Source organism: Streptomyces sp. NPDC005141 (assembly GCF_053599975.1).
Genome location: NZ_JBSFYW010000008.1, coordinates 1 through 205656 on the forward strand (window position 1 = coordinate 1; position 205656 = coordinate 205656).

The 205656-nt window shown below is 70.8% G+C and carries 167 protein-coding genes, 5 tRNA genes, 3 pseudogenes and 2 riboswitches; of the genes and pseudogenes, 64 read left to right on the forward strand and 111 right to left on the reverse strand.

Going from position 1 to position 205656, the window contains the following annotated elements; all coding sequences use genetic code 11:
• Window positions 1–204: 204 nt before the first annotated feature.
• Both ACWD68_RS08500 and proS read right to left on the reverse strand, forming a co-directional pair.
• Window positions 205–801, reverse strand: a complete 597-nt coding sequence (locus ACWD68_RS08500; protein ID WP_385708258.1) for a hypothetical protein — start codon at window positions 799–801, stop codon at window positions 205–207.
• A 250-nt stretch (window positions 802–1051) separates the two neighbouring features.
• A complete protein-coding gene (gene proS, locus ACWD68_RS08505) occupies window positions 1052–2467 on the reverse strand; it encodes a proline--tRNA ligase (protein WP_451805718.1) in 1416 nt (471 codons plus the stop codon).
• Window positions 2468–2664: 197 nt separating this feature from the next.
• Here proS and ACWD68_RS08510 point away from each other — a divergent pair, with 197 nt between their 5' ends.
• A complete protein-coding gene (locus ACWD68_RS08510) occupies window positions 2665–3522 on the forward strand; it encodes an SAM-dependent methyltransferase (RefSeq protein ID WP_451805719.1) in 858 nt (285 codons plus the stop codon).
• 4 nt (window positions 3523–3526) lie between these two features.
• Here ACWD68_RS08510 and ftsH read toward each other — a convergent pair whose 3' ends face one another.
• The 6 genes from ftsH to nsdA all read right to left on the reverse strand — a co-directional run bounded on the left by ftsH (window position 3527) and on the right by nsdA (window position 13362).
• The gene (gene ftsH / locus ACWD68_RS08515) at window positions 3527–5461 is read right to left on the reverse strand and encodes an ATP-dependent zinc metalloprotease FtsH (protein WP_451805720.1); all 1935 of its coding nucleotides are present in this window, start codon (window positions 5459–5461) and stop codon (window positions 3527–3529) included.
• A 120-nt stretch (window positions 5462–5581) separates the two neighbouring features.
• The gene (gene ffh, locus ACWD68_RS08520) at window positions 5582–7135 is read right to left on the reverse strand and encodes a signal recognition particle protein (RefSeq protein ID WP_451805721.1); all 1554 of its coding nucleotides are present in this window, start codon (window positions 7133–7135) and stop codon (window positions 5582–5584) included.
• Window positions 7136–7278: 143 nt separating this feature from the next.
• Entirely contained in the window at window positions 7279–9738 is a 2460-nt protein-coding gene (locus ACWD68_RS08525; protein ID WP_451805722.1) for a [protein-PII] uridylyltransferase, read from the reverse strand.
• Between the two features lie 38 nt (window positions 9739–9776).
• Window positions 9777–10115, reverse strand: a complete 339-nt coding sequence (locus ACWD68_RS08530) for a P-II family nitrogen regulator (protein ID WP_003993253.1) — start codon at window positions 10113–10115, stop codon at window positions 9777–9779.
• Window positions 10112–11449 carry an ammonium transporter gene (locus ACWD68_RS08535; RefSeq protein WP_451805723.1) on the reverse strand — a complete coding sequence of 446 codons (1338 nt, stop codon included), beginning with the start codon at window positions 11447–11449 and terminating at the stop codon, window positions 10112–10114. The genes ACWD68_RS08530 and ACWD68_RS08535 overlap by 4 nt, the downstream gene beginning before the upstream one ends.
• Window positions 11450–11886: 437 nt before the next feature.
• On the reverse strand, window positions 11887–13362 hold the full coding sequence (gene nsdA / locus ACWD68_RS08540) for a transcriptional repressor NsdA (protein ID WP_451805724.1): 1476 nt from the start codon (window positions 13360–13362) through the stop codon (window positions 11887–11889).
• 446 nt (window positions 13363–13808) lie between these two features.
• On the opposite strand from nsdA, the gene ACWD68_RS08545 reads away from it, so the two are divergent.
• Entirely contained in the window at window positions 13809–14471 is a 663-nt protein-coding gene (locus ACWD68_RS08545; protein WP_451805725.1) for a bifunctional DNA primase/polymerase, read from the forward strand.
• Window positions 14472–14618: 147 nt separating this feature from the next.
• Here the strand turns inward: ACWD68_RS08545 and ftsY are convergent, their stop codons facing one another.
• Window positions 14619–15821: a signal recognition particle-docking protein FtsY gene (ftsY, locus tag ACWD68_RS08550; RefSeq protein ID WP_451805726.1), complete on the reverse strand. Its 1203-nt coding sequence runs from the start codon at window positions 15819–15821 to the stop codon at window positions 14619–14621.
• A 195-nt stretch (window positions 15822–16016) separates the two neighbouring features.
• On the opposite strand from ftsY, the gene ACWD68_RS08555 reads away from it, so the two are divergent.
• On the forward strand, window positions 16017–16985 hold the full coding sequence (locus ACWD68_RS08555) for an LLM class flavin-dependent oxidoreductase (protein WP_451805727.1): 969 nt from the start codon (window positions 16017–16019) through the stop codon (window positions 16983–16985).
• 131 nt (window positions 16986–17116) lie between these two features.
• Here ACWD68_RS08555 and ACWD68_RS08560 read toward each other — a convergent pair whose 3' ends face one another.
• Window positions 17117–18535, reverse strand: a complete 1419-nt coding sequence (locus ACWD68_RS08560; RefSeq protein WP_451805728.1) for a sugar porter family MFS transporter — start codon at window positions 18533–18535, stop codon at window positions 17117–17119.
• A 505-nt stretch (window positions 18536–19040) separates the two neighbouring features.
• Here ACWD68_RS08560 and ACWD68_RS08565 point away from each other — a divergent pair.
• Window positions 19041–19382 carry a DUF4326 domain-containing protein gene (locus ACWD68_RS08565; protein ID WP_451805729.1) on the forward strand — a complete coding sequence of 114 codons (342 nt, stop codon included), beginning with the start codon at window positions 19041–19043 and terminating at the stop codon, window positions 19380–19382.
• 34 nt (window positions 19383–19416) lie between these two features.
• Here ACWD68_RS08565 and ACWD68_RS08570 read toward each other — a convergent pair whose 3' ends face one another.
• From ACWD68_RS08570 to ACWD68_RS08580, 3 genes are all read right to left on the reverse strand, one after another.
• Complete coding sequence (locus ACWD68_RS08570) at window positions 19417–23073, reverse strand: chromosome segregation SMC family protein (RefSeq protein ID WP_451805730.1); 3657 nt, start codon at window positions 23071–23073, stop codon at window positions 19417–19419.
• Window positions 23074–23279: 206 nt separating this feature from the next.
• A complete protein-coding gene (locus ACWD68_RS08575) occupies window positions 23280–23483 on the reverse strand; it encodes a hypothetical protein (RefSeq protein WP_028802434.1) in 204 nt (67 codons plus the stop codon).
• 380 nt (window positions 23484–23863) lie between these two features.
• On the reverse strand, window positions 23864–24145 hold the full coding sequence (locus tag ACWD68_RS08580; protein ID WP_451805731.1) for an acylphosphatase: 282 nt from the start codon (window positions 24143–24145) through the stop codon (window positions 23864–23866).
• Window positions 24146–24298: 153 nt separating this feature from the next.
• On the opposite strand from ACWD68_RS08580, the gene ACWD68_RS08585 reads away from it, so the two are divergent.
• Window positions 24299–25276: a CAP domain-containing protein gene (locus ACWD68_RS08585; RefSeq protein ID WP_451805732.1), complete on the forward strand. Its 978-nt coding sequence runs from the start codon at window positions 24299–24301 to the stop codon at window positions 25274–25276.
• Here the strand turns inward: ACWD68_RS08585 and ACWD68_RS08590 are convergent.
• A pseudogene (locus ACWD68_RS08590) lies at window positions 25206–25499 on the reverse strand (hypothetical protein); the annotation flags it as partial. The gene ACWD68_RS08585 and the pseudogene ACWD68_RS08590 sit on opposite strands and share 71 nt — an antisense overlap.
• A gap of 43 nt (window positions 25500–25542) precedes the next feature.
• On the opposite strand from ACWD68_RS08590, the gene ACWD68_RS08595 reads away from it, so the two are divergent.
• Window positions 25543–25683, forward strand: a complete 141-nt coding sequence (locus ACWD68_RS08595; RefSeq protein ID WP_451805733.1) for a hypothetical protein — start codon at window positions 25543–25545, stop codon at window positions 25681–25683.
• Here ACWD68_RS08595 and ACWD68_RS08600 read toward each other — a convergent pair.
• Window positions 25659–26405, reverse strand: a complete 747-nt coding sequence (locus ACWD68_RS08600) for a TSUP family transporter (RefSeq protein ID WP_451805859.1) — start codon at window positions 26403–26405, stop codon at window positions 25659–25661. The two genes, ACWD68_RS08595 and ACWD68_RS08600, sit on opposite strands and share 25 nt — an antisense overlap.
• Window positions 26406–26723: 318 nt before the next feature.
• Between ACWD68_RS08600 and ACWD68_RS08605 the strand changes: the two genes are divergently transcribed.
• A complete protein-coding gene (locus ACWD68_RS08605) occupies window positions 26724–27368 on the forward strand; it encodes a hypothetical protein (RefSeq protein WP_451805734.1) in 645 nt (214 codons plus the stop codon).
• Here the strand turns inward: ACWD68_RS08605 and ACWD68_RS08610 are convergent.
• Window positions 27328–27927, reverse strand: a complete 600-nt coding sequence (locus ACWD68_RS08610) for a flavodoxin family protein (protein ID WP_451805735.1) — start codon at window positions 27925–27927, stop codon at window positions 27328–27330. The two genes, ACWD68_RS08605 and ACWD68_RS08610, sit on opposite strands and share 41 nt — an antisense overlap.
• Before the next feature lie 132 nt (window positions 27928–28059).
• On the opposite strand from ACWD68_RS08610, the gene ACWD68_RS08615 reads away from it, so the two are divergent.
• Window positions 28060–28506 (forward strand): winged helix-turn-helix transcriptional regulator, encoded by a 447-nt coding sequence (locus ACWD68_RS08615; protein ID WP_451805736.1) that lies wholly within the window; start codon window positions 28060–28062, stop codon window positions 28504–28506.
• 30 nt (window positions 28507–28536) lie between these two features.
• Here the strand turns inward: ACWD68_RS08615 and mutM are convergent, their stop codons facing one another.
• The 8 genes from mutM to ACWD68_RS08655 all read right to left on the reverse strand — a co-directional run bounded on the left by mutM (window position 28537) and on the right by ACWD68_RS08655 (window position 37046).
• Entirely contained in the window at window positions 28537–29397 is an 861-nt protein-coding gene (mutM, locus tag ACWD68_RS08620; protein ID WP_451805737.1) for a bifunctional DNA-formamidopyrimidine glycosylase/DNA-(apurinic or apyrimidinic site) lyase, read from the reverse strand.
• A gap of 213 nt (window positions 29398–29610) precedes the next feature.
• Window positions 29611–30468: a ribonuclease III gene (gene rnc / locus ACWD68_RS08625; RefSeq protein ID WP_451805738.1), complete on the reverse strand. Its 858-nt coding sequence runs from the start codon at window positions 30466–30468 to the stop codon at window positions 29611–29613.
• A 19-nt stretch (window positions 30469–30487) separates the two neighbouring features.
• Window positions 30488–30661, reverse strand: a complete 174-nt coding sequence (gene rpmF, locus ACWD68_RS08630; RefSeq protein ID WP_033321093.1) for a 50S ribosomal protein L32 — start codon at window positions 30659–30661, stop codon at window positions 30488–30490.
• A 2-nt stretch (window positions 30662–30663) separates the two neighbouring features.
• Window positions 30664–31308 carry a YceD family protein gene (locus ACWD68_RS08635; RefSeq protein ID WP_451805739.1) on the reverse strand — a complete coding sequence of 215 codons (645 nt, stop codon included), beginning with the start codon at window positions 31306–31308 and terminating at the stop codon, window positions 30664–30666.
• A gap of 160 nt (window positions 31309–31468) precedes the next feature.
• On the reverse strand, window positions 31469–32554 hold the full coding sequence (locus ACWD68_RS08640; RefSeq protein ID WP_451805740.1) for an ATP synthase F0 subunit B: 1086 nt from the start codon (window positions 32552–32554) through the stop codon (window positions 31469–31471).
• A gap of 99 nt (window positions 32555–32653) precedes the next feature.
• Entirely contained in the window at window positions 32654–33133 is a 480-nt protein-coding gene (gene coaD, locus ACWD68_RS08645) for a pantetheine-phosphate adenylyltransferase (protein ID WP_351545121.1), read from the reverse strand.
• A gap of 26 nt (window positions 33134–33159) precedes the next feature.
• On the reverse strand, window positions 33160–33786 hold the full coding sequence (rsmD, locus tag ACWD68_RS08650) for a 16S rRNA (guanine(966)-N(2))-methyltransferase RsmD (RefSeq protein ID WP_451805860.1): 627 nt from the start codon (window positions 33784–33786) through the stop codon (window positions 33160–33162).
• A gap of 29 nt (window positions 33787–33815) precedes the next feature.
• A complete protein-coding gene (locus ACWD68_RS08655; RefSeq protein ID WP_451805741.1) occupies window positions 33816–37046 on the reverse strand; it encodes a helicase-related protein in 3231 nt (1076 codons plus the stop codon).
• A 166-nt stretch (window positions 37047–37212) separates the two neighbouring features.
• Here ACWD68_RS08655 and ACWD68_RS08660 point away from each other — a divergent pair, with 166 nt between their 5' ends.
• Complete coding sequence (locus tag ACWD68_RS08660) at window positions 37213–39051, forward strand: HSP90 family protein (protein ID WP_451805742.1); 1839 nt, start codon at window positions 37213–37215, stop codon at window positions 39049–39051.
• Window positions 39052–39059: 8 nt separating this feature from the next.
• A complete protein-coding gene (locus ACWD68_RS08665; protein ID WP_451805743.1) occupies window positions 39060–42170 on the forward strand; it encodes a tetratricopeptide repeat protein in 3111 nt (1036 codons plus the stop codon).
• 351 nt (window positions 42171–42521) lie between these two features.
• Here ACWD68_RS08665 and ACWD68_RS08670 read toward each other — a convergent pair whose 3' ends face one another.
• Window positions 42522–43460 (reverse strand): LysR family transcriptional regulator, encoded by a 939-nt coding sequence (locus tag ACWD68_RS08670; RefSeq protein WP_451805744.1) that lies wholly within the window; start codon window positions 43458–43460, stop codon window positions 42522–42524.
• An 81-nt stretch (window positions 43461–43541) separates the two neighbouring features.
• On the opposite strand from ACWD68_RS08670, the gene ACWD68_RS08675 reads away from it, so the two are divergent.
• Window positions 43542–44468, forward strand: a complete 927-nt coding sequence (locus ACWD68_RS08675; RefSeq protein WP_451805745.1) for a DMT family transporter — start codon at window positions 43542–43544, stop codon at window positions 44466–44468.
• A gap of 84 nt (window positions 44469–44552) precedes the next feature.
• Here the strand turns inward: ACWD68_RS08675 and ACWD68_RS08680 are convergent, their stop codons facing one another.
• A complete protein-coding gene (locus ACWD68_RS08680) occupies window positions 44553–46418 on the reverse strand; it encodes a DAK2 domain-containing protein (protein WP_451805746.1) in 1866 nt (621 codons plus the stop codon).
• A gap of 259 nt (window positions 46419–46677) precedes the next feature.
• Between ACWD68_RS08680 and rpmB the strand changes: the two genes are divergently transcribed.
• The 3 genes from rpmB (at window position 46678) to ACWD68_RS08695 (ending at window position 51312) form a co-directional block, all read left to right on the forward strand.
• Window positions 46678–46863: a 50S ribosomal protein L28 gene (gene rpmB / locus ACWD68_RS08685; protein WP_037625034.1), complete on the forward strand. Its 186-nt coding sequence runs from the start codon at window positions 46678–46680 to the stop codon at window positions 46861–46863.
• Window positions 46864–47038: 175 nt separating this feature from the next.
• The gene (locus ACWD68_RS08690; protein WP_451805747.1) at window positions 47039–50053 is read left to right on the forward strand and encodes a BTAD domain-containing putative transcriptional regulator; all 3015 of its coding nucleotides are present in this window, start codon (window positions 47039–47041) and stop codon (window positions 50051–50053) included.
• Between the two features lie 35 nt (window positions 50054–50088).
• On the forward strand, window positions 50089–51312 hold the full coding sequence (locus ACWD68_RS08695; protein ID WP_451805748.1) for an FAD-dependent monooxygenase: 1224 nt from the start codon (window positions 50089–50091) through the stop codon (window positions 51310–51312).
• Between the two features lie 203 nt (window positions 51313–51515).
• Here the strand turns inward: ACWD68_RS08695 and ACWD68_RS08700 are convergent, their stop codons facing one another.
• Window positions 51516–52481, reverse strand: a complete 966-nt coding sequence (locus ACWD68_RS08700) for a thiamine-phosphate kinase (RefSeq protein ID WP_451805749.1) — start codon at window positions 52479–52481, stop codon at window positions 51516–51518.
• 206 nt (window positions 52482–52687) lie between these two features.
• Between ACWD68_RS08700 and ACWD68_RS08705 the strand changes: the two genes are divergently transcribed.
• Window positions 52688–52921, forward strand: coding sequence for an Lrp/AsnC family transcriptional regulator (locus ACWD68_RS08705; protein ID WP_003997603.1), 234 nt, complete (start codon window positions 52688–52690; stop codon window positions 52919–52921).
• Between the two features lie 20 nt (window positions 52922–52941).
• The gene (locus ACWD68_RS08710) at window positions 52942–53451 is read left to right on the forward strand and encodes a DUF3515 domain-containing protein (RefSeq protein ID WP_451805750.1); all 510 of its coding nucleotides are present in this window, start codon (window positions 52942–52944) and stop codon (window positions 53449–53451) included.
• Window positions 53452–53472: 21 nt separating this feature from the next.
• Here ACWD68_RS08710 and ACWD68_RS08715 read toward each other — a convergent pair whose 3' ends face one another.
• The 3 genes from ACWD68_RS08715 to ACWD68_RS08725 form a co-directional block, all read right to left on the reverse strand.
• The gene (locus tag ACWD68_RS08715; RefSeq protein ID WP_451805751.1) at window positions 53473–54630 is read right to left on the reverse strand and encodes a D-alanine--D-alanine ligase family protein; all 1158 of its coding nucleotides are present in this window, start codon (window positions 54628–54630) and stop codon (window positions 53473–53475) included.
• Between the two features lie 117 nt (window positions 54631–54747).
• Window positions 54748–55758 carry an NAD(P)H-dependent glycerol-3-phosphate dehydrogenase gene (locus tag ACWD68_RS08720; protein WP_385701222.1) on the reverse strand — a complete coding sequence of 337 codons (1011 nt, stop codon included), beginning with the start codon at window positions 55756–55758 and terminating at the stop codon, window positions 54748–54750.
• Window positions 55755–56525 (reverse strand): lysophospholipid acyltransferase family protein, encoded by a 771-nt coding sequence (locus tag ACWD68_RS08725; RefSeq protein ID WP_451805752.1) that lies wholly within the window; start codon window positions 56523–56525, stop codon window positions 55755–55757. The genes ACWD68_RS08720 and ACWD68_RS08725 overlap by 4 nt, the downstream gene beginning before the upstream one ends.
• A 144-nt stretch (window positions 56526–56669) precedes the next feature.
• Between ACWD68_RS08725 and cofC the strand changes: the two genes are divergently transcribed.
• Together cofC and ACWD68_RS08735 are read left to right on the forward strand one after the other, a co-directional pair.
• Window positions 56670–57308 carry a 2-phospho-L-lactate guanylyltransferase gene (gene cofC, locus ACWD68_RS08730; RefSeq protein ID WP_451805753.1) on the forward strand — a complete coding sequence of 213 codons (639 nt, stop codon included), beginning with the start codon at window positions 56670–56672 and terminating at the stop codon, window positions 57306–57308.
• 278 nt (window positions 57309–57586) lie between these two features.
• Window positions 57587–57790 carry a hypothetical protein gene (locus ACWD68_RS08735; protein WP_451805754.1) on the forward strand — a complete coding sequence of 68 codons (204 nt, stop codon included), beginning with the start codon at window positions 57587–57589 and terminating at the stop codon, window positions 57788–57790.
• Between the two features lie 67 nt (window positions 57791–57857).
• Here the strand turns inward: ACWD68_RS08735 and ACWD68_RS08740 are convergent, their stop codons facing one another.
• From ACWD68_RS08740 to leuC, 4 genes are all read right to left on the reverse strand, one after another.
• Complete coding sequence (locus ACWD68_RS08740; RefSeq protein WP_451805755.1) at window positions 57858–58502, reverse strand: HU family DNA-binding protein; 645 nt, start codon at window positions 58500–58502, stop codon at window positions 57858–57860.
• A gap of 138 nt (window positions 58503–58640) precedes the next feature.
• Complete coding sequence (locus ACWD68_RS08745; protein WP_451805756.1) at window positions 58641–58871, reverse strand: SCO5555 family protein; 231 nt, start codon at window positions 58869–58871, stop codon at window positions 58641–58643.
• Window positions 58872–59148: 277 nt separating this feature from the next.
• Window positions 59149–59742 carry a 3-isopropylmalate dehydratase small subunit gene (gene leuD, locus ACWD68_RS08750; RefSeq protein WP_451805757.1) on the reverse strand — a complete coding sequence of 198 codons (594 nt, stop codon included), beginning with the start codon at window positions 59740–59742 and terminating at the stop codon, window positions 59149–59151.
• Between the two features lie 5 nt (window positions 59743–59747).
• A complete protein-coding gene (leuC, locus tag ACWD68_RS08755) occupies window positions 59748–61172 on the reverse strand; it encodes a 3-isopropylmalate dehydratase large subunit (protein WP_451805758.1) in 1425 nt (474 codons plus the stop codon).
• Between the two features lie 191 nt (window positions 61173–61363).
• Here leuC and ndgR point away from each other — a divergent pair, with 191 nt between their 5' ends.
• Window positions 61364–62080, forward strand: coding sequence for an IclR family transcriptional regulator NdgR (ndgR, locus tag ACWD68_RS08760; RefSeq protein ID WP_028806673.1), 717 nt, complete (start codon window positions 61364–61366; stop codon window positions 62078–62080).
• Window positions 62081–62415: 335 nt separating this feature from the next.
• Here the strand turns inward: ndgR and ACWD68_RS08765 are convergent.
• From ACWD68_RS08765 to ACWD68_RS08805, 9 genes are all read right to left on the reverse strand, one after another.
• Window positions 62416–62488, reverse strand: a tRNA-Glu gene (locus ACWD68_RS08765).
• Between the two features lie 29 nt (window positions 62489–62517).
• Window positions 62518–62589, reverse strand: a tRNA-Gln gene (locus ACWD68_RS08770).
• Between the two features lie 16 nt (window positions 62590–62605).
• Window positions 62606–62678: transfer RNA gene (locus tag ACWD68_RS08775), tRNA-Glu, on the reverse strand.
• Between the two features lie 62 nt (window positions 62679–62740).
• Window positions 62741–62813, reverse strand: a tRNA-Glu gene (locus tag ACWD68_RS08780).
• A 43-nt stretch (window positions 62814–62856) separates the two neighbouring features.
• Window positions 62857–62928: transfer RNA gene (locus ACWD68_RS08785), tRNA-Gln, on the reverse strand.
• Window positions 62929–63018: 90 nt separating this feature from the next.
• Window positions 63019–63753, reverse strand: coding sequence for an HAD family hydrolase (locus ACWD68_RS08790; protein WP_451805759.1), 735 nt, complete (start codon window positions 63751–63753; stop codon window positions 63019–63021).
• Between the two features lie 170 nt (window positions 63754–63923).
• A complete protein-coding gene (gene gltX / locus ACWD68_RS08795) occupies window positions 63924–65399 on the reverse strand; it encodes a glutamate--tRNA ligase (RefSeq protein WP_451805760.1) in 1476 nt (491 codons plus the stop codon).
• The gene (locus ACWD68_RS08800; protein WP_451805761.1) at window positions 65392–66168 is read right to left on the reverse strand and encodes a fumarylacetoacetate hydrolase family protein; all 777 of its coding nucleotides are present in this window, start codon (window positions 66166–66168) and stop codon (window positions 65392–65394) included. Before ACWD68_RS08800 ends, gltX begins: the two co-directional genes overlap by 8 nt.
• A gap of 202 nt (window positions 66169–66370) precedes the next feature.
• Entirely contained in the window at window positions 66371–66559 is a 189-nt protein-coding gene (locus ACWD68_RS08805) for a hypothetical protein (RefSeq protein ID WP_451805762.1), read from the reverse strand.
• A 602-nt stretch (window positions 66560–67161) separates the two neighbouring features.
• Here ACWD68_RS08805 and ACWD68_RS08810 point away from each other — a divergent pair.
• The 8 genes from ACWD68_RS08810 to ACWD68_RS08845 all read left to right on the forward strand — a co-directional run bounded on the left by ACWD68_RS08810 (window position 67162) and on the right by ACWD68_RS08845 (window position 77639).
• A complete protein-coding gene (locus ACWD68_RS08810; RefSeq protein WP_451805763.1) occupies window positions 67162–70881 on the forward strand; it encodes a nitrate- and nitrite sensing domain-containing protein in 3720 nt (1239 codons plus the stop codon).
• 9 nt (window positions 70882–70890) lie between these two features.
• Window positions 70891–71304 (forward strand): roadblock/LC7 domain-containing protein, encoded by a 414-nt coding sequence (locus tag ACWD68_RS08815; RefSeq protein WP_266765867.1) that lies wholly within the window; start codon window positions 70891–70893, stop codon window positions 71302–71304.
• 111 nt (window positions 71305–71415) lie between these two features.
• Window positions 71416–71814 carry a DUF742 domain-containing protein gene (locus ACWD68_RS08820; protein ID WP_059131717.1) on the forward strand — a complete coding sequence of 133 codons (399 nt, stop codon included), beginning with the start codon at window positions 71416–71418 and terminating at the stop codon, window positions 71812–71814.
• Window positions 71795–72370 carry a GTP-binding protein gene (locus tag ACWD68_RS08825; RefSeq protein WP_028802395.1) on the forward strand — a complete coding sequence of 192 codons (576 nt, stop codon included), beginning with the start codon at window positions 71795–71797 and terminating at the stop codon, window positions 72368–72370. The genes ACWD68_RS08820 and ACWD68_RS08825 overlap by 20 nt, the downstream gene beginning before the upstream one ends.
• 351 nt (window positions 72371–72721) lie before the next feature.
• On the forward strand, window positions 72722–75958 hold the full coding sequence (locus tag ACWD68_RS08830; RefSeq protein WP_451805764.1) for a nitrate- and nitrite sensing domain-containing protein: 3237 nt from the start codon (window positions 72722–72724) through the stop codon (window positions 75956–75958).
• An 11-nt stretch (window positions 75959–75969) separates the two neighbouring features.
• On the forward strand, window positions 75970–76383 hold the full coding sequence (locus tag ACWD68_RS08835) for a roadblock/LC7 domain-containing protein (protein ID WP_451805861.1): 414 nt from the start codon (window positions 75970–75972) through the stop codon (window positions 76381–76383).
• A 94-nt stretch (window positions 76384–76477) separates the two neighbouring features.
• A complete protein-coding gene (locus ACWD68_RS08840) occupies window positions 76478–77077 on the forward strand; it encodes a DUF742 domain-containing protein (protein ID WP_451805765.1) in 600 nt (199 codons plus the stop codon).
• Window positions 77058–77639: a GTP-binding protein gene (locus ACWD68_RS08845; RefSeq protein ID WP_103554950.1), complete on the forward strand. Its 582-nt coding sequence runs from the start codon at window positions 77058–77060 to the stop codon at window positions 77637–77639. Before ACWD68_RS08840 ends, ACWD68_RS08845 begins: the two co-directional genes overlap by 20 nt.
• Before the next feature lie 275 nt (window positions 77640–77914).
• Here the strand turns inward: ACWD68_RS08845 and ACWD68_RS08850 are convergent, their stop codons facing one another.
• The 3 genes from ACWD68_RS08850 to ACWD68_RS08860 all read right to left on the reverse strand — a co-directional run bounded on the left by ACWD68_RS08850 (window position 77915) and on the right by ACWD68_RS08860 (window position 80524).
• Window positions 77915–78109 carry an acyl-CoA carboxylase subunit epsilon gene (locus ACWD68_RS08850; RefSeq protein WP_266763125.1) on the reverse strand — a complete coding sequence of 65 codons (195 nt, stop codon included), beginning with the start codon at window positions 78107–78109 and terminating at the stop codon, window positions 77915–77917.
• A gap of 57 nt (window positions 78110–78166) precedes the next feature.
• Entirely contained in the window at window positions 78167–79774 is a 1608-nt protein-coding gene (locus tag ACWD68_RS08855) for an acyl-CoA carboxylase subunit beta (RefSeq protein WP_451805766.1), read from the reverse strand.
• A gap of 252 nt (window positions 79775–80026) precedes the next feature.
• Window positions 80027–80524 carry a hypothetical protein gene (locus ACWD68_RS08860; RefSeq protein ID WP_451805767.1) on the reverse strand — a complete coding sequence of 166 codons (498 nt, stop codon included), beginning with the start codon at window positions 80522–80524 and terminating at the stop codon, window positions 80027–80029.
• A 303-nt stretch (window positions 80525–80827) separates the two neighbouring features.
• Between ACWD68_RS08860 and ACWD68_RS08865 the strand changes: the two genes are divergently transcribed.
• Entirely contained in the window at window positions 80828–81448 is a 621-nt protein-coding gene (locus tag ACWD68_RS08865; RefSeq protein ID WP_451805768.1) for a YceI family protein, read from the forward strand.
• Window positions 81449–81624: 176 nt separating this feature from the next.
• Here the strand turns inward: ACWD68_RS08865 and ACWD68_RS08870 are convergent, their stop codons facing one another.
• On the reverse strand, window positions 81625–82215 hold the full coding sequence (locus ACWD68_RS08870; RefSeq protein ID WP_451805769.1) for a YdeI/OmpD-associated family protein: 591 nt from the start codon (window positions 82213–82215) through the stop codon (window positions 81625–81627).
• A 261-nt stretch (window positions 82216–82476) separates the two neighbouring features.
• On the opposite strand from ACWD68_RS08870, the gene ACWD68_RS08875 reads away from it, so the two are divergent.
• Entirely contained in the window at window positions 82477–84114 is a 1638-nt protein-coding gene (locus ACWD68_RS08875; protein WP_451805862.1) for a subtype B tannase, read from the forward strand.
• 127 nt (window positions 84115–84241) lie between these two features.
• Window positions 84242–84733, forward strand: coding sequence for an N-acetyltransferase (locus ACWD68_RS08880; RefSeq protein ID WP_451805770.1), 492 nt, complete (start codon window positions 84242–84244; stop codon window positions 84731–84733).
• Between the two features lie 221 nt (window positions 84734–84954).
• On the opposite strand, the gene ACWD68_RS08885 is transcribed toward ACWD68_RS08880, so the two are convergent.
• Window positions 84955–86322, reverse strand: a complete 1368-nt coding sequence (locus ACWD68_RS08885; RefSeq protein ID WP_451805771.1) for a hypothetical protein — start codon at window positions 86320–86322, stop codon at window positions 84955–84957.
• Window positions 86323–86598: 276 nt separating this feature from the next.
• Here ACWD68_RS08885 and ACWD68_RS08890 point away from each other — a divergent pair, with 276 nt between their 5' ends.
• The gene (locus ACWD68_RS08890; protein WP_451805772.1) at window positions 86599–86850 is read left to right on the forward strand and encodes a hypothetical protein; all 252 of its coding nucleotides are present in this window, start codon (window positions 86599–86601) and stop codon (window positions 86848–86850) included.
• A gap of 72 nt (window positions 86851–86922) precedes the next feature.
• On the opposite strand, the gene ACWD68_RS08895 is transcribed toward ACWD68_RS08890, so the two are convergent.
• Entirely contained in the window at window positions 86923–89964 is a 3042-nt protein-coding gene (locus tag ACWD68_RS08895) for a glycoside hydrolase family 3 protein (RefSeq protein WP_451805773.1), read from the reverse strand.
• 255 nt (window positions 89965–90219) lie between these two features.
• Here ACWD68_RS08895 and ACWD68_RS08900 point away from each other — a divergent pair, with 255 nt between their 5' ends.
• Window positions 90220–92094 (forward strand): ricin-type beta-trefoil lectin domain protein, encoded by a 1875-nt coding sequence (locus ACWD68_RS08900; protein WP_451805774.1) that lies wholly within the window; start codon window positions 90220–90222, stop codon window positions 92092–92094.
• Between the two features lie 36 nt (window positions 92095–92130).
• Window positions 92131–92619: a hypothetical protein gene (locus tag ACWD68_RS08905; protein ID WP_451805775.1), complete on the forward strand. Its 489-nt coding sequence runs from the start codon at window positions 92131–92133 to the stop codon at window positions 92617–92619.
• Between the two features lie 7 nt (window positions 92620–92626).
• On the opposite strand, the gene cimA is transcribed toward ACWD68_RS08905, so the two are convergent.
• The 5 genes from cimA to ureA all read right to left on the reverse strand — a co-directional run bounded on the left by cimA (window position 92627) and on the right by ureA (window position 98631).
• Window positions 92627–94231, reverse strand: coding sequence for a citramalate synthase (gene cimA, locus ACWD68_RS08910; RefSeq protein WP_451805776.1), 1605 nt, complete (start codon window positions 94229–94231; stop codon window positions 92627–92629).
• 368 nt (window positions 94232–94599) lie between these two features.
• On the reverse strand, window positions 94600–95190 hold the full coding sequence (locus tag ACWD68_RS08915; RefSeq protein WP_266763104.1) for a TetR/AcrR family transcriptional regulator: 591 nt from the start codon (window positions 95188–95190) through the stop codon (window positions 94600–94602).
• 15 nt (window positions 95191–95205) lie between these two features.
• Window positions 95206–96243, reverse strand: a complete 1038-nt coding sequence (locus ACWD68_RS08920; RefSeq protein WP_451805777.1) for an agmatine deiminase family protein — start codon at window positions 96241–96243, stop codon at window positions 95206–95208.
• Between the two features lie 25 nt (window positions 96244–96268).
• Window positions 96269–97945: an urease subunit alpha gene (locus ACWD68_RS08925; protein ID WP_451805778.1), complete on the reverse strand. Its 1677-nt coding sequence runs from the start codon at window positions 97943–97945 to the stop codon at window positions 96269–96271.
• Complete coding sequence (gene ureA, locus ACWD68_RS08930; RefSeq protein ID WP_451805779.1) at window positions 97942–98631, reverse strand: urease subunit gamma; 690 nt, start codon at window positions 98629–98631, stop codon at window positions 97942–97944. The genes ACWD68_RS08925 and ureA overlap by 4 nt, the downstream gene beginning before the upstream one ends.
• A gap of 165 nt (window positions 98632–98796) precedes the next feature.
• Between ureA and ACWD68_RS08935 the strand changes: the two genes are divergently transcribed.
• A complete protein-coding gene (locus tag ACWD68_RS08935; protein ID WP_451805780.1) occupies window positions 98797–100230 on the forward strand; it encodes a cytosine permease in 1434 nt (477 codons plus the stop codon).
• A 160-nt stretch (window positions 100231–100390) separates the two neighbouring features.
• Here the strand turns inward: ACWD68_RS08935 and ACWD68_RS08940 are convergent, their stop codons facing one another.
• Entirely contained in the window at window positions 100391–101479 is a 1089-nt protein-coding gene (locus tag ACWD68_RS08940) for a branched-chain amino acid aminotransferase (RefSeq protein WP_451805781.1), read from the reverse strand.
• Window positions 101480–101745: 266 nt separating this feature from the next.
• Window positions 101746–102789: a 3-isopropylmalate dehydrogenase gene (locus ACWD68_RS08945; protein WP_451805782.1), complete on the reverse strand. Its 1044-nt coding sequence runs from the start codon at window positions 102787–102789 to the stop codon at window positions 101746–101748.
• Window positions 102790–102931: 142 nt separating this feature from the next.
• Between ACWD68_RS08945 and ACWD68_RS08950 the strand changes: the two genes are divergently transcribed.
• Entirely contained in the window at window positions 102932–104533 is a 1602-nt protein-coding gene (locus ACWD68_RS08950) for a purple acid phosphatase family protein (RefSeq protein ID WP_451805783.1), read from the forward strand.
• A 98-nt stretch (window positions 104534–104631) separates the two neighbouring features.
• On the opposite strand, the gene ACWD68_RS08955 is transcribed toward ACWD68_RS08950, so the two are convergent.
• Together ACWD68_RS08955 and ACWD68_RS08960 are read right to left on the reverse strand one after the other, a co-directional pair.
• Window positions 104632–104763 (reverse strand): hypothetical protein, encoded by a 132-nt coding sequence (locus tag ACWD68_RS08955; RefSeq protein WP_103550476.1) that lies wholly within the window; start codon window positions 104761–104763, stop codon window positions 104632–104634.
• A gap of 473 nt (window positions 104764–105236) precedes the next feature.
• The gene (locus tag ACWD68_RS08960; RefSeq protein WP_451805784.1) at window positions 105237–105779 is read right to left on the reverse strand and encodes a GNAT family N-acetyltransferase; all 543 of its coding nucleotides are present in this window, start codon (window positions 105777–105779) and stop codon (window positions 105237–105239) included.
• A 178-nt stretch (window positions 105780–105957) separates the two neighbouring features.
• Between ACWD68_RS08960 and ACWD68_RS08965 the strand changes: the two genes are divergently transcribed.
• Window positions 105958–106827: an alpha/beta fold hydrolase gene (locus ACWD68_RS08965; RefSeq protein WP_451805785.1), complete on the forward strand. Its 870-nt coding sequence runs from the start codon at window positions 105958–105960 to the stop codon at window positions 106825–106827.
• Between the two features lie 84 nt (window positions 106828–106911).
• Here the strand turns inward: ACWD68_RS08965 and pruA are convergent, their stop codons facing one another.
• Together pruA and ACWD68_RS08975 are read right to left on the reverse strand one after the other, a co-directional pair.
• A complete protein-coding gene (pruA, locus tag ACWD68_RS08970; RefSeq protein WP_451805786.1) occupies window positions 106912–108543 on the reverse strand; it encodes an L-glutamate gamma-semialdehyde dehydrogenase in 1632 nt (543 codons plus the stop codon).
• Window positions 108544–108792: 249 nt separating this feature from the next.
• Window positions 108793–109719: a proline dehydrogenase family protein gene (locus ACWD68_RS08975; protein WP_451805787.1), complete on the reverse strand. Its 927-nt coding sequence runs from the start codon at window positions 109717–109719 to the stop codon at window positions 108793–108795.
• A gap of 182 nt (window positions 109720–109901) precedes the next feature.
• Here ACWD68_RS08975 and ACWD68_RS08980 point away from each other — a divergent pair, with 182 nt between their 5' ends.
• On the forward strand, window positions 109902–111251 hold the full coding sequence (locus tag ACWD68_RS08980) for a PucR family transcriptional regulator (protein ID WP_451805788.1): 1350 nt from the start codon (window positions 109902–109904) through the stop codon (window positions 111249–111251).
• Here the strand turns inward: ACWD68_RS08980 and pdxR are convergent.
• Window positions 111248–112771, reverse strand: coding sequence for a MocR-like pyridoxine biosynthesis transcription factor PdxR (gene pdxR / locus ACWD68_RS08985; RefSeq protein ID WP_451805789.1), 1524 nt, complete (start codon window positions 112769–112771; stop codon window positions 111248–111250). The genes ACWD68_RS08980 and pdxR overlap by 4 nt on opposite strands.
• A gap of 365 nt (window positions 112772–113136) precedes the next feature.
• On the opposite strand from pdxR, the gene ACWD68_RS08990 reads away from it, so the two are divergent.
• Window positions 113137–114222, forward strand: a complete 1086-nt coding sequence (locus tag ACWD68_RS08990) for an MFS transporter (RefSeq protein ID WP_451805863.1) — start codon at window positions 113137–113139, stop codon at window positions 114220–114222.
• A gap of 197 nt (window positions 114223–114419) precedes the next feature.
• Here the strand turns inward: ACWD68_RS08990 and ACWD68_RS08995 are convergent, their stop codons facing one another.
• Window positions 114420–115004, reverse strand: coding sequence for a TetR/AcrR family transcriptional regulator (locus ACWD68_RS08995; protein WP_451805790.1), 585 nt, complete (start codon window positions 115002–115004; stop codon window positions 114420–114422).
• 110 nt (window positions 115005–115114) lie between these two features.
• Here ACWD68_RS08995 and ACWD68_RS09000 point away from each other — a divergent pair, with 110 nt between their 5' ends.
• Window positions 115115–116674 (forward strand): MFS transporter, encoded by a 1560-nt coding sequence (locus ACWD68_RS09000; protein WP_451805791.1) that lies wholly within the window; start codon window positions 115115–115117, stop codon window positions 116672–116674.
• A gap of 306 nt (window positions 116675–116980) precedes the next feature.
• Window positions 116981–119962, forward strand: coding sequence for a helix-turn-helix transcriptional regulator (locus ACWD68_RS09005; protein WP_451805792.1), 2982 nt, complete (start codon window positions 116981–116983; stop codon window positions 119960–119962).
• Between the two features lie 83 nt (window positions 119963–120045).
• Here the strand turns inward: ACWD68_RS09005 and serA are convergent, their stop codons facing one another.
• From serA to ACWD68_RS09035, 6 genes are all read right to left on the reverse strand, one after another.
• Window positions 120046–121635: a phosphoglycerate dehydrogenase gene (gene serA, locus ACWD68_RS09010; protein WP_451805793.1), complete on the reverse strand. Its 1590-nt coding sequence runs from the start codon at window positions 121633–121635 to the stop codon at window positions 120046–120048.
• A gap of 308 nt (window positions 121636–121943) precedes the next feature.
• Window positions 121944–122945 (reverse strand): ketol-acid reductoisomerase, encoded by a 1002-nt coding sequence (gene ilvC / locus ACWD68_RS09015; protein WP_451805794.1) that lies wholly within the window; start codon window positions 122943–122945, stop codon window positions 121944–121946.
• Between the two features lie 134 nt (window positions 122946–123079).
• Window positions 123080–123607 (reverse strand): acetolactate synthase small subunit, encoded by a 528-nt coding sequence (ilvN, locus tag ACWD68_RS09020; protein WP_261705560.1) that lies wholly within the window; start codon window positions 123605–123607, stop codon window positions 123080–123082.
• Window positions 123608–123638: 31 nt separating this feature from the next.
• Window positions 123639–125495, reverse strand: coding sequence for an acetolactate synthase large subunit (locus ACWD68_RS09025; RefSeq protein WP_451805795.1), 1857 nt, complete (start codon window positions 125493–125495; stop codon window positions 123639–123641).
• 227 nt (window positions 125496–125722) lie between these two features.
• On the reverse strand, window positions 125723–128992 hold the full coding sequence (locus ACWD68_RS09030; protein ID WP_451805796.1) for an EAL domain-containing protein: 3270 nt from the start codon (window positions 128990–128992) through the stop codon (window positions 125723–125725).
• A gap of 218 nt (window positions 128993–129210) precedes the next feature.
• The gene (locus ACWD68_RS09035; RefSeq protein WP_451805797.1) at window positions 129211–130152 is read right to left on the reverse strand and encodes a 2-hydroxyacid dehydrogenase; all 942 of its coding nucleotides are present in this window, start codon (window positions 130150–130152) and stop codon (window positions 129211–129213) included.
• Between the two features lie 76 nt (window positions 130153–130228).
• Here ACWD68_RS09035 and ACWD68_RS09040 point away from each other — a divergent pair, with 76 nt between their 5' ends.
• Entirely contained in the window at window positions 130229–131236 is a 1008-nt protein-coding gene (locus ACWD68_RS09040; RefSeq protein WP_451805798.1) for an aldo/keto reductase, read from the forward strand.
• Window positions 131237–131353: 117 nt separating this feature from the next.
• The gene (locus ACWD68_RS09045; RefSeq protein ID WP_451805799.1) at window positions 131354–132526 is read left to right on the forward strand and encodes a PQQ-dependent sugar dehydrogenase; all 1173 of its coding nucleotides are present in this window, start codon (window positions 131354–131356) and stop codon (window positions 132524–132526) included.
• A gap of 31 nt (window positions 132527–132557) precedes the next feature.
• Here ACWD68_RS09045 and ACWD68_RS09050 read toward each other — a convergent pair whose 3' ends face one another.
• The 16 genes from ACWD68_RS09050 to ACWD68_RS09125 form a co-directional block, all read right to left on the reverse strand.
• Window positions 132558–132956, reverse strand: coding sequence for a DUF6191 domain-containing protein (locus tag ACWD68_RS09050; protein WP_451805800.1), 399 nt, complete (start codon window positions 132954–132956; stop codon window positions 132558–132560).
• Window positions 132957–132995: 39 nt separating this feature from the next.
• Window positions 132996–136079, reverse strand: a complete 3084-nt coding sequence (locus tag ACWD68_RS09055) for a helix-turn-helix transcriptional regulator (RefSeq protein ID WP_451805801.1) — start codon at window positions 136077–136079, stop codon at window positions 132996–132998.
• A gap of 164 nt (window positions 136080–136243) precedes the next feature.
• Window positions 136244–136441: a hypothetical protein gene (locus ACWD68_RS09060; protein WP_451805802.1), complete on the reverse strand. Its 198-nt coding sequence runs from the start codon at window positions 136439–136441 to the stop codon at window positions 136244–136246.
• A gap of 176 nt (window positions 136442–136617) precedes the next feature.
• Window positions 136618–137223, reverse strand: coding sequence for a hypothetical protein (locus ACWD68_RS09065; RefSeq protein WP_451805803.1), 606 nt, complete (start codon window positions 137221–137223; stop codon window positions 136618–136620).
• A 35-nt stretch (window positions 137224–137258) separates the two neighbouring features.
• Window positions 137259–137834: a GNAT family N-acetyltransferase gene (locus ACWD68_RS09070; protein ID WP_451805804.1), complete on the reverse strand. Its 576-nt coding sequence runs from the start codon at window positions 137832–137834 to the stop codon at window positions 137259–137261.
• A 4-nt stretch (window positions 137835–137838) separates the two neighbouring features.
• Window positions 137839–140097: an MMPL family transporter gene (locus ACWD68_RS09075; RefSeq protein ID WP_451805805.1), complete on the reverse strand. Its 2259-nt coding sequence runs from the start codon at window positions 140095–140097 to the stop codon at window positions 137839–137841.
• A gap of 183 nt (window positions 140098–140280) precedes the next feature.
• Window positions 140281–140574, reverse strand: a complete 294-nt coding sequence (locus ACWD68_RS09080) for a hypothetical protein (RefSeq protein ID WP_451805806.1) — start codon at window positions 140572–140574, stop codon at window positions 140281–140283.
• Window positions 140575–140673: 99 nt separating this feature from the next.
• A complete protein-coding gene (gene gatB / locus ACWD68_RS09085; protein WP_451805807.1) occupies window positions 140674–142188 on the reverse strand; it encodes an Asp-tRNA(Asn)/Glu-tRNA(Gln) amidotransferase subunit GatB in 1515 nt (504 codons plus the stop codon).
• A gap of 16 nt (window positions 142189–142204) precedes the next feature.
• Entirely contained in the window at window positions 142205–142435 is a 231-nt protein-coding gene (locus ACWD68_RS09090; protein ID WP_401337522.1) for a hypothetical protein, read from the reverse strand.
• An 8-nt stretch (window positions 142436–142443) separates the two neighbouring features.
• On the reverse strand, window positions 142444–143949 hold the full coding sequence (gatA, locus tag ACWD68_RS09095; RefSeq protein ID WP_451805808.1) for an Asp-tRNA(Asn)/Glu-tRNA(Gln) amidotransferase subunit GatA: 1506 nt from the start codon (window positions 143947–143949) through the stop codon (window positions 142444–142446).
• 5 nt (window positions 143950–143954) lie between these two features.
• Window positions 143955–144251, reverse strand: coding sequence for an Asp-tRNA(Asn)/Glu-tRNA(Gln) amidotransferase subunit GatC (gene gatC / locus ACWD68_RS09100; RefSeq protein ID WP_037622623.1), 297 nt, complete (start codon window positions 144249–144251; stop codon window positions 143955–143957).
• A gap of 533 nt (window positions 144252–144784) precedes the next feature.
• The gene (locus ACWD68_RS09105) at window positions 144785–147022 is read right to left on the reverse strand and encodes a putative bifunctional diguanylate cyclase/phosphodiesterase (RefSeq protein WP_451805809.1); all 2238 of its coding nucleotides are present in this window, start codon (window positions 147020–147022) and stop codon (window positions 144785–144787) included.
• Between the two features lie 260 nt (window positions 147023–147282).
• Window positions 147283–149478 carry an NAD-dependent DNA ligase LigA gene (gene ligA / locus ACWD68_RS09110; RefSeq protein WP_451805810.1) on the reverse strand — a complete coding sequence of 732 codons (2196 nt, stop codon included), beginning with the start codon at window positions 149476–149478 and terminating at the stop codon, window positions 147283–147285.
• A 15-nt stretch (window positions 149479–149493) separates the two neighbouring features.
• The gene (locus ACWD68_RS09115) at window positions 149494–150501 is read right to left on the reverse strand and encodes a methionine synthase (RefSeq protein WP_451805811.1); all 1008 of its coding nucleotides are present in this window, start codon (window positions 150499–150501) and stop codon (window positions 149494–149496) included.
• 30 nt (window positions 150502–150531) lie between these two features.
• Window positions 150532–151221, reverse strand: coding sequence for an SDR family oxidoreductase (locus ACWD68_RS09120; RefSeq protein ID WP_451805812.1), 690 nt, complete (start codon window positions 151219–151221; stop codon window positions 150532–150534).
• Between the two features lie 52 nt (window positions 151222–151273).
• A complete protein-coding gene (locus ACWD68_RS09125; protein WP_451805813.1) occupies window positions 151274–151813 on the reverse strand; it encodes an LOG family protein in 540 nt (179 codons plus the stop codon).
• A gap of 50 nt (window positions 151814–151863) precedes the next feature.
• On the opposite strand from ACWD68_RS09125, the gene ACWD68_RS09130 reads away from it, so the two are divergent.
• Together ACWD68_RS09130 and ACWD68_RS09135 are read left to right on the forward strand one after the other, a co-directional pair.
• Window positions 151864–152187 (forward strand): DUF427 domain-containing protein, encoded by a 324-nt coding sequence (locus ACWD68_RS09130; RefSeq protein WP_451805814.1) that lies wholly within the window; start codon window positions 151864–151866, stop codon window positions 152185–152187.
• 64 nt (window positions 152188–152251) lie between these two features.
• Complete coding sequence (locus tag ACWD68_RS09135; protein WP_451805815.1) at window positions 152252–153037, forward strand: alpha/beta fold hydrolase; 786 nt, start codon at window positions 152252–152254, stop codon at window positions 153035–153037.
• Window positions 153038–153106: 69 nt separating this feature from the next.
• Here ACWD68_RS09135 and mnmA read toward each other — a convergent pair whose 3' ends face one another.
• Window positions 153107–154228, reverse strand: coding sequence for a tRNA 2-thiouridine(34) synthase MnmA (gene mnmA, locus ACWD68_RS09140; protein ID WP_451805816.1), 1122 nt, complete (start codon window positions 154226–154228; stop codon window positions 153107–153109).
• 60 nt (window positions 154229–154288) lie between these two features.
• On the opposite strand from mnmA, the gene ACWD68_RS09145 reads away from it, so the two are divergent.
• A complete protein-coding gene (locus ACWD68_RS09145; protein ID WP_451805817.1) occupies window positions 154289–154984 on the forward strand; it encodes an N-acetylmuramoyl-L-alanine amidase in 696 nt (231 codons plus the stop codon).
• Between the two features lie 123 nt (window positions 154985–155107).
• On the opposite strand, the gene ACWD68_RS09150 is transcribed toward ACWD68_RS09145, so the two are convergent.
• The 3 genes from ACWD68_RS09150 to ACWD68_RS09160 all read right to left on the reverse strand — a co-directional run bounded on the left by ACWD68_RS09150 (window position 155108) and on the right by ACWD68_RS09160 (window position 157067).
• The gene (locus tag ACWD68_RS09150) at window positions 155108–156277 is read right to left on the reverse strand and encodes a cysteine desulfurase family protein (protein WP_451805818.1); all 1170 of its coding nucleotides are present in this window, start codon (window positions 156275–156277) and stop codon (window positions 155108–155110) included.
• Between the two features lie 205 nt (window positions 156278–156482).
• Window positions 156483–156695, reverse strand: a complete 213-nt coding sequence (locus ACWD68_RS09155) for a DUF4190 domain-containing protein (RefSeq protein ID WP_451805864.1) — start codon at window positions 156693–156695, stop codon at window positions 156483–156485.
• 204 nt (window positions 156696–156899) lie between these two features.
• Window positions 156900–157067 (reverse strand): hypothetical protein, encoded by a 168-nt coding sequence (locus ACWD68_RS09160; protein WP_451805819.1) that lies wholly within the window; start codon window positions 157065–157067, stop codon window positions 156900–156902.
• A gap of 187 nt (window positions 157068–157254) precedes the next feature.
• Here ACWD68_RS09160 and ACWD68_RS09165 point away from each other — a divergent pair, with 187 nt between their 5' ends.
• Window positions 157255–157881 carry a TetR family transcriptional regulator gene (locus ACWD68_RS09165; RefSeq protein WP_451805820.1) on the forward strand — a complete coding sequence of 209 codons (627 nt, stop codon included), beginning with the start codon at window positions 157255–157257 and terminating at the stop codon, window positions 157879–157881.
• Between the two features lie 86 nt (window positions 157882–157967).
• Here the strand turns inward: ACWD68_RS09165 and ACWD68_RS09170 are convergent, their stop codons facing one another.
• Both ACWD68_RS09170 and ACWD68_RS09175 read right to left on the reverse strand, forming a co-directional pair.
• Window positions 157968–158342 carry a hypothetical protein gene (locus ACWD68_RS09170; RefSeq protein ID WP_451805821.1) on the reverse strand — a complete coding sequence of 125 codons (375 nt, stop codon included), beginning with the start codon at window positions 158340–158342 and terminating at the stop codon, window positions 157968–157970.
• Window positions 158343–158477: 135 nt separating this feature from the next.
• Window positions 158478–159440, reverse strand: coding sequence for a helix-turn-helix transcriptional regulator (locus ACWD68_RS09175; protein ID WP_451805822.1), 963 nt, complete (start codon window positions 159438–159440; stop codon window positions 158478–158480).
• 103 nt (window positions 159441–159543) lie between these two features.
• On the opposite strand from ACWD68_RS09175, the gene ACWD68_RS09180 reads away from it, so the two are divergent.
• On the forward strand, window positions 159544–160164 hold the full coding sequence (locus ACWD68_RS09180) for a TIGR03086 family metal-binding protein (RefSeq protein ID WP_451805823.1): 621 nt from the start codon (window positions 159544–159546) through the stop codon (window positions 160162–160164).
• 237 nt (window positions 160165–160401) lie between these two features.
• Here the strand turns inward: ACWD68_RS09180 and ACWD68_RS09185 are convergent, their stop codons facing one another.
• Window positions 160402–161262 (reverse strand): thioesterase family protein, encoded by an 861-nt coding sequence (locus tag ACWD68_RS09185; RefSeq protein WP_451805824.1) that lies wholly within the window; start codon window positions 161260–161262, stop codon window positions 160402–160404.
• Between the two features lie 161 nt (window positions 161263–161423).
• On the opposite strand from ACWD68_RS09185, the gene ACWD68_RS09190 reads away from it, so the two are divergent.
• The gene (locus ACWD68_RS09190; RefSeq protein WP_451805825.1) at window positions 161424–162893 is read left to right on the forward strand and encodes an alpha/beta hydrolase-fold protein; all 1470 of its coding nucleotides are present in this window, start codon (window positions 161424–161426) and stop codon (window positions 162891–162893) included.
• On the opposite strand, the gene ACWD68_RS09195 is transcribed toward ACWD68_RS09190, so the two are convergent.
• A complete protein-coding gene (locus ACWD68_RS09195; RefSeq protein ID WP_451805826.1) occupies window positions 162793–163458 on the reverse strand; it encodes a trimeric intracellular cation channel family protein in 666 nt (221 codons plus the stop codon). The genes ACWD68_RS09190 and ACWD68_RS09195 overlap by 101 nt on opposite strands.
• 47 nt (window positions 163459–163505) lie before the next feature.
• The gene (locus ACWD68_RS09200) at window positions 163506–164897 is read right to left on the reverse strand and encodes a M1 family metallopeptidase (RefSeq protein ID WP_451805827.1); all 1392 of its coding nucleotides are present in this window, start codon (window positions 164895–164897) and stop codon (window positions 163506–163508) included.
• Between the two features lie 400 nt (window positions 164898–165297).
• Between ACWD68_RS09200 and ACWD68_RS09205 the strand changes: the two genes are divergently transcribed.
• Entirely contained in the window at window positions 165298–165819 is a 522-nt protein-coding gene (locus tag ACWD68_RS09205; RefSeq protein ID WP_451805828.1) for a hypothetical protein, read from the forward strand.
• 144 nt (window positions 165820–165963) lie between these two features.
• Here ACWD68_RS09205 and ACWD68_RS09210 read toward each other — a convergent pair whose 3' ends face one another.
• The 8 genes from ACWD68_RS09210 to ACWD68_RS09245 form a co-directional block, all read right to left on the reverse strand.
• Complete coding sequence (locus tag ACWD68_RS09210; protein WP_451805829.1) at window positions 165964–167238, reverse strand: ABC transporter ATP-binding protein; 1275 nt, start codon at window positions 167236–167238, stop codon at window positions 165964–165966.
• A gap of 23 nt (window positions 167239–167261) precedes the next feature.
• Entirely contained in the window at window positions 167262–168359 is a 1098-nt protein-coding gene (locus ACWD68_RS09215; protein ID WP_451805830.1) for an ABC transporter ATP-binding protein, read from the reverse strand.
• A complete protein-coding gene (locus tag ACWD68_RS09220) occupies window positions 168356–169354 on the reverse strand; it encodes an ABC transporter permease (protein ID WP_451805831.1) in 999 nt (332 codons plus the stop codon). The genes ACWD68_RS09215 and ACWD68_RS09220 overlap by 4 nt, the downstream gene beginning before the upstream one ends.
• 117 nt (window positions 169355–169471) lie before the next feature.
• Window positions 169472–171265 (reverse strand): ABC transporter substrate-binding protein, encoded by a 1794-nt coding sequence (locus ACWD68_RS09225; protein WP_451805832.1) that lies wholly within the window; start codon window positions 171263–171265, stop codon window positions 169472–169474.
• A gap of 62 nt (window positions 171266–171327) precedes the next feature.
• Window positions 171328–172338 (reverse strand): ABC transporter permease, encoded by a 1011-nt coding sequence (locus ACWD68_RS09230; RefSeq protein ID WP_451805833.1) that lies wholly within the window; start codon window positions 172336–172338, stop codon window positions 171328–171330.
• Window positions 172339–172967: 629 nt separating this feature from the next.
• Window positions 172968–173756: an enhanced serine sensitivity protein SseB C-terminal domain-containing protein gene (locus ACWD68_RS09235; RefSeq protein ID WP_451805834.1), complete on the reverse strand. Its 789-nt coding sequence runs from the start codon at window positions 173754–173756 to the stop codon at window positions 172968–172970.
• 228 nt (window positions 173757–173984) lie between these two features.
• Window positions 173985–174761: an enhanced serine sensitivity protein SseB gene (locus ACWD68_RS09240; RefSeq protein WP_451805835.1), complete on the reverse strand. Its 777-nt coding sequence runs from the start codon at window positions 174759–174761 to the stop codon at window positions 173985–173987.
• A gap of 63 nt (window positions 174762–174824) precedes the next feature.
• On the reverse strand, window positions 174825–175493 hold the full coding sequence (locus tag ACWD68_RS09245; protein ID WP_451805836.1) for an AAA family ATPase: 669 nt from the start codon (window positions 175491–175493) through the stop codon (window positions 174825–174827).
• A gap of 175 nt (window positions 175494–175668) precedes the next feature.
• A riboswitch (glycine riboswitch) is annotated at window positions 175669–175765 on the forward strand.
• A riboswitch (glycine riboswitch) is annotated at window positions 175766–175878 on the forward strand. It abuts the riboswitch before it with no gap.
• Between the two features lie 34 nt (window positions 175879–175912).
• On the opposite strand from ACWD68_RS09245, the gene gcvT reads away from it, so the two are divergent.
• From gcvT to ACWD68_RS09280, 7 genes are all read left to right on the forward strand, one after another.
• Window positions 175913–177031 (forward strand): glycine cleavage system aminomethyltransferase GcvT, encoded by a 1119-nt coding sequence (gcvT, locus tag ACWD68_RS09250; RefSeq protein WP_451805837.1) that lies wholly within the window; start codon window positions 175913–175915, stop codon window positions 177029–177031.
• Between the two features lie 156 nt (window positions 177032–177187).
• Window positions 177188–177565: a glycine cleavage system protein GcvH gene (gcvH, locus tag ACWD68_RS09255; protein ID WP_451805838.1), complete on the forward strand. Its 378-nt coding sequence runs from the start codon at window positions 177188–177190 to the stop codon at window positions 177563–177565.
• 11 nt (window positions 177566–177576) lie between these two features.
• Complete coding sequence (gene glyA / locus ACWD68_RS09260) at window positions 177577–178839, forward strand: serine hydroxymethyltransferase (RefSeq protein ID WP_451805839.1); 1263 nt, start codon at window positions 177577–177579, stop codon at window positions 178837–178839.
• 162 nt (window positions 178840–179001) lie between these two features.
• Window positions 179002–180369: an L-serine ammonia-lyase gene (locus ACWD68_RS09265; RefSeq protein WP_451805840.1), complete on the forward strand. Its 1368-nt coding sequence runs from the start codon at window positions 179002–179004 to the stop codon at window positions 180367–180369.
• 196 nt (window positions 180370–180565) lie between these two features.
• Window positions 180566–181123: a glycoside hydrolase family 25 protein gene (locus ACWD68_RS09270; RefSeq protein ID WP_451805841.1), complete on the forward strand. Its 558-nt coding sequence runs from the start codon at window positions 180566–180568 to the stop codon at window positions 181121–181123.
• Window positions 181124–181342: 219 nt separating this feature from the next.
• A complete protein-coding gene (locus ACWD68_RS09275; protein ID WP_451805842.1) occupies window positions 181343–182515 on the forward strand; it encodes a N(5)-(carboxyethyl)ornithine synthase in 1173 nt (390 codons plus the stop codon).
• Window positions 182516–182627: 112 nt separating this feature from the next.
• Window positions 182628–183170, forward strand: a complete 543-nt coding sequence (locus ACWD68_RS09280; RefSeq protein WP_451805843.1) for an MOSC domain-containing protein — start codon at window positions 182628–182630, stop codon at window positions 183168–183170.
• 109 nt (window positions 183171–183279) lie between these two features.
• Here ACWD68_RS09280 and ACWD68_RS09285 read toward each other — a convergent pair whose 3' ends face one another.
• The 3 genes from ACWD68_RS09285 to ACWD68_RS09295 all read right to left on the reverse strand — a co-directional run bounded on the left by ACWD68_RS09285 (window position 183280) and on the right by ACWD68_RS09295 (window position 185349).
• Window positions 183280–184065, reverse strand: a complete 786-nt coding sequence (locus ACWD68_RS09285) for an NADPH-dependent F420 reductase (protein WP_451805844.1) — start codon at window positions 184063–184065, stop codon at window positions 183280–183282.
• 96 nt (window positions 184066–184161) lie between these two features.
• Window positions 184162–184374 (reverse strand): EF-hand domain-containing protein, encoded by a 213-nt coding sequence (locus tag ACWD68_RS09290; protein ID WP_351541800.1) that lies wholly within the window; start codon window positions 184372–184374, stop codon window positions 184162–184164.
• Window positions 184375–184434: 60 nt separating this feature from the next.
• Complete coding sequence (locus ACWD68_RS09295) at window positions 184435–185349, reverse strand: MerR family transcriptional regulator (RefSeq protein WP_451805845.1); 915 nt, start codon at window positions 185347–185349, stop codon at window positions 184435–184437.
• A gap of 54 nt (window positions 185350–185403) precedes the next feature.
• On the opposite strand from ACWD68_RS09295, the gene ACWD68_RS09300 reads away from it, so the two are divergent.
• Window positions 185404–186039 (forward strand): GNAT family N-acetyltransferase, encoded by a 636-nt coding sequence (locus ACWD68_RS09300; RefSeq protein ID WP_451805846.1) that lies wholly within the window; start codon window positions 185404–185406, stop codon window positions 186037–186039.
• Window positions 186040–186110: 71 nt separating this feature from the next.
• Here ACWD68_RS09300 and ACWD68_RS09305 read toward each other — a convergent pair.
• The 7 genes and pseudogenes from ACWD68_RS09305 to ACWD68_RS09335 form a co-directional block, all read right to left on the reverse strand.
• Window positions 186111–186303, reverse strand: a pseudogene (locus ACWD68_RS09305) (scabin-related ADP-ribosyltransferase); the annotation flags it as partial.
• Between the two features lie 141 nt (window positions 186304–186444).
• Complete coding sequence (locus tag ACWD68_RS09310; RefSeq protein ID WP_451805847.1) at window positions 186445–187641, reverse strand: YncE family protein; 1197 nt, start codon at window positions 187639–187641, stop codon at window positions 186445–186447.
• Window positions 187641–188480: a polysaccharide deacetylase family protein gene (locus tag ACWD68_RS09315; protein WP_451805848.1), complete on the reverse strand. Its 840-nt coding sequence runs from the start codon at window positions 188478–188480 to the stop codon at window positions 187641–187643. Before ACWD68_RS09315 ends, ACWD68_RS09310 begins: the two co-directional genes overlap by 1 nt.
• Before the next feature lie 300 nt (window positions 188481–188780).
• Window positions 188781–189284: an ATP-binding protein gene (locus tag ACWD68_RS09320; protein ID WP_451805849.1), complete on the reverse strand. Its 504-nt coding sequence runs from the start codon at window positions 189282–189284 to the stop codon at window positions 188781–188783.
• 364 nt (window positions 189285–189648) lie between these two features.
• On the reverse strand, window positions 189649–190416 hold the full coding sequence (locus tag ACWD68_RS09325; protein ID WP_451805850.1) for an enoyl-CoA hydratase/isomerase family protein: 768 nt from the start codon (window positions 190414–190416) through the stop codon (window positions 189649–189651).
• Window positions 190417–190505: 89 nt separating this feature from the next.
• Window positions 190506–191756: a L,D-transpeptidase gene (locus ACWD68_RS09330; RefSeq protein ID WP_451805851.1), complete on the reverse strand. Its 1251-nt coding sequence runs from the start codon at window positions 191754–191756 to the stop codon at window positions 190506–190508.
• Between the two features lie 179 nt (window positions 191757–191935).
• Window positions 191936–193165, reverse strand: coding sequence for an Ig-like domain-containing protein (locus ACWD68_RS09335; RefSeq protein WP_451805852.1), 1230 nt, complete (start codon window positions 193163–193165; stop codon window positions 191936–191938).
• A gap of 151 nt (window positions 193166–193316) precedes the next feature.
• Between ACWD68_RS09335 and glgX the strand changes: the two genes are divergently transcribed.
• The 7 genes and pseudogenes from glgX to ACWD68_RS09370 form a co-directional block, all read left to right on the forward strand.
• Window positions 193317–195638, forward strand: coding sequence for a glycogen debranching protein GlgX (glgX, locus tag ACWD68_RS09340; protein WP_451805853.1), 2322 nt, complete (start codon window positions 193317–193319; stop codon window positions 195636–195638).
• Window positions 195639–195800: 162 nt separating this feature from the next.
• Window positions 195801–197804 (forward strand): ABC transporter ATP-binding protein, encoded by a 2004-nt coding sequence (locus tag ACWD68_RS09345; protein WP_451805854.1) that lies wholly within the window; start codon window positions 195801–195803, stop codon window positions 197802–197804.
• Window positions 197801–199741, forward strand: a complete 1941-nt coding sequence (locus ACWD68_RS09350; protein WP_451805855.1) for an ABC transporter ATP-binding protein — start codon at window positions 197801–197803, stop codon at window positions 199739–199741. The genes ACWD68_RS09345 and ACWD68_RS09350 overlap by 4 nt, the downstream gene beginning before the upstream one ends.
• A 41-nt stretch (window positions 199742–199782) precedes the next feature.
• A complete protein-coding gene (locus ACWD68_RS09355) occupies window positions 199783–201681 on the forward strand; it encodes an ABC transporter ATP-binding protein (protein ID WP_451805856.1) in 1899 nt (632 codons plus the stop codon).
• Entirely contained in the window at window positions 201678–203435 is a 1758-nt protein-coding gene (locus tag ACWD68_RS09360; protein ID WP_451805857.1) for an ABC transporter ATP-binding protein, read from the forward strand. The genes ACWD68_RS09355 and ACWD68_RS09360 overlap by 4 nt, the downstream gene beginning before the upstream one ends.
• Before the next feature lie 176 nt (window positions 203436–203611).
• Window positions 203612–204589 (forward strand): NAD(P)-dependent alcohol dehydrogenase, encoded by a 978-nt coding sequence (locus ACWD68_RS09365; RefSeq protein WP_451805858.1) that lies wholly within the window; start codon window positions 203612–203614, stop codon window positions 204587–204589.
• Between the two features lie 453 nt (window positions 204590–205042).
• Window positions 205043–205656, forward strand: a pseudogene (locus tag ACWD68_RS09370) (M4 family metallopeptidase); the annotation flags it as partial.

A 205656-nucleotide genomic window follows, 5' to 3' on the forward strand; every position in this document is an offset into this window, starting at 1 on the left:
GGCTGACGGGCACCCGGCGTTCCGGGTGCCCGTCAGCCATGGGCCCGCGTGGACCGGCAGCGCCGGGCGCCGACGAGGTGTGGCCCGCGCGCACTCGTGCTTCCTGAAACCCCCCACCGCCCAGAAGGAGGTGGGGGAGGCACGACTGCTCACGGGCCGCGCGTACGCGTCCGGCACCCACGAGGCGCCGGTGTGGCACGCACCTCAGCCCGCGGCCGCCCCGACCACCTCCGGAATCCGGAAGGGCTTGCCGCACCCTCCGCACACGATCGGCGCCTGCGCGAGGACCGAGGGGACCACGCGCACATTGCGCCCGCAGTCGCAGACGGCCTTGACGCGGACGCCTCCCCCGGAAGAACCGTGGCGGGCGGCCGGGCCGCGGAACGAGCGGGCGGTGTCGGCGGCGGTGGCGGCCGAGTGGGCCTTCAGCGCGCGCTGGAGCCGCTCGATCGTCGGGCGGTAGCGGCGCTTCGCCTCGGGGTTGAGCGTGACGAGCGAGAAGCCACTGCTGGGATGCGGCTCCTCGGGGTGGTCGAGGCCCAACTCCTCGGCGATCGCGAGGAATCTGCGGTTGTGATACCGGCCGGCGCGCGAGGTGTCGCGGACTCCGCGGGCGGCGGCGATGCCGTGGACTGCTTCGTGAAGCAGTCGTTCGAAGGAGAGCTCGTGTCCGCAGGCGGACGACGATTCTCCGATCAGGGACTCTGGCGCGGCAAGATCGGGCAGCTCGGAGTGGTGCCGCTGAATGTCGGCCCACGCCCCTGCCAGCTCTGCGGCGAGAACAGGTGGTGTCGTGCTCACGTAATGACAACGAGCGGGGGTGCCTCTGTGTTCCTATTCCGGGGCATCCCAAATAATTTGCACGTACCCGTCAGTTGCCGCTGATGCGTCCTGACGAGGGCGGGTGCGCTGATCTGCGGAGAAGCGTCACAGCTCCTACCAAGGCGGTACGTAGGCACACGTACGCCCCGGCGCGTAGACGGTATCCACACTCCGGGGCGCCTGTGGTCGGCAGATGCGCAAGAGGTGTTTCGGCCGCCCTCGGGCCCGCTCAGTAGGCGCGGGCGACGACGGCGACGTTACCGGGTGCGTCGTCGGTGTCGGGCACCGACCCGTCCTCCGCGACCAGACAGCGTACGGTCACCGCGTGCTCGGCGAGCCTGGCCTCGCCCTCTTCGCCGAGGTCGGCCCACGGAATGCGCGCCCAGCCGCCGGCCACGGCGGCCTCCACCGCCGCGTCGATCGTCGCGACGTCCGACGTACGGGACTCGCGGCGCTCGCGCGACTGCCTCAGGAGCAGCGCCTGGTCCTCCTCGAGGACCCCGGGAAGCAGTGCCGCCAGGGCGTCGACGGCGACGGGCTCCTTGCCCCCGGGGATGCGGCGGGCCAGCATCGCGGTGCCGCTCTCCAGGTCACGGGGGCCGACCTCGACGCGCACGGGGACGCCCTTGAGTTCCCAGTCGACGGCGCGGCGCCCGAAGGGGGTGTCCGTACGGTCGTCGACCTGGACCCGTACACCCGCCGCCTTCAGCCGGTCACCGATCTCGCGGACCTTGGCCAGAACCGCTTCGTCCCCCTTGATCGCGAGGACGACGACCTGTACCGGGGCGAGCCGGGGCGGCACCCGCAACCCACTGTCATCACCGTGCGACATGATCAGGCCACCCACCATGCGGGTCGAGGACCCCCAGGAGGTCTGCCAGACGAGCTCCTGCTTGCCGTCCTTGGACAGGTACTGGGTGTTGAACACCTTCGCGAAGTTCTGCCCCAGCTCGTGGCTGGTGCCCATCTGGAGCGCCTTGCCGTCGCCCATCATGCCCTCGAGGGTGAGGGTGTTGACGGCGCCCGCGAACCGCTCGCTCGCCGTCTTCCGGCCAAGGACGACGTCGATGCCGAGGACGTTGACCATGAAGTCGGCGTACACCTCCTTGTGGATGTGCGCGGCATAGTCCCGGGCGTCCTCGTAGGTGGCGTGGGCGGTGTGGCCCTCCTGCCAGAGAAATTCAGTCGTTCGGAGGAACACCCGCGGGCGCATCTCCCAACGGACCACGTTCGCCCACTGGTTGATCAGCAGCGGCAGATCGCGGTAACTCTGCACCCACTTGGAGAAGGAGGCGTTGATGATCGTCTCGGAGGTGGGGCGGACGACGACCGGCTCCTCCAGCTCCTTGCCGCCGCCGTGCGTGACCACCGCGAGCTCGGGGGCGAAGCCCTCGACGTGCTCCGCCTCCCGGGTCAGGTAGGACTGCGGGATGAACAGCGGGAAGTACGCGTTCTGGGCACCCGCTTCCTTGATGCGGGCGTCCATCTCCTGCTGCATCCGCTCCCACAGCCCGTACCCGTACGGCCGGATGACCATGGTGCCGCGCACCGGACCGTTGTCGGCCAGCTCGGCCTTGTTGATCAAGTCCTGGTACCAGCGCGGGAAGTCGTCCGCCTGGGGCGTGAGAACGGGTGCCTTTGCCATGCCGCGATCGTACGGGCCCACGTTGCCGGAATGTGAATTCTCGCGCCCTTTGCGGCCCGACCACAAACGGGTCCCCGCAACCCCTGGACGGCACGTCGAGTGCGGAGTTACCTGACATACGGGGGGAGTGCGGGCCTCGTGCGCGGGGGCGAAGGAACAGGCCCGGCGGCAACTCTCGGCGGATTGGGGCACTTTCGATGACACCTACGCTCGTGCGGCAGCACCTTCCTCATGCGGGTCCAGCGCCCCGCGCGGACCGGGGTGCACGCGCGCGTGACTGGGCCGAGATCCAGGAGCGGATGCTGGTGCCGCTCTACGAGGCCGTCTACGAGCGGCTCGAAGTGGGCGGCGGGACGCGGCTGCTCGGGCTCGGCTGCGGGGCGGGGCTCGCCCTGCTGATGGCGGCCTCCCGCGGCGCCGCGGTCACGGGTGTCGACTCCTCGTCACCCGAACGCCTCGCCCTCGCACGGGAGCGTCTGCTGCCGGAGGGCTGGGGCACGCGCCCGCGCGGCGGCACCCGGCTCGTGGCCGGCTCTCCCGGGGACGCGGCCGTGGCGGGAGCGCCGGCCTACAACCTGGTGACCGCGTTCGAGCCGATCGGGTGCGTGGCCGGCGACTCCGAGGGCCTCCGTTCGCTGCTCGCGGAGACGGCACCGCTCACCGCCCGGGGAACGCCCGTGGTGCTGGTCGGGTGGGGGCCGCCGGAACGGTGCAGCACGTCGGCCGTGCTGCGGGTGGCCACCAAACTGGCCGATCCCCTGCGCGGTGCGGCGGCCTTGCGTGCCGCCCGCCGGGACGACCTGGAGGAGGTGGCCCAGCGGGCCGGGCTGCGGCCGGACGGCTCGGGCCGGGTGGCCTGCCCGTTCGGGTACGCCGATGTGGACAGTGCCGTGCGAGGGCTGCTGTCCACGGGGCTCTTCGACGCCGCGGTGGACGCCACCGATCAGGCCCAGGTCGACAAGGAAGTGGCCGAGGCGCTGCATCCGCATCTGCGGCGGGACGGGACGGTCTGGATGCCGAACGTGTTCCGGTATCTGATCGCCAGAACGGTCTGAGGGGTCACACCTCCTTGACCGTTCGAGGCACCCCGGCGATCCGGTACGCCTCCACCTCTTCCAGGGTCTCGTTCGCGAGGAGCGCCTCCGCCAGGGCGTCCAGCTGTCCTCGGTGTTCGCGGAGTTTCCGGCAGGCCTCCTCGTAGCACTCGTCGACGATGCGGCGCATCTCGTGGTCGATCGAGTCGAGGGTGCCCGGGGCCGCCGCGAGGCCGTAGGCCTGCTGGGCGTCGCTGGGCAGAGCGGACAGCCGGCCGACGCGTTCGCTCATGCCCCAGCGGGCGACCATGCCGCGGGCGATGTTGGTGACCTGTTCCAGGTCGTTCTCCGAGCCCGTGGTGACGACGTCGTAGACGACGTGTTCGGCGGCCATTCCGCCGAGGGCGCCGATGATGCGGCCGCGCAGGTACTCCTCGGTGTACGCGTACCGGTCCGCGTCCGGCGTCGAGAGGGTGACGCCGAGGGCGCGGCCGCGCGGGACGATGGTGATCTTGCGGACCGGGTCGGCGCCGGGCCGCAGCATGCCGAGGAGTGCGTGGCCGCTCTCGTGGAACGCGGTGCGGCGGCGTTCCTCGTAGGGCATGACCAGGGACCGTTCGGCGCCGAGCTGGACCTTTTCGAGCGCTTCGGAGAGGTCGCCCTGGGTCACCTTCTCCTGTTTGCGCTTGACGGCGAGGAGGGCCGCTTCGTTGGCGAGGTTGGCGAGGTCGGCACCGGTCATGCCCGGGGTCGTCCGGGCTACCTGGGTCAGGTTCACGTCGGGGGCGAGCGGGATCTCGCGGGTGTGGATCTCCAGGATCGCCTCCCGGCCACCGCGGTCGGGGGGCGAGACGTTGACCACGCGGTCGAAGCGGCCGGGGCGGGTGAGGGCCGGGTCCAGGATGTCCGCGCGGTTGGTGGCGGCGACGACGATGACGCCCTCCGAGCCGGAGAAGCCGTCCATCTCGGTGAGGATCTGGTTCAGCGTCTGCTCGCGTTCGTCGTGGCCGCCCATGCCGGAACCGCCCGACCGCGCCCGGCCGATGGTGTCGATCTCGTCGATGAAGATGATGGACGGGGCCACTTTGCGGGCCTCGGCGAACAGTTCGCGCACGCGCGAGGCGCCGACGCCCACGATCATCTCGATGAACTCGGAAGCGGAGGCCGAGAAGAACGGGACCCCGGCCTCCCCCGCGACCGCCCGCGCGAGCAGGGTCTTTCCCGTGCCGGGCGGGCCCGCCAGCAGCACGCCGCGCGGCATCTTCGCGCCCATCCTGCGGTAGGCGTCGGGGTTCTTGAGGAAGTCGACGACGTCGTTGAGTTCGCCGGCGACCTCGTCGATGCCCGCCACGTCCGCGAAGGTCGTGCGTTTGCCACCGGGCACGAGTTCGACCGGCTTCGGAGGCGCCTTGCGGCCGAGCATGCCGCCCGCGCCGCCCATGCCGGAACCCATCCGCCGGGCGATGAAGATCCACAGGACGACGAGCAGGAACATGGGGGCGAGCGAGATCAGCAGATTGAAGAGGAAGCTGCGCTCCTGGACGACCGGCGAGGCGGTCACCGTGACGTCGTGCGTCTGCAGGTTCTCCCAGAGCTTGTCGTCCGCGAAGACCGGGCGCTGGGTCTTGAACTTGGTGTATTTCCCGTCGCCGTCGGGGTTTTCCTGGGAGTTCTTGAGCTGCCCCTGGATCGCGTCGCCCTTGGAGTAGATCTTGGAGACGTTGCCGTCGTTCACCTGTCTGCTGAACTCCGTGTACGAGATCGTCGGCTCGTTGCCCTTGTTGTAGATGGACAGCACCAGGTTCGCGATCAGGAACACGACAAGCGCGGCCAGGGCGAGGCTCCACCAGCCGCCGGGCAGCTTCCGTCGGCCGCCCGAAGGCGGTGTCGACTCGGGTGGCGTGCCCTCGGTACGCCACGGCGGATCAGGTGCCTTGCGCGGCGGCACAGAGTTGCCCATAGGGGGACGCTACGACACATGGCGGACACCGGCACCCGCGCTCACGCCACTGGGGGCGCCCCTCCGGTGAGGGGCGCCCCCAGTGGGCGTCGCTGAGGCACTCCCGTACGGGACGGGATGTCAGCCCATGAACTTCTTGAACTCGTCCGGCAGCTCGAAGTCTTCCTGGGCACCCTGCTGCGGGAGGCCGAAGGCGTTGCCGCCCTGAGCACCCGCCTCACGCCGGGCCGCCTCCTCGTCCTCCTGCTGCTTGCGCTTCATCGGGTTGCCCGAGCGCTGCTTGCCCTTGGCCTGCTTCTGCTTCTTCTTGGTGCGGCCGGGGCCGCCACCCATGCCCGGCATCCCGGGCATGCCCGGCATCCCGCCGCCCTGGGCCATGCGGGACATCATCTTGCGGGCCTCGAAGAAGCGCTCGACCAGGCCCTTGACCGCGCTGACCTCGACACCGGAACCCTTGGCGATACGGGCGCGGCGCGAGCCGTTGATGATCGTCGGCTCCTGGCGCTCGGTCGGCGTCATCGACTTGATGATCGCGGCCGTGCGGTCGACGTCGCGCTCGTCGAGGTTGGCGATCTGGTCCTTGATCTGGCCCATGCCCGGGAGCATGCCGAGCAGCTTGCTGATGCTGCCCATCTTCCGGACCTGCTCCATCTGGGCCAGGAAGTCGTCCAGGGTGAAGTCCTGGCCCTTCTTGGACGCCAGCTTGGAGGCCATCTTCTCGGCCTCTTCTTGGCTGAACGTCTTCTCCGCCTGCTCGATCAGGGTGAGCAGGTCACCCATGTCGAGGATGCGGGAGGCCATCCGGTCCGGGTGGAAGGCGTCGAAGTCGTCGAGCTTCTCGCCGTTCGACGCGAACATGATCGGCTTGCCGGTGACCGAGGCGATCGACAGGGCCGCACCACCGCGGGCGTCACCGTCGAGCTTGGAGAGCACCACACCGTCGAAGCCGACGCCGTCACGGAAGGACTCGGCCGTGTTGACCGCGTCCTGGCCGATCATCGCGTCGACGACGAAGAGGATCTCGTCGGGGCTGACGGCGTCGCGGATGTCCGCGGCCTGCTGCATCAGCTCCTGGTCGATACCGAGGCGGCCGGCGGTGTCCACGATCACGATGTCGTGGACCTTGGTCTTCGCGAACTCCATGGAGTCCTTGGCGACCTTGACCGGGTCGCCGACTCCGTTGCCCGGCTCGGGGGCGTAGACGGCGACGCCCGCACGCTCGGCGACCACGCTGAGCTGGTTCACCGCGTTCGGGCGCTGGAGGTCGGCGGCGACGAGGAGCGGGGAGTGACCCTGGTCCTTGAGCCACTTGCCGAGCTTTCCGGCGAGCGTGGTCTTGCCCGCACCCTGGAGGCCCGCGAGCATGATCACGGTGGGCGGGTTCTTGGCGAACCGGAGGCGGCGGGTCTCGCCGCCGAGGATCGTGACGAGCTCGTCGTTCACGATCTTCAGAACCTGCTGGGCGGGGTTCAGCGCCTTGGAGACCTCGGAGCCGAGGGCGCGCTCCTTGACGTTCTTGATGAAGGTCCGCACGACCGGCAGCGCCACGTCGGCTTCGAGGAGCGCGATACGGATCTCGCGTGCGGTGGCGTCGATGTCGGCTTCGGACAGTCGGCCCTTGCCCCGCAGGTTCTTGAACGTCGCTGAGAGGCGATCGGAGAGAGTATCGAACACGGCGCTCGTCGGTCCTCAGGGGTCGGGGGCGAAGGGAATCGCCCTCCAGGGTATCTGGCCGCGTGCGGTGGGGTCTCCACCGCGTTCATACGAGAGACCTGTGGCACCCTCGCGGCCAGGTGTACGGGACGGTCGGCACCGCTTCATCCCCGCAGCATGTCCTCCAGCGCACGGGCCACCGAGGCCGCCTCCGCGCCTGGCAGGGGCGCCCCCTTCGTGCCCGTCACGTAGAAGGCGTCCACGGCGTTCGCGCCGAGCGTGGAGACATGCATGCTCCGTACCCGGACGTGCGCCTTCTCCAGGGCCCGCCCGATGCGGTGCAGCAGGCCCGGGGCGTCGTGGGCACGGACCTCGATGACCGTGGCGTGGCGCGAGGCGGCCGGAGCCACCGTCACACGGGGCGGCGGAGCGATCGTTCCGCGGCGGCGCGGGTAGGCGGCGTCGCGTTCGGCGAGGCGGGCCGCGATGTCGAGGGAACCGTCCAGGGCGCGGACGAGGTCGGCGCGCAGGCGGGCGGCCTGCGGCAGGGAGCCGTACTCGGCGGCGACCCGCCAGTTGAGCAGCAGGACCGAGCCCTCGACGCCGTCGGGCAGGTCCAGGGCGCGCAGCTCGGCGGTGCGGACGGTCAGCCGGTGCATGGCGAGGACGCCGGCCACCGCGGGGAGCACACCCGGCTGGTCCGGGACCGCGATGAGAAGTTCCACACCGAGCGGCTCCGGCTCCTGGGGGACGGAGTCCGCCTCGGCGTCGCCATCGACCGGTTCCGTCTGCGCGCGCAGCGCCAGGACGGGCCCGCCCGTGCGGAACGCCTCGATCGCGAGCCGTTCCTGCTCGGCGGTCGGCGCTACGGCCTCGGGCTCCTCGGGGGCGTCCCCGGCGAGCACGGCCGAGACCCGTTTGACCAGGTCGGTGACGAGAGAGCCGCGCCAGGAGGACCAGGCGGCGGGCCCGGTGGCCAGCGCGTCCGCCTCGGTGAGCGCGTGCAGCAGTTCCAGGGTGCCCTGCGATCCGACGGCCTCGGCGACCGAGCGGACGGTGGCCGGGTCCTCCAGGTCACGCCGGGTCGCGGTGTCGACGAGCAGCAGATGGTGGCGTACGAGGGTGGCGAGCACCGCCACGTCCGTACGGTCAAAGCCGATGCGGGCGGCCACGTCACGGGCGATGATCTCGCCCGCCACGGAGTGGTCGCCGGGCCAGCCCTTGCCGATGTCGTGCAGCAGGGAGGCGACGAGGAGGAGGTCGGGGCGGCCGACGCGGCGGGTCAGTTCGGAGGCACGGACGGCCGTCTCGATGAGGTGGCGGTCGACGGTCCAGATGTGGACGGCGTTGCGCTGCGGCCGGCAGCGCACCCGCTCCCAGTCGGGCAGCAGCCGGGTGATCAGCCCTTCCGCCTCCAGCGCCTCCCAGACCTCGATGGTCGGGCGGCCCGAGCCGAGGAGGGTGACGAGTTGCTCGCGCGCCTCGGCCGGCCAGGGCGTGGGGAGGGGGCGCGCGGCGGCGGCCATGCGCCGTACGGCGTGCAGGGACAGGGGGAGATCCGCCTGCGCGGCGGCTGCCGCCGCGCGCAGCGGCAGCACGGGGTCGCGCTCGGGGCGGGCGGCGCGGGCGAGCACCACCTCGCCGTCCTGCTCGACCACGCCCTCGGCGAGGGGGGATCGCTCGGCGACCGGCTTGCCGCCGCCCAGCATGGCGCGCAGCCGCGGACGTACGGCACGCGATCGCAGGACACGCCCCACTTCGCGCCAGGTGACGTCACTGGCGTACGAGACGACGCGCGCGGCCTCGTAGACCTGGCGCAGCAGTGTGTCGGCGTCCAGCAGACCGAGTTCGGCGGCGACCTGGTCCTGTTCCTGGAGCGCGAGGCGGTCGGTGGCGCGTCCGGTGGCGAGGTGCAGGGCGTCACGGACGTCCAGGAGCCTGCGGCGTGCGTCGGTCAGGCCCTCGCGGGGCGCGTCCGCGAGCCAGGAGGCGGCGACGGCGCGCAGTGCGGTGGCGTCGCGCAGCCCGCCGCGCGCTTCCTTCAGGTCCGGTTCGAGGAGGTACTGGAGTTCGCCCTGGCGCTCGGCGCGCTCCGCGCACAGCTCCTGCAGTTCGGGCAGACGCTTCGGTGCCTGGTTGCGCCAGTCGGCGAGGACGGCCGTACGCAATCCGGCGGTGAGGCCGAGATCTCCCGCGAGGTGGCGGGCGTCGAGGAGGCCGAGCTGGACCTTGAGGTCGTCGGCGGCGGTCTTGCGGGCCTCCGCGGGTGTACGGACCGAGTGGTCGAGGTCGAGGCCCAGGTCCCAGACGGGGTACCAGATGCGGTCGGCGAGGGAGGCGACGGCGCCGGAGTCGCCTCCGTCATGCAGGAGGAGCAGGTCGAGGTCGCTGCGGGGGGAGAGCTCACCGCGGCCGTAGCCGCCGACGGCGACGAGGGAGACCCCGCGCATGCCCTCGGATCCGGCGGTGAACAGGCCGGTCAGCCAGTCGTCCGTCAGTTCGGCGAGGGCCGCACGGCGCGGCGGCCCGGACCGCGCCCCCTCCTGGAGGAGGCGCAGCCGGGCCGCCGCATAGCCGCTGGGTCCCGAGTCCTCTGCTTCCACTCGCGTGTCCGTACTCGTCACCCAGCGACTCCTGTCTTTCTTCTTGCGGGCCGATCCGGTCAGAGTGCGTCCGGGCCGCGCTCGCCGGTCCGGACCCGGACTGCCGTATCGACCGGGATGGACCACACCTTGCCGTCACCGATCTTGCCGGTACGGGCCGCCTTCACGACGACGTCGATGAGCTGTTCTGCGTCGTCGTCCTCGACCAGCACCTCGATGCGGATCTTGGGGACGAGGTCGACGGTGTACTCGGCACCGCGGTAGACCTCGGTGTGTCCCCGCTGCCGACCGTAGCCGCTGGCTTCGGTGACCGTCAGTCCGTGAACCCCGAAGGCCTGCAGGGCCTCCTTGATCTCGTCGAGCCGGTGAGGCTTCACGACGGCGGTGATGAGCTTCATGCGTCCACCTTCTTGGCATCCGTGTCGGCCGGGGCGGACACGGCGGTCCTGGCGGAGCCGCCGCCGGCACCGCTGAAGTCGTATGCGGTCTCGGCGTGCTCGGCCTGGTCGATTCCGGCGATCTCCTCGTCCTCGGTGACCCGCATGCCGATGGTCTTGTCGATGAGGAAGGCGAGGATGGCGGAGACGACGAGGGAGTAGCCGAGGACGGCGAAGACGCCCGCGCACTGCTTCCAGAACTGGGTCAGGCCGCCGCCGTAGAAGAGGCCCTCGACCGTGGACTGGCCCTTGCCGCTGGCGAAGAAGCCGATCAGCAGGGAGCCGACGACACCGCCGACCAGGTGGACACCGACGACGTCCAGGGAGTCGTCGTAGCCCAACTTGTACTTCAGGCCCACGGCCATGGCGCACAGGACACCGGCGATGGCACCGACCGCGATCGCGCCGAGCGGGGAGACCGCACCGCCGGACGGGGTGATGGCGACCAGACCGGCGACCGCGCCGGAGGCGGCGCCCAGCGTGGTGAACGCGCCGTGCCGGATCTTCTCGTAGGCGAGCCAGGCCAGCATGGCGGCCGCGGTGGCGATCTGCGTGTTGACGAACATCAGCGCGCCGACGCCGTCGTCGTTGCCGAGCCACGAGCCGGCGTTGAATCCGAACCAGCCGAACCACAGCAGACCGGAGCCGAGCATCACCAGCGGGAGGCTGTGCGGGCGCATCGGGTCCTTCTTGAACCCGACGCGCTTGCCGATGACCAGGATCACGCCGAGCGCCGCGGCGCCCGCGTTGATGTGGACCGCCGTACCACCGGCGAAGTCGATCACGCCGAGCTCGAAGGCCCAGCCGCCCGCGCCCCACACCCAGTGGGCGACCGGGAAGTAGACGACCGTGGCCCAGAGCGCGATGAAGAGCGACCACGCGGTGAACTTCACTCGGTCCGCGAGAGCACCGCTTATCAGCGCGGGCGTGATGATCGCGAACATCAACTGGAAGACCATGAAGACGAAGACCGGGATGGTGTACCCGTCCCACAGCTCCGTCAGGCCGATGTTGCTGAGGCCGACCCAGTCAGAGGTCCAGCCGATGAACGATCCCTTGTCCGTGCCGAAGGCGAGGGAGAAGCCGTACAGCACCCACAGGATGGTGACGATCCCCATGCTGATGAAACTCATCATCAGCATGTTGAGGGTGCTCTTGACGCGGACCATGCCTCCGTAGAAGAAGGCGAGGCCGGGCGTCATGATCAGCACCAGGGCGGAACAGATGAGCATGAACCCTGTGTTGGCAGCAGACAGCTTGGGTGCCTCTGCGGCAAGGGTGATGGCTGGTGCCATCGGCGTCTCCTCGTCGTTGGTACGGCCCCGTGCGGGCGAAGCCTGAGTGGTCGTGAGGGGTGGGCCGGTTATGCGCCATGAGATTGGCGCAGCGCGGTTTCCGTGGAAGCCCCTCGATGTTTCGCACCAGTGACGAAGGCGCTCTGTGTGTTACGCATTCATGAACTGCCGGATAGTGGTCGAACCGATCGTTATCGTGACGCAATCTTCGGCAGGAGCCGTCGCGGCGCTCTGGGCGCGGGCGACCTGGGCCACCGGGTGGGCCATCCCCGCGATGACCAGCCATGTCCGCGCGAGGGGCGCCGGCCGAGGGGGCACACGACGGAACCGGCCACGGCTGGCCGTCCGATGACCTGGCATGGGGGAGCCGAGTCGGGCAGTTCGGGACGACCGGCCGCGGCCGGGGTACTGGGCGGGGCCGCCTTCGCGGCCGGGGGTCAGACCGCTTCCGCTGTCTCGGGCAGGTCGACGGCCAGCTGGTCGGTGAGGTCGATGACCTCGGCGAGGTCCCCGAAATCACGGACGGCGGTGTCGACCGTCTTTCGGATACGAGTGTTGACGCGCTCGGAGCGCACCTTCTTGCCGATCCTCAGCGCTTCCTTGGCCAGGACCGCACTCCGCTCGGGCTCACGCTGCAGCAGGTGCACGGTGGCCATGCCGATGAGGTTGAGTGCGTACGAACGCTGGTGCTCGGGGTCCTTGCCGAAACGGTCGACGGCCTCCTGCATCAGGGGCTCGGCCATGGAGGCGTACGTGGGGCTGCGCCCGGCGACATAGGCGAGGTCGCGGTAGGAGTGCGAGTTCTCGCCGTACAGCTCGGCCTTGGAGAAGAAGCGGATCCAGTCGGGGTCCGGGTCGTCCCACTCGTGCACGTCGGCGAACGTGTCCTCGGCCATCCGGACGGCCCGCTTGCACTTTCCGGGCTGGCCCATGTTGGCGTAGGCCCGGGCCTCCATCGCATACAGCATCGCCTGGGTGCGCGGGCTCGCGCAGTCACGGCTGCCGTACTGCGCGAGGTGGATCAGTTCCAGCGCGTCGTCGGGCCGCCCGAGGTGAATCATCTGACGGCTCATGCTGGAGAGGACGTACGAGCCGAGCGGCTTGTCACCCGCCTCCTTCGAGGCGTGCAGGGCGAGCACGAAGTACTTCTGCGCGGTGGGCTGGAGGCCCACGTCGTAGCTCATCCAGCCCGCCAGCTCGGCCAGTTCGGCGGCGACCTTGAACAGGCGCTTGCTGGTGGCGGCGGGCTGCGGCTCCTGGAGCAGGTCCGTCACCTCGTGCAACTGGCCGACGACCGCCTTGCGGCGCAGTCCGCCGCCGCACTGGGCGTCCCACTGACGGAACATCACCGTGGTGGACTCCAGGAGGTCCAGCTCCGGCTTGGAGAGCCGGCCGCCGCGGCGCGCCGAGGCCGGGGGTTCGGGCTCCTCCTGCGGCGCCATGGGCGCGGGGACGAGCCAGCGCTGCATGGGCTCGATGAGGGCCGGACCCGCGGCGAGCGCCAGCGAGCTGCCGAGGAAGCCGCGCCGCGCCAACATCAGGTCGCTGCGCGAGTATTCACTGATCAGCGCGACGGTCTGGGGGCCCGTCCACGGCAGGTCGATACCCGAGACGGAGGGTGCCTGGTGGGCGGCGCGCAGACCGAGGTCCTCCACGGCGACGACACAGCCGAACCGCTCGGAGAACAGCTCGGACAGGATCCGCGGGATCGGCTCGCGCGGGTTCTCGCCGTCCAGCCAGCGGCGCACCCGCGAGGTGTCCGTGGAGATGTGGTTGGCCCCCAACTGGCGAGCCCTGCGGTTCACTTGGCGCGCGAGTTCACCCTTCGACCATCCGCTGCGCACGAACCACGAGCCGAGCAGCTCGTTGGGGCGCTTGTCAGCGTTCGTCCCGCCTCCGCCGTTGCCGCCCACTGGAACGCCCCCACTCTCTGAGACCACTTGCCGCCGCTCTGCGCCAAGCCCTATCAGAATGCCGGTAAATACGGCCGCGCGTCCGGCAGTTCCCACCCTTCGAACGGGAAGCCGACTTGCCCTTGGCATACCCACGAGTGCACAAGCCCCCAGGGCTTGTGCACTCAAAGTAATCCTACGATCACGCCTCCAGCCATGGCGATCCGTGAAACGCCACCATTCGCCACCCCTTCGAATGAACTCCGGGCGCCCTGCGCGCGATTGACTTGACACAGGAGGGCCGGTGAAGGGCGGAACGGTGTACGCCGGGGCGCACAGAGCCGAGCGCACCACCCGGTACACGACAAGGCGCCGTCTGGATCGCGCGCCACGGGGCAACAGGAACAGAGGGTGACGATCCGGTTTCATCACGTAACCACCGGCGCATCGGACCCGTTGGAGGGGGCATGGGCTTCACGATCGGCAGCAGTCGGGCGATGCGCGACATCCGGACCGGCACTCGTCGCCGCGGCCGCTCGTCGGAGAGCACAGCCGTGGCTGAATTCACCGGACTCTGGGGATGGGACGTGGTCCCGGGCGCCAGGGCCGCCGCAGGGGTGTGCTCATGCGGCAGGGCCGACTGCGCGGCACCGGGTGCGCACCCCCTGGGCTTCGCCCCGACGATCCCGGCCGGCGCGAAGCTGAACGAGGCGACCGGTATCTGGTCCGAGTTCCCCGGCGCCGCGGTGATGCTGCCGGTCGGCCGGGCGTTCGACGTGATCGAGGTCGCCGAGCCCGCCGGGCGCCGCGCGCTGGTCCGCCTGGAGCGCATGGGCCTGCCCCTCGGGCCGGTCACGGCCACCGCCGACGGCCGCGCCCACTTCTTCGTCTCCCCCGGGTCCGCCTCCGAACTTCCCGAACTGCTCTACCGGATGGGCTGGGACGACCCGTCCCTCGACCTGCACGGCCTGGGTCCCGGTTCGTTCATCACCGCCCCGCCCTCCGACCGCGCCGGACTCGGCCCGGTCCGCTGGCTGCGCTCCCCCGCCCTCGACTCCGCGACGAAGCCGCCGCCGGCCCGGCTGCTGCTGGGCACGCTCGCCTACGTGGCCCACCGTTCACGGGCCTGAGCCTCTCCGCACCGGGTCCGTCCGTCACCTCGCCGGCCGCCTCACCGGGCCGCCGACGCCGACGAGCGCCGCATGAAGAAGCGCCCGTCCCCCGACAGTGTCGTGGGACGGGCGCTTCTTCGGGCACCTACGCGTTCACGCGGGTGGTCACTCTCCGACAAGGGCGTCAACGAACGCCTCCGGCTCGAACGGCGCCAGGTCGTCCGCGCCCTCACCGAGCCCCACCAGCTTGACCGGGACACCCAGCTCGCGCTGTACGGCGATGACGATGCCGCCCTTCGCCGTGCCGTCGAGCTTGGTCAGCACGATGCCGGTGATGTCCACGACCTCGGCGAAGACGCGCGCCTGGACCAGACCGTTCTGGCCGGTGGTCGCGTCGAGCACGAGCAGCACCTCGTCGAGCGGCGCGTGCTTCTCGACGACGCGCTTGACCTTGCCGAGCTCGTCCATGAGGCCGGTCTTGGTGTGGAGCCGGCCCGCGGTGTCGATGAGGACGACGTCCGCGCCCTCCTCGATGCCCTCCTTGACCGCGTCGAACGCGACCGAGGCGGGGTCGCCGCCCTCGGGGCCACGGACGGTCCGGGCACCCACGCGCTCGCCCCAGGTCTGGAGCTGGTCGGCGGCGGCGGCGCGGAAGGTGTCGGCGGCGCCCAGCACGACGTTCTTGCCGTCGGCGACGAGCACGCGCGCGAGCTTGCCGGTGGTGGTGGTCTTGCCGGTGCCGTTGACACCGACGACCATCACGATGCCCGGGGTGTCGAGGTTCGAGTCGGTCTTGACCTCACGGTCGAACTCCGGGACGAGCAGCTGGAGCAGCTCCTCGCGCAACAGGGCGCGCAGTTCGTCCGGGGTTCGCGTGCCGAGCACCTTCACCCGCTCGCGCAGCCGCTCGACCAGCTCCTGGGTGGGCCGCACGCCGACATCGGCGGTCAGCAGCGTGTCCTCGATCTCCTCCCAGGTGTCGTCGTCGAGGTGCTCGCGCGAGAGCAGCGTGAGCAGCCCCTTGCCGAGCGCGTTCTGCGAGCGGGAGAGCCGGGTGCGCAGGCGCACCAAGCGGCCCGCGGTCGGTTCCGGGATCTCGATCGCGGGGGCGGTCGGAGGTTCCTCGACGACGACCGGCGTGGCCGCCGAGCTGTCGGGGAGATCCACCTCCTCTATCGTGCGGCGCGGTTCTTCGCGCGGCGTCTCGGCCTCGTCGCCGACATGGGGTTCGGCCGGAGGGGCGGTGATGTCGGGGGCGGCGGGGGGCGGCGGGGGCAGCTGCTTCCGCTTGCGACTGCCGACGATGAGCCCGCCGAGCGCGCCGATCACGACCACGGCGATGACTACAGCAAGGATGACGGTTTCCATAACGTTCCCCAGTATCAGCCATCCCCTGCGCGGGAGGGTTTTTCCCCCGCGCAGGGGGACTCTTGTAGTTTCGTACGAATACGCGGAGCTCCCGAGCGGCGGGGGCCGCGCCTGCCCGGTTCGGGGCTCCGCCGCTATGGCCACCTGACGTACCGTCAGCTACCGTCCCCCTCCACACACGAAGGGGGGCTCCCCATGCCCGTAACGGTCGTGCGCTTCAACCTCGTCGAACCCGACGCCACCCCCGCCTCGCTGAGTGCCCGCTACAAGGCGGCCGTCGAGATGGCCACGTACGCCGACGACCGCGGGATCACCACCGTGCAGACGGAGGAGCACCACGGCGTCGCCAACAACTGGCTGCCCTCGCCGTTCGCGTTCGCGGGCGCGGTCTTCGGGGCGACCCGGCATCTCGCGGTCACCGTCTCCGCGGTCATCGGCCCGCTGCACGACCCGCTGCGTCTCGCCGAGGACATCGCCGTACTCGACCTGCTCAGCGGCGGACGACTGGTGACCGTGGCCGGCATCGGCTACCGGCCCGAGGAGTACGCGCTGTTCGACGTGGACTGGAAGCGGCGCGGCAAACTCCAGGACGAGCTCCTGGAGACGGTGCTGAAGGCCTGGACCGGCGAGGAGTTCACGTACCGGGGCCGCACGGTACGGGTCACCCCGCGTCCGTTCTCGGACCCGCACCCCCTGCTGCTGGTGGGCGGCTCCTCCAGGGCCGCGGCCAGGCGTGCCGCCCGGCTCGGGCTGCCGTTCTTCCCGAGCGCGCACCTGCCCGAGCTGGAGGCCTACTACAAGGAGCGGCTCATCGAGTACGGCACCGAGGGCTGGACCATGATGCCCGGCGCCGAGACGCCGCTGCTGCACATCGCGGCAGACCCGGACCGGGCCTGGGCCGAGTACGGCTCCCACTTCCTGCACGAGGCGCGGACGTACGCGTCCTGGCAGTCGGGGGAGATCCGTTCGGCGGTGAAGTCGGCGGCCACGACCGTCGAGGAGCTGCGCGCCGAGGGCGTCTACCGCATCCTCACGCCCGACCAGTGCGTGGCCCAGGGCCTCGACAACCTCGTCCTGCATCCACTGTCCGGCGGAATGCCCGTCGACGAGGGCTGGCGCAGCCTGCACCTGTTCTGCGAAAGCGTGCTGCCCCGGCTCGGTTGACCTCACGGTCCGAGCCGGGGCGGCACGCCCTCTTTACGAGTACGAGGAGAGGGGCAGCGGGGACTTGGCCCTTCTCCCCGAGTTCCGGGGAGCCACCGGGGCTCGTGGGGAGCCGCCGGTGGCACGGGCGGTCAGCCCATCTCCTCCAGGGTCTTGCCCTTCGTCTCCTTGACGAACTTGAGCACGAAGGGGATGGAGAGCACGGCGAAGCACGTGTAGATCACGTAGGTCGCGGAGAGGTTCCAGTCGGCCAGCGACGGGAAGCTCGCGGTGATGGCCCAGTTGGCGATCCACTGCGCGGAGGCGGCGACGCCGAGCGCGGCGGCGCGGATCCGGTTCGGGAACATCTCGCCGAGGAAGACCCAGACCACGACACCCCAGGAGAGGGCGAAGAAGAGGACGAAGACGTGGGCGGCGATCAGGGCGACCCAGCCCTGGGTGGCCGGCAGCTTGCCGTCGACCAGGTCGAAGGAGAAGGCCCAGGCCTCGAGGCCGAGACCGATGGCCATACCCACCGAGCCGATGAGGGCGAGCGGCTTACGGCCGATCCGGTCCACGAAGATCATGGCGATCACGGTGCCGATGATGTTGATGATCGACGTCGTGAACGAGTAGAAGAACGAGTCCGCCGGGTCGACGCCGACCGACTGCCACAGCGTCGAGGAGTAGTAGAACGCGACGTTGATACCGACGAACTGCTGGAAGACCGAGAGGCCGATACCGACCCAGACGATCGGCTTGAAGAAGACGGTGCCGCCGAGCAGGTCCTTGAAGGTCGACTTGTGCTCGCGCTTCATGGCGTGCTCGATCTCGGCGACGCGGGCGTCCAGGTCGATCTTGTCGCCCTCGACCTCCTTGAGCACCTCGCGGGCACGGTCCCGGCGGCCGACCTCGAGCAGGAAGCGCGGGGACTCGGGGATGGCGAAGGAGAGCAGACCGTAGAGGACGGCCGGGATGACCATGACGCCGAGCATGACCTGCCAGGCTTCCAGGCCCATCAGCTGACCCCGCTGGTCGCCGTCGGCGGCGTTCAGGATGCCCCAGTTGACGAGCTGCGAGATGGCGATGCCGACGACGATCGCGGCCTGCTGGAAGGAGCCGAGCCGTCCGCGATACGCGGCCGGGGAGACCTCCGCGATGTAGGCGGGGCCGATGACGGAGGCCATGCCGATGGCGAATCCGCCGATGATGCGCCAGAAGGCGAGGTCCCACAGCGCGAAGGGCAGCGCCGAGCCGACGGCGCTGACGGTGAACAGGACCGCGGAGATCTGCATGCAGCGGATGCGCCCGATGCGGTCGGCCATGCGGCCGGCGACCGCGGCACCGACGGCACAGCCGATCAGCGCGATGGCGATGACCTGGGCCAGGGCCGCGGAGCCGATGTCGTAGCGGCTCCGGATGGCCTCGACAGCGCCGTTGATCACGGCACTGTCGTAGCCGAACAGGAATCCGCCCATGGCGGCCGCCGCCGCGATGAAGATGACGTGCCCGAGATGTTCGGGGTGAGCCGACCTGGCTTCTGACTCAGGTGCCTGCGATGCGCTGGTCACGTAAAACTCCTCGGGCCACCGGCCTCGCTGCCGGGGGTGGGGGGCGAAACCCTTCGCTGGTGGTACCAGTGGCGCACAGGTTCACGCCGCCCACCACCTGAAGGTAAAAGCAACGCTGGAGAGACTATGCCTTCAAGTTTCGAACTCCATAATCGGTTTGCCAGGGACTACAGGCACCGATGTAGCGAAATTGTGTTCAAGTCTTGAACGTCATATGACCGGATGGCCTATCGAAGGTCACTCTGCGCTCCGGGTCCCGTCGTCGCTCCGATGCGCCGACTCGGCGGAATCCGCGGCGTGTTGGCGCACTCGTGGCTGGGCAGCGCGCCCGTGCCGGGCCACCGGGAGGCCGGGCACGGGCGCCGGTCGTGAGGGCTGCCCCGGCCCGCCCGTCCCGGACGAGGCACCCGGGTGTGACACGCGGAACACGGAGGACGGCCCGCGGGAGCGCGCCGTACGCCGTGTTCGCCTTGCCCGTACCCGCTCGAGCGGCGAGTATCCGACCATGCCGCCCACGACGGTCGTCAACCTCAAGGGTCACCGCGACGATCCCGCGTACGCCGATGTGGTGTACGTCGGCCGCCCCATGCACCGGGGCGGCTGGCACCTGACCGGCTCCCCGCTGGCGAGCCCCTTCCGCCCGGGCCACGACGGCAGCCGGGACGAGGTCGTCGAGATGTACCGCGCGTATCTCCTGGCCCGTCCGGAGCTGCTGGCCCGCCTCCCCGCCCTGCGCGGCCACCGGCTCGGCTGCTGGTGCGTCCCGGAGCGCTGCCACGCCGAGGTGATCGCCGAACTCGCCGACGAGGGCGTGGGCGAGGACCTCCCGGAGCCGGAGGAGCCGTAGGACTCCGAGGGCTCATGGGCACGGGCCGGCGACGTCAGCGCAGTCGCTGGCTGATGACCTTCGATACGCCGTCGCCCTGCATGGAGACGCCGTACAGCGCGTCGGCGACCTCCATCGTGCGCTTCTGGTGAGTGATCACGATCAGCTGGGAGGCCTCCTGCAGCTCCTGCATGATCCTGATCAGCCGCTGGAGGTTGGTGTCGTCGAGCGCCGCCTCGACCTCGTCCATCACGTAGAACGGGCTGGGGCGCGCCTTGAAGATCGACACGAGGAGCGCGACGGCGGTCAGCGACCGCTCGCCGCCGGAGAGCAGGCTGAGCCGCTTGACCTTCTTGCCCGGCGGCCTGGCCTCCACGTCGACACCCGTGGTGAGCATGTTGTCGGGATCGGTCAGGATGAGCCGCCCGTCGCCGCCCGGGAACAGCCGGCTGAAGACGCCTTCGAACTCGCGGGCGGTGTCCCGGTACGCCTCGGTGAAGACCTGCTCGACGCGCTCGTCGACCTCCTTCACCACCTGAAGGAGGTCGGTGCGCGTCTTCTTGAGGTCCTCCAGCTGCTCACTGAGGAACTTGTGGCGCTCCTCCAGCGCGGCGAACTCCTCCAGGGCGAGCGGATTGACCTTGCCGAGCTGCTGGTACGCCCGTTCGGCCGACTTGAGCCGCTTCTCCTGCTCGGCGCGGTGGAATTGCCGGGGCTGGTTGCGCGGATGCTCGGGGTCCTCGGGCAGTTCCTCGCCCTCGGCGGGCAGCGAGGGCGGCACGAGCTGATCGGGGCCGTAGTCCGCGACGAGTCCCGCCGGCTCGACGCCGTGTTCGTCCAGCGCCTTCGCCTCCAGCTGCTCTATGCGCAGCCGCTTCTCCGCGCCGAGCACCTCACCCCGGTGCACCGAGTCCGTGAGTTTGTCGAGTTCCGCCTTGAGATCACGGCCCTGGCCGCGCGCGGCGACGAGCTCCTGCTCCCTGCGGGCCTTGGCGCTGTCGGCGGCGGTGCGCTCCTCCTCGGCCCGGCCGAGCGAGACCTCGACGTGCGCGAGCAGCTGCCGCGCGCCTGAGGCGACGGCCTCGGCGACGGCCGCCTCGTGGTGGAGCCGTGCCCGGCGCTGTTCGGCACGCGCGCGTGCCTCGCGTTCGGCGCGGGCGGCCCGGTCGAGCGAGTCGGCCCGTCCGGCGAGTCCCTTGACCCGCTCCTCGTGCGTGCGCACCTGGAGCCGGGCCTCCATCTCCGTCTGCCGGGCGTTGGCGCCGTCGGCGGCGAGCCGGTCCCGTACCGAGGTGTCGGGTTCCTCCTCGACAGGCATCTCCTCGGCCACGGCGAGCCGTTCGGCCAGCTCCTCGGCCTCCTCCACGGCCCGGTCGAGCGCCTCCTGCGCGCGGGCGGCGGCCGCGGTGCTCCGCTCCGCCTCGCCCGCGGCGCCTCTCGCCTGCCCGGCCAGCCGCCCGAGCTGCTGCGCGACCGACGACTTCTCCCGCTCGGCGGCCCGGCGGCGCTCCCCCAGCTCCTCGACGAGCGCGGCCCGCTCCCCGCGCCACTCGGTCGCCAACCGCTGCGCCTCGGTCAACTCGTCGCAGCGCACGGCCAGTTCCTCGAGTTCGGCCGCGGCCTCGTCAACGGAGGCCTGCACCTCGAGCAGGCTGGGCGCACCGGCGGACCCGCCGTGCGCGAAATGCGCTCCGAGCAGGTCGCCCTCGGCGGTCACCGCGGTGAGCCCGGGCCGCGCGTAGACCAGGTCCTCGGCGTCCTCGAGGGTCCCGACGACGACGATCCCGCGCAGCAGCCGCCGCACGGCGGGCATCAGCTCGGCGGGCCCCCGGACGAGATCGGCGGCGTACGGAGGCCCGCCGCTCCGATCCCGGTCCTGGTCACGGTCCCGGTCCTGGTCCTGGTCCCGGTCCCGGTCCCGGTCCCGGTCCTGCGGGGGTACGCCGAAGGCGGCGCCGCCCGCCTCTCCGGCGCCGGCGGGAAGCTCTTCGGGCGCTCCGGCGAGCAGCAGCGACGCCCGGCCCGCGTCCTGCTTGCGCAGCAGGCGGATGGCCTCCGCCGCCGAGGCGGGCGTGGTGACCGCGATGGCGTCCGCGGCCGCGCCGAACGCGGCGGCGAGCGCAACCTCGAAGCCGGGGGTGATCGACAGCAGTTCGGCGGCGGGACCCAGCACCCCGGTGAGCCGGTCCTTGGCGCCGAGCAGCGCTCCTGTGCCGTCCTTGCGCCGCAGACCGAGGGCCAAGGCCTCGTGGCGGGCCTTGGTGGCGGCCCGCCTGCGTTCGGCCGCGGTGGCCGCCTCGCGGGCCGCGCTCAGCGCGGCCTCCGCGTCGGACAGGGCCCGCTTGGCCGCTTCGTGCTGTTCGCCGAGGTCGGCGTCGCCCGCGTCGAGGCCGTCGACCTCGGCCTTCAGCTGCTCGTACTCCTCCTGGGCCGTGACCGCGCGCTCCTGGGCCTCGTCGCGGGAGGCGGCGAGCCGGTCGATCTCGGCCTGCGCGGAGGCGGCGCGCGAACGGGCGGCGTTGACCTGGCCGTTCAGGCGTGCGAGGCCCTCGCGGCGGTCGGCGATGGCGCGGGCCACGTCCTTGAGGCGGCGCTCCTCGACGGTGAGCTCGCGCTCCAGCTCGGCGCGGTGCGCGACGGTGTCCTCCAGGGCCCGCTCGGCCGCCTCCAGGGCCGCTTCGAGTTCGGCCTCCTGCTCACGGATGCGGGCGGCCTCGCGCTCCATGTCCTCGGGGTCGCGTCCGCGCCGTTCCTCGGCGGGCACCGAGGTGGCGCTCTTCACCCGCGCCTCCGCCAATGAGATCGTGCCGCGCACCCGCTCGGCGAGCTGGGAGAGTTCGTACCAGGTCTGCTGTGCGCGCTGGAGGCGCGGCGTCAGCTGCCGTACCTCGTCCTCCAGCAGCGCCTCACGCTGGAGCGCCTTCTTCAGCTCGGCCTCGGCGGATTCCTTGCGCTGCTTGAGCGCGGCCTCGTCGGCGATCTCGGACCGGAGTGCCCCGCGCAGTCGTACGAGGTCGTCGGCGAGGAGCCGCAGCCGGGCGTCGCGCAGGTCGGCCTGGATGACGGCGGCGCGGCGTGCCACGGCGGCCTGCCGGCCGAGCGGCTTCAACTGGCGCCGCAGCTCGTCGGTGAGGTCCTGGATGCGGGCGAGGTTCGCCTTCATGGCATCCAGCTTCCGCAGCGCCTTCTCCTTGCGCTTGCGGTGCTTGAGGACGCCCGCCGCCTCCTCGATGAAGGCGCGGCGGCCCATCGGGTCGGCGTGCAGGACGGAGTCGAGCTGGCCCTGTCCGACGATGACGTGCATCTCGCGGCCGATGCCGGAATCGGACAGCAGCTCCTGGATGTCGAGCAGCCGGCAGGTGTCGCCGTTGATCTGGTACTCGCTGCCGCCGTTGCGGAACATGATCCGCGTGATGGTGACCTCGGCGTACTCGATGGGCAGGGCCCCGTCGGAGTTGTCGATGGTGAGGGAGACCTCGGCACGGCCGAGCGGCGGACGCCCGGTGGTGCCGGCGAAGATGACGTCCTCCATCTTGCCGCCGCGCAGTGACTTGGCCCCCTGCTCGCCCATGACCCAGCTGAGCGCGTCCACGACGTTGGACTTGCCCGAACCGTTGGGGCCCACGACGCAGGTGATGCCCGGCTCGAACCGCAGCGTGGTCGCCGAGGCGAACGACTTGAACCCGCGCAGGGTCAGGGCCTTGAGGTGCACGCCGCTGGACTCTACCTTTCGGGCCGGTCTCACTCCATGAACGCGCGGTTTCGCCCATGAACACGCAGGGCAGACCAGACGTTGAAGAGAGCGGAAGGGTGCGGGGGAAAGAAAGAAGGGACGCCTGAGGGCGTCCCTTGCAAATCTGACAACTTAGCGGTTGATTCGGGCTGCCCAACCACTGCTGTCGTAAAGCGGTGCAGTGATCAGGTGAGCGCAGGCTCCGCCTGGGGTACGTCGATGCTCTCGAGAAGCGAGTCGTGAGAAGCGGCAGCCGCGAGCGCGTCGTTCTCGGCCTGAATCCGTACGAGCTCGGATTCGAGGTCCTGTACGCGCTGCTGGAGCCGTCGCATCTCGGCAATGAGTCGCGGGTCGGAACCGCCGACGTAACCGAGAAGCGCCTTTGCCATGATGGATGGTCCTCCACACTGAGTGACCGACCGAAGCGGTGTGGGTCGTGAGGGAATCGCACCCGCGATGCTTGACACTGCTGATGTCCTGCTGTCGTTCCACATGCCAAACAGCTAGGGTGCGCGGGGCTTTCAGCGTCTCACCAAAAAGTTTGACGGTCAACACGATCACGCCCCGTATCGGTGGGCAACCCACTGTCGCGCGGCTCCGGGGACGGGGCGCTGCGACTCCTGCGGGACCCTCAGGGCGTCGAGATCATCGTTACCTCGGGAGCCTGCCACTTCGAGCCGTTCTTGGCAACCACCAGGCCATTTCCGCTACTGAGGGGTGCCGGTGGCATACGCCGTGGCGTCACTCCGGGGCATCGCGGCCGTCACCGTCACCGGATGGCGAAACCGTCGTAGCTCCCCCGGGGCGTGTCCCAGATCTCAGTGACTCCGTCCACCCGCCCGGGCGTGTCGTCCCCCTGGAGCCAGTCGAGCAGGTTCTGACAGCCGGCCCTGGAGCCCTCCGCGACCACCTGGACCCGTCCGTCGCCCAAATTGAGAGCAAAACCACTCAGCCCGCCGATCTCCAGCGCCTTGGCCCGCGTAAACCAGCGGAAACCCACACCTTGGACGCGCCCGCGTACCCAGACGACCAGCCGTGCAACCTCGTTCATGGGTGCACGCTAACCGGACAATGTCTCGCGGAGCACTTCCTCCCCTTGCGCCATGGGGTACCGTCCCGACCCAATGAGTCTCATAAGAAACTCACTCTTTCGGGTGAGGTTCATGTGAGGATCGCTGACGCAAGATCGAGGAAGGCCCAAGAGATGGGACGCCACCGACGCTCCGACGCCGGCCGCGCCGCCACAGGGCGCGCCACCGGAGTCACAGATACGAACGGGGCCCACACGGAAAGCTACGGCCCGGAGAACCTGTACGGCTACGCGGCCGTCGCCGATCTCCCGTCCGCGGCATCCGCCCGCTCGCACCGCAAGAGGAAGGGTGCGACCCCCGTCCGCTCGGGGCTGCTCGGCGTCTCGGCTGCCGTGGCCCTCGGCACCGTCGCCGTCGCGGCCGGTGTACTGCCCGGCAGCGACAACTACGCGCTCGGCGGCGGCGGCAAGTCCGACAACGTGCAGGCCGCGAGCTCGCCGTCCAGTGTGGACACCCAGCAGGGCGGCACCTCGGGCAGCGCCGACTCCCGCGAGGACACGTCGACGAGCCGTGACGCCGATCGCGCCGGCACGCCTTCGGCCGCCCCCTCGACCACGTCGCCGTCGGCCGCGCCGACCACGACGGTGCCGTCGAAGGAGCCGAGCGCCGAGCCCACCAAGAACAACGGCAAGGCGAAGGCGCCCAAGGCCCCGAAGCCCTCCAAGACCGCCACCAAGGCGCCCGCGGACAAGGCCCCGGTGACCGTCTCCGCGGAGGCCGCCGCCGAGGCCCAGGTGCTCAAGCTCGTCAACGACGAGCGCGCCAAGGTCGGTTGCAGCCCGGTGGCCGCGAACAGCGCCCTGTCGGACCTGGCCCAGTCGTTCAGCGAGGACATGGCGTTGCTGGACTTCTTCGACCACACCGACCCGAGCGGGCTCAGCCCCTGGGACCGTGCGGCGAAGGCCGGGATCACCAGCCTCGGCGGCGAGAACATAGCCCGCGGCCAGGCCGACGCCGCCGCGGTCATGGAAGCCTGGATGAACAGCCCCGGCCACAAGGCCAACATCCTGAACTGCGACTTCAAGACCCTCGGCGTCGGAGCCCACTTCGGCTCGGGCGGCCCTTGGTGGACGCAGGACTTCGGCTACTGAGATAGCCGCAGGTCAGAGGGCTGGCGCCGTCCTGGGCCGTGTCTGGGCCGTCCCCCGTGGGTTCTTCATCGCTGAGGACACCATCCACGGCGGCCCGGGTCCGAGTCCCACTCGACGGCATCAGGTGCGTGTACGTCCGCAGCGTGAAGCCGGGTCGTGGTGACCCAGATACTCGATCACGGCCTTGATGCCCTCCCCCCGCGTCCAGTAGGACCGAGGCGTACGTCACGCTCCTTGCCACCCTTCGGTGGGGCGAACACCGGGCGATGCGGCCGCGGCAGCTTGACCTGCCGTACGACGTGCAGCGCTCCCCCGAGGAAGTCCACGTCATCCACCGCCAGGCCGAAGACCTCGCCTTGCCCCAGTGGGTCGAGGGAGCGGGTCAGCGCAGGGCGTTGATCGCGTAGAGGGAGCCGAGCCCGGCGGCCAGTGTGCCCAGGAGCAGGCGGAGGAAGGTCTCGGGCATCCGTGGCTGGAGGCGGGCGCCGAGGTAGCCGCCGATGAGACCGCCGAGGCCGCAGGCCAGGCCGAGGAACCAGTCGGGGGCGATGCTTCCGCTGTGGCCGAGCGAGAGCAGGGCGTAGGTGGAGGCGCCGAGCAGCGACGTGGCGAACGTGGAGGCGAGCGCGGCCGGGGCGACTTGGGAGACGGGGATGCCGCGGCCGACGAGGACGGGGCCGAGGATCGAACCGCCGCCGATGCCGTAGATGCCACCCACGACCCCGACCACGAGGGCCAGACCGGTCACGGTCCGGGGTGCGGGCGCGGGGCGTCGGGTCTCCGGGGGCTCGGGGCGGAGAGTCCGGATGATGAGCCAGGTGCCGAGCGGCAGCATCAGGGCGGCGACCAGGAGGCGGAAGACGCCCGGGCCCGGGAGGGCGAACACGCGGATGACCGCTCCGAGGACCACACCGGGCAGAGTGCCCAGCACCAGTCGGCGCACGAGCGGTCCCCTCAGGGCGCCGTCGCGACGGTAGCGCAGGAGGGCACCAGGCCCTGCCACGACGTTGTAGAGCAGGTTCGTGGGCGTGACGGACGGGTTCGGCACGGCGAACACGCTGAGCTGTACGGGCAGGAGGAACACCGCCCCGGACACCCCGACCGGCGCGGTCACCACAGCGATCAGCATCCCGACCGCGAGGCCGGCCGCCCCCGACTCCCACTCCACCCGATGCCCCCGCCTCACCTCGGTCCGTCCTGGCCTCGGCCGTCACCAGGTCTGCGACCGACGCGAAGGACCGACGGGCGCAGATCCAAGGATGCGTTCCCGCGCCCGTGCCCGAAGCATGGCCGAACGCCAAGGACCGTTCGGCATTGCTGCCGCACTCTACGACTGCACCATCGCTCGATACGCGTTGGTATGGAGCGGTAGCCCCTCCCCGAGCAGGCAGGGGCGTGCCCGGCAGTCAGGGCTTGATTCGGTCACTCATCCGCGGAGGCCACGCACATGACCTCCGACCCCGACTCGGTCGCGGATTCCGGGCAGGAATCGGTGGTCATCGCCGGCTTCCATGAACACCGAGACGCCGAACATATGCCGGCATCGCTCGGGCGGGGATTTCGAAGGAAGGCCCGCAAAGGCGGAACAACCGCCGTCGTCATCAGAGCCAACGCTGACGGGTCACTGAAGTTGACCCAGTCTCGCGTGATGACAGCCAATGACCTCAGTTACACCCTGATGTCCGTCTCGCTCGCATGGACGGGAGGATTCATGGGACTCCGGTCGATGGTGAAAGGGGCCAAGGGCGAGGCCCACGCCGCGCACGTGCGTCAAGGACACCTACGGGCGGATGCACACCAAGCCCACGAGATCCTCGCCGAAGTCGGCCCACACGCGGCGATCACGCTGGTCCGCTGCAAGGACCAGGACACGCGGCACATGGTCGCCGCGGCCGCCGCCGACCGTGCAAGACGAAGCTGGGACGGCTCGCTCACGGATTTCCTCGCCGCCCTCGATCCCGGAAGCACTCACGACTGGGTGCGCTCCGCCATCGGCGAACCCACCCAGCCCGAACCGCTGAGGCTACTCAGGACGCGCCTGCCGCGGACCTCTACGCGGCCATCCGGGCCGCGGCCGCGCGCCCCAGGGTGAAGACCCGGGCCGCCTCCGCGATCCGGCGGCCGAGGTGCTCGGCGGTGGCGATGTCGGCCTTGTGGACGGTCTCGGGACCCTCGTCGACGTTGGTCTGGGCGGCGGCGCCGGCGAAGACGCCGAGGCGGTTGAGGTCGTGCTCGGAGCCGGCGCTGTTGTTCCAGCCCGGGTGCAGACCGAGGTTGACCCAGTTCATGCCGTGCTGCGCGGCGAGGATCTGGAAGAACTGGAGGGTGTGCAGCTTGTCGCCGCTCTTGGAGCCGGAGTTGGTGAAGCCGGCGGCGAGCTTGTCCTTCCAGTCCTGCCCGAACCAGCGCTTCGAGGACGCCTCGGCGAAGACGTGGAAGGCGCCGGACGCGGTGCCCATGTACGTCGGCGAACCGAAGACGACGGCGTCCGAGGCGTCGAGCTGCTCCCACTGCGCGTCGGTGATCTCGTCGACCTTGATCAGGTGCACCTGGGCACCGGCCTCGAGCGCACCGGAGCGCACGGCTTCCGCCAGAACCGCGGTGTGGCCGTAGCCGGAGTGGTAGGCGATGGAGACAACAGGGGTCGTCACGGTACGTACTCCTCAGGAGACAGGAACGGGGCAGTCACGTATGCGCTGCTCACCGGCAATACCGAAAGGAAAGCACTAACCAGAAGTTAGCGCAACCCTCCAGGTAGCGCTGCGCCCGGGTATGCTGTTCGCATGGAATCCCCCGCGCAGACAACGGAGCGCGCCGATCGCGACGAGAAGACCGCGTGCGGCGGCGGCAAGGACCTCGCGTACAACGTGTTCGCCCGCAGCTGTCCCTCCCGGGGCACGCTGGAGCACGTCACCGGCCGCTGGGGCTCGCTCACGCTGGGAGCGCTGCACGACGGCACGTTCCGGTTCAACGAACTGCGCCGCCGGGTCGACGGCGTCAGCGAGAAGATGCTCTCCCAGACCCTGCACGCGCTGGAGCGCGACGGACTGGTGCACCGCGACGCGCAGCCCACGAACCCGCCGCGCGTCGACTACACCCTCACGCCCCTCGGCCGCGAGGTCGCCGAGCGGCTGCGGACCCTCATCTCGTTCGTCGAGGGCCACATGGACGACGTCCTGGACGCCCGCGGGCGCTACGACGAGACACGTGAAGCGCAGCGCGACGCCTAGGGAGTGGGATTCCCGCGAGGTCCCGGGGGGTCAGACTCCCGGGCGGGGTGCCCGCTGGCAGCGCGGGCAGAAGTAGCTGGAGCGGTTCATCCAGGCCCGCCGGCGCATCGGTGTCCCGCAGCGGCGGCAGGGCTCGCCCTCGCGTCCGTAGGCGTCGAGCGAGCGGTCGAAGTAGCCCGACTCACCGTTCACGTTGACGTACAGGCTGTCGAAACTCGTACCGCCCGCGGAGAGGGCGTCGTTCATGACGTCACGGATGTGGCCGAGGAGTTCGGCGGTGCGTGGCCGGGTCATGGTTCCGGTCGGGCGTTCGTAGTGCAGCTTGGAGCGCCAGAGCGCCTCGTCCGCGTAGATGTTTCCGACGCCGCTGATCAGCGACTGGTCGAGCAGCGCGCGTTTGATCGTCGTACGGCGGGCCCGCAGGGCCGTGTGGAACGCGGCGTCGTCGAAGAGCGGGTCGAGCGGGTCGCGGGCGATGTGCGCGATGACGTCGGGAAGACCGTCCGGGGTGTTCTCGTGCAGTGACAGCCCGCCGAAGGTGCGCTGGTCGACGAAGCGCAGCTCGGTACCCAGCGCGTCCTCGAAGCGGATGCGGATGCGCAGGTGCTTCTCCTCCGTGGCGTCCTCCGGCTGCACGAGGAGCTGGCCGCTCATACCGAGGTGCGCGAGCACGGAGTACGGCGAGTCGTCGAGCGGGAGCCACAGGTACTTGCCGCGACGCATCGCCTCACCCACCCGGTGCCCGGCGAGCGCCTTCGCGAAGCCGTCGGGCCCCGCCAGATGCCGCCGCACGGCCCGTGGATGCCGTACCTCCACCGACTTCACGACCCGCCCGGTGACCCAGCGCTCCAGGCCCCGCCGCACGACTTCGACCTCGGGCAACTCGGGCACGGGACTCCTCCGGAGGGGCGGGCTGAGGGGGCGTTGCCGGAAGGGTACATCGCTCGAAGAGGGCCCTGCGGCCGAGGAGTTCGACCCTCTCCCGGTTCGGCCTCTCCCCCGGTTCGGTCCTGCCTCGTCCGGTTCCGCGGCAACGCGCGGACCCCGCCGCGGCGCGGGTGCGCTGCGACGGGGTCCGGTACCGCGGTACTTCGGGTGAAGGATTCAGGCCGTGGCCGTGTCGGTGGTCGGCGTCGAGGGGGTGTCGGCGGTCCCCTCGACGTCCTGAGCCGCCTGCTGGGCGGCTCGAGCCGCCTGTTCGGCGGCCTGGGCCGACTTCGCGCGTTCGTCCGCGGCCGAGCGGATGGCACGCCACGCGGACTCCGCGGCCTGCTGCTCAGCCTCCTTCTTGCTGCGGCCGGTGCCGGTGCCGTACGAGACGCCTCCGACGCGGGCGGCAGCAGTAAAGGTCTTCTCGTGGTCGGGACCGGTCTCCGAGACCAGGTACTCGGGAACTCCGAGCCCCTCGGTCGCCGTGAGTTCCTGGAGACTGGTCTTCCAGTCCAGGCCGGCACCCAGATTCGAGGATTTCTCGATCAACGGGTCGAAGAGCCGGTGGACGAGTTCGCCCGCCGCTTCCAGACCCTGGTCGAGATAGACAGCGCCGATCACCGCTTCAAGGGTGTCGGCGAGGATGGACGCCTTGTCCCGGCCTCCCGTGCCTTCCTCGCCCCGGCCGAGCCGGATGAAGGAGCCGAGTTCGAGGCCGCGGCCCACTTCCGCCAACGCACGAGAATTGACCACCGCGGCCCGCAACTTGGCCAGCTGGCCCTCGGGCAGGTCGGGGTGGGTGCGGTACAGCGTGTCCGTGACCACGAGGCCCAGTACGGAGTCCCCGAGGAACTCCAGACGCTCGTTGGTCGGCAGACCGCCGTTCTCGTACGCGTAGGAACGATGGGTCAGCGCACGCACCAGAAGGGCGGACTCGAGCTTGTAGCCGAGCCGCCCTTCCAGAAGCGTGTGGGACGAGGCTGTGTTGTCCGCCTTTTTCTTGGCGTTTGGATCCGCCTTGGCGTCAGACATCAGACCTCTCACCAGCCGCTCAGACCTCGAGGACCTGGCGCTTGTTATAGGTGCCACAGGCCGGGCACGCGATGTGCTGCAGCTTGGGCTCGTGGCAGCGCTCGCACGCAACCAGGTTGGGGACCGCAGCCTTCCACTGCGACCGGCGGTGGCGCGTGTTGCTGCGCGACATCTTCCGCTTCGGAACAGCCACGGCTACTTCTCCTGCTTCTCGTCGACGCCTGGTTCGGCGCCGCTCAACTCGTCCTTCTCGCCATCTTCGAGTGAACCGGCGAGTCCCTGCAGTGCCGCCCAACGGATGTCGACGGCGTCATGGTGGTGTTCCGGGTCGTCCGCGAGCCGGGCTCCACACTCGGAGCACAGGCCGGGGCAGTCGTCCTGGCACACCGGCTGCATCGGCAGTGCGAGCACCACCGCATCACGCAGCACGGGTTCGAGGTCGAACAGGCCGTCCTCGAGAAAGAGAGTGTCCTCGTCATCCTCGGCGTCGTCGGCCGGCTCCGCTTTGGGGCGGCCCCGGTCGTCGGCGTCAGGGTACGAGAACATCTCCTGGAAATCCGCTTCGAGCACCTGCTCCAGCGGCTCCAGACACCTTACGCACTCCCCCTTGGCCGATGCACGGGCGGTGCCTGTGACAAGCACCCCGTCCATGACCGACTCCAGGCGGAGCTGAAGTTCCACCGGGGCGCCTTCCGGCACTCCGATGACACCCTGGATCCCGAGATCCGCAGGAGCGTCGATCGTGCGGGTCAGGCGCTGGAGCGCGCCAGGACGCCGCCCCAGCTCGTGCGTGTCGAACACGAGAGGATTGCGGTGGTCGAGGCGGGCGTTCAGAGCCATTCCTGCTTTCGATCTTCGAACTCGGGACGCCGCCCTCGGTCTCCCTCGGGCAGCGCTGATCGCGGACGTACACGCGACCGAAGAGCCAGGATACTGGACCTTTCGCTCACGACCCAATCCGGTATGCGCCCGCGGCTGCGCGCCCCTCCTGACCCCGTGGTCAGTGACCGCCGCGCCCCTGCTCGTACGCCCTCAGCTGCTCCGCACTGATCATGCTGGTGTCGAAGAGGCTGGTCTCGTCGAGAGACTGCGCCTGCTGGTCCATGGCGTGGGCCTGCTGCTGGGCGTAGGCCTGCTGCTGGTTCTGGTCGTACGCCGGCTGCTGGTCGTAGCCCTGCTGCTGATAGGCGGCGTACGGGTCGGCCTGCTGATAGCCGTACGGATCGGCCTGCTGCTGCGTGTACTGCTGCTGATAGCCGTACGGATCGGCCTGCTGCTGGTAGGCGTACGCCTCCTGCTGCTGCCCGTAGGACGGCTGAGGGGCCGCCTCCGGGGTCTGGGCGGGCTGCTCCGGGGCGTCGGCGAGCTCCGCGAGGCCGGCCAGGTAGTCGGAGTCGCTGGTGTGCATGCCGGACGTTCCCTCGTCCCCGAACGCGCTCAGGTCGCCGAGGTCGTCGCTGGCGATCCGGCCGTGCAGCTTCTGCCGGCCGCGGCCGACGGCCTCCAGGGTCTTGGCGAGGACGGCCTCGAAGGCGCCGAGCTTGACGTCGACGTATTCGTCGGCGTTGCGGCGCAGGGTCTCCGGGTCGTGACTGCGCTCGGGGGCGTCCTCGTCCTCGTACCCCTGCTCGTCGACGCCCGGGCCGGTGCCGAGGAGCTTCTCGCGGCCGCGGCCGACGGAGCCGAGGGTCTTGGTGAGGACGACCTCGAAGTTGGCGAGCTTGGAGTCGACGTAGTCGTCGGCCTCCGCGCGGACCTCCTCGGCCTCCTTGCGGGACTCGGCGAGGATGCGGTCCGCCTCGTTCTGCGAGCGCCGGGCGACCTCGGTGTCGGAGATCAGGGAGCCGCGCTCGGCGTGCGCGGTCTCGATGATCCGCTCGGCCTCCTGACGGGCCTGCTCGACCATCTGCTCGCGGCCGCCGATCAGCTCCTGCGCCTGGGCGAGGGATCCGGGCAGCGCCTGACGCACCTCTTCCAGCATCGAGAGCAGCTCGGCGCGGTTGACCACGCACGAGGCCGACATGGGCATGGAACGGGCACCGCCGACCGTAGCGACGATCTCATCGAGCTTCTTCTGCACGTCCACCGTGTGCTCGCCACTCTCTACAGCTGTGATGGAGACGGACGGGTCGACTGTACGACCACTCCTGCCCCGCCCGACACCGGGTGACGGGCTGTCAGGAACTCAGTCCTGGCCCAGCCGCTCCTTGAGCGACTCCAGGACCACGGGCGGGACCAGGTGGGAGATGTCGCCGCCCCAGTTCGCGACTTCCTTCACCAGCGACGAGGAGAGGAAGCTGTAGGTGGGGCTGGTCGGGATGAACAGGGTCTCGACGCCCGAGAGGCCGTTGTTCATCTGGGCCATCTGCAGTTCGTAGTCGAAGTCGCTGACCGCGCGCAGGCCCTTGACGATGGCCGGGATGTCCCGCTGCTTGCAGTAGTCGACGAGGAGGCCGTGGTAGGCCTCGACCTGGACATTGCCGAACTCGGCCGTGACCTCGCGGATCAGCTCGATCCGCTCGTCGACCGTGAACAGGCCCTTCTTCGACTGATTGATCATCACCACGACGTGCACGACGTCGTACAGCCGGGAGGCGCGGGCGATGATGTCGAGGTGTCCGTTGGTGATGGGGTCGAATGACCCCGGACAGACGGCGCGGCGCAACAGTGGTCCCTCGCTCTCCGGTCCGGTCATCGTGCGTCTTCGCACGTAGAGGCGGCGCGACCGTACCAAAACGTGCCCTCGCCGTAACGACGGGCCCTGACGGCCTCAAAACCGTCCGGCCATCCGAATTCGCCGCCTCTGGTGCTGCGCTCCACGGTGACGAGCGCATCGTCCGCGAGCCAGCCCCCGGTCCGGAGTGTGAGCAGAATCTCGCGAAGATCGTCGTCCGAGACGGCGTACGGGGGGTCCAGGAAAGCCAGGTCGTACGGTGTCCCCGGCGCCGCCGTCCGGACGATCTGCTCCGCTTTGCCCGCTCTGACCTCGGCGCCCGGCAGGCCGAGCGACTTCACGTTGTCGCGGATGACCTTGGCCGCGCGGGCGTCCGCCTCGACGAGCAGAGTGTGTCCGGCGCCGCGGCTGAGCGCCTCCAGACCGACGGCGCCCGAGCCCGCGTAGAGGTCGAGCACGCGCTCGCCCTCCAGCGGGCCGCCGAGCAGGGACTGCCAGGTGGAGAAGAGCCCCTCGCGCGCCCGGTCGGAGGTGGGGCGGGTGCCGGTGCCCGGCGGGACGGCCAGACGGCGTCCGCCGGCGCGGCCGGCGATCACGCGGGTCATGAGGGTCCTTTGCGCTGGGGGTGTGTCGGTTCCTCCCAGTCTCTCAGCCGCCGGCCGGGCTCCGCCGCTCAGCCCTTGTCCAGGTACTGCTCGCGTTCCTCGTCCAGGAGGGCGTCCAGGGCGGTGCGCAGGCCGGGGAGGCCCTGGAGGTCCGGGTCCTCGGCGACGACCGCGGTGGCCTCCTCGCGGGCTTCCGCGATGATCTCCTCGTCCTCGATGACGGCGAGCATCCGCAGGGACGAGCGGACGCCGGACTGGGCCTGGCCGAGGACGTCGCCCTCGCGGCGCTGTTCGAGGTCGATGCGGGACAGCTCGAAGCCGTCCAGGGTCGAGGCCACCGCGTTCAGCCGCTGGCGGGCCGGGCTCGCCTCGGGCATCTCGGAGACCAGGAGACAGAGCCCGGCGGCGGAACCCCGGCCGACGCGTCCGCGCAGCTGGTGGAGCTGGGAGACGCCGAACCGGTCGGCGTCCATGATCACCATGGCGGTGGCGTTCGGGACGTTCACCCCGACCTCGATCACGGTCGTCGCGACCAGGACCTGCGTCTCGCCCGCGGCGAAACGGCGCATGACGGCGTCCTTGTCGTCAGGATGCATACGGCCGTGCAGGACTTCGATCCTGAGACCCTGCAGGGGGCCCTTGGCGAGCTGGGCGGCGACATCGAGGACGGCCAGCGGCGGACGCTTCTCGGCCTCGTCCTCGGGGGATTTCTTCTTGCCGCCCTTCTTCGGGTCGTCGTCCTCGTCACCGATGCGGGGGCAGACCACGTACGCCTGATGGCCGTTCTCCACTTCCTCGCGCACGCGCTCCCACGCGCGGGTGAGGAAGTGCGGTTTGTCGGCGGCCGGGACGACATGGCTGGCGATCGGGGAGCGCCCGGCGGGGAGCTGGTCGAGCACGGAGGTCTCCAGGTCGCCGAAGACCGTCATCGCGACCGTGCGCGGGATGGGCGTGGCGGTCATCACCAGGAGGTGCGGGGGCTGCTTGCCCTTGCCGCGCAGGGCGTCGCGCTGCTCGACACCGAAGCGGTGCTGCTCGTCGACCACGACCAGACCCAGATCGTGGAACTGCACCTTGTCCTCGATCAGCGCGTGCGTGCCGATCACGATCCCGGCCTCGCCGGTGACCAGGTCGAGGAGCGCCTGCCGTCGGCCCGCCGCCCCCATGGACCCGGTGAGCAGCACGACCTTCGTCGAATGCTCGGCCCCTCCGAGCATGCCGCCCTCGGCCAGCTCCCCCATCATCTCGGTGATCGACCGGTGGTGCTGCTGGGCGAGCACTTCGGTGGGCGCGAGCATCGCGGCCTGCCCGCCCGCGTCGACGACGGTGAGCATGGCCCGCAGGGCGACCATCGTGTTGTGGGTCACCGTGAAGTTGTCTGTGACGTAGGCGTGGCTCGGGTGGGCGACCCGGATGCACTGGACCGGTTTGCGGCCCACGTACTCGACGGCCCGGACGCCACGTCGGAATGTGTTGTATTTCGGGCGGGAGCGGACCCGATCAGCCTTACGCGCCAGCCTGAAGGGTTGGTATTCGTCAGGGAGTGCCACCGAGACGATGAAGGCGCCCTTCTTGGGCAGCACCCGAGCTCGGCCGCCAAGTGAGCGCGCGAGCCACGCAACATCCTCCGCGAGCCTCAGCGAGGCGGAACAGAAGGAGACATTCATCCCGTTCTTCTGCACCGTGCCGTCCGTGTCCAGCAGCCCCTGCAGGAGCGCGAGCCGGTTCTTGATCGACGTGTTCTTGAAGTCGTCGGGGATGAACTTGCCCTGCGACGTCCTTCCCCACAGGTCCAGGTCCCGCAGCACCTGGATCACAGGATTCCGGGCGCCTCCGGCACGCTCCTTCAACTGGATCGTGTAGTCGCAGCGGGATCCGGTCACCCGAACCAGCCGGCAGTCCGGCGCGACAGTGCTCGCCGCCGCTTCGCGGATCTCGTCATCGATCGTGGACAGGCGGAGGTTGTGCCGGAATGAGCCGTCGCCCAACAGGAGCCCGAACAGATAGGGGTCGAGCGGCAGTCCGACATCGTGTCCGAGATCGACAGGAGCCGCGGCAGGGACATACCACTTCGACGATCCGTTCGCCTTGAACGTGTCGAGACGGATCTCCCTGGTGGTCATCGTCTTGGGCGCCTGACCGCGATGCCACCCGCAACTGGTGCCGACGATCCAGAGATGCTCGTCGTCACACTCCACGGAACTTCCGTCGGAGAGAACCATGCGCCAGACATCACGCACTCCCTGAGGGAAGACTCCGTCGATCAATGCGATCCCGCCGTCGGGCACGACAACCTCGTCGCCCTCCCGCAGGTCTCCCATTCGCCGGAAGCCCGTGGGTGTCAGCACTGTCGAGTCAAGGGGTTGGGCCTTGCCCGAACCCACTTCCCCCTGGAGCAGCCGGTGCATCGGGTGTTCGGTGGCCAGGCCGTCGAAGATCTCCTTGGAGACCTTCTGCTGGCCCTCGGTGAGGGTGAAGGGGAGCTTGGCGTCGAAGGCGGTCAGCAGGCCGTCGGGGCGGGGGACGCGGGCGACGGCGGGGAGCTGGGCGTCGGCGTGGCGGCGGCGGGCCAGGGCGACCTGGAGGACGAAGGCCTCGTCCCACTTGAGGCGGGCGCGGGCGTCGTGGATGTCCACCTTGGTGTGCGGGCGGTGGATCTTGAGGAGGGCCTCGGGGAGGGTGACCAGACCGCGGCCGTCCCGCAGCGAGTCCGGGAGGGGGTCGACCGCCTCCTGGGCGCTCGGCAGCACCGTCTGCACGGACTTGGCGATCTTCCAGGACTCCAGCTTGGCGGTGGCCGGGTAGATCGGGATGAGGGCGCCCGCCCAGCTGTCGACGCTCTCCACGGCCTCGTCGCCTTCGCCGCGCAGCGGTTCGTACGCCGGGTGGGCCAGCTGGAGGCGGTGGTTGAAGACGGAGACCTTGCCGGAGAACATCGCGCGGGTGCCGGGCAGCAGGTCCTTGTGGGGCTTGTGCACGCCGTTCCCGAAGAAGACCAGCTGGAGGCGGCCGCTGCCGTCCGTGATGGTGACTTCGAGGCGCTGGCCCTTGCCGCGGGGTGCCTTGGACGAGGCGAAGGTGAGCAGGCGCGCGTCGGCGACCTGGGCGACCACCGTCACATGCTCGTCCATCGGCAGGTCGGCGAGGTGGGTGAGCTGGCCGCGCTCCTCGTATCTGCGGGGATAGTGGTGCAGCAGGTCGCCGACGGTGTGCAGGCCGAGGTGCTCGGCCATCACCTTCGCGGTGGCGGGACCGAGCGCCTTCTTCAGTGGTTCTTCGAGCACGGGCACGAGATCCATTGCACACCACGGCACTGACATTGCCGTATACGTCCTGGAAATCCGCTGGTCAGACGGCTCGTTCCGGGCCTAGGATGACGCGCTCAGGCCCTCATCGCGGTCACCGTCCCCCGGGACCGCCCGACCCCGCGCCGTCGCACGTCCCCCACCCACCGGCGCAGCGACGATGGACTCCCAGACCTCACAGCCGTCCCAGGCATCCCCGTCACCCCATACGTTCCAGGTCGACCTGCGCGGTCTGGTGGACCTGCTCTCCCATCACCTCTACTCCAGCCCCAAGGTCTATCTGCGCGAACTGCTGCAGAACGCCGTCGACGCGATCACCGCGCGGCGCGCCGAGCAGCCGGACGCCCCTGCCACGGTGCGCCTGTACGCCGAGGGCGGCGCCCTGCGCGTGGAGGACTCCGGCGTCGGGCTCACCGAGTCCGACGTGCACAGCCTGCTGGCGACCATCGGCCGCAGTTCCAAGCGGAACGACGGCCTGGAGGCGGCGCGTTCGGACTTCCTCGGCCAGTTCGGCATCGGATTGCTGGCCTGTTTCGTCGTCGCCGAGCGCATCCGGGTGGTCAGCCGCAGCGCGCGGACGCCCGACGCGGCGCCCGTCGAGTGGACGGCGGCCGACGACGGCTCGTACACCGTGCGCACGCTGCCGCACGAGGCGCGCACCGAACCGGGCACCACCGTGCACCTGGTGGCGCGCGCCGGGGCCGCCGAGTGGCTGAGCGAGGAGCGGGTCCGTTCGCTGGCGCGCGACTTCGGCGCGCTGCTGCCGTACGACGTGCGGGTCGGCGACGAGGCGATCGCGGACCTTCCCGCGCCCTGGGACCGGCCCTATCCGAGTCCCGCCGGCCGCAGGGTCGCCCTGGCCCGGCACTGCCACCACCTGTTCGGCTTCACTCCGCTGGACTCGATCGACCTGGACGTGCCGCTCGCCGGTGTCCGGGGCGTGGCGTACGTCCTGCCGTCGGCGGTCAGCCCCGCCCAGCGCGCGAGCCATCGCGTGCACCTGAAGGGCATGCTGCTCACCGAACGGGCCGAACAGCTGCTGCCCGACTGGGCGTTCTTCGTGCGCTGCGTCCTCGACACGGACAGTCTGCGGCCCACCGCGTCGCGCGAGTCGCTGTACGAGGACGAGACCCTCGCCGCCGTACGGGAGGCGCTGGGCGAGCGCATCCGGTCGTGGCTGACGGGACTCGCGGCGGGCGATCCGGAGCGGCTGGCCGCCTTCCTGTCGGTGCACCACCTGGGCGTGAAGTCGCTGGCGCGGCACGACCCGGAGATGCTGCGCACGATGCTGCCGTGGCTGCCCTTCGAGACGACCGACGGACGGCTGTCCCTGGAGGAGTTCGCGCAGCGGCACCCGGTGGTGCACTTCACGCGGACCGTGGAGGAGTACCGGCAGGTCGCGCCGATCGCCGCCGCGCAGGGCGTCGGGGTCGTCAACGGCGGCTACACGTACGACAGCGAGCTGATCGAGGCGTTGCCGGCCGTGCGCCCCGGGACGGTCGTCTCGGAGCTGGACGCGGACACCGTGACGGCTCACCTGGACACGGTGGACCCGGCCGAGGAACTGGCCCTGTCGGCCTTCCTGGGGGCCGCGCGGGCCCGGCTCGACCCGCTGAACTGCGATGTGGTCCTGCGCGCCTTCCACCCCTTGTCGGTGCCCGCCCTGCATCTGGACGACCGGGCGGCCCGCCACGAGCAGGCGCGCGCGGAGGCCGAGGAGCAGGCGGACGATCTGTGGGCGGGCATTCTCGGCTCGCTGCGCGGCAGCGCCCCGCGCGCGCGGCTGGTCCTCAACCATCTCAACCCGCTGATCCGCAGGATCAGTTCGCTCAGTGATCCGGACCTGATAGGCACCGCCACCGAGTCCCTCTACGGACAGGCCCTGCTGATGGCCCAGCGCCCGCTGCGGCCCGCGGACTCGGCCCTCCTCAACCGCGCCTTCATCGGCCTCCTGGAGTGGGCCACCCACACCGACCCCGGAAGGGACGACCGTCGATGAGCCCGGCCATGGACTTCGACACGCTGCGCCGGGCGATGGCGGACAACTACGAGCAGCCTGAGGGGCCGGGCCGCAACGCGCGCGCGGAGCAGCTGCTCGTGGAGGCCGAGAAGCTGAACATCCCGCTCGCCGTCATCGAGGCGCTCGGACACCAGCTGAAGGTCTACAACTACAGTTCCGAGAAGGGGAAGATGTTCGTCCCCTTCTCGCGGCTGCTGCGCATGTGGGACGAGCGCCCCGAGGACTTCGACGAGTTCGAGATCCACTCCCTGCACTGGGTCTTCAAGTGGATGTCGGCGGGCATGCTCGACCAGCCGCACGTTCCGCTCGCCTCCATAGAGAAGTGGCTCGGCGAGATGGAGCACCGCTACCGTCTCGCCGGCCACTCCGAACGGGCCGTGCGCAGCGCCGAGTTCAGCGTCGCCGCCCACCTGGGCGACGTGGAGCGCGCCGAGCGGGCGTACACCGCCTGGCTGGCCGCGGACCGCGACTCCATGGCCGACTGCCACGCGTGCGAGCTGCACGGGCAGGGGTGGTGGCGGGCGGTGCGCGGCGCGGACCCGGAGGCGCTGGAGTTGTGGGCGCCGGTCCTGGAGGGTGAGTACACGTGCGCCCACGAGCCGCACACCGTCCTCGCGTCCTCCCTGCTGCCGCTGCTGCGCCTGGGGCGCGCCGACGAGGCGCGCGCCCGCCATCTGCGGGGTTTCCGACTGGTGCGCGCCATGGAGAGCATGCGGGGCGCGTACGCGGACCATGTGGAGTTCTGCGCCCTCACCGGCAACGAGGCACGCGCCCTGGAACTGCTCGCGGAGCGCCCGGCCTACTTCACGGACTCCGGGGAGCTGCGCAGCAAGCTGGACTTCATGGCGGTCGTGGCGCTCGCGATGGACCGCCTGACCGCCCTCGGGCTCGGCGGGCAGACGGTTCCCGGGCCAACCGGGCGCGTGTGGACCGCGGGGGAACTCGCCGTGCACGCGCGCGGGGAGGCGCTCGCGCTGGCCGAGCGTTTCGACGCCCGCAACGGCACGTCGTACGTCAGCGAGCGCGCCCGTGCGCGCATGGATCAGTCGCCGCTCGTCGAGCGGCTGCCCCTCGGTGTGCGCTCGGCGCGCCCGCAAGGCACCGTGCGTCACGCCCAGTCGGCGGTCGCCGCGCCCCCGCAGCACGCGGGCGCCGATGCGGCCGGGGCCGCCGAGCCCGGTCTGTCCGAGCTGCTCGTCGGGGCCCGGCGGCTCTCGGCGCGCCGGAGCCCGGACGCGGTGGAGGCGTGGGCGGCGGTCTCGCGCGCCTCCGAGGGCCACGAGCTGGACGTCCGCGACCGCGCGGAGATCGCCGATCACGCGGCGATGGGCCGCGGGCCGCAGGGCGTCGACCTGTTCCACCGGGCCGCCGAGCTGTACGCCGAGGCGGGCGACCCCGGCGAGGCGCTGGCGGCCCGCGCCCGCGCCGCGTACGTCCACGCGCTGTCCGGAGGGGCCGCGGAGTCCCTGGACACCGTCGCGGAGCTGCGCGAGCAGGTGCTGGTCCTCTTCGCGGAGGGCGCGACGGAGGTGTCGCAGACGGCGTCCGTCCTGGTGGGACGGGCGCGGACGCTGATGCACCGGGTGGACGAGCTGGAGGCCGGCGCGGAGAGCGATCCTCTCCGGGACACCGGCACGAACACCGCCACCGGCCCGGAGGGCGACGTCATGGTCACCGCGGAGGAGGCCGCGCGGGAGCTGCTGGCCCTCGCGGAGCCGCATGCCGGGGACGACGTGGCCCTGGCCTCGCGGGCCGCCGAGGCGCACGCGATGCTCGGGGAGCTCGCGGCGCGCGCCGACGACGCCGAGGGGGCCGCCGAACTGCTCTCACGCGCCGTCGAGGGGTTCGTGGCGGCGGGGCTGCCGTGGTTCGCCGTCGAGTACGACTCCCGGCTCGCCGGGATCGCGATGCACCTCGGCGACATGGAGGCGGCGGAGCGGTCGGCGCGGGCGGCGCTGGATCACGGAGGTTCCTACCTGGAGCCGGCCGGCCATGCCCAGCTGCATCTCCGGCTCGCCGAGATCCTCGCCACCACCGGACGGTTCGGCCCCGCCTCGGAACACGCCCTGGAGTCCGCGCACTGGGCCGACGAAGCGGGTGAGGCCGCCACGCTCGGGGCCTGGGCCCGTCACCAGCTCGGCGGTTTCCTGCTCCGCCAGGGACGGTGGGCGGAGGCCGCCGAGATCCTGGAGTCGGCGCTGCCCGATCTGACCGGCGAGATGCACGGCGACGGCGCGATCGTGCAGACGCGCTGGTGGCTCGGCGACTGCCTCACCGAGCTCGGCGAACACCGCGAGGCGGCCGGGCACTGGCTGCGCGCAGCGGACATCGCCCGGCACTGGCCCGAGCAGCGCGACCACGCGATGCTGGCGCACCTCGCGGCCGAGGCCCTCGGGCACGCCGGGCTGACCGCCCAGGCGGACCAGGCGTATGCCCGTGCGGGCGACCTCTGGCGCGAGCTGGGCAACGTCCACGGCCTTGTCCGGGCGCTCCGGGCACGCGCGTGGGCCGCGGCCCGGCTGGACGAGGGTCTCGACGGCGCGCGGGAGCTGATGGGAGCGGCGGTCCTGGAGTGCGAGTCGGCGATGGAGGCCTGGACGGCCGCCTCGGGCTCACCGGACGCCTCACCCGAGGACGGGGCCGAGATCGGGGCCGCAGCCGGGCCGGGGCTCAGGGACGAGCCCGGACACGAGCGCGAGGACGAGGACGGGGCCGAGGACGGGGCTGAGGCCGCGCGTCGCCGTATCTTCGCCGAACTCGGGCACACCCACCGCCAGTTCGGGGATCTGGTGGCCCGTTCCGTGCCGGACGACGCGGAGGAGCCCGCCGCGCGGGAGGCGTTCGAGGAGGCCCTCGGGCACGTCACCCGGGCGGTCCCCGTGTTCGACTCCCTCGGGGACGCCCTGCTCGACGCCCGGACGGGTGCCGAGCTGGCGGCCGGCCGGCTGGAGGCCGACCTGGGACGGCACGAGGCCGCGGCGGCGCGCGCACGCGCGGTCCTCGCCGCGTGCGCACGGCTGGACGGGGAGACCGCTGAGGCGCGGCGGACCGAGGCCGAGCGGATGCTGGAGCTCATGGAGAGGGCCGACAAGGCCTGAGCGGTGCAGGGCCGGGCACGGGGTCTCCCCGCCCCGGCAGCAGGCCGCACGACGCGGAGATCCCACCGGCGCCGAATTCACATCACCGCCCTGCCGGCCACGGCCGCACGGTTCCGGGGTCGCGGACCTCGGTCCCAGGTCTCACGGCGAACCGGCGGTGAAGATCCCGGCCGCGCCGAAATCCACGTCACCGCCCCTGTCGGCCACACCCCAGGGGTTCCGGGGTTCCGGGGTTCCGGGGTTCCGGGGTTTCGCGGTTCCGGGGTTTCGCGGTTTCTGGGTCGCGGGCCTCGGTCTAGGCCTCAGGTCTCACGTCTCACGTCTCACGTCTCACGTCTCACGTCTCACGTCTCACGGCGGATCGGTGGCGGAGGTCCCGGTGGTGGAATCCTCGTCGGCGCCGCGGATCGCCTCGGCCGCGCGGCGCAGTTCGTCGAGCACCGTCCGTACGGCCTTCCGTGCCACGCGCTCGGGGCGGTGGAGCACGTCGATGCGCCGTACGGCGTGGACACCGCTGAGCGGTCTGAGGACCAGGGCGGGATGCGGACGCGTGGTCCAGCGGGGCATCAGGGCGAGCCCGCCTCCCGCGGCGACCGTCTCCGCGACGACCGCGAACTCGTTGATGCGGTGGACGATGTCGAGCCGCCGGTTCGCGGCGGTCGCGATGGCGTCGATGGTGGCCATCAGCGGGAAGCCGTCGTGCACGGTGATCCAGGGCCGGCCCGCGACATCACGCGGGGTCAGGCGCTCGTGCCGGGCCAGCGGGTGGTCGGCCGGCATGGCGACGTCGAGCGGTTCGCGCAGCAGCGTGGTGGCGGTTACGGTGCGCGGCCAGGGCGGCGCCTGCGCGAGGTGATGGGCGAGTACCAGGTCGTAGTCCCGTGTCAGCCGGGGGAAGTGGTCCTGCGCGACGTCCTCGTCGGCGAGCAGGAGCCGCGGGTCCCCTGCGGCCCGGCCGCGCAGCAGGACCGGGAAGAACGTGGAGGCCGCGCTGTGGAAGGCCGCCACCGACACGTCTCCGGCCGGCTCCTCGACGAACTCGTCGACGGTGTGCCGTGCCCGGGCGAGGGCGGTCTCCACCTCGATCGCCGCCCCGGCCAGCGCCCGCCCGGCGTCCGTCAGCGCCAGCCGCCGTCCGTCGCGTTCGGTGAGCGGGACAGGGATCGAGCGCTGCAGCAGCCGGAGTTGCTGCGAGATCGCCGAGGGGGTCATCAGCAGCGCCTCCGCCACAGCGGTGACACTTCCCAGCTCACCGAGTTCCCGCAAGATCCGCAGCTGCCGCTCGTTCACCCGCTCATTGTAGTGATGCTTAAAAGCTGTTGAAGAACTTCGCTGTGGGCTTCACGGTCGATGTGGGGAAGCGTGTGGGGCGTGTCCCGAGTCCGCAGCACTGACGCAGTGCTCCTCCTTGTCGCCGCCGTCTGGGGTTCCAGCTATCTGGCCGCGAAGACCGCCACTTCGGCGCTCCCCGTCCTGCTCGTCCTGTTCGCGCGGTACGGCATCTCGGCCGTCGCCTGCCTGGCTCTCGTCGCCGCCCGTCACCGAACCCGGCGCTTCACGCGCGACGAGCTCGGTGTGGGGGCGGTACTGGGCGTCACGCAGGCAGCCGTCCTGGTGCTGGAGACGTACGGTGTCGCGCACACCAGCGCGGCGAACGCGGGCCTGATCATCAGCCTCACCGTCGTCCTCACCCCGTTGCTGGACCGCACGGCCGGTGGGAAGGGGCTGCCCCCGCGCTACTTCGCCGCCACGGGCCTGTGCCTCCTGGCGGTCGGACTCCTGATGTCCGGCAGCGGCTTCCACTCGCCCCGGATCGGTGACCTGCTGATGCTCGCCGCCGCGCTGGTCCGCGCGGCCCACGTCGCTCTCGTGGGACGGCTCACCGCCCGTCGCTCCGTACGCCCCCTGCACGTCACGACAGTGCAGACGGTCGTCGGCACCGTGCTGTTCGCGGTGCCCCTCGCCGGCACCCTGCCGACGGCGGCCGGTATCGACGCCGCGGGCTGGGCGCAGCTCCTCTATCTCGCCCTGTTCTGCAGCGTGTTCGCCTTCCTCGCCCAGACCTGGGCGGTGCAGCGCGGTTCCGCCAGCCGGGCCAGTCTGCTGCTCGGCACGGAACCGGTCTGGGCCGTCGCGGTAGGCATCGGCCTGGGCGGCGAGCACCTCACGGTCCTCACGGCCCTCGGTGCCGCGCTCATGGTCGCCGGAACCTACTGGGGTCAGGCCGTCGAACGCGCTCATCGGACCGTCGGAGCCAAGGAGGTCCCCCGCCGGGCCCCGGCTCCCGCGAGCGCCTGATCGGCCCGCTCGGCATGTCGTGGTCAGCGCGCCGGAGACCTGACCGGCTCCGGGCACCGGCCGCCGGGCGGCGTCCCGCGGCCGCTACTCGACCCCGATCAGCAGCAACGCGCCCTGCCGCCCGCCCCGGTACACCACGGTGTCCACCGCCAGGTACGACTCCCGCACCCGGGATTCGAGGTGCGCGGCGATGGTGTCGGGGGCCTCGTCGCCGAGGACGAGCGTGACCATCTCGCCGCCGGCGGCGAGCATGCGGTCGAGGACGGTCTCGGCCGTGGTGGTGAGGTCGGCGCCGATGACGGCGACATCCCCGTCGATGAGGCCGAGGACGTCCCCGGCCTGGCAGATGCCGGCCATGGTCCAGGACTGCCGCTCGGCGACGGCGACCTCGGCATAGCGCGTGGCACCCGCCGCCGAGGTCATCGCGACGACATCCTCGTCGAAGCGGCGCTCCGGCTCGTGCACGGCCAGCGCCGCGATGCCCTGCACGGCCGAGCGGGTCGGGATCAGCGCGACCCGGACGCCCTCGGCGCGGGCCTGTTCGGCGGCCGCCGCCGCGGTGTGCCGCAGGTCGGCGTCGTTGGGCAGCAGCACCACCTCACGCGCGTGGGCACGCCGTACGGCCTCCACGAGCTCCCCGCTGGCGGGCGGCTCCCCCGGCCGCGCCAGCACGGTGGTCGCCCCGGCCTCCGTGTACAGCCCGGCCAGTCCCTCGCCGGGTACGACGGCCACGACAGCGCGCTGCGCCCGCTCCCGGGGCGGGCGCCCGGCCCCGGCTCCGGTGTGGACGTCACCGAGCCCGAAGTGCGTGATCCGGATGCGGTGCGGCCGTCCCGCCTCGACCCCGGCCTCCACGGCGGCGCCCGCGTCGTCCACGTGCACATGGACGTTCCACAGTCCGTCGCCGCCGACCACCACGAGGGAGTCGCCGAGTCCGTCGAGCCGCTCCCGCAGCCGGTCCACGGCCGCGTCCTCGGCCTCCAGGAGGTAGATCACCTCGAAGGCGGGATGGCCGTCCTCCGCCGCCCCGTCCGCACAGGCGTCCGCCCCGTCGTCCGTCGCCACATCGCGCTCGTCGGCCCCGTCCGCGCGCGGACGGGGACTCCCACCTGTTGCCACCACGGTGGCTCCGGGACGAGCGTCCCGGATGTCGACGCCTCCGGTTCCGGCCCCAGGGGCGCCCTCCGTGCCGGCCGCTCCCGCTCCCGAGCCCCGGGGAACGGTCTCCTGCCCGCGGTCGTGGAAGCCTGCTGACCCCACGAGGGTCCTCGGTGCCTCCCCCGTGAACGTCTCCACCAGCGCCGCGAGCACCGCCACCAGTCCCCGCCCGCCCGCGTCGACCACACCGGCGCGCTCCAGGACGGCGAGCTGTCCGGTGGTCGCGGTGAGCGCCTCGCACGCTCCCTCGTAGGCCGCGCGCGCGACCGTGCCGCAGTCCCCCCGGGCACCGTGAGCCGCGTCGGCGGCGGCCGAGGCGACGGTGAGGACCGTGCCCTCGACGGGGTGCGCGACGGCCTTGCGCGCGGAATCGGCGGCGTTCCGCAGGGCGAGGCGCATGCCCCCGCCGTCGGTGTCAGCGCTCTCGCTGTCGGCGGCGAGCACCTGTGCCATGCCGCGCAGCAGCTGCGCGAGGATGGTTCCGGAGTTGCCCCGGGCCCCGATCAGCGCTCCGTGCGCCATCGCCCGCGCGGCATCGGCGAGAGAGGGCCGTCCGGCCGCCGTCACGGACGCCCCGTCCCGGCCCACCGCCTCGTACCCCGCGAACACCGCCTCGACCGCGGCCGCCGCGGACTCCACCGTCAGATACAGATTCGTCCCGGTGTCCCCGTCGGCGACCGGATAGACATTGATCGCGTCGATCTCCTCGCGCGCGCGGCCCAGGGCCTCCAGCGCGAGCCCGCACCAGGTGCGCACCGCGAGAGCATCGAATGTCTGCGGCACCTGCGGCACCTGCGCCTCCTTGAGCTGCTGGACGTGGGACGCAGCGTAGACCCAGAAAGGGTTACTGCCGGTAGGGGGCCCTGAGGAGGGCGGAGCGAGAGCCCGGCCGGTCATGGTAGTTTCGTTCTCCGGACGCAGTCGTTGTATGCTGCTCCAGTTGCCCGATCCGATCGGGCCATCCCCCTGGCACCGCCACTCAGATCCTAGATCTTGATTCTCGGCATGCCGGGATCAACCGTAAGTGCATCTGAAGTCTTTGGAGTGACCCGTGGCTGCCAACTGCGACGTCTGCGGCAAGGGGCCGGGCTTCGGCAACAACATCTCGCACTCGCACCGCCGTACACCGCGTCGCTGGAACCCCAACATCCAGCGCGTCCGTACCGTGGTGGGCGGGACGCCGAAGCGCGTGAACGCTTGCACCTCGTGCATCAAGGCCGGCAAGGTCACGCGCTGACAACCGCTAGCGCGCGGCCACTGCTGGTTCGTTTGCAATGAACCCGTCCACCTCACGGTGGGCGGGTTTTTTGCTGCCCGCACCCGGCTGCACGTGGCGCCCTGGGCAACCCTGCCCAGCTCTGCGCAGCCCTCCCTCTGGCAGCGGCGTTCCACCGGCTGCCAGAATCTGCCCAATGCGCTTCGGCATTCTGGGCCCCCTCGACATCCGTGCCGAGGACGGCGGCCCGCTGGACCCCGGCGGGCCGCGGCCCCGCGCCCTGCTCACCCTGCTTCTCCTCCACGCGGGGCGGACGGTCTCCACGGAGCGCCTGACCGACGGCCTGTACGGCGCCGAGCCGCCGGCCGGAGCCGCCAACGCCCTCCAGTCCCAGATCTCCCGGCTGCGCAGACGGCTCGGCACCCCTCCGGTGATCGAGGCCACCCCGACCGGCTACCGCATCGACGTCTCCCCCGACTCCGTGGACGCCCATCTCTTCGAGCGCCTGGTCCGCGAAGGGCGCACCGCCCTCACGGCCGGCGATCACGTGGGCGCGGCGGACCTGCTCCGGGAAGCGCTCGCCCTGTGGCGGGGCCCCGCCCTCGCCGACCTCCCCGACGCGCACGCCCAGGTCGCCCGGCTCGACGAACTGCGGCTCACCGCCTTCCTGGACCGCGCCGACGCCGATCTCGCACTCGGCGGCGGCCCGGAGCTCGTACCCGAACTGCGCGAGCTGATCACGTCACATCCCCTGAGCGAGCGGCTCTACGGGCAGCTGATGCGGGCCCTGCACGCCGGCGGGCGGCCCGCCGAGGCCCTGGCGGTGTACGAGGAGGCCCGGCGCGCTCTCGCCGACGAGCTCGGGGCCGACCCTTCGCCCGAATTGTCCGCACTCCACCGGGAGCTGCTCCAGGGCGCGGAGCCCGCTCGGCGGCGCGCTCCGGCCCAGCTGACCCGGTTCATCGGCCGCGACGCGGAACTCCGGCGGGTCCGGACTGTTCTCGCGGAGGCCCGCCTGGTGACGCTCACCGGGCCGGGCGGAGCCGGAAAGACCCGCCTTGCGATCGAGGCGGCGAGCACCGGCACATACGCGGACGTCTGTGTCGTGGAGCTGACCGACCTCACCGACGGCTCCCGGATCCCGTACGCCGTCCTCACCGCACTCGGCGTCCGCGAGGGATTCCGTACGCCGGCGAGCGACACCACGCTGCGGCTCCTAGCGGCGCTGGAGGACCGTGAGCTGCTGCTGGTGCTGGACAACTGCGAGCACCTGGTCGAGGAGGTGGCCCGGGTGGCCGCGCTGCTGCTCGGCGCGTGCCCCGGTGTGCGGATCCTCGCGACCAGCCGGGAGTCGCTGGGGATCACGGGAGAGGTGCTGTGCCCGGTGCCACCGCTGCCGCCGGAGGCCGCGGAGCGGCTGTTCCTCGACCGGGCGGCGGCCGTGCGGCCGGGTTTCGCGGGGCACGCGCGCGTCGCCGGCATCTGTGCCGCGCTCGACGGGCTGCCGCTGGCCGTCGAACTGGCCGCGGCCCGGCTGCGCACCCTCACCCCCGACGAGCTCGCCGACCGTCTCGGCGACCGCTTCCGCGTGCTCTCCCGCGGCGACCGCACCAAGGCGCCCCGGCATCGCACACTGCGGGCGGTCGTGGAGTGGAGCTGGGACCTGCTGGACGACGAGGAAAGACAGCTGGCCCGGCGGCTGACGGTGTTCTCGGGGGGCGCCACCCTCACGGCGGTGGAGGCCGTGTGCGCCGTGCCGTATCCCGAGGACCTGCTGGCCTCCTTGGTCGAGAAGTCGCTGCTGGAGGCCGTCGACGGGCGCTACCGGATGCTGGAGACCATCCGCGCGTTCGCCGCCGGGCACCTGGCCGGGGCCGGGGAGCAGGACCGGCTGCGGGACGCGCACGCCGGGTACTTCCTCGGTCTGGCCGAAGAGGCGGAACCGCGTCTGCGGGGCGGTGGACAGCTCCCCTGGCTGGCCCGGCTGAGCGCGGAGCTCGGAAACCTGGACGCGGCCCTGCGCCACCTCGTCCGCACCGACCCGCGGCAGGCGCTGCTCCTCATGGCCGCCCTGTCCTGGTTCTGGCGTCTGCGCGGGCTGCACGGCGAGCGGGTGCCGCTCGCCCGCGAACTGCTGGCGGCCCTCGGCGACACACCTCCGCGGGGACTGGCGGAGGAGTACGTCCTGTGCCTGATCAACACGGTCGCCGGAGACGGGGACGATCCCGGCGCGCAGGAGCGCCTGGATCGCGCCGCCGTCCTGTTCGGCACCCTGGCCGGACCTCTGCGACTGCCCTTCGCCCTCGTGATGTGGTCGGTCGCGGACGGGCCGCACCGCGTCACCGACGACCAGGTGCGCCGCCAGGTCGGCGACGCCTCCTGGGGGCTGGCTCTGCTGGAGCTCGGCGACGGCTTCCAGCAGATGTTCGCCGGGCGGCCCGTGGCGGCCGAGGCGGCGTTCGCCCGGGGGCTGACCGGATTCCGGGCCACCGGATGCCGCTGGGGCCTGGCCAACTGCCTCGACTGCCTGGCTCTGCTGGCCGATGTGCGCGGCGACCACCGGCGCGCCCTGGAACTGATCGACGAGGCCCTGACCTACGTACGGGCGCTGGCGGCGTCGGAGGAGACCGGTGACCTGCTGCAGCGCCGGGCCACCGTCCTGCTGCATCTGGGGGACCTCGAAGGGGCGGCAGCGCACTACACGCGCGCCGCCTCCCTGGCCCGTGCGGCAGGCGCGCCGGACAAGGCCGCGGCCGCCCACCGCGGCCTCGGCGACACCGCCAGGCTCCGCGGGGAGACGGCCCGCGCGCGCGGGCACTACGAAAACGCCCTGGAGGCGTGCGCGGGGAACTGGTTCAGCGTCGGCGAGTCCGTGCGGATCCTCATCGGGCTGGGCCGCACCGCCCTCGCGGAGGGGCGCGCGGGCGAGGCGCGCGACTGGTTCGCCCAGGCCGGCACCCTCGCCCGCGAGGTGCACGGAGGGCTCGAACTCGCCGACGTCGCCGAGGCGTCGGCCGCCGTCGCCGGGTCTCCGAAGCGGGCGGCCGTGCTGCTCGGCGCGGCCGTCGCCCTGCGGGGCTGCGCGGCCGACGGCGACCCCGAGATCGTCCGTACGAGGGAGCGTGTACGAAGGCAGCTCGCCAGGGAGGCGTACGAGAGGGCCTTCCGGGAGGGACGGAGGCTCGGGGCGGCGGCGGTCAGCGAACGGTAGGGGCACGGTCAGCACCTTCGGCGAAGGTCCTGGCCATGACGAAGAACCCGAAGGACACCCGCACCGGCGGGCTCGCCCACCTTCACGTCCTGATCTCCGGCGCCAGCGTCGCCGGACCCGCCCTCGCCCTCGATCTCGCGCGGTACGGCGCCCGTGTCACCGTCGTCGAGAAGGCGCCCGATCTGCGTGAGGGCGGGTTCGCGGTCGACTTCCGGGGCCATGTGCACCGGACCGTGCTGACCTGGATGGGCATCTGGGACGAGATCCACGCCCGGCAGACCCGCATGGGCGGGCAGACCGTCGTCGACTCGGACGGCACCCCGCGGGTCGCACTGCCGGCCGAGATGATGAGCGGTGACGTGGAGATCCTCCGCGGCGATCTGGCCCGGATCATGTACGAGCGCACCGCGGACCGTGTCGAGTACGTCTTCGGCGACTCGATCGCCGCGCTCGACGAGTCCCCCGAGGGCGTGGACGTGACCTTCGAGCGTGGCGCGCCCCGCCGCTTCGACCTGGTCGTGGGCGCCGACGGACTGCACTCCCTCACCCGCCGTCTGGTGTTCGGCGACGAGTCCCGGTACCTGCGCTTCCTGGACCACTACGTGGCGGGGTTCGGCGTCCCGAACGACCTGGGCCTGGACCGTGCCGGCCGGCTGTACAGCGAGCCGGGCCGGGCGGTCGCCATCGGCAACTACGACGGCGATCCGGACCGGGCGGGCGCGCTGCTCGTCTTCCGGTCCGAGAAGCTGGAGTTCGGCCGGCGCGACGTGGCCGCGCAGAAGCGGATCCTGGCCGAGCGGTTCGCCGGGATGGGCTGGGAGACCCCGCGTGTCCTCAAGGCCCTGGAAGACGCCGACGACCTGTACTTCGACGCCATCGCCCAGATCCATGTCGACCGGCTCACCCGGGGGCGGGTGGCGCTGCTCGGGGACGCCGGGTACGGCGCCACCATGGGCGGCATGGGGACCGGCGTCGCGATCGTGGCGGCGTACGTCCTGGCCGGTGAACTGGCGCTGGCGGACGGCGACCACCGCACCGCGTTCACCGAGTACGAGACACGGATCCGGGACTTCGCCAGGGGCTGCCAGAAGATCTCCGGGAACGCGGGCCCCTTCTTCGCACCGGCGACCGAGCGCAGGATCCGCGGCCGCGACCTCATGTACCGGCTGCTGAGCTCACGGCTGCTCGCGGGCTTCTTCAAGAAGCTCACGGAGAAGGCCGCGACCGGCATCGAGCTGCGGGACTATCCCCGCCCGTGAGCCACCGGCGCGGGCGCGGGTCCTTCGCGGCCGGACCCCACCCGTGCGGGCCCGGCGGACGCCGACAACTCGGCCACCTTCCGGTGGAGTTCCGCAGCGAACGGTCCACCGGGCCCACCGGCGCCGTCCTTTCGCCCTCCGGACCCCGAAGTCCGTGTGCCGGACGGCACGTTGGCCCCGGCGTCCCACCGGGCGCGTCGGCCTCAGGACTCGATGTCCCCGAAATGGTCCCAGCCGCCCTTGCTCGTCCAGGGGGCGCCGTCCACGGTGACCTGGGGCAGCGCCGACGGGTTGAGGACCTCGCCGATCACCTTCCAGCGCGCGGGGAGCTTCACGTCCGGCGGGAACGTCGCGACGATCGCGTGGTCCTCGCCGCCGGTGAGGACCCACTGGATGGGGTCGACGCCGACGGCCTGGCCGATGTCGTTCATCTGGGAGGGGATGTCGATGTCCCCGGAGCGCACGTCGATGCGCACCTTGCTCGCCTCGGCGATGTGACCGAGATCGGCGATCAGTCCGTCGCTGACGTCCGTCATCGAGGTCGCGCCGAGGCCGGCGGCGGCCGGACCCGCGTGGTACGGGGGTTCGGGGCGGCGGTGGGCCTCCACGAAGGCGCGCGGCGAGCGGAAGCCCCGGGAGAGCACCGCGAAGCCGGCCGCGGACCAGCCCAGCCAGCCGGTCACGGCGACGACGTCACCGGGCTGCGCTCCGCCCCGGGTGACCGGCTCGTGGTTGCGCAGATCGCCGAGCGCGGTGATCGCGACGGTGATCGTCTCGCCCCGTACGACGTCCCCGCCGACCACGGCCGCGCCCGCGACCTGGCACTCGTCGCGCAGCCCGTCCATGAGCTCGGAGGGCCAGGTGGCCGGGAGCTCGGCGGGCACGACGAGGCCGAGCAGCAGCGCGGTCGGCACGGCGCCCATCGCGGCGATGTCCGCGAGGTTCTGCGCGGCCGCCTTGCGTCCGACGTCGTACGCGGTGGACCAGTCGCGGCGGAAGTGCCGTCCCTCGAGGAGGATGTCGGTGCTCGCCACGACCCTGCGGTCCGGCGCGGCCACCACCGCGGCGTCGTCGCCGGGACCGACCCGGACCGCCGGGGTGGTGGTGAGACGTGAGGTGAGCTCTCGGATGAGCCCGAACTCCCCCAACTCGCCCACGGTGCCCTTCATGATCGTCGTGCTCCCTCTGTCGCTGCTCGTGCCCGGTCGCGAGCCGTCTCCGTAGTCGGTACGGTCGAGTTGACCGTCAACTTGTGCAGTCCGTGCACCCCGGCGCGCAAGCCCCAGTCACCGCGGGTCTCCCCGCGGCGAGCGGCAACGCGATACCGTGGCGTTCCTTTTCCCCACATGATCCTCGTGGCCGCCCTGGAGGTTCCGTGGTACAGGCGTACATCCTGATCCAGACGGAGGTCGGCAAAGCGTCGACCGTCGCCGAGACGATCAGCAAGATCCCGGGGGTGATCCAGGCCGAGGACGTGACAGGACCGTACGACGTCATCGTGCGCGCCCAGGCCGACACAGTCGACGATCTCGGTCGCATGGTGGTCGCCAAAGTCCAGCAAGTGGACGGGATCACCCGCACCCTGACCTGCCCGGTCGTGCACCTGTAGCCCCCGTCTACCCTTGGCCGGTGAACTTCTTCCGTCACCGGCACACCGCTCTCCTCGGGCTGCCCGCTCTCGCGACGCTGATCGCGATCGCGGGCTGCTCCTCAGCAGACGACAGCGCGTCCGTCGCGGTTCCGAGTCCGGACACGAAGGTCACCGAGCTGTGTCAGAACCTGGACAAGGCGCTGCCGCGGACGTTGGACGGCCATGGCCGCGAGGACCCGGAGCCCCGGTCCGCGCTGACCGCGGGCTGGGGAAGCCCGGCGATCATACTGCGCTGCGGTGTCGAGCGGCCCCCGAAGATGGTCGACCCGAAGGTGGCGAACGGCGACGACCCGAAGGCGGTCGGCGGCGGTGTGAACGGCGTCGACTGGCTGATGGAGAAGCAGGACGACGGAACGACCCGCCTCACCACCGCGTCGCGTCTGGCGTACGTCCAGATCACGGTGCCCCGGAGCGCCGATGTCTCCGGGGTGCTCGTCGATCTGGCCGCATCCGTCAAGAAGGCGATCCCCAAGGGGATCGCCGACTGACAACAGGGTCCCGCGGGATGCTCAGCGCAGCCCCGTGGAGCGTCGCAGGGCCGCCTGCACCAGGCGGTCGACGAGCTCCGAGTAGCCGACGCCCGTCTCCTGCCACATCCGCGGGTACATGGAGATCGGCGTGAAGCCCGGCATCGTGTTGATCTCGTTGATCACGAACTCGCCGTCCTCGGTGAGGAAGAAGTCCGCGCGGACCAGACCCTCGCAGGACGCGGCCTCGAAGGCCTCGACGGCAAGGCGGCGGACCTCGGCGGTCTGCTCCTCGGTGAGCGGCGCGGGCACGATCCCGTCGGCCGAGTCGATGTACTTGGCCTCGAAGTCGTAGAAGGCGTGCGACTGCACGGGCGGGATCTCCGCGGGCACCGAGGCGCGCGGACCGTCCTCGAACTCCAGGACCCCGCACTCGATCTCGCGGCCGCGCAGCAGCGCCTCCACGATGATCTTCGGGTCGTGCCGCTGGGCCTCCGCGATCGCCTCGTCGAGACCCGAGAGGTCGTCGACCTTGGTGATGCCGAAGGAGGAGCCCGCGCGCGCGGGCTTCACGAACAGCGGCCAGCCGTGCTCGCCCGCGAAGTCGACGATCTTCTTGCGGGCGGCGGACTCGTCCTGCTGCCACTCACGCGGCCGGATCACCACGTACGGGCCCACCTTCAGGCCGAACGAGGTGAACACCCGCTTCATGTAGTCCTTGTCCTGGCCGACGGCCGAGGCGAGCACGCCCGAGCCGACGTAGGGCACTCCGGACAGTTCCAGCAGGCCCTGGAGGGTGCCGTCCTCGCCGTACGGGCCGTGCAGCATCGGGAAGACGACGTCGACCTCGCCGAGCGCCTTGGGAACCGAACCGGGTTCGCTGTAGACGACTTCGCGGTTGGCGGGGTCGACGGGAAGCACCACGCCGCCCTCGCTGGACTCGGCGAGCTGGTCGACGCTGGGCTGCTTGCGGTCGATGATCGCCATGCGTTCCGGCTCGTCCGCGGTGAGCGCCCAACGGCCGTCCTGGGTGATGCCGATCGGCAGTACGTCGTACTTCGTACGGTCGATCGCGCTGAGGACGGCGCCGGCCGTGACCACGGAGATCCCGTGTTCGGAGCTGCGGCCGCCGAAGACGACGGCCACGCGCGGCTTGCGAGGCGGCTGCTCAGGGCTCTGGGGGAGGTTCTCGGTGCTCATATCGCGTTGAGAGTACCCGGTGGTACGGCGGCGAGTCAGCGCCCCACGGCGGCCGTTGCTCAGCGTCGTACGCACCGTTGCGGAGCGTCGCCCAACCGGCCCTCCGGCCGGGCCGGATCAGCGTCGTTCGGGCTTCGCGCTGCGCGACATCAGCTCCTTGAGGGCGACCACCGGGGGCTTGCCCTCGTGGACGATGCTGACGACCGTCTCCGTGATCGGCATGTCGACGCCGTGCCTGCGGGCCAGATCCAGTACGGACTCGCAGGACTTGACGCCCTCGGCGGTCTGCCGGGTGACCGCGATGGTCTCCTGGAGGGTCATGCCCCTGCCGAGGTTGATGCCGAACGTGTGGTTGCGCGAGAGCGGCGAGGAGCAGGTCGCGGCGAGGTCGCCGAGGCCCGCGAGGCCGGAGAACGTCATCGGGTCCGCGCCCATGACCAGTCCGAGCCGGGTGGTCTCGGCGAGGCCGCGGGTGATGAGCGAGCCCTTGGCGTTGTCGCCCAGGCCCATGCCGTCGGCGATACCGACGGCGAGACCGATCACGTTCTTGACGGCGCCGCCGAGTTCGCAGCCCACCACGTCGGTGTTCGTGTACGGGCGGAAGTACGGCGTGTGGCAGGCGGCCTGGATGCGCCGGCCCACGGCCTCGTCCCGGCAGGCGACGACCGCGGCGGCGGGCATCCGCTGCGCGATCTCCTTGGCGAGGTTGGGCCCGGTGACGACGGCGACGCGGTCCGCGGAGACCTTGGCGACCTCCTCGATGACCTCGCTCATCCGCTTCACGGTGCCGAGTTCGACGCCCTTCATGAGCGAGACGAGCACGGTGTCCGGGGCGAGCAGCGGCACCCACTCCGCGAGGTTCCCGCGCAGGGTCTGGGAGGGCACGGCGAGCACGGTGAAGTCGGCGCCGCGCGCGGCCTCGGCCGGGTCGGCGGTGGCCCGAAGGTTCTCGGGCAGTTCGATGCCCGGGAGGTAGTCCGGGTTCATCCGCGTGGAGTTGACCGCGTCGGCGAGTTCGGGGCGGCGTGCCCACAGGGTGACGTCGCACCCCGCGTCGGCGAGCACCATGCCGAAGGCCGTACCCCACGATCCGGTTCCGAAGACGGCCGCCCTGACCGGCTTGCTCACGTGCCCTGCCCTTCTTCCTGCTGTGCCTTTGGCTTGGCCGCGGCCTTGCGGCGCTGCGCGATGCGTACCTCGCGCGGGTCGTACACGTGCTCGGGCGCCTTCTCGCCGCGGATCAGCTCCAGCTGCGCGGTGACGGCGGCCATGATGGCCTCGGTGGCCTCCTTCAGGAGGTCCGGGCTCATCTCCCGGTCGTAGAAGCGCGAGAGGTCCACCGGCGGGCCCGCGAGCACGCGGTGGGTCTTGCGCGGGAGGATGTCGGGCTTCTTGGAGTACGGGGGCAGCAGTTCGTTGGCGCCCCACTGGGCGACCGGAATCACCGGGCACTTGGTCTGCAGGGCGACCCTCGCCGCACCGGTCTTGCCGGTCATCGGCCAGCCGTCGGGGTCTCGGGTGAGCGTGCCCTCGGGGTAGAACGCGACGCACTCACCGCGTTCCACGGCGTCGATCGCGGCCCGGAAGGCGCTCAGCGCGTCGGTGCTCTCGCGGTAGACGGGAATCTGTCCGGTGCCGCGCATCGCGGCGCCGACGAATCCCTTCTTGAAAAGACCGGCCTTCGCCAGGAAGCGCGGAACACGTCCGCTGTTGTACTGGTAGTGCGCATACGCGAACGGGTCCACGTGGGAATTGTGGTTCACCGCGGTGATAAATCCGCCCTCGGCCGGAATGTTCTCCATTCCGCGCCAGTCCCGCTTGATCAGAAGCACCAGCGGCGGTTTGCAGAGAACCGCTGCGAAGCGGTACCAGAAGCCGATTCTGCGGCGGGGCACGCGGACACCTTCCTCTAGAGCCTGGGGGGCCGCACAAGTGTCGCCCGAGGCCGCCTGTCTGTCGAGAACACCGTACGCCCCGGCGTCCGGACCGCCAGGGCGACCGGGTCACAATAAGGCGTGACTGGAGAGGGCGGAGCGCTCGTGCGGTGGACTGTGGTCGTACCCCTCAAACCCTTGGCCCGGGCCAAGAGCAGGTTGGCGGACACGGCCTCCGACGTCCTGCGCCCCGGCCTCGCCCTCGCGTTCGCGCAGGACACCGTGGCAGCGGCCCTGGCCTGCGCCGCGGTCCGGGATGTGGCGGTCGTCACGGGTGACGCCCTGGCCGGACGGGAGCTGTCCGCGCTGGGCGCGCGCATCGTCGGGGACGAACCGGGAGGCGGCCTCAACGCGGCGCTGGCGCACGGAGCGGAGGTCGTACGGTCCCGGGATCCCGAAAGTGCCGTTGCGGCCCTGAACGCCGATCTGCCCGCTCTGCGGCCCTTGGAATTGGCCCGGGTGCTGGCCGCCGCCGCCGAATTCCCGCGCGCTTTTCTGGCCGATGCGGCTGCAATCGGCACCACTCTCCTGGCCGCTTCCCCGGGCCTGGAATTGCTGCCCGCTTTCGGCGGCGATTCCCGGGCCCGCCATCGCGCGTCGGGAGCCGCGGAACTCCGTCTCGACGCGGTGGATTCGGTACGCCAGGACGTGGACACCCGGGACGATCTGCGCGCGGCCCTGACACTCGGCGTGGGGCCGCGCACGGCCGCGGCGGCGGCGCGGCTGCTGATTCCCGGGCAGTAGCTTCCCGGGCAGGGCACCGGTTCACCTTCCCTGGCCGTGGGCCGGTGGCCTGACCGTGGGCCGGTGTCCCGCCGTTGGGCCGGTGTCCCGCCGTTGGACCGGTGTCCCGCCGTTGGACCGGTGTCCCGCCGTTGGGCCGGTGTCCCGCCGTTGGGCCGTCCATGGCGGGCCGGGACTTCCCGGAGCTTCCCGGCACCGCCCGACGCGTCCGGAGGGGCCGGGGGTCACCCGCGTCCCTCCCCCGGTGCCCGGCGCGGCGAGGTCAGTAGGCTGCCCCCATGCAGGCGACCTCGTACACGTACGACCCCGAGACCCGCAGCGGACAGGTGCTGCTCGACGACGGCACCCCGGTGCCCTTCGACGGGGCGGCGTTCGAAGCCGGCGGGCTGCGGCTGCTGCGGCCCGGGCAGCGCGTGCGGATCGAGACCGCAGGGGAGGGTGAGGGGCGCCGGATCACCCTGATCACCCTGCAGACGTTCTGAACACGCCGCGGGCCGGGCTCCCGGTGGGAGCCCGGCCCGGCGCGTGAGGTACCCCTGCGCCCGGCTTCTAGCGGGCGGTGGTCTTCTTGGCGGTGATCTTGCGAGCCGTCGACTTCTTGGCGGGGGCCTTCTTGGCGGTGGCCTTCTTCGCCGGGGCCTTCTTGGCCGTCGTCTTCTTGGCCGCGGTCGTCTTCGCCGCGGTCTTCTTGGCGGCCGCGGTGGTCTTCTTCGCGGTCGTCTTCTTCGCCGTGGTCTTCTTCGCGGCGGCGGTGGTCTTCTTCGCGACCGTCTTCTTCGCCGCCGCGGTCTTCCTGGTCGTCGCCTTCTTGGCGGTGGTGGCCTTCTTGGCGGCGGCCTTCTTCACCGTCGCCGAAGCTCCGCCGGAGAGGCTGCCCTTCGGGGCCTTCTTGACCGCGACATCGTTCTTCGGGAGCTTCTTCGAGCCGCTCACCAGGTCCTTGAAACCCTGGCCCGCGCGGAAGCGGGGCACCGAGGTCTTCTTGACCCGGACACGCTCACCCGTCTGCGGGTTGCGGGCGTAACGAGCCGGACGGTCAACCTTCTCGAAGGAACCGAAGCCGGTGACCGAGACCCGGTCTCCGCCGACAACCGCACGGACGATGGCGTCCAGTACCGCGTCGACAGCGTCGGCGGCCTGCTGACGCCCGCCGACCTTGTCGGCAATCGCTTCTACGAGCTGCGCCTTGTTCACGTCTTCCCCTTCGGAGACATTGCCCGAACGAATGCGTTCAAGCTTTTTCGCACGTTAGGCAGATATATACCGCAAATCAAACACGAAACGGGCTAATCACCCTTGTGCCGCAACGAACTCGGGCCGCAGCGGAGTTCCTCAGCGTTCCCCTTCGAGGAATCGACCCTCGTCGAGGTCGGTGGTGAACCGCTCCAGCCGCCTTGTCGCATCGGCGAGATCGTGCTTGGCCGCGGCCGTAATGACCAGCAGCTTCCGGGTCAGCGCCATCCGTACGCCCTCCGGGACTTGCAGTGCGCGCACTCTTGTGTGCGCTTCCTTGAGTTGGGCCGCGACTGCCACGTAGAGCTCGAGTTGGCCGTCGCGTTCCATGCACAGATTGTGCCATCTGGGGCGAGTTGTCGCCTGCGCAGGGGGTAACTGCCGTCCTCCGAAGGCCTGCTGAGCACCCCGGCCGGAGGCCGCGTCCACATGCGTGTACCCAGGCAACATCCCTTGTAACTAGGGGAGTTGACAGTCATCTCGGGGGTACCCGGGAGCCTTCCGGGGGCAGACACAGCTGTACCCCCAACCGTCCACGATTGGGGGTACAGAGGGGTGTTGCGGTGGCTGAAATCAGTCTTGCCACGGCCGCGATGCGGCCCGTGCGTCAGACCGGCAGCGTCTTCGGCTTGTGCGACGGCCGCTTGCTCTCGTACGTCGCGATGTCGCCCTCGTTCTGGAGGGTGATGGAGATGTCGTCCAGCCCGTTCAGCAGCCGCCAGCGGGCGTTCTCGTCGAGCTCGAAGGGGGCGGTGATGCCCTCGGCGCGCACCTCACGGGCCTCGAGGTCGACCGTGATCTCGGCCTGCGGGTCCTTCTCCGACAGCTCCTGGAGCGCGTCCACGATCTTCTGCTCCAGAACCACCGTGAGCAGGCCGTTCTTGAGCGAGTTGCCGCGGAAGATGTCAGCGAACCGCGACGAGATGACGGCCTTGAAGCCGTAGTTCTGGAGCGCCCAGACGGCGTGCTCGCGGGAGGAGCCCGTACCGAAGTCGGGGCCCGCCACCAGAACCGTGGCGCCCTTGCGCTCGGGCTGGTTGAGGATGAAGGACGCATCCTTGCGCCAGGCCTCGAAGAGACCGTCCTCGAAGCCGTCCCTGGTCACCTTCTTGAGCCAGTGGGCGGGGATGATCTGGTCGGTGTCGACGTTGCCGCGGCGCAGCGGGACGGCCCGGCCGGTGTGCGTGGTGAATGCTTCCATGACTCTCAGACTCCAGCGGGCACAGGGGCGTCGGACAGGTCGGCCGGGGAGGCCAGGTGGCCGAGGACCGCCGACGCGGCGGCGACCTGCGGCGAGACCAGGTGCGTCCGGCCGCCCTTGCCCTGCCTGCCCTCGAAGTTGCGGTTGGAGGTGGACGCGGAGCGCTCACCGGGGGCCAGCTGGTCGGGGTTCATGCCCAGACACATCGAGCAGCCCGCGTGCCGCCATTCGGCGCCGGCCTCCTTGAAGACCACGTCCAGGCCCTCGGAGACGGCCTGCAGACCGACCCGCGCGGAGCCGGGGACGACCAGCATCCGTACACCGTCGGCGACTTTGCGGCCCCCGACGATCTCGGCGGCCGCCCGCAGGTCCTCGATACGGCCGTTGGTGCACGAACCTACGAAGACGGTGTCGACCTTGATGTCGCGCAGCGGCTGTCCGGCGGTCAACCCCATGTATTCCAGGGCCTTTTCGGCGGCCAGGCGCTCCGAAGCGTCTTCGTACGAAGCCGGGTCGGGGACGTTCGCCGAAAGCGGCGCACCCTGGCCGGGGTTGGTGCCCCAGGTCACGAACGGCGACAGCGAAGCGGCGTCGACGACGACCTCCGCGTCGAACGCGGCGTCGTCGTCGGACTTCAGGGTCTTCCAGTACGCGACCGCGGCGTCCCACTCCTCGCCCTCGGGGGCGTGGGCGCGGCCCTTGAGGTACGCGAAGGTCGTCTCGTCGGGGGCGATCATGCCCGCGCGGGCGCCGGCCTCGATCGACATGTTGCAGATGGTCATCCGGGACTCCATCGAGAGCTTCTCGATGGCGGAGCCGCGGTATTCCAGGATGTAGCCCTGGCCGCCGCCGGTGCCGATCTTGGCGATGATCGCCAGGATCAGGTCCTTCGCGGTGACGCCGTCGGGCAGTTCACCGTCGATCGTGATGGCCATGGTCTTCGGACGGGCCAGCGGCAGCGTCTGGGTGGCCAGCACATGCTCGACCTGCGAGGTGCCGATACCGAACGCCAGGGCGCCGAAGGCACCGTGCGTGGAGGTGTGCGAGTCACCGCAGACCACGGTGGTGCCCGGCTGGGTCAGACCCAGCTGCGGTCCCACGACGTGGACCACGCCCTGCTCGACGTCGCCCAGCGAGTGCAGCCGTACACCGAATTCGGCGGCGTTCTTGCGCAGCGTCTCCAGCTGGATCCGGGAGACCGGGTCCGCGATGGGCTTGTCGATGTCGAGGGTCGGGGTGTTGTGATCCTCGGTGGCGATGGTGAGGTCGAGGCGGCGCACCGGGCGCCCCGCCTGACGCAGACCGTCGAAGGCCTGCGGGCTGGTCACCTCGTGCAGCAGGTGCAGATCGATGAAGAGGAGGTCGGGCTCGCCCTCGGCGCGCCGGACGACATGGTCGTCCCAGACCTTCTCCGCGAGTGTCCTACCCATCGCTTTCCCTCCGGCCGGCTTGTGTGGCGCCGGCCCAACTAGAGATTTCCGGGGCGGCAGACGTTCCGTACCCCTCGTCCGGACGTCGTCCGCCGGGCCCGTTGGTCCGCGGGCCGCTCTGTGTACAAGGGTGGCGCGTTCCACCGGAAATTGAACTTGCGTTTCACAGAGTGAGACGCGAGTATCGTTTCATGGACAACAGTAGCGGCGTCGGCGTTCTGGACAAGGCAGCCCTTGTCCTGAGCGCTCTGGAGTCCGGTCCGGCCACCCTCGCGGGCCTGGTCGCGGCGACCGGACTGGCACGACCCACGGCACATCGCCTCGCCGTGGCACTTGAACACCACCGCATGGTGGCGCGCGACATGCAGGGCCGTTTCATTCTCGGGCCCCGCCTCGCCGAGCTGGCCGCGGCCGCCGGTGAGGACCGTCTCCTCGCGACGGCGGGCCCCGTGCTCACGCATCTGCGGGACATCACGGGCGAGAGCGCGCAGCTCTACCGTCGCCAGGGCGACATGCGTATCTGCGTCGCCGCGGCCGAGCGGCTGTCCGGCCTGAGGGACACCGTCCCGGTCGGCTCCACCCTCACCATGAAGGCCGGTTCCTCCGCCCAGATCCTGATGGCCTGGGAAGAGCCGGAGCGGCTGCACCGCGGTCTGCAGGGCGCCCGCTTCACCGCCACCGCCCTGTCGGGAGTACGGCGCCGGGGCTGGGCCCAGTCGATCGGTGAGCGCGAGCCGGGCGTGGCGTCCGTCTCCGCGCCGGTCCGCGGCCCCTCGAACCGTGTCGTGGCCGCCGTCTCGGTCTCCGGACCGATCGAGCGCCTGACCCGTCACCCGGGCCGTATGCACGCGCAGGCCGTCATCGACGCCGCCGGCCGCCTCTCCGAGGCTCTGCGCCGCACGGGCTGACCTTCTCTCCACTCCCGCGCGACGGGACGGGCCGGCCTCAACGCCGCGGCAGGCCCTCTCCGATGCGCACCGTCCCGTACGCGGGGTGTGCCGGCCCCGAGGCCCGCGCACCCCGCGCCCTCTTTTCCGGCGTGAGCGAACTCATGGCACCGTACGCCGAGTTGATCTCCGGCCGGCACGTGGCACGCAGGAGAGGGAGCGGGAGGGAAGGAGTGGAGAGGGAGATGGGGAGAGTCGGCGCGGCGTACGGAATCGTCCGAGCGCGCCCGGCGGGTGGACCGCCCCGGAAACGCCGAAAAAGGCCCCCACCGAAGTGGAGACCCTTTCGCATCGCGTACCCCCGACCGGATTCGAACCGGCGCTACCGCCTTGAGAGGGCGGCGTGCTAGGCCGCTACACAACGGGGGCCTTGGATCTTGCGTTTCCGCAGACCCGAGCTGGGCTACCAGGACTCGAACCTAGAATGACGGTACCAGAAACCGTAGTGTTGCCAATTACACCATAGCCCATGGTGGTTTAGACCAGTACCCCCGACCGGATTCGAACCGGCGCTACTGCCGTGAGAGGGCAGCGTGCTAGGCCGCTACACAACGGGGGCCCTAGCGATCCTGCATGAGAGTCAGCGGGTGCGACCCGGACTGTCCCCCTGGGAAGGATCTGTACCCCCGACCGGATTCGAACCGGCGCTACTGCCGTGAGAGGGCAGCGTGCTAGGCCGCTACACAACGGGGGCGTTGCGGATCTGGATATCCGCGTGTGCAGATGAGCTCTGCGAGCTGGGCTACCAGGACTCGAACCTAGAATGACGGTACCAGAAACCGTAGTGTTGCCAATTACACCATAGCCCACTTAAACGCAACCCCCCATGGGGGTTTTGTTTTAGCTAGCACCCCCGAGCTCCGGCCTTTCGGCCCGCTCCCGGCGGCGCAGAAAGAACATTACCCGAAGGTGGACCACGCTCCAAAACGGGTATCGGCGCCGAGCAGGGCGGGCAGTTCGATCAGCGACGAGATGCGGTGCCGACCCGTCGGCGGACCGTCGGGCGCGGGGTGCGCGCCGTCCCGGTCGATCCAGACGGAGAGCAGACCCGCCTCGGCGGCGCCCCGTCCGTCGATCTCAGGGTGGTCGCCGACGTAGGCGACCCGGTGCGGCGGCAGGTCCAGGGCCTCGCAGGCCGCGTGGAAGGCGGCCGCGGCGGGCTTGGAGACGCCGAGTTCGGCGGCGCACAGGATCGCCTCGAAGCGGTCGTGCACACCGAGGACGCGCAGTTTGCGGTCCTGCACGAGGAGGCTGGAGTTGGACAGGACCGCGTGCCGGTGGCTGGCGACGAGGCTGTCCAGGACGGGCAGGACGTCGGGGAAGAGGGTCCAGGCGCATTCGTAGTGCGTGATGTACCGGTCGAACCACGCGTCGGCCTCGGCGTCGCTCAGCGGCTCCCCCAGGAACACCCGGACGCGCTCCCGGCGCTGGCCCTGCCAGTCCGTCTCACCGGCCGAGAACCTCGCCCACTGCGCGTCGGTGACCTCCCGCCAGCGCGCGAGGGTCTGCTCGACGGACGTGTGCCCGTCGAGCAGGCCCTCGGCCACGAGGTGGTCCCGCATACCCGCCCGGTCGGCGGCCGTGTAGTCGAAGATCGTGTCGTCGATGTCCCAGACCACGGCGTCGATGCTCATGGACCGACCGTATCCCCGCGCCCGGGGCGCCGTCCCTCGGCCGGTCGTGGTCGTAGCACCCGGCGGGAGCGGACGTCGAACAGGAGCGGTGCGCTCGGGGTGACCGGTCGGCGCACACCGAAGGGGCGGTGCCCGAACCGGACACCGCCCCCTGTACGTACACCCTGTGGCTACGCGGCGAGTCGCTCCAGCGCGGCGTCGACGCGGGCCAGCGTCTTCTCCTTGCCCAGGATCTCCAGGGACTCGAAGAGCGGCAGGCCGATCGTGCGGCCGGTGACGGCGACGCGGACCGGGGCCTGAGCCTTGCCGAGCTTGAGACCGTGCTCCTCACCGGCGGCCAGGACGGCCTCCTTGAGGGACTCCGCGGAGGACCAGTCGGCCGCGTCCAGCTTCTCGCGGGCCGTGCGGAGCAGGGCGTCGCTGCCCTCCTTCATGGCCTTCGTCCAGGAGGCCTCGTCGACGGCAGGCTCCGGCAGGAACAGGAAGTCGACGTTGTCCGTGATCTCGGAGAGGACCTTCATCCGCGACTGGGCGTGCGGGGCGATCGCCTGCCACTTGGCCTCGTCGAAGTCCTCCGGAGCCCAGGGGGCGAAGGGGGCGCGCAGCCAGGGGGCGCAGCGCTCGGTGAAGTCCTTCACGTCGAGCATGCGGATGTGGTCGGCGTTGATCGCCTCGCACTTCTTCAGGTCGAACCGGGCCGGGTTCGGGTTCACGTCCGTGACGTCGAAGGCGGCGACCATCTCGTCGATGGAGAAGATGTCGCGGTCAGCCGAGAGCGACCAGCCCAGCAGGGAGAGGTAGTTCAGCAGGCCCTCGGGGAGGAACCCGCGCTCCCTGTAGAGGTTGAGCGAGGACTCCGGGTCGCGCTTGGAGAGCTTCTTGTTGCCCTCGCCCATCACGTACGGGAGGTGGCCGAAGGCCGGGGTCTCCTTGGCGATGCCGAGCTCGGTCAGCGCCTTGTAGAGGGCGATCTGCCGCGGGGTGGAGGAGAGCAGGTCCTCGCCGCGCAGGACGTGGGTGATCTCCATCAGGGCGTCGTCGACCGGGTTGACCAGGGTGTACAGCGGCGCGCCGTTGGCACGGACGATGCCGTAGTCCGGGACGTTCTCCGGGAGGTACGTGATCTCGCCGCGGACCAGGTCGTCGAAGGTGATCGCCTCGTCGGGCATCCTGAAGCGGACGATGGGCGCACGCCCCTCGGCCTCGTAGGCGGCCTTCTGCTCGGCGGAGAGGTCGCGGCAGTGGCCGTCGTAGCCGGAGGGCCTGCCGGCGGCGCGGGCGGCGTCGCGGCGGGCGTCCAGCTCCTCGGTCGAGCAGTAGCAGGGGTACGCGCGGCCCGCGTCCAGCAGCTTCCGGGCGACATCCTGGTAGATGTCCATGCGCTGCGACTGGCGGTACGGCGCGTGCGGGCCGCCGATCTCGGGGCCCTCGTCCCAGTCGAAGCCGAGCCAGCGCATCGAGTCGAGCAGCTGGTCGTACGACTCCTCGGAGTCGCGGGCCGCGTCGGTGTCCTCGATGCGGAAGACCAGGGTGCCTTCGTTGTGCCGGGCGAACGCCCAGTTGAACAGGGCGGTGCGGACCAGGCCCACGTGGGGGTTGCCGGTCGGGGACGGACAGAAACGTACGCGGACAGTCGCGTTAGCCACGCTTGATCACCTTGTTGGTGAGAGTGCCGATGCCTTCGATGGTGACGGCGACCTCGTCGCCGACGTTCAGGGGGCCGACCCCAGCCGGGGTGCCGGTGAGGATCACGTCGCCGGGGAGCAGCGTCATGGCCTCGGTGATGTTGACGATCAGGTCCTCGATGGAGTGGATCATCTCGCTCGTGCGGCCGAGCTGCCGCTGCTGCCCGTTGACCGTGCACTGGATGGTCAGGTCGGCGGGGTCGAGGTCCGTCTCCACCCAGGGGCCGAGCGGGCAGGAGCTGTCGAAGCCCTTGGCCCGGGCCCACTGCTTCTCGCGCTTCTGGACGTCGCGGGCGGTGACGTCGTTGGCGCAGGTGTAACCCAGGATGACGTCCTTGACGCGCTCGCGCGGGACCTCGCGGCACATGCGCCCGATGACGACCGCGAGCTCGGCCTCGTGGTGCAGCTCGCTGGAGAAGGAGGGGTACTGGATCTGGTCGCCCGGGCCGATCACCGAGGTCGACGGCTTGAAGAAGGCGAACGGGGCGTCGGGCACCTCGTTGCCGAGTTCCTTGGCGTGCTCCGCGTAGTTCCGGCCGAAGGCCACGACCTTGTTCGGGAGCACCGGCGGCAGCAGCCTGACCTTGCTCAGCGGGACCTTCGTACCGGAGAGCTCGAAGTCCGCGAACGGGATGCCCCTGATGATGTCGAGGACGAGCTCGTCCGGCCTGTCGCCCTCGACCGCGCCGAAAGCGACGTTGCCGTCGATGGAGAATCTGGCGATGCGCACGGGATCCTTGCGCCCCTCACTGAGCTGGCTGGAGTCTGACGCTCCAGGCTAACGCGGCAAGGGGCGCGCGCTTCGCGCATATCCGCCGGGACGGTGAACGTCGGGGCGCCGGCCAGGTGCGGTGGGCCTCAGGCCCCTGTCCGGGCCGTGAACGACCGGCGGGGCCGCGCGCCGGGCGCGGGCCCCGCTCAGGCCATCGTGCTTACTCCGCGGCGACGGCGGCGACCGGGATGTCCACCAGGACGGTGCGGCGGGGGTTCGCGGTCTGGAGGGGAAGGTCGACCGAGTGCTCCGGCCGCTCCGGCGTCTGCAGGGCGTCGGCGTCCTCGAGGTGCGCCAGCGTCGTGCGTCGCGGGTTGGCTATGTTGCGGAACATCATCGTCGTCTTCACCGTTGTACTCGACCTTGTCGTCCTGGGCGCCGGGCTGGGCCTGCGAAAGGCCCGGACAGGCGCGGGTTGTCGGATTCGCCATCCCTGTAAAGCGTCAGGCTAAACATGCAATTCCCGGGCGATGCCGTGAAGACGCCATGATCTACGTGTGAGTTTCCTCACTCACCGAGGGACAAACCGGTCAACTCCGACCCCCAACCCCGGCCGACCAAACGGACATTGCTCCACTGAAGCAATCATTCCGCTCCTGATCATGGCGACTGGGACAGGGTATATACACCATCGGCTCGTCGGCATACGCCCGATATGTACGAGATCCCCTTACACACCTCGTGATGTCCTCCTCACATGCTGTCACGGAGGTCACAGCCTGGTACTCGGCCCTTGTTGGAGATCCTGCACTGTGCTGGAATTCCACGGACCGCCGCGGAATCACGATCCGGCGCGCAGGGGCGCAACGCAGCGCCGAGTGGCGGCGGGAAGGGGGAACCTGCGCCGGTCACCCAGACCACATCAAAGAGGCGCGACTGCGCCTTTGTACAACGCCGACACCGTCCCGCCGTTCCAGCGGAGGGGCGCCTGGTCCAGAGGTTGCGACGCTAGTGCAGGGACGTTTCAAGAGGGATGGCAGCGCTTCGGCGGAGCCGGAGCCGCGCGGCGGGACCGACCGCGGTTCCTCGCCCCAGCACGCCCAGAACCCGGGACCGGCAGAGGTCGGCGGCAGCGGTGAACACTCCGCTCGCGCCGGCGCGAAGCCCAAGGCTCCCGCCACCACACCGGCCGCCAAGCCGACGAGCACCCCGAGCCACGGCTCGCGCGTAGCTCTGCGGAACTGGCGCATCTCGACGCGACTGGTCTCGCTGCTGGCTCTCCCCGTGGTCGCCGCGACCTCGCTGGGTGCGCTCCGCATCAACCAGTCGATGGACGACATCCAGCAGCTCGACAACATGAAGCTGCTGACCGAGATGACCAAGCAGGCGACCGAGCTCGCGGTCGCGCTCCAGGAGGAGCGTGACCAGTCGGCCGGCCCGCTGGCGCACAACGCCCCCTCCAACGACTACACGGTCAAGGGCGTGCGCGAGGACACCGACCTCGCCAAGAAGCACTTCCTCCAGGGCACGCAGGACATCGACGACGCCACGGCCGACGGCCAGCTGTCCGGTGTCCGCGACAGCCTCGTCGGCATCGCGAGCGAGCTGAACAAGCTCGTCAGCATCCGCAACGACGCCTACAACGACCCCGACAACGCGACCCAGACGGTCGAGGCGTACCACCGCCTGATCACCGGGCTTCTCGCGCTCTCCCAGGACATGGCCGAGGCGACCAGCAACCCGGAGATGATCCAGCGCACCCGTGCGCTGTCGGCCTTCTCCTCCGCCAAGGAGTACGCGTCCGTCCAGCGAGCCGTCATCGCCGCCGCACTGCCCGAGCGCCCGACGGTCTTCGGAACGCTCTCCAAGAACGACCAGCTGTACGCGCAGTCGGCGCTGGCGAGCCAGGCGTCCGAGATCAGCGGCTTCAAGAACATCTACGGCGACGGCAGCGCTGACCTGCTCAAGCCCATCGAGGTCGACAACCCGACCATCCAGGCCGCCGACAAGTACGCCGCGCGTGTGCTGAGCGGCCGGGACGGTCTGCGGACGCAGGACAAGCAGTCCTACAAGGACTGGATCGACGACGACTCGGCCAAGATCGACAAGATGTCGACGATCGAGACCACGCTGCTCGGCGAGATGGAGCAGAAGGCCCGTCAGCTGCGCAACGAGTCCCAGAGTGAAGCCATCGTCTCCGGTGTGCTGATCCTGCTCGTCCTCGGTGTCTCGCTCGTCGGCGCCTTCGTCGTGGCCCGGTCCATGATCCGCTCGCTGCGCCGCCTGCAGGACACCGCGACCAAGGTCGCCCAGGAACGCCTGCCCGAGCTGGTCAAGCAGCTCTCGGAGTCGGACCCGCAGGACGTCGACACCTCCGTCGAGTCGGTCGGTGTGCACTCCCGGGACGAGATCGGCCAGGTGGCCGCGGCCTTCGACGACGTGCACCGCGAGGCCGTCCGCCTCGCCGCCGAGCAGGCCCTTCTGCGAGGCAACGTCAACGCGATGTTCACCAACCTCTCGCGCCGTTCCCAGGGTCTTATCCAGCGTCAGCTCTCGCTCATATCCGAGCTGGAGTCCCGCGAGGCCGACCCCGACCAGCTCTCCTCGCTGTTCAAGCTCGACCACCTCGCGACCCGCATGCGCCGTAACGGTGAGAACCTCCTGGTCCTCGCCGGTGAAGAGCCCGGCCGCCGCTGGACCCGTCCGGTCCCGCTGGTCGACGTCCTCCGCGCCGCCGCCTCCGAGGTGGAGCAGTACGAGCGCATCGAGCTCTCCTCGGTCCCGACGACCGAGGTCGCCGGCCGCGTGGTCAACGACCTCGTGCACCTGCTCGCAGAGCTGCTCGAGAACGCCACCTCGTTCTCCTCCCCGCAGACCAAGGTCAAGGTCACCGGTCACGCCCTGCCCGACGGCCGGGTGCTGATCGAGATCCACGACACCGGTATCGGTCTGTCCCCCGAGGACCTCGCCGCGATCAACGAGCGGCTCGCCGCACCGCCCACCGTGGACGTCTCGGTCTCCCGCCGCATGGGTCTGTTCGTGGTCGGTCGTCTGTCGCAGCGCCACGGCATCCGCATCCAGCTGCGTCCGTCCGACTCCGGTGGTACGACCGCGCTGGTCATGCTGCCCGTGGACGTCGCGCAGGGCGGCAAGAAGCCCATGCCGAACAAGCCGGGCCAGGGTGCCCCGGGCGGCGGCCCTGCCGCCGCGCAGGCTTCGGCCGGTGTGGCAGCCGCCCGTCGCCCCAACGGCTCGCAGGGCGGTCCCTCGCTCGGTGCCGGAGCCCCCACCGCCCCCGGTGGACCGCTCGGTGCCCCGCCGCAGCGCGGGCAGGTCGGCGCGGGCCAGGGTCCGCGGGCCGCACTGCCCACGAGCAACCAGGGCGGTCGCCCGGGTGCTCCCGGCGGTGCGCGTGGTCCGCAGGGTGGTCCGGGTGCCGGTCAGCAGGGCAGGCCGGCTCCGGCCGGTGCGGGTGCCTTCGGGCAGCAGAGCCCGCAGGGCTTCCAGGGCCAGAACGGCTCGCCGCAGCAGGGCTACGGCAACGGATCCGGCTCCCAGAACGCCTTCGGCGACACCTCCGGCGCCCGTCAGAACGCCTTCGGCGACAGCGGCCCCGCGGCCGCCGCGCCGCCGCAGGCACCGACGGGCGGCAAGGGCAGCCGACGCCGGCCGCAGCTTCCGGGACGCGGTGGTGCGCGTGCCGAGCTGCCCGGCGGCAACAACGGTTCCCGCACGCCGAGCTGGAGCGACGACAACGCTCAGCCGCCGGTGCCGCGTTCGGCCCTCGACACCCCGCGCGGTCACGAGGACCCCGACGCCACCTCGCGCATGCCGCGGATCGACGACCGCCAGGGCCCCGCCTCCACCTCGGAGTTCGCCCGTCCCGACTTCGACGCCCCGCGCCCCGGCGCGAGTGCGCCGCAGAACAACGGCCAGCACACCGGCCAGTACCAGCGCCCGGACAGCTACGGTCCCGGCAACCCGTCCTCCGTCGGCCACAACCCGGTCGGCACGGGGCAGTTCGCGACCCAGGGCTACGGCGCCTCTCAGGACCCGTCGTCCACCGGCCAGTTCGCCCGGCCGGGCTACGGAGCTTCCCAGGACCCCACGTCCACAGGGCAGTTCGCGACGCCCGGCTACGGCAACGGCCAGGACTCTTCGTCCACCGGGCAGTACGAGCGGCCGGGTACCCCGCAGCCTCCCGTACGCCCGCAGGAGCCCGAGGCGCTTCCGCCGGCCTCGGGTCCCGGTGACGGCCGCACCCCCCTGTTCGACACGCTGGAGACCAACTGGTTCCACGGTCAGGCGAACGGTGGCGCTCCCGCCAACGGTGCTCCCCAGAACAACGGTTCCCAGGGGTCCGCGCAGGTTGCCCCCCAGCAGCCGCAGACTCCCCCTGCTCCGCAGCAGCGGCCGGCCGCCGCACCGGCCACTGCCACGTGGCGCAGCTCTCCCAACGACGATCTCGTCAAGCAGGCAGAGCGCGTCCGTCAACCGTCGGCGGGCGGGGTAACCACCTCAGGCCTGCCGCGCCGCGTCCCGCGAGCCAACCTCGTCGCGGGTACGGCACAGCAGCAACAGCACCAAAGTGGTCCGCAGGTCTCTCGTGCGCCCGATGACGTACGAGGCCGGCTGACCAACCTCCGTAGGGGCATTCAGCAAGGTCGACAAGCCGCTCCCAACGGCCAGACCGGCAGCTTCCCCAGCCCCACTCACCAGCAGGAGCGTTAGTTGAGCCCGATGAGCCAGGCGGCACAGAACCTAAACTGGTTGATCACCAACTTTGTGGACAACACCCCTGGGGTGTCCCACACCGTCGTCGTGTCCGCCGACGGACTCCTTCTGGCAATGTCCGAAGGCTTCCCCCGCGACCGCGCCGACCAACTGGCGGCCGTGGCCTCCGGACTCACCTCGCTGACCGCCGGGGCTTCCCGGATCTTCGAGGGCGGAGCGGTGGCCCAGACGGTCGTGGAGATGGAGCGCGGCTTCCTCTTCCTGATGTCCGTCTCGGACGGATCGTCCCTCGCGGTCCTCTCCCACCCGGAGTGCGACATCGGTCTCGTCGGCTACGAGATGGCACTCCTCGTAGACCGTGCGGGCGCCGTCCTCACGCCGGACCTGCGCGCCGAACTACAAGGCAGTCTGCTTCACTGACCGCCGCCGGATCCAGACACCGCACGAAATCACCGTCCGGCCGCCACAATCCCCCCACCGGCCCCAACAGACGGCACGACTGACCGACTTGCTGTCCCGCCCGGAGGATTCATGACCCCGCCTACCGCCTCTCATGATCCGTACGCTGAGCCGTACGGGGACGAGGGCGACCAGCCGCTGGTACGTCCGTACGCGATGACCGGCGGCCGGACACGGCCGCGGTACCAACTCGCCATAGAGGCACTGATCAGCACCACGGCCGATCCGGCCCAGCTGATGGGGCTGCTGCCCGAACACCAGCGCATCTGCCACCTGTGCCGGGAAGTGAAGTCGGTGGCCGAGGTGTCGGCCCTCCTGTCCATGCCTCTCGGTGTGGCCAGGATCCTCGTCGCGGACCTCGCGGAGGCCGGACTCGTCGCCATTCACCAGCCTGGCGGCGATGAGAACAACGGCGGCGCGCCGGACGTGACTTTGCTCGAAAGGGTGCTCAGTGGACTTCGCAAGCTCTGACGGAGGCCGGGCGACCACCTCCGCGAAGATCGTCGTAGCGGGTGGCTTCGGTGTCGGCAAGACCACGTTCGTGGGTGCCGTCTCGGAGATCAACCCGCTGCGCACCGAGGCCGTCATGACCTCCGCCTCGGCGGGGATCGACGACCTCACCCACACCGGGGACAAGACCACCACCACGGTGGCCATGGACTTCGGCCGTATCACCCTCGACCAGGACCTGATCCTCTACCTCTTCGGTACGCCGGGTCAGGACCGTTTCTGGTTCATGTGGGACGACCTGGTCCGCGGCGCCATCGGCGCGGTGGTCCTGGTGGACACCCGGCGTCTCGCCGACTGCTTCCCCGCGGTCGACTACTTCGAGAACAGCGGTCTGCCGTTCGTCATCGCCCTCAACGGCTTCGACGGTCACCAGCCGTACAACCCCGAGGAAGTCCGCGAGGCGCTTCAGATCGGTCCGGACGCTCCGATCATCACGACGGACGCCCGACACCGTGCGGACGCGAAGAGCGCTCTGATCACGCTGGTCGAGCACGCCCTCATGGCCCGGCTGCGTTAGCGGCCAAGTCGACGGCTCCCTATGGAAGTTGTCGTAGACGCATTGGAGCCGGCTGTGTCATTTGACACGGTCGGCCACAGTGTTCATAACGTTTCGACAGAGAATTTCGCTGGCCTCGCCACGCATCGCGGTCACTCGATGCCGCTGCGCTCATGAAAGCCCCGTCTTTTGGCGGGGCTCGCTCTTTATGACCGTTTTATCTGTGGTCAGTGCCACTCGGAATCCCCGATTCCGAGTGTTTGGAAGGGCGCCGCCTGACGTGCTGGAATGCGCTGAACTGCCCAGTAGTCAAGGGCGCTGGTAGATACCGCGGCACAACGTAGGTGCCGACGCCGAGAGGTTGTTGGTCGAGTGAGGCGAAGCATGAACGGTCCCGAGCCGTCGGCACGGGGCAACTTCACCCCGCCGCCGCGCGGAGCGGCGCCCGCACAAATGCCCGGCCCGGAGCCCATGCCGGCACCCGCGCCGAGCGGCGGCCGTCTCTCCCCGCGCAACTGGCGCGTGCCGACGAGACTGAACGCGATCCTGCTCATACCCGTGATCGTCGGCCTGGTCATGGGCGGCTTCCAGGTGAAGAGCTCGATCGACACCTGGAAGGAGGCCCAGGACGCCGAGAAGACGGCGCGCCTGGTCCAGGCGGCCCTGACCTACGGCGACAAGCTGTTCGTCGAGCGTGACGTCAGCGCGGCCCCGATGCTGGCCCCCGACGGCAAGGGCGAGAAGGACCCCGACGTCGTCAAGGCCCGCGAGCAGACGGACGAAGCGGCCGACGTCTTCGACGAGGCCGCCCAGAACATGCCGAAGACGGCCGGCCTGGAGCGACGCCTCGACGTCTTCCGCAAGGTCGAGCCCAGCCTGGTGACCCTCCGGAAGGTCGCGTACTCCGCCAAGCTCGACGGTGTGAAGACCGAAGAGGGCTACCTCCAGATCCAGCACCCGCTGATGGAGTTCGCCAACGAGCTCGGTCTGGGCACCGGAAACATCACCAGCTACGGCCGTACGGTCTACGCGATCTCGCTCTCCAAGGCCGCGCTGTCGCTGGAGCGGTCCATCGGCATGCACATACTGATCAAGCCGGGCCCGGGCCTCGGCAGCCTCGCCAAGCAGCGCGTGGCCCTCTCCTCGTACGCCTACCTCGAAGGCATCGCGATCGAGGAGTACATCGGTGGTGGCACCGAGGCCGACGCCACGAAGCTCGGCGCGGCCCAGGCAAAGATCAAGGCCGACCTGACGGACAAGGCCAAGCAGGCGGCGTCCGCGGACCCGAACTACGTGCCGCCGCCGACGGGCGACACCGCCATGGTCACCGAGCTCGCGCAGCTCAGGTCCCCGCTGGAGACCGACCGCGCCAAGCTCACCGCGAAGGGCGTCACCCCGCAGAACTGGTGGGCGGTCAACACCGCCAAGTACGACGCCTACCGTCAGATCGAGTCGGAGCTCTCCGACAAGGCGGTGGCCGAAGCCTCGGACATCGCCGACGCCGCCCAGACCGACGCCTTCATCACCGGCGCCATCGTCGTGGTCGCCCTGCTCGCCGCGTTCATCCTGGCCGGCATGGTGGCCCGCCAGATGAGCCGCGCGATGCGTCAGCTGCGCAACGCGGCCTTCAATGTCGCCGAGCAGCGCCTGCCGATGCTGGTCGACCAGCTCTCGCGTACCGACCCCGGCCGGGTCGACACCCGCGTGCAGCCCATCCCGATCACCACCACGGACGAGATCGGCGAAGTCGCCCGCGCCTTCGACCAGGTCCACCGCGAGGCCGTACGACTGGCCGCCGAGCAGGCCCTCCTGCGAGGCAACATCAACGCGATCTTCACCAACCTGTCGCGCCGCAACCAGTCGCTGATCGAGGGCCAGCTGACCCTGATCACCGACCTGGAGAACAACGAGGCCGACCCGGACCAGCTGGAGAACCTCTTCCGCCTGGACCACCTCGCGACCCGTATGCGCCGCAACGGCGAGAACCTCCTGGTCCTCGCCGGCGAGGAGCCCGGCCGCCGCTGGGACCAGCCGGTCCCGCTGGTCGACGTGCTGCGCGCCGCCTCCTCCGAGGTGGAGCAGTACGAGCGCATCGAGCTCTCCGGTGTCCCGGAGGCCGAGATCCACGGCCGCGCCGTGACCGACCTCGTGCACCTGCTCGCCGAGCTCCTGGAGAACGCGACCACGTTCTCCTCCCCGCAGACCAAGGTCCGCGTCACCGCGACCCGTCTCCCCGACGGCCGCATCATGGTCGAGATCCACGACAAGGGCATCGGCCTCACCGCCGAGGACTTCGCGGACATCAACCACAAGCTGGCCAACCCGCCGACCGTGGACGCCGCGATCTCGCAGCGCATGGGCCTCTTCGTGGTCGGTCGGCTGTCCGACCGGCACGGCGTCCGTGTCCAGCTGCGCCCCTCGGGCGAGCAGGCCGGTACCACCTCGCTGGTCATGCTCCCCGACGCGATCACCCATGGTGGCGGCGGCGAGAACCAGCCGATGCGCGACGAGTTCACCGTGTCCCAGATCATCCCCGAGCAGCACTCGTTCCAGGGCGAGGACTTCGGGGTTCAGCAGCAGCAACAGCAGCAGCAGCCCGTGCTGACCGCCGCCGACCTCGGCTTCGACGACAGCCGCTACGAGGTTCCGGACGACATCCGCGACCTCGACCCCGTGGGCCGCTCGCTGATGCGCGAGGAGCGCCGTGCGGCCCTGGAGGCCCAGGCGCAGGGCATGGAGGCCATCGAGGGCCCGCAGGGCTACACGGACGGCTTCGACGCCCAGCAGCCCGCCTACGACAACGGACAGCCGTCCTTCAACGGCGGCCCGGCGGCGTACGACGGCGGACAGGGCGTGCACGAGGAGCAGCAGACCACGTACGACCAGCAGACGTCGTACGAGGAGCCGCGGCAGGCTGCGTACGACGAGGCGTACTTCCCGTCCAACGGCGGCTACCCTGAACCCTCCTATACGGAGCCGGTCCAGCAGGAGCGCGCGGGCATGGGCGGCGGAGCGCCGGAGACGCGGTCGAACTTCGAAGAGCCGTCCTACCAGGACGACTGGCCGCAGCAGGGCGCGTACCAGGGTGCGTATCGATCCGAGTACGCTCCGGAATCGGGATCGCCGCAGGCCGACGTGGGTGAGCAGGACCGCGTAGGCTTCAACCGTCCGGGCCCGGCCCCCTCGGCCCCCCACACGCTGACCGACGCCGGACTGCCCCGCCGCGGAGCCACTGCGGGCGGCAACGGCGGACGCCCTGTGGATCAGGCGCAGGCGAGGGAGCAGGCGGCGCCGGCTTCCTCCGGGAACGCGGGCGGCGACTGGCGCTCGTCCAACGACGACCGGTGGCAGCGTGCCGAGTCGCTCAAGAAGCCCAAGGCGGGCGGGGTCACCCCGTCCGGTCTGCCGCGGCGGGTACCCAAGGCCAACCTGGTCGAGGGAACCGCGGAATCGACCCCCCAGGGCGGCCCCCAGGTCTCCCGCGCTCCCGAGGACGTCCGGGGCAGGCTGAGCAACCTGCGCCGCGGTGTGGAGCGGGGACGCAGTGCAGGTAGTGAGACGAACGGTCAGGGCTTCGGTTCTGACAGCACCTACAACCAGGAGCGTTAGTTGTGAGCCCGATGAGCCAGGCGGCACAGAACCTGAACTGGTTGATCACCAATTTCGTGGACAACACCCCCGGGGTGTCGCACACGGTGGTGGTCTCCGCCGACGGACTCCTTCTGGCCATGTCCGAAGGCTTTCCCCGCGACCGCGCCGACCAGCTGGCGGCCGTCGCGTCCGGTCTGACCTCGTTGACCGCGGGTGCTTCCCGCATCTTCGAGGGCGGCCATGTGAACCAGACGGTTGTGGAGATGGAGCGAGGATTCCTCTTCATCATGTCCGTTTCCGATGGTTCGTCCCTCGCGGTACTTGCACACCCCGACGCGGACATCGGTCTCGTTGGGTACGAGATGGCGCTTCTGGTGGACCGTGCGGGCACGGTCCTGACTCCGGACCTTCGTGCGGAGCTCCAGGGCAGCCTTCTCAACTAGCAGACAGACGGTGCGAATTCGCGTCCCGTGGCCGTAAGGTTTCGGGACGCGGTCCCACAGTGATGGGTGCCCGGCACAGTCGGAGGAGGAGAAAGTGGTAACACCCCCAGGCGGTTCGTCTTCGGGCAACTGGTCGTACGGCCCCGGCCAGGGGCAGGGCGGCCAGGGCGACGGTTCGCAGGACCCGAACCGGTACAACTTTCCCTCCGCGCCCAGCCAGCGACGGCAGCCGTACCCGCCCCAGGGTCCGCAGGGCCCCGGGCCGTCGCCGTACGACCAGCCGTCGGCGCCGCGTATCCAGCCCGTACAACCGCAGCGGCGCTCACCCGAGCCGTCGCCCGCGGGGTCGTCGCACAACCCCTTGGTGCGTCCGTACGCCATGACGGGCGGCCGTACCAGGCCCCGCTACCAGCTCGCCATCGAGGCACTGGTGCACACCACCGCGCAGCCGCACCAGATGCAGGGCCAGTTGCCCGAGCATCAGCGCATCTGCAACCTCTGCCGGGAGATCAAGTCGGTGGCCGAGATCTCGGCCCTGCTGACCATCCCTCTCGGTGTTGCCAGGATCCTCGTCGCCGACTTGGCGGAAGCGGGCCTGGTCGCCATTCATCAGCCGGGCGGCGACGAGAGCGCCGGCGGCCAGCCAGCCGTGACATTGCTCGAAAGGGTGCTCAGTGGACTTCGCAAGCTCTAGCGGAGGGCCTTCCCGCTCCACCACGTCCGCGAAGATCGTGGTGGCGGGCGGCTTCGGCGTGGGCAAGACCACGTTCGTCGGCGCCGTCTCGGAGATCAACCCGCTGCGTACCGAGGCCGTCATGACCTCCGCCTCGGCGGGCATCGACGACCTCACGCACACCGGAGACAAGACGACGACGACCGTCGCCATGGACTTCGGCCGTATCACCCTCGACCAGGACCTGATCCTGTACCTCTTCGGTACGCCGGGTCAGGACCGCTTCTGGTTCATGTGGGACGACCTGGTCCGCGGCGCCATCGGCGCGATCGTCCTGGTGGACACCCGGCGTCTCGCCGACTGCTTCCCCGCGGTCGACTACTTCGAGAACAGCGGCCTGCCGTTCGTCATCGCCCTCAACGGCTTCGACGGCAACCAGCCGTACAACCCCGAGGAAGTCCGCGAGGCGCTCCAGATCGGTCCGGACGCTCCGATCATCACGACGGACGCCCGCCACCGCGCGGACGCGAAGTCGGCGCTGATCACGCTGGTCGAGCACGCGCTGATGGCGCGCCTGCGCTAGCGCCTACCGCCTCCGAGGCGACGGCCCCCGCTTCTCCAGCCGGAGAAGCGGGGGCCGTCGTCCGTCTCCCCCACCGATTCCCGCCCGGTACGCCGCGACGGCCGGGCTCCGAGCGAACTCCTGCCCCGTACGGCCGCGTTGAGCGGCGGGGTGGCCCCGTAATCCCCGAACGCCCGCCGGAACGCCCCCTGTTCGCGCCGGAGGGCCACCGCGCCTCCGGACACACCACAGCCCCGCCCTCCATCAGGAGGACGGGGCTGTCGGCGTCAGAACACTCAGTGCCAGCTGTGCGGGGCCCGGAAGCCGGGCTCTCGCTCCAGGCGGCGCCAGCCTGCCTTGCGGTGGGCGCGGTGGGCAGGAGCGGCATCAGTGGGAGCAGCGGCGGCACGGGCCAGGAGGATGGCCGTGATGGCGGCGACCTCCTCGGGCTCGGCGTGGCCCTTCTCGACGCGGATGTCAGGGGTGCTCATAGGTTTCAGTCTCCATGAGAGAGGTTTCCGCGGGGGTACCACGGAGGATCCGCAGGGTTACTGCGGGGGGTTGCCGTGCTTGCGGGAGGGCAGGTCCGCGTGCTTGGTGTGCAGCATCGCGAGCGACTTGATCAGGACCTCACGGGTCTCCGCGGGGTCGATGACGTCGTCGACCAGACCGCGCTCCGCCGCGTAGTACGGGTGCATCAGCTCGGCCTTGTACTCCTTGACCATGCGGACGCGCATCGCCTCGGGATCGACGGCATCGGCGATCTGACGGCGGAAGATGACGTTGGCGGCACCTTCGGCGCCCATCACGGCGATCTCGTTCGTGGGCCAGGCGTAGGTGAGGTCGGCCCCGATGGACTGGCTGTCCATGACGATGTAGGCACCTCCGTACGCCTTGCGCAGGATGAGAGAGATCCGCGGCACCGTCGCGTTGCAGTACGCGTACAGCAGCTTCGCGCCGTGCCGGATGATCCCGCCGTGTTCCTGGTCGACGCCCGGGAGGAACCCAGGCACGTCCAGCAACGTGATGATCGGGATATTGAAAGCGTCACACATCTGGACAAAGCGTGCAGCTTTTTCGGATGCTTCGATGTCGAGCACACCCGCCAGGCTCTGCGGCTGGTTGGCGACGATGCCGACGACCATGCCGTCGAGGCGGGCCAGCGCACAGATGATGTTGCGGGCCCAGCGCTCGTGGACCTCGAGGTAGTCGCCGTCGTCGACGAGCTCCTCGATGACCTTGGTCATGTCGTACGGGCGGTTGCCGTCGGCCGGGACCAGGTCCAGCAGCACCTCGCTGCGGCGGTCGGCCGGGTCCGCGGAGTCGGCGCGCGGCGGGTTCTCGCGGTTGTTCTGCGGGAGCATCGACAGGAGGTAGCGCACCTCGGCGATGCAGGTCTCCTCGTCGTCGTACGCGAAGTGGCAGACGCCGGAGGTCTCCGCGTGGACGTCGGCGCCGCCCAGGCCGTTCTGGGTGATCTCCTCGCCCGTCACCGCCTTGACCACGTCCGGGCCGGTGATGAACATCTGCGAGGTCTCGCGGACCATGAAGACGAAGTCCGTGAGCGCGGGCGAGTAGGCCGCGCCGCCCGCGCACGGGCCGAGCATCACCGAGATCTGCGGGATGACGCCGGAGGCCTTGGTGTTGCGCTGGAAGATGCCGCCGTAGCCGGCGAGGGCGGAGACGCCCTCCTGGATACGGGCGCCCGCGCCGTCGTTCAGGGACACCAGCGGCGCCCCGGCCGCGATGGCCATGTCCATGATCTTGTGGATCTTCGTGGCGTGGGCCTCGCCCAGCGCACCGCCGAAGATGCGGAAGTCATGGGCGTACACGAAGACCGTGCGGCCCTCGACCGTGCCCCAGCCGGTGATGACACCGTCGGTGTACGGCTTCTTGGCCTCCAGGCCGAAACCGGTCGCCCGGTGCCGGCGCAGCTGCTCGACCTCTCGGAACGAGCCCGCGTCCAGCAGCAGCTCGATGCGCTCCCGGGCGGTCAGCTTGCCCTTGGCGTGCTGCGCCTCGGTCGCCTTCTCGCTGGGGCCCCGCAGCGCCTCCGCACGGATGGCGTGCAGTTCCGCCACACGTCCGCGCGCGTCCGTCGGTTCGCCTGTGGGGCTCGTGGAGCTTGCGGTGTCGGCCTCGTCCAAAACGGTCATGTAGTGACCTTACGAAGTCCACCTAGGAAAGAGGCCCGTCGACTCTGCACAGTCTCCGGACCGTTTTCCTGGTACCCCTGAACAGAACCGCCACCACATGCAGGCGATCTGACTGCTCAGAGGGGCCTGAGCTTGTAGAGATCACACAAACTCTTCGGCCGAGAGCCACCTCACATTCACGCGGAGCACATGCCGTCGCCAGAGTGACGCGGACCTCCGTTCGAGGGTCCGCGCACACCCCGGGGCGACGGGTCAGCAGCCGCCGCAGTTGTAGTAGAGGACGTCCCAGTGGTTGCCCTCGTCGGCGTAGATGTTGCCGGCGCCGGACTTGTACTGCGGGGCGCCGTCGCCGCGCAGGCCTATGTAGGTGAAGTTGTTCTTGATGTAGGCGGTGACGCAGGTGTTCTTGCCGTAGTCGAGCTTGTAGCCGTTCCAGTGCGAGTACGTGCCGCCGGCGTGGCCGGTCTCGGTGCCGCCGGTGATGTTGAGCGCGCAGCCGCTGGACCCCTTGAGCGTCTGGGCGCCCTGCGCGGTGGCGAGGTTGAGCTGCTCGAACGACGTACAGGTGGAGTTGTTGCGGTCGGAGCAGCCACCGGAGGAGGACCAGGTGACGCCGGACTGGCGGAACATCGAGGTCGCGGTGGCGTGACTGATCTTGGTGACGGCGAACGCTTCGGTGGCGGTGCCGACGACGGCGACACCGGGGGCCACGACGAGAGCGAGGGCGGTCAGCACGGACCTGAACTTCATGGAGGGGGGACCTTTCCTGCGGAGGACCGTCGGGCGGCCGTAGCGAGGTACGGCCGTGCTTCCTGTGGGGCGGCTGTGCAGGGGGTGCACGCAGATGGTGCCCGAGTTCTACGCGCGTCCGCCAGAGGGCGGTGGAAGGTGATCCAGGAGGTGACCCACCGTGACACCGGAGATACACTCCGGATGATGTTGAAACTTGAACGGAATAGGTCTACGGTTGCCCTTGTTGGACTGGTTGAACATTCAACAGATAGCCGCCGTGGCTCTGAACGGAACCGCGGCCCGTCCCCCAAGGAGCACCTCATGGGCATCTTCGGCCGCAAGACCACCGACACCGCCGAGTCCTCGACGACCGCGACGACCACCACCGTCAACCCGGACCTGGCCGCCCTGACCGGCGCCTACACCATCGACCCGGCCCACTCGACGATCGGCTTCGTGGCACGCCACGCGATGGTGACCAACGTCAAGGGCAAGTTCAACGACTTCGAGGGCACGCTGCACCTGGACGGCGGCGACCCGGCCAAGTCGACGGCGTCCCTCGACATCCGGATGGACAGCATCGACACCGGGTCCGCGGACCGCGACGGCCACCTCAAGAGCGCGGACTTCTTCAAGACCGACGAGTTCCCGGCGATGACCTTCCGCTCCACCGAGGCGGAGTCCCTGGGCGGCGACGACTACCGGATCACCGGCGACCTGGAGATCCTCGGCACGACCCGCCGGCTCAGCATCGACCTGGAGTTCAACGGCTCCGCGAAGGACCCGTTCGGCAACGAGCGCGTGGGCTTCGAGGGCAAGGCCGAGATCCTGCGCTCCGAGTGGGGCCTCACCTGGAACGCGGCCCTGGAGACCGGTGGCGTCCTCGTCTCCGACAAGATCAAGCTGAACTTCGACATCTCGGCGATCAAGAACGCCGGCTGAGCCGTCGGCTCCCTCCGGCCCGCGCCGGCCGAACCGTTCGCTGCGGCGACACCCGAGCGCGCCCGCCCTCCTGCTCCCCTCAGGGAGAGGGCGGGCGCTCCGGCGTCTCGGCACGCGGGGGCGGGCACATCGGCGCCCACGGCCCGAAAGGCCGTCCCTCCGCCGCCCGCACCCTCTCACTTCACCCGACGCCCCGCCTCCAGCTCGCCGATCACGGCCCGCAGGCGTGCGGCTCTGGTCCCGGGCGTCCGTGCCCTCAGCAGGCCCACCACGGCGAGGTACTGATCGGTCTTGCCGAGGCCGTCAAAGAAGCGCCGGGCCCGCGGGTTCTCCCGCAGCGCCGCGGCCAGATCGTCCGGCACCGTGGCCTCCTTCTGCGACGCGTACGCGGCCGCCCACCTGCCGTCCGCCCGCGCGGCCTCGACCTCCGCCAGGCCACCGGGCCGCATGCGCCCGGCCGCGGTGAGTTCCTCGACCCGCCGTACGTTCACCGTCGACCACAGGCTGCCAGGCCGGCGCGGGGTGATCCGCTGGAGGAAGTACGCGTCGTCGTAACCCTTGCGGTGGCCGGTGATCCAGCCGTGGCAGAGCGCCACATCGTTGACGTCCGCCGCGCTCACGGAGACCAGGCCGGTTCCCTTCTTCGCGACCTTCACCCAGACGGCGGAGCGGCCTCCGGCGTGGGCGGACAGCCACGCGTCCATCCGGTCCGCGTCCGCGAAGGTCTCGATCCCTGACGCGTTCCCTGCCCCATCGAGGTTGGCCATGGAGAAACGCTAGGACTTCTTCAGGTCGATTCCTGTCCTGAAGCAGCCGAATTCTCGCCGCGTCCCTGTGAGCCCGCTGAGAGTCGATGAGTGTTCACAATGAATTAAACAGAATTGTTGACACTTTTGCGGACAGCGAATTACGTTCGCGGAGCAAGAGCAACAGCGCGCCGGCAGATCGAATGTGCCGCGAGATCGAAGATGCCGCGAAGGGGAGAAATCTCAGTGAAGCACAGGGCAGTGAAGCGCAGGACCGTGGTCATGGGCATCGGAGCGACCGCGGGAGTCGCGGCGGCCGGCGGCTTCGCCCTGAACGCGAACGCGACCGGCACGTCCACGGCGAAGTCGGCGGGCACCCTAGTCTTCGACAAGGACGCCTACACCGAGCTGACGACCACCATCACGGATGCCGACGGCAAGGACCGCGAGGTCGTCTACCACTTCTGGAAGGCCGTCACCTATGTCGCCGACCCGGTGGACGCGAAGTACCAGAGCCTGAACGTCAGCGTCCCCGTCTCGATCGACGGCACCGCCGTGGACGCGACCGACGCGCCCATCGTCTTCGCCAACTCGGTGGGCGGCTACATGCCCTCCTCCGTGGCGGACGCCACCGGCGTGGGCGGCGCGGGCATGACCGGCGGACCCGGCGGCGGTACCGGCGGCCCCTCCCCCAGCGCCTCGGCCTCCGCGAGCGCCTCGGCCTCCGCGAGCGCCTCGGCCTCCGCGAGCGGCGGGACCGGAGAGGTCCAGTCCGGCGGCAACGCGATGGTGAACGCCCAGGGCGGCATGGTCAACCTCGGCAAGCTGGGTCTCGCGGCGGGCTATGTCGTCGTGGAGCCGGGCGCCCGCGGCCGTACGCTCACCGACGCGGACGGCGTCTACTACGGCACCGCGCCCGCCGCGATCGTCGACCTCAAGGCCGCGGTGCGCTACGTCCGCGCCAACAAGGGCGTCATCCCCGGCGACACCGACCGGATCGTCTCCACCGGCACCAGCGCGGGCGGCGCCCTGTCGTCCCTGCTGGGCGCGTCCGGCGACAGCCGCGTCTACGACTCCTACCTGAAGGAGCTCGGCGCCGCCGACGCGAGCGACGCGATCTTCGCGACCGGTGCCTGGTGCCCGATCACCGACCTGGAGCACGCCGACGGCGCCTACGAGTGGAACTGGGGCACCAACGTCACCGCGAGCACCGGCAAGGTCGTCGACCAGACCGTCTCCAGGGCGCTCCGGTCGCAGTTCGCCGAGTACCAGGCCGGCCTGAAACTGCGCGGTCCGAACGGGTTCGGCCAGCTGAACGCCCGCAACCTCGACGCCTACCTGGTCACGACCTATCTGGAGCCTTCGGCCGGCGAATACCTCACGGCTCTTTCGGACGCGGACCGCGCGACCTACCTGGCCGCCAACCCCTTCATCACCTGGTCCGGCGGCAGGGCGACGTTCACATGGGAGGACTTCGTGAAGCACGTGGGCGCCCGCAAGAAGTCCACGCCGGCCTTCGACGCCTTCGACCTCTCCGCGGGCGAGAACAACGAATTCGGCAAGGACAAGGCCGAGGCCCGTCATTTCACGGCGTACGGCCTGAAGAACGACACCACCGGCGTGACCGGCAAGCGGCTCGAGAGCGACATCCCCGAGAAGCTGAACCTGATGAACCCGATGTACCACCTCCAGCGGGACAACCCGGGCCGCTCCAAGCACTGGTGGATACGTCTCGGCACCAAGGACTCCGACACCTCGCTGACGGTCTCCGCGAACCTCGCGGCCGCCGCGCGGAACCTGGGCGACGACGTCGACCACTTCTACTACTGGGACGAGGGCCACGGCTCGAACATCGACCCGGGCGACTTCCTCACCTGGATCGCCAAGGTGACGGGCCACAAGCGGCGCGCCGCCAAGTAACACCGCCGCACGACCAAGTGCCCTTCGCCGACGCCGAGTTCCCCGACCGCGGGAGCTCGGCGTCACGGCGTTGGCGGGCCGCGAATAACCCCGTGCGCGCCGACCGCCCGGTCGCTAGCCTCCGGGTATGAGCTGGCTGCCCGCTGATTTCGTCCATCCGTCCCGCGTCGAGGTGCCCGGCGGATGCCATCTGCGTCCGATCACCGGGGCCGACGCCGCCATCGACTATCCGACCGTCATGGGGTCGCGTGAGCGGCTGTGGTCGATCTTCGGAGAGGCGTGGGGCTGGCCCGCGGCGACGATGACGTACGAGGCGAATCTGAAGGATCTGGAGCGGCACGAGGCGGAGATCGCCGCCCACCAGTCCTTCAACTACGTGCTGTTCGACGCCACCGGCACCACCGAGTACGGCTGTGTCTACATCGACCCGCCGGAGAAGGCGGGCGCCGACGCCGAGATCTCGTGGTGGGTGGTGGACGAGCGGGTCGGTACGGCGCTGGAGCGGGAGCTGGATCTGCTCGTGCCCCGGTGGATCGCCGAGGACTGGCCCTTCCAGCGGCCTCGGTTCATCGGGCGCGATCTGTCCTGGCACGACTGGCTGGCTCTGCCGGACGCGTAGGACCGGAGCCGGACGGCCTGCGCTGGACGGCCTGCGCCGGACGGCCTGCGCTGGACGGCCTGCGCTGGACGGCCGGCACTGGACGGCCGGCACTGGACGGCCGGCACTGGACGGCCGGCACTGGACGGCCGGCACTGGACGACTGGAGCGGGCAGTCCCCAGGGACCGGGCGGGCTCCCGTGTCCTCAGGAGCGCCCTCGGAATTTCCCCCGGAATCTCCCTCAGAAGCCTCCGCCGCCGCCGAAGTCTCCACCGCCACCGAAATCTCCGCCCCCGCCGCCACCGCCGTCCCCGAACCCGCCGCCGAAGTCGCCCGCGTCGAAGTCGGCACCGGAGGCGTCGCCGCCGTCGTAACCGCCGCCGAAGTCGCCGTACCCGGTGCCGTAGGCGGCCCCGTACGAGGGGCTGGCCATGACGCTGCCGAGCACGGTGCCGACGAGGAGGCCGGGCAGCAGGCCGCCGCCGAAGTAGCCGCCCGCCCAGGGGCCGTACGCCGGGCCCGCGTCCCAGTACGGGCGGCGGCCGTACTCCGTCTCGACCTCGCGGACCGCCGGATTCTCACCGTCGGAGAGACGGATCCAGTCCGCCTTGCAGACCGGGACCTCGCGGGACGCGCCCCCGGCGGGTGTCCAGGCCGCGTCGGCGACCGACGGGCCGTGCCGGGGGTCGAAGAAGCAGGGCGCGCGGCGTTCGGGGACCGGCCGGCCCTCGCGGCGCGCGGCGAGCACGGCGAGGGAGAAGCGGCCCTCCTCCAGGGACTGCGTGACGGCGCGTACGTCCTCGGGGCGCTGGGCCGCGCCCATGGAGGACTTCGCCTGTTCGTAGGCGTCCAGCGCGCGTTCGTAGTCCGCCCGCATGACGTCGTCGGCGCCCGCCTCCGCGGGGTGGAAGTCGAGACGGTCCAGTTCCTCGCCGAAGGCGGTGATGTCCTCGTCCACGACCACGCGGAGCCTGTCGAGCGCGGCCCGCTGCTCCTCCTCCTTGCGGCGCCGGTTGCGGCGTACGACCGTGTACGCGCCCGCGCCGCCGACGACGGCCACCGCGCCGACCGCGATCAGCGCTCCCGCGGACACGCCTCCGCCGCCCTTTTCGCCGCCCCAGCTCGCGGGGGCCGAACCGCGGATGTTGGTGAGCGCGCGGTCGGTGAAGTCGTTCAGCTGGGTGTTCGCGTCCTTCACGCCCTGGACGCTGGTGACGAGGTTCTGCACCGCCGAGCGGGACATCACCGCGGAGTCGGCGCGGGCGTCGAAGCGGTCGCCGAGCCTGACCTCGTAGAGCCCGGTGATCCCGGTGGCGGTGCGCAGGTTCTGGAAGAGGTTCTGAGTGGGGAAGTCCGCGGGGAGCACGGCGACGAAGACGGGTCTGTCCGCCTTCTTGATCTTGGCGGCGAGAGCGTCGGCCTCCGGCGCGGAGAGCTGGGCGGAAGCCGCCGGGTCCACATAGACAGGGCTCTCGCGAAGGGCCGCCGCGACGGTGGAGACGTCGGTGGCCGCGTGGGCGGGGGGCGCCGGGAACCACAGCGCCGCCAGGGCCGCGAGCGCCAGTGCGACCAACAGGCCCGGAAGTCCTCGGGTGCGTGCGACCCTCATGCCTCCGAAGCTACCTGAACCGGAGCAAATCCGGGCATCGGAGGCGAACGCTCGATGGACCCTCGGCCATGCGGCCCGATCTCCGCCGCGCCCCGCCTCGCCCCGCCTCGCCCCGCCGCGTCGCGACCGGCCGGAGCGGCGACGGGTGCGGTGACCGAAGCGGCGACTGGAGCGGTGGCCGCTCCGGTCCGCTGTCCTGCAACGATCCGATTCCGCCTGGCGGAATTGTGGGCTCCGTCACAGCAATGGATGGCATGAACCTGCTGAAGTGACCGCATGGTCGGACTCATCCTTCGCGTGCTCCCGTTCTGGGTGCGCGAGCCGCTGCTCATCGTCGTCGGCATCCCCTTCACCATCGGACTCTTCTACGCGGCGGCCCGGGACCGGGAACCGATCGGCGCCCTTCTCGGTCTCGCGGTCCTCGTCTTCACCGCGATCCGGATCCACACCGTGGTCAAGGCCTGGCAGGCCCGCAAACTGGCCAAGGAGCTCAAGAGCGCGACAGCCCCGGCAGCGACCGCTTCGTAGAAACCCCGAACCCGCGAAAAGCGCCGGCCGGGACTGGTCGTCCAGCCCCGGCCGGCGCTTTCACCACTCCTCTCAGGCGGCTCGGTAGGCCTCCGCCAGCTTGGCCACCGCCCGCGCGTAGTGGCCGGTCAGCAGGAGATGGTCCGCGTCCGCGAAGGGCTTCGCAGACGCAGCGGTGATCGACGAGCCGATCTTCTGCTGGACGAGCAGACGGGCCTTCGTCACGGCCGTGCGCGCGACCTCGTCGGCGCCGGACCTCTCCGCCGCCGAGGCCACCAGGGCGAGCGTCCGGAGGGTGGCGGTGCCACCGCCCGGTGCCTTCGTGAGCGTCGTCAGACCCCACCCGTACGGGAACTGCGGGTCGTAGGAGGCGTCACCGACGTTGATCGGCAGCTGGGACTCCGCCTTGGGCCAGGTGACCGGAAGCTGTCCGGTGAAGGCGCGCCGGCCGTAGAGGACGTCCGCGACGCCGTCGCCCTCCGTGCCCGGCAGCCAGGAGGCGACGAGGGCGTCGACGGCGCCGAGACGGTCGCCGATGAGCTGCGGGCGGCCCGAGACGATCAGCACCGCGCACTTCATGGCCGCGCACACCTTGTCGACGGCCGCCTTGTCGGCCGCGGTCAGCTCCAGGTCGTTGCCGTTGCCGACATCGCCGACGCCTTCCGCGTACGGGGTCTCGCCGACGACGACCACACCGACGTCGTAGCCGCCGGTGGGGGCGGAGGCGTCCTTCGAGTACGTGACGTCACCGCCGGCCTTGCGCATGCCCTGGAGGATCGTCGTGCCCTGGGTGATGTTCCCGGACGAGCCCTGCCAGGTGATGGTCCAGCCGCCGGTCTGGTTGCCGATGTCGTCGGCGTTGGAACCCGCGACGTACACCTTCTGCGACTTCTTCAGCGGCAGTACGCCGTTCGCGTTCTTCAGCAGGACCTGGGACTCGGCCGCCGCCTGCCGCGCCACGGCCCGGTGCGCGGCCGAGCCGATCTCCGAAGCGCCGCTCGTGTCCGCGTACGGCTTCTCGAATAGGCCCAGCTTGAACTTCTGCGTGAGGATGCGCGCCACGGCGTCGTCGATCCGCCGCTCGCTGACGCGACCGGCCTTCGCCTCGTCGATGAGCGTCGTGCGGAAGTCCTTGTACGAGTACGGCACCATCATCATGTCGACACCCGCGTTGACCGAGCTGCGGACGTGGGACGCGTAGTCGCCGGGGAGCTGGTCGATGGCGTTCCAGTCACTGATCACGAAGCCGTCGAAGCCCATCCGGCCCTTGAGCACGCCGTTGATCATGTCGGCGCGGGCGTGCATCTTCACCGGGCCCTGACCGTCGCCGACGATATCGAGCGAGGAGTAGGACGGCATGACCGAGCCGACGCCGCGGTCGACCGCCGACTGGTACGGGGCCAGGTGCACGGCCTCCAGCTGCTGCCGGGTGACCTTGGTGACGCCCTGGTCGATGGTGTACGAGCCCGTCGTGGACGTGCCGTACCCGGTGCCGCCGTCGCCGACGAAGTGCTTGGCGGTGGCGAGGACCTTGTCGTCGTCCTTCAGGTCCCTGCCGTCGGCGGCCCCTTGGAGACCCCGGACGACCGTCTCCATGGACTCGACGAGCGCCGGGTCCTCGCCGAAGGACTCGTAGGAGCGGCCCCAGCGCTCGTCGCGGGTCACGCACAGGCAGGGGGCGAAGTCCCACGGGATGCCGGTGGCGCGGACCTCGGAGGCGGTCACCGCGCCCGCCCGCTCCGCGAGTCGGGGGTCACGGGTGGCGCCGATGCCGATGTTGTGCGGCAGCACCGTGGCACCGGTGAGGTTGTTGTGGCCGTGCACCGCGTCCACGCCGTAGATCAGCGGGATCTGGAACCGCGTCGCCTGCGACCGGAGTTGGTAACCGTCGATCATCTTCGCCCAGGCCGCGGCGGTGTTGGGGGTCGGCGTCGAGCCGCCGCCGGAGAGCAGCGAGCCGAGGTCGTAGGAGGCGATGTCACCGCCCGTGCCGATCGCGCCGCGCTCGGCCTGGGTCATCTGTCCGGCCTTCTCCTCCAGGGACATCCGGGAGACGAGGTCGGCGACCCGCTTCTTCACGGGCAGCTTCGGATCCAGGTACGGGAGTCCGTGGGCGTCGATGACCACCTGCGGGGTCTCGGTGGGGGCCTTGGCGCCGGTCACCGTGAGCTTGAGGGGAATCGTCTCGGCCGCTTCGGCGGACCGGTCGCGCAGGGTCGGGATCCGGATGGTGCGGCTCGTACCGGACGCCGTGCCCGCCGGGAAGGTGACCTCGCCCTTGACCGGGGTGTAGTCCTTGCCCGGTTCGGCGGAGCCGCCCGCGCTCTCGTATCCGACGGTCACGGGTTCGTCGATCGGCACGGCGCCGGTGGTGGCGACGGAGACCTTCACGGAGGCGGCGGCGCCCTCCTTCACCGTGTGGACGGCGGCGTCGGTGGTGACGGAGGCACGCAGGGACTGGTCTGCCCTGCCGTACAGCTCGACGTCGTCCATGGCGAACTGCCCCTGGACGCCGACCGGGAGGGTGACGGCGTATCCCCACATCTGGTTCAGACCGAGGACCTGGTCGATGCCGCCGACGGGCTGGTAGTCCGTGCGATAGATGAAGTCGGTGAAGGGGATCTCGATCTGTTTCCAGCCGGTGAAGTCGTCGGTGAAGGAGGTCGTCCACAGCTCGGAGGCCTCGCCGTTGGCTCCGCCGTCCTTGATCTCGAAGGCGATCTTCTTGGCGTTGTCGCGGCCGTCCCACCAGAAGCGGATGCCCTTGTGCGCGGACCAGTCGTGGGCCGGCTGGTCCGCCGCGAAGTCGTGGGTGAACCCGCCGTAGCCGCTGATGTCGTAGTCGCCGGTGAGGACCTTGGCGCCCTCGGGCGCGTCGGACCGTTCGGTCAGGGCCAGCCGGGGCGGGTCGTCACTGTCGCCGCCCCAGGTGAAAATGCCCTCGGCGGGCTGGCTGGCGAAGGGCACCTCGCCCTCGAAGCGGTCGACCGGCACGGGCGCCGGATCGTCGGCCGCCGCCGTGCCCGCCGACGCGAGCGGAAGCAGTCCGGCGATCAGCGCGGCACCGGCCAGCAGAGCGGTTCTTCGTACGGAATTCCGATCGAGCCTGGTCATGGGGTCCCCCCTCGACTCTCACGTAACTTCTGACGGCTCATTCGTCTTACGACTTAGATCACGGCGTGAGTTAACTGGCGTCCCGGCAACCCGTCAAGACTTCACGTCAGAACCGGTACACACCCAAGTCACGGCCAGATCAGGGCAGTTGTTCCTTCAGCCTGTGAACGCGCGACCCCTTGACGCGGGTCCGCGGCCGTCATTTACTCACGCCTCGCACGCCTCCCACCCCCACTTCCAGAAGGGCGGCGCTCCATGAGGAGATCCACCACGAGATCCACTCGGGCGGTCCGGCTGATCGTCGCCGGGCTGCTCACCACCGCGGGATTCACGGCGGCGGCGCCCGCGCACGCCGCGGGCGAACAGGTCACCGCCTATCTGACGACGACGGACGACACCGGCGGGCGCCATGTCGTCCGCGGCCTCCAGGCCCAGGCTCCGTTCGCCTTCCAGTCGGGCAGCGGCGGCAGCGGCGAGAACATCACCGTCGACGAGAACACCCGGTACCAGACCTTCACCGGCGGGGGCGCCTCCTTCACCGACACCGCGGCCTGGCTGATGAACAGCAGCGGCGCGCTCTCGCAGAGCACGCGCGACGCGACGATGCGCAAGCTGTTCTCTCCGACGGACGGGATCGGGCTGTCCTTCCTGCGCAATCCGATGGGCGCCTCGGACCTCGCCCGCTACGGCTACACGTACGACGATGTGCCGGCCGGACAGAGCGACCCGAACCTCGCGCAGTTCTCCGTCGCGCACGACCTGGCCGACGTGGTGCCGCTGACCAAGCAGGCGCTCCAGCTCAATCCCTCCCTGACGGTGATGGCCTCGCCATGGACCGCACCGGCCTGGATGAAGGACAGCGGGTCCCTGAACGGCGGCTGGCTGAAGTCGGAGGACTACGGCGCGTACGCCTCGTACTTCGTGAAGTACCTTCAGGCGTACCGGGATCAGGGCGTCCTCGTCTCGTACGTCACCCCCCAGAACGAGCCGACCTGCTGCTCCGGCTATCCGTCGATGAGCTGGAACGCCTCCGGGCTCGCCTACTTCACCAAGAGTGAGCTGCTGCCCAAGCTCCAGGCGGCGGGCCTGTCCACCAAGGTGCTCGCCCACGACTGGAACTGGGACGTGTACGACTCCTACGCGGCGGCGACCGTCGACGACGCGGCGGTCCGCTCGCACCCGAACTTCGGCGGGATCGCCTGGCACGGGTACGGCGGCGACGTCACCAAGCAGACGAGCGTGCACAATCAGTACCCGGGACTCGACGCCTTCGGGACCGAGCACTCCGGCGGTACCTGGATCGCCGACCAGCAGCGCGAGGACATGCTCAACATCGTCGACTACACCCGGAACTGGGCGAAGTCGGTGACCAAGTGGTCGCTCGCCGTGGACCAGAACCGGGGTCCGCACAACGGAGGTTGCGGGACCTGTTCCGGGCTGATCACCGTGCACAACGGGGACGGGGCGGGCGGGACCGTCGACTACACGGTCGAGTACTACACGATGGGGCACCTGACGAAGTTCGTCCGGCCCGGGGCGCAGCGGATCGCCTCCACGGCGTCGTCGGACGTCCCGAACGTCGCCTGGCGCAACCCGGACGGGTCGAAGGCGCTGATCGCCTACAACGGCGCGTCGGCCGCGAAGTCGGTCACCGTCAACTGGGGTTCCCAGCACGCCACTTATTCCCTGCCGGGCAAGACGTCGGCGACGTTCACCTGGTCCGGGACGCAGTCGGGCGGGGGCGGCCAGTCGGGCGCGTTCGTGGGTCTTGCGGGCAAGTGCCTTGACGTGGCGGGCGGTTCGAGTGCCAACGGCACGGCGGTGCAGCTCTACGACTGCAACGGGTCCGCCGCGCAGGCCTGGTCGGTGCAGGCGGACGGATCGGTGCGCTCGCTCGGGAAGTGCCTCGACGTCACGTCGGGGTCGACGGCCGACGGCGCGAAGGTGCAGTTGTACGACTGCAACGGAACCGCTGCACAGCGGTGGTCGTACAACTCCGCCACCGGTGATGTGGTGAATACGGCGGCCAACAAGTGCCTGGACGTCACGGGCAACTCGTCGGCGAACGGCGCACGGGCACAGATCTGGTCGTGCACGGGGGCCGCCAACCAGAAGTGGCACTTGCAGTAGGGCGGGGCGTGTCCCGCCCTCGACAGGGGGCGGGACATGAAACGTGCCGTAGTGGCGGTTACGGGTGTGGTGGCCGGGTGCCTGTTGCTCAGCGGATGCGGGGCGGAAGTACTGCCGCTGGCCGCAGTGCGCCTGGATACGGAAGGAGCACCGCGGGCGGTCCTGCGGCCGTGCGGTGACGACCTGATCCAGGGGCTCTCGCTCGTCGGGGCTCCAGCCGGGACGGACTCCGGCCGGAACCGCTCCGGATGGAAGGCGCCGGGCCATCGGCACGGCACCGACGCCGAGTTCCCGCTCTTCGCACCGCCGCCCGCCTGGCGGGCCCGTGCCGCGGGACAGCAGCGGCTGGTGCCGGACTACACGTACGAACTCGGCTTCGGGAAAGCCGAGTCCAACTACGAGTACACCGGCACCGTCACCTTCCGCGCTGCGGACCTGGCCAAGCTGAAGCCCGGCCAGGTGTGGGCCGACGACCGGGCGATGAGTCTCGGCGAGTTCGAGAAGCTCGCCGAGGACTCCTGTTGAGGCGGACCTACGCGGCCGGCTCGACGCCCGCCCGCAGCAGCCCGTAGGTGTACGCGTCCTCCAGTGCCTGCCAGGACGCGGCGATGACGTTCTCCGCGACGCCGACCGTGGACCACTCCCCCGTGCCGTCGGAGGTGGAGATGAGGACGCGGGTGGTGGAGGACGTGCCGTGCTTGCCCTCCAGGATGCGGACCTTGTAGTCGACCAGCTCCAGCTTGGCGAGCTGGGGATAGATCGTCTCCAGGGCCACCCGCAGAGCGCGGTCGAGGGCGTTGACCGGGCCGTTGCCCTCGGCGGTGGCGACGATGCGCTCGCCCTTGGCGAAGAGCTTGACCGTGGCTTCGTTGGCGTGGCTGCCGTCGGGGCGGTCCTCGACGATGGCCCGCCAGGACTCGACCTCGAAGTACGTACGGGCCTTGCCCTCGGCCTCGGCGCGCAGCAGGAGTTCGAAGCTCGCGTCCGCGGCCTCGTACGTGTAGCCCTTGAGCTCACGCTCCTTGACCCGATCGACAACGCGGCCGACGAGTTCCCGGTCGTCGCTGATGTCGACGCCCAGTTCCTTGCCCTTGAGCTCGATCGAGGCCCGGCCCGCCATGTCGGAGACCAGCATCCGCATGGTGTTGCCGACCTGCTCGGGGTCGATGTGCTGGTACAGGTCCGGGTCGACCTTGATCGCCGAGGCGTGCAGGCCCGCCTTGTGGGCGAACGCGGACACTCCCACGTACGGCTGATGGGTGGAGGGGGTGAGGTTGACGACCTCCGCGATCGCGTGCGAGATCCTCGTCATCTCCCGCAGCGCGCCCTCGGGGAGCACCTTCTTCCCGTACTTCAGTTCCAGGGCGGCGACGACGGGGAACAGGTTGGAGTTGCCGACCCGCTCGCCGTAACCGTTGGCCGTGCACTGGACGTGGGTGGCGCCCGCGTCGACCGCCGCCAGGGTGTTGGCGACGGCGCAGCCCGTGTCGTCCTGGGCGTGGATACCGAGCCGGGCGCCGGTGTCCGCGAGGACGGTCGCGACCACGGCCTGGACCTGCGCCGGGAGCATGCCGCCGTTGGTGTCGCACAGGACCACGACGTCGGCACCGGCCTCCGCGGCGGCGCTGACGACCGCCTTGGCGTACCCGGGGTTCGCGCGGTAGCCGTCGAAGAAGTGCTCGCAGTCGACGAAGACGCGGCGGCCCTGGGAGCGCAGGTGGGAGACGGTGTCGCGGACCATCGCCAGGTTCTCGTCGAGCGTGGTGCGCAGAGCGAGCTCGACGTGCCGGTCGTGGGACTTGGCGACCAGGGTGATCACCGCGGCCCCCGAGTCCAGGAGTGCCTTGACCTGCGGGTCCTCCGAGGCCTTGCCGCCCGCGCGGCGGGTCGCTCCGAAGGCCACGAGCTGGGCGTGCTTGAAGTCGATCTCCTGCCGGGCGCGGGCGAAGAACTCGGTGTCGCGCGGGTTGGCACCGGGCCACCCGCCCTCGATGAAGCCCACCCCGAAGTCGTCCAGGTGCCGCGTGATGGCCAGCTTGTCCGCCACGGTGAGGTTGATGCCCTCGCGCTGCGCGCCGTCGCGCAGCGTCGTGTCGAAGACGTGGAAAGCATCGTCGAGTTCGCTGGTTTCCGTCATGGTCTCAAGGCTCCTGTATTGAATCTCGGTCTACCGGAATGACCGGCTCCACCGTCCCCCAATCATCCCTCGCGCTGCGTTCCCGGCTGAAGGTGGGCCAGAAATGCGAAAAACCCCTCGCGGGTGCGAGAGGTCTGCGCGCGGGTCGAGAACGACGGTGTCCGCCCGTACCTGGTCGTACGTGGCGGTCACTGCGGACCGGCGCGCCTGCTGCCAATAATCGTGGCGAACGAGAGCACGGGGGCAGTCTGGCACATACCGACCGGTGCTCACAGGGTGTCTCAGGATGCGAGCACTGGGCTACGTGGTCAGCGCGGCGTTCGATCACATACGACCCGGACGTCTGATCGACCGTCCGCGAACACCGCTCAGCCCAGGGACGCGTCGAGGAACTCCCGTACGTGGGAGAGGACTTGGTCGCGGCCGGTACCGCGGAGGCCGATCGCCACATGGATGGAGAAGCCGTCGAGCAGGGCGCGCAGCCGGGCACCGAAGCGGTCCGGGTCGACGGCGCGGAACTCGCCGCGCGAGACACCCTCGGCGAGCAGCGCGACGAGGTCCCGGTGCCAGGCGCCCTCGATGGCGACCTGCCGTTCCCTGGCGTCGTCGTCCGCGTTCTGCGAGCGGTTCCAGACCTCCAGCCAGAGCGTCCAGTGCGGGTCGCGGTGGCCGTCGGGGACGTACAGGTCGACGTAGGCGTCGAGGCGCTCGCGGGCCGTTCCGCGCGCGGCGAGCAGCCGGCCGCGCTCGGCGCCGAGGCGGCCCTCGCTCCACTCCAGGGTGCGCAGCAGCAGCTCGTCCTTGGAGCGGAAGTAGTAGAGGAGATGGCCGCTGCTCATGCCGACCTCACGGCCGAGTGCCGCCATGGTGAGCTTCTCCAGACCGCGTTCGGCGATCATCTCCATGGCGACGGCGAGGACCTCCTCGCGCGGCGGCGCGTTCTTCCGCGCACCGGCCATCCGTGGCTCCCGTTCTCAGACCTTGGGCTGCTGCTGGGTGATGCAGTGGATGCCACCGCCGCCCGCGAAGATCGTACGTGCGTCCACCAGCGTGACGGTCCGCTCGGGGAAGAGCCGGCGGAAGATGCCCGCCGCGATCTCGTCGCGCGGGTCGTCGAAGCCGCAGAGGACGACGCCGCCGTTGCAGAGGTAGTGGTTGATGTAGGAGTAGTCGGCCCAGTGGCCGTCGGCCTCCAGGGCCGTCGGGGCCGGGACCTCGACGACCTCGATGCGGCGTCCGCGCGCGTCGGTCCCCGCCCTGAGCAGGCCGATGACCTCCCGGCTGACCTCGTGGTCGGGGTGCGCCGGGTCCTGCTGGGAGTGCGCGACGATCACGCCGGGCCGGGCGAACGCGGCGACGATGTCGACATGACCGAGCGTGCCGAAGCCGTGCGGGGGGTAGTCGCCGGTCAGGCCGCGCGGCAGCCAGATCGCCTTGCTGGTGCCGAGCTGGGCGTGGATCTCCGTCTCGACCTGCTCGCGGGTCCAGCCGGGGTTGCGCTCCGGGCCGAGCTGCACGGTCTCGGTGAGCAGCACGGTGCCCTCGCCGTCGACGTGGATCGCACCGCCCTCGTTGACCAGCCGTGAGGCGTACGTCCTCGCCCCCGCCAGGTCCGCGACCTCGGCGCCGATCTTCGCGTCGTGCTCCCAGCGGGCCCAGGCCTGGGCGCCCCAGCCGTTGAACGTCCAGTCCACGGCGGCGAGTCCGCCCTGGCCGTTGGTGAGGAAGGTGGGGCCGATGTCACGCATCCAGGCGTCGTCGAGCGGGCGCTCGACGGTGTCGATGCCGGGGCCGAGGAGTTCGGCGGCCGGTGCGGACTGGCCCGGCCCGCACACCACGGTGACCGGTTCGAAGCGGCGGACGGCGCGGGCCACCGCCGCCCAGGCCGCGCGCGACTCGGCGAGGTCCTCCGGGTTGTCGAAGGTGGGGTTGGGGCCCGGCCACGCCATCCAGGTGCGCTCGTGCGGGGTCCACTCGGCGGGCATACGGAAACCGTCGGCGGCTGCAGACATGAGTGATCCTTACGGGCTGCGTCGATTACAAGAAATACAGACGGTTGAGGGAGACCGAGTCGGCGGGCTCGGAGCGCAGAGGGTCGCCGTCGAGGGTGACCAGACCGGTGCGCTGGTCCACGTCGACCGTTCCGGTACGGGAGTTGAGGCGCAGGTCGGCGGGTCCGATGCCGCGGGTGCCGCGAACCGCCACACGGCGACGGCGGGTCGGCATGGTGTCGTTGCCCTGGTCGAGCGCGGCCTGCGCGACGAACGCCACCGAGATCTCGGCGGGGGTGGCGCCGTGCGCCCCGAACTGCGGTCCGAGGACCAGGGGTTCACAGGTGTCGGTGGCGGCGTTGGGGTCGCCGACGACGCCGTACGCCGGGAAGCCCGACTTCAGCACGAGCTGCGGCTTGGCGCCGAAGTACTCGGGGCGCCACAGCACGATGTCGGCGAGCTTGCCTGTCTCGATGGAGCCGACCTCGTGCGAAAGGCCGTGGGCGATGGCCGGGTTGATGGTCAGCTTGGCCATGTAGCGCAGGACGCGTTCGTTGTCGTGGTCCTCGGGAGCGCCGAACTGGGCCTTCATCTTCCCGGCCATGGCGAAGGTCCGGCGCACGGTCTCGCCGGCGCGGCCCATGCCCTGCGCGTCCGAGGAGGTGATGCCGATCGCGCCCAGGTCGTGCAGCACGTCCTCGGCGCCCATGGTCCCGGCGCGGATGCGGTCGCGGGCCATGGCGGCGTCGCCGGGCAGATCCGTCTTCAGGTCGTGGACGGAGACGATCATGCCGTAGTGCTCGGCGACCGCGTCCCGGCCGAAGGGCAGGGTCGGGTTGGTGGACGAGCCGATGACGTTCGGGACGCCGGCCATCTTCAGGACGTTGGGCACGTGTCCGCCGCCGCAGCCCTCGATGTGGAAGGCGTGGATGGTGCGCCCTTCGAGCACCCTGAGGGTGTCCTCCACAGACAGGCATTCGTTCAACCCGTCGCTGTGCAGGGCGACTTGGACGTCGTGCTCCTCGGCGACGCGCAGCGCGGTGTCGAGCGCGCGGGTGTGGGCGCCCATGTCCTCGTGGACCTTGAAGCCGCTCGCGCCGCCCTCGGCGAGCGCCTCGACGAGGGGTGCGCCGTCGGAGGACGAACCCCGGCCCAGGAAGCCGATGTTGACCGGCCAGGCGTCGAAGGCGCTGAAGGCGTGCCGCAGCGCCCAGGGCGAGTTGACGCCGACGCCCCACACCGGCCCGAACTCCTGGCCGATGATCGTGGTGACGCCGGAGGCGAGCGAGGCCCCCATGATGCGCGGCGAGAGCAGGTGGACGTGGGTGTCGACGGCTCCGGCGGTGGCGATGAGGCCCTCGCCGGAGACGATGGACGTACCGGTGCCGACCACGACGTCGACGCCGTCGAGGGTGTCGGGGTTGCCGGCGCGTCCGATCGAGTGGATTCGGCCCTCGCGGATGCCGATGGACACCTTCCGGACGCCCTGGACCGCGTCGATCACCACCACGTTGCTGATGACGACGTCGCAGGTCTCGCGGACGGCGGCGGCCTTGAGGTGCAGTCCGTCGCGGGCGGTCTTGCCGAATCCGGCGAGGAACTCGTCGCCGGGGAGCTGGGCGTCGGACTCGACACGGATGGTCAGCCCGGAGTCGCCGAGCCGGACCCGGTCGCCGGCCCGGGGGCCGTGGGTGGCGGCGTAGGCGTAGGGGTCGATGCTCATCGGCCGGCTCCTTCGGCTCCGAGGTATCCGCAGGCGGCGGCCCTGCGCAGGGCTTCTTCCTTGGCTCCGGGCGCGTCCAGGGGTCCGTCGACCAGACCGGCGAAGCCGATCGCGATCCGCTCGCCCCCGATCGGCACGAATCCGACCTCCGCGCTCTCGCCGGGACCGAAGCGGACGGAGGACCCCGCGGGCACGGCGAGGCGCATGCCGTAGACGGCGGCACGGTCGAAGTCGAGCCGCGGATTGGCCTCGAAGAAGTGGAAGTGGGAGGTGACGGAGACGGGCACGGTCGCGGTGTTGGTGACCGTCAGCCGCAGGACCGCCGCGGGCTCGGTGTGCGCGGCCCCCGGCAGCAGCGCGCCCGGGGCGCGGTCGCCGAGTCCGCCGCCGATGGGGCCGGAGACGACCGCGAGCCGGGAGCCGTCGTCGAAGACGGCCTCGACATGCACCTCGGTGACGACGTCCGCGACGCCGGGCAGTACGTCGTCGGGGCCGAGGACGGACCGGGCGGCCTCGATGGCCTCCGCCAGCTGTCTGCCGTCGCGGGCGGCCTCGCAGACGGTGTCCGCGATCAGGGCGGTGGCCTCCGGCACGTTGAGCCGCAGTCCGCGCGCCTTGCGGGCCCGGGCCAGCTCGGCGGCCGAGAACAGCAGCAGTCGGTCACGCTCCGTGGGGGTCAGTCTCACGCCACGACACCTCCTCGCCTTCCTCCATTTAGAACATCACTCTAAACGCCGGATTCATGGATGGGAAACATTGACGGGTGAGCGTTGAAGACGCCACATTGAACGTCGCTCTAACACCTGGTGCTTCCCGCACCACTCCCAGGCGGCCGTCAAAGGAGACCAGCCATGCCGATCGAACAGCGCGGAGTCGACACCATCCCCGACGAGGAACGCACCAGCGGACCGCGCGACCTCGTGTCGATCCTGCTCGGCTCCAACCTCTGCCTCGGAGTGATCATCTTCGGCTGGCTGCCGCCCTCCTTCGGACTCGACTGGTGGTCCTCGGTCAGCGCGATCGTGGCAGGCACGGTCGTCGGCACCGCGCTCACCGCGCCGCTGGCCCTGGTCTCGCTGCGGACGGGCACGAATCTCTCGACCTCCTCCGGCGCGCAGTTCGGCGTACGGGGACGGCTGGTCGGCTCGGTCGTCGGGCTGCTTCTCGCGCTCGGCTACACCGCGCTGACCGTGTGGATCGGCGGCGACGTGATGGTGAGCGTCCTCGGCCGCCTCTTCGGGCTGGAGGCGAGCGGACTGTCGTACGCCGTCGTTTACGCGCTGCTGGCCGCCGCCACGGTCGCGGGCGCCGTCTACGGCTACCGTGTGCTGCTCGCCATGTCCCGCGCCCTCGCGATCGGCATGACGGCCCTGCTGGTGGTCGGCGTGATCGCGTACGCCCCGCACTTCACCACCGCGGCGCTCCCGGAGACAGGCGGCTATCTGCTCGGCTCGTTCTGGCCGACCTGGCTGCTCGCCGCCGTGGCGGCCGGCCTGTCGGGCCCGATCGCGTTCATCACGCTGCTCGGCGACTACACGCGCTACATCTCCCCCGCCCGCCATTCCTCCCGTACGGTCCTGCACGCCACCTGGCTCGGTCTGATCGCCGGTCTGCTGGTCCCCCAGCTCTTCGGCACCTTCACGGCGTACGCGGCCCACGCGGCCCTCGACTACGCGGGCCCGTTGGTGTCCGCGTCCCCGGCCTGGTACCTGGTCCCGCTGCTGCTGGCCGCCTCCGCGGGCTCGGTGGGCAACGCCGGTCTGATGCTCTACTCGATGGGCCTCGACCTCGACGCGATCCTGCCCCGCACCTCGCGTGCCCGCGCCACCTGCGCGGTCGCCGTCGTCGCCATGCTCTGCGTCCTCGTCGGCCACTACGCCTGGAACGCCCAGTCCGCGATGACGTCCTTCGTCCTGCTGCTGACCGCGATCGGCACCCCGTGGGCGGTCATCACGCTGATCGGCTTCGTCCGCTGCCGCGGCGTCTACGACCCCGACGCCCTCCAGGTCTTCAACCGCCGCTCCCGCGGCGGCGTCTACTGGTACCGGGCCGGCTGGAACCTCCGGGCCACGGCGGCCTGGGCCCTGGGTGCCCTCGTCGGTCTCCTGGCCGTGTCACTGCCGTCGTACGAGGGGCCGCTGCTGTCCCTGACGGGCGGGGTGGACTGCAGCTTCGTCCTGTCGGGGCTGGTCGGCGGCATCGTGTACCTGGCGCTCGCGCCCGGGCCGGTGTCACACCGGGTCGAGAGCGGTCAGGAACCGGCTCGCGTCGAGAGCGGGCTCTAGGCCGCCGACCCGGGTGGCCCGCTCGTCGTACACGGCGAAAAACGGCCGGCCCACCAGGTCCGGGTCGCGGGCCCCGTGCCGCGGAGACACTACGCGGCGAACGAACAGCCGGTCCCCGCGCGCCAGTTGGCGAGAGGGAACCGGCCACGCGTCGGTGCGGCTAGCCCAGCGGGTGCATCCAGCCGTGCTTGTCCTCGGTGATGCCGCGCTGGACGTCGAGCAGGGCCTCACGGAGCCGGAGGGTGACCTTGCCGGGCTCGCCGCCCGACTGCCGCCACTCGGTGCCGGTGCGCTTGACCGTGCCGACGGGGGTGATGACGGCGGCGGTGCCGCAGGCGAAGACCTCGGTGAGGGTGCCGTTCTCGGCGTCGGTCTGCCACTGGTCGATGGAGACGCGGCCCTCCTCGGCGGCGTAGCCGAGGTCGCGGGCGACGGTCAGCAGGGAGTCACGGGTGACGCCCTCCAGGATGGAGCCGGTGAGGGACGGGGTGACGATCCTGTCGCCGTACACGAAGTACAGGTTCATGCCGCCGAGCTCCTCGATCCACTTGTGCTCGACCGCGTCGAGGTAGCAGACCTGGTCGCAGCCCTTGGAGGCCGCCTCGGCCTGGGCGAGGAGCGAGGCGGCGTAGTTGCCGCCCGTCTTCGCGTCGCCCATGCCACCGGGAACGGCGCGGACGCGGTCCTCGGAGAGCCAGATCGAGACCGGCCGCACGCCGCCCGCGAAGTAGGCGCCGGCGGGCGAGGCGATGACGAGGAAGAGGTACTCGTTGGCGGGCTTCACGCCGAGACCGACCTCGGTCGCGATCATGAAGGGGCGCAGGTAGAGGGACTCCTCGCCGCCGTGCGCGGGGACCCAGTCACGGTCCTGGCGGACCAGCGCGTCACAGGCCTCGATGAAGGTCTCCACCGGCAGCTCCGGCATGCCCAGCCGGCGGGCGGAGGCCTGGAAGCGCTTGGCGTTCTTGTCGGGCCGGAAGGTGGCGACGGAGCCGTCGGGCCGGCGGTAGGCCTTGAGTCCCTCGAAGATCTCCTGCGCGTAGTGCAGGGTCATGTTCGCCGGGTCGAGGGAGAGCGGGCCGTACGGAACGAGCTGGCCGTCGTGCCAGCCGCGGCCCTCCGTCCACTTGATGGTCACCATGTGATCGGTGAAGTGCCGGCCGAACCCGGGGTTGACCAGGATCGCCTCGCGCTCGGCGGCGGAGAGCGGGCTGGCGGACGGCTTGAGCTCGATCGTGGGCTGCGTCATGAGTGGTTTTGTCCTTCACCGGTTGTATGTGACGGGCCGCGCTCACGCCCGCACTGCCAGTGGCCAGTGATAGGACGTCCGAGCATTCCCTCATTCCGCGGCTCCGCGTTCGATTATCGCGCGCGGAGGACCGTGGACGAAACGGTGTGAATACGGCCCAGGGGATTGCCCAGGGGTTGATGGTGGCACCCGGCGAGGGCATAGCAAAAGCCGCCGGGTGCGGATGCGACCCGGCGGCTGCTACGGAACGTAGGCGGAACGGCGGGTCAGCCGGCTACTCGTACGGCCAGCGCGTCGCCGATTTCCCCGGTGCTGCGGGCGGGCTTGCCGACCCGCTCGGCGAGATCGGCGGAGACGGCGTCCTCGATGCGGGCGGCCTCCGCCTCGTAGCCGAGGTGACGCAGCAGGAGGGCGACGGACAGGACGGTGGCACTGGGGTCGGCCTTGCCCTGGCCCGCGATGTCGGGCGCCGAGCCGTGCACGGGCTCGAACATCGAGGGGAACTCGCCGCTCGGGTTGATGTTGCCGGAGGCGGCGACGCCGATGCCGCCGGAGACGGCCGCGGCGAGGTCGGTGATGATGTCGCCGAAGAGGTTGTCGGTGACGATCACGTCGAAGCGCTCGGGCTGCGTGACGAGGTAGATCGTCGCCGCGTCCACGTGGATGTAGTCGGTGGTGACCTCGGGGAACTCCTCGGCCACCTTGTTGAAGACGTTGGTCCAGAGGTGGCCCGCGAAGGTCAGCACGTTGTTCTTGTGGACCAGCGTCAGCTTCTTGCGCGGACGGGCCTGCGCACGGGCGAAGGCGTCACGGACGACACGCTCGACACCGAACGCCGTGTTGACGGAGACCTCGGTGGCGACCTCGTGCGGAGTGCCCTTGCGGATGGTGCCGCCGTTGCCGGTGTACGGACCCTCGGTACCCTCGCGGACCACCACGAAGTCGATCTCGGGCTGACCGGCGAGCGGGGTCTCGACACCCGGGAGGAGCTTCGAGGGACGCAGGTTGACGTGGTGGTCGAAGGCGAAGCGGAGCTTGAGCAGAAAGCCGCGCTCCAGAACGCCCGACGGGACCGAGGGGTCACCGATCGCACCCAGCAGGATGGCGTCGTGCCGCTTCAGGGCGTCGAGGTCGGCGTCGGTGAGGGTCTCACCGGTGGCGTGGTAGCGCCGGGCGCCGAAGTCGAATTCCTTGGTCTCCAGCTTCACGTCCGGCGGAAGGACGGCGGAGAGGACTTTGAGCCCCTGGGCCACGACTTCCTGGCCGATTCCGTCACCGGGGATCACTGCGAGATCGATGCTGCGAGACATGACGGCACCGTACTCCTTGTCCCATGGGATGACACGCAATGTCCGCCATACGGACAAGTCGGTGCCGGAGAACCCCTAGCCTTCGACCCATGTTCACCCGTCTGTACGACGGCCGTTGGCGCACGCTGGGAACTTTCCAGACATGACCGCTGCCTCCAGGGGGACTCCCCCCGGACTCCCCGTCCCCGACGTCGGCATTCCGCACGAGCTCGCACGCGACATGAGCATGGCCGAGCAGTACGAGTACCTGCGGACGAAACTCACCCGGCGCCGCGCGCTCGTGGCGGCGAGCGCGTTCGCGGGCGGCGGACTGCTGACCGGCTGCGCCTCGGGCACCGGGGCCCCCTCACGGACGACGGCCGGCTCGTCGCCGCACCCGGCCACCGCCCGGGTGTCCGGCTCCGCCGTCACGCCGTTCGGCCGCCACCTCGCCTTCGGCGCGGATCCGAAGACCCAGATGCGGATCTCCTGGCAGGTGCCGTTCGCGGTCAGGAAGCCGTACATCCGGGTGGGCCCGACCCCCTGGGCGCTGAGCCACAGGATCGAGGCCGAGGTCCGCCACCTGCGCACACCGGGAGTCGCCGGACAGCGGATGGCGCTGGACCAGTACTACGTGCACGCGGCCCTCGACCGGCTGCGCCCCGGAACGACGTACTACTACGGCGTCGGCCACGAGGGCTTCGACCCGGCGAGCAGGGAACGGCACTCCACGATCGGCCGATTCCGCACGGCGCCGGCGCACCCCGGGAAGTTCGTGTTCACCGCCTTCGGCGACCAGGGCGTCACGCCCGACGCGCTCGCCAACGACAAGGTGCTCCTCGGCCGCGGCCCGGCCTTCCACCTGCACGCGGGCGACATCTGCTACGCGGACGGGACCGGGCACGGCGAGGACTCCGACATCTACGACCCGGGCGCCTGGGACCTGTTCCTCAAGCAGACCGAGACGGTGGCGAAGTCGGTGCCGTGGATGGTGACGACCGGCAACCACGACATGGAGGCCTGGTACTCGCCGAACGGCTACGGCGGCCAGTCCGCGCGCTGGACCCTCCCCGGCAACGGCTTCGACTCCGAACACGCGCCGGGCGTCTACTCCTTCGTCTACGGGAACGTCGGCGTCGTCGCGCTGGACGCCAACGACGTGTCGTACGAGATCCCCGCCAACAAGGGCTACTCGGGCGGCAGGCAGACGGCCTGGCTCGACAAACGGCTCGGGGAACTGCGCGGGCAGGTCGACTTCATCGTCGTCTTCTTCCACCACTGCGCCTACTCGACGTCGACGCACGCCTCCGACGGCGGTGTGCGCGACGCCTGGGTGCCACTGTTCGCCAAACACCAGGTGGACCTGGTGATCAACGGCCACAACCATGTGTACGAGCGCACCGACGCCATCAAGGGCGGCAAAGTGGGCAGGCAGGTGCCGGTGGGCGCCTCGACCGATCCGACCCGGGACGGGATCGTGTACGTCACGGCGGGCGGGGCGGGCAAGAGCCTCTACCGGTTCCCCACCGGGGTCAAGGACAGCTTCGAGGGGAAGGTCACGCGCCGCGAGTCCATCGAGACCTTCCACTGGACGAAGTCGCAGCGGCAGAAGTCGGACACCGTGGAGTGGTCCCGGGTGCGGTACACCGGCTTCTCCTTCCTCTCGGTGGAGGCGGAGGCCGGTTCCTCACCCAGACTCAAGGTGTCGGCGCTGGCCCAGAGCGGCGAGCGCATCGACCACTTCGAGGTGCGGCGCGGGAGCTGAGCACGGCGCACATCCAGCACTTCGAGGTGCGGCGCGGGGCGTGAACCCCGCGCCGCACCCCTGCGGGTGCGGCTCCCGGTCGGAAGGGGCGGCGGGCCTCAGTGGCCCGTCGCGCCGCCGTTGTCCCTGCGGTCGAGGGCGCGCTGGAGCGCCGCCGCGGCGTTCTTGCGGTCGGACTCGCTGCTCGTACGGGAGAGGTGACGGACTCGGCGGACGGTCGTCTCGGCCATGATGAATCGACTCCTTGCCTCCGGCGGAACCCATGCGGGCGACCGGAAGTGCGGTGATGGATTTACGAGACGCCGGAAGAGGCGGGGAGCGGTGCCGCAGGGGTTGCCTGCCAGGGCTCCGGCTCACGACCGCCATTCGCTTGGTCGAGCGAGACGTTCGGCTCCTACAAAGCTAGGCGAGGACCGGGCATCTGTCTCCACAATTACTCGGACTTCCTACTATCTGAGACGGCGGATTGCGTCACACCGCTCCGACCAGGGACAACGGTCCGCACGGCATCACCCGCCACGGGTGCGGCCGCGGGGCTCCCACCACGGGCGGCGAGCACAGCGCGGCCGGCACCACGAACACCACGGCGCACGCCGTACGCGGCCGTCTCCCGCTCCGTCTCCGTCTCCGTCTCCGTCTCCGGCTCCGGCTCCGGCTCCGGCTCCGGCTCCGGCTCCGGCTCCGGCTCCGGCTCCGGCTCCGGTCAGAGCACGTCGCCGTCCCGCCAGTCGAAGACCAGCTCGTGCTCCGGGTCGAGGGGGCCCACGGACGCGCCGGGACGGACGAATGTGATGCCCTCCTCCTCGGGAAGGCGGACGACACCGTCCGGGGCCAGGACACAGACGCGGCCGGGCCAGAGCTGCCAGCCCCGGACCGCGTACAGGGCGGCCCCCTCCTCGCTCGCGGAGAGCGCCCCGAGCCCGTAGGCGCTCTCGATGATCCGTTCCAGTTCCGCCATCACGCGCCCGCCGAGCCCCGTGCGCCGTACGTCCGCGCGAACGCCGACCGCCTCCACGTACCCGGCGCGCAGCGAGCGGCCGCGGTGCAGGACGCGCCGCTGGATCACCGAGCCGTGCGCCGCGAGACCCCGGTCGTCATGGACCAGGACGTGCATGCCGCCGAGTCCGTGATCCCAGTCCTCGTCCCTGAAGTCCCCGTCGAAGGCGTCCTCCAACAGGGCGCGGGCGGCGCGGAGTTCGGCGGGGGCGAGGTCCGCCGTGTGGGCGGTCCGCAGTCGGGTGGCCATCCGGCCAGTATTCACACGGGAGACAGGAATCCCAGCCCTCTCACCGCGCCGACCCGGGGGCGACGACGGCGAGCACACACGGGTACCTAACCTTCAACAATCACTTGACTGGTTAGATTCACCCATGGTGGACTGCTCTCACCATCAAAGATACTTTCAGAGGTTAGGGGATCCGATCATGAGCAGCCACCCGGTCCACCACCGCACCACCACCGTCCGCGGCCACCGGATCGCCTACCGCGAGGCCGGCCCCGCGGACGCGCCCGTCCTGCTCCTCCTGCACGGCTTCCCGAGCAGTTCGCACATGTTCCGGGACCTGCTGCCGCTGCTCGCCGACCGCTACCACCTGGTCGCCCCCGACCACCTCGGCTTCGGCCGCTCGTCCGCCCCCGCGGCCGCCGACTTCCCGTACTCCTTCGACCGGCTGGCCGAGATCACCGAAGAGTTCACCGAACAGCTCGGCCTGAAGGAGTACGCGCTCTACATCCAGGACTACGGCGCCCCGATCGGCCTGCGCCTCGCGCTCGCACACCCCGAGCGGGTGACCGCGATCATCACGCAGAACGGCAACGCGTACGAGGAGGGGCTGGGCGCCGAGGCCTGGGCGCCGGTGCTGGCGCTGATCGCGGACCGCACGCCCGAGACGGAGGCGCCGGTCCGGGCGATCAGCAGCCCGGACGGCATCCAGTGGCAGTACCTGACCGGCGTGCCGGACCCGACGCTGGTCAGCCCCGACGCCTACGAGCACGACGCGGCCCTGATGGCCCGCCCCGGCCAGCTGGAGATCCAGCTCGACCTGATCGCGGACTACGACTCCAACTTCGCGCTCTACCCGGCGTTCCAGGAGTACTTCCGCACCAGCCAGGTCCCGCTCCTGGCCGTCTGGGGCGGTCATGACGAGATCTTCGTCCCGGAGGGCGCCCTCGCCTTCCGCCGCGACCTTCCGGCCGCGGAGATCCACCTGCTCCCCACGGGCCACTTCGCCCTGGAGACGCACGCGGGCCAGGCGGCGGCGCTGATCGGGGACTTCCTCGGCCGGCACGTGTGAGGCGACGGCTCCGCGCGGACATGGAACCGCCCCCGTCCACGGACGGGGGAGACCGTGGGCGGGGGCGGAGTCGGTGACGGGCTGTCAGCCCATGTGCGGGTAGCCGTAGTCGGTCGGCGAAACCAGCGTCTCCTTGATCGCGCGGGTCAGCGTCCAGCGCATCAGGTTCTGCGGGGCGCCCGCCTTGTCGTTGGTGCCGGAGGCACGGCCGCCGCCGAAGGGCTGCTGGCCGACGACGGCGCCGGTCGACTTGTCGTTGATGTAGAAGTTGCCCGCCGCGTAGCGGAGCTTCTGCATCGTGTACGCGGCCGCCGCGCGGTCGCCGGAGATGACCGCGCCGGTGAGCGCGTAGTCGGACGCCGACTCCATCTGGGTCAGCATCTCGTCGTACTTCTCGTCCTCGTAGACGTGCACGGCGAGGAAGGGGCCGAAGTACTCGGTCGTGAAGACCTCGTTCTCCGGGTCCGAGCACTCGACGACGGTCGGGCGCACGAAGTAGCCCACGGAGTCGTCGTACGAGCCGCCCGCGACGATCGTGCAGGTCGGGTCGGCCTTCGCGCGGTCGATGGCCGCCTTGTTCTTGGCGAAGGACCGCTCGTCGATGACCGCGCCGATGAAGTTCGACAGGTCGGTGACGTCACCCATGGTCAGGTAGTCGACCTCGGCCGCGAAGTCCTCCTTGAAACCGGAGTTCCAGATGGAGGCCGGGATGTAGGCGCGGGAGCTCGCCGAGCACTTCTGGCCCTGGTACTCGAAGGAACCGCGGGTCAGGGCGGTCTTGAGCACCGCGCGGTCCGCCGACGGGTGGGCGACCACGAAGTCCTTGCCGCCGGTCTCGCCCACCAGACGCGGGTAGGAGCGGTACTTCTCGATGTTGTTGCCGACCGTCTTCCACAGGTACTGGAAGGTCTTGGTCGAGCCGGTGAAGTGGATCCCGGCGAGGTCGCGGTGCTCCAGGGCGACCTTGGAGACCTCGATGCCGTCACCGGTGACAAGGTTGATGACGCCCTTGGGCAGGCCCGCCTCCTCCAGGAGCTGCATCAGCAGCACGGCGGCGTGGGTCTGCGTCGGGGACGGCTTCCAGACGACGACGTTGCCCATGAGCGCCGGAGCGGTGGGCAGGTTGCCCGCGATCGCCGTGAAGTTGAAGGGCGTGATCGCGTAGACGAAGCCCTCCAGCGGACGGTGGTCCATGCGGTTCCACACGCCCGGGGAGTTCGCCGGGGGCTGCTCGGCGAGGATCTGGCGGGCGTAGTGGACGTTGAAGCGCCAGAAGTCGACGAGCTCGCAGGGGGTGTCGATCTCGGCCTGCTGGGCGGTCTTCGACTGGCCGAGCATGGTGGAGGCGGCCAGCGTCTCGCGCCAGGGGCCGGCCAACAGCTCGGCGGCGCGCAGGATGATCGCGGCGCGGTCGTCGAAGGCCATCGCGCGCCAGGCGGGAGCGGCGGCGAGGGCCGCGTCGACGGCGTCCTGGGCGTCCTGCTGCGTGGCGTTGGCGTAGGTGCCGATGCGCGCCTTGTGGTTGTGCGGCTGCACGACGTCGAAACGGTCACCGCCGCCCATGCGCCGCTCGCCGCCGATCGTCATCGGCAGGTCGATCGGGTTCTCGGCCAGCTCCTTGAGCTTGGCCTCGAGGCGGGCGCGCTCGGGCGAGCCGGGGGCGTAGCCGTGCACCGGCTCGTTGACGGGGGTGGGGACCTGGGTCACGGCGTCCATGAGCTACCTCTTCCGAGTGAATCCCTGACTTCAGCCGGGAGAACCGAAGCCGTGTGCGTATGTTGGGTGGCGGTCAGGGCTTGACCTTCATGAGCTCGCTGCGGCGCGCGAGTGAGAAGCCCCCACGGGGGCGGAGTCACGGTTTCCGTAACTCCTTCGCGGAAACGGGTCGGCTCAGCCGACCGATGAGCGGTAGCTGCCGTCACCCAGGATGCACCCGGATGCCGACAGCTGCCGCTCGCCTTCACATCAGCCCTTGGTCAGGATCGAGCGGGCGAAGAAGAGCAGGTTGGCCGGCTTCTCCGCCAGGCGCCGCATGAAGTAGCCGTACCAGTCGGTGCCGTACGCGGTGTAGACGCGCATGCGGTGGCCCTCGGCGGCGAGCCGCAGGTGTTCGTCGCTGCGGATTCCGTAGAGCATCTGGAACTCGTACTCGTCCAGTTTGCGCCCGGCCGTGCGGGCGAGCTCCTGCGCGATGGAGATGAGCCGCGGGTCGTGGGATCCGATCATCGGGTACCCCTCGCCCTCCATCAGGATCTTCAGGATGCGGACGTACGCCTTGTCGGTCTCGGCCTTCTGCTGGTACGCGACCTCGGCGGGCTCCTTGTAGGCGCCCTTCACCAGACGGACGCGGCTGCCGCTCTCGGCGAGGCGGCGGGCGTCGGCCTCGGTGCGGAACAGGTAGGCCTGGATCACACAGCCGGTCTGCGGGAAGTCCTTCCGCAGCTCCTCGTGGATGGCGAACATCGAGTCGAGGGTGGTGTGGTCCTCGGCGTCCAGCGTGACGGTGGTGCCGATGGCGGCGGCGGCTTCGACGACCGGGCGGACGTTGGCGAGGGCCAGCTCGTGGCCGCCCTCCAGAGCCTGTCCGAACATCGACAGCTTGATCGACATCTCGGCCCGGCTGCCGAGGTCCAGCCGCTTCAGCCGCTCGATGAGCTCCAGGTACGCGTCACGCGCGGCGTACGACTGCTCGGGGGTCGTGATGTCCTCGCCGACGACGTCCATCGTGACTTCCAGGCCCTTGGCCGTGAGGTCCTGGATGATCGGGACGACCTGGTCGACGGTCTCACCGGGGATGAAGCGGTCGACGACCGGCTTGGTCACCGGGGCGGCCGAGATCAGACGGCGCATCTTGTCGCTGCGCGAGGCGGCGAGAATCACGGGACCCAGCACGGGGCACCTCCACAACGAAGCCAGTAGGAGGCCGAATCCCGACGATTCGGGTACGGCACGGAGAACCACCGTGAAACCTAGGGATCTCTCCGATCCTGGGCCATCGACAGCTGTCACGCATCCGTGCCCCGGTTCTCAGACATATGTATGAAGGGCTCGCGGAAATGCGCGAGAATACCCGGGTGAGCGGTGAATACAGAAGCGACTACCAAGAGCTGGTCGACGAGATCTCGACGCTCCTCGGAGTCCCCGCGACGCTGGAGAACCGTGACTTCGAGCTGATCGTCTTCGGCGCGTACGACAGCGAGGGCGATCTCGATCCCTCCGCCCTCGACCCCGTGCGCACCCGCTCGATCCTGACCCGCCGCTCCACCACGACGGTGCGCACCTGGTTCGAGGGCTTCGGCATCACCCGCGCCACCGGGCCCGTCCGTATCCCGCCGACCCCGGAAGCCGGCGTCTACCGAGGCCGGATCTGCCTCCCGGTGCGCCATCGGGGCATCGTCCTCGGCTATGTCTGGCTGCTCGACGACGACCCGGGCCCCACCGACGCCCAGCTGACCGCCGCCATGCAGGTGACCTCCCGCATCGGCGCCCTGCTCGCGGACGAGGCCCAGGCGGGCGCGGATCTCACCCGCGAGCTGCGCGCCGTCCTGACCGCCGAGCGCGGCTGGCAGCGCGACATGGCGGTGGCCGAGCTGCGCACGGCGCTCGGTCCGCGCGGCGACGGCCTGCACACGGTGGTGTGCGTGGCGCCGTGGCCCTCGGCCGACCCGGACGACGCCCCTTCCGCCCGTACAGTGCCGGGGGCGACCGCGCTGTGCACCATCCCGTGGGGCGCCACCGGCCAGAGCCTGGCCCTGCTGGTCCGGCTGCGTTCGCCGGACGTGCTGACACCGGCGCTGACCGCGGCCACCCGGTTCGTACGGGAGGCGGCCGACAACCGCGGCGAGGCCGGGCCCGGTCGTCCGGGCAGTGCCGCGGGTCCGGCCCGGAGCGGCGGCGCTTCGAAGTCCTCGTCTCCCAGCGGTGCCGGTACCTCGGGAATCCCGGGAGTCCCGGGCGGGACGGCGGCTGCCGCTTCCCTCCGCGGCACCTCGGGAGCCGCTCCCCCCGGCGGGACGGCGGCTGCCGGGATCGCGGGGGCCCGGGTGGGGCTCGGGGACCTGGGGGCCGCCTGGCACGAGGCGGCCGCCGCCGCGCGGGCGGTGCTGGCCGAACCCCGGCTCGGTCCGGTCGCCGAGTGGGGGGCCATCGGCCCCTTCCGGCTTCTCACCGCCCTGCCTCCGGAGGCGGCCCACGACCCCGTCGTACGCGTCCTGTTGGCACCCGCGCACCGCGAACTCGCGCGCACCGCCGAGGTGTTCCTCGACCGGGCGGGCCAGGCCGGTCGCACGGCGGCCGAGTTGGGCATCCACCGCCAGACGCTCTACTACCGCCTGTCCCGCGTCGAACAGCTCACCGGCCTCGACCTGGACGACGGCGAGGACCGGCTGCTGCTGCACATGGCTCTGAAGGGGGCTCGGCTCTAGCTCCCGGGGCCCGTCGATCGCGGAGCCGGCCCGGGTTCGTCCCCTGCCTCGGCCTCAGGACCGGCCGGGTGGGCTCGCGTCCGGCGTCGGTCTCGGGACCGGGTCGACGGCCTCGCGTCCGGTGACAGCAGATCACCGACCGCCGCCACCCCCTCGGCGATCGCCCGCTCCCCCACGTCGCCGAAGCCGAGCACCAGTTGGGGCGGCGCCGGCGCGTGGCCGGAGCGGCAGGGGCTCATGCCGTACAGGCCGACGGAGCGGTGCCGGGCCGCGGCGACGACGGACCGCTCGTCGGCCGTCGCCGCCAGGTGCAGAACCGCGTGGAACCCGGCGGCCAGCCCGGTGAGCCGGACCTCGGGAGCGTGCGCGGCGAGCGCGGTGACCAGGGCCGTGCGCCGGGCCGCGTAGACCGTGCGCATCCGGCGCAGATGGCGGTCGTAGCGGCCGGACTCGATCAGCTTCGCGAGGGCGAGCTGGTCGAGGGTCGGGGAGCCCCGGTCGGTGAGCCGCTTGGCCTCCGTGACCGGGGCGGCGAGCACGGGCGGGCAGAGCAGCCAGCCGATGCGCAGCGCCGGGGCGAGCGACTTGCTGACGGTGCCGATCGAGACGACACGGTCCGCGGCCAGCCCCTGGAGCGCGCCCACCGGCTCGCGGTCGTAGCGGAACTCGGCGTCGTAGTCGTCCTCGATGACGTACGCGTCCCGCCGCATCGCCCACTCGATGAGGGCGAGCCGGCGCGCGGGGGCGAGGACGACCCCGGTGGGCCACTGGTGCGCCGGGGTGACGATGACGGCGCGGGCTCCGGTCGCGTCGAGCGCCCGTACGTCGACGCCGTCCCCGTCGACCGGCACGGGAACGGCCGTCAGTCCCGCGGCCCCGGCGGCGGCCGACGCGGTGGCGGGGCCGCCCGGATCCTCGTACGCCACCCCACGCACACCGGCGAGCGCCAGGCTGCGCAGCGTCAGCCCGAGTCCCTGCGCGTAGCCGGAGCAGACGACGATCCGCTCGGGGTCGGCCGCGGCCGCCCTCACCCGGCGCAGATAGCCGGCCAGCACCTCGCGAAGCACCGAACTCCCGCGCGGATCCCCGTAGTCGAGATCCGCCGTCGGCATGGCACGGCCCGCCTCGCGCATCGCCCAGAGCCAGTCGGCGAGCGGGAAGCTTCCCAAGTCCGGTACGCCGTGCCGGAAGTCCGCGATCAGGCGTGGAGCGGCCCCGTCCGGGGAGGCGGGCGCGGGCGGCACATGGGCTCCCGCCGCGACCCGCGTGGCGGAACCGACGCGGGTCACCAGGTAGCCCTCCGCCTGGAGTTGGGCGTAGCAGTCCTGGACGAGGCCGCGCGACAGGCCGAGTTCGCGGGCGAGTTCGCGGGAGGACGGAAGACGTTCACCGGCGCCGAGGCGGCCGGTGCGGATCGCGTCGCGCACCTGCCGCTCCAGTTGGGCGCGCAGTTGCTCGCCGCTGTCCCGGTCGACGGACAGAAGCAGCTCGGGCGACAAACCGGCCCACTGCGGAGGCATGGAATTGGAGCTTACCGGCGGTCCGGCCGAAATCTAACGTCGTTCCCATGACGACTCCCTCGACGCCACGGACGCCCCCGGCGCCCCCGGCGCCCCCGGCGACTCCGGCGACTCCGGCGACTCCGGCGACTCCGGCGACTCCGGCGACTCCGGCGACTCCGGCGACTCCGGCGACTCCGGCTGCGGAGCCTTCACCGGCCGAGGCGCCCGCGCCGACCACGTCCGTCGCGCCGACCACGTCTGTCACGCCTGCCATGGCCGCTCTGACGCCTCCGACAGGTCCGACGGCAGCGGCCACTCCGGCACGCGGGTCCGCCGCCCGGCCGCCGCTGCTCACCCGGCCCCTGATGCTCCGCTTCGTGAGCATGATCGGCGCCACGGTGAGCTTCTTCCTGCTCCTCTCGGTCGTCCCCGCCTACGCCACGGCGTCGGGCGCGGGTCCGGCCACCGGTGCCCTGATGCTGTCCACGGTCCTCGGCGAACTCGCCGGTCCCCGCTTCGTCGCGCGCTACGGATACCGCGTGGCACTGATCGCCGGCCTCTGCCTGCTCGGCGCGCCCGCCCTCGTCCTCACCGTCTCGCACTCCCTGGTGTGGATCGTGCTGGTCTGCCTGGTCCGCGGCCTCGGCTTCGCGCTCACGCTGGTGGCGGGCGGCGCGCTCACCGCCTCGCTGATCCCGGCGGAACGGCGGGGTGAGGGTCTGGCGCTGGTGGGCGTGGTCTCCGGCGTGCCGTCGCTGATCGCCCTGCCGCTGGGTGTGTGGCTGGCCGCGCACGTGGGCTGCACCCCGGTCGCCGTCGCCGCGGGCGTGGCCGCGCTGGCCGCCGTCGCGTCGGTGCCGGGGCTGCCCGACCGGGAGGCGACGTCCGAGAAGCCGGTGGGGATGGTGGCCGCCCTGCGAACCGGCGCCCTGGCCCGGCCCGCGATCGTCTTCGCGACCACCGCCCTGGCGACCGGGATCATCGTCACCTTCCTGCCGCTGGCCGTCCCCACCGCCGCCTCCGGGGTCGTCGCGGTGGCCCTCTTCACTCAGCCCGCGGCGTCGACCGCGGCCCGTTGGGCGGCGGGCCGGTACGGCGACCGGCACGGACCGGCGCGGCTCGTGCTGCCGAGCCTGCTGCTGTCGGCCGGCGGGATGCTGATCACCGCGTACACCGGGAGCCCGGTCGCCGTCGTGGCGGGGGTGGCCGTCTTCGGTGTCGGCTTCGGCATCGCCCAGAACGCCACCCTGACCCTGATGTACGCACGGGTCCCGGCCTCCGGCTACGGCACGGTCAGCGCGCTGTGGAATCTGGCGTACGACGGTGGCATGGGCGTCGGCGCGGTCGGCTTCGGCACCCTGGCCGGACCGATGGGCTACGCGGCCGGCTTCGCCCTCACGGGCGCGTTGATGCTGGTGGCGCTGATCCCGGCCGTCCGCGACCTGCGCACCCCCGCGCCGAAGGGATGACCGGCCGGTCCGGCGAGCGAACGACGAGCGCGCGCAGAACCACCGGGTGAGCAAGCGGCCACCGGGTTGGCGCCCGACCACCAGGCGGACGAGCGGCCACCCGGTGAGCGAGCGGCCGGCGAGCAGCCGGCGGTCGGGCGGACGACCGGCGGACGGCTTCCGGGCGGGGGCCCGCCGCGCCGCGCGGCCGGCCGGGTTCACTTCGCCTCGCGCGCCCCGTCGATCACGCGCCGCAGCCCGTCGGTGAGTTCGTCCGCCGTGGACGCGCTCGCCGGGTCGAAGAGCCACTGCACCATCAGGCCGTTGAGCAGCGCCTGATAGAAGCCGCCGAGCGACTTCACCGTCGCGTCGTCGAGCGTCTCCTCGTCCCGCCCGGTGAACATCGCGACGAGCCCGGACCGTCCCTCGATCTGGGCCTTCGCCATCAGATCCCGCAGCTCCGGCACCCGGTCCCCCTGCGTCGCGATCTCCATGCTGGCCGCCCACAGGGGCCGGAAGTCCTCGAAGGACTCCAGCATCCGCGCCCACACGCTGTGGAAACGCTCCACGGAACCCCCGGGCTCGGCCTCGCGCGCCGCCGCCGGGTCGAACTTCTCGCCCCACTCCTGGATCAGCTCCACGAAGGCCTGCGTGAGCAGCGCGTCCTTCGACCCGTAGTGGTAGCCGATGGACGCCAGGTTCGTCCCCGATTCCTTGACGATGTCGCGCGCCGTGGTGCGCACGAAGCCCTTGTCCAGCAGGCAGCGCTTGGCGCCTTCGAGCAGATCCTCACGGTGTCCCATGCCGGCCAGCGTACCCGGAATTCAGACAACCGTCCCATACGAACGTCAAGTACAAATGTATTAAACGATCGTACTAGACAAGCGTTTAAGACGTGCGTACAGTCCCTGCCATGACGAACCCGACGAGCACGACACCCGCCCCCGGCGCCCTGGCCGGCCGCCGCGAATGGACCGCCCTCGGCGTGCTGATGCTGCCGCTGCTCCTGGTCTCGATGGATGTCTCGGTCCTCTACTTCGCGATCCCCTCGATCAGCGCGGACCTGGAGCCGAGCGGGACCCAGCAGCTGTGGATCTTCGACATCTACGCGTTCGTGCTCGCCGGTCTGCTGATGACGATGGGCTCGCTCGGTGACCGCATCGGGCGCCGCAAGCTGCTCCTGTTCGGCGCCGCCGCCTTCGGCACCGCCTCGGTGCTGGCCGCCTACGCGAACAGCGCCGAGATGCTGATCGCGGCCCGCGCGATCCTCGGCATCGGCGGCGCGACCCTGATGCCGTCGACGATGGCGATCATCCGCACGATGTTCGCGGACCCCGGCCAGCGCGCGAAGGCGATCGGCATGTGGTCCGGCGTCATGACCGGCGGTATCGCGCTCGGTTCGGTGATGAGCGGTGTCCTCGTCCAGTACTTCTGGTGGGGCTCGGTCTTCCTGGTCAACCTGCCCGCGATGGTGCTGCTGCTGGTCCTCGGCCCGGTCCTGCTCCCCGAGTCCAGGAACCCGGAGCCCGGCCGGTTCGACCTGCTCAGCGTGCCGCTGTCGATGGCCGCCGTGCTGCCCGTGATCTACGGCGTCAAGGAGATCCCGTCCGAGGGCTGGAAGACCGAGTACGTCGTCCCGGTCCTCGTCGGCCTGGTCTTCGCCGCCCTGTTCGTCCACCGCCAGCGCACCGCGAAGTCCCCGCTGATCTCCCCCGCCCTGTTCCGCGGCCGCGGCTTCGCGCCCGCCGTCGTGCTCAACCTGATCGCCTCGTTCGGCATGCTGGGCTCGGCGTACTTCACCACCCAGTACCTCCAGTCGGTGCTCGGCAAGAGCTCCATGGAGGCCGCCCTGTGGGCCCTGCTCCCCACCATCCTGGTCGGAGTGGCCGCGCCGGTCTCCGCGCAGCTCGTGCAGAAGGGCGTGGACCGCGCCCATGTCGTCTCCGGCGGCTTCGTCGCCGCCGCCTGCGGCTACGGCCTGCTGGCCCTGGCAGGCACCGACTCCCTGTGGCTCGTGCTGGCCGGCGCGGGTGTCCTCGCCGCCGGAATCGTCACCGTGATGTCGCAGATGATGGACCTGGCCCTCGGCACCGTCCCCGTCGGCAACGCGGGCTCGGCCTCCTCCCTGCTGGAGACCGGGGCCGAGTTCGGCGGCGCCCTCGGCATGGCCGTCCTGGGCTCCATCGGCACGGCGGTCTACCGCCAGGACATCCCGGCCGGCGTCCCCGCCGCGGCCCACGAGACGCTGGGCGGCGCGCTCGCCGTGGCCGGACAACTGCCGGGCGACACGGGCCGGGCCCTGGCGCGGGCCGCACGGGAGGCGTTCACCAACGGCATGCAGGCGGCGGCGATCGCGGGCGTGATCCTCCTGCTGGGCGCCGCGGCGCTCGCCACCGCGACCCTGCGCAAGGTGCCGGTGCGCGAGACCGAGCCCGAGCCCGAGACGGTGGCGGCCGAGCAGGCGACGGCCTGACCCCCACCGGCCGGGCGGCCACCGGGCACCTGCCCACCAACCCGCCGGGCGGGCCGGACGACTCCGGCCCGCCCGACATCGGCACGCGTCGGGACTCCGGCCGCCACGCCTCGGCAGGTGCGCGGCGACCCGGGTCGGTTGTTCCGGCCCGCCCGCGCGTCGGCACGCGCGCGTGAGGACCCTGCCCCGCCGACATCCCCCGCGCGCGTGGGGGGGGCGCCTTGGGCGCGAACCCGCCTCGGGCCGGGACCGGAGCCGAGGCCCCGGGAGGCCGGCGCCGGGGAGTTGTCGGTACGGCGTGCCAGGATGGGTGTCGTGGCACAGACATTCGGTACGCCGTTCATCGGCCGGGGGGACGAACTCGCCCGGCTCACCGGCGTGCTGGAGCGGGCCAAGGACGGCGACCCCCGTGCCGTCCTGGTGGCCGGAGACGCCGGCGTCGGCAAGACCCGCACGCTCACGGAAGCCGCGGCGCACGCCGCCACCGTCGGGATGACGGTCCTGACCGGCCACTGCGTGGACCTCGGCGATGTGGGCCTGCCGTACCTCCCGTTCACGGAGATCCTCGGCGCCCTCGCCGCCGACGACCGCTTCACCCCGGCCCTCGCGGCCCATCCGGCGGTGGACCGGCTGACCGGCGGCGGATCGGGGACCGGCACCGCGGACCCCGGCAGCCGCCTCCAGCTCTTCGAGGGCATCGCGGGTCTCCTCGCCGACCTGTCCGACGTCGCCCCGCTCCTGCTGATCCTCGAAGACCTCCACTGGGCGGACCAGTCCTCCCGCGACCTGCTCCGCTTCCTGCTCAGCCGGGGTGTCCTCCAGCGGCCAGCGCCCGGGGGCCCCGCCCGCCGTCTGGCGGTCTTCGCCTCGTACCGGGCGGACGACCTGCACCGCCGCCACCCCCTGCGGCCTCTGCTCGCCGAGCTGATCCGGCTGCCCGCCGTCGACCGGCTGGAGCTGCGGCCGATGGCCGACGCCGACGTGGCCCGGCTCGTGCGCGCGCTGCGCACCGGCCCCGTCTCCGACACCACGGTCCGCCGCATCGTCGACCGCGCCGAGGGAAACGCCTTCTACGCCGAGGAGTTGCTCGCCGCACTGCCCGGTGACGACGACCCCGTCTCCTCCGCCATGCCCAGCGGACTGGCCGACGTCCTCCTCATCCGCATCGAGCAACTCTCCGAGACCGCCCAGCAGGTGCTGCGCACCGCGGCCGTCGCGGGGCGCCGCGTCGAGCACGACCTGCTGCGTGACGCCGTACAACTGCCACAGGACGAGCTGGAGTCGGCGCTGCGGGAGGCCGTCGGCCACCAGCTGCTGCTGCCCGGCGGCGACGAGACGTACTCGTTCCGGCACGCGCTCACCCGCGAGGCCGTGTACGCGGACCTGCTGCCCGGCGAGCGGGTCCGGCTGCATGGGCTGTTCGCCAAACTCCTCGCGGGGCACGCCCGTTCGGCGAAGAACGCGGCGGAGCGCGCCCACCACTCACGCGAGAGCCACGACCTGGCCGACGCGCTCACGGCCTCCCTCGAAGCCGCCGACCACGCCCAGGGTGTCGGCGCGCCCGCCGAGGAGCTGCGCCATCTCGAGACCGCACTCGAACTGTGGCCCGCGGTGGACGCCGCTGCCCGCCCCGAGCGCGGCGGCACGGTCGCCCTCACCCTGCGCGCCTCGGCGGCCGCCGCTCGCGCGGGCGAGTCCCATCGCGCCGTCCACCTCACCCGCGACGCGCTCGCCCGGGCCGGCTCGGACGCCGACTCCGAGCTCGCCGCCCGGGTGCGGTACACCCTCGCGGGCCATCTGATGCGGATCGACAGCCTGAAGGCCGCGTTCACGTACAGCAGCGAGGCGCTCGCGATGATCCCCGCCGAGCCGCCCTCGTACACCTGGGTGTGGGCGGCCGCGACCCATGTCATGGCCGCCCGCTATGTGGGGCGGGACGAGGACGCCGAACGGGTCGCCCGGCAGGCGCTGGCCACCGCCGAGCGGCTCGGACTGGCCGACGCCCAGGCCGACCTGACGATCTCCCTGGTCGGCATGGAAGCGCACAACCGGCGCACCCCGAAGGGCCGTGACCGGCTCAGCCGGGCCCGCGAGCTGGCCCGCGGCGCGGGGAACCTCCCGGTGGAGATGCGGGCGCTGTTCAACCTCGCCATCGGGTGCTATGAGTCCGGCGACCTGGACGAGTGCCTGACATGGCTGGGCGACGGCCTCGGCCGCGCCCGCCGCACCGGTCTCCTCTCCTCGCCGTACGCCCTGGAACTGCGTTATCTCCAGTCCCTGGTGCTCTACACGCTGGGCCGCTGGGACGAGTGCGCGCGAGCCGCCGCCGACGACGCCGAACTGCTGCCGTCGGCGGGCGGCTTCGCGACGGGCCCCGCCCTGTACGTCGCCCTGGCCCGCGGCGAGCACGACGCGGCCGTCACCGGGGCCCGCGCACTGCTCGACCGGCCGTTCGACTGGATGGCGACGCTCGTCTCGAGCATCGTGCTGACCGACGCGGCGGCGTTGCGCGGCGACGGCGAGGAGTCCGTGCGGCGGCTGCACACCGCGGCCGAGGCCCTCACGGACGTCTCGGGCACCGACCGGCCCCCCGTCGTGGTGCGGCTCGCCGCGCTCGCCCTGTCTGCGGTCGCCGACGCGGCCGAGGAGTCCCGCCGGTCCGGCGACCCGACGGGCGCCGACCGCTGGGCGGACACCGCGGCCGAGCTGGTGGAGCTGGCCCGGGGCACGGCGGACCAGGGCGGGCACGCCACCGAGCAGGGGCCCGAGGGACTGGCCTGGCTCGCCCGCGCCGAGGCGGAGGGGCTGCGCGCCCGCACCGGTCCGGACGTCGCGGCCTGGGACCGGGCCGTGACGGCGTTCGGCTACGGCGATCCGTACGAGCTCGCCCGCAGCAGAAGGCGGCTCGCGGAAGCCCTCCTCGCGGCCGGCCGCCGTGAGGAGGCCGCCGAACAGGCCCGCGCGGCCCGTGAAACCGCCCTGCGCCTGGGCGCCGTGCCGCTGCGCGAGGCCCTGGACGCGCTCATCCGGCGCGGTCGCCTCGCCGAGTCACCCGACGCCGGGGAGCGCATCGCCGCGCTGACCGCCCGGGAGAGCGATGTGCTGCGGCTGCTCGGCCGGGGGCGCACCAACCGCCAGATCGGCGAGGAGCTGTTCATCAGCGGCAAGACCGCGAGCGTCCATGTCTCCAACATCCTGGCCAAGCTGGGTGCCGCGAGCCGTACCGAGGCCGTGGCCATCGCCTACCGCGAGGGCCTGATCGAGCCGGAGACGACACCCTCCGCGTGAGGCGCCGTACGACGCGCGAGGGCCGGGACACCCTCGGGTGTCCCGGCCCTGTGCTCACATGACGGAAGCGTCGCGAGTGAACCTCAGACGAGGTTCACCGACCGCGCCGACGTCGCGCCGATCTCCTCGGAGAGCTCGGTGAGGACGCTCTGCGGCACCGTGTCGTCGACGGTGAGGACCGCGAGGGCCTCGCCACCGACGGCCGCGCGGGCGACCTGCATACCGGCGATGTTGATGCCGGACTCGCCGAGGATGCGGCCGACGGTGCCGACGACACCGGGACGGTCCTCGTAGCTCAGCACGACCATGTGGTCGGCGAGCGCGAGGTCCACGTCGTACTCGCCGACGGCGACGATCTTCTGCAGGTGCTTCGGGCCGGCCAGCGTGCCGGAGACCGAGACCTCCTGGCCGTCGCCGAGCGTGCCGCGCACGGTGACCACGTTCCGGTGGTCGGGGGACTCCGAGCTCGTGGTCAGACGGACCTCGACGCCGCGCTCCTGCGCGAACAGCGGGGCGTTGACGTACGAGACCGTCTCGTCGACGACGTCCTCGAACACACCCTTGAGCGCGGAGAGTTCGAGCACCTTCACGTCGTGCTGGGTGATCTCGCCGTACACCTCGACATCGAGGCGGACCGCGACCTCGCCGACGAGGGCGGTGAAGATACGGCCGAGCTTCTCGGCGAGCGGCAGACCGGGCTTGACGTCCTCGGCGATGACGCCGCCCTGGACGTTGACCGCGTCGGGGACGAGCTCACCGGCGAGGGCGAGGCGCACCGAGCGGGCGACGGAGATACCCGCCTTCTCCTGCGCCTCGTCCGTGGAGGCACCGAGGTGCGGGGTGCAGACGACCTCGTCGAGCTCGAAGAGCGGGGAGTCCGTACAGGGCTCCTTCGCGTACACGTCGAGGCCGGCGCCGGCGACGCGGCCCTCCTTGAGCGCCGCGTACAGCGCCTCCTCGTCGACGATCCCGCCGCGCGCGGCGTTGACGATGCGCACCGTCGGCTTGACCTTGTGCAGCGCCTCGTGACCGATGAGACCGAGGGTCTCGGGGGTCTTCGGCAGGTGCACGGTGATGAAGTCCGCGACCTCGAGCAGCTCGTCGAGGGAGAGGACCTTCACGCCCATCTGCGCGGCCCGCGCAGGCTGGACGTAGGGGTCGTAGGCGACGACCTTCATGCCGAACGCCGACATGCGCTGCGCGACGAGCGCGCCGATGCGGCCGAGGCCGACGACACCGAGGGTCTTCTCGGCGAGCTCGACACCGGTGTACTTGCTGCGCTTCCACTCGCCGTTCTTCAGCGCGGTGTTGGCCTGCGGGATGTGCCGCGCGGTGGCGAGGAGGAGACCGCAGGCCAGCTCGGCCGCGGTCACGATGTTGGAGGTGGGGGCGTTGACGACCATCACGCCGGCCTTGGTGGCGGCGGAGACGTCGACGTTGTCCAGGCCGACGCCGGCTCGTGCGACGACCCTCAGCTTCTTGGCCGCGGCGACGGCCTCGGCGTCGACCTTGGTGGCCGAGCGGATCAGAATGGCGTCGACGTCGGCGATCGCGGGCAGCAGCTCGGCGCGGTCGGCGCCGTTCACATGCCGGATCTCGAAGTCCGGGCCCAGGGCGTCTACGGTCGCGGGCGACAGCTCTTCAGCGATGAGTACGACAGGTTTCGAGCTCACGTGAGTCCTCACAAGTCCAATGCGGACGGCCGTCCCGACGGCCGCAGGCGGTGGAGGGTTTGTAGCGGCCCCGGGGTGTGCCTGCACTTCTTGGGGGTCGCTTGAGCCGCGTGGAAGACGCACGACGCTGTGGGCCTGACGCGTTGTTGATGTCCAGCAGTGTAGTGGCGCCGCGGAGGTCGTCCTGCGCCTCCGCGGAAGGATCACCCGTCCGTGGCTGGACGGGATGTCCAACACCGAGTCCACCGGGGTTACCGGCGGTTCGACGAAGGGGCCGGAGCGTGCCGCCCCGGCCCCCGTCGTAGGGCTCAGGCCTCGTCGTCGTTGACCCACGACATGAGCTTGCGCAGCTCCTTGCCGGTGGTCTCCAGGAGGTGGTTCTCGTCCTGGGTCTTGTACTCGTTGTACTTCTTCAGGCCCGAGTGGTACTCGTCCATCCAGTTACGGGCGAACGTGCCGTCCTGGATCTCGGCGAGGACCTTCTTCATCTCGGCCTTGGTGGCGTCCGTGATGATGCGCGGGCCGGTGATGTAGTCGCCCCACTCGGCGGTCTCGGAGACGGACCAGCGCATCTTCTCCAGGCCGCCCTCGTACATGAGGTCGACGATGAGCTTCAGCTCGTGCAGGCACTCGAAGTACGCGATCTCCGGCTGGTAGCCGGCCTCGGTCAGCGTCTCGAAACCGGCCTTGACCAGGGCGGCGGTGCCACCGCAGAGGACGGCCTGCTCACCGAACAGGTCGGTCTCGGTCTCCTCGGTGAAGGTCGTCTTGATGACGCCGGCGCGGGTGCCGCCGATGGCCTTGGCGTACGAGAGGGTGAGCGCGAAGGCGTCGCCGGTCGCGTCCTGCTCGACGGCCGCGATACACGGAACGCCGCGGCCCTCCTCGTACTGGCGGCGCACGAGGTGACCCGGGCCCTTGGGGGCGACCATGCAGACGTCGATGCCGGCCGGGGGCTTGATGAAGCCGAAACGGATGTTCAGGCCGTGGCCGAAGAACAGCGCGTCGCCGTCGTTGAGGTTGTCCTTGATGGACTCCTCGTAGACCTGGGACTGGATCGGGTCCGGCACGAGGATCATGATGACGTCGGCCTCGGCGGCGGCCTCCGACGGCGTCACCACGCGCAGGCCCTGCTCCTCGGCCTTCGCCTTGGACTTGGAGCCCTCGTGCAGACCGACGCGGACGTCGACACCCGAGTCGCGCAGCGACAGCGCGTGGGCGTGGCCCTGGCTGCCGTAGCCGATGACCGCGACCTTGCGGCCCTGGATGATGGACAGGTCGGCGTCGTCGTCGTAGAACAGCTCGGCCACTGGGGTTCTCCTTGTTTTCCGGTATTTCCGGTGTTGCGTCCCACCGTACGGCGGGCGGGGGAAGGGAAGTTTTCGGGTCTCGGTATACGGGCGGACGGTGCTCGCCGCCCGTTCGTATGCCGGCGCTTTCCGGCTTAGGCCGACCGGTCCAGTGCGCGCAGAGACCGGTCCGTGATCGATCGCGCCCCGCGTCCGATCGCGATCGTGCCGGACTGGACGAGCTCCTTGATGCCGTACGGCTCCAGCATCTTGAGCATGGCCTCCAGCTTGTCGGCGCCGCCGGTGGCCTCGATGGTGACGGCCTCCGGGGAGACGTCCACGGTCTTGGCGCGGAACAGCTGGACGATCTCGACGATCTGGGAGCGCGTCTCGTTGTCGGCGCGCACCTTCACCAGAACGAGTTCCCGCTGAACGGCGGAACCGGGTTCCAGCTCGACGATCTTCAGGACGTTGACGAGCTTGTTGAGCTGCTTGGTGACCTGTTCGAGCGGCAGTTCCTCGATCACGTTCACCACGATGGTGATGCGGGAGATCTCGGGGTGCTCGGTGACACCGACGGCGAGGGAGTCGATGTTGAAGCCGCGCCGGGAGAACAGGGCGGTGATCCGGGCGAGGACACCGGGCTTGTTCTCGACGAGGACGGAGAGGGTGTGCTTGCTCATGGTTCTGACTCGGCTCTCTCTCAGTTCTCGCTCAGTCGTCTTCGTTGTCGCCGAAGTCGGGGCGGACGTCCCGGGCGAACATGACCTCGTCGTTGGAGGTGCCGGCGGCGACCATCGGCCACACCATCGCGTCCTCGTGGACGATGAAGTCGACCACGACCGGACGGTCGTTGATCGAGTTCGCCTCCTCGATCACCTTGTCGAGGTCGTCCGGGGACTCGCAGCGGATGGCGTAGCAGCCCATGGCCTCCGACAGCTTGACGAAGTCGGGGACGCGGGTGCCGGCGCTCGGCTGCTTGCCGTCCGCGTCCGGACCACTGTGCAGCACGGTGTTGGAGTAGCGCTGGTTGTAGAAGAGGGTCTGCCACTGGCGGACCATCCCGAGGGCGCCGTTGTTGATGATGGCGACCTTGATCGGGATGTTGTTCAGGGCGCAGGTGGTGAGTTCCTGATTGGTCATCTGGAAGCAGCCGTCGCCGTCGACCGCCCAGACCGTGCGGTCCGGCTGCCCCGCCTTGGCGCCCATCGCGGCCGGGACCGCGTAGCCCATCGTTCCGGCACCGCCGGAGTTCAGCCAGGTCGAGGGCTGCTCGTACTGGATGTAGTGCGCGGCCCACATCTGGTGCTGGCCGACGCCCGCCGCGAAGATCGTGCCCTCGGGGGCGAGCTGCCCGATGCGCTCGATGACCTGCTGCGGCGACAGCGAGCCGTTGTCGGGCTGCTCGTAGCCGAGCGGGTACGTCTCGCGCCAGCGGTTGAGGTCGTTCCACCAGGCGGTGTAGTCGCCGGTGTTGCCCTCGTTGTGCTCCTTCTGCACCGCCTGGACCAGATCGGCGATGACCTCGCGGGCGTCTCCGACGATCGGCACGTCGGCGGCGCGGTTCTTGCCGATCTCGGCCGGGTCGATGTCGGCGTGAACGATCTTGGCGAACGGGGCGAAGCTGTCCAGCTTGCCGGTGACGCGGTCGTCGAAGCGGGCTCCGAGGGCGACGATCAGGTCGGCCTTCTGCAGCGCGGTGACGGCGGTGACCGAACCGTGCATGCCCGGCATTCCCACGTGCAGCGGGTGGCTGTCGGGGAATGCGCCGAGCGCCATCAGCGTGGTGGTGACGGGCGCTCCGGTGAGTTCGGCGAGGACCTTCAGCTCGGCGGTGGCGCTCGCCTTGAGGACGCCGCCGCCGACGTACAGCACGGGCCGCTTGGCCTGGGTGAGCAGCTTGGCGGCCTCGCGGATCTGCTTGGCGTGCGGCTTGGTCACCGGGCGGTAGCCGGGCAGGTCCTGGGTGGGCGGCCACTGGAAGGTGGTCCGCGCCTGGAGGGCGTCCTTGGCGATGTCGACGAGGACCGGGCCGGGACGGCCGGTGGAGGCGATGTGGAAGGCCTCCGCGATCGTCCGCGGGATGTCCTCGGCCTTGGTCACCAGGAAGTTGTGCTTGGTGATCGGCATGGTGATGCCGACGATGTCCGCCTCCTGGAAGGCGTCCGTGCCGATCGCCTTGGACGCGACCTGTCCGGTGATCGCCACGAGCGGCACCGAGTCCATGTGCGCGTCGGCGATCGGCGTGACCAGGTTGGTCGCGCCGGGGCCGCTGGTCGCCATGCAGACGCCGACCTTGCCGGTGGCCTGGGCGTATCCGGTGGCCGCGTGGCCGGCGCCCTGCTCGTGCCGCACGAGCACGTGCCGCACGCGGCGGGAGTCCATCAGCGGGTCGTACGCCGGAAGGATCGCACCGCCGGGAATGCCGAATACGGTCTCGGCCCCGACCTCCTCGAGCGAGCGGATGAGGGACTGCGCACCCGTGACGTGCTCGGGGGCGGACTGCTGTCCTCCGGAACGGGGCCGCGGCTGCGGATGGTGGGCCCCGGTGGCCTGCTCGGTCATCGGCATTCTCTTCTCGATGCTGAGGGTTTTTGCGACTTTTGTGCGATGTATGACGGGTGCCTGTGCAACAAAAAACCCCTCGTGCCGTGAGGCAAGCGAGGGGAGCGCGCCGGGTGCGGTCGCTGGGTGTTCCGGACTTTTCCGGTGACCACCTAGCTTCAGCCGACGCGCTTTCCAAGTACGAGAATTCGGGTGCGCATGGCATTGACCCTCCCCCCGGCACGCACCGACTGTCAAGTAGGTGGGACGGGAGTCTCATTATGTGAGCGGAGGGCCGTTCCACCCCCCAGAACAACGGGCACACCACTCGTATACACCCCCGCGCCGCCACGGCCGGCGAAGACAGGCTCGGCCGGGCCGTTGGGCACCGGATAATGTCCGGAAGAGAGCGCCCTGCGCAGCCGGTACTCGTCCAGCGGTCCGGAGAACGCCATGCCCTGCCCGTGGGTGCAGCCCATCGCGCGCAGGGCGACGACCTGTTCCGGAAGGTCCACCCCATCGGCCACGGACTGCAGCCCCAGATCGGTGGCGATCCTCAGCAGCCCGCTGGTGATCTTGTGCAGCCGGGCGGACTCGACCACTCCCTCGACAAGACTCCTGTCGAGTCGCAGTACGTCGACGGGGAGCCGCCGGAGCGCCGTGATCGCCGCGTAGCCGCTGCCGAAGCCGTCCAGGGCGATCCGCACACCCAGACGCCTGAGCGCGTTCAGCCGGCGCTCCAGCTCGTCCAGTGAGACGCGGGGGTCGGTGTCGGACAGCTCGATGATCAGGCCGCCCGAGGCGAGCCCGTGCCGGGTGAGCAGGGACTCCACGGAGCCCAGCGGCATCGAGCGGTCCAGCAGCCGCCGGGCGGTCATCCGGACCGCGACCGGCACCGCGACGCCCGCGGCGGTGCGCTCGGCGGCCTGCTCGACGGCCTCGTCGAGCATCCAGCGGCCCAGTTCGGCGGTCCTGTCGCTGTCCTCGGCGACGCGCAGGAACTCGGCGGGCGTGAAGAGCACTCCCTGGGAGGAACGCCAGCGCGCCTGTGCGGTGACCGAGGCGATCCGGCCGTTCTCCAGCGACACCACGGGCTGGTGCAGCAGGGCGAACTCGCCGTCCTGGAGTGCGGAGCGCAGCCGGGTCGCCAGTTCCGCCTTACGGACCACGTCCTGCTGCATCTGGGGTGCGTACAGCTCGACGCGGCCCTTTCCGGCCGCCTTGGCGCGGTACATGGCGAGGTCGGCGTTGCGCAGCAACTCCCCCGCGCCCAGGCCGGGTTCGGCGAAGCCCACGCCGATGGACGCGGCGACCCGGACATCGTTGCCGTCGATGCAGTACGGCTGGGAGAGCCTGATCCGCAGACGGTCGGCGAGCTCCAGTATCTGCTGCTCACGGGCGGTGCGGTCGCGACCGCCGTCGCCGACGATGAGGGCCGCGAACTCGTCCCCGCCCAACCGGGCCGCGGTGTCGCCGTGCCGCACCGAGTCCTGGAGTCTGCGGGCGGCCTGGACGAGCAGCTCGTCCCCGGCCTGGTGCCCGATCGTGTCGTTGACGGCCTTGAAGCCGTCGAGGTCGATGAAGAGGACGGCGGTGCCCCGATCGGAGGAGCGGCGCCCGGACAGGGCCTGCTGGACGCGCCGGGTGAACAGCGCGCGGTTGGGCAGGTCGGTGAGCGGGTCGTGTTCGGCGTTGTGCTGCAACTGCGCCTGGAGTCGGACGCGTTCGGTCACGTCACGGCTGTTGAAGATGAGCCCGCCGTGGTGCCGGTTGACGGTGGACTCCACGTTGAGCCAGCCCCCGTCGCCGGACCGGAAACGGCACTCGATGCGGGTGGTGGGCTCCTCGACGTGGCTGGCCGCGAGAAACCGTCGCACTTCGTGGACCACGCAGCCGAGATCCTCGGGGTGGATGAGGGAGGCGAGCTCGGAGCCGACGAGTTCCTCGGCGTCGCGGCCGTAGACCCCGGCGGCGGCCGGGCTGACGTACCTCAGGATGCCGTTCGGGGCGGCGATCATGATGACGTCGCTCGAACCCTGCACCAGGGAGCGGAAGTGGTTCTCCTTCTGGGCCAGCTCCTGGGTGAGGGTGATGTTGTCGAGCAGCATGATGCCTTGGCGCACCACGAGGGCGAGTACGACGAGACCGGCGGTGACCAGCACCACTCGGTCCACGTTGCGCCCGTTCAGGATGTTGTAGAGGATCCCCAACGTGCAGACGGCGGCGGCCAGATAGGGAGTCAGCGCGGCCAGCGAACCACTGATGGGACGTGTCGCCGGATATCGGCCCTGCCCGGGGCCCTGGGGGTTCGGTTGCGCGGGTCCGCCCGGCTGTCGCTCGTACGGGTGTTCCTCCGGCCCGCGCTCTCCCGGGTCGTCGTGGGACCCGGGGCCCTGCGGACCCCCGGGTGATCCGTACGACGCCTGAGACCCGTGGGGTTCGTGCGGCGTGCGACTCCCCGGGGGGCCGTGCCGCGCTTCCTGCCGCTGTCCCGGGATGTGCTCGTGCAGCACACGCGCGTGCCCGTCCGGGCCGTGCTCGTCGGCGTCCGGGTGCCCGTGCCGGGTGACGACCCAGGGGGCGTACGCGAGAAGCAGCGAGCCGGCGAACCAGCCCGCGTCGAGGAGCTGACCCGAGCGGTAGTTGTTGTGCAGGAGGGGCGAGGTGAACAGGGCGTCGCACATGACGGTCAGGGCGAGCGCCCCGATCGCGGTGTTCACCGCCGACCTGTTCACCGACGAACGGCGGAAGTGCAGCGCGAGCACCATGCTGACCAGCGCGATGTCCAGCAGCGGGTACGCCAGCGACAGTGCGGTGTGCGCGACGCTCGGCCCGTCGAACTTCGCGGCCTGGGCGAGCGCCAGACTCCAGGACAGCGTGAGCAGCGATCCGCCGATCAGCCAGGCGTCCAGCGCGAGACATACCCAACCCGCTTTGGTGACGGGCCTCTTGGCGAGCACCAGCAGTCCCACGATGGCGGGCGGCGCGAAGCAGAGGAAGAACAGATCGGCGTAACTCGGGCTGGGGACAGGGCGGTCGAGGACGACCTCGTACCACCCCCAGACCAGATTCCCCAGCGAGGCCATCGCCGAGGAGAGCGCGAAGAGCAGCCACGCGGGTCGAAAGCGGCTGCGGCGATGACGGGCGTAGAGAAAGCAGGAGACCGCCGCGGTACCCGCCGCGACGCTCAGGCCGAAATCACCCATGACCAACGCGAGACTCGCGGAGCCCCAGCCGAGCGCGGAACCGACGGCGTATCCCGCGCACATCAGGGCCAGCACGAGTTGCGAGAACAGGCCCGTCCCGCCGTCGAACACCGGCCGACGGGTCAGCAGCGCCCCGGGGGAACTCACCGGGCCCACCCGGTCCGTGCCCCGGGGTCCCGCTGATCCCGGTGCGCCGGGTGCGCATGCCTCCGGGGGCCTCCGTGCCTGCGGTGGTGATGGCCGCCGTGGCCGCGTCTGTGCGTGGTCGCGTGCCAGGGTCGTCGGCGGCGGCCCCGCCGCGTCGGATCGTTGGTCCATAGGCCGTGCATCGCCCGTCGCCCCCCTCGCAGTCTCAAGTCCGCCCCCGGCGCCGAACGGTGCGCGGCGCAGCCCCTGTCGGGACGATACACCAGTCTCGTCACTCAGGGACATAGTTCCTCTACGCTCCGTGACGACCAGGGACTATGCCGGTACTGCCCGCATTCGGGGAACTGCGGAGGGTGCCCGAAGCGGACCGAGAGCGGACAGGGCGTTGCTCAAGTGCCGGTGGTAAGGACCACGTTCCGCAGCGGCTCCCGGTTCACGAAGAGCGTCAGCTGGTCCGCCAGCAGCCGCTTGGCGCGCGGCCAGAACGCCGAGGTGGGACCGCCGACATGGGGGCTGATGAGCACGCCGGGCGCGTGCCACAACGGATGTCCCTGGGGCAGCGGTTCGGGGTCGGTGACGTCGAGGGCCGCGGTGATGCGCCCGCTCTCCAGCTCGGCGAGGAGCGCCTTGGTGTCGACGACGGGGCCGCGGGCCACGTTCACGAGGAGCGCACCGTCCTTCATCCGGGACAGGAAGTCGGCGTTCACCAGGCCACGGGTGCTGTCCGTGAGCGGCGTGGACAGGACGACGATGTCGAATTCGGGGAGCAGCGAGGGCAGTTCCGACAGGGGGCGCACGGGACCGCGCTCCGTGGCGCGTGCGGAGCGCGCGACGCGCTCCACCCGCGCGAGCTCGAACGGCGCGAGCCGGTCCTCGATGGCGGACCCGATCGACCCGTACCCCACGATGAGGACGGACTTGTCGGCCAGCGAGGGACGGAAGCCCGAGCGCCACTCCTCCTTGTCCTGGCCCCGCACGAAGTCGGGGATCCCGCGCAGCGAGGCGAGGATCAGGGCGAGGGTGAGCTCTCCCGTGCTCGCCTCGTGCACCCCGCGTGCGTTGCACAACACCACGCCGGGGCGAAGGGACTTGAGGCTCGGCAGGACGTGGTCGACGCCGGCGGAGAGCGTCTGCACGGCCCGGACCGACGTCATTTCGGACATCGGACGCTGCGAGACGGCGGGCGGCTTCATGTAGGGCACGGCATAGAACGCGCAGTCCGCCGGATCCGCGGGAAACTCCTGGCCGCCGTCCCAGAAGCGGTAGTTGAGGCCTTCGGGGAGTCCTTCGATCTCGTCGGCGTGAAAGGGAAGCCACACATCGGAAGTCATGGTCAGGAGGCTATGCCAGGTGCCCATGCGCACAGAGGTTAGGTTGGGGTGCCAGCAGAAGGAGGATTACGGCCAGGTGGAGCGCAGAACGATCGGGGCCGCGGCACTCGATGTCGGGGCGGTCGGGCTCGGATGCATGCCGATGAGCTGGGCCTACACCGGGTCGCGGCAGCGCGGCGAGGAGTCGCTGCGAGCGGTGCACGCGGCGCTGGACCGGGGCTCGACGCTGCTCGACACGGCCGACATGTACGGCCCCTTCACCAATGAACTGCTCATCGGGCGGGTGCTCAAGGAGCGGCGTTCCGAGGCCTTCGTGTCGACCAAGGTCGGCCTGCTGGTGGGCGACCAGCACATTGTGGCCAACGGCCGCCCCGGGTATGTGAAGCGGGCGTGCGACGCGTCGCTGCGCCGGCTCCAGACGGACGTGATCGATCTCTATCAGCTGCACCGCGCGGACCCGGAGGTACCGGTCGAGGAGACCTGGGGCGCGATGGCCGAACTCGTCTCGGCCGGAAAGGTGCGCTCGCTCGGGCTGTGCGCCGTGGGTGCCCGGTCCGCCCGCCGCTCGGGGGCGCGGCTGCACGACGGAACGATCCGGCAGCTGGAGCGGGTGCAGCAGGTCTTCCCGGTGAGCGCCGTGCAGGCCGAGCTGTCGGTGTGGTCGGCGGAGGCGCTGGACGCGCTGCTGCCGTGGTGTGCGGCGCGCGGCGTCGGGTTCCTCGCCGCGATGCCGCTCGGCAACGGTTTCCTGACCGGCACGCTGACCCCCGGCGAGGGCTTCGAGCCCGACGACGTGCGGGCCCGTCATCCCCGTTTCACCGCCGAGATGATGGCCGCGAACCAGCCCGTCGTCGTGGGTCTGCGGCGCATCGCCCGGCGTCACGGGGGCGGCGGCCGTCCCGTCACGCCCGCGCAGGTGGCACTCGCGTGGGTCCTGGCGCAGGGGCCGCACGTGGTCCCGGTGCCGGGGGCCAAGCGGGAGCGCTGGGTAACCGAGAACGCGGGGGCGGCCGGGCTGCGGCTGACGGCGGAGGATCTCACGGAGGTGGCGGGGCTGCCGGGGGCGCTGGGATCCTTGGACTGAGCAGCGGTTCCGTGTCCCCGCTTCCGGATCTCGGTGCCGATTGCCCGTCCGTGATCGGGAACCCGTGGAACGCGAGCGGTGTATGAACTGTAGGACCGCCGCGTCGAAGGGACACTGATGGTGCAGGTTCGAGCAGTGACAGCCGTGTTGGCCACGGCAGCGCTTCTGATGACGGCAGGCTGTTCCTCCGGCGACGAAGGGGGCTCGGACGGCTCGGGCGCGTTCCCTGGCCTCGGGAGTACACCGCCGCAGTCGTCGTCCTCCCGGAGCGCCTCCCCCGAGGAGACACCACCGGCGAAGGGCTCGGTGAAGGTCCTGCGCACCGTCACCGAGGATCTGGACACCCCCTGGGGCCTCGCGCCGCTGCCCGAGGGCGGTCTGCTGGTCTCCTCGCGGGACAAGGGGACGATCACCCGGATCGACGAGAAGACCGGAAGGAAGACGGTGCTGGGCGAGGTCACCGGGGTGGCCCCAGCCGGCGAGGGCGGCCTCCTGGGCATCGCGCTCTCCCCCGACTACGCCTCCGACCACATGATCTACGCCTACCTGACCACGGCCTCCGACAACCGCATCGTCCGCATGCTGTACGACGAGCGGAAGCCGTCCGGCGAGCAGCTGGGCGCACCGGACACGATATTCAAGGGCATCCCCAAGGGAATGATCCACAACGGTGGCCGGATCGCGTTCGGCCCGGACAAGATGCTGTACGCGGGAGCGGGCGAGACGGGTGACCGTGGTCAGGCCCAGGACAAGAAGGCGCTCGGCGGCAAGATCCTGCGGATGACTCCGGAGGGTGAGCCCGCACCGGGCAATCCGTTCGGCGACTCGGTCGTGTACTCGTACGGCCATCGCAATGTCCAGGGCCTCGCCTGGGACGACAAACAGAGGCTGTGGGCCTCCGAATTCGGCCAGGACACCTGGGACGAGCTGAACCAGATCAAGCCGGGCGACAACTACGGCTGGCCGGTGGTTGAAGGCACGGGTGACAACGCCAAGTACCACAACCCGGTCGCCCAGTGGCACACCGACGACGCCTCTCCGAGCGGACTCGCCTACGCCGAGGGGTCCCTGTGGATGGCGGGCCTCAAGGGCGAGCGCCTGTGGCGCATCCCGTTGAACGGCACCAAGACATCCGCGGACCCCGAGGCTTTCCTGCAGGGCAAGTACGGCCGCCTCCGCACGGTCGTCTCCGCGGGCGGCGACAGACTCTGGCTGACCACGAGCGAGACCGACGGCCGCGGCAGCCCCACGAAGGACGACGACCTGCTTCTGGAGGTACAGGTGAAGTAAGGAAGAGGGAGGGCGAGAGGGAACGGAAGGGCTATGGGGCCTGCGTGGGCGCCGGACCTTGCGCGGGCCCGGGCTCCGGCTCCGGCTCCGGCTCCGGCTCCGGCTGGGTATCCGATTCGGGCTCGGGCTCGAGATCGGGCTCGGGCTCGGGCTCGGTCCCAAGCTCGAGGTGGGAATCCCGTGCGGGCTCTGGTTGGGGTCGGCAACCCGGCTCGGGCTCGGGTTGGGAATCCGGTTCGGGTTCCGGCTGATGATCAGGCTGGTGTTCCTGCCCCGGTACCCGTACGACCACCTTGCCCGAGGCGAGGTCTATCGGGCCGCGGCCCGGGTCGCCGTCGTTCACGTCCACGCGGGACAGTTCCAGCCGCTTGCGTTCGTCGTTCGTGTGCTTGCGGCCGGGCGCGAAAAGCTCCTCGAACGGGTTGAACACGGCGCCTCCCTCTTCCCGGGATCCCTCGCAGCGTAGACCTCAGCCCGCCGCCCGGGCAGCGGGGGTCTCCGGCGGGAAGAGCCGCAGCCTGTGGGCCAGTGCCGCCGCCTCCCCCCGTCCTGAGACGTCCAGCTTGGCCAGAATGTTCGAGACATGGACGCTGGCCGTCTTCGGGGAGATGAAGAGTTCCTCGGCGATCTGGCGGTTGCTGCGGCCGACGGCGACGAGGCGCAGGACGTCGCGCTCGCGGCTGGTGAGGCCGAGTGCGGCCGCGGGGTCGGCGGGAGCGGCCGGGGACGGTTCGGGGGCGTGCTCCAGGGTGAGGCGGGCGCGCTGGGCGAGCAGGACGACGGCGTCGGCGAGCGGGCGGGCGCCGAGGTGGTCGGCGGCGGCGCGGGCCAGCCGGAGGAGTTCCGTGGCACGGATCCGTTCGTCGTCGTCCGCACCGGTGAGGAGCAGTGCCTCGGCGAGGCGGAGGCGGACCCGGGCGAGGTCGTAGGGGCGCTCCAGTGGTTCGAGGTCGCTGACCACCTCGAACCACTGGTCCGGGGTGCTCGCGCCTTCGGCCCGCTGGAGTTCGGCGCGGACCCAGTCGGCGTGGGCGACCCAGACGGGCGCTCCCGTGGCCAGGGTCTTCGCGGCCGTGCGGATGCGTTCCAGGGTCGGGGCGCGGCCGGGTCCGGCGACGGGCAGACCGCGGGCGTCGGCCTCCGCGGTGGCGGCGGCCAGGAGCAGCGGCCAGGCGTAGCGCTGGGTGCCGGGCGGGAAGCCCGCGTCCAGGGCCTGCTCCAGGGCGGCGCGGGCGTCGAGGAGGCGGCCCTCGTCGGCGGCGATGCCAATGGTGGTGCACAGCAGCGGCAGGGAATGCTGGGGCATCGGATCGTGGGTGCCGAAGTGGCCGCGTGCGGCGGTCAGTTGGCGTCCCGCCTCGTTGAGGTCGCCGCGGGCGAGGGCGACGGGCGCGAGGCGGGCCGCGCCCACGCCGGAGGCCTTGCCGCTGAGCCCGATGCCCAGCGCGTTGCGCGCGGCTTCGACCGCGTCGTCCCACTGGCCGAGCGCGAACAGCGATTCGGAGAGGTTGCCCCAGACCCAGGCCTGGGTGTCCAGAAGGCCGTTCCTGCAGGCGAGTTCGACACCCTCGCGCAGGATCGCGACGGCCTCGCGGGAGCGGCCGACCGACTCCAGATGGGAGGGCAGGTTGATGTGGAGACGGCCCACGACGTAGGCGGCGCCCCTCCGGTTCGCCCGCTCTCTGACCTGGTACATCTCCGCGAGCCCCGCCTCGACGTCCCCCGCGTCGACCATCAGGCCGCCGAGGGTGAGCCGGGCGTTCAGCTCCGTGTCGCGGGCGCCCACCATGCGCGCGTACTCCACGGCGCGCTCGGCCGCGGAGAGGGCGCCGTGGCCCGGCTCGTGCAGCATGCACCAGGCGGCGACCATGGACAGGACCTCGGCGTGCACCTCGGAGGGCGGCAGACCGCGCACCAGGTCCTGCGCGGTGGCGAGTTCCTTCCAGCCGTCGCCGCGGACCTGGGCCTGGACGAGCCGGGAGCGCTGGATCCAGAACCACGCGGCGCGCAGCGGGTCTCCCTCGTCCTCCAGGAGATGCAGCGCCCGCTTGGTCGTCTTCAGGGCGCGCTCGCGCTCCCCGCAGAGCCGGCCGGCGACGGCGGCCTCGGCCATCAGGTCGAGGTAGTGCAGGGGTGCCGTCGCGGGGTCGCAGCCGACGGGAGGATAGGCCTCCACGTAGTCCATGGGGCGCAGTTCGGCCCGTACGGTGTCGGGGGCCACCTCCCACAGCTCCATCGCCCGCTCCAGGAGCCGCAGTTGCTCGGAGTGGGCGTGCCGGCGGCGGGCTTCGACGGAGGCGTCGAGGACGGCGGGCAGGGCCTTGGCGGCGTCGTGGGCGTGGTACCAGTAGCTGGCCAGGCGGGTGACGCGCTCGTCGGCCGGTACGAGTGCCGGGTCGGCCTCCAGGGCCTCGGCGTAGCGGCGGTTGAAGCGGGAGCGCTCACCGGGCAGCAGGTCGTCGCTGACCGCCTCGCGGACCAGGGAGTGGCGGAAGCGGTAGCCGTCGCCGCCGGGGGAGGCGACCAGGATGTTGGCGCCGACGCAGGCCCGCAGCGCCTCGATGAGGTCGTCCTCGGCGAGTTGTGCCACGGCGGCGAGCAGCGGGTACTCGACGGTGCAGCCGCCCTCGGCGACGATCCGGGCGACCCGCTGGGCGCTCTCCGGCAGTCCTTCGACGCGGACGAGAAGCAGGTCGCGCAGGGAGTTCGTGAGGCCCGTACGACAGCCTTCGTGGGCGGCGACGGCGAGTTCCTCGACGAAGAACGCGTTGCCGTCGGAGCGGGCGAAGATCTCGTCGACCTGGGCGGGGTCGGGCTCGCGGGCGAGGATTCCGGCGATCTGGCGGCCGACCTCGGCCAGGCTGAAGCGGCCCAGGTCGATGCGGCGGACCGTGCGGAGGCGGTCGAGTTCGGCGAGCAGCGGGCGCAGCGGGTGGCGGCGGTGGATGTCGTCGGCGCGGTAGGTGGCGATCACGACGAGGCGGCCGGTGCGCAGCGTGCGGAAGAGGTAGGCGAGCAGATGGCGGGTGGAGGCGTCGGCCCAGTGCAGGTCTTCGAGGACGACGACGACCGTGCGGTCCGCGGCGACCCGCTCCAGGAGGCGGGCGGTGAGCTCGAAGAGGCGGGCCATGCCCTCTTCCTCGTACTGCCGTCCCCGGGTCGTCTCCGCGAGCTCGGGCAGCAGGCGGGCGAGTTCCTCCTCCTGTCCGGCGGCCGCGGCGGCGAGCTCGTCGGGGAGGATGCGGCGCAGGGCGCGCAGGGCGGTGGAGAACGGCGCGAAGGGGAGGCCGTCGGCGCCGATCTCGACGCAGCCGCCGAAGGCGACGACGGCGCCATCGCGGGAGGCTGCGGTAGCGAACTCCTCCAGGAGCCGGGTCTTCCCGACTCCTGCCTCGCCGCCGAGCAGCAACGCCTGTGGCTCTCCCCCCGTGCTGAAGTCCTGGGAGGTGCCTCCGGCGGCGGCACGGGCGAGCGCGTCGCTCAGCACTCCGAGTTCGTCGGCGCGTCCGACGAACACCGGGCTGACGGACCTGGTCTCCACGGGCCCGAGCATGGCACAGGGGTCCGACGGCGCGGCACCGGTTATCGGGGGGGCGATCAGTGCCCCGCCCGTCGGCCGGCGGGCGGGCAGAAGGCGGCCGACCCCCGTACGGCCGCCTTCCCGCACAGCCTGTGGACGGCCGACTGCCGTGCCGCCGTCCACAGGTGCCCCGGCGCTCACGCGACGCGGGCGAACCGGTGCCGGCGGGGACGCTGGCTATGGGCCTGCCCCTCCGTGTCGTTCTGCGCGGACCGGCGGGCGTCCACGCGCCGGGCCGCTCGGCGGGTGCGCAGGGCCTCCTTGGCGAGCCGGTAGTTCTGGGCCTCGCGGATGAGTTCCGCGGACCGGATCTGCTGAAGCTCGTACTCGAACATCTCGTACCCCTGGTGAAGAGTCGGTTTCGGCCTCGCTTGTTCGCGATGCCTCAACCTTCGTCTCCCAGGGGGGTGCGCCACATCGGGAGAGTTCCGCATCTTGCGCACGCGAAGGGCCTTAGGGCGGCGGTACAGGGACTACGCCTGGCCCTAAGGCTCCTCAGAGTCGTCGGGATTCAGCTGGTGGAGGGCAGTCCGAGAATGATGTCGGAGTACTTGGCGACGGCGAGGACCAGGCCGATGACGCCGAGCGAGACACCCGCCCAGGCGACCGACTTGACCCAGGCGGCCTGCGGCTTGCCGGGGGCGCCGAACGCGGGCCGGACGAGGACGACGACGCCGACGATCAGCGCGGCCAGTGCGAAGAGGCCGCCGATCAGCGCGGTGGTCGCCCAGGCGTCGCCGTAGACCTCCTTGACCTGCGTGGCGACGCTCGCGTTCGACGAGGTCTGGAGCTGGCCGACCAGGGTCTCGCGCGCGGCGGCGACGGTGGCGACCCAGCTGCCGGTCAGCGACACCACGCCGAGCCCGGCGGACACCACGGCGGCGGCACCCTGGCCGACACCGGTGGCCTGACCGGCCTCGTCGGTGCCGTCGCCGTCCACCGGGGCCTCGTGGGCCTCGTCCTGCTCCTCGGTCTCGTCCTGATCCGTGGCGTAGGCCTCGGTCTCGTTCCCGTTGCCCGCGGACGGGCCGGTCTTGGTGATGTCCACCGTCTGCTCGTCGCGCTTCGCCTCGGTGCCGGTCTCGGCCCCGGCCTCGTCAGCTGTCTTGGTTCCCATGACCCGCACCGTACGGACGCTCTCTGAGAAGTTCCTTAATGGTCCTTGTGAGCGGCGCGCTCGCGTGCGGCACGCCACTCGGGCGCGAGTACGGACCACACTTCGAGGTCGTGCCGGACCCCGCGATAGGGGTGCTTCTCCCGGAGCACGCCGTCCTGGCTCATGCCGAGCCGCCGGGCCACGTTCAGGCTCGGTACGTTCCCCGCCGCGGCGACCCACTCCAAACGGTGGATCCCCCGCTTCTCGACGGCCCAGTCGATGAGCACCCTCATCGCGCGCGTGACCAGACCGCGCCCGGAGGCCGCGGGTTCCAGCCAGCAGCCGACCTCACAGTTGCCTTCCTCCGCGTCGAAGTTCAGGAAGAGCACCCCGCCGACGAGCTTCCCGTCCAGCCACAGTCCGTGCAGGGACCCGGTGTCGGCGGCGCGCATGTCGGCGTACCTCTGGAGGTGTCCCCGCGCGGACGGCACGTCCGTGGACTGGACCCCGAAGGGGATGAACTGTCCGATGAACTCGCGCCCCCGGTCCAGGTGCGCGAGGAACTCCTCGGCGTGCCACGGCTCCAGGGGCCGCAGTTCCGCTCCGTCGTCACCCAGAGATATCGCGTACATCCCTCTACCGCTCCTTCGCCAGTACGTCCGCCATGTCGGCGTCCGCCGCCTCGGCACGGTCCAGTACGTCCGCCACCTCGGCGTCCGTCGCCTCGGCCAGCCTCTCATGGGCGGCGCGGCACTCGGGCGCTTCGATGCTGATGCGCGGCAGCCGCCGGTCGAGCCAGCCGGGCAGCCACCAGTTGGCACCGCCGAGCAGGTGCATGAGGGCGGGGACCAGGAGCGTCCGCAGGATGAAGGCGTCGAGGGCGACGGCGGCGGCGAGGGCGATACCGAACATCGCGATGACGCGGTCGCCGCTGAGCACGAAGGCGAGGAAGACCGAGATCATGATGACGGCGGCGGAGTTGATCACCCGGCTGGTCTCGGCGAGGCCGACCCGGACGGCGCGCCGGTTGTCACCGGTCTCCAGCCACTCCTCGTACATCCGGCTGACCAGGAACACCTGGTAGTCCATCGAGAGCCCGAAGAGCACCGACACCATGATCACGGGCAGGAAGGGCTCGATCGGGCCCGCGCGGCCGAGGCCGAGCAGTTCGCTCCCCCAGCCCCACTGGAAGATCGCGACGACGACTCCGAAGGCTGCGGCGACGGCGGCGATGTTCATCACCGCGGCCTTGAGCGGGATGCCGATCGAACGGAACGCGAGCAGCAGCAGGACACAGCCGAGGCTGATCACGACGCCGACGAAGAGCGGGAGCTTGCCGACGATGACGTCCGCGAAGTCGTCGTAGCTCGCCGTCACCCCGCCGACCTGCACATCGAGGGCGGTGCCCGACTCGGCGCGCGGCAGGACGTCGGTGCGCAGCCGGTCGACGAGGTCGCTGGTCTTCTGGGACTGCGGCGCCGAGGTCGGGACGACGGTGAGGAAGGCGGTGTCACCGGCGGAGTTGTACGTCACCGGGGCCGCCGAGGCGACACCCTCGGTGGCCCGGAGCGTGGCGTCCAGGTTGTCCAGGGCGAGCCGGTCCTCGGCGCCGCCGACCTTGGTGACGAGGGTCAGGGGCCCGTTCACGCCGGGTCCGAAGCCCTCCCCGATGAGGTCGTAGGCCTGCCGCGTGGTCGCCGCCTTCGGGTCGTTGCCCTGGTCGGAGGTGCCCAGGTGGAGCGAGAGCGTGGGCAGGGCGAGCAGCGCCATCACGACGACGGCCACGGCACCGAGCAGCTTGGGGTGGCGTTCCACGAACGCGGACCAGCGGGCGGCGAACCCGGTGGCCAGTTCCGGCGCGGGTCCGTGCTCCTCCAGTCGCCGCCGCTCCCGGCGGCTCAGGGCGCGTGGACCGATGAAGGAGAGCAGCGCGGGCAGCAGGGTCACGGAGGCCGCGACGGTGAGGACGACGGTCAGGGAGGCCGCGATCGCGACGCCGTTGAGGAAGCCGAGCCGCAGGATGAGCATGCCGAGCAGGGCGATGCAGACCGTGGCGCCGGCGAAGACGACCGCCCGTCCGGTGGTGGCGACGGCGTTCTGTGCCGCCTCGGCCACCGGCAGCCCGCGTTTGAGGCCGCGCCGGTGCCGGGTCACGATGAACAGCGCGTAGTCGATGCCGACGCCGAGCCCGACCAGCATGCCGAGCATGGGGGCGAAGTCGGCGACGGTCATGGCGTGGCCGAGGAGCACGATTCCGGCGTACGCCGTGCCCACGCCGATCAGAGCGGTGGCGATGGGCAGCATCGAGGCGGCGAGGGAGCCGAACGCGAGGAAGAGGACCACGGCGGCGACGGCCACGCCGACGATCTCGGCGACATGTCCGCCGGACGATTCGGTGAGGGCGATGGCGGTGCCGCCCAGCTCCACGTCGAGCCCCTTGGCCTCGGCGGCCTTCGCCGTGTCGACGACGGCCTGGACCTCGCCCTTGTCGAGGTTCTCGGCCCGGTCGGCGAAGGTGACGGTCGCGTACGCCGTCCGGCCGTCCGAGCTGATCCCCTCCGATCCCTGTCGCTGGTACGGGCTGTCGACGGAGGCCACTCCGGGGAGCTTCTCGATCTTGTCCAGGGCGCGGGTCATCGACTGCTCGACGTCGGCGGAGCGCACCGTGCCGGGGCTGGTGTGCCAGACAACGGTGTCGCTGTCGCCCCCCAGGCCGGGGAAACCGTCCGCCAGGAGCTGGGTGGCGCGGCCCGATTCGGTGCCGGGGGCCTCGTAGTCGTTCGAGTACGCGGAGCCCGTCACGACGGCGGCTGCGCTCACACCGCCGAAGGCCGCGAGCCAGAGCAGAACGGCGACGAGGCGGTGCTGAACACACCAACGTGCGAGGGCTGCCACGGACGAGCTCCCTGGGGGATTTGTGGATCTTTACCGGGAACTGCCCGCAAAGAACGCATGACTAATGCGCCATCACTCTTACAGCCGGAAATGATCCTTTGTCGCATTCGTGGGCTTACTCACAGGGCTGCGACTCAGCTCACAGGACATTCCCGTGAACTCTGTCGCCCCGCCCGTCACCACTCAGTCGAACTGGTCACCCACGGCCATGACCATCACACCGGCGATCATCAGCCACAGGGCCCGCCGGGTGCGGCCGCGGGCCCCCAGCGCCGACGCGACGGCGCACACGGCGGCACCGGAGGCATAGGAGACGGGTATGAGGGCGGTCCCGGAACCGGTGGAGCGCAGCGCCGACGCCGCGAGCCCGGCGACGGTCAGCAGCGCTCCCGCCCCGACCGCCGTCCAGCGGGCCCGGCGGACCTCCTGGTCCTGGTCCTCGTGGTCGCGCGTCTCGGAGTCAGTGGTTCCACTCATGGCGCGGGAGCGTAGCGCGTGCGTCTGAGAGCGCCGACACAGACCCCAGGGGGTGCATCGGTTGCGATGCACCCCCTGGGGTGTGGGAAAACCCGGACCTCAGCCTTCGCCGGCGTCCAGCTTCTCCAGGATGAGCTCCTTGACGCGAGCCGCGTCGGCCTGGCCGCGGGTGGCCTTCATGACCGCGCCGACGAGCGCGCCGACGGCCTGGACCTTGCCGCCGCGGATCTTGTCGGCGATGCCCGGGTTCCCTGCGATGGCCTCGTCGACGGCCGCGGTCAGCGCGCCCTCGTCCGAGACGACCTTCAGGCCGCGCTTGTCGACGACCTCGTCCGGGGTGCCCTCGCCGGCGAGGACGCCTTCGATGACCTGACGGGCGAGCTTGTCGTTCAGATCGCCGGAGGTGACCAGCTCGGCCACCCGGGCGACCTGCGCCGGAGTGATCGGCAGGTCCTCCAGGGACTTGCCCGACTCGTTGGCGCTGCGCGCCAGCTCACCCATCCACCACTTGCGGGCGGAGGCGGAGTCCGCACCGGCCTCGATCGTCGCGACGATCGAGTCGATGGCACCGGCGTTGAGGATCGACTGCATGTCGTGGGCGTTCACGCCCCACTCCTCGCGCAGCCGGTTGCGGCGGGCCAGCGGCTGCTCGGGCAGCCCCGAGCGCAGCTCCTCCACCCAGTCACGGGACGGGGCGACGGGGACGAGGTCGGGCTCCGGGAAGTACCGGTAGTCCTCGGCCTCCTCCTTCACACGGCCCGAGGTCGTGGACCCGGTTTCCTCGTGGAAGTGTCGGGTCTCCTGGATGATCGTGCCGCCGGAGTTCAGCACCGCGGCGTGGCGCTGGATCTCGAAGCGGGCGGCACGCTCGACGGAACGCAGGGAGTTGACGTTCTTCGTCTCGGAGCGCGTGCCGAACTTCTCGCGGCCGTGCGGGCGCAGCGAGAGGTTCACGTCGCAGCGCATCTGGCCCTGCTCCATACGGGCCTCGGAGACACCGAGCGCCTTGATGAGCTCGCGCAGCTCGGCGACGTACGCCTTGGCGACCTCGGGAGCACGCTCGCCCGCGCCCTCGATCGGCTTGGTGACGATCTCGATGAGCGGGATACCCGCCCGGTTGTAGTCGAGCAGCGAGTGGGACGCGCCGTGGATACGGCCGGTGGCACCGCCGACGTGCAGCGACTTGCCGGTGTCCTCCTCCATGTGGGCGCGCTCGATCTCCACGCGGAAGACCTCGCCGTCCTCCAGCTGGACGTCCAGATAGCCGTTGAAGGCGATCGGCTCGTCGTACTGGGAGGTCTGGAAGTTCTTCGGCATGTCCGGATAGAAGTAGTTCTTCCGGGCGAAGCGGCACCATTCGGCGATCTCGCAGTGCAGCGCGAGGCCGATCTTGATGGCGGACTCGACACCGGTCGCGTTGACGACCGGGAGGGCGCCGGGCATGCCGAGGCAGGTCGGGCAGGTCTGCGAGTTGGGCTCGGCGCCCAGCTCGGTCGAACAGCCGCAGAACATCTTCGTCTTGGTGCCGAGTTCGACATGGACTTCGAGGCCCATGACGGGGTCGTAGGAAGCGAGTGCGTCCTCGTACGACACCAGGTCGATCGTGGTGGTCACGGTGAAAACTTCCCTCTCAGCCCAGCAGGACGTCGTCGTCGCCCAGGCGCTTGAGCTCCCGGTAGAGGATGGCGAGGCCGGTGACGATGGCGGCGGCGGACACGGCCGCGTCGATGAGGCGCAGCGTGTCGTGTTCGTTGCGGGCCTTCTTGACCTGCTTCGCGACACCGAACGCACCGAATGCCGTGCCCGCGATGGACAGATACGTGCCGGACTTGGACTTCTTGAAACCCTTGGCCTTGGACATTGCCTTGCTCACAGCGACGGAGCCTCCTCAAGCAGCGGGTGCCCCCACTTTTCCACGAAGGCGGCCTCGACGGCGGCGCCGACCTTGTACAGACGGTCGTCCTTCAGGGCCGGGGCGATGATCTGCAGACCGACCGGGAGGTTGTCCTCGGGCGCGAGGCCGCAGGGCAGCGACATGGCGGAGTTGCCGGCCAGGTTGGTCGGGATGGTGCACAGGTCCGCGAGGTACATCGCCATCGGGTCGTCGGCGCGCTCGCCGATCGGGAAGGCGGTGGTGGGCGTGGTCGGGGAGACGATCACGTCGACCTGCTCGAACGCCTTCTCGAAGTCGCGCGTGATGAGCGTACGGACCTTCTGGGCGCTGCCGTAGTACGCGTCGTAGTAGCCGGAGCTGAGCGCGTACGTGCCGAGCATGATGCGGCGCTTGACCTCGGGGCCGAAGCCGGCCTCGCGGGTGAGGGCCGTGACCTCCTCGGCGGAGTGCGTGCCGTCGTCACCCGTACGGAGGCCGTAGCGCAGGCCGTCGAAGCGGGCGAGGTTGCTCGAGCACTCGGACGGCGCGATCAGGTAGTACGCGGAGAGCGCCAGGTCGAAGGACGGGCAGTCCAGCTCGACGATCTCGGCACCGAGCTCCTTGAGCACGACGACGGCCTCGTCGAAGCGCTGCACGACACCGGCCTGGTAGCCCTCGCCGCGGAACTGCTTGACGACGCCGACGCGCATGCCCGTCACGCTGCCGTTGCGGGCGGCCTCGACGACCGGCGGGACCGGCGCGTCGATGGAGGTCGAGTCGAGCGGGTCGTGCCCGGCGATGACCTCGTGGAGCAGGGCCGCGTCCAGGACCGTACGGGCGCAGGGGCCGCCCTGGTCGAGGGAGGACGAGAAGGCGACCATGCCGTAGCGGGAGACCGCGCCGTACGTCGGCTTGACGCCGACCGTGCCGGTGACGGCGGCCGGCTGGCGGATGGAGCCGCCGGTGTCGGTGCCGATTGCGAGGGGTGCCTGGTAGGAGGCGAGGGCCGCGGAGGAACCGCCACCGGAGCCGCCGGGGATCCGGGTGAGGTCCCAGGGGTTGCCGGTCGGTCCGTACGCGCTGTTCTCGGTGGAGGACCCCATGGCGAACTCGTCCATGTTGGTCTTGCCGAGGATGACGACGTCGGCGGCCTTCAGCCTCTTGGTGAGGGTCGCGTCGTACGGCGGGATCCAGCCTTCGAGGATCTTGGAACCGACGGTGGTCGGGATGCCCTCGGTGGTGAAGATGTCCTTGAGCGCGAGGGGCACACCGGCGAGCGGGCCGAGCTTCTCGCCGGCCGCGCGCTTGGCGTCCACGGCACGCGCCTGGGCGAGGGCGCCCTCACGGTCGACGTGCAGGAAGGCGTGCACCTTCTCGTCGACGGCCCCGATCCGGGCGAGGTGGGCCTCGGTGACCTCGACGGCGGTCAGCTCGCCGGCCGCGATCTTCCCGGCGATCTCGGCCGCGGTGAGCTTGATGATGTTGACGTTGGTGTCCGTCATGGTGATTAGTCCTCCCCCAGGATCTGCGGCACCTTGAAACGCTGCTGCTCCTGGGCCGGGGCGCCGGAGAGCGCCTGCTCGGGGGTGAGCGACGGACGGACCTCGTCCACGCGCATGACGTTCGTCAGCGGCAGCGGATGAGAGGTCGGCGGTACGTCTTGGTCGGCGACCTCGCTGACGCGGGCGACCGCGCCGATGATGTCGTCGAGCTGGCCTGCGAAGTGGTCGAGCTCTTCGCCCTTCAGCTCCAGACGCGCCAGCCGTGCGAGGTGGGCGACCTCCTCGCGCGTGATGCCAGGCATGCAGCGATCCTCTGGGGTGAGTGAGTGTGGTTTGGCCCAATCCTATGGGGCTCGGGCCGATGCCCGCGCCCGGGTTTGCCGGGGGACGCCCGCGGCCCCGGGTAAACCGACTCCCCGGCCTCCGGCCGGATGGTCTCCCACCCACGCACCACCCGTGACCGCCTCCGGACAGGCGGGCCTCTCTCCCGGGGGTCCCCCGCCGTCGGCGGCGGCCGGCCGTCCCAGGTGCACACGCTCCGGCCTCCGGCCGGATCCGTCCCACCCACCCACCCACCACCCGTGCCCCCTCCGGACAGGTGAACTCTCCGTCGGAGGTTCCCCGCCATCGGCGACTGCGCGTCCGTGGGGTGCACGCGGCCGGCCAGGCCACCTCACAACCGACCGCCGCCGACGGCCGGATGGCCGAACGGGAGAGCTCGGCCTGCCGGGGGACGGCGAACGGGTGGTGCGGGGGTAGGAGGCATCCGGCCGGAGGCCGGTGAGGCTGTGCCCGGCCGGAGGCCGGTGAGGATGCCCGGCAGGAACCGTGGGGGCTACTCCGCCGCCGGCAGCGCGGCCCGCGGCCGCTGCCAGCCGCGGGACCCCCGGGCGAGCAGCCACGCCGTGGCCTCGTCGGGCGGCATCGCGGCGGCGACCAGCCAGCCCTGCACGGCGTCGCAGCCCAGGTCACGCAGCCGCTCCCACGTCTCGTCGTCCTCGACGCCCTCCGCGACGACGAGAAGACCCAGCGAGTGCGCGAGGTCGACGGTGCAGCGCACGATCTCGGCGTCCTCGGTGTCCACGGCGAGCCGTGCGACGAACGAGCGGTCGATCTTCAGCTCGCTGACCGGGAGCCGGCGCAGATGGACCAGGGAGGAGTAACCGGTGCCGAAGTCGTCCAGCGACATCTTCACGCCGTGCCCGGTGAGACCTGCCAGGGTGTCGGCGGCGCGCTGGGGGTCCTCCAGGAGCACGTGCTCCGTTATCTCCAGTTGGAGCGCTCCCGCGGGGACCCCGTGCCGGGCCAGACGCGCGGCGACGGATCCGGCGAACCCCGGCGTGTGGACGTCGCGCGGCGACACGTTCACCGCGACCGGCACGAAGAGTCCCTGGGCCCGCCAGCGCGCGACCTGCGCGAGGGCCGTCTCCAGGACGTACTCGGTGAGGTGCGGCATCAGCCCGGACGACTCGGCGATGGCGATGAACTCGTCCGGCGGTACCTTGCCGCGCTCGGGGTGCACCCAGCGGACCAGTGCCTCGAGTCCGGCCACCTGTCCGTCGAAGCGGACCTTGGGCTGGTAGTGCAGTTCGACGTCGCCGGCGTCCAGGGCCCGGCGCAGGTCACCCAGCAGGCCGAGCCGGTCGGGGGTGTTGGAGTCCCGCTTGGACTCGTACACCTCCACGCCCGTGCGGTCCCGCTTCGCCTGGTACATCGCGACGTCCGCCCGGCGCAGCAGCCCCTCCGCGTCGAGCGCGTGGTCGGGGAAGACGGCGAGACCGGCGCTGGCCTCCAGGACGAGGGTGAGTCCGTCGAGGTCGAGCGGCGAGCCTAGGGCGGCGACCAGATTGCGGGCGACCCGTGTGGCCGACGTGGTGGAGTCCGCGACGGGCAGTAAGACGGCGAACTCGTCCCCTCCGAGCCGCGCGGCCTCCGCCCCGCGCGGCAGTGCGAGCCGCAGTCTGTCGGCTATCTGGAGGAGCAGCCGGTCGCCGGCGAGATGCCCCAGCGTGTCGTTCACCGAACGGAAGCGGTCCAGGTCGATCAGCATCAGGGCGGAGCGTGCGCCGATGCGCTCGGCGTCGTCCAGGGCCGTCCAGGTGCGCTCCAGCAGCCACTGACGGTTGGGCAGCCCGGTCAGCGGGTCGCGCAGTTGCTCCTCGGCCCGTGCGCGGGCTATCCACAGGGTGGAGTCGAGGGCGATCAGCGGGATCGAGAACAGCGGCAGCAGCATCGGCTGGGCCATCGCGACGACACAGACCAGCGGCGCGATCCCGAGCAGCGCCACGGCGACGAGTCCCTGTCTGACCAGGGCCGTACGGGCGACGGTGGGCAGGCCGCCGCCGCGCGGCGCGTGCAGGTACCAGAGCAGGGCGCGGGTGACGGCGAGATAGGCGCCCGCGACCAGGATCACCTGGGGGGCGGCGTAGAGCGTCCAGGTCTCGGGGTCCCAGGGCGCCTCGACGCTCGGGAACCGCCCGAACGACGCGAGGACCAGGGCTCCGGCGCCGATGCCGAGGATGTCGACCGCGCCGTGCAGCACGCCCTGCCGCCAGCGGTTGCGCCGGGCCATGCCGACCAGGAAGACGACGGTCAGGCTGACCATGCCGGCGGGGACCCAGCCGTAGAGGAGCAGGACCGCGAGGGTGAGTGCCGCGCCGGAGCCGGTGCCGCCCCACCAGCGGGCACGGCCGAGGGCGACCAGGTGGCCGACGATGATGCCGGTCAGCAGCGCCAGCGACCAGCCGACGGCGCCGCACGGGAAGAGCGCGTGGTGGCCGCTGAACGCCCGGTAGAAACCGGCGCCCAGGACGAACGCGGCGGTGGCCACGACCGCCGACGGCAGTGCGGGCCAGGACATGTGGCGTTCGGGGTCCTGGCCGGGCAGTCCGCCTCGCTCGGCGGTGAGCCGGCCGACGCCGGGGTGGGTGGGAGCGGCGAGCGGTGCGGCGCCGAGCCCGCTCGGGGCGGGGCGCTCCGAAGGCCGCCCCGTCCGCAGGCCTGCCAGCCACGCGCCGGTCATCCGGCGCAGGCGCAGCCGTGGTTCGGGGGCGGCGCTCTCGGTCGGTTCCATTCCCGTCCCTCTCACTGCCGGCGGTGCCCACGCCACGCGGTCCGTTGCCGGCGACAACTGCCAACGGTGCCGCGTCGAAAAACCCTTCCCCTGGCTCGTGCGGAGCAGGGGATGCGCCGACCGCAGCCGGGCACGGCAGGCGCACACCTCAACAGTAGGCCGCGGAAGGCTTCCACGGGCAGCGGTCGACGACGGTTGCCCGAATGCGACCTGGCCACCCGTATGCAACTGATATGCGCCGAACGGGTGGCCTTCAACCGCTATTCCTCGTTCGGAAGCGCGACTTCCGCCGCGGCGTCCGGTCCTTGTGCGAGCAGGACGGCGAAGCCCTCCTCGTTGAGGACCGGAACCTTCAACTGCATCGCCTTGTCGTACTTCGAGCCAGGATTGTCACCCACCACGACGAAGGATGTCTTCTTCGAAACAGAACCGGTCACTTTTGCTCCACGGCTCTGCAGTTCCTCCTTCGCACCGTCCCGCGTGTGGTGTTCGAGCGTTCCCGTGACGACGACGGTCAGCCCTTCGAGCGGGCGGGGCCCCTCGTCCTCGCCCGCGCCTTCGTCCTCCATCCGGACTCCGGCGGCCCGCCACTTGCGGATGATCTCGCGGTGCCAGTCCTCCGCGAACCACTCCTTGAGCGAGGCGGCGATGATGCCGCCGACGCCGTCGACCGCGGCGAGTTCCTGCTCGGTGGCCTGCTCGATGCGGTCGATGGAGCGGAATTCGCGGGCCAGCGCCTCGGCGGCCACCGGGCCGACGTGCCTGATGGAGAGTCCGTTGATGAAGCGGGCGAGCGGACGGTTCTTGGCTTCGGCGATCTTGTCGAGCAGGGCGAGGGTGTTCTTCTTGGGCTCGCCCTGCTGGTTGGCGAAGACCGTGACGACCTTCTCGTCACCCGTCTTGGGGTCCCGCTTGGGCAGACCGCTGTTCTGGTCGAGGACGTACGCCGTGATGGGGAGCAACTGCTCGACCGTGAGGTCGAAGAGGTCGCCCTCGTCGACGAGCGGCGGCTCGGCCGGCTTCAGCGGACGGGTCAACGCCGCCGCGGCCACGTTGCCGAAGTGCTCGATGTCGAGACACTCCCTGCCCGCCAGGTAGGAGACACGCTCTCTCAACTGGGCGGGGCAGCCGCGGCCGTTGGGACAGCGAAGGTCGATGTCGCCCTCCTTCATGGGCCGCAGCGCCGTGCCGCACTCGGGACACTCGGCCGGCATCACGAACTCCCGCTCGCTGCCGTCGCGCAGGTCGGCGACCGGTCCGAGGATCTCCGGGATGACGTCACCGGCCTTGCGCAGCACCACCGTGTCACCGATGAGGACGCCCTTGGCCTTCACCACCTCCTGGTTGTGCAGGGTGGCGAACTCGACCTCCGAGCCCGAGACGGTGACCGGCTCGACCTGCGCGTACGGCGTGACCCGGCCCGTACGGCCCACACCGACACGGATGTTGACGAGCTTGGTGTTGACCTCCTCGGGCGCGTACTTCCAGGCGATCGCCCAGCGCGGTGCTCGCGCGGTGGAGCCGAGCCGCCCTTGGAGGGGGATCTCGTCGAGCTTGACGACCACTCCGTCGATCTCGTGCTCCACTGAGTGGCGGTTCTCCCCGTAGTACGCGATGAACTCCCGTACACCGTCGAGGTCGTCGACCACCTTGGCGTACCGCGTGGTCGGCAGTCCCCAGGTGTGCAGCAGGCCGTAGGCCTCGGAGAGCCGGCCGAGGCCCTCGAAGCCCTCCAGGGCGCCGATGCCGTGGACGACCATGTGGAGCGGCAGCGTCGCGGTGACCGCGGGATCCTTCTGGCGCAGCGAACCCGCGGCAGAGTTCCTGGGGTTGGCGTACGGCTTCTCCCCGGCCGCCACACGACGTGCGTTGAGACCCTCGAACGCGTCCATCGGGAAGTAGACCTCGCCGCGGATCTCGACGAGCCCGGGGACGCGATCGCCCTTCAGCCGGTGCGGGATCTCCGCGATCGTCATGACGTTGGGCGTGATGTCCTCGCCGGTCCGGCCGGTGCCCCGGGTGGCCGCGCGGGTGAGCCTGCCGTTCTCGTACGTCAGGTTCACGGCGAGGCCGTCGACCTTGAGCTCGCACAGGAAGTGGTAGCCGGACGAGCCCACGTCCTTGGCCACACGGCCGGCCCAGGCGGCGAGTCCCGCGTCGTCGAAGACGTTGTCGAGGGAGAGCATGCGCTCCCGGTGCTCGACCTCGTCGAGGTCGGTCTCGTACTCGACGGCGACCTTCTGCGTCGGCGAGTCCGGTGTGCGCAGCTCGGGGTACTCGTCCTCCAGCGCCTCCAGGGAGCGCAGGAGCGTGTCGAACTCCGCGTCGCTGATGACGGGAGCGTCCTTCGCGTAGTACCGGACGCGGTGCTCCTCGATCTGCTCAGCGAGCTGCGCGTGCCGCTCCCGTGCCTCGGCGGGTACCGATGTGGGCTCTGCGTGCTGTTCGCCGGCCACCGTTGTGTCCTCCCGTTACTCTGGGTTGTCCGCGAGGGATCTCGCCGCCCGGACGCAGTGGGCCAGAGCCTTGCGCGCGAAGTCGGGAGAGGCCCCCGCGAGTCCGCACGACGGAGTGAGCGTGACCGCCTCCGCGAGAAGACCCGGCCGCAGCCCCAGCCTGCGCCACAGCGTCCTGACACCCATGACGCTACCGGCAGGGTCCGACAATGGGACGTCCACGCCGGGGATGACACCGGCGAAGAGACGGGTACCGCCTTCGACCGCTTCCCCGATCGCGTCGTCGTCACGCTCGGTGAGGAGCGAGAAGTCGAAGGAGATCGCCGAAACGCCCGCCCGGCGCAGCAGGGCGAAGGGGACGTCCGGCGCGCAGGAGTGGACCACGACGGGCCCGCCACCGTGCACGCCGACGACGTCCCGGAGCGTGGCCTCGGCGACCTGGCGGTCCACGGCGCGGTGGGTGCGGTAGCCGCTGGCGGTCGGCACCTGGCCGCGGAGCACGGATACGAGGGAGGGTTCGTCGAGCTGCAGGACGATCTCGGCCCCGGGGATGCGGCGGCGCACGTCTTCGAGGTGGAGGCGCAGTCCCTCGGCGAGCGATCCCGCGAGGTCGCGGCAGGCTCCCGGGTCGGAGAGGGCGGACTCGCCGTTCCTCAGCTCCAGTGCTGCGGCGAGGGTCCAGGGACCGACGGCCTGCACCTTCAGAGGGCCCTCGTACCCCTGGGTGAACTCCTCCAGGGCGTCGAGGTCCTCCCCCAGCCACGACCTGGCCCGCTTGGTGTCCCGGCCCGGCCGGTCCCCGAACCGCCAGCCGCTGGGCTCCACGCGCGCGTACAGCTCGACGAGCATTCCCGCCGTCCGGCCGATCATGTCCGCCCCGGGCCCCCGCACGGGCAGTTCGGCGAGGAACGGGAAGTCGTCGAGGGAACCGGTGACGGTCTTCGCGGCCTCCCGCGCGTCACCGCCGGGCATGGACCCGACCCCGGTGGCGGGACCGAACCTGAACTCGCTGTTTTCGCTCACGCCGGAAGCCTACGGAATCCCGCGGGGAGGTCAGCCGCCCGGGCGCACCGTCAGGTCGTTGACCTCGGCGTCCCGGGGCAGGTCGAGCGCCATCAGGATCGTCGTCGCCACCGATTCGGGGTCGATCCACTTCGCCGCGTCGTACGCCTTGCCCTCCTGCTGGTGGACCTTGGCCTGCATGGGACTGGCGGTGCGGCCGGGGTAGACGGAGGTCACCCGGACCCCCTTCCCGTGCTCCTCGTGCCGCAGGGAGTCGGCGAGGGCCTTCAGGCCGTGCTTGGAGGCGGCGTACGCGGACCAGTCGGCGTGGGCGTTCAGGCCGGCGCCGGAGTTCACGAAGACCACGTGCCCCTGGGCCATGCGGAGCTGGGGAAGGAAGTGGCGGGTCAGCTCGGCGGGGGCGATCAGGTTGACGTTGAGCTGGTGGCGCCAGGACTTCGGGGTCAGCTCGCCGACCGGGCCGAGGTCGACCACGCCCGCGATGTGCAGCAGGGAGTCGACGCGACCGGGGAGCGACTGGTGGGAGAACGCCCAGGAGAGCTTGTCGGGGTCCGCCAGGTCACCGACCAGGGTCTTCGCCCCGGGGAACGCGGCGGCCAGTTCCTTGGCGCGGCCGGCGTCGCGCGCGTGGAGCACGAGTTCGTCCCCGCGCGCGTGCAGACGGCGGGCGACGGCCGCGCCGATGCCGGAACCGGCCCCGGTGATCACATGTGTAGGCATGGACGCCATGCTCGCATCACCGGACGCCGACCCCGAACCGGGTGCCGACGCCTCACCGGGTGCCGAAGCTCTCCTCCAGGTAGGCCAGCGCCCCCACCGGCTCCTCGGCGAAGAACACCAGGTCGGTGAGCGGCCGCGGCAGGAAGCCCTCGGCGTCCATACGGCGGAACTGCTCCTTGAGACCGTCGTAGAAGCCCGCCGTGTTGAGCAGGACCACCGGCTTCTCCGTCTTCCCGTGCTTCTTCAGCTCCAGGATCTCCGTCGCCTCGTCGAGGGTCCCGGTGCCGCCGACCATGACGACCACCCCGTCGGCCTTCTCCAGAAGCAGCGCCTTGCGCTCAGCCAGGTCGCGGGCGACGACCATCTCGTCGGCGCCCGTGCGGGCCTTGGCGGCCAGGAAGTCCACGGAGACACCCACCAGGCGCCCGCCGGCCTCCTGCACTCCGTCGGCGACCACCTTCATCAGCCCGACGTCGGAGCCTCCCCAGACCAGGGTGTGGCCGCCCTTGCCGAGGAGTTCGGCGAACTCCCGTGCGGGGCGCGTGTAGCGGTCGTCGAGGTCGGCGGCGGAGAGGAAGACGCAGATGTTCATGTCTTCACCGTACGCGGGAACGATTCGGGGCCCGCGAGCGCTTTCCGGGTATGGCTGAAGGACACACGATCACCATCGAGCAGGGCACCCAGCATGTCCGCGTCGTGCACGGCGGCCAGGTCCTGGCGGAGACCGACCGCCCCTTGGTGCTGCGCGAGACCGGCTGTCCGGTGCGTTACTACCTCCCGCCCGAGGACGTCCGGCTGGATCTGCTGACGCCCTCCGACACCCACACGTACTGCCCCTTCAAGGGCACCGCGTCCTACTGGTCGCGCCCCGACGCGGCCGATCTCGTGTGGGCCTACCCCGACCCCAAGCCCGATGTCGCCGGGATCAAGGACCACCTCTGCTTCTACGAAGTGGACGTGTCCTGAGTTCCGGGCGCACACGGGCGTGGTGACGCGATGAGTTCCCGGTCGCCCGGCAGTCTCTACAGGCATGGACAAGCAGACCATCTCGCGCGACGGGACCCCCATCGCGTACGAACGCTACGGTGACGGCCCGACGGTCGTCCTGGTCGGCGGCGCCATGTGCACGGGTGCCACGCTGGCACCCCTCGCGCAGGCCCTCTCGGACCGCTTCGGCGCCGTCACCTACGACCGGCGGGGCCGCGGCGACAGCGGCGACACCGCCCCCTTCGCGGTGGACCGGGAGGTCGAGGACATCGCGGCACTGATCGACGCCTTCGGGGGCGGCGCGGCGCTGTACGGCATCTCGTCGGGCGGCGCGCTGGCCCTGGAGGCGACGGCGAGCGGGCTGCCCGTCCGCGAAGTCGCGGTCTACGAGACGCCGTTCGCCGTCGACGAGGTGGCCGCCAAGGGCCGTGCGGAGTACACCGAGCGGCTGACCGAGCTGCTCGCCCAGGACCGGCGGGGCGACGCCGTCGAACTGTTCATGACCCTCGTCGGCACACCCCCGGAGATGATCGCCGGGGTGCGCATGTCCCACGCCTGGCCCGGCATGGAGGCCATCGCGCCGACCCTGGCGTACGACAACGCCGCTATGGGCGACAGCGGGGTGCCCCGCGAGCGGCTGGCCGCCGTCACCGTCCCGGTGCTCTCGATCGCGGGCGACGCGAGCCCCGCGTGGATGCGTGCGGCGGCGCGCACCGTCGCGGAGGCGGCGCCACAGGGGTCGTACCGCACTCTGGACGGGCAGACCCACATGGTGGACCCGCAGGTGCTCGCGCCTGTGCTGGCCGAGTTCTTCGGGGCGAAGAGCTAGGGGTTCTCGTTCGGACGACTCCGGCTCCCCGGTGATCCGAACGACACCCCTCACTCTCCGGACCTGGTCCTAGACGTCCGCCGTCGCGCGCGTGGTCGCCGCGATCGTCGCCGAACCGACCACGCGTGTGCCCTCGTACAGCACGATCGCCTGGCCCGGGGCCACGCCGCGGACCGGCTCGGTGAAACGGACCTCGAGGGAGCCGTCGACCAGTTCGGCGCGCACCTCGGTCTCGCCGCCGTGGGCGCGGAGCTGGGCGGTGTAGGTGCCGGGGCCGGTCGGGGCCGCGCCGCACCAGCGGGGCTTGACCGCGGTCAGGGCGGACACGTCCAGGGAGGCGGCCGGGCCGACCGTCACCGTGTTGTTCACCGGCGAGATGTCGAGGACGTAGCGCGGCTTGCCGTCGGCGGCCGGGGTACCGATGCGCAGCCCCTTGCGCTGCCCGATGGTGAAGCCGTACGCGCCTTCGTGGGTGCCGAGCCTGGCACCGGACTCGTCGACGATGTCGCCCTCGGACTTGCCGAGCCGGCCCGCGAGGAAGCCCTGGGTGTCGCCGTCGGCGATGAAGCAGATGTCGTGCGAGTCCGGCTTCTTGGCGACAGCCAGGCTGCGGCGCTCGGCCTCGGCGCGGATCTCGTCCTTGGTGGTGACCGTGTCGCCGAGCGGGAACAGCGCGTGGGCGAGCTGGCGGTCGTCCAGGACCCCGAGGACGTACGACTGGTCCTTGGCCATGTCGGAGGCACGGTGCAGCTCGCGCGTGCCGTCCTCGCGGACGATCACCTGCGCGTAGTGGCCCGTGCAGACCGCGTCGAAGCCGAGCGCGAGCGCCTTGTCGAGCAGGGCGGCGAACTTGATCTTCTCGTTGCAGCGCAGACACGGGTTCGGGGTGCGGCCCGCCTCGTACTCGGCGATGAAGTCCTCGACCACGTCCTCGCGGAAACGCTCGGCGAGGTCCCAGACGTAGAAGGGGATGCCGATGACGTCGGCCGCGCGACGGGCGTCACGGGAGTCCTCGATGGTGCAACAGCCACGCGCGCCGGTCCGGAACGATTGCGGGTTCGCCGAGAGGGCGAGGTGCACGCCTGTCACGTCGTGCCCTGCCTCGGCGGCACGGGCGGCGGCTACGGCGGAGTCCACTCCGCCCGACATGGCGGCGAGGATGCGGAGGGGGCGCTGCGAGGTGTCAGTCATAACCCCTCCAGAGTACGGGGCCGCGGGAACCGGAGCCCGCGAGTATCCGTTGAAGATCGCATGGGGGAGAAAAAGGGGAAGCCACAGGGCCGCAAGTCCGGGGCGGGAGCCAAGGACGCGGACCGGCCGGTCGGGCGCCGGGTGCTGCTCATCGGCGGCGCGGCGGCCGCCGTGAACGCCGCCGGGCTCGCCCGGGAGAAGCTGGCGCACGCGTGGTGGCGGCTGCCGGGTGTGGAGAAGTCCCGGGTCGCGGGGGCGGTGGACTTCCGGGGCGCGCGGTGGGTGGCGGCGTCGGCGGCGAACTGGCGGCGGGCCGACCGCCCCGACGACTACTCGATAGACCGGGTGGTCATCCATGTCACCCAGGGCAGCTTCGCGAGCGCGGTGAAGGTCTTCCAGGACCCGGGGCACGGAGCGGCCGCGCACTACATCGTCCGCAAGGACGGTCATGTCACGCAGATGATCCGCGAGCTCGACGTGGCGTTCCACTCGGGCAACCGCGAGTACAACGAGCGCAGTGTCGGCATCGAGCACGAGGGCTTCGTCGATCGGGCCTCGTCGTTCACGGACGCGATGTACGCGGCTTCGGCACGGCTGACGGCCGGGATATGCGGGCGGTACGACATCCCCGTGGACCGCGATCACATCATCGGGCACGTGGAAGTACCGGGCACGGACCACACGGATCCGGGACGGCTCTGGGACTGGGACCGGTATCTGCGGCTCGTACGACGGGCACGGACGGCCTCCGCCTGACGAGGTCCCGGGAACCCGAGGGGCTCGGGCCTCAGGCACCGGGCCCGACGGGTGTCAGGTGAGCCCGTCGACGGGTGCCGGACGAGGCGCACCGGCGTGTCGGGTGGGACCCACCGGCGTGTGTCAGGTGAGGCCCGCCGTGCGCGCCCGTTCCACCGCCGGGCCGATCGCGCGCGTCACCGCCGCGACGTCCGCCTCCGTGGAGGTGTGGCCGAGCGAGAAGCGCAGGGTGCCCCGGGCGAGGTCCGGATCGGTGCCGGTGGCGAGCAGGACATGGCTCGGCTGGGCCACGCCCGCCGTGCACGCCGAGCCGGTGGAGCACTCGATTCCCTGCGCGTCGAGCAGCAGGAGCAGCGAGTCACCCTCACAACCCGGGAACGTGAAGTGCGCGTTGGCGGGCAGCCGGCCGCCCGGTGCCGGGTCGCCGCCGAGGATCGCGTCGGGCGCGGCCTTGCGGACGGCATCGACCAGGTCGTCGCGCAGGGCGCCGATCTCGCGGGCGAACCACTCACGCTGCTCGGCGGCCAGCCGCCCGGCGACCGCGAAGGAGGCGATCGCGGGCACGTCGAGCGTGCCGGAGCGGACATGGCGCTCCTGGCCGCCGCCGTGCAGCACGGGTACGGGGCTGTACTCGCGGCCGAGAAGCAGCGCGCCGATCCCGTAGGGGCCGCCGATCTTGTGGCCGGACACCGTCATCGCGGCGAGGCCCGAGGCGGCGAAGTCGACGGGGATCTGACCGAAGGCCTGGACGGCGTCGGCGTGCAGCGGGACGCCGAACTCGGCCGCCGCATCGGCCAGTTCACGGACCGGCATGATGGTGCCGATCTCGTTGTTGGCCCACATCACGGTGGCGAGAGCGACATCGTCGGGGTTGCGGGCGATGGCCTCGCGCAAGGCCTCGGGACGGACGCGGCCGTACGTGTCGACGGGCAGGTACTCGACCGTGGCGCCCTCGTGCTCACCGAGCCAGTGGACCGCGTCGAGGACGGCGTGGTGCTCGACGGGGCTCGCGAGGACACGCGTGCGGGCGGGGTCGGCATCTCTGCGGGACCAGTACAGGCCCTTCACCGCGAGGTTGTCGGCCTCGGTGCCGCCGGAGGTGAAGACCACCTCGCTGGGGCGGGCGCCGAGGGCGTCCGCCAGGGTCTCACGGGCTTCCTCGACCGTCCGCCGGGCAGAGCGGCCGGCGGCGTGGAGGGAGGAGGCGTTGCCCGTGACGCTCAGCTGGGCGGTCAGAGCCTCTACCGCCTCGGGGAGCATCGGGGTGGTCGCGGCGTGGTCGAGGTAAGCCATGGTGGGCCCGATTCTACGGGCCCGCTCTCCCCCTGCCTCGGCCCCCACCGGCGCGACCTCCCGCCCCGGCTCGCGCGCGGGGTCGCGGCGCGCTTCCCGGCTCCGCGCGGGCCCTCGATCAGCTCACCCGGCGCACCTGCCCACCCGGCAAGCCGGCTCCGCCGCGCAGGCGGCAGCGTCGGGGTCCCGGCCGTCGGCGCCGGCCTCAGAAGCTCCAGGACACCGTGCTGTCGAACTGCATGAAGGCGACCAGGACGACCAGGTCGGCGATGCCCAGGCCAAGGCCGAGGAAGGCGCGGCCGCGGCGGGCCGTGCCGCGCCACAGGGCGACGGAGGCGAGGGCGATGGCGATGGGGCCGAGGAAGACGTTCAGGACCAGGAGGCCGAGGAGGCCGAGGATGAAGGCGGCCACGGCCATGCCGTCCGCGTCCCGGACGGCGGTCCGGCGCGTGGCGCGGGCGGCCTCGGCGGGACGGGCGGTGCCGGTGGTGTGAGCGGGTCGAGCGGTGCGAGTCGTGCCGGTGGTGCGCGTGGTGAGTTCCATGACGTGAGTCAGCTCCCAACGATCAGTCGGTGAAGGTGTGGGACCAACGGCCGGTCGGCAATGGTGCGGGACCAACGGTCAGCCGGCGGAGGGGTGGCGTCGGCGGGTGTTGCGCTCACGCAGCGCGAAGACGACCAGCCAGACGCCGATGACGGCCGCCGCGACGAGGGTCACGGGCAGGGGCGCGTGCGCCACGGAGCCCATGACGACGCCGAGCAGCAGGAGTGCGGCGACGAGGAACAGCATGAGATGCCTCTCGAAGAAGTCTCGGACAGTCCGGTCCCGGACTGTCCGGTGCCTCGACAGTGAGGCCCGGATGTTTCCGGGACTTGACGACTCAGTGAACGGTTGTAGTAACACTTGTTCACTGACTCTTGAGTCTAGCGCGTCCGGCGGCTTTAAAATTCCAGAGAACAGTTGTTAACTGCATGGCATGAGTCACACTCTCGGCATCCGCCAGGCGCAGAAGCAGAAGACCCGACAGGCGCTGCTGGACGCCGCGTTGGCGCTTCTGGAGGAACAGAGCCTGAGCAGCCTGGGTCTGCGCGAGGTCACCCGTGCCGTCGGAGTCGCCCCGACCGCCTTCTACCGGCACTTCCGCTCGACGGCGGATCTCGGCGTGGCCCTGGTCGAGGAGGCGCTCGGCAGCCTGCACCCGATGATCGAGGACACGGTGTCCGCGGCCGGCGACAGCGACGAACGCATCGCCCGCGCCGTGGAACTGATCGCCCATCATGTGGCGACGCACCCGGCGCACGTCCGCTTCATCGCGCGCGAGCGGCACGGCGGGGTCCAGCCGGTGCGGGACGCGATCCGCGAGCAACTGGCCCGGTTCGCGGAGGAAGTGAAGGACGCGCTGGCCGAGCACCCCGAGTCGCGGGGGTGGAACGACGACGATCTGCTGATGCTCGCGGGTCTGTACGTCGACCACATGCTGATGGCGGCCTCGGCGTTCCTGGAGGCGCTGGACGGCTCCGCGGCGGAGCGCGAGCGGGTGGCCCGGGTGGCGAGCCGTCAGATGCGGCTGATCAGCATCGGCCGCCGCCACTGGCTCGGCTGACCGCGACGACCGGCCGGCGCGGGGCGGCGCCGAGCCACGTCACCCCGCCCCGGCAACCGCCGCCCGAGGGCCGGTCTCCCGCTACGTCAGCCCTGCGCGGGGGACTGTCCCTGCCCCTGTCCCTGCCCTTGTCCCGCCTGGCCGCCGCCGGGACCACCGCAGCCGCCCTGGCCGCCGCCCATGCCGCCCCCGGGAGCACCGCTCGGCATGCCCGAGGGGTTGCCGGAGGGCGCCTTCCCGGTGGGCATGCCCGAGGGGGCACCGGACCGTGAGGGCATGCCCGAGGGCGCGCCGCCGGGGCGTCCGGAGGCGCCGCTCGGCATCCCGGAGGGGCGCGTGCAGTTCTGGCCGTCGGAGGTCTTGCTGTTCGAGGAGGACGAGTCACCGGAGCCGCAGGCCGCCAGCAGGGGCGAGAGTGCGAGGAGGGCGACGACGGGGACGAGTCGTGCACGACGGTTCATGGGGCAACTCCCGGTCAGTTCACGTGGACCGGCTGAGGAAAGCCGGACGAGCGGGGGCCAGAGCACCAGATCCACGTAGGGCCACGCTGTGCCGAAGCTGTGCTTTGCTGTGCGGCGCCCTTCCCGGCGCCGCACTCAACCCCCCTCGTACACCGCGCTGATGGCCGCCGCCGTCGCCGCCAGTTCCTGCCGCACCTCGGCGGGTGCGAGGACTTCCACCGCGTCCCCGAAGGCCAGCAGCGTGCGGGCCTCACGGACCGAGCCGTGGGAGAGGCGCGCGGTCACCCACTCGCTCGCGCCGTCGTCCTCGGGCAGCTCCGCGAGGGTGGCCGCGTTGAGGCGCACGAACATGTCCAGGCGGGAACGCCGTACCCGGACCGTGACGTCGAGAGCCCCTGGCCGTTCCTCGACCTGACGGCGCAACACCTCCCAGACGTCCGCGAGTTCGACGCCCGGCCGACGCCGCACCGGCTCCGGCAGGAGGGTGGCCGCGCGGACACGGTCGGCGCGGAACAGCCGCGGACCGCCGCGCCGGTCGGCGACCAGGTACCAGACACCGGCCTTGGAGACGAGCCCGTACGGGTCGACGGTGTACGTGCGCGGTTCGGTCTCCCCGCCGTGCCGGTAGCGCAGCCGCAGCCGGCGGTCGGTGAAGACCGCGTCCTGCAGCACGTCGAGGTCGACGGCTCGTCGGGGCCCGCCCTTCCACCGGATGGCGTCGACGAGGACGCGCCTGCTGGTGACCTCGGCGGCCGGCCGGAACGGCGCGGGCAGCGCGGCCATCACCTTGCGGAGCGCGGAGCCGAGCGCCTCGTCGAGGCCGAGAGCCGCGTGCGCGCCCTGCGCGGCCAGGATGAACAGCGCACGCGACTCGTCCGCGGTCAGTCCCGTGACGTCCGTACGGAATCCGGCGAGCAGCTCGATGCCGCCGTGCCGTCCGCGCTCGGCGTAGACCGGGACTCCGGAGGCGGACAGCGCCTCGATGTCCCGGTAGATGGTGCGCACCGACACCTCCAGCCGGTCGGCGAGCTCGTGCGCCGGGACGCGGCCGCGGGTCTGGAGCAGCAGGAGGATCGAGAGCAGGCGGTCGGACTTCACGCGCCCAGGATCGCGCCCGCGCAGGGCCGCCGCAAATGTTGACGGAGGCTGTCAGGTTATGCGGCGAGGGTGGGGGCACACCGAGACACGGAAGAGGTCAGTCATGAACGCCATGGACCCCCGCCCCCTGTACGCCCGCGCCGCCGAGCAGATCGCGACACTGATCGGGACCGTTCGGCCGGAGCAGCTGGCCGGCGCCACTCCGTGCGCCGAGTTCGACGTACGCGTATTGCTGTCGCACATCGTGGGCGGCACCCGGCGGATCGCGGTGATCGGGGCGGGCGGCGACGGGCTCGCGGTGCGGCCGTTCGCCGACGGCGTGCCGGACGACGGCTGGCGCGCCGCGTACGACGAGGCCGCGGCGGAGGTCGCCGGGGCGTGGACGGAGGACGCCCGGCTGGAGGCGCTGGTGCGGGTGCCCTGGGGCGAGGCGCCCGGACGTATCGCCCTCGCGGGGTACGTGATGGAGGCCGTCACCCACACCTGGGACCTCTCCGAGTCCCTTGGTCGCCCGCTCGAACTCGATCCGGAACTGGCCGAGTTCGCGCTCGCGATCGCCGGCCGCGTACTGCCCGACGAGGAGCGCGAGGACCCCGAGCTGCCTTTCGGCACGGTGGTGCCGGCCCCCGCAGGGGCCGACGCCTACCAGCGGCTGGCGGCCTGGACGGGCCGCCGGCCGCTGGTGGGCGTCCGGCGGGCCGAGGCTTCGCCGGTGGGGGCGTGACGGGTCACGGGCGACGGCGGTGGTCTCCGCTATCGGGCACGTGATGGACGCAGGACCGGGCACGCGGAGGCCGCCGGTACCGGGCACGCGGTGGTCGCAGGACACGGACACGCGGTGGACATCGGACCCTGACATGCCGTGGACGCCAGACCCCGACACGCCGTGGCCGTCCGAGTCGAACGGCCGCGCCTCACCCCGACCGGTGAGGCGCGGCCTGGAACAGGGGCGCGCGGCAGGTCAGCGGAGCCGCGCCCGCGCGAGCTGCCGGGACTGCGCGACCAGCCGGTCCGCGCTGTCCCACACCTCCGCGTCCTCCTCCAGGAAGCCCCCGGCGAGGTTGCGGGTGGTGATCGAGACCCGCAGCGGGCCGGGCGCGGGGCGGGAACGCACGTGCACGGTCAGCTCGACGGTCGGCACCCAGCCCGACAGCCCGATCTCGAAGGCCGTCGGCGGCAGCGCGTCGACCGCGAGGAGCAGCGACAGCGGGTCCGCGTCGCGGCCGTCGGCGAGTCCGAACCACGAGCGCATCTCGCCCTTCCCGGACGGCGCGCCGAGCGCCCAGCCCAGGGTCGCGGGGTCGAGCTTGAGGAACAGCCGGTCGGTGATCGCCGAGCTGCCGGGGATCGGGGCGGGCGCGTCCTGCCGCCCGAAGCACTGGTCCATCGGCGGGATCGCGGGCGGCAGCGCGGTCGTCCGGACGTCGTCGGGCAGGGTGTCGAGGTCGCCGTACGAGGCGAGCACGCGGATCCGCTCGATCTCGCGGCCCTCGTCGTCGTACTGGAAGAGGGACGCCGTTCCGGTCGACAGTGTCCGGCCGGTGCGTACGACGTCCGTGCGGATGACCGCGGGGCCCGGCTGGGACGCGGTCAGGTAGTGCGCGGAGATCGTGAACGGATCGGAGTGCGGGAGGGCGTCGGCGAGCGCGCGGCCGAGGACGGCCAGCAGATAGCCGCCGTTGACGGCGCTGATGATCGTCCACCCGGCGGAGAGGTCGACGTCGTAGACGCCGGCCTCGCGCAGGGTGACGGCGGTGTCCCGGTCGAACTCGCTGTCGCCGATCGTGGCCCGTACGGCCTGTACCGAAGCTGCTTCTGGCATACGTGAACGGTACAACAGGAAATTACTAAGCGGTAGCTTTTGCTTGTTTCCGGCGCGTGAACGCCTGTCACCCCGCCCAACCGGGTGAGGATTCGGCCATTTCTCGTCAAGTGTCCGCAATCACCCGTGACCAATCGGTCCGACTTCTCCTCTGAAAGGACATGAGCCTCACCGGGACTCCGTTCCTCCTGACCGCGGTCGCGCTGTGTGCCGTCGCCCTCGTGCTGCCCCTGGTCCTGTGGTCCCGGATCCCCGGGCCGGCGCCCGTGCGCGGCACGGCCCGGCTCCTGATGCTGCTGTTCGTCCAGGGCACGGCGATCAGCCTGGTCTTCGTCCTCGTGAACAACGCCAACAGCCTGTACGACGACTGGGCCGACCTCCTCGGGACCGGCGACCACGTCGAGCAGGCCGCCGACCTCGGGCCGGACGGCACCGGCGGGGTCACGCTGGAGAGCCTGCCCAGGGTGCGGCAGACCTTCCGGCAGGCAGACGGACGGGGCATGGGGCAGGCCGGCGGAGTGCGTGTCACCGACCTGAGGGGGCGGGTGTCGGGGGTGAACGCGGAGGTCTACGTCTGGCTGCCGCCGCAGTACGACCAACCCGCCTACCGCCACCGGAAGTTCCCCGTGGTGGAACTGCTGCCGGGCTATCCGGGCTCCGCGAAGGCGTGGTTCGGATCGCTCAAGGTGCACGAGCAGCTGCTGCCGATGATGCGCGACGGTCGGGTCGCGCCCTTCATCCTGGTCGCGCCGCGCACCAGCCTGCTGGCCCGGGCGGACACGGGCTGCGCGAACATCCCGGGCACGGTGAACGCGGAGAGCTGGCTCAGCATCGACGTGCCGAGGATGGTCACGGACAACTTCCGCGCCGAGGCCGCCCCGGACGGCTGGGCGACGGCGGGATACTCGGCAGGGGCGCACTGCGCCACCAAGCTGGCCGTCGCCCACCCCGACCGCTACCGGGCCGCGGTGAGCATGTCCGGCTACAACGACCCGCGGGGCGAGCGCAGTTCACTCGCCGGGCGGAGCGCGGAGCTGCGTGTGCGGAACAATCCCCTGCTGCTGCTGCGCGCCGGCCGTGTCCCGCCCCGGATCGCGCTCTACTTCTCCGGCGAGTCCGGCGACGGCTACGAGGCGGGCGCGCGGATCCAGGCCATCGCGAAGCCGCCGACGAGCGTGGACGTGGTGCTGCTGCCGCGCAGCGCGGGCGGCCACGACATGGGGCTGTGGCGGCCGCAACTGCCGGCGGTGTTCCGCTGGCTGACGCAACGGTTCGCCAGGGACACCGATACAGGCACCGGCACAAGCACCGACGCCGAAGCCACGGTCGACCCGGAGGAGACGGCAGGCCCGAACGACACCTCGGGAAGGTCCGGCCTGGTCGACACGGCAGACCCGTTCGGCACGGCAGACCCGGCCGGCGCGTCCGGTGCCGACGGTGCGTCCGGTGCGTCCGGTGCCGAAGGCTCCCCCGGCATCGACCGCACGGGCGGTCACGACGGCACCGGCAGCACGGACGGCGCCGGCCGGGTCAGGGGGTCCCTTCCTCGCTCACCGTCGAGCGGCGGTTCCACGCGCGCGGAGCGCGCCAGTGGTACCGCATCGCGAACAGACGCAGCACGAAGGCCGTGACCACGGCGAGGCCGCTGGTGAACGGCGTGAGCACGTCGTAGCGGATGCAGAGCACCACCATCGTGGCGCCGACGATCGCGGGCACCGCGTAGAGGTCGCGGTCCCAGCGCAGCAGCGAGGGCACTTCGTTGGCGAGGACGTCCCGCAGCACACCGCCGCCCACGGCCGTCGCGAGGCCGAGGGCGGCGGAAGCGGTCAGACCGAGCCCGTAGTCGTACGCCTTCACGGTGCCGGTGACACAGAACAGCCCGAGCCCGGCCGCGTCGAAGACGTTCACGCCGACCTGGATGCGCTCCACCTGGGGGTGCAGGAAGAACACGAGCAGGGCGGCGACGAACGGCGTGGTGAAGTACCCCAGGTCCGTGAAGGCCGCCGGGGGTACCGCGCCGATGATCAGGTCGCGCAGCAGCCCTCCGCCCAGCGCGGTGATCTCCGCGAGGACGGCGATGCCGAAGACGTCGAAGTTCTTGCGGACGGCCAGCAGAGCGCCGGAGATCGCGAAGACGAAAATGCCGATCAGATCGAGCGTGTGCTGGACGGAGGGGCTGAACAGATGCTGGAACACCCCCACATTCTCACCTGTCGCGGGGTGTGCGCCTTACGAAGGAAGGTCTAGACGGCGGGCTTGCCTGTGGTGAACAGCCAGGTCTGGAACAGGTCGTCGAGCTGGCGGCCGGAGATCCGCTCCGCGAGGGCGATGAAGTCGGCGGTACTGGCGTTGCCGTACCGGTGCAGCTTCGTCCACGCGGGGAGCAGCTTGAAGAAGGCGGTGTCGCCGATGCGTTCGCGCAGCATCTGCAGGGTCATCGCGCCGCGCTGGTAGACCGCCGAGGCGAACATCGTGTCCCGCTGCGGATCGGCGACCGTGATCTTCCAGAAGGCGGAGTCCGCGGGCCGTGCGTCGTACCCGGCGACGAACGAGTCGTGCGCCGAGCGGATGCCCTTGTGCTCGGACCACAGCCACTGGGCGTAGGTCGCGAAGCCCTCGTTCAGCCAGATGTCCTTCCAGCGGTCCACCGAGACGGAGTCGCCGAACCACTGGTGGGCCAGCTCGTGCACGATGGTCGACTCCGAGCGCACCGCCGAGTAGGCGGGCTTCGACTGCACCTCCAGCGAGAAGCCGGCCTGCGGCATGTCGTCGACGATCGCGCCGGTCTCCTCGAACGGGTACGGGCCGAAGACCTGCGACCAGTAGTCGGTGGCCTCGGCGGTGACGCCGTACACGTCGACGCTGTTGCTGTTCGCGAGCACCGGGTCGACGGCGACGTAGATCGGTGTCCCGGCGGGGGTCCTGCCGGTCTTCACGTCGAACTTCCCGATGGTCGCCGTGGCGAGGTAGGTGGCCATGGGCCTGCTCTCCCGCCAGTGCGCGACCGTGCTGCCGCCTCTGTCGCGAGTCGATATCAGGCGCCCGTTGGAGACTCCCGTCAGGCCCTTGGGCGCCGTGATGCGGATGTCGTACGTCGCCTTGTCGGACGGGTGGTCGCTGGAGGGGAACCAGGTGGAGGCGGCGTTGGGCTCACAGGCGACGAAGACGCCGTCGGAGGTCTTCATCCACCCGTAGTCGGAGCCGAACACGATCGGGCCGCTCAACGCTTCGGGGACTCCGCCGTAGGTGACGGTGACCCTGAAGTTCTTGCCCTTGGCCAGCGGACCGCGCGTGGTGATGTGGATCTCGTCGCCCTCCCGCGTGAAGTGGGCGCGTCTGCCGTTCACTTCGACCTTCGTGACGTCCAGCTTCTGGAGGTCCAGGTCGAAGGCGGAGAGGTTCTGGGTGGCGCGCGCGGTGAGGGTCGTACGGCCGTCGAGGCGGTCGGTGCCCGGGTCGTACGCCACGTCGAGGGCGTAGTGGCGGGCGTCGAAGCCACCGTTGCCGAGCTGGGGGAAGTAGGCGTCACCGATGCCGTCGGCGCCCGGGGTGGGGGCGGAGGAGGCGGCGATGAGGAGGAAGGAGGCCGTCGCGGTCGCGAGAGCCCCTAAACGTGCCGAACGGGAGAGTGCCATCAGCGTCCCTTTCGTACGTGTGCCGATCGTTTCCGATCAGACGGACACGCAGGACTCTGCACTCTCCCGTTCGAGCATGCTCATGACTTTGCCAAGTCGTCACGGCCTACTTGCCGGTTGACTCCTGACGATCGGCTTCCGCAACACCGACGGCGGGCCCGAGGTTCACCATTCAAGAAAGTCCCGAATCGGCGAACCACCGGAAAGGGCCGAAAAATCCGCCACTTGAACACAAGGACACTCACCCGTTCCCGAGTCTTTACCGCAAAATACGGCAAGCTCAACTGTTCCTCAACTCTCCCGATTTCCGTTGACCATCACCGGTCAACTTCATAGGCTCGCCGCAACTTCACGGACTCCAGTGACTCGGAGACCTGACAAAAAAACGGAGGGAATCTCTATGCGAAAGAGGACCAAGTTAGCCACACTTGCCATGGCCGGAGTTATTCCGGTTGTCGCGGGTGCGGCGCCGGCCTCGGCGGTCGTCACCCCGAGAAGGACGTGCCCGACGACATACGGGGTCCTGATCACGTCGCACCACCCCTACCGTCTCCCGGCGAGGGGCGCCTACTTCAAGGACGGTCCGGGCGGCACCATCAGCGCCTCGGTCACCAGATCGTCCACCATCACGTACAGCCTCTCCACCTCCCTCGAAGTGGAGACCAGCGTGTTCTTCGCCTCGGCGAAGGCGGCGGTGCACGCCAGCGTCACCAAGTCCGTGGCCGTCACCAGAGGTCACACGTACTCGCACGGCATTCACGCCCACAAGTACGGAAACCTGCAGTACGGCTCCAACGGTTTCAAGGTCGGATGGCAGTCGAACCGCACGAATCCGAACTGCTCGACGACCGTACTCAAGACAGGTACCGCCAAACTTCCGGTGAGTTCCGTCGGCTGGAAGTTCTGGGAGACCAGTTCCTGATCAACGAATGTCCGACGGAATGCGCAACCGTCGACTGCGGCAACTGATCCGGAATTCTCTAAAACGTATGCCCCGGTAGCCAGTTCCCTGGCTACCGGGGCATACGTGTCGACGATGTCGCGCCGTCTGTGACGCTGCGTCCGACTACTTCTGGGGGTCGCTCGCCGATTCCTCCGACGCGTCCGGACCGTCGGAACCGGCCGCGTTGGCGGGCTCCCCGGCCACGACATCCGTGGATCCCTCGGCAGCGGTCTCACCGGTCTGCCGTTCCGCGGCCACCGCCGCCGACGTCTCCGCGGACTCCGCCAGCACCTCGTCGGCCACGAGCTCGGCCGCCTTCTTCGCGGCGGACAGCAGAACCGTGTCCTGCGGTGCCTGGTCCTCGAAGTTCTCCGGGTGGTGGCAGGCGACCTGCTGGCCGGGCTTCAGCTCCAGGAGCGGCGGCTCGACCCTCGTGCAGATCTCCGTCGCCTTCCAGCACCGCGTGTGGAAGCGGCAGCCGCTCGGCGGGGAGATCGGCGACGGCACGTCGCCCTGGAGGAGGATGCGCTCGCTCTTCTCGTTCCTGCGCCGCGGGTCCGGGATCGGCACGGCCGACATCAGAGCCTTGGTGTACGGGTGCATCGGCGCCTTGTACAGCGACTCGCGGTCCGCCAGCTCGACGATCTTGCCGAGGTACATCACCGCGATCCGGTCCGACACGTGCCGGACGACCGAGAGGTCGTGCGCGATGATCACGTACGTCAGGCCGAGCTCCTGCTGCAGGTCGTCCAGCAGGTTGACGACCTGGGCCTGGATCGAGACGTCCAGCGCGGAGACAGGCTCGTCCGCCACGACCAGTTTCGGGTTGAGCGCGAGCGCGCGGGCGATGCCGATGCGCTGGCGCTGGCCGCCGGAGAACTCGTGGGGGTAGCGGTTGTAGTGCTCCGGATTGAGCCCGACCACCGACAGCAGCCGCTGGACTTCCTTCTTGATACCGCCCTCGGGATGGACACCCTGGAGCTTGAAGGGAGCACCCACGATCGTGCCGATGGTGTGGCGCGGGTTCAGCGACGAGTAGGGGTCCTGGAAGATCATCTGCACGTCACGGCGCAGCGGGCGCATCCCGCCCACGCCGAGATGCGTGATGTCCTTGCCCTCGAACTCGATCTTGCCACCCGTCGGTTCGAGCAGCCGGGTGATCAGCCGGCCCATCGTCGACTTGCCGCAGCCCGACTCGCCCACGACACCGAGCGTCTCGCCGGCCTTGACCTCGAAGTCGATCCCGTCGACCGCGTGCACGGCGCCGACCTGCCGCTGGAGCAGGCCCTTGTGGATCGGGAAGTGCTTCTGCAGGCCGGTGACCTTCAGGAGCGTCTCACCGGGAGCGGCGTCCTTGGTGAGAGTCGCCGAGCGGTTGCTCTGTGCAGGGATGCTCACTGCTTTGTCCTCTGCGTTCTCACTCACAGCTTGGGCGCAATCTCTTCGATCCAGATCCGCTCGCGCTGCTCCTGCGTCATGTGACAGGCGGCCCAGTGCTGGCTGCCGACCTCGGACAGCTCGGGGCGGACCGTGCGGGTGACGTTGTCCTTCGGGACGTCCGCGTACGGGCAGCGGGGGTTGAAGGCGCAGCCCGACGGGATGTTGATCAGCGAGGGCGGGGAGCCCTTGACCGGGATCAGGCGCTCGGTCTGGTCACGGTCCAGGCGCGGCATGGAACCGAGCAGGCCCCACGTGTACGGGTGCCGTGGCTCGTAGAAGACCTTCTCGGCCGGGCCCCGCTCGATGCAGCGGCCGCCGTACATCACCAGGATGTCGTCGGAGAGTTCGGCGACGACGCCCAGGTCGTGGGTGATGACGATGACCGCGGAGCCGAACTCCTTCTGCAGGTCCCGGATGAGGTCGAGGATCTGCGCCTGGACGGTCACGTCCAGGGCGGTCGTCGGCTCGTCCGCGATCAGCAGCTCGGGGTTGTTGACCAGCGACATCGCGATCATCGCGCGCTGGCGCATACCGCCGGAGAACTCGTGCGGGTAGTTGTCGACCCGCTTGTCCGGCTGGGGGATCCCCACGCGGTCGAGCATCTCGATGGCGCGCCTGCGCGCCGCCTTCTTGTCGACCTTGTTGTGGATCCGGTAGGCCTCCACGATCTGCTGGCCGATCGTGTAGTACGGGTGCAGCGCCGACAGCGGGTCCTGGAAGATCATCGCCATCTCGCGGCCACGCAGCTTGCGCACGTGGTCGGGGTCGGCGGAGAGCAGTTCCGTGCCGTCGAGCCAGATCTCGCCGGAGATCTGGGCCTTGCGCTTGCCGTACTGGCCGGCGGTGTGCAGGCCCATGATGCCGAGCGAGGTCACCGACTTGCCGGAGCCCGACTCGCCCACGATGCCGAGGGTCTTGCCCTTCTCCAGCGTGAAGCTGAGCCCGTCGACGGACTTGACGATGCCGTCGTCGGTCGGGAAGTGCACCTTCAGGTCGCGGACTTCGAGAAAGGAGGAAGGTGCGGGCGAGTCCTTCACGGGCTCGGTCATGGCCGCTCCGCTCTTGCTGAGTTCGGTCATGACAGCCTCACTCGGGGGTCGATCACGGCGTACAGGAGGTCGACGACCAGGTTGGCGAAGATCACCGCGAGCGAGGTGATCAGCGTGACGCCCAGGATGATCGGCAGGTCCTTGGTGTTGATCGCCGTCAGCACGGCCTGGCCGAGGCCCGGCAGGCTGAATGTGGTCTCGGTGAGGATCGCGCCGCCGATGAGGGCGCCGAGGTCCATACCGAACATGGTGAGGATCGGCGTCATCGTGGAGCGCATGGCGTGCTTGCCGATGACGACCGGCTCGCGCAGGCCCTTGGCCCGGGCCGTGCGGATGTAGTCCTCACCGAGGATCTCCAGCATGGTGGCGCGGGTGATCCGGGCGTACATGGCCGCGTAGAGGAAGGCGAGCGTGACCCAGGGCAGGATCATGCCGCCGAACCAGCCGCTGACGCTCTCGTCGAAGGGGACGTACTGGCCGTCCAGCCATCCGAGGCCGTAGCTGAAGACCGCCAGCGACAGCAGACCGGTGAAGTAGATCGGGAGCGAGACGCCGCTGAGGGCGACGATCATCGCGCCGCGGTCCCACAGGGAGCCGCGCTTGAGCGCTGAGAGCACACCCGCAGCGACACCGAAGATCAGCCAGAGCACGGCGGCACCGAGCGCGAGAGCCAGGGTCACTGGGAAGCGGTCGGTGAGCACCGGCCAGATGGCCTGCTCGTTGCGGAAGGAGTAGCCGAAGCACGGGGCCGCGCAGTTCGTGACGTCGCCGCCGGACGCGTACGTGCGTCCCACGAAGATGCCCTTGAAGAACTCCCAGACCTGAGCGAATATCGGCTCGCCCAGCCCGAGCTTCTGCCGAACGGCCTCGATCGCCGCGGGGTCGGCCTGCTTGCCCACGAACATCGTGGCCGGGTCCACGCCCGCCCAGCGGGGGACGAGGAAGAAGATGCCGAAGACCACCAGAATGATGACCACCAGCATCACTACGGCGGCGAAGAGCCGCCTGATGAGGTAAGCGAGCACTGCTCTCGGCCCAGCGGCGGTGCCGCGGGCCACCGGAGGTCGTCCGGTGGCCCGCGGGTCACGCCGCGCCGGCCTTCACCTGCCTTTCGTGCCGTATGGCGGGTGCGCCGGTCGGTATTACTTCTTCAGAGCCAGGTTCACGAAGTCGTACTGACCGCTGTAGTTGTCGGTCGTGTAGACGTTCGCGAGGTTGCTGCCGCGCCAGTTGACGAACTTCTCGAAGACGAAGGGAAGGTAGTAGCCGCCCTCCATGACCTTGTGGTTGATCTCCGTGGAGATCTCGGTCTTCTTCGCCTCGTCGAGCTCCTTGACGTAGCTGTTGAAGAGGCCGTCGATCGCCTTGTCGTCGATCAGCGCGAAGTTGTTGTTGCCGCTCTCAAGGATGTACTTGCCGCTCCAGAGCGGCAGACCGAAGCCCTGGACGGTCGGGAAGTCCGGGCCCCAGCCCATGATGATGATGCCGTAGCCCTTCTTCTTCACGTTCGAGGGGCTACCGATGATGCCGCTGGTCTGCGCGCCGTCGAACTGGTCGATGTCGACGGTGATGCCGACCTTCTTCAGCGAGGCCTGGAGGGACTCGGCCGTGGCGACCTCGACCGGCTTGTTGTTGCGGACCGCGATGGTGGTCTTGAAGCCGTCCGGCTTGCCGCAGGCCTTCAGCTCTTCCTTGGCCTTGGCGACGTTGCCGTTCTTGTTGGCCGTGGCCGACTCGTACGGGTCGTACTTCTGGCCCTCGGCACCCGGGACGGACGGCGGCAGCATGTTGGTGCCGATGTCACCACCGGCCACCGGGCCACCGCGCGCGGTCTGCAGCGACTCGTGGTCGGCGCCGTAGATCACGGCCTTGCGGCAGTGCTCGTTGTCGAACGGCTTCACGCTCTGCGGGAAGACCGCGTAACGGACGTAGCCCGAGACCGGGTTGTCCAGGTTGGCCTTGTGCTTCTTCAGGGCGGTGGTGCGGCCCTGCGGCGACATGCCGGTCTGGTTGATGTCCAGGTCGTAGTCGCCGTTGATCAGACGCTGGTCCATGTCGTTGGCGTTGGTGAACAGCGTCAGCGATATCGCGTCCGGGTACGCCTTGCGGATCGGGTCCGAGGACGCCTTCCACTCCGGGTTGCGGACCAGCTTGAGGCTCTTGTTCGGCGTGTACGAGTCGAACTTGTACGGGCCGGACGAGAACGGCTTCAGGCCGTACTTGGACTTGGTGTCCTTGTCCTGGCGGACCGGCGCGGACGAGGCCAGCGCGAGGATGTCCTCGAAGTCCGAGTTGGCCTGCGGAAGCTTGAAGACGATGGTCTTGTCGTCCGGCGTCTCGATCGCCTTCAGACCGAGCTTGTCCTTGGACTTGTCCTTGTAGGGACCCTTGTACTCGCCCTTGGGGTCGAGGAGGTCCTTCAGGTAGACCGGACCGCCGGACAGCACGTCCTGCGCCCACTGCCGCTCGATGCCGTACTTGATGTCCTTGGAGGTGATCGGCTTGCCGTCCTCCCACGTCACGCCGTCACGCAGCGTGTACGTGTAGGTCTTGCCGTCGTCGGTGACCTTCGCCGTGCTGGTGGCGAGGTCCGGCGTCAGCTTGGCACCGGCGGCACCGGGCTCGGCGTTGCCGGTCACCAGGGTGCGGCTGTAGTACCGCATGAAGTTCCAGGCGAAGCCGTAGTAGCCGCGCGTGGTGTCCCACGAGTCGGCGTCCTGGACGCCCGCGAACTTCAGCGTGCCGCCCTTCTTCGCGAGGGAGGCCTGAGCGACCTTGTTGTTCGCAGCGTCGAAGCCGGCCGCGCCGTTCTTGGAGCCGCCGCCCTCGTTGTCGTCGTTGCCGCCGCCGCACGCCGCCGTGGACAGCAGTGCAGCGACCACGGCTGCGGCGGCCACGGCCTGCTTGCGCCGCCCTGTGGTGCGTTGGGTAATCACTCGGATCCTCCGTGTGTGTAGCGGCCCGTCCGATAGGTGACGGGCCCGGGGGGTACGGCAGTTCAGCGAGAACCCTTCGGGTCGAGCGCATCGCGTACGCCGTCGCCGAAGAGGTTGAAGGAGAGCACGGTGATGAAGATCGCTACACCCGGGATGACCATGTACATCGGGTCCGAGTCGTAGTAATCGATCGCGGAGGAGAGCATCTGCCCCCAGGAGGCCGAGGGCGGCTTGACGCCCACGCCCAGGAAGCTGAGCGCAGCCTCGGTGAGGATGTTGGTCGGGATCATCATTGTCGTGTACACGATGATGGGCGCGACCAGGTTGGGCAGCAGCTCCTTGAACAGGATGTAGAACCTGCCGGCCCCGAGACTGCGCGCGGCCTCGACGTACTCGCGCTCACGCATGGAGAGGGTCTGACCCCGCACCACGCGTCCGACGTAGGGCCAGCCGAAGAAGCCGATCACCAGGATCATGACGAAGAGGCGGACGCCCGTACCCGTCAGGCCCAGCATCTCGTTCGGCATGACCGAGACCAGCGCGATGATGAAGAGCAGCTGCGGGAAGGCCAGCAGGCCGTCCATCACGCGGCTGATGAGCGCGTCCAGCCAGCCGCCGAAGTAGCCGGCGAGCACGCCGAGGACGGTGCCGAGCACCACGGCGACCAGGGCCGACAGGAAGCCGACCAGGAGCGAGACCTGGGCGCCGTAGACGATCCGGGCGAAGATGTCGCGACCGCTGACCGGCTCGACACCGAGCAGGTGGTCACCGCTGATTCCGCCGTAGGACCCGGTGGGGGTCGAGAAGAGCGGGTCGATCAGGTTCTCGTGGTGGGTCTCGGGGTCCTGCCCGACCAGGCTCGTGATCAGCGGCGCGAAGATCGCGACCAGGATCAGCACGAGCACCACGACGCCGCCCGTCAGGGCCAGCTTGTCCCGCTTCAGGCGCTCCCAGGCGATGCGGCCGAGGGAACGTCCTTGTACCGCCTTCGCCTCGGCGGAGCCGGCGAGCGCCGCCTCCTCAGCCGCGCTCGGCGCGACTTCAGCCGTCGGCTCGTGCAATGGTGCCGTCATCTGGCAGGGACCCCTCTCAACCGGCGGTAGCCGGCCCACACTTGCCGCTGTAGCGGCGTGATCAGTCCGTAGTACGCAGGGGTTAAACCCCTGGAGCCGGAAGTCTTCAATGCATTGGCGATCTGTTGCCAGACTTGACGGTGAATGGATGCGCAAACGTGATGCCATCAGGGAGGTTCCGTTATCCGGACGGCGGATATCAAGGATCGAACTGCCACAACCGGGACATTCCGGTGCAGAGTTGGGCGATATCGCCCACGTTTGCACCAAATCACCACAAGGCCTCTTCCAGCCGTCCATGGATCAGGATCGGCCACATTCACCGCCCGAGGACCCACGAGGCCGCAGGGAGTCGCAAGTCACCGGGAGATTGAAATGGGCACGCCATGTCGAAGTGGCCTCGGCCTGCCGCTCGGACGCTCTTGGGCGGCACCTGCGCCGTGCCCCTGACCATGGGTGCTGCCGGAGCCGCGCACGCCGGAACGTCCGCGGCGTCACGGAGGAAGTCCCGCCGTCCGCCGTGTCACGGTGACAGCGAGGCGCCGCCCCGCTCATGTCGACGAGGGGCGGCGTTCTTGTTCCGGCGTCAGGCCGATCGCGTCGAGAGGTCCGCCTCCGACGCGGTCCGGTCAGTACGCGGCACCGTGCGGCGACGGGCCGCCGTACCCGCGGACGGGAGCCGCGTGCGCCTCACGGTCGTAGAACGGCCGGGCATTGGCGCGCAGCCACATCGCGACCGGGTCGAACTCGTCCGACATCGCGACGGTGGAGACCGGCAGCCCGTCCGGAACGGCGCCGATGGACTGCTGCATCATCGCCCGCACCGAGTCGACGGCGGGCGGCGAAGTGTCGTACACGTCAAGGCCGATGGCGAGATACGGCGCCCCGAGCGTCGGCTGGACCCAGGCACGCCGCAACGAGCGTACGGCCGGGGTGAGATGCGCGTTCTGGGTGAGCAGGGCGTAGAACTGCGGGATCTCGATGCCGGGTTCGGAGAGCCGGAGCGGGCCGGCGGGCTGCCGCTCCAGGCCCGTGGCGATCCGGCGCAGATCCAGCCACGGGATGCCGAGGCCGCCGCCGGGGGCGTGCGGATTGAGCCAGAGGCCGAAGTGGTCGGGGTACAGGGTGCGGGCGACGTCCAGCCCGTCCACCACCTCGTACGAGCGGTTCCAGCCGCTGGCGGAGAGTTCCTGGGCGGAGGTGACACAGGGCGCGTACCCGAAGCCGTCCACCTGCATGTTCCCGTACTGAGCGTCCGGGGAGCCGGCCTGGCCGTGCCACAGCAGCATCCATACCTGGCCGGACGACGGCGTCGCGAGCGCGCGAAGGAGCGCCTCGTAGGCGTCGTAACGCCCGGGCGTCACCTGGCGCAGCATGTGCTCGACCTGCCCGGCCGCGGCCGTGCCCGACGCGCTCACCCTCAACCGCCCCTTCGCGAACAATTCACGACGAACTCATCCATTACGCCTGAGGCACCGGTTACGAACGTGCGTCAACACCTCGACCGGGCCATGAAACCAGCTTATGCGGCGATCGCGCTCCGCCGGGGGAAGCAGCCGAGAGCCGAGACGCACCGCGCGGGAGAAGCCGCGGACCGTCGACGGCAGGGCGCGCGGTCCCCCGTGCGCCCTCGGGACCGGCGTCGTTCAGTGACCGTGCTGGTAGAAGGGGCGCACCTGAGCTCGCATCCAGTCGCCGACCGGGTCCTGCGTCACGTCGAGGAGAACCAGGTTCACCGGAATGTTCATCGGGACGCGACCGAGGGCACGGCCGAGGGCGTCGAGGGGAAGCGTGCGGACCTCGCCCTCCCACAGCGAGAGTTCGACGCCGATGAACATGACCGGATCGTCGCCCTCGATGCTGGCCAGACAGCGGCGGGCGCTCAGGACGACGCCGGTCCCGGCGAACTCGGCCGAGGCCGCGGCGAGGAAGTCCACCGGGTCCTCCTGCCAGTCGGGTTCGAAGAGCCGCACCCGGCCACCGCTGGCCGGCCCGTCGAGCGGGGTCCGCCCGGCCCGGCACAGCTCGGCGACGGCCATCGGCGGCAGCGGTACACCGACCACGCCGTCCGGGTTGACCGCGATGCCGACCTGCGGCGGAAGTCCGCGGGCGAACTCCACGGCGGGCGCGATCGTGTACGACATCTGTCCGCCGGTGACCTGGCGGAACTGCTCCTCGGAGCTGAAGACGGGGACGTACACCTGGCCCCCCAGCTCCATCGTGGGCAGATCGAGCGGGCCGCTCTGCGGGCCACCGCCGTTGGGCAGGGGCACCCAGACGAAGCTGCGGCCGAGCACCTCGACGATGCGAGCGCCCGCGGAAGGCCCCGCGGGTACGCCGAGGGAGGCGGACAGCACCTCCTCCAGCTCGTTGCCGGGCCAACCGCCGTGCGGGTGGGGGTGCGCCTGTGCCGGGAAGTCCATCTGTCTACCGCCTGCTTCGAACCACTGTTCCGGCTGGAAAGGTTAATGGGCCACCGCGACCGGTCAGTGGCCGAAGTCGATCCTTCGCAGCACGTCCGCCGCGTCCCGGTCGATGAGCACCGCCGAACCGCAGCCCTCGGGCAGGCCGCCCTTCTCGATCGAGAGCAGCAGCCGGGTGATCGCGCCGCGATGGCGCGCGAAGGCGTAGCGCGAGACGCCCCGGCCCCGCTCGCGCTGGCCGTCCAGCGCGGTGTCCGGCGTGACGTCGAGCAGCAGCAGGTGCAGTGCGCCGCCCCGGCGCCGGGCCTCGCGGGCGAGCCAGCGGCGCACCCAGGCCTGCGTGCCGCAGTCGTGCACGACGACTCCGCCGCCGCCGCGCAGCGCGCGGCGCAGGCCGGCGTAGTGCGAGAGGCGGACGAGCGGGCGGTAGACCGCGTAGGGCAGCAGGTGGGCCATCCGGCCGTCCCAGCGGTCGCGGGTGTCCTGCGAGTCGACGCGCGCGCCCTTCACGGCCCGCCGCATCAGCGTCGACTTGCCGCTGCCGGGCAGTCCGGTGACCACCACGAGGTCGCCCGCCCCGAAGCGGAGACCGTGCGGGCTGTGGCCCGCCCGGTCGCGTAGGTCGCGGACGACGACCGCCGGAAGCGGGCCGCACGCCTCCCGGGCCGTCGCGCCGGGCTGCTCCGGCAGCGCGAGACCCGAGGTCGCCGCGTACGCCCTGGTCCTGTTCACCGTGACCGTCCTCCCCATGGATGTGGAGTCCCATCCCCCTCGAGTGTAAAGAGAAGGTAATGCCCGGCGCTTCCTGTTTCGGTACGCGGACTGCCACAGGCCGGTTACAGATGGCGGACTGCCGGGATCGGACAGCGCGTGCAATGATGGCCGCGCCAACTGCATACCGGCCGCTTGAATCCGCGCGGGAGAGTCCTGGGTACGTGTACCCGGGCGCCGAAGGAGCAAGTCCCTCCCTTGAATCTCTCAGGCCCCGTTACCGCGCGGGCGAGGCACATCTGAAAAGCGGGCCGCTGACCAGTGGCTCCACCCAAGGTGCAAGTCAGGACCACCATTTCGTGGGGTACTGATGAACCTCTCAGGTTCCGATGACAGATGGGGAGGAACGACCTCGCCGTCATGCCTTGGGAGCCAGACCGATGAGCAGCAACGCACCCCGTCACACCGCGCTCGATGCCCTGCATCGCTCGCTGGGCGCGACGATGACCGACTTCGCAGGCTGGGACATGCCCCTGCGCTACGCCTCCGAGCGCGACGAGCACCTCGCCGTCCGTACGAAGGCCGGTCTCTTCGATCTCTCCCACATGGGCGAGATCACCGTCACCGGCCCGCAGGCGGCGGCTCTCCTGAACCACGCGCTGGTCGGCAACATCGCCACCGTCGGCGTCGGCCGCGCCCGCTACACCATGATCTGCCGGGAGGACGGCGGCATCCTGGACGACCTGATCGTCTACCGCCTGGCCGAGCACGAATACATGGTCGTCGCCAACGCCTCCAACGCCCAGGTGGTCCTGGACGCCCTGACCGAGCGCGCCGCCGGTTTCGACGCGGTCGTGCGCGACGACCGTGACGCCTACGCCCTGATCGCCGTGCAGGGACCCGAGTCCCCCGGCATCCTCAAGGCGGTCACCGACGCGGACCTCGACGGTCTGAAGTACTACGCGGGCCTGCCGGGCACGGTGGCCGGCGTTCCGGCCCTGATCGCCCGTACCGGCTACACCGGCGAGGACGGCTTCGAGCTGTTCGTGGCCCCCGCCGACGCCGAGAAGGTGTGGCAGGCGCTGACCGACGCGGGCACCCCGGCCGGACTGGTCCCCTGCGGTCTGTCGTGCCGCGACACGCTGCGTCTGGAGGCGGGCATGCCGCTGTACGGGCACGAGCTGACCACCGCGCTGACCCCCTTCGACGCCGGCCTCGGACGGGTCGTGAAGTTCGAGAAGGAGGGCGACTTCGTGGGGCGCGCCGCGCTCGAGGAGGCCGCCTCCCGCGCCGAGCAGAACCCGCCGCGGGTCCTCGTCGGCCTGATCGCCGAGGGGCGTCGCGTGCCGCGCGCCGGGTACTCGGTCGTCACCGACGGCCGGGTGATCGGCGAGATCACCTCCGGCGCCCCCTCCCCCACGCTGGGCAAGCCCATCGCGATGGCGTACGTCGACGCCGCGCACGCAGCGCCGGGCACCGCCGGTGTCGGCGTGGACATCCGGGGCAGCCACGAACCGTACGAGGTCGTGGCGCTGCCGTTCTACAAGCGTCAGAAGTGACACTGGTCCGCGAGGACCGGACATGACACGAATGCCCGTCGGGCGCCGGCCGTGACCGTCGACCCCGTCGCGCGTCAGAAGTGACCCTGGGCACATCCGCCCGGGTCACACGCTTCCCTTCATCAGCACTCCCCCGCGTACAGGAGAATTCAGGCCATGAGCAACCCCCAGCAGCTGCGCTACAGCAAGGAGCACGAGTGGCTGTCCGTCGCCGAGGACGGCGTCGCGACGGTCGGCATCACCGAGTTCGCGGCCAACGCGCTCGGCGATGTCGTCTACGCCCAGCTTCCGGCGGTCGGTGACACCGTGGCCGCGGGCGACTCCTGCGGCGAGCTGGAGTCGACCAAGTCCGTCAGCGACCTGTACTCCCCCGTGGCCGGCGAGGTCGTCGAGGCCAACCAGGACGTGGTGGACGACCCGTCGCTGGTGAACTCCGCCCCCTTCGAGGGTGGCTGGCTGTTCAAGGTCCGCGTCACGGACGAGCCCGAGGACCTGATGTCCGCCGACGAGTACGCCGCCTTCACCGCCGGCTGAGGAGTCACCGCATGTCGCTTCTGAACACCCCCCTTCACGAGCTGGACCCGGACGTCGCCGCCGCCGTCGACGCCGAGCTGCACCGTCAGCAGTCCACCCTGGAGATGATCGCCTCGGAGAACTTCGCTCCGGTCGCGGTCATGGAGGCCCAGGGCTCGGTCCTGACCAACAAGTACGCCGAGGGCTACCCGGGCCGCCGTTACTACGGCGGCTGCGAGCACGTCGACGTGGTCGAGCAGATCGCCATCGACCGCGTCAAGGCGCTGTTCGGCGCCGAGCACGCCAACGTGCAGCCGCACTCCGGTGCCCAGGCCAACGCGGCCGCGATGTTCGCGCTGCTCAAGCCGGGCGACACGATCATGGGTCTGAACCTCGCGCACGGCGGGCACCTCACCCACGGCATGAAGATCAACTTCTCCGGCAAGCTCTACAACGTGGTCGCGTACCACGTGAGCGACGAGACCGGCACGGTCGACATGGCCGAGGTCGAGCGCCTCGCCAAGGAGTCCCGGCCGAAGCTGATCGTGGCCGGCTGGTCCGCGTACCCGCGGCAGCTGGACTTCGCCGAGTTCCGCCGCATCGCCGACGAGGTGGGCGCGTACCTCATGGTCGACATGGCGCACTTCGCCGGCCTGGTGGCCGCGGGGCTGCACCCGAACCCGGTGCCGCACGCCCACGTCGTCACGACGACCACCCACAAGACCCTCGGCGGTCCCCGCGGTGGCGTGATCCTCTCGACGGCCGAGCTGGCCAAGAAGATCAACTCGGCGGTCTTCCCCGGTCAGCAGGGCGGTCCGCTGGAGCACGTGATCGCCGCCAAGGCCGTCTCCTTCAAGGTCGCCGCCACCGACGACTTCAAGGAGCGCCAGCAGCGCACGCTGGACGGCGCGCGCATCCTGGCCGAGCGCCTGGTCCAGGACGACGTGAAGGCCGTGGGCGTGGACGTCCTGTCCGGGGGCACGGACGTGCACCTGGTCCTGGTCGACCTGCGCAACTCCGAGCTGGACGGGCAGCAGGCCGAGGACCGCCTCCACGAGGTCGGCATCACCGTCAACCGCAACGCCATCCCGAACGACCCCCGCCCGCCGATGGTCACCTCCGGCCTGCGCATCGGCACGCCCGCCCTCGCCACCCGCGGCTTCACGGCCGAGGACTTCACCGAGGTCGCGGACATCATCGCCGAGGCACTGAAGCCGTCCTACGACGCGGAGGGCCTGAAGGTCCGCGTGTCCGCTCTGGCCGATAAGCACCCGTTGTACCCCGGCCTGAAGTAGTTTCGTACGCTTTTTGTCGTACCTTTTCGTCCGTGCGGTACTTTTCGTACGGACGTCCGGGGCACCGCGCACACTGGAAGCAGAGCGCGGTGCCCCGTTCCATGCAGTCCAGCACCACCTCCGTCGGACAACGGCGTCCGGCGAAACCAGCAAGGAGTTCCCGTGGCCATCTCGGTCTTCGACCTGTTCTCGATCGGCATCGGCCCGTCCAGCTCCCACACCGTGGGCCCGATGCGCGCGGCGCGCATGTTCGCCCGGCGGCTGCGCAACGAAGACCTGCTGGCCCCGGTCACGGCGATACGCGCCGAGCTGTACGGCTCCCTGGGCGCGACCGGCCACGGCCACGGCACCCCCAAGGCGGTGCTGCTCGGCCTGGAGGGCGCCTCACCCCGGACGGTGGACGTGGAGGGCGCCGACGAGCGGGTCGAGCGGATCAAGGCCTCCGGGCGCCTCAACCTCCTCGGCGAGCACGAGATCGACTTCTCCTTCGACGACGACCTGGTCCTGCACCGCCGCAAGGCCCTGCCGTACCACGCCAACGGCATGACGATCTTCGCGTACGACGCCTCGGGTGAACTCGTCCTGGAGAAGACGTACTACTCGGTGGGCGGCGGCTTCGTCGTCGACGAGGACGCGGTCGGCGAGGACCGCATCAAGCTCGACGACACGATCCTGAAGTACCCGTTCCGCACGGGCGACGAGCTGCTGCGGCTGACGAAGGAGACCGGCCTGTCGATCTCCTCCCTGATGCTGGAGAACGAACGGGCCTGGCGCACCGAGGAGGAGATCCGCGAAGGGCTCCTCGGCATCTGGCGCGTGATGCAGGCGTGCGTCTCGCGCGGCATGGCCCGCGAGGGCATCCTGCCGGGCGGCCTCAGGGTCCGCCGCCGCGCCGCCCACTCGGCCCGCCAGCTGCGCGCCGAGGGCGACCCGCTGGCCCACGCGATGGAGTGGATCACCCTCTACGCGATGGCGGTCAACGAGGAGAACGCGGCGGGCGGACGCGTGGTCACCGCCCCCACCAACGGCGCGGCGGGCATCATCCCGGCGGTGCTGCACTACTACATCAACTTCGTGCCGGGCGCCGACGAGGAGGGCGTCGTACGGTTCCTGCTCGCGGCCGGAGCCATCGGCATGCTCTTCAAGGAGAACGCCTCCATCTCGGGCGCCGAGGTCGGCTGCCAGGGCGAGGTCGGCTCGGCCTGCTCCATGGCGGCGGGCGCGCTGGCCGAGGTGCTCGGGGGCAGCCCCGAGCAGGTCGAGAACGCCGCCGAGATCGGCATGGAGCACAACCTCGGCCTGACCTGCGACCCGGTCGGCGGACTGGTCCAGATCCCCTGCATCGAGCGCAACGGCATGGCCGCGGTGAAGGCCGTCACGGCGGCCAGGATGTCCATGCGCGGCGACGGCTCCCACATGGTCTCCCTCGACAAGGTCATCAAGACCATGAAGGAGACCGGCGCCGACATGAGCGTGAAGTACAAGGAGACGGCCCGGGGCGGGCTGGCGGTCAACATCATCGAGTGCTGACGAACAGGCCCTGACCCGGCCCACAGGGCGCCGGCCGTCTGCCGGCGGCCCGGCCCCGGGAGGAGCGGGGCGCGCGCCGGACACCCGTACGAGGGTGGGGCGGGCGAAGTGGGGGCAGTTGAAAGGTAGTTGTTCCCCCACGAACACCGGCCGTCACCCCACACGGCCCGTCCCCCCACGCACGGAGGCTCCATCCATGCTGCGAGGCATCGACGTCAGCGCCTACCAGTCGTCCGCGTACGGCACCTCCGGCCTCTCCTTCGTCTTCGTCAAGGCGACGGAAGGCCGCTCGTACGTCAATCCGAAGCTCACCGCTCAGGCGAGGACAGCCCGTGACGCGGACTGTGTGGTGGGCTTCTACCACTTCCTGTGGCCGGGCGACATCACCGCCCAGGCCGCGTACTTCGTGAGCAAGGCCCCCGAGAAGGCGGGCGACCTGCTCGTCGTCGACTGGGAGACCACGGGCGACGGAACCCACGCGAGCAACGCGGAGAAGGACCGCTTCATCCGCAAGGTGAAGGACCTCCGCCCGGACCACCGCGTGCTGCTCTACGCCAACCGGAACTTCTGGCTGAACGTCGACACCACCTCGTACGCCGGCGACGGCCTCTGGATCGCCGACTACGTCACCGCCGGCGAACCTCGCATCAAGGCGAAGTGGCGCTTCCACCAGTACACCGACGAGCCGGTGGACAAGGACGTCGCGGACTTCGCGAGCAAGGCCGAGCTGCGCGCGTGGGCCGGCGGCGCCTAGAGACCACCGGCGCCGGAGGCCACGGGAGCGCCCCGCGCCCCGGTCCCGGGGACCCGCGGATCCGTCGCGCTCGGACGAACGGTGAGCGATCCGCGGCCGGGACCGGAGTACGGTGGCGGTACCGAGCGCACTTCGCACGCCGTCATCCATTTCGGCGTCGCCCTCGGGGAACGGCAAGGCCGGAGCACAGAGCGTCCGGTCGGAAATGAGCCGCCCCACATGAGTCTGATGAGTCTCGGAGTTCTCGCCTCCTCCCGCAAGGAGAACGAGTTCCGTCTGCCCCTGCACCCTCGCCACCTCGACCGGATAGCCCCGGACCTGCGCGAGAAGATCTTCCTCGAACACGGCTACGGCGAACGGTTCGGCGTCGCCGACGCCGCGCTGCGACCACTCGTGGCCGGCCTGCGCACCCGCGAACAGCTCATCGCCGAGTGCGACATCATGCTGCTGCCCAAACCCATGCACGACGACATCGCCGAACTGCGCGAGGGACAGGTGCTGTGGGGGTGGCCGCACTGCGTGCAGGACGAGAAGATGACGCAGATCGGCATCGACCGGCGGCTGACCCTGATCGCCTGGGAAGCCATGAACCACTGGACCTCCACGGGCGCCTTCAGCGTCCATGTGTTCCACAAGAACAATGAGCTCGCGGGCTACTGCTCGGTGCTGCACGCCCTCCAGCTCGGCGGGCTGACCGGCAGCTACGGACGCCGCCTGCGCGCGGTGGTCATCAGCTTCGGCGCCACGGCGCGTGGAGCGGTCACGGGCCTGGGCGCCATGGGCGTCTCCGACGTCACGGTGCTCACCCAGCGCGCCGCCGCGGCGGTGGCCTCGCCCATGCCCTCGGTCGTCATGGGCCACTTCGAGGAGCAGGAGGACGATCCGTCCCGCCTGCAGGCCTCCACCCCGGCCGGGCCCGTGCCGCTGGCGGAGTATCTGGCCGGGTTCGACATCATCGTCAACTGCGTCCTGCAGGACACCGACGCGCCGCTCATGTTCGTCACCGACGAGGAACTCGCCCTGTTCCGGCCGGGGACCTTCTTCATCGACGTCGCCTGCGACGAGGGCATGGGCTTCGCGTGGGCCCGCCCGACCACCTTCGGCGACCCCATGCCCATGGTGGGCTCGGGCTGCCACTACTACGCGGTGGATCACAGCCCGTCCCACCTGTGGAACTCGGCCACCTGGGAGATCAGCGAGGCGCTCCTTCCCTACCTGCGCAAGGTCATGAGCGGCCCCGCGGCGTGGGACGCCGACGTCACGGTCGCGAAGGCCATCGAGATCCGCGACGGCGTCGTCCAGAACCCGAAGATCCTCTCCTTCCAGCACCGGTCGGCCGCCTACCCCCACGCTCCCGAGATGCCTGTGGCCGAGCTGAGCGCGGCGGTCTAGGGACCATCGGGAGCGCCGCCGTCCCCACCCCCGAGACGTGCTCCAGGGACAGGCTCTACGATTCCGCTGGTCACCGGCGCGACGAGCCGCCGGGCGAACGGGGAGCGATCACATGGGTGGGACGGTCACGGCGGTCAGCAGCAGCGGGACGTACTCGTTCACCAAGCCGAACCGGGAGAGCGTCACCCTGCTCGCCGGGCTCGGGGTGGAGGGGGACGTGCATGCCGGAAGGACGGTCAAGCACCGCTTCCGGATGGAGAAGGACCCGTCACAGGTGAACCTGCGGCAGGTTCACCTCATTCACGAGGAGCTGTTCGCCGAGGTGCGGGAGGCCGGTTTCGAGGTCGCGGCCGGTCAGCTCGGGGAGAACGTCACCACCCGGGGCATCGACCTGCTGGGGCTGCCCACGGGGACGCGGCTGCACCTCGGGGCGGCGGCCGTCGTAGAGGTGACCGGGCTGCGGAACCCCTGCGCCCAGATCGACACCTTCGAAAAGGGGCTCCTGAAGCAGGTCGTCGGGCGGGGCGAGGACGGGAAGGCCCGGTTCAGGTCCGGGATCATGAGCGTCGTCCTCGCCGGCGGAGTGGTGCGGCCCGGTGATGGCGTGGCCGTGGAACTTCCGGACGGGCCGCACCGGCCCCTGGAGATCGTCTGACCTCCGGACGGCTGTTGGCCTCCGGACGGCCTGTTGATCTCCGTACTGCCGTTGATCCATGTACGGGGTCGACCGCCGTACGGCGTCGGCCGCCGTACGGCGGTCGCGGTCAGCCGCGGAAGTCCGGCGTACGCTCCGGGGACGCCTCCGCCAGCGCCTTCGTCACCGCGTCGATGCCTTCCTGTAGACCGTAGACGGGGGTGCCGGGCTGCTGGCGCCAGGAGTCGTCCAGGCCGCCGGCGTCGACGGTGTCGAAGCCGATCTCGTCGATCAGGTCGCGCACGCGCCGCTTCGCCGCCTCGTCGTCGCCGGCCACCGGGAGAGCCATGCGGTCGGGGGCACCGGCCGGACGGGCACGGTCAAGGATGTCCTGGGCGTAGGTGCCGTTGAAGGCCTTGACGACCGTGTGGCCGATCTGCCGGGCGGTCCAGCGGCTCTCGGTGAGGCCGTCGTCCTCGATCCCGGCGATCCTGCCGTCGCGCTGCTGGGGGTAGTAGTTGCCGGTGTCGATGACCGCGGCGCCCTCGGCGGCCCCGTCCAGAACGCCGTCCGGCAGGTTCGGCACGGCCTTGAGCGGAATCGTGACGATCACGACGTCGGCGTCCCGTGCCGCCTCCTCGACCGTGACGGGCGTCGCCCCGGTCTCCTCGGCGAGCGCGGTGAGCGTATGGGGACCGCGGGAGTTGGCGACGGAGACGTCGTGACCGACGGCGGTGAACCGCCGGGTGAGGTTGCCGCCGATGTTGCCCGCGCCGATGATGCCGATCTTCATGAGAGACAGACCCTTCCGGGGTTGATGCTCCTGTTGGGCATCACCAACCCCGGAGACGGATGCCCTATTCCGGGACGTGCCGCATCCGGGTGACCGCCGGCGGAAGTGCCGGCCCACGGCCACCGGGCCCCGACCGCCGGACTTCCGGGCCCGCCACCGGGTTACGGCACGCCGAAGGGGCGCCCGCCGGAAGACCGGTGGACGCCCCTTCGGCAGACGTCACTTGTTCAGGTGGGCCCAGAACTCGTCGAACGAGAGGAGCTTGTCGCCGTTGAGGTCGCGGCTGGCGATGACGGCCTCCGCCACCGACTCGGTGACGTTCCAGTCGCCGCCCTGGGCGAGAGCGGACTTGAACTCGGCTGCGGTGATGAACCCGTCACCGTCCGTATCGATCCGCTCGAACTGCTTGCGTGCTTCCTCGATGTCGGCCACCGACCCGCCCCTTCGTCGTGCATCACTGCATGCGTTGCTGCCTTGTGTACGGAGGTCACATTAACGGTCCGCGTGAGCGCGCAGTGCGGCGACCACCCAGGCGAACTCCTCACGGTGCGCCGACAGCGGGTCCGTGCCGCGGACCAGGGCGCTCAGCTCCCGGAACCGGGCGATCTCGGCATGCGCCGCGGACTCCATGCGCGCCAGCACGGCGGCCCGGTCGGCGTCGCCGAGGAGTCCGCTCAGCACCGTGTCCGCCTCCGGCGACCCGGGGTCGACACCCGTCTCCAGCGCCTCCCCCGCCAGCTGCACCAGCCGGCTCATGAACCACAGGGACGTGCCCGGCGCCACGTCCGGTCCCCGGTCCGCCGCGTTGAACTCGATCATCTCGCGCATCCGGGCGCGGAAGCCCCGGTCCTGGATCAGCTCGGCCAGCTCCACCCAGGCGTCCACCTGCCCGGGGGTCGGGTCGTCCGGCAGATCGCCGATGTTGAAGCGCATCCGGGTGCGGATGTCGGGGTCCGCGGTGTCCAGGCCTCCGAAGGTCTCCTCCATGAAGTCGTCGATGACGCGCCCGCGTTCGGCGGCCGAGAGCCGCGCCAGCCTGTTCATGAGTGTCATCTCCTCCGCGGTCGAGCCGCGTCGCGCCACGGTCGACAGCACCGCCCGGGTCACCTTCAGCGACCTGATCTGCGCGTCCAGCGCGGCCACGTGCGCGGCCGCCACCTCCGCCACCGTCGTCTCGCCCGCCAGCACCCGGCGCACATCGTCGAGCCCCAGCCCGAGCTCGCGCAGGGTGCGGATCAGCTCCAGGCGGGCCACGGACCCGGCGTCGTACAGGCGGTAGCCGCCCGCGGACCGGGCCGCCGGGGGCAGCGCGCCCTCGTCCGACCAGTAGCGGATGGTGCGGACGGACAGGCCGGTGCTGCGGGCCAGACGCCCGATGGGGAAAAGGCCGGTGCCGTCTTCGATCATGTCTGCGAGTCTGGGCCTTCCAGTCGGTGGAGACTCAAGCGGTGGGGGACAGTCATGCCCGGCACTCTGCGCGACATTCTGGACGCGGCGGCCCGTGGAGTCTTCCCGCCGCCCGACGGCGCCACCACCGTCGTACCCCAGCACTCCCCCCGCGACGCCGGGGTCCTCGCCTTCACCGCGCACTCCGTCGTCTTCACCGACGAGGACGAGGGGTGGGTACGCACGGCGCTGCGGGCCGTCGCATGCGACGCGCTCGCCGCGACCATGAACCCCCGGTTCCTCGCCGCGTTCATGGAGCGGACGGGGCGGTCGAACGACACGATCGACCTGCTCTCCGTCGGCACTCCGCTCCCCGGCCCGCCGCCCCTCGCGCTCACGGAGCTCGCCGACCTCGGTCATCCCCGGGTAGCCGGGTCCCGCAGGCGGCGCGACGGCGTGCGGGCGTGGACGGCGGACGGCGGGGTCCTCGTCCTCGGGCGCGGGATCGGGGGCCGTCTGGAGATCGCGGTCGAGGTGGACGAGGACGTACGGCACCGGGGGCTGGGCCGGGCGCTCGCGTCGGCCGCGCTCCACCTCGCCGACGAGCCGGTCTGGGCGCAGGTGGCGCCGGGGAACGCCCGCAGTCTGCGGGCGTTCCAGTCGGCCGGTTACCGTCCCGTCGGAGCGGAGGCACTGCTCAGCGCGTACTGAATCCCAGCGCGTACGGAACCCCAGGGCTTGCTGAACCCCAGTGTTGAACCCCGGTACGGGCTGGACGTGCAGAGGTCGTGGTCGTACGTCGTCGACACATACGGCGAGGGCTGGTCGACCAGGACGTGGTTCTCGATGTCGTACTGCCCGGCGACGACGTCCTTCGCGGTGGAGGCCCTGCTCGAAGACGGTCGCCGGGCCGCGGCTGTCGCTGCGGTACAGGGTGCCGCAGGTCTTGCGCCAGACCGGCTGCGGCGGTCGTCGCGAGGGACAGGGCGACGGCAGCGGCCCGCCGCCGCGGGCGAGTTGTGATCACGGGGAGCACGATCGCGGTTCCGCGGCGACGGGCCATGGATCATCACCCGTACGACGACGTGTCAGACGTGGCATTCAACAGGCGCCGCCCTAGCGGAAGATGCCGGTGTGGCCGAGCGAGTAGCGGCCGGGCTGGGGGTACACGGCGAGGCCGTGCGGACCGCTGCCGACGGGGATGCGGGCGAGCTGGGCGCCGGTGCGGGTGTCGATGGCGTACACCTCCGCGTTGTAGCGGCCGGAGAGCCACAGGACCTTGCCGTCCGCCGAGACGCCGCCCATGTCGGGGCTGCCCCCGTCGGGCAGGTGCCACTTCTTGGTGAGCCGGTCCTGGGTGAAGTCGAAGATGGAGATGGTGCCTTCGCCGCGGTTGGAGATGTACATCTCGCGCGAGTCCCGGCTGACGTACAGGCCGTGGCAGCCCTTGCCCGTGTGCAGCAGGGTCGGCCTGGTGAACTTGTCGCCGTCCAGGATCCACACGCCGTCGGCCATCATGTCGGCGATGTAGAACTTCTTGCCGTCCGGGGAGATCTTCACGTCCTGCGGCATCGCTCCGTGGTACGGCAGCTTCCGCTGGCTGATCACCTTCATCCGCTCGGTGTCGACCTTGAGGAGTTCGCCGCTGAACTCGCAGGACACGATGAAGTAGCGGCCGTCCGGGGAGAAGTCGGCGTGGTTGACGCCGTAGCAGCTCACCGGCTCCGTCTTGACGCGCTTCATGGTGTGCGCGTCACGGAAGACCAGTTCGCGGTCGAGGGAGGCCATGACGACGGCGTACTTGCCGTTGGGCGTGAAATAGAGGTTGTACGGGTCGTGCACGTCGACCGGCTTGCCCGCCTCACCGGTTCTCGGATCGATGGGCGTGAGGGTGTTGCCCTTGTCGTTGTTGACCCACAGGGTCTTCATGTCCCAGGAGGGGACGACGTGTTGGGGCTGGGCGCCGACCGGGATCGTCTCGATGACCCGGTACGTCTTCGGGTCGATCACCGAGACCGTGTTGGAGTTGGTGTTGGGCACATAGACGCGGGACGGGAAGTCCTTGACCACCGGGGAGAGCCGGTTCGGGCGGTCGGCGGCATAGACGTCCGCCGGATCCAGCAAGGGCGGCATGCCGGGCAGTCCCTGGACCGCCGGCTTCTTCGCCGGGGCGGGCCGGACGGCGGCCTTGCTGCCGAGGGCTTCGTCGGCGTGGTCCCGGGAGGGGCCGCCGCAGCCCGCGAGGACGGCGAGCGTGGTGAGGGCGGCGCCGGCGGTGAGCACGCGGTGCAGGGGGGAGGGTGGCGTCAGCATCAGCTCAGCAGCTCCGTGGTGGTGACCGCGCGCAGACCGCGGCGGTCGAGTTCGTGCAGGAGGGCGGGGAGGGCGGCGACCGTGTCGGTGTAGCCGAAGTGCAGGCTCACGATGGAGCCGGGGCCGACTCCGGCCAGGACGTTGCGGGTGACCGCGGTGGCTCCCGGCGAGGTGAAGTCGAGGGAGTCGACGTCGTAGGAGAGCGTGTGCGGGTAGCCCGCTTCGCGGGCGAGGCGGGCGACCAGAGGGGAGGCCCGGGGGCTGCGGGACGGCCGGAACCAGGTGCCGATCGAGCCGGTGAGCCGCTTGAGGCGGTCCGCGCAGCCCTGGATCTCCGCCGCCGCGTCCGTCCGCGACATGGCGTTGATGTCGAGGTGGCGGAGGGTGTGATTGCCGAGGTCGTGGCCGCCGTCGAGGATGCGGCGGGCGAGGCCCGGGTGCTCGTCCAGCCAGGTGCCGACGGCGAGGACGGTGACCCGGGCGCCGGCCTTCTCGGCTTCACCGAGAAGCGAGTTGGCGACGGCGGGGTCGCCCTGACCGTGGAAGGTGAGGGCCACTCTGGACGGTCGGGTGCGGGTGCCGTGGGTGATCTCGGCGGGCTGGGCTGGGTAGCGGCGGGGGGCGGGGGCGAGCGCGGGGGCTCCGCCGGTCGCGGCGGCGGAGGGCGCGCTGGGTGCGGCCGGGGGTGTGGTGAGAGGGCGGGGGTGGGTGGCTCGAGGGGTGGAGCAGCCTGCGGTGACTCCGGCGGTGAGTGTTCCTGCGGTGAGCGCGAGTCCCGTGAGCAGGGCCGCGCGCCGGGGCGGGGCGGGGGCTGCGTGGTCTTCGGCGGGCGTGGTCACCGGACCATTTAAGGATGAATCGGCCGAAAAACCGGCGATTGGTCCGGCTGGGTGGTGGTGCGGGTCGCTCCGTGTTCTCGGGTCCGGGGGCGCACCGGGCCGGGCGGAGCCCGTAAGCGGAGCAAGATCCCCTGCTTATGGATCAGTCGACCGGGTCTGCGATAGTCGACGATGCGACCTCCACCCATTGACCCGGGCCACGGTTGTCGCCGGTGGCGCGGTTCACACCCCAATTCGTTCCGCGACACCCCGGAAGCCCCGGCCGTCACGCGGCCGGGGCTTCCGCGTGGGCGAGAGCATTCAGCGGTCGGCGACGCGCATTTCGAACCAGGTTGTCTTGCCGCGGGGCAGCAGGTCGACGCCCCAGCGGTCGGAGAGCTTGTCGACGAGGAAGAGGCCCCGGCCGCTCAGGTCCATTTCCTGGACCGGCATGAGACAGGGAAGGCCGCGGGAGGGGTCCCGGACCTCGATACGGATCCAGCCGCGGCGGCGGCGCATACGGAGTCCGAAGACGCGGGCGCCGGTATGACGTACGGCGTTGCCGACGAGTTCGGAGACGAGTAAGACCGCGTCCTCCGTCATCTTCGGGGACAGGCCCCAGTTCCGCAGCACCACGACCTGCGCGAGCCGCCGCGCGGTGGCCGCGGACTCCGGGCGGGACGGCAACGGCACCTCTCCCTCGGCCGGATTGCCGAACAACTCCAGCGCCTTGAGCGCCCGTTCGTCCTCGACCGCAGGCGTCCAGCGCGCCGCGGTCGCACTTCCGTGCCGCCGCGGCTGTTCGATACCCTCCAGCCCCGCCATGCCCCCCATCATGGCCGCCAAGAGCCCGCTTCGGGGCCGTTCCGGAGGAATACGCCCCCCGGAACACGACATTCCGCACCATCCGATCGGCATATGCCAGAGGCAGTTCAGCGACGAAGAGAGCCCTTCCGACCTGCCGGAACAAGTCGGTCGAGGGCAATCACCACCGCCCCCCGACAAGGTGCGCTTAAGGCTGCCTTAAGGCTGGCATAAACCGTCCCATCGGGGGACGCCGGGTAAGACATCGCGTCAACTGCAAGTGGATCAGCGGAAATGACGGGGGTGACGTTCGCCGGATCGGCAGCCGCCGGCCTGCCGGCCCCGGGGCCGGGAGGCCGTGTCCCTCATGGGTGCGGCGAAACGATCAGAGGAACTTCGCCTTGCCGGGCCCCTCCTCCACGAAGCTCCGCATGCCCCGCTCCCGGTCCTCCGTCGCGAACAGGCCCGCGAACCAGTTCCGCTCGATGGTCAGCCCGGTCTCGATGTCCGTCTCCAGGCCCGCGTCGATCGATTCCTTCGCGGCCCGCAGCGCGATCGCCGGGCCCTGGGCGAGCCGGGCGGCCCAGGCGTGTGCGGCGGTGTAGACCTCGGCGGCGGGGACGACCCGGTCGACCAGGCCGAGTGTGAGGGCCTCGTCCGACTTGACCATGCGGCCCGTGAAAATGAGGTCCTTGGCCTTGGAGGGGCCGATCAGCCGGGACAGCCGCTGGGTGCCGCCCGCACCGGGGATCAGGCCGAGCAGGATCTCCGGCTGGCCCAGCTTGGCGTTGTCGGCGGCGATGCGGTAGTCGGCGCAGAGGGCCAGTTCGCAGCCTCCGCCGAGCGCGTATCCGGTGACGGCGGCGACGACCGGCTTGGGGATGCGGGCGACGGCGGTGAAGGATTCCTGCAGGGCCCGGGACCGCACGACCATCGCCGCGTGGTCCATGGCCTGCATCTCCTTGATGTCCGCGCCCGCCGCGAACACCTTCTCCCCGCCGTAGAGCACCACGGCGCGGACGTCCGGCCGGGCCGTGGCCTCCTCGGCGAGCTCCTTGAGCCGGTCCTGCGTCGCGACGTCCAGGGCGTTCATGGGAGGGCGGTCCAGGCGGATGGTGCCCACGCCTTCGGCCACTTCGAGATGCACAGTCATGGAAGCAGGTTAGTGGCCGTTAACGGCAACGGGCCGGGTGTGCTGAGTCACAGCACACCCGGCCCGCCGGAGACCGATACGACGACCGGTTACTCGGTCCAGTCCGACCAGGACATGTTCCAGCCGTTGAAGCCGTTGTCCGGGGCGACCGTCTTGTCGTTGGAGTTCTTCACGACCACCACGTCGCCGATCATCGAGTTGTCGAAGAACCAGGCCGACGGCACCTTGCCGTCGTAGCCGCCGCGCACATCGCGCAGGCCGATGCAGCCGTGGCTGGCGTTGTAGTTGCCGAAGGCGCCGCCACCCCAGTAGTTGCCGTGGATGAACGTTCCCGAGTTGGTCAGACGCTGGGCGTGCGGCACGTCCTTGATGTCGTACTCGCCGCCGTAGCCGACCGTCTCGCCGTTCATGCGGGTCACCTTGAGGCGCTCGCTGATGACCATCTGGCCGTTCCAGGTGTCGTAGCCCGGCTTGCCCGTGGTGATCGGGATGGTCTTGAGGACCTTGCCGTCACGCTTGACGACCATCTTGTGGGTCTTGGCGTTGACGGTGCTGACCTGGCTGCGGCCGATCGTGAACTTCACGGTCCTGGCCTGCTTGCCGTAGACACCGGGGCGGCCTTCGACACCGTCGAGGTTGAAGTGCACGGTGACCTTCGTACCGGCCGCCCAGTACTCCTCGGGGCGGAAGTCGAGACGGTCGTTGCCGAACCAGTGGCCCTGGACGTCGACCGCCGGCTCGGTCTTGAAGGTGATGGCCTTCTCGACGTCCTCGGGGTGCGTGATGCCCCGGGTGAAGTGGATCGAGAACGGCATCCCGACACCGACCTTGGAACCGTCCTCGGGCGTGTAGATGCCCACGAACGTGTTCTTCGGGGTCAGCGTGGTGAACGCGGACTCCTCGGCCGCCTCACGACCGCCGGAGTCCTTGGCCACCGCGTGGACCTTGTACTTGGTGGCCGCGGCCAGGTGGGTGGAGGGCGTCCAGGTGGCGCCCCCGCCCGTGATGCTGCCCTCGACCGCGTTGCCCTTGGTGTCCTCGACCTCGACCTCGGTCAGTTTGCCCTTGGCCGCGGTGACCTTGAGGGCACCGCTGGTCTTCACATCGGCGGCGCCGTCCTTCGGAGCGATGGTCACCACCGCCTGCGAGGACTTGGTGTCCGCCGTACCGCTGGACCCCTTGCCCTTGCCGTCACCCGAGCCGGCCCCCTGGTCCGAACTCCCTCCCCCACCGCAGGCGGTCACGGCGAGCAGCAGAACTCCCAGCAGCAGTGCCAGAATTCCCTTGCTCTTGTGTGTCCGCGCGCCAACCGACGCCCCCGATATCGGTCGCCCGTTCAAAGTCGTTCTCCCCTCGCACGGCCTGATCAGGCCCGCACTCCAGCGCGTCCCACGCGCGTATCGCGCTAATTAATCACACGACCTGGAGCGATGGATCCCCGGGAAGGTCACCGTTCAGTCCCAACTTCGGCCGTACGGGGCGCGACTGGAGTCCATAGTGCGCATACCCGTATATCGGGTTACTTCACCGCCCCACCCGCTTTCCATGCTTTCCAGCCCATGTTCCAGCCGCCGAGTCCGTTGTCGGCGGCGACCTTCTTGTCCTTGCTGTGGACGACCTCGATGACGTCCCCGATGAGGCTGCGGTCGAAGAACCAGCCGGCCGGGGTGTCCGAACTGCCGCCCTTCACGTCCAGCAGTCCCACGCAGCCGTGGCTCACGTTGGTGTTGCCGAAGGCGTCCGGCGCCCAGTAGTTGCCGTGCAGGAAGGTTCCGGAGTCGGTCAGGCGCATCGCGTGCGGCACGTCCGGGATGTTGTACTCGCCGCCGAAACCGACCGTGCGGCTGTTCATCCGGGTCACTTCGAGCATTTCCGTGACGACCATCTTCCCGTTGTACGTCGTCGTCTTGGGCGCCCCGGCCGTGATCGGCACCGTGGCGAGGAGGTCGCCGTCGCGGCGCACCTCCATGGTGTGCGCGCGGGCGTCGACGAGGGAGTGCTGGCTGCGGCCGACGGTGAAGGAGAAGGTCTTGGACTGGAGTCCGTACACGCCCGGTGCCGCTTCGACGTCACGCAGACGCAGCGCCACGGTGACCTTCGTGCCCGGCTTCCAGTACCCCTCGGGACGGAAGTCGACGCGGCCGTTGCCGAACCAGTGCGGGCGGATCGCGACCGCCGGCCGGGCCCGGACGTGGATGGCGCGTTCGACGGCGGCCCGGTTCTCGATCTCGCGGTTGAACTCGAGGGAGACGATCATTCCGGTGCCGACGGTGGACCGGTTCTCCGGCGTGACGTATCCGATGAACCGCTCGTCGGGGACGGCCGTGGTGAACGTGGTGTGCCGTGCCGAGCGCCGCCCCTGCCCGTCCAGGGCCACCGCGTCGACCGTGTACTTGGCGGCCAGCGAGAGCCGCGCGTCGTCCGGTTTCCACGTCAGCCCGTCGTCGGTGATGTGCCCGGGCACCGGGAACTCCTGGGCGTCCTGGGACTTGACGACCTTCACGGACTCCAGGCGCCCGCTGGGCACCCGTACCCGCATCGTCTCCTGCGGGCGTACGCCCTTGGTCTTGTCGTCGGGCGAGACGTGGATGACGTCCTCGGGCGACCGTGGTTTGCCGAACGCCTCACCGATCCCTTTCGAGATCCCGTCGGAGGTGCAGCCGGAGGCTCCTGCCAGCAGGCCGGCCCAGGTCAGTACGGCGGCCAGCGCGGCCCCTGCGCGCCGCGCGCGCGTCTGTACGTGCTTCACAAGGGACCCAACGACGCCGCCCCTCCGGGGAAACGTGAGTGCGAGCCACGCTCTGGGCAGAACAGTGGGGAGGACGACGCGACAAGGAGCTGCGGCCGGGACGCCGTGCACCCTTTTTCGTGGCGTTCCACGAGCCGTGGGAGGCTGACCGGTGTCGAGCGCACCCGAGCAGGAGGCGGTCCACGAGGGACGCGCCGCGGGCGACGGGCTGCCCGCGCAGACCGCCATGGACCTGACGGGGCAGTCCGCCCCCGCACCGCCGGCCACCGAGCCGACTGCGCAGCCGGCCGCTCCCCCGCTGAACGGCGCACGGCGCCCGGCGGCGCCCCCCGTCTCCGTATGGCCGGGTGCCCCGACTCCGCTCGGAGCACGTTTCCGGACCGGGCCCGACGGCACCACGGGCACCAACTTCGCGCTGTGGGCGGGCGGCGCGGAGGCCGTCGACCTGTGCCTCTTCGACGAGGGGGGCGCCGAGACGCGCGTCCCGCTCACCGAACTCACCCACGAGATCTGGCACGGCTTCGTCCCCGGAGTGTTCCCCGGCCGCCGCTACGGCTTCCGGGTGCACGGCCGCTGGGACCCGTGGACCGGCGCCCGCTGGAACCCGGCGAAGCTGCTCCTCGACCCGTACGCCCGTGCCGTGGACGGCGACTTCAGCCTGCCGCCGGAGGTGTACGGGCATGTCCGGGACTGGCCCCAGCAGCAGGTGGCCGACACCGTGCGCGACGACCGCGACTCGGCGCCCTTCGTCCCCAAGGGCGTCGTCGTACAGGACGACGACGACTGGTCGGACGACCACCGCCCGAAGACCCCGTGGGCGGACTCGGTGATCTACGAACTGCACGTCCGTGGATTCACCCGTCTGCACCCCGGGATTCCCGAGGACCTGCGCGGCACGTACGCGGGGCTGGCGCACCCGGCCGCGGTCGAGCACCTGGTGAACCTCGGGGTGACGGCGGTGGAGCTGCTGCCGGTGCACCAGTTCGCCCACGAGGACCATCTCCTGCGCCGGGGCCTGAAGAATTATTGGGGCTACAACTCCATCGGCTATTTCGCCCCGCACGCCGGCTACGCCGCCTCCGGCACGACCGGCCAGCAGGTCGGCGAGTTCAAACGGATGGTGCGCGCGCTGCACGCGGCCGGGATCGAGGTCATCCTCGACGTGGTCTACAACCACACCGCGGAGGCGGGCGAGCTGGGTCCGATGCTGTCGCTGCGCGGCATCGACAACCGGGGGTACTACCGGCTCCAGTCGGACACCCGCCGCTACGCGGACTACACGGGCTGCGGCAACACCCTGCACGTCGTGCAGCCTCAGGTGCTGCGGCTGATCACGGACTCGCTGCGGTACTGGGTGACCGAGATGGGCGTCGACGGCTTCCGCTTCGACCTGGCGGCCGCCCTGGCCCGGTCCATGCACGACGTCGACATGCTGTCGCCGTTCCTCGCCGTCATCGCGCAGGATCCCGTACTGCGCCGGGTCAAGCTGATCGCCGAGCCGTGGGACGTCGGCTCCGGCGGCTACCAGGTGGGCGCGTTCCCGCCCCTGTGGACGGAGTGGAACGACCGCTACCGCAACGCCGTCCGGGACTTCTGGCGCGGTGCGCTGCCCGACGTACGGGATCTGGGATACCGCCTGTCCGGGTCGAGCGACCTGTACGCCTGGGGCGGACGGCGTCCGTACGCCTCCGTCAACTTCGTGACCGCGCACGACGGCTTCACCCTGCGGGACCTCGTCTCCTACGAGCGCAAGCACAACGAGGCGAACGGCGAGGGCAACCGGGACGGCACGGACGACAACCGGGCGTGGAACGGCGGGACGGAGGGCGAGAGCGAGGACGAGCGCGTACAGGTACTGCGGCGGCGCCAGTTGAGGAATCTGCTGACGACGCTGCTGCTGTCGACCGGGGTGCCGATGCTGGTCGCCGGGGACGAGTTCGGGCGGACCCAGCGGGGCAACAACAACGCCTACTGCCAGGACAACGAGATCAGCTGGGTCGACTGGTCGCAGCTGGACGACCCCGGCTGGCGGGCGCTGTTCGAGCTGACGTCGCGCCTGATCACGCTGCGGCACGAGCATCCCGTGCTGCGCCGCCGGGCGTTCTTCTCCGGGCGGGCCCATTCGGCCGACGGACTGCGGGACCTGGCCTGGTTCACCGCGCGGGGCACCGAGATGACGGAACGGGACTGGTACGCGCCCGCCGCGACGCTCGGCATGTATCTGTCCGGCCGGGACATCCCCGGCCGGGACGCCCGGGGCGCCCCGGTCGTCGACGACAGTTTCCTCGCCGTGCTGCACGCCGGGGACCGGCCGGTGGGATTCGACCTGCCGGGAATGCCCTGGGCCGCGCGCTACGAGGTGGTCGTGGACACCTCGCGGGAGCAGCAGTCCGAGGCACCCGGGGTCGTGCACCGGGCGGGGACGGCGATCACGGTGCCGCCCCGGTCCGTGCTCCTGCTGAAGGTCTGCTGAGGGCGGTCCGGTCAGACCCCCGACGCCCGGCCCCGCGCCGGCCGCGGGCTGGTCGCGGGCTGGTCGCGGGCTGGTCGCGGGCTGGTCGCGGGGCCCCGAGCGACTCAGGTGCGCCGAAAACTCGGTGGGCACTGTCAGTGGTGAAACGTAGGCTCGCCCGTGATGCCCACACCACCAGACGCAGCCGCCCAGGACCACTCCGACCGTTCGACCGTACGCAGCCTGCTGCGCCTGTGGCCGTATGTGCGGCCGGTGCGGGCGCGGTTGTTCGTCGCGGCGTTCGTCGCGGTGGTCGCGTCCTGTATGGCGCTGGTGTTCCCGCTGATCCTGAAGTGGATGGTGGACGGTCCGGTCGCCGGGCACGATGCGGCGGGCGTATGGCTCGGAGCGCTGTATCTGCTGCTGCTCGGCATCGCCGAGGCAGGTCTGTTCGGGCTGCGCAGATGGCTGGTGGCACGGCCGCTGGCCGGGGTCGAGGCGGCGATGCGGGCCGACCTGTACCGGCATCTGCAACGCCTGCCGGTCGCCTTCCACGACCGCTGGGCGTCGGGCCAGCTGCTGTCCCGGGGGACCACCGATCTGATGCTGGTCCGCATGTTCCTGGCGTTCCCGCTGACCTTCCTGCTGGTGAACGCCGTGACGATCCTCTCCGGCATCGCCATCATGCTGGCCCAGGAATGGACCCTCGGGCTGGTGCTCCTGGCCCCCGCCGTCCCTGTGATGATCGTCTGCTGGCTCTTCGAGCGGCGCTACTCGGAGGTGGCGCGGCAGGCGCAGGACCAGGTGGGCGACCTCACGACGCTGGTCGAGGAGAGCGTGCTCGGCATCCGGATCATCAAGGGGTTCGGACGCCATCGCAGCCAGGCGCGCGCCTTCCGTGACCTGTCCCGGACGCTGCGCGGCACGGAGCTCGTCAAGGCCCGGCTGCTCGCCTCCATCTGGGCCGTCATCGTCACGCTGCCCGAATTCGCCATCGGCGTCGCCCTCGTCCTCGGCACGGTCCAGGTCGCCGACGGCCACCTCTCCGCCGGCACGCTGGTCGCGTTCCTGTCGACCGCGCTCGCCCTGCGCTGGCCCGTCGACTCCATCGGCTTCCTCCTCGCGATGAGCCAGGAGGCGGCGACGGCCACGGAGCGGTACTTCGAGGTCATGGACGCCGCACCGGAGTCGGCCGAGGTGACGGCGCCCGGCCCGGACCCGGCACCGGCCGCCGTGAACACACCCACCCCGGAACCGGCGCCTGCCGGCACCGCCGCACCGGCACACGAATCGGCACCGGCCATCGTCGGCGGACCCGCCCCGGAATCGAGGCGGGCCGCGACCGCCACGCCGGCCGAGGACCCTGTCCCGGCGAAGGCCGTCGCGATCGCGCGGCCGGCCGGAGCGGTGTCCGGCGACGGCCGCGGCGGGCCGGAGGCCGCCGGCGGACTGCGGTTCCACGGCGTCGAGTTCCGCTACCCCGACGCCCCCGCGGACACGCCGCCCGTCCTGGTCCACATCGACCTGCACATCCGCCCCGGCGAGAGCATGGCCCTCGTCGGCGCCACCGGCACCGGCAAGACCACGCTCACCGCGCTCGTCCCCCGCCTGCACGAGGTGACGTCCGGCCGGATCACCCTGGACGGCCGGGACATCACCGGGATGCCGCGCGAGGAGCTGCGCGAGCTCGTCGCCGTCGCCTTCGAGGAGCCCACCCTCTTCTCGGCCACCGTCGGCGAGAACGTCCTCATGGGCGCCGCGGAGACGGCGGGCCGGGCCGAGCTGGACCGTGCCCTCGCCGTCGCCCAGGCCGACTTCGCGCACGCGCTGCCCCAGGGCACGGCGACGCAGGTCGGCGAGCAGGGGCTCAGCCTCTCCGGCGGGCAGCGGCAGCGGCTCGCGCTGGCCCGCGCGGTGGTCGGGCGGCCCCGCTTCCTGGTGCTCGACGACCCGCTGTCGGCGCTGGACGTGCACACCGAGGCGGCGGTCGAGGCCGCCCTGCGCCGGGTGCTGGCGGAGACGACCGCGCTGATCGTGGCGCACCGCCCGTCCACGGTCCTGCTGGCCGACCGGGTGGCCCTGCTCTCCGGCGGCCGTGTCGCGGCGGTCGGCACCCATCACCAACTGCTGCGCACGCATGCCGAGTACGCCCATCTGATGTCGGGTGCAGAGGAGGACGGCCGATGACGGCGGCGCCCACGACCACCGCGCCGGACAGGGACCCGAACGAGGAACCGTACGAGGGATCGACCGGAAGACAGGACGAGGGGCCGGAGGAAGGACCGGGCGGCGGGCGGGGGAGGGACCGGGCGGCCGGGGAACCCGAGCCGTACCAGGACCCCTTCGACCGCGACGCCCTGCCCACTCCCCCGGGCGCGACCGCGACGCTGCTGCGCTCGCTGCTCGCCCCGCTCCGGGCGCGGGTGGCCGTGACCACCGTCCTGCTGCTGCTCCAGCAGGCGGCGGTGCAGGCGGGCCCGCTGCTGGTGGCGTACGCCATCGACCGCGCCGTGCCCGCGTTCCGGCAGGACGACCACGGGCCGCTGATCGCCGTCGGCGTCGGCTATCTGCTGTGTTCGGCGGCCTCGGGCGGTCTTCAGTACGCGTTCATCACCGCCTCGGCCAGGGTCAACCAGGACGTGCTGCTCGATCTGCGCGGCCGGATCTTCCGGCACGCCCAGGCGCTCAGCATCGACTTCCACGAGCGCTACACCTCGGGCCGGCTGATCTCCCGCTCCACGACGGACGTCGAGTCGCTGCGCGAACTGCTCAGCGAGGGTCTCCAGGAACTCGTCACGGTCATCCTGTCCTTCGTCTACATCTCGGCGATGCTGCTCTGGCTCGACGTCGGCCTGGGCGCGGTCGCCGTGGTCTCCTTCGTGCCGCTGTATCTGCTCATCCGCCGCTACCAGCACCGGGCGGGCCGGATCTTCGCCGTCCGCTCGACGACGATCGCCGCGGTGATCGTGAAGTTCGCGGAGACGATGAACGGCATCCGCCCGGTGCGCGCGTTCCGCCGGGAGGCCGCCAACGAAGCGGACTTCCGGGTGCTCAACCGGCGGCACGAGAAGACGAACGGTGACGCCCTGCTGGAGATGGCCCGCTATGTCATCGGCTCCCGTCTCGTCGCCAACACGGCGGTCGCGGGCATCGTGCTGTGGGGCTCCTCCCGGGTGGCGTCGGGTTCGCTGGCGCTCGGAGTGCTCGCCGCGGCGGTCCTCTATCTGCGCCGGCTCTACGACCCGATCGACCGCCTCGGCATGTTCCTGAACTCCTACCAGTCCGCGGCGGCCTCGCTGGAGAAGATCGCCGGCCTGCTGGCCCAGACGCCGTCCGTGCCGGAACCCTCCGTGCCGCGGCGGCTGCCGGCGCTCGCCTCCGAACACCCCGGCCGCGAGGTCGTCTTCGACGAGGTCCGCTTCGCGTACCGCACCGGTGGGGAGGTCCTGCCGTCCTTCTCGCTCACGATGTCCGCGGGGCAGACGGTGGCCGTGGTCGGCTCGACCGGCGCCGGCAAGTCGACGCTGGCCAAGCTCCTGGCCCGGTTCTACGACCCCTCCGACGGACGGGTCCTGCTCGACGGGGTCGATCTGCGCGAGCTGTCGGTGCCCGAACTGCGGCGCGGGGTGGTGATGGTGACCCAGGAGGCCTTCCTGTTCTCGGGCACGGTCGCCGAGAACATCGCGATCGGCCGTCCCGAGGCGTCCCGCGAGGAGATTGAGCAGGCCGCGAAGGCGATCGGCGCACACGACTTCATCAGCGCCCTGCCCGACGGCTACGACACCGACGTCCGCAAGCGCGGCGGTCGGATCTCCGCGGGCCAGCGCCAACTGGTCGCCTTCGCACGGGCGTTGCTGGCCGATCCGGCCGTGCTGATCCTCGACGAGGCGACCAGTTCGCTGGACGTCCCGGGTGAACGGGCCGTGCAGCGCGCGATGGCGACGGTGCTGCGGGGACGTACGGCGGTGATCATCGCGCACCGGCTGTCGACGGTGGAGATCGCCGACCGGGTGCTGGTGATGGAGCACGGGCGGGTCGTCGAGGACGGCACGCCCGCCGAACTCGTCTCGAGCACCGGGCGGTTCGCGGACCTGCACCGGGCGTGGCGCGACAGCCTCGTATGACGACGGACCGGCCGAATGGCGAACCGGGGCAAAGGGGACGGATGATCGACGCGTACGCGGATCCGGGAACACCGGACCGCCGGGGCGGCTGGCGGTTTCTGTGGTGGCTGGTCACGAGGCAGGCGGGCCGCTCGCTCATGGGCGCGGTGGTCGCCACCGTGTGGATGGGACTCACGGCGCTCACGCCGTATCTGCTGTCCCGGGCGATCGACGACGGTCTGGAGCCGGACGACGGAACGGCACTGGCCGGCTGGACGGCCGCCGTGCTGGGTGCCGGCGTGTTCAACGCCTGGCTCGGCGTCGTACGGCACCGCACGATGACCAAGGTCCGGATGGACGCCAACTTCCGTACGGTCAAGGTCGTGGTCGAGCACGCGGCCCGGCTCGGCGCGGCGCTCTCACGGCAGATCGGGGCCGGGGAGATCGTCACGGTCGGCGTCGGCGACGTGCGGACGATCAGCGGGTCGCTGACCGTCGTCGGGCCCGGACTGGCCGCGGTCGTCACCTACGCCGTGGTCGCCGCGCTGCTGCTGCCGGTCTCGGTGACGCTGTCCGTGGTGATCCTGCTCGGCGTGCCGTTGATCGCCGTTCTCGTCGGGCCCCTGATGGGCCGGCTCCAGGGGACCGAGACGGGGTACCGCGAGCGGCAGGCCGTGCTGACGGCACGGATCGCCGATCTCGCGGGCGGGCTGCGCGTCCTGAACGGGCTCGGCGGGAAAGGGCTGTTCGCCGACGCGTTCCGCCGCGACTCGCAGGACCTGCGGGAACAGGGGTACCGCGTCGGCGCGGTCACCAGCTGGATCCAGGCGCTGGGCATGGGACTGCCGACCCTCTTCCTGGCCGCGGTGACCTGGATCGCGGCCCGGCTGGCCGCTCAAGGAGTCATCACCATCGGCGAGTTGGTCTCCGTGTACGGGTATGTCGCGGTCCTCGTCCTGCCGGTGTACTTCTTCATCGACTGCGCCTACGAACTCTCCCGGGGCGTGGTCGCCGCCCGGCGCGTCGTACGGTTCCTGTCGCTGGAGCCCGTCGCCGAACCGTCCGACGCGCTGAACGCCCCGGGGTTCCCGGCCGTGCTGCACGATCCGGAGTCCGGGGTCCGGGTGGTCCCGGGGAAGCTGACCGTGCTGGCCGGGGCCCGCCCGGCGGAGTCCGAGGCCGTGGTCGACCGCCTCGGCCGGTACGCCGCGTCGGACGTGACCTGGGGCGGCGTACGCCTGGACGAGGTCGCCCTGTCCCAGGTGCGCGAGCGGATCCTGGTCGCCGACAACGAGGCCGACCTGTTCGCGGGCACCCTGCGCGAGCTGGTCCGAGGACGCCGGGACCCCGACGAGGAGACCATCGCCCGGGCCGTGCGCACGGCCGCCGCCGACGACATCGTCCTCGGCCTGCCGGGCGGTCTCGACTCCGCCGTGGACGCGCAGGGCCGCAGCCTGTCCGGCGGGCAGCGGCAGCGGGTGCGGCTCGTGCGGGCGCTGCTCGCCGACCCGGAGGTGCTGTTCGCCCTCGAACCGACCTCCGCGCTCGACGCCCACACCGAGGCTGCCGTCGCGACCCGGCTGCGCGCCGCGCGCTCGGGCCGTACGACCGTGGTGACCAGCACGTCGCCCCTCGTGCTGGACCGCGCGGACACCGTCTGCTTCCTGGTCGACGGCAAGAGCGCGGCGACGGGCACGCACCGCGAACTCCTCAGAACGGAACCGGGCTACCGGGCCCTGGTGGCCCGTGACATGGAGCCGGACACCGATGCGGGCCCGGAGGCGGACGCGGGCATGGAGACAGGCGCAGGCATGGAGACGGGCGCAGGCATGGACAAGGACACCCGCCCGGCGGCAGGCGCCGGAGTGACGGCCGGCCCGGACGTGGACCCGGCGGCCGGCGTGGACCTGGTAGCGGACGCGGGCCCGGCGGCCGGCGCGGACGAGGAGGTCATGTCGTGAGCGGCCGTCTGCCGGTGGCCGGGCGGGCCGATGTGCGACGGGCGGCGGTACGGCTGATCCGGGCGGACGGGCGGGCGTTCGCCGCCCTGCTCGGTCTCAACGCGCTGGCCGCCGCGGCCGGTCTGGTCGGCCCCTGGCTGCTCGGCCGGATGATCGACGACGTACGGAGCGGCGGCGGTGTGGAGGCGGTGGACGGACCGGCGCTCGTCATCCTCGTGTCGGCGCTGGCCCAGCTGCTGCTGGCGCGCTGGGCCCGTTACGTGGGGCACAGGTTCGGGGAACGGACGCTCGCGCGGGTGCGGGAGGAGTTCGTGGAGCGGACGCTGACGCTGCCCGCCTCGATCGTGGAGCGGGCGGGCACCGGCGATCTGACGGCGCGCGGCACCGCCGATGTGACGGTGGTGGGCAACACGCTGCGCGACACGGGCCCCCAGCTGATGATCTCCGGCGCTCAGGCCCTGTTCATCCTCGTCGCCGTCTTCGCCATCGACCCGCTGCTCGGCGGCTGCGGGGTGCTGGGCCTGGCCGGTATCTGGTTCGCGTTGCGCTGGTATCTGCGCCGGGCGCGCACCGCCTATCTCGCCGAGGGCGCCGCCACCTCGGAGGTCGCCGAGATCCTCGCGGCCACCGCGTCCGGCGCCCGCACGGTGGAGGCGTTCGGGCTGGGCGAGCGCCGGACCGGGGCGAGCCGGGACGCGCTGGAGGTCTCCCGGGTGAGCCGGATGCGGACACTCTTCCTGCGCAGTGTGTTCTTCCCGGCCGTGGAGATCTCGTACGTCGTCCCGGTGGTCGCCGTGCTCCTGGTGGGCGGCGCGCTGCACGCCCGGGGCACGCTGAGCCTGGGCACGGTGGTCGCCGCGACGCTCTATCTGCACCGGCTCGCCGAGCCGCTCGACCAGATCCTGAACCAGGTCGAGCAACTGCAGAGCAGCGGCGCCTCGTTCGCCCGCGTGGAGGGCCTCGCCCGCGCACCGCGCGCCGTCCCGGCCGGTTCGCCCGCGCCGGTGGACGACCGCATCGACGTCACCGGCGTGCGGTACGCGTACGACCGCGGCGGCGAGGTGCTGCGCGGGGTCGATCTGACGGTGCGGCCCGGGGAACGGCTGGCCGTCGTGGGGCCCTCCGGCGCCGGGAAGAGCACACTGAGCAGACTGCTGGCGGGTGTCGACGCGCCGGGCAGCGGGACGGTGACGGTCGGGCGGGTGCCGGTCGTCGACCTCGACCCCGAGCAGCTGCGCCGGCAGGTCGTCCTCGTCACCCAGGAGCACCATGTGTTCCTCGGCACGGTCCGCGACAACCTGCTCATCGCCGAACCCGCTGCCGGGGACGCCGAGTTGTGGGCCGCGCTCGCGGCGGTCGGCGCCGAAGACTGGGCGACGGAGCTCCCGGACGGGCTGGACACCGAGCTGGGTCCCGAGGCCCTCCGCGTCGACGGCTCACGCGCCCAGCAGCTGGCGCTGGCCCGGGTGGTGCTGGCGGACCCGCACACCCTGATCCTCGACGAGGCCACGGCGCTCCTCGACCCCACGACCGCCCGGCACACGGAGCGCGCGCTGGCCGCCGTCCTCGAAGGCCGCACCGTCATCGCCATCGCCCACCGGCTGCACACCGCGCACGACGCCGACCGGGTGGCGGTGATGGAGGGTGGCCGGCTGACCGAACTGGGCACGCACGAGGACCTGGTGGCGGCCGACGGTGCCTACGCGGCGCTGTGGCGCTCGTGGCACGGGGAGCGACGGCCCGCCGACGGCTGAACGGCAGGGAGACGGGGGACACGGGAGCCGCGGCACGAGCGCCGGCGGTCTCCGGTCTCCCCTAGGGCTTGTCCCCGATTCCCGTGCACCGGGTGCTCGGTTAGCCTCGCAAGCAGTGGCGCTCCTCCCGCCAGCCGATCAACTTCCGCACCTCAGGGGTGCTTTACGGAGTTCCGATGAAAGCGATCGCCCAGGACCGGTACGGCTCTCCCGACACGTTGGAGCTGCGCGAGTCCGACAAGCCGGTACCGACCGGAAACCAGGTGCTGGTGCGGGTCGAGGCGGTCTCCCTCAACGCGTACGACTGGCATCTCATGCGCGGCGATCCTTATCTGGCCCGGCTGTCCTTCGGTGTCCGCCGGCCCCGGCAGAAGATCCGGGGGCGGGACTTCGCGGGGCGGGTCGAGGCGGTCGGCGCCGACGTGAAGCGGCTGCGTCCCGGGGACGAGGTGTTCGGTGAGGCCGACGGGGCGTTCGCCGAGTACGTGTGCGCGCCGGAGGACGTGGTGGAGACGAAGCCGGCGGGTCTGACCTTCGAGCAGGCCGCCGCGCTGCCGCTGGCGGGGAACACCGCTCTCATCGGGCTGCGTGACGTGGCTCCGCTGCGGCCCGGGCTGCGGGTGCTCGTCAACGGCGCGTCGGGCGGCGTCGGCACCTTCGCCGTGCAGATCGCCAAGGCGTACGGCGCGGAGGTGACCGGCGTGTGCAGCGCGCGGAACGCGGACCTGGTGCGGTCGCTCGGCGCGGACCGCGTCATCGACTACGCCACGGTGGACTTCACCCGTGAGGGGCAGCGCTACGACGTCGTGTTCGACCTGGTGGGCAATCGCTCCCTGGCCGCGTTCCGGCGCGCGCTGACGCCCAGGGGGACGCTCGTGCTGTCCGGCGGCGGGGTGTCCGAGGGCGGCAGCCTCTTCGGGCCGATGGGGCTCATCCTGAGGGGCCCGGCGCTGTCGCGCTTCGTCGGTCAGCGGATCCTCACCTTCTCCGCGACGCCGTGCGGGGAGAACCTCGCAACCCTGCGGGAACTGGTCGAATCCGGGAAGGTCGTCCCGGTCGTCGACCGGACGTACGCCTCCCTGAGCGAGGTGCCGGAAGCGATCCGCTATCTGGAAGTGGAGCACGCCCGGGCGAAGGTCGTCGTCACGGTGTGACCCCTGTGGCAGGCCGGGCGGCCGGTGCGGCGCGCGCGTCGTTGGTCCTCGACTCCCCGCAGGTCGGCGGGGATCCGGCTGCCCCGCGGACTCCCTCCGCGAGGGGTCCGACCGTTGCGGCGCGATTCCCGGCGCGTGTCCGACGGGCGAATTCCTCCTCACGCGCGATGGAAGATCGGCGCACGGTCCGAGGGACAGTTCGTTTACCGAACATGGCGCTCCGGTCAACGAACCGTTTCCGGCCAATGTGCTGACGCGGTCCTGACAGAAAGCGTCATCCCCTGCCACTCTTCCCTCGGCTACTTCACAGCAACCTCACAGCTACGTCCGCTGTGTCGTGCCGAACGACCCCATGCACCTGGTTCCGCGTACGTCCAGTTCTGCCCGGACGGGTCACCCATCGTCCGGTCTCCCCTGGCCGCGCGACCCGCGGCCATGCAGAAGGAGTCCGTGTTGAGCAGCAGTTCTCCCCACAGACGCACCTCCCACATCACCAAGCGCCGCGTCGCCGGTGTCGCCCTCGTCGGCGTCTCCGCCCTGCTGGCCGCGGCCGTCCAGTCGGGCGCCGCGAGCGCCGCCCCGGAGCAGGCTCCCCGGGCGGGCGGGATCAACCCGGGCGCCGTCGCCGTGAAGCTCACCGCCTCGCAGCGCGCCGAGCTGATACGTGACGCCGACTCGGCCAAGGCGGCCACCGCCAAGAACCTGGGCCTCGCCGCCGGCGAGAGCCTCGTCGCCCGTGACGTCATCAAGGACCACGACGGCACCGTCCACACCCGCTACGAGCGGACGTACGAAGGACTGCCGGTCCTCGGCGGCGACCTGGTGGTAGACACCACCAAGTCCGGGAAGACCGGGCACGTCTACAAGGCCACGAAGGCCGCCCTCAAGGTCGCCACCCTCAAGCCGACGGTCGCCGCCGCCACGGCGGAGAAGCAGGCCCTGTCCGCAGCCAGGGCCGCCGGCTCGAAGAGCACCGCCGCCGACAAGGCGCCCCGCAAGGTGATCTGGGCCGCCTCCGGCAAGCCGACCCTCGCCTACGAGACCGTCGTCGGCGGCCTCCAGGACGA

Bases quoted from the DNA above. Each gene is read 5' to 3' on its own strand.
- proS (WP_451805718.1), bottom strand. From the start codon at position 2,467: ATGGCAAAGGCACCCGTTCTCACGCCCCAGGCGGACGACTTCCCGCGC.
- ACWD68_RS08510 (WP_451805719.1), top strand. From the start codon at position 2,665: ATGACACCTACGCTCGTGCGGCAGCACCTTCCTCATGCGGGTCCAGCG.
- ftsH (WP_451805720.1), bottom strand. From the start codon at position 5,461: ATGGGCAACTCTGTGCCGCCGCGCAAGGCACCTGATCCGCCGTGGCGT.
- ACWD68_RS08530 (WP_003993253.1), bottom strand. From the start codon at position 10,115: ATGAAGCTCATCACCGCCGTCGTGAAGCCTCACCGGCTCGACGAGATC.
- ACWD68_RS08535 (WP_451805723.1), bottom strand. From the start codon at position 11,449: ATGGCACCAGCCATCACCCTTGCCGCAGAGGCACCCAAGCTGTCTGCT.
- ACWD68_RS08545 (WP_451805725.1), top strand. From the start codon at position 13,809: ATGGGCTTCACGATCGGCAGCAGTCGGGCGATGCGCGACATCCGGACC.
- ftsY (WP_451805726.1), bottom strand. From the start codon at position 15,821: ATGGAAACCGTCATCCTTGCTGTAGTCATCGCCGTGGTCGTGATCGGC.
- ACWD68_RS08555 (WP_451805727.1), top strand. From the start codon at position 16,017: ATGCCCGTAACGGTCGTGCGCTTCAACCTCGTCGAACCCGACGCCACC.
- ACWD68_RS08565 (WP_451805729.1), top strand. From the start codon at position 19,041: ATGCCGCCCACGACGGTCGTCAACCTCAAGGGTCACCGCGACGATCCC.
- ACWD68_RS08575 (WP_028802434.1), bottom strand. From the start codon at position 23,483: ATGGCAAAGGCGCTTCTCGGTTACGTCGGCGGTTCCGACCCGCGACTC.
- ACWD68_RS08580 (WP_451805731.1), bottom strand. From the start codon at position 24,145: ATGAACGAGGTTGCACGGCTGGTCGTCTGGGTACGCGGGCGCGTCCAA.
- ACWD68_RS08585 (WP_451805732.1), top strand. From the start codon at position 24,299: ATGGGACGCCACCGACGCTCCGACGCCGGCCGCGCCGCCACAGGGCGC.
- ACWD68_RS08595 (WP_451805733.1), top strand. From the start codon at position 25,543: ATGCGGCCGCGGCAGCTTGACCTGCCGTACGACGTGCAGCGCTCCCCC.
- ACWD68_RS08600 (WP_451805859.1), bottom strand. From the start codon at position 26,405: ATGCTGATCGCTGTGGTGACCGCGCCGGTCGGGGTGTCCGGGGCGGTG.
- ACWD68_RS08605 (WP_451805734.1), top strand. From the start codon at position 26,724: ATGACCTCCGACCCCGACTCGGTCGCGGATTCCGGGCAGGAATCGGTG.
- ACWD68_RS08615 (WP_451805736.1), top strand. From the start codon at position 28,060: ATGGAATCCCCCGCGCAGACAACGGAGCGCGCCGATCGCGACGAGAAG.
- rnc (WP_451805738.1), bottom strand. From the start codon at position 30,468: ATGTCTGACGCCAAGGCGGATCCAAACGCCAAGAAAAAGGCGGACAAC.
- ACWD68_RS08635 (WP_451805739.1), bottom strand. From the start codon at position 31,308: ATGGCTCTGAACGCCCGCCTCGACCACCGCAATCCTCTCGTGTTCGAC.
- ACWD68_RS08655 (WP_451805741.1), bottom strand. From the start codon at position 37,046: ATGGATCTCGTGCCCGTGCTCGAAGAACCACTGAAGAAGGCGCTCGGT.
- ACWD68_RS08660 (WP_451805742.1), top strand. From the start codon at position 37,213: ATGGACTCCCAGACCTCACAGCCGTCCCAGGCATCCCCGTCACCCCAT.
- ACWD68_RS08665 (WP_451805743.1), top strand. From the start codon at position 39,060: ATGGACTTCGACACGCTGCGCCGGGCGATGGCGGACAACTACGAGCAG.
- ACWD68_RS08690 (WP_451805747.1), top strand. From the start codon at position 47,039: ATGCGCTTCGGCATTCTGGGCCCCCTCGACATCCGTGCCGAGGACGGC.
- ACWD68_RS08695 (WP_451805748.1), top strand. From the start codon at position 50,089: ATGACGAAGAACCCGAAGGACACCCGCACCGGCGGGCTCGCCCACCTT.
- ACWD68_RS08700 (WP_451805749.1), bottom strand. From the start codon at position 52,481: ATGAAGGGCACCGTGGGCGAGTTGGGGGAGTTCGGGCTCATCCGAGAG.
- ACWD68_RS08715 (WP_451805751.1), bottom strand. From the start codon at position 54,630: ATGAGCACCGAGAACCTCCCCCAGAGCCCTGAGCAGCCGCCTCGCAAG.
- ACWD68_RS08735 (WP_451805754.1), top strand. From the start codon at position 57,587: ATGCAGGCGACCTCGTACACGTACGACCCCGAGACCCGCAGCGGACAG.
- ACWD68_RS08745 (WP_451805756.1), bottom strand. From the start codon at position 58,871: ATGGAACGCGACGGCCAACTCGAGCTCTACGTGGCAGTCGCGGCCCAA.
- leuD (WP_451805757.1), bottom strand. From the start codon at position 59,742: ATGGAAGCATTCACCACGCACACCGGCCGGGCCGTCCCGCTGCGCCGC.
- leuC (WP_451805758.1), bottom strand. From the start codon at position 61,172: ATGGGTAGGACACTCGCGGAGAAGGTCTGGGACGACCATGTCGTCCGG.
- ndgR (WP_028806673.1), top strand. From the start codon at position 61,364: ATGGACAACAGTAGCGGCGTCGGCGTTCTGGACAAGGCAGCCCTTGTC.
- ACWD68_RS08790 (WP_451805759.1), bottom strand. From the start codon at position 63,753: ATGAGCATCGACGCCGTGGTCTGGGACATCGACGACACGATCTTCGAC.
- ACWD68_RS08815 (WP_266765867.1), top strand. From the start codon at position 70,891: ATGAGCCAGGCGGCACAGAACCTAAACTGGTTGATCACCAACTTTGTG.
- ACWD68_RS08820 (WP_059131717.1), top strand. From the start codon at position 71,416: ATGACCCCGCCTACCGCCTCTCATGATCCGTACGCTGAGCCGTACGGG.
- ACWD68_RS08835 (WP_451805861.1), top strand. From the start codon at position 75,970: ATGAGCCAGGCGGCACAGAACCTGAACTGGTTGATCACCAATTTCGTG.
- ACWD68_RS08850 (WP_266763125.1), bottom strand. From the start codon at position 78,109: ATGAGCACCCCTGACATCCGCGTCGAGAAGGGCCACGCCGAGCCCGAG.
- ACWD68_RS08855 (WP_451805766.1), bottom strand. From the start codon at position 79,774: ATGACCGTTTTGGACGAGGCCGACACCGCAAGCTCCACGAGCCCCACA.
- ACWD68_RS08860 (WP_451805767.1), bottom strand. From the start codon at position 80,524: ATGAAGTTCAGGTCCGTGCTGACCGCCCTCGCTCTCGTCGTGGCCCCC.
- ACWD68_RS08865 (WP_451805768.1), top strand. From the start codon at position 80,828: ATGGGCATCTTCGGCCGCAAGACCACCGACACCGCCGAGTCCTCGACG.
- ACWD68_RS08870 (WP_451805769.1), bottom strand. From the start codon at position 82,215: ATGGCCAACCTCGATGGGGCAGGGAACGCGTCAGGGATCGAGACCTTC.
- ACWD68_RS08875 (WP_451805862.1), top strand. From the start codon at position 82,477: ATGGGCATCGGAGCGACCGCGGGAGTCGCGGCGGCCGGCGGCTTCGCC.
- ACWD68_RS08880 (WP_451805770.1), top strand. From the start codon at position 84,242: ATGAGCTGGCTGCCCGCTGATTTCGTCCATCCGTCCCGCGTCGAGGTG.
- ACWD68_RS08885 (WP_451805771.1), bottom strand. From the start codon at position 86,322: ATGAGGGTCGCACGCACCCGAGGACTTCCGGGCCTGTTGGTCGCACTG.
- ACWD68_RS08890 (WP_451805772.1), top strand. From the start codon at position 86,599: ATGGTCGGACTCATCCTTCGCGTGCTCCCGTTCTGGGTGCGCGAGCCG.
- ACWD68_RS08895 (WP_451805773.1), bottom strand. From the start codon at position 89,964: ATGACCAGGCTCGATCGGAATTCCGTACGAAGAACCGCTCTGCTGGCC.
- ACWD68_RS08900 (WP_451805774.1), top strand. From the start codon at position 90,220: ATGAGGAGATCCACCACGAGATCCACTCGGGCGGTCCGGCTGATCGTC.
- ACWD68_RS08905 (WP_451805775.1), top strand. From the start codon at position 92,131: ATGAAACGTGCCGTAGTGGCGGTTACGGGTGTGGTGGCCGGGTGCCTG.
- cimA (WP_451805776.1), bottom strand. From the start codon at position 94,231: ATGACGGAAACCAGCGAACTCGACGATGCTTTCCACGTCTTCGACACG.
- ACWD68_RS08915 (WP_266763104.1), bottom strand. From the start codon at position 95,190: ATGGCCGGTGCGCGGAAGAACGCGCCGCCGCGCGAGGAGGTCCTCGCC.
- ACWD68_RS08920 (WP_451805777.1), bottom strand. From the start codon at position 96,243: ATGTCTGCAGCCGCCGACGGTTTCCGTATGCCCGCCGAGTGGACCCCG.
- ACWD68_RS08925 (WP_451805778.1), bottom strand. From the start codon at position 97,945: ATGAGCATCGACCCCTACGCCTACGCCGCCACCCACGGCCCCCGGGCC.
- ACWD68_RS08935 (WP_451805780.1), top strand. From the start codon at position 98,797: ATGCCGATCGAACAGCGCGGAGTCGACACCATCCCCGACGAGGAACGC.
- ACWD68_RS08940 (WP_451805781.1), bottom strand. From the start codon at position 101,479: ATGACGCAGCCCACGATCGAGCTCAAGCCGTCCGCCAGCCCGCTCTCC.
- ACWD68_RS08945 (WP_451805782.1), bottom strand. From the start codon at position 102,789: ATGTCTCGCAGCATCGATCTCGCAGTGATCCCCGGTGACGGAATCGGC.
- ACWD68_RS08950 (WP_451805783.1), top strand. From the start codon at position 102,932: ATGACCGCTGCCTCCAGGGGGACTCCCCCCGGACTCCCCGTCCCCGAC.
- ACWD68_RS08955 (WP_103550476.1), bottom strand. From the start codon at position 104,763: ATGGCCGAGACGACCGTCCGCCGAGTCCGTCACCTCTCCCGTACGAGC.
- ACWD68_RS08960 (WP_451805784.1), bottom strand. From the start codon at position 105,779: ATGGCCACCCGACTGCGGACCGCCCACACGGCGGACCTCGCCCCCGCC.
- ACWD68_RS08965 (WP_451805785.1), top strand. From the start codon at position 105,958: ATGAGCAGCCACCCGGTCCACCACCGCACCACCACCGTCCGCGGCCAC.
- pruA (WP_451805786.1), bottom strand. From the start codon at position 108,543: ATGGACGCCGTGACCCAGGTCCCCACCCCCGTCAACGAGCCGGTGCAC.
- pdxR (WP_451805789.1), bottom strand. From the start codon at position 112,771: ATGCCTCCGCAGTGGGCCGGTTTGTCGCCCGAGCTGCTTCTGTCCGTC.
- ACWD68_RS08990 (WP_451805863.1), top strand. From the start codon at position 113,137: ATGATCGGCGCCACGGTGAGCTTCTTCCTGCTCCTCTCGGTCGTCCCC.
- ACWD68_RS08995 (WP_451805790.1), bottom strand. From the start codon at position 115,004: ATGGGACACCGTGAGGATCTGCTCGAAGGCGCCAAGCGCTGCCTGCTG.
- ACWD68_RS09000 (WP_451805791.1), top strand. From the start codon at position 115,115: ATGACGAACCCGACGAGCACGACACCCGCCCCCGGCGCCCTGGCCGGC.
- ACWD68_RS09005 (WP_451805792.1), top strand. From the start codon at position 116,981: ATGGGTGTCGTGGCACAGACATTCGGTACGCCGTTCATCGGCCGGGGG.
- ilvN (WP_261705560.1), bottom strand. From the start codon at position 123,607: ATGAGCAAGCACACCCTCTCCGTCCTCGTCGAGAACAAGCCCGGTGTC.
- ACWD68_RS09025 (WP_451805795.1), bottom strand. From the start codon at position 125,495: ATGCCGATGACCGAGCAGGCCACCGGGGCCCACCATCCGCAGCCGCGG.
- ACWD68_RS09030 (WP_451805796.1), bottom strand. From the start codon at position 128,992: ATGGACCAACGATCCGACGCGGCGGGGCCGCCGCCGACGACCCTGGCA.
- ACWD68_RS09035 (WP_451805797.1), bottom strand. From the start codon at position 130,152: ATGACTTCCGATGTGTGGCTTCCCTTTCACGCCGACGAGATCGAAGGA.
- ACWD68_RS09045 (WP_451805799.1), top strand. From the start codon at position 131,354: ATGGTGCAGGTTCGAGCAGTGACAGCCGTGTTGGCCACGGCAGCGCTT.
- ACWD68_RS09055 (WP_451805801.1), bottom strand. From the start codon at position 136,079: ATGCTCGGGCCCGTGGAGACCAGGTCCGTCAGCCCGGTGTTCGTCGGA.
- ACWD68_RS09060 (WP_451805802.1), bottom strand. From the start codon at position 136,441: ATGTTCGAGTACGAGCTTCAGCAGATCCGGTCCGCGGAACTCATCCGC.
- ACWD68_RS09065 (WP_451805803.1), bottom strand. From the start codon at position 137,223: ATGGGAACCAAGACAGCTGACGAGGCCGGGGCCGAGACCGGCACCGAG.
- ACWD68_RS09070 (WP_451805804.1), bottom strand. From the start codon at position 137,834: ATGTACGCGATATCTCTGGGTGACGACGGAGCGGAACTGCGGCCCCTG.
- ACWD68_RS09080 (WP_451805806.1), bottom strand. From the start codon at position 140,574: ATGAGTGGAACCACTGACTCCGAGACGCGCGACCACGAGGACCAGGAC.
- ACWD68_RS09090 (WP_401337522.1), bottom strand. From the start codon at position 142,435: ATGTCCAAGGCCAAGGGTTTCAAGAAGTCCAAGTCCGGCACGTATCTG.
- gatA (WP_451805808.1), bottom strand. From the start codon at position 143,949: ATGACGGACACCAACGTCAACATCATCAAGCTCACCGCGGCCGAGATC.
- gatC (WP_037622623.1), bottom strand. From the start codon at position 144,251: ATGCCTGGCATCACGCGCGAGGAGGTCGCCCACCTCGCACGGCTGGCG.
- ACWD68_RS09105 (WP_451805809.1), bottom strand. From the start codon at position 147,022: ATGGAACCGACCGAGAGCGCCGCCCCCGAACCACGGCTGCGCCTGCGC.
- ACWD68_RS09120 (WP_451805812.1), bottom strand. From the start codon at position 151,221: ATGCCTACACATGTGATCACCGGGGCCGGTTCCGGCATCGGCGCGGCC.
- ACWD68_RS09125 (WP_451805813.1), bottom strand. From the start codon at position 151,813: ATGAACATCTGCGTCTTCCTCTCCGCCGCCGACCTCGACGACCGCTAC.
- ACWD68_RS09130 (WP_451805814.1), top strand. From the start codon at position 151,864: ATGGCTGAAGGACACACGATCACCATCGAGCAGGGCACCCAGCATGTC.
- ACWD68_RS09135 (WP_451805815.1), top strand. From the start codon at position 152,252: ATGGACAAGCAGACCATCTCGCGCGACGGGACCCCCATCGCGTACGAA.
- mnmA (WP_451805816.1), bottom strand. From the start codon at position 154,228: ATGACTGACACCTCGCAGCGCCCCCTCCGCATCCTCGCCGCCATGTCG.
- ACWD68_RS09145 (WP_451805817.1), top strand. From the start codon at position 154,289: ATGGGGGAGAAAAAGGGGAAGCCACAGGGCCGCAAGTCCGGGGCGGGA.
- ACWD68_RS09150 (WP_451805818.1), bottom strand. From the start codon at position 156,277: ATGGCTTACCTCGACCACGCCGCGACCACCCCGATGCTCCCCGAGGCG.
- ACWD68_RS09155 (WP_451805864.1), bottom strand. From the start codon at position 156,695: ATGGCCGTGGCCGCCTTCATCCTCGGCCTCCTCGGCCTCCTGGTCCTG.
- ACWD68_RS09160 (WP_451805819.1), bottom strand. From the start codon at position 157,067: ATGCTGTTCCTCGTCGCCGCACTCCTGCTGCTCGGCGTCGTCATGGGC.
- ACWD68_RS09165 (WP_451805820.1), top strand. From the start codon at position 157,255: ATGAGTCACACTCTCGGCATCCGCCAGGCGCAGAAGCAGAAGACCCGA.
- ACWD68_RS09170 (WP_451805821.1), bottom strand. From the start codon at position 158,342: ATGAACCGTCGTGCACGACTCGTCCCCGTCGTCGCCCTCCTCGCACTC.
- ACWD68_RS09180 (WP_451805823.1), top strand. From the start codon at position 159,544: ATGAACGCCATGGACCCCCGCCCCCTGTACGCCCGCGCCGCCGAGCAG.
- ACWD68_RS09185 (WP_451805824.1), bottom strand. From the start codon at position 161,262: ATGCCAGAAGCAGCTTCGGTACAGGCCGTACGGGCCACGATCGGCGAC.
- ACWD68_RS09190 (WP_451805825.1), top strand. From the start codon at position 161,424: ATGAGCCTCACCGGGACTCCGTTCCTCCTGACCGCGGTCGCGCTGTGT.
- ACWD68_RS09200 (WP_451805827.1), bottom strand. From the start codon at position 164,897: ATGGCACTCTCCCGTTCGGCACGTTTAGGGGCTCTCGCGACCGCGACG.
- ACWD68_RS09205 (WP_451805828.1), top strand. From the start codon at position 165,298: ATGCGAAAGAGGACCAAGTTAGCCACACTTGCCATGGCCGGAGTTATT.
- ACWD68_RS09215 (WP_451805830.1), bottom strand. From the start codon at position 168,359: ATGACCGAACTCAGCAAGAGCGGAGCGGCCATGACCGAGCCCGTGAAG.
- ACWD68_RS09230 (WP_451805833.1), bottom strand. From the start codon at position 172,338: ATGACGGCACCATTGCACGAGCCGACGGCTGAAGTCGCGCCGAGCGCG.
- ACWD68_RS09240 (WP_451805835.1), bottom strand. From the start codon at position 174,761: ATGGACTTCCCGGCACAGGCGCACCCCCACCCGCACGGCGGTTGGCCC.
- gcvT (WP_451805837.1), top strand. From the start codon at position 175,913: ATGAGCAGCAACGCACCCCGTCACACCGCGCTCGATGCCCTGCATCGC.
- gcvH (WP_451805838.1), top strand. From the start codon at position 177,188: ATGAGCAACCCCCAGCAGCTGCGCTACAGCAAGGAGCACGAGTGGCTG.
- glyA (WP_451805839.1), top strand. From the start codon at position 177,577: ATGTCGCTTCTGAACACCCCCCTTCACGAGCTGGACCCGGACGTCGCC.
- ACWD68_RS09270 (WP_451805841.1), top strand. From the start codon at position 180,566: ATGCTGCGAGGCATCGACGTCAGCGCCTACCAGTCGTCCGCGTACGGC.
- ACWD68_RS09275 (WP_451805842.1), top strand. From the start codon at position 181,343: ATGAGTCTGATGAGTCTCGGAGTTCTCGCCTCCTCCCGCAAGGAGAAC.
- ACWD68_RS09280 (WP_451805843.1), top strand. From the start codon at position 182,628: ATGGGTGGGACGGTCACGGCGGTCAGCAGCAGCGGGACGTACTCGTTC.
- ACWD68_RS09295 (WP_451805845.1), bottom strand. From the start codon at position 185,349: ATGATCGAAGACGGCACCGGCCTTTTCCCCATCGGGCGTCTGGCCCGC.
- ACWD68_RS09300 (WP_451805846.1), top strand. From the start codon at position 185,404: ATGCCCGGCACTCTGCGCGACATTCTGGACGCGGCGGCCCGTGGAGTC.
- ACWD68_RS09310 (WP_451805847.1), bottom strand. From the start codon at position 187,641: ATGCTGACGCCACCCTCCCCCCTGCACCGCGTGCTCACCGCCGGCGCC.
- ACWD68_RS09320 (WP_451805849.1), bottom strand. From the start codon at position 189,284: ATGGCGGGGCTGGAGGGTATCGAACAGCCGCGGCGGCACGGAAGTGCG.
- ACWD68_RS09325 (WP_451805850.1), bottom strand. From the start codon at position 190,416: ATGACTGTGCATCTCGAAGTGGCCGAAGGCGTGGGCACCATCCGCCTG.
- ACWD68_RS09345 (WP_451805854.1), top strand. From the start codon at position 195,801: ATGCCCACACCACCAGACGCAGCCGCCCAGGACCACTCCGACCGTTCG.
- ACWD68_RS09350 (WP_451805855.1), top strand. From the start codon at position 197,801: ATGACGGCGGCGCCCACGACCACCGCGCCGGACAGGGACCCGAACGAG.
- ACWD68_RS09355 (WP_451805856.1), top strand. From the start codon at position 199,783: ATGATCGACGCGTACGCGGATCCGGGAACACCGGACCGCCGGGGCGGC.
- ACWD68_RS09365 (WP_451805858.1), top strand. From the start codon at position 203,612: ATGAAAGCGATCGCCCAGGACCGGTACGGCTCTCCCGACACGTTGGAG.